Origin of the sequence: Paenibacillus sp. BJ-4 (genome assembly GCF_020404765.1) — a bacterium.
In the GTDB taxonomy this organism is placed as follows: domain Bacteria; phylum Bacillota; class Bacilli; order Paenibacillales; family Paenibacillaceae; genus Paenibacillus.
The window spans coordinates 115,344-346,029 of sequence record NZ_JAIVEM010000027.1 but is presented as its reverse complement, the minus strand read 5'-3'; the positions used below and the strand labels follow the sequence as shown (position 1 = coordinate 346,029).

Here is a 230,686-nt window from a genome sequence, read left to right as displayed (position 1 = left end):
CGGATGTTCTACAGAACAGCTGGTGGATGTGGTTGCCTGCCTCACTGCTTATTTTGGTGCTGATGCTGGCGATTAACTTCATCGGTCAGGCGCTCAAACGCGCCACAGATGCCAGACAACGATTGGGTTAACCGAAATTCAATTATAAGGGCAACTATAAGGAGGAGCTTACAATGGTAAAATGCTGGAAAAAAGGAATTTTGCCTGTTCTATCTGCAATTTTGGTGTTTTCTCTGGCCGCATGCAGCGGCTCGCCGTCTGCTCCAAATGGAGGTTCTACCTCTGACAGTACAGGCGGCTCCGGCTCGGATAGCAAGCAGGTGAATACGACTGCACTGGTGACGGCAGTGAAGAACGACAAGGCTCCGATCAAGGGCGGTGTGATCAATTATGCGCTGGTGTCCGATACTCCTTTTGAAGGTGTTCTAAATCCTGTATTTTATGACGGAAACCCCGATTATGAAGTCTTTAAGTTTTTCTACCCCTCGTTATTTTCCATCGACTCCAACCTCAATATTGACAATAAAGGAGCAGCGACGATTTCCTTTTCCGCAGACAATAAAGCGGTGACTGTCAAAATCGATCCCAAGCTGAACTGGACAGACGGTAATCCGGTAACAGCGGAGGACTATGCTTTTGCCTATGAGGTCATTGGCCACAAAGATTATGAAGGTCCACGTTACGACAGCTTTATGACGAACATTGTGGGCATGGAGGATTATCACGCAGGCAAGGCCAAAACCATTTCAGGCATCAAGGTGCTGAATGAGAAAGAGGTTACGATTCAATTTAAACAGGCTACTCCCTCCATAAAATCGGGACTCTGGTCATTCCCACTGGAGAAAAAAGTGTTCAAGGGCATTCCCGTGAAGGATATGGCAGGATCTGACCCTGTTCGTAAAAACCCCATTGGCTATGGTCCGTTCAAAATTAAATCCATGGTTACAGGCGAATCCGTAGAATTCGTCAGAAATGACGATTATTTTCACGGTGAGCCCAAGCTGGACGGCCTTCATCTGAAAGTTGTGAACCCGAATGTCATTACCGAGGCGCTGAAAAGTGGAGAAATTGACTGGGCAGACTATCCAACCACCCGCTACAATGTAGATAGTAACCCCAAAAATGTACAGTTTCTCGGTCAGGAGGAATTGTCCTATAGCTATATAGGCTTTAAACTGGGCAAGTTTGATCAGGCGAAAAATACAAATATTATGGACCCGAATGCCAAGCTGGCGAACAAGTCATTGCGTCAGGCCCTTGGCTATGCGCTCAATAATGAGCAGGTCGGCAAGCAGCTTTACCATGGACTTCGGATTCCCGCAACATCTCTGATCCCGCCTGCCTTTAAGGGATACCATGATACGAATGCGAAGGGCATCGCGTATGATCCGGACAAGGCGAAAAAGCTGCTGGACGAGGCAGGCTATGTGGATACCAATGGAGATGGCTATCGTGAGGACCCTAAAGGTAAGGAACTGGTGCTCCATTATGCGGCAATGAGCGGGGATGCGACAGCTGAATCGCTGGCGAAGTTTTATTTGCAGAACTGGAAGGATGTCGGACTACATGTCGAGCTGGTGGACGGTCGTCTGCTTGAGTTCAATTCCTTTTATGACCGTGTGCAAAAGGATGATCCCGGCATTGATATTTTTGGCGGTGCATGGAATACAGGTTCAGATGTAGACCCTAATGGGCTGTATGGACGCGGAGCCAACTTTAACTATTCGCGCTTTACGAGTGAAGAGAATGATAAGCTGCTGCAGGAAGGTGTGTCGGTGAAGGCCTTTGACGACAATTATCGTAAAGATATATATAATCAGTGGCAGGCGTATATGAGTGAGGAAGCGCCAGTCATACCCACGTTATTCCGTTACTCGCTGGAGGCGTTGAATAATCGGGTAGCCAATTACGATATTACCCGTGGCAAGGAGTACGATGCAGACACTTTTGCGAATATAACGTTAACTGCGGAAAAAGCGGAAGTAGCCCAATAATCTCAAAAAAGCGCAATAACTTTAAAGAAGCGCGAACCGGAGTGATCCGATCTCGCGCTTTTTTGAGTCTTTTAACCAGTTTGGAGATTTCGAAGGGAGAGAAAGAAGACGGAAATACGTCAGCTTCAATACTTCATAGCGGTATGTGAGGAACTGCATTTTACGAAAGCTTCGGAAAAGATCGGAATCTCCCAACCTACGCTCAGCTTGCAAATTAAAGCACTGGAGGAGGAACTGGGAATGACACTCTTCGATCGTGCAGGCAAAAAAATTAAAATGACAGAGGCCGGGAAATTGCTCCTGCAACACAGTGCTCATGCGCTCAAGGATTTGCAGCAAGCGAAGGCTTCTATTGAAGAGCTGCGTACCGAGCAACGTGGAAGCTTAAGAATGGGTATCGCACTACCGGAGCTGGAGGAACCCTTGCAAGAGATGCTTATCCATTTTCATCGCTTATTTCCTAAAATCAGCCTGCACATCTGTCCATCATTCGATGTAACAGAACAGGTGCTGGATAACCGGGTCGATATGGGCATTACGCTGCATGCGGGTACGGATGACAGGCTTGTCCAGCTTCCTCTTCGTACGGAGAATTACTGCCTTATTGTCCCGGTCCAGCATGTCTTCTCCAGTCGTTCTTCTATTACACTGGACGAGTTGAGGCATGTACCCTGGGCGATGCAGCCGGACTATCATCCTGGCAGGAGGCTGGTAGAGAAGTGCTTCCGTGATCGCGGGTATCGCTTTGCAACCGTCTTGGAGACAAATTCCATCCCTTCAATCCTGCGCTGGGTGCAGGAGGGACTTGCTGTAACCCTACAGCCGGGGTCCCTCGCGGCAGTTCTGGATCATTCCCATTTTTGTACTATACCTATTTTGCGGGGAGCGCCTCAGGGTCAGCTAGAGCTGATTTATCGGTCTGATCGTTATCTTGGAGAAGCAGTGAAGCGATTGATTGAAAAAATACAGGCCATGCTGATAGAGCGTTCCAACTGACGGCAGCCCTGATGAATGGCAACAAGCTTTAATGTGTGCGAACCTCCAGCCTGCGTGCAATTAGCGACATACTGTAATTGACAGCAAAGTACAGGAAGGCGGCGAACAGCAGAGCCGGAATGACGAAGGATTGATTTTGACCACCGACAATCTGAATGTTATGTGTCAGCTCCGGCAAACTGATAATGACAGCCAGTGAGGTATCCTTGAACAGGGAAATGAACTGGCTGACAATGGGTGGAACCATACGGCGAAGCGCTTGGGGCAGGATAATATGCCATAAGGTGCTGAAATAACTCAGCCCGGAGGAACGTGCGGCTTCCACCTGTCCTTTATGAACCGAGTTGAGGCCGCTGCGCACAATCTCAGCGATCATGGCCCCCTCGAAGATCGACAGTCCCGTAATGGCTGCCCATTTGAGAGAAATGGAAAAACCGATCGATGGTAAAACCATGCCGATGAAGAAAATAATGAGTAGTAATGGAAGATTGCGAATGAGATCAATGATAAAGGCCGCAACCTGTGAAATGACAGGTAAACGCGTATAGCGCAGGATGCCGAATACAATACCGAGAGCGAAGCTGAACACGATAGAGTAAATGGCGACCTCCAGCGTTAGCAGGAAGCCCTCCAGTATAAACCGCACATTAGGCCATACAAACAATCCACTGAAATCCATACAGGCTTCCCTCCTTAGGATGTTTTGGACAGACGTCGCTCCATATACAGCACAAGAAAGCTGAGTGGAACCGTCAATGTAAGATACAACAACGCCGTGATCGCATAGACTGTGATGGGCAGGAAGGTATCCGAGTTAATCAGATCCGAGTAATACATTAGATCCAGTCCGGCTACTATGGCCAGCACGGATGAGTTTTTGACTAGATTGATGAATTGATTGCCAATCGCGGGCAGTACGACTTTGATCGCTTGCGGTAAAATAATGCTGATCATCGTCTGGTTGTAACTCAAGCCGGAGGACCTTGCCGCTTCAAATTGCCCCTTGGGAACAGCTTGAATGCCGGCCCGTATGGCTTCCGCAATAAAGGAGGCTGTGTATACGGTCAATCCAAGCGTTCCGGATACAAATCCGTCCAAAGGGATGCCCAAAGTGGGAAGCCCGAGATAAAAAAACAGCACGACGATCAGCAACGGGATATTGCGAATGACCTCTACATAAGCGGTGCCGATCCAGTTGAGCCATTTAAAAGGCGCAATTCGAAGGATGGCGATGACAGCTCCCAGAATAAAGCTGCCGATCAAGGCAATGACGCTGGCTTGGACGGTATAAAGCAAGCCTTCTCTGAAACGATCGCCATGATCGAAAAGTACGTTGATATCAAAAGTAAGCATCTGCGCATTTACCTCCTTATCCAGAGCTATGGGGTGTATCCGAGGGTGGATGGGATTCCTACTGGTGTGTTGTGCAGTAGAAAGAAAAGGAAGGAGCACGCAACCTGCGGCTCCTTCACAAGAGTATTATTCGGGTTTAACCCCAAGCCATTGCTCGTGGAGCTTATCGTATTCACCGCTGCTTTTTAGTTCCTTGATCGTATCATTAATGGCTTGCAGCAGTTCAGGCTGTCCCTTCTTCACTGCAATGCCGTAGGGTTCCTCTGTGAAGTTCCCGCCTACAAGAATATAATTCGGATCTTGCTTCTGCATGCCGAGCAGAATAGAGTTATCGGTAGTCAACGCATCCCCTTTACCTGCCTTGAGGGCGTTGAAAGCATCCTGATAGTTTTCGAACTCCAATATCGTCGCTTTAGGTGCTTTCTCACGAATGTTTTTTGCGGAGGTAGAGCCTTTAACGGCAAGTACCTTGGTATCCTGGGTCAGAGACTCCAGCCCGGTGATGGGGCTTCCTTTTTTCACGAGCAGAGATTGTCCGGCGTTAAAATAGACGTCGCTGAAATCGACCTGCTTTTTACGTTCATCCGAAATGGTCATGGTTGCGATAATGGCGTCGATGTCTCCGTTTTGCAGCATAGTGATACGTGTTTTGGACGTGACTTCCTTTAATTCAAGCTTGGTTTCATCGCCAAAAATATGTTTGGCTACAGCCTTGGCAATATCGATATCAAAGCCTTCCACTTTCCCGCTGCCCGGGTCTTTCAGACCAAAGAGCTTGGTATCGTACTTAACCCCAACGACCAGCTTGCCACGCTGTTTGATTGCCTCCAGCCCATTCGCTGCCGTCTCAGTTCCCGACGTTGCCGTTTCTTGCTTACCTCCGCAGCCTGCCAGGACGAGCAGGCAAGATAATGCTACCAGCACCAAAGTACTCCATTGAAATCTTTTTCTCATCAGAACAATCCCCTTTCGATTTACGCTATATTGGTAGTCTGTTTAATGATGAATCAGACGGCTCAGGAACAGGCGAGCCCGTTCTTCACCCGGATTCTGAAAAAATTCGGCAGGCTGGCTGTCTTCCAAAATCTGCCCTTTGTCCATAAAAATTACGCGATCCGCCACTTCGCGGGCAAAGCCCATTTCATGTGTGACGATGACCATTGTGATGCCCTGATGGGCGAGTGAGCGCATGACATCCAGTACCTCCCCGATGGTTTCGGGATCAAGCGCTGAAGTAGGCTCGTCAAATAGCATAATTTTCGGATTCATGGCGAGCCCGCGGGCGATCGCAACCCGCTGCTGCTGCCCACCGGACAATTGAGCGGGATAGCTCTGGGCCTTTTCCTCGATGCCGACGCGTTTCAGATAGGTGATGGCGGTTTGAGTAGCTTCTTCCTTGGAAATACCCAGCACCTTCATAGGTGCGAGTACAATGTTCTCAATCACCTTTTTGTGGGGGTACAGATTGAAATGCTGGAATACCATCCCGATATTGCGGCGGAAGGCGTTGATATCAATCTTTTTGTCATGTACAGGTATTTCGTTGACGAACAGCTCCCCATCCGATATCGTCTCCAGACGATTAATGCAGCGAAGCAGGGTGCTTTTACCTGAGCCGGAGGGACCGATGATCACGACGACCTCGCCCTCCTTAATCTGAAGATTGATGTTTTTGAGTACATGGAAGTGACCGTAATGTTTGTTTACATTGCGAAACTGGATCAGAGAGCTCACCCCTTTTATGCTTGGATACATAGCTTAGTACTTAGACTGGCATGATCAAGCTCTATTAGTTTTCAAAATTTTCTCTCATGATACTATAAGCTTACAATAAAAAACAAGATTTTATGTCATAAAACTTTACGCAAAATATATATAAGTATATTTTTGTGGTAGTTAAGTGCTATATATATGATGAAATTGAGTGAATATTCATAATTTAATGTTATTAAATTTGACATAAAATAATAGTGTTCGACATGCGAAGAGAGAAACGTGACAAAAGCAACGCTATGTTTTACAGTAGGGAGGAAGGAATTTAGGGTAAAGGAAGGTTAGTACAATGACGAAAGCTATTTCACCGCTTGTAACGGCATTGGGCATGGAGCCCCATCCGGAAGGCGGTTGGTACAAAGAGATGTGGAAGGCTAATTTTCAAATTCCAAAACCTGTGCTGCCGGATGTCTATTCCGGTCCGCGGTTTGCAGCTTCGTCGACTTATTTCTTGCTGCATCCGGGCGAGTTCTCTGAGTGGCATGTTGTACATTCAGATGAGCTGTGGCTTTATCATAGCGGGAGTCCTGTGGAGTTGAAGCTGGGTGGAAGTGGAGATGAGCCCGGTGAAGAAACTGTAATTATTGTCGGTGCTGATGTGGAGGCTGGACAGCATCCGCAAGCACTGGTACCAGGAACAGTATGGCAAACGGCACGCCCGCTTGGGGATGAGCCTGTACTGGTAACCTGTGTTGTTGCACCGGGATTCCACTTTGATGATTTCAAGCTGATTGCAAAGGGTAAGGTGGAATAGGAATATTTTTATCGGCGGGTATAATCTTGGATGAACAGGACTTGCCCGCCTGATTGATGTTACGGGTATCTTTTTTAATGTTAGAAAGTTGCCATTTGTTGTATACTTTGGACCTTTGTTTTTTTTCGAATACCAGCCGCAAGTTTTTTAACCCGCGCAGTACCGTATGATCTGACGTTTGCCCCCTGTTTGATCTTCTGGTATACAGCATAGCAGTTTCTCCCCATTCGTTTGGCTTGGTACATGGCGATATCGGCCTCTTTTAGTAATGAAGGCAGAGGTTTCTTCGGAGAAGGATGCATGCTAATACCAATGCTTCCTGTAACTTGAAGGCTGATTCCCTGGATGTTATAAGGAGCGCTGATTTTTTGCAGCAGCAGCTCTGCCAGAACTTTGACCTGATCGGCGTCATAATCCTTCATAATGAGCAGAAACTCATCTCCCCCGATCCGAAAAGCCTTCTGATTGGAGTTTGTCACCTGGAGTAAATGATCGCTTACCCGTCTTAGCAGCTTATCACCTATTTGATGTCCATATGTGTCATTAATGGCTTTGAATCCATCCAGATCAAGATACATAATAGCAATGCTCTCCTTGCTGTTGCTTCGTTTCCAAAATAGTTCAAGTGCATTCCGGTTGAACAGACCCGATACAGGGTCCTGATAAGCAAGCTTTCGCAGCAAATTTCTTTCCATCATCACGGAACGTAAAAAAATAAACGTATATATCCACAGCGCCAGAGTTAGACCTATTAAAAATAAGGCTGTTAAAGATATACTCAATGGGGTCACCACCAATATAGTTTATAGGTTATTCCGCTATCCATTAGCGGCATTAGGTCAGTCGTTTGGCATGAACGATGAGTCGATGTGTCGGGTTTACAAGAGGATCACAGGTAATTAATGTGAGGAGCTTTTGTTCCTTGCTGCTTTTTAAAACGGAGATGTTTGAAGGAGCGACAATTGAGATGTTGTAGACCTTGTACAAGTATTTTTCACTCCGAGTGTGAATCAGAATCTGATCTCCGATTTTCACTTCATTTAGTCGGTTAAATAAACGTCCAGTCGTTCGTGAGCGATGAGCGGCTATGGCAGCATTCCCCACCTGGCCGAGTGCCGCAGTTTCCGACATATGTACGGCTGCATATCTCATATGCTCTCGGGTCGCACCTTCCAGTACAGGAAGTTCCAGCCCGATACGATCAATCTGGATTGTAGCGATTGGAGCTTGCTCTTGAGCCGACGAAGAGGGTTTGGTTTTAGACAATTGTGATCCATCCGCTGCTGCGGTATTTGTCAGCCAACTGGACAAGTCTGTATAGCCTTTAATCATTTCGGGAGTCAGTGTCGATGTATCTGTATTTGATAATGATTCAGCTTCTTGTAATAGCTCTTTTTGCTTCTGATTTTCCATCCATTCATTAGCGGTAGGAAATAACATGATGATGATTCCTAAAATGATGCTCACGTACGCCAGCTTACGCAATTGAAAAGCCTCCCTAAAACAGTAATCCATAGATGGACCATGTAAAATAATTCCCCTTCTCGCTAGTGATGAGCTGAGAAGGGGGAATTTTTGATTATAAAATGTTATTTGTTTTTATGCGTTCGTCTATAACCAAGATAGGCCCCCAGAAGAATTAAGAACATACCACTTAAATAGAAGGGAGCAGGACTGTTTTCTCCTGTCTGTGGCAATGTATTCACCTTAGGAGTATGACTCGGCTCGTTTGGATCTTTAGGCTTTTCTGCCGGTAGGCGGATGACGCCCGTAGGTACTGGATCTTCTTCGATCTTCACGGGTGGAGAAGGCTCCTGGTGAGGGTCGGTTTCTGGTGACCCTGGCTGCGCCTCTACCTCGGGATCTACAGGTGGTTGCTCAATAGTTGGAACGCCCAACGGAACATCCTCATCTTCGATGATTTGCGGCTCCTCGGTTGTTACAGGCGTAGCAGGTGTCACCGGAGGTTCAGTTATTTCAGGGTCCTTATCACGTTTTTTGCCTGAGCCTGGATTCGTAGGCGTACCTGGGTCTGTAGGTTTACCCGGACCCGGATCAACAGGAGTCTCCTTTTTGTTGGTGATCACTATTTGTTTAATACCAGAACTTTGTTTGATGGTTGCATCTATCTGGATTGCAGTTTTTGGCTCTGTTATTTTGTAGCCTTCAGGAGCAGTAAGCTCCTCCAGAATGTAGTCATCATAACTCAATGAAGAGAATACGATTTTCCCATCCGAATTGGTAGTTTGGACAAGAGGGGCTCTTTTCTGATCCTTGTCATAGAGTGCAAAACGTGCCCCGGGCAGTACCTTATTATGATCGTCCTCGTCAACCTTGGTAATCTCCAGACTTCCCGTAACTCCTCCTCCTGATCCCGAACCAGAGGATGTACGCACGATAATCTCTTTACTTGTTTCTCTGATTTCGGTGGTCAAACGGTCGCCCTCAAAATTAACCTTATTGCTCACTTTTGCCTTGTCTTCAGCTTGAATAAAGGATTGATATTCCAAAATATAGCCCGATGATATAGCCTTCGTAAAGGCAAGCTCAAAGGATTGCTGACCTTGAGCAGTCGTTGTTATTTTTAGCTTATAATCCTGATCCTTGACTAACTCAGTGTCCTTGACAGCTTCTCCCTTGGCAGATACCTTGGTGGAATATAGATGAAAAGAATCTTCAATCAGAATTTGATTATTGCTGGGCGTATCCACGATTTTCGTGTTGGAGACATAGGATTGCCCTTCATTGATATGGATGTTCCAATCGATTTTATTTCCATTCTGAGCACCGGATTTCGTCACGTATTCTCCACCGTGAGGCACAGTCACTTTGGCTGCCCATTCCGAATCTACATTTTTTCCATCCATAAGCTGAGCGTTATTGTTAATCTCTTTATCAATAAGCTCTCCTTCCAGTGTCGTTTGGAAAGTGATCCAGTAAGGAGAGTTGATGGACTGGTTAAACTGGACGCTCAGTTCGTTGTTGTTAGCGGCGGAAGGTAAAACAAGAGTATATTGGCTCGAAGGCACTTCGGCCCCCTTTTGTACGCCATTCCACCACCCGAGCAGGGTCATATCGTACACTTTAACAGAACCTGGCACCAGTTTTTGGCCCTGTAACAATGTATCCCTTATTTCAGCATGATTCAGAGTTTTGCGGTTATAGTTGGCCTTAATGTCCCATGTAATTTGCTTGGAGCTGGCATTGTAGCTACCTGACTTAGCCCCATTTTGCTGGGTCATATTGTCCGGCCATAATCGAGCTTCGGCCTCCGCGATTTGTGTTGTTCCGTTGTATAACCAAGTGATAGAGGCTTTATTCCAAAAGTCCGGTTTGGTTTTGTCGATTTTCCATTCGTTATAAAATGTAGTTGTATAGCTGATTGTATACGTGTCTTGAATTTTTTTGTGAAAACGTATAGTGAACCCTTTTTTATAATCCAGCGTAAGAGGGATCAGTTCGTAGTCTATCGGCGATGTTAGTGTTGTTTTTCCGTCCGCGCTTTGGATCTTCAATGTGTTCGGCAATAACGCCAGACCGCCATTCGGAAAGGCATCGTCGATAACAACCTGGTCCATTGTATACTTATCTGCATTAATGGAAATGATCCAAGGAATCGTTTTGGTGTTATAGTTCGGTTCCTTATAGCCCTTGGTGATAATTACACTTTTCAGTTCTGTGGTCGTTTCTTTTGTTACTCCGTCCGATGTTACACTGTTCGTTATTTTACCATTTTTGAGCACACGATCTATAGCCTTCGTTTGATAACGGATGGTATATGGCGCATCAATATCCGTATTGAAAAGTAGATTGAAACCGTTGGTACCGTTGTCGTCAATAACTGGAGTGACCATGTATTCCGATGCAGGAAGCTCCTCTTGCGTATCCCCCTTATACACTTTAAGTGAGCCTGTGACGAATTGTTGGCTGTTATTAAAGCGATCACTCAATATCGCTTTTGCTGCAGGGATTTTTTTGTTGGCAAAATTATATTTGATTGCCCATGAAATCGTTTGTGTGACCGGATCGTATTGCTCTACTTTTTTGCTTAGAAAATCCCCACGTTTAACGGTAACTGTAGCTGATGCTGAGGTATCCTTCACATTGTCTCCTGAAAAAGTGGCCGTGTTGGAGAACCGGGTGTCCTCGCTTGTGATGTTCGTGGAGTATTGAATTCGGTATGCGCTGTTAATACGCTCCTCGTTAAAGCGGATTCTAAAGCCCGTCCCGGCCGGATCAGCTTCAACTGTATACTTATCTGCACTAACAGTGTCCCGTAGCACGGCGGTTCCGTCCACATTGATTTGCAAATGATATACCCGGATGGAGTCTTTGATTAGTTCCAATCCTTGGGGAGTCGGGTCGGTTACTACGGCTTGTTTTATAGGATACAATTGTTTATTTACGTCAACTGTCCAATCAATCCCATTTTTTCCATCAAACTTTCCTTGCTTCTCCAAAGTAGGGCCAGCTGCAGGCTTAATATTTACGATAGCCGTTTGCTCACCGCCTTTGATTGGAATCGCAATAATGACTTGTGTGCTGCCTTTTTCTATTTGTTTACTAAACTCAGTTTGGATCTCAAGCTTACCACTGACATTAGAGTGGCTTTCCACGTAATCATTAAAAGTCATGATCACTTTACCTTGGCGGTCTACGGTGAAATGACCAACTTCTCCATCCGTGTTCGTTAGAGGAGATGTAATGTCTGTGTAAATTTGAAATTGCTCAGGTAATTGAAAGGTAAAGGTGTCTCCAGCTTTATACGTATGGTTCGGCAGCTCCCATTCATAACCTAAATGGATGGCGGAGCCAATATCAATACGACTATCGGGATTATACACTGCATCAATAACACTTCCAGTGGAATCTGTGAGGGTTAGCTTGGTTAAAATACTTTCCTGAGTTGCCCTCACTTCAGAAGTTGAGCCGGCAGTTGCCTCAATGGCTGGAGCCGGGACGGCAGGCGGGATGTTAATCGGCTCTGAGGTTGGATATACATCGTTAGTCACACTCTGAACCGGATCGGTTCCTGGGGGCACTGGTAGAGCAGGGTCGGGATTTTGTGCATAGGCTTGTGTTGTACTGAATAAGCATTGCAAAAAGAGCAATAACGCAACAATTGCTGTATTCCATTTTTTTCTCATACGGTAAACAAATCTCCTATTCTTAAAATACTTTTATTTAGCGGCTAATGGTTATTCCTTCGAGGTTGAGAGGGTTGTATTTATATATTCATCATTCATTCATATAATGCTAAGTTAGCCGCATTGAGCATGATCATAATTTACGAAAATTCACATTCGGGGAAGAATATCTCCTCCTTTTGTCCCGAAATTAGGATAGTGGGTTAGACCTCAATGTCTTTCTGGACTAGAATACATGCCACATCTCAACAATTTCTCAACAAGGATAGAAAAAAGAGCCTTGATCATGTGATCAAGGCTCTACAAGAAATGTAGCTCTATTTCTTCATTTTTTATTTATTAAAAATAATATTCATAAAAACATTGATATTAATATTGCTTTGTTTTAATGTATTTGGAGGGATCTTTGATCATTTCGAATTTTTGTTTACCCTTATACAGGGCTGCATCTACTGTAGTGTCTACGACCACCCACTGATTGTCGATGTAGACCTCATTCCAGGCATGGTAAGTGTCCACGTAGGAGGATTTGCCCATAACCAGCTTGGTTGGTACATCTACACTTCGTAACATAGCAGCCATCAGTGAAGCATAACCATAGCAAATATCTTTTTGTGAGCTTAACGTACGATCAATTTGCGGCAGATAGTCAGTCGTTAAGGCGAAGGCCTGATTGGAGTCATACTTGATATGACTAATGACGTAATCATAAATTTTTTGAAGCTTCTCGCGATCCGTTGTTGCGCCTTGGGTTAATTCACGGGCTTTTTGAATCGCTTGATTGGTATCGCTCCAGTCAATATTTTGAACGGAATTGAGATATACCGCTTTGCTATCGTTTAGCTTTAACTCGATCGTATCTTGTCCTATCACTTTATATTGATTACCACTAAGCTGTTCCAAAATACTAATGCTATAGTTCCCATTACCCATTTGGAGAGGAAATACTTCCTCGGATTTTCCGGGTGTCAGATTATAAGAGTATTTTTGCGCGTCTTTGGTAACCAAAATCTTGGTTTTAACGTTAGGTTTAACAGGGTAACGAACACTGACCGTACCATGATTTACATTGTTTTGATCCAACCATGCAACACTATCACTATCAGCAGCGTGAACTGTCGAATTTAAGAGTGTTGTGGACAGCATGAAAAATAGGAGAAGTGCGGAAAATATCATTTTCCCCATAAAAAACTTCCTTTCGGTGGCCAGGCTGCCATCATAAATAGAAGGCCCTATAGCTTTGCGTCCCTGCCTTTCGACAGGTTTGCCATTTCGTATAAAGTTTTCGGGTAAAAAAGCACGACAAAAAGCCACTTCAATCGGTAGCTGGCTGCCATCATACAGAAGGCCCTGTAGCTTTGCGTCCTTGCCTTTCGACAAGTTTGCCATTTATCCTGAATAGCTTATATTCTTTATTCTATCAGTTAGGTACTCTATTAGGCAAGTTTAAATCTCAAATTTTCGCTATTTATCGACAAACCAAGCCTGCAGATTATACATAAGGCCTATTTTATACGGTTTCCCCATTTTTTGCGATAGGAATGAGGCGTTTCTCCAATGTGCTCTTTGAACAGATTGATAAAATGACTTGTGTTGGGAATGCCCACATATTGTGCGATGTCAACAATAGATACATCACTGGTTTTAAGCCAGCCCTGAGCAGCCGTGACACGAACATTAATAAGATATTCAATAGGAGAAAAGCCAGTCTGTTTTTTAAAGTTTTTAGCCAGATTAAACTTGTTCAGTCTGAACATGTCTGCCAGTGAATCCAGCGTGATCCTTTCACAATAGGATTGATCCAGATATTGCTTTACCTTGCGCACCTCTGCAATTCCATCTGAATTCGCGTTGGGATTGGTGTAGGGGTGCTGTAAAATAACCGTTAACAAGTCAACGATTAGTCTGGATGAGAGCAGTTCAGAGGATATGCTTCTTTCAGACTGTACATGTAATAACGTACGCAGCTTGTCCAATACCACACTTGGGTCCTTTAATGAGATTACAGGCTTATTGTGCTTATCAAATTGTTCGTAGAAATTGTCAATCAGATTGCCGTACAGATTAATACTAATAAACTCCCATGTCTCCTGACAGGAAGTTTTGTACTGTACATATTCTCTGCAATTAATAAAAAGCATATCATAAGGCCTCAATATATATTCCTTGTCCCGGTATTGCAATTCCCCTCTCCCAGACAGGGTAAAAAGGAGCAAAAATGAGGAGAGCTTTTCCCGTTCCATTGCATAAGCATCTGTTTTGAAATAGCCTATTTCCTGTATATAAAAGAGGGATTTTTTAGCGAAAGCAGAGGGTGTACATACAATTGCAACTGGATCTTCGCTCCAGAGACCCTGGGCATTTTTTTGTTTTGTTGTCATATCCAATTCCTTTACAAAAGAACAATTTTAGTAAGATAATTGTAGTTTGTTTCACGAATACCCTTTTAAAACCGGAGTTCCCATTTACAAAGGTTATTTTATCACATTAAAGTATGTTCATGAAACGATTAGAGATTACACAATATTCGACAAATATAACCAGTGGGTATCTAAGTGAAAAGGAACAGTGTTCTTCCGGAATTTAATTCGTTAACTTGATTGAAGTGAAGGGTGAGAGTTAAAAATAGTTGGTCTTTATGATAATGTATCATAATCTTGCAATTCCACTTTTTGAGGCATATATCCTTTCGATTTTAGAAAAAATGGGACTATATTTCGACAAAATGATTCGTAGGGCTCACTTTGTTAGAAAATAGTTTTGGCTCCAATGTTGTGATTCTGTTCACGAACATGTATTAAGAGGTGTAGGTATGTGAACTCCATTTGTGTTAATAGCGCAAATTCTGAATTTCGCACAATTTGTCGATAATAGAGTGTGGTAAGCTTTTGGAATTTGTACAGGCAGTGATATGATGGGTACTATAGATGTAATGATATATATTCGACAGTTAGTTTGGAGGATCACAGGATGGGAAAAACAAAAAAAACGAAAACCGCAGCAGCTTGGTCACTGGTTATGATGGGGGCGGGCTTTGCTGCTACGTTACCTTTTCAACAATTTGGCTGGGCCCGTCTTTTGGCTGGATCTTTTGAGGCCGGGCTTGTTGGAGGATTGGCAGACTGGTTTGCCGTAACCGCGTTATTCCGTCATCCGCTGGGCATTCCGATTCCACATACAGCGCTTCTCCCCAAAAATCGGGGAAAGCTGACCGATGCCTTAGTTAACACGGTCGAAAACAATTTACTTCATAAAGAAAGTATTGCATCTAAAATTGCCGATATTCGGCTGGCCGAGCTGGTGCTGAAAAGCGTGGAAAAAGGAATAAGCACGCCCGAAGCGGTCACTTTCATAGATGCCCTTGCCAAGCGACTTGTTCGCTCGCTTCCGCTGGCGGAGCTGGCCCCGGTGATCGCGACCGGGATTAAGCGGCAGGCGACTGAATTCGATATGGGGCCGTTGCTAGAGGCCCTCGCCCGCCAAGCTGGTGAGCGGAAGTATGACCAACAAGCGTTGGATTATGCGCTGGAGCAAACGGAGTCCTGGCTGCTGCGGGCAGACACCGGGGTTATGCTTGGCACCCTGGGGATGCAGGCTGTTAGCGGCTTGCAGGTCAGCGGGCTCATGCAGTTTGCCCTGAACGCCTTCCTTGGCTATTTGAATGAGGAGCGTATGGGCGAGATGATTCGTCACTTTTTGCTGGACCGCGTAGCGGAGCTTCAAAATGAAGGACATCCGCGTCGTCAGGCCGTTCTGGATGGTATCAACACGCAGATGATCCGTCTGGCAGCCAAAGATACGGTCAGGGAGGGGCTGAATCACTGGAAAAACACCTTTATTGATTCTTGGGAAGGTGATGCAGCTATATCAGGGAAGCTCGAAGAGCTGCGCCGTCATCTGCTGGATTATATGGAGGACGCCAGTTATGTAACGGCATACATTGTACCTTTACTGGATCAAATGCTGTCTGATTTATGGAAAAATACGGAGCTGCTGGACAAGATCAATTCGTGGATCGTGGCAGGTGTTACCGGAGTAGTGGAAGCCAACCACAGCCAAATTGGTAATCTGGTCCGTGAAAATGTGAATAAAATGGATGACGCTTCACTGATTGTTTTAATGGAGGACAAGCTGGGGCAGGATTTACAATGGATACGGATTAACGGTGCGCTTACAGGTTTTCTGATTGGAATTGTGCTTACTGGGGTTCGTATGTTGCTTGAGTAGCACGAACAATCTGTGCAAAGGAACGATAGGTGGAAATTGTGTAGATAAAGGTTGTGAAACTATGAGGATTGGTTACCATCCAATGCTGCTGGTTCAAATGAGAGCCCGGCAGAGTTGCGGTGATGTATGGTACCGGATGACAAGTGGATGAGTAAGCGGAGATTTTTTTTAATTACGCTATCATTCCTGATCGTAATTATCGGCCTGCGTTTGCTGTGGTTTGATTATTACCACAATCAGGATTATCCCCGGGCCAAGGCGGGAATTCTGGATCTGAGGGGCTTGAATTTGCAGGAGATTAAGACCCTACCATTAAATGGTGAGTGGGAGTTTTATCCTGGGACTTTATCTTCTCCTGCCGAACTGAAATCCTTATTTATGCAGAAGCAGCGCCAGACCATTCAGGTACCAGGATTATGGAGTGAGTCGGTATCTCCTGTGGATCATAAGGCATATGGGGTTGGAACCTATCGGCTGCTTATTTTGAGTGACAAACAGGAAGACACTTTATACGGACTTCGGATCGGGAGGATTAGTACGGCATCCAACATATTTGTCAACGGCCGTTTAGTTAGTCATAGTGGCCGGGTCTCTAACAAGGTCGAACAGCATACAGGATCGACCGTTCCGTTCTCTGCTATGTTTGATACGAACAGACAGGCCATGGAAATTGTCATTCAAGTATCCAATTATGATTTTCCTTCCAGTGGAGGAATTGTGAAGCCTATCATTTTCGGAAGCGCGGAGGCTGTGAATAGCCGAACCAACTTCGCGATCTCGATGCAAATTATGGTTTGTATTATTTTGCTGCTTCACGGGTTGTATGTAGTCGTTATATTTTTTATGAATCCACAAAAGAAGGCGCTACTGTATTTTGCCGGAATTGTAGTCTGCACGGTATTATCCATCCTGACAGACGATGACAAGCTTTTAATAGACTGGTTCCCCATCAGTTTGAGTCTTTCGTTAAAAATAACCATACTTTCCTATATAGGAATAGGTATGTGTGTACTGAAGCTGGTGCAGTCTCTGTTGGTTCGATCCCGTATCATTCAGATTGTTTTTATAGGCCACTGTTGTTTTGCGGTTACCGTTTTATTTGCATCTACATCCAACCTCTATGCATTTTTGTTGGCTCTTATCGCATTTTCAGGCATTACCCTATGTGCTACGGTTCCAACGTTTACTTTTCTTAGAACATTCAGAGGGCAAAAAGAGGCTATTTTTCTGTTGCTCGCATCCCTTAGCATTGCTTCCAGCATACTGTGGGGCGTGTTCAAAACGAATGATCTCCCCTATTACCCTTGGGATATAGTGCTGGCCTTTGTGGCGTTTGCATCTTATTGGTTCAAACGGTTTTTTAATACGAATGCCGAGCTGAGAAGGCTGTCGGACAGATTGCAACGCGCTGATCAGGTGAAAAATGAATTTTTGGCCAATACCTCTCATGAGCTGCGAAATCCTCTACATGGGATGATCAATATCGCGCAGACCGTGTTGGAGAATCAGAATGGTGCCCTGGATGAACCCAACAGGAGAAACATGCAATTGCTCGTTACGGTCGGTCGCCGTATGTCCTTATTATTGAATGATTTGCTGGATGTTACACGTCTGCGTGAAAAGGATATTCTTCTGGAAAAAAGAAGCTTGAAGCCCCAGGCTGTAGCCTCGGGTGTGTTGGATATGCTCCAATTCATGACAGATGGTAAACCTCTAAACATGGTGGTAAACATCCCTGCTGATTTTCCAAATGTATTAGCGGATGAAAACCGAGTAATCCAAATCCTGTTCAATCTCCTTCACAATGCGGTTAAACATACTGCTGAGGGGACCATTTCCGTTCACGCACACATCCAAGGCGAAATGGCCAGTATTCAGGTTCGTGACACGGGCGTTGGGATGGATGAGGAGACGCAAAAGCGAATATTTCGTCCATATGAACAAGGAAATTCTCATTTGACGGTTATTGGGGATGGGCTTGGACTAGGGTTGAGCATCAGCAAGCAATTGGTGGAGCTTCATGGAGGATCTCTGAGTGTAAGCTCTGAACTTGGTCAAGGTTCAACCTTTTCTTTCACACTACCGCTCGATCCCTCACCTATCCCAGACGAATCACGAGATAACGAGCAGGTGTGTATGGATAAAGAAGCAGGTACTGATTTTATAGCTTTGCAAAATGAAGCTGTGATGCAGGTTGCGGCAGGCTCTGCACGGTCTGCTATACTCGCAGTAGATGATGATCCGGTTAATTTAAGAGTGCTAGAGGGCATTCTCGCCTCGGAATCCGAGCCTTACGACCTTGTCACTGTAACCAGTGCCCAGGATGCCCTGCATAGGCTGGATCACCGGGAATGGGATTTAATTATAGCCGATGTCATGATGCCCCAAATGTCGGGTTATGAGTTAACTCGGCGTGTAAGGGAATACTTTAGCATTTCCGAGCTGCCTGTGTTGCTGTTGACGGCACGTAGTCAGCAGGAGGACTTATATACGGGATTTCTTGCTGGGGCCAACGATTATATTATGAAGCCTGTGGATTCCATGGAATTGAAATCCAGGGTCCGTGCCTTGACTGATGTTAAAAAGTCCGCAAGGGAGCGGCTTTGGATGGAGGCTGCATGGTTACAGGCGCAAATCAAACCTCATTTTTTGTTTAACACCTTGAATACCATTGCATCCTTAAGTCATGTGGATCACGCCAGAATGGTGAATCTTATTGAGGAGTTCGGTAAATATTTAAGATCAAGCTTTAATCCTCAAAATCTTGATAGAGTCGTATCACTGGAATATGAGCTTACACTCCTGAAATCTTACCTTTATATAGAGAAGGAGCGTTTTGGGAATAGACTAGATATTGTATGGGAAGTAGACGAACAGGTGTCCTTGCTTCTGCCGCCATTGTCCATTCAGCCACTTGCGGAAAATGCGATCAGGCATGGTATCATGAATCGGATAGATGGAGGAACATTGTGCATTCGAATTCAGCAGCAGGAGGATGGCACAGAAATAGCCATTATGGATGACGGTGTGGGCATGAGTCAGGAGGAGCTGGATCGTCTGCTGGATCCTCAGCAAGAACAGTATAGCGGGATTGGATTACGGAATACGGACCGACGTCTGAAGCAAGTATTCGGTAAGGGGCTGTATATTAGTAGTCATTCCAATCAGGGTACAACGGTGAGCTTCCATGTTCCCCGGGGACAAAGGCAAGAATCTTAATATCTCTGTCCCGTAGGACCTCATACAGAACGAGGCGAAGCAAGTGCCGGTTCTGATGGGGTTCTACGAGTTCCGGAGAATGGCTCTAGCCATGAGACTTGGCATGTGCCATTTGCCACTCTATAAACCAATTCGTAATTTGTTCGTTGGGCTTCTCATGAAGTTCTTCCCATAGGACGGATGATAACAAATTATACCACTTGTTAACTAAGTTATTTTTGTTCATATCAGCATAGGTTTTCATTAATCCCCAGTAGGCTTCCTCTGCTTGGGGGTGACGACTACAGATGCCCTCATAAATAGAGACCGCCTCTTCTGGCTGGGCGTTCCCTCTATACCACTCTGCCATTTTCAATGCTGTGGATAACCACATTTTATGCAGCCTTTGGCGTTCACTTTCAACCCACCAAAAATCATATTCCTGTAAATAGTCCCCTTTGTATAATTCCATCATTTTAACATAATAGTGAATAGACTCCTTGTTCATCTGCGGAGCGGATGCCAGGAGGGACTCCCACCTTTCTGTATCTAACAGCACGTTTTGCGTATGCAAAATATAACCGCCATTAGTGTTGCAAATATCTAAAAAGGAATGATACGGCGCTATACTTTTTCTAATGTAATAAGCGGCAGTATATAAAAGAGAGTAGGCCTTATCTTCTTCATATTCCGGCCATAGTAATTCAATCAAGGCTGATTTGCGAACCCATTGGTCATGATTTTGGAGCAGGTACAAAAACAACTCCTGAGTCTTTTTGGTCCTCCACTGAAGAACAGTGGGCTGCTGATCCGGTAATGTGAAGACGACATGTTGAAAAACCTGTAAATGAAGAAGGGAAGGTTGATTCTCAGGTATGGAGGCAGCTTGATTGTCACGCTTTAGAATGCGATTCATGGTTTTGATGAGACGTTCTGTCGTGACCGGTTTGAGCAGGTAATCCAGCGCATTAAGCTCGAAGGCCTGGATAGCGTACTTATCGTAAGCCGTAACAAATACAATCTGAATATAGGGCTTGTGCTCCAAAATTTGATTTGCTAATTCAATTCCACTGATCTCTGGAAGTCTTACATCCAAAAAGGCTATGTCTATATTATCAAGTAGAATATAGTCCTTAGCCACGAACGGATTCGTAAAAGCTCCTGCAATATGTATGCCTTGTAACTTGCCAAGCAGACGCTTCATATAATCCAAAGCTAACTCTTCATCATCGACAATAACAATCCTTGTCAATTTCTCTGATTTTTCCACGTGTGCTTTACTCCTTTTTAGGCAGATACATCTTATTATATAGGATAACTGGGCTGCGGCTATAAGCAAAAAGTTGTAGAAGAAAAAAATTTAAAATAAAAAGGCGGGCCGCGATGGGCCACCGTTAAGATGAATGATCGCAAGCCCGCCTGTTAGGATGTACTAAACTTAAAGCTTGACTAACAGTATTGGACGTATATTTATAGGACCCAACGTGTGATCTTTTCCAGCGGTTGTCTGGATTTTTCCCGCTTGGGTTCATGAGCGCGATAACCGAAGGCGGCAATGACCGAAATATCCAGCAGTCCGTCCTCCAGCAGTCCTTCTTTCTCCAAGATGGCGTGCACCTGATCGTAGTTAAAGCCCTCAATCGGGCACGAATCAATGCCGATCTGAGCCGCCGCCGTCATCATATTACCCAAGGCGATATAGGTCTGCTTGGAAGCCCAGTCGAATAACGTACGCTCGTTTTCCAGCAGACGTTGATTTTCACCCTGGAAAATTTTATAGCGACCCGGTAGCGAAGCAAATTCTTCCTCGGACATGCCTTTAACCTCTTTATACATGTACTCCACGTAAGGAGAATCATACCGTACATCCTTGCGCGCCAAAATGAGGACGACATGGCTGGCCGCAGGAATCTGTTTTTGGCCCCCACTGGAAACCGCAGCCAGCTTTTCTCTCAAAGCCTGATTTTGTACGACCACAAACTGCCACGGTTCAAAACCGACGGAGCTTGGGGAAAGTCGCCCGGTTTCGAGAATGAATTGAAAATCCTCCTCTGGTATGATGCGATCAGGATTGAATTCCTTCGTGGCATGTCGGAACAGAAAAGCATCCAGAATTTCCTGCTTTTTAGCGGATGTGTTGGACATAATATGTACTCCCTTCAAGTTGGGTTTAGTTGGTGCTCCATATATTTTCTGCTAATATAATGAGAGCTGATATCGAATATATAGTCATCATATAGAAAGTTTTTTGAGGGAACAAGTACGCACATATTTGTTCCTTGTTACAAATTTGAGGCTATGGATCTGCATCCTGCAGAAAGAAGGGGAATAGATGACACAAAAAATGGAAAATGGAGTTAGCGTGAATTTTGGATGTCCGGTAGCGAAAACCGTCGGGGTCATAGGCGGCAAATGGAAGGGAGTCATCTTGTATCATTTGACCACAGGACCACGGCGTTACAACGAAATTCGACGGACCTTGCCCAATATTACGCAGCGGATGTTGACCTTGCAGTTGCGTGAGTTGGAGCGAGATGGCATTGTACATCGCCAAATTTATAATGAGAATCCGCCGCGCGTGGAATACTCGCTTACTCCGTTGGGGGATACATTAAGGCCGTTGCTGGACTTTATGAGAGAGTGGGGTATCTTTTATGGGGAACAGAGTGGCGAGCCTGTGGCGACAACATCCAATTCGGGAAAGCATTTTTGTTAAGGTGAGGATAAGGAAAGCCCGCTGATGATTTCATCCAAGATGCATGAGTTCATTAGCGGGCGGAATAAAAGCAGGGTTATTTAAACTCGATGGCCTCGTTCATTTTCGCCCAAGCCGTTTCTCCAATGATGCCCAGCCGCCAGATGGCGATGCCTTTAAGGTCATAACGTTTGGCTAGGCCGACCTTGGCGTTAACGGTACTGTCTTTTTCGCTACCCATCGAAATCCCCAAAATCAGCTTGTCCCGCGAGGTTTCCTTCAAGGCCAGCTTTATGGCTTCGTCTACTTTGTCCAAAGGCTCAGGCGTCGCCTTTTGGCCATAATCATAAGCCATAATGATCAGATCGTCCGCCAGATTGCCCAGCGTCTTGTAATCATAGCCGGCGTAAGAGCTGTTCAGCGGATGCAGAACGACGGTAAGCTTGAGTCCGGCTTGATGCGCTTTGGCAGACAGCTTTTGAATAAAAGCGTTGTAGTCTGAACGCGCTTTGGCTTTATCGCCGCTCCAGCCCAGACCCTCCAGATCAAGCGTGATGCCCTTGAACTGTTTATCGGTGGCGGTGCTGACAATTTGGGAAATGGTCTGCTCTTGAAGCTGCGCATTTTCCAAAACCTTGGTCAACTCGTGATTGCCGTCACCGGAATAGACCATCAGGTAAGGGGAGGTCCCCTGGCTGTCTGCCTCCTGTACAATAGATTCCGGCGTTACGGCTCCAGAAGCTTGAGGCCATTTGTATTCTTTACCAGTCGTCGTGAACTGTCCGTTTGTATCAATTCGGCTCCAGCCAAAGGCTACTGCATTAAAATTCGGTATCTTGGCTCGCTGGTCAAAGGATGATAGCGCATAGAAGCCTACCGTATATATGGCCTCACGTGGCGATGTAATAGAGACCGTCCGTGTTGCCTGATTCCAGTTCACCGCGGCCCCGAATTGCTGCCCGAAGAAGCCTAACGGGATCATCGTGCTCCCGTGTACGGTTTGGGGTGCGGCTGTTAGTTGCACCGTTTGCCCGTCCACTGTGGCATTGCGGCTGCCCATTTTCAGAACCACCTGCTTGGTTGCGGAGCCTTGTGCTTTGGTAGCGGTGATGCTTTGGCTAGCCTGATCCCATTTTACTGTAATGCCAAGAGCCTCAGAAATAGCACGAAAGGGAACCATGGTCGTGCCGTTCATCATTGCGGGCTGTACGGGGAACGGTAATGGGTATCCGTCCAGCATAATGCTGACCTTGCCTGCCTCCGCCTGTGCCAAGGGGCTATAGATGCCCGCTGCGGTACTCAGAAAAATAGCGCTAGATAACAGAGCCTTATTTACGATTTTCATCCTATGATCTCCTATGCTCAATAGATTGCAAAGCTATTATGCTAGAATCGTGAGGTTGCTACCATTTTACCAAAAAAATGATAGATAGGTGAATGTGAAATGAATAGGATGAGATGAACCCGAGTATATCTTAGCATGGGTATTATGTTTTTTGGTTGGTGTACCCATATAAAAAACAACCATTGACGGCTGTTAGGCCATCAATGGTTGTTGGAGTGTCATTCTTACTTACTTGTTGATCAGATTGGTCGTCTTGAGCATTCTTGCGATCAGCGCCGTCACTTCCGCACGCGTCATCGTGGCTTGTGGGCTAAGCTTAGCATCGTTGCCTTGGATGATGCCTGCTTCAATTAATTGCGCCACATCCGCTTTGGCCCAGTTCGATACGCTTGCCCCATCTCCATACTGGGACAGTGCAGAAGTATCCTGACCAGCCGCAGTTTCGGATTGGATCAGGCGGTACGCGCGGGCAATCATCGAGAAGCCTTGCTCTCTCGTGATTTGCTTGTCGCCATAGAAATTGCCGTCTTCATAACCGCGTACGATATCAAATTCATTCGCAATGGTGACCGCTTTTTCATACCAGGCGGACGCCGATACATCGGGAAAATTCGCCTGCGGCGCATCCGGACGCATCAGGCCCAGACCCGTGACCACGATCTCTGCGAACTCGGAGCGTGTTACACTGCGGTCTGGCGAGAACGTGTTATTTCCGTTTCCTTTCAGGTCCAGTCTTGCCGCGATGTTATTGACATCCTCTTTGCCCCAGTGCGTTTTCACATCATCAAAATCCTGCGGATTCCAGATCACCGAGTAAGTGCCGTTGCTGCGCAGATCGTTGATTTGTGCAAAATAACGGTTGTTGATCTTGGTCACTACGGTTGGCATGTGATATACGCTGCCGTCCGGGTTCACGATGACACCTGTTGTGATCCGGTTCGGATCGATGCCTTCCGGCAGAGCGATATACTTCACTGCATATCCGTTCAACTGATCGGATCTCATTGTCTGTCCGGCACGACTAAACGTCAGATCCAGATCGACCGGATCCACCAGCAACTCATAACCAGCCGCGGCGGCCTTGCTCTTCGCGGAGGCGATAACGTCTTCCGCAGAACGTTTAATGTCGATACGAACCCCAATATCGCTCAGCACCGCATTGCCCAATTTATCAGCCACGGAAGACAAGTTCATTTTCCCGGCAGGTACAGGATAGATCGCCAGCAGGTTACTGACTTCCAGGCTTGCTCCTTTGTCACTCAATTGCTTAAGGCTGTCTGCTGTTAAGCCGTCTACCGTCATAGCGCCTTCATTCGGCGAGTGAATTGCCAGCTTTTGAGCCGTACCTTGCAATACGGCAGCGCTCAGCTTGTCTGGGTTACCCTTAACCAATGTTACGGTACGATTGCCTGTAGTCGATACAGTACCGGTTGCGAACGGATTGTCATTGCCGTTCAAGGTCACGTCGAGGGTATCCTTTGGTGCTTCTGGAGTTACCGTTGGAGTCGTGCTTCCGCCGCCTCCGCCTCCACTGCTGCCTTTGTCGTCATCGTCATCATCATCTCCGCTGTTATGTCCACCTTCAAATGCTCTGAAGACGGTCAGCGTATACAAGGTTTCCCTGCCGTTAGCTGTTACTTTAACAACAATCGTGTTTGTACCTTCATTCAATGGCAAACTATCACTTGTTGTTCCGTTAGCTCCGTCCGTCCACGAGCCATTGTTGAGTGAAATCTCAATCTTGGCGTTCGGATCCAAACCGGCAAGTGAATCCAATGTTGGTGTGAGATACACGCTGTACGTTGCAGTATTAACGGTGTAGTTATACGTGTTTTCGTTAAAAGCCGGAGACAACCCGATCAGAGCTCCATCCGAGCCCTTTAACTCAAGGTTGCTGAGCCGTGGCGACTTGTCCACTACCGAGTCTACAACAATAGTCTTGGAAGCCTTGGACACCTTTTCACCCTTCACTGCCGTTACATCGACAGTATATGTTCCATCCGGCAATTCCGTTGACGGGATAAAGCTCCAGTTTCCATTGCTGTCCACAGTGGCAATGCCACCTGCGTTTGGAACCTCGTTGCCCTTTGCAGCTTTAATGACTACTGAAACCTCTGAACCGGCCTCGACGACCCCTTTAATCTCCGGTTTACGGATATTCACGGTGTCCCCGCTCGGTTCGGTGATTTTCAAGCTATCAAAAAATGGATTTACTAGTTCTTTTCTGGCGGTTTCCAGAGCTCTCCGTGCTTCATCTACTACCAATTGAGAGACATTCGGATTCTCAAATACTACTTTCGCAGCATCCAGCTTCTCCTTGTACCCTGCCCAGCTTTCCGAAGTATAGTCTGTCTCTATTAAGCTATCGAACAGATCTATCTCATTCTGCAGCGTACGTTTGTCTATGACGGTCAACCCGGAGCTTACAACGGCGATTCCTGCCGGCATGCCCGTCTGCGCCTTTGGCGTTACTTCAAAGAACAGATACTTGCCGATATCCGCATCGGTGATCGTATAGGTCAAGCCTGTCGCTCCGGCAATCGGCGTCTTGCCGCTACCGTCGCTTTCGCTGCCGCTATACCATTGATATACCGACCCGGTTACGCTTTCTAAATCCCCATCGTCATCCGAGTAGGTGTAGCTTCCCGTTACCGTTTGTCCTGCCTGTGCAGTGCCGGTGATGCTTACATTCGTTGCAACAGGCGGAGTCCCGGCTGTACCGAAGAAAACATCATCCATAAAATTTCCAGTGTTGGCAGCGCCTGTAGCAGAAGATACGGCTGTGAAAGCGAAGCGGGTCGTCGTTTGACCTTCAGGCACGATATAGTAACCTGTATAGTAGCCCCACTCCGCGTTTCCGTCAGTCATCGTAAACGAATTCGAATACGGGCTGGTGAGTGTCGAAGTTCCTGTACTGTTTGTTGTCTTCGTATAGGTAATATTGGTGCCGCTGATTTCTGGTACAGATAAAGTAGTTTTCCCCGACGGTTGTGTGAAAGCAGCGGGAGCTCCCATCTGCAGCTTCATCACATCTGTTCCTCGATTCCCTCTGTGGGACAGATGCCAGACCAGCATTTGACCAGGCGTTGTCTCGACATCCTGATACAAGGTAGAATCATAATAGGCATTCAACTCTGCATGCTGCTGCCCGTTAAATGCGGTAACTCCACCGTTAGAACGTGCCCATATTTCAATATTGTGGTCTGGCGCGGATGTTTTCCATGCTATAGATTTATCAGAATCTTTAACTATGTACCAATTGGTACTGGAATAAGCCGGCTCTTCAAAACTGCCATTTGCAAGCAGATTGACATCCGAACTCTCAGCGCGAGATGCGGGGGTAAAGGAAAACGCCTGCACGGCAATCGAGATCGACATCAGCAAAGATAATTTGTTTTTATGATTATTCCATTTCATACTACTATGGTCTCCTCTCCTTTCCGTTCACTCGGATTCGCTGCTTATAGCTCGTCCATATCACTCTGTTAGCGAGTATGGCAAGAGCGATGTCATTACTTTTGTCCTGTTTAACCTCAATTTTCTAAAACGATTCCAGACTGCTTCGATACGTGTTATCCATCTAATCGATAACGATGTTTTATTCTGTTCCTATTGTTGTCCCTCCCCGTCGTAATCTGATACAAAAGTACTAATTTCTACACCTCGCGAACATGCCTGATCGTAACAAATGAATCTTTACAAAATCTCTACAAAAAATGCAGAACAGGCTTTATCAGCATATCTCGTTACAATCACGTAAAATTTATTTCCGCCATATTGTAAGATCAAAAAACAACCATGGATGGCTTAACAGCCGTCCATGGTTGTTTTTGTGGAGCGTGCTCAGAGGTACACATTTTCTAGCCGGTCAAATCCGTTCAGGAGAGGGGCAAGCCACTGTGTATTTATAGTAATCAGAACAATTTTGATTACTTGCGGCGCTTGAGCGCAATGCCGATAGCTGCGGCACCAAGCACGACTGCAATAATCGAGAGGATGAGTGCGGTCGTTTGTGCAGTCGAGCTGGCTGGAGCAGAAGCGGCAGGTGCAGCTTCTACAGCATTGTTCGAAGCAGGTGCGGGGCTGCTGCTATCTTCAGTCGTATCTGTGCTCGCGTGGCCTGCTGCCGTACCCGCCGAATCGTGTCCGCTGTCTGCGGCATGAGCAGGAGTTTCGGATGTAGCCTCCGTCGTTATTTTGGTAATGGAATGAGGATTGCTGCTTCCTTCGTCGCCTGCCCACTCGACGATGCTTCCATCACTGTAATACTGGAAGGCATCCCAGGCTGCTTCTGTATTTTGGCTCGCATTTTGTGCTACAAAGCTGAAGCGCTGGTATTGCCCTGCTTGAATACCGTCTTTTTCCGCCGACCAGGTAACGGTGGTCACTTTACCGGAGCTGTCCTTGTCAGTTGCTACCTTCCAATCCGGAACAGGCTCGTATTGTTTAAAAACGACCTCTTTCGGAATTTTCAAAGCGACTTTGGTGGTAGGAATGTTTTTCTCCACGGGTACCTTCAGCGTGTAGGTTTCCCACGCATTAGGCTGCGAAACAGAAGGCTTTACGGTCACGTGTGCACTGGCCATACCTGCAAAAAGAAAGGCGCCTGCTGCAATCAAGCCCATGGAGGTCGCAAACCTGGAAAATCTGGATTTCACCGATTGAATCGTTGTATTCATATTTATTTCGCTCCCTTTAATGTGAGGATTTTGCAACATCCTGAAGTAATAAAATGATTATTGTTTCCCACCTACGTGCAGGGTAAAGTCAGCATCAACCGCATCAAGAGATGCCGTCAGGGCGTGTACTTTTACAACCCATGTTCCTTCGGCGGTCATCAATTCCTGACTGCGGAAGGGCTGCTGCTTTACGGGGAGAACAAATTCCTGCCGATTTTTGTTAGGGTCTGCCGGAACAAGTGTCAATGTAACTTGCTGAATTCCTGTAACCGCAGCCCCTGTGCTATCCTGAATGCTTACCTTAAATTCATTGCTACCCACAGCGTTGGGGCTGATCCCCAGCGTGACGTTGTACTCACCCGTAGTGTGGGTTTCCTCGAACGGTACGGCGGGTGCCTGGCCAGGTGACAGGTGGGTGAGCAGCGCAGCCAACAGCAGCACGAGCAGGCCGACGGACAGCTCGGCGCGCAGCCCCCCGGCGGCCCGCTGGGTAGCCGCCGCTTGCCGTGCGCTGCGGAATTGGCTGGCCGCGAAGACCAGCATGACCAGCAGCAGCGCTGCTTTTCCGAGCAGAACGAGTCCGTAGGACGTGTTCAGCAGCAAGGAGGGAGCCGGTACGTACAGCACGGCTCCATATATACCGGTGGCGAGCAGTGCTGCCACCATGGCAATGCCCCAGCCCGCGAAGCGGCGCAGGGCCGCTTGTCGCAGAGTTGCCCGCTCCGACACGGGCAACTCCGAGCCGGCAACAGGCAGGCACACGGTCATGACGGCAAGTGAGCCGATCCAAAAGGCTGACGCCGCCAGGTGGACAAAGTCCGCGGCGATGGCGGGAGCCGGATGGGTAGCCGCTGCCGGGTGGCCTACAAAGGCCTTGGACAGCATGACGCTCAGCGTTAGCATGACAGAGCTGTAGCCCCACAGACGGCGCTGGCGGATGGAAATGCTGTGATCCAGCGCGTAAATCAGCGTTACACTCAGCAGCAGTACGAGAACCATCTGGACGAACCAGACTTGTCCTGCCCCTGTAAACTGGAGCGCTTCTCCTAGGATCGGGAGTGTAAAGCCCTGCCCGATGGAAACCCCCGCATCCCAAGAGGCCTGAAGCGGCAGGCTGATCAAAATGGCGGCAGATGTTATGGCGTAGCCGCTCCATAGCAGCGCGGGCCAGCGGGGCAATGTGGCAAAGGAGCGTTGATCAAGCTCCTGCGGTGCCCTTACTTGCTTGCTATTGCCTTGGCTTAAGCTCGGCAAGATGAACAAACGGAAGCAAAGCGCTCCAAAAAGCAGCGATATTCCTATGTAAAGGAGCCACCGGACAGCAATTAAGTCGGGTCGTGATGCTACTGAGCCTTCAGGTGTGGCAGCTGGGTTGGTATACGCATTGGAACCGCTACCGACTTGAAAGGGAATGACTCCATTAATCGGATGTCCGTCCGCGGACAATGCTCTCCAATTGACGGTGTAAATTCCGCCTTTCATCCCCTGAATCAGTTTGATTTCCATGGTGGCCTTATGTTCCGGGTTGAGCTGTGCTTTTCCTGTATCGACTCGCTTGCCTGTTTCATCAGTCACCTTGATCGACATAAAGGCAGACTGCAAATCCTCATTGAAGGTGATGCTCACCTGTGAAGGCGACTTGTCCAAAACCTGATTTTCGGTCGGACTGGATTCAACGACAAATGCATGAGCCCATGATGAGCGAGGAAACAGGATAAGAAGTGGTAGGCACAGCAATAGAAGACAAGCCATGCGAGCTGGCCTGGACAGGTACAACATGCTTGTGAAGTCACCTTCTCTCGATTACTTGAAGCGAGGATATCCTTATTTGTAATATTTTATACGGACAAACCCAATCTCTATCTATCATAGTGCATATCGTGTGAATGGATGGATCGAATTATGACATTTATATGAAATTTGAAATAAACAGCATTTTGCTTTTGCTAATTATATAAAAACCCTACCGATGTAGAAATCTGGACGATTTCCAACGGTAGGGGTGACGAGGACGAGCCTGTGGGAAACTAGAGGCCTGCTTCCACGGAATCAATAAAAGCAGGTTGCTTGTGTTGAATATAATGGATAAAAATAGCCGTAAGTTCAGGGTCGAATTGGCTACCCGAGCAGGCGCGCAGTTCTTCAATGGCCTCCTCGAAGGTTTTGGTAGGTTGGTAAGGGCGTTCAGTCGTCATCGCATCAAAAGAGTCGATAATCGTCAGCATCCGACACAGTCGGGGAATTTGTTCACCCTTAAAGCCGAACGGATAACCTCCCCCGTCATAGCGTTCATGATGCAGTTCCACAAAAGGAACCAGATCTATGAATCGTTCGTTGGCCTCGATAATTCGTTTGCCCCACACAACATGTGCTTTTACCATCTTCCATTCTTCACAGGACAGCTTCTCTTTTTTATTCAGGATATTCCATGGGATTTCGAGCTTGCCAATATCATGAATGAGAGCACCCAGTACAAAACGTCGCTTGTCCTCCGGGCCGAGCTGAAGCACTTCGGTCATGTCTGCTGCATATCTGAATACCCGTTTGGAATGCTTGAAGGTATTAATATCCTTGTACAAAAACAGTTTAAGCTGCTGTTCAATATCACGAATATCTTGTCCAAGATCGACTTCACGTTCCACTTCATTTAAAGTACCATGGGTATGAACGATGTTTTTTCCCTGTTTCTTGGCATAGTACAGTGCTTTATCAGCCAGATCGACCAGCTGTGATTTGTCGTAGATGTCGATGCGGCTTTGTGCAATCCCAGCAGAGAAGGACAAGCAGCCGTGCGGAAAGATTTCAACGCCCTCGTAGCGGGAGTCATTTAGCCTTTTTCGCATGGTATTAACGATTTCGTAAGCTTGTTCAGCGGTATGGTCAGGCATAAGCAGGGTGAATTCTTCTCCGCCATAACGGGATACAGTGATCTGAGTACCAGAGGTTTCTTTTTTTAGAAAGTCTCCGAGGAATCCCAGCAGCTGATCGCCTTTGAGGTGGCCAAAGTGATCATTGTATTTTTTGAAATCATCAATATCAATCAGAGCCAAACTGAGAGGAGTGTTCTGGGTTCTGGATATATCCAGTTCAGCTTCAAGTGTGTTTTCAAAATAACTGTGATTGTATAGCCCTGTTCTGCGATCCATGTTGGCCTTCTCCTCAATTTCCCGGTACATCGTGAACATTTGCTTGAACGCGTGAGACAGGAGCATGCTTAGCCCCAGGACCAACAGAAGCCCCAAAATGCCGTTGTAATATATCAACGTGGTTAACACCAGAGACAGGATGAGCGTACATAAATATACGAGTAGGGATTCAGCCAAAAAAGCCTGCTTCAGCTCATTGAAGGACCCTTTGTGTGCGATATAAAAATAGATCCCCAGTGTAATTGTATTCACCGCAAAGTAGCAGATCAGCGCGAGCAGGTAGGAAGCAAAATGCTCTTGGTTCAAGGCCCCCTGCGTTCCGCCGCTTAGCTCAAATACTGTTGAAGACAGGAAAATGGCAAGTGCGTAAATGGAAAAATTGACGGTATGCTTCCACCAGGACAGCTCTTTATGCCGGAATGCGGCAATGATTGAATTGAGTAACAAAATCAGAATGGCAATTTCAGCGCTGTGCACAAAAATACAAGCAAGGTACACGGAGGAATCCATGGACTGCTTGTTACTGGCTGGTGGTAGCTGGAAGGTAAAATGCTCCAGAATCAGAACTGCTCCCAATAGGGAATAAATCGTGACCCACTCTGTTGTCGAATAGTACAAAAAGGACCAGTGGTTCGTATACAAGAGGACGATCACGCCTGCCGTACATATGCAAAACACGTATATTCCCGTCGCGGTAACCCGTTCTTGCAGCTTATTTAATATACTCATCATTTCTTCTCCTGCCTTGTCGTATCTTGATGTCAAAGCTACCAGGGGTGAATGGGATAATTTACAATTTTGTAATCGGAAATTTCACATGAAAAAACAGGCCGGAATCCAGCCTGTTTTGTTGAGCCTGTGCTTCCTTATTTTCTTATCGGTGCTAGCCCCCGATTTTGTAACCGGAAGTCAAAGCGATTACGACAGAAGCGACAATAATAGCATTGATAATCACACGGGAATATTTCAAGTTCTTCATAGGATTCCCTCCCTTCCTTGGAATAAGTACGCACTAGGCGTGGTGGGGATTGGTTTCTTGCTGATTATCCTTCTTCTTGTTCACGACCATAACGCTTTGGATAAACAGGAACATCCCGAAGTTCATGACAACATCTCCAATACTAATCACCTGTGTGCGGGGGTAGGGCTTGGAGAGAGGGATGATATCACCGAGCAATGATAAATGCGTGCTCGCATCCATCATATAATGCTTCGAGATGACGCTCCCAGATTTAAGCATGTCTGTATAATAGGGACCCAGCACCTCCGAAGCGCTCAACGAGACCGGCATTCTGCCGCCATTCACCGCCATTACGATAAAATTCAACAGTACGCCGATGAAAATAAGCCAGAATCCCTTATGCTGTCTGTTCAACCAGAGAAATATCAATCCAACTACGTAGATGCCCATAAATAGATATCCGTTAATGGACGCTAGCCAAGCCCACTTTTCCTGGGCATAAAAAATCATAAACTGCACCAGCAGCAGGAAGGGGAACATCCAGCCGGCTATGAGGCGAATTTGACTGAAACGGAGCAGACCTTGTCGCCAGCCTCCTCGGAGCAGACCTACAATGAGACCCAGCAGCACTCCATCATAGACCATTTATCATTCTCCAGATCTCATAAATTTTTTGTTTTGAATGCAAGTTTTGGATACAGTATAATTCGACCTGAAATTGGTAAATTCCTGCCTGATATATAGCAGTTTTGAAAAAAAATCGCGGATTAGCGTGTAATTGTTCGAAGCAGGGCGAAATGAATGATATCATAATATATTGAAGTCATATTTTATTTTTTTGAAAAGGATGATTCTGATTATGAACCGGTTTTCCAATACGGTAATGGTTGCCGCAGATATGACCAAATCCCGGATTTTATGGATTGCCTTTGTCCTGGGCGCATTGAGTGCTTTTGGACCCTTGTCCATAGATATGTACTTGCCGTCATTACCTACATTAGCCGACAATCTACACACGACTACTTCGTTGGCACAGCTTAGTTTGACCGCCTGTCTGCTGGGACTGGCAGTGGGTCAGCTCGTTGCTGGTCCGCTTAGTGATGTCAGAGGCCGCAGAGGGCCGCTGGTCATATCGCTTATTCTGTACGCTGCTGCTTCGCTGCTATGCGTATTTGCGCTGAATATCGGATTGCTTATTGCGCTTCGTTTTGTTCAAGGGCTCACCGGATCAGCGGGAATCGTAATTTCCAGAGCTGTGGCGCGTGATCTATACTCAGGCAAAGAATTGACGCGCTTTTTCTCATTGCTCATGCTGGTGAATGGCGTGGCTCCCATTGCCGCACCTGTGCTGGGCGGAGTGATTTTGAACTTTGTTTCCTGGCGCGGTGTATTCATGGTGCTTTGCATAGTCGGTGTGGCTATTCTGATAGCTGTCGTGCTGGGCTTGCCGGAAACGCTGCCTGTTAATCGCCGCTCATCCGGGGGGTTGAAACAGACGCTGAGTACACTTGGTCATTTGTTTGCGGATCGACGCTTTATGGGCTATGCCTTCTCACAGGCGCTCATTACAGGCGCAATGTTTGCGTACATCGCTGGCTCGCCGTTCGTGCTTCAGGATATTTTCGGGGTCTCCCCTCAAACGTATAGCATCATTTTCGCGGTGAATGGCTTGGGAATTGTGCTGTTTTCCCAGCTGACTGGCAGACTCGTGGGCCGCTTCAGCGAGCGCCAGTTGCTCTTGTCGGGTTTGGTGATTGCGGTCGTAGCCGGCATCAGCTTGTTTACCGTGGCTCTTACCGGAGGTCAATTGTTTGCTGTTCTAGTTCCCCTGTTTTTCATCGTTTCCTGCGTGGGGATTGTGAGCACAACGACGACTTCACTGGCCATGCAGAGCCAGCAGCGCTCCGCTGGTAGTGCGTCCGCCTTGCTTGGATTGCTGCCTCTGTTGCTTGGCTCCATCGCTTCACCGTTAGTGGGCTTGGGCAGCGGCACAACGCCTGTACCGATGGCGGTCGTTATCGCTATTGCAGAGATCGGTGCGTTGTTAAGCTTTCTGGTACTTGCCAAGGACGCACGTGCGAAGGCTTGAAATAAGGCAAACTTGAACTGAAAAACTCCCATGGACTGATATGTGAAACCATTTCAGTCCATGGGAGTTTTTTCTACCGTTCTACATTCGAGATATCTCCGGCTTCCTTTACGGGGAAAGGTGTCTGCTTTAAGTACATACGAGATGGTTTGTGAACCAGAATTGAAATAAGCATGCTGATATGAACGGGAAAGAAAGGGTCTATTCCGTTTATGTTTAAACCAAAAAATGGATATAAAAAGCAGTAAGGTAAGGGTGAGTTTATACTTTTTTTGTCGTAATAAATAGCATAATCAGTATCATTTAATATTATATCAATATATTACCAATAAAGTAGTCCCTACAAAAGAATGATTATACGTAGACTATTTTCCTGTTATTGAGACAAAAAAAATCGAACGATATTTCCTGTACCCTCCAATATATAGTGTGAGACACAAGAAAGGAGGAGATTAGGATCGGACAGCGCAAGGAGGTGGTCAGATTGGCAAAGGATGATCGGATGACAGTGCTTGTTGCAGAGACGCTGGCTGGCAGCCGCGAAGCTTATAGGGAGCTATATGATTACACGATTCATACTGTCTATAGATCGGTGCATTTTCTGTTGGAGGAAAAAGCAGACGCCGATGATGTAGTGCAGGAAATTTATATTCAAGTATATAGATCACTTGGACAATTTGATGTAAACCGCTCTTTTCAGCCTTGGCTGATGGGGATTGTTATGCGTCAGATTCGGGCTTATCGGAGAAAAAGATGGATGAGATTGCGAATCACAAGCAGAGCCGAAAGGCTGGAGTATTACACAGCGTATGATTTTTCCGAGGAAATTGTGGACAAGGTTGCAAATCATGCATTGCTCCATGCGGTTCAGCAGCTTTCGTTCAAGCTAAAACAGGTCATTGTATTGCACTATTTGCATGAGTATTCCCAAGAGGAAATCTCAAACATTTTAGAAATACCGTTAGGTACGGTGAAGTCACGAATTCATGCGGCTTTGCAAAAGCTCCGTTCGAAAGAGCGGGAGGGACATTTTCTGATCGGAAAGGTGGAGAAGATCCATGAAGCTTGAGCAAGAACTACGTAAGGCGATGCAGCAGGAGGATGACCACTTATCAGCTCCCGCTGAGTTAAAGGAAAACGTCATGAGACAAATTGAGCGAATTAAAGGAGAAGGATCTAAACCTATGAAAAAGTATATCGTGACAACGATTCTTGTAGCGGCATTACTGATCCCGACGGGTGCCTTTGCTGCTTACTCTTACTTGACTGATACAATGTATGGCTCGCAGGAAAAGCTAATTGAAATGGGAGGAACGGCAGAGGAATATACAAAAGTAGAATCCAAGCTCCAACAAGCACAGGAACGTTTGTCGAAGGAAGAGTTTAGTGTTTTTATGGGATTACTAAAGGAACTAGGAGCCTATAATCTTAAAATAACGGGCGAAAACGGAACACTCCATAAGGAGCGTTTAAGCGCCGATGAACAGCGTGAGTACGATCGTATATCTGCCAAGCTGGAACCATACTTTGAAAAGTTGAATCAGGGAAAAGTACAAACCCAAACGAGTATAGATTTACAGGCCGAGTTGGACCATGCGAAAAAGGTTTTGAGCGAGGATGAATTTGTAAAGTTTCGTGTGCTATTCAAAGAGTTCTACAAGTATGTACCTCGCATAACGGGTGTCAATGGGGTGTTATATCCTGATCGTTTGTCTGAGGAGGAAAGAAAAGATTACGATGCGCATGTGAAGCTGCTCCAGCCATATTTTGATCAGCTTAAATCGTTTGGTAAGAATCAGTAAGGATAAAATAAGGCAAACGGGTGACATTTTTCTGGAAGCTTGACATACCCCATGGGGGTATATTATGATAGGGACATATTAACAAATGCAATATTGATATGCACTACACAGGCATATACACAACACAGGAGGCTGATGTATGGCTGAGGAGCAACCTGTTTCCCACCATGAAGTTCACGAGAATCATTGCGGAACAGACGGGGAAAAGACAGTTAGAAAAAGTCATCATTCGGCAGAGTTCAAGAACAGTCTTACATCCCGGTTGAACCGTATTGAAGGTCAGGTGCGCGGAATTAAGGGCTTGATCGAGAAGGATACCTACTGTGATGATGTGCTGAACCAGATTGCGGCTGTTCAGTCCGCTCTGAATGGTGTCGGCAAGCTGCTGCTGGAAGGGCATATGAAAAGCTGTGTCATTGAGCGCATGCAGGCAGGAGAGCCGGAAGTGATCGACGAGCTGCTAGTTACGGTCAAGAAGCTAATCCGTTAAAAGCAATACCTATACACATAATCGGGTACATGAAGTACCCCGGAGGAGGAAAAGATAATGGCACAAGTTACATTGAACGTAGAAGGCATGAGCTGTAATCATTGCGTGAAAGCAGTAGAAGGAGCTTTGGAGAAAGTTGGCGCTTCCGGTAAAGTCAATCTTGAAGCGAAGCAAGTGGCTGTGGAGTACGATGAGTCCAAGCTGAACGTGGAAGCTCTGAAAAACGCCATTGAAGATCAGGGCTATGATGTTGTTTAAATTTAAGCTGATTCATGTGTGAAGAGATTTGTTTTAAAGAAGAAGCTTCCGTAGCAGGAGCTTTTTCTTTTTGAATATAATATACCCCTGTGGGGTATGTAGGAGGAGAGCTACCATGGAAAATCGTGTGACCGACGGTGACAAGCAGACAACGCTTCATATTACAGGAATGTCCTGTGCCGCCTGCGCTAGCCGTATTGAAAAAGGTTTGAATCGAATAGACGGTGTGGCCCAGGCCAACGTTAATTTGGCTCTAGAGCAGGCGTCGATATCATATGATCCGAAGCAGGTGGATATCCCTGATTTTCGCGATAAAATTGCTTCTCTGGGTTTTGGAACTGTAAGCGAAGAAGCCAATCTGAATGTGACAGGCATGACATGCGCGGCTTGCGCAACCCGGATTGAGAAGGGTCTGAATAGAATGCCGGGTGTGACAGGTGCTACGGTAAATTTGGCAATGGAAACGGCTCATGTCGAATACGCAGCAGGGAGTATTACAGTCGGAGATCTGGTAAGCAAGATTGAGCAGCTGGGCTACGGAGCGATCCCGCAGGGCGCCGATGATCATATTGCGGATGTGCGCAGCAAGGATATCCAGCGTAAAAAATGGAAGTGGATTGTGTCTGCGGTACTGTCGCTTCCTTTATTATGGGCGATGGTGGCTCATTTTTCCTTTACATCATGGATTTATGTACCGGAACTATTTTTAAACCCATGGTTCCAGCTTGTGCTGACAACGCCAATCCAGTTCATTATTGGATGGCAGTTCTATGTGGGCGCATATAAAGCGCTTCGCAATGGAAGCTCAAATATGGATGTGTTGGTTGCACTGGGTACGTCTGCGGCTTATTTTTACAGCTTGTACCTCACCCTGCGTCCCTCTGCTGTCATGGAGGATATGGGAGGGATGACAGGGACACCGATTATGACTATGCCCGAGCTGTACTACGAGACTAGTGCAGTGCTGATTACGCTTATTTTGGTCGGTAAATGGTTTGAGGCAGTAGCCAAAGGGCGCTCGTCCGAGGCGATCAAGAGTCTGATGAGTCTCCAGGCGACGACGGCACGTGTGGTGCGTGACGGAGAAGAGCTTAATGTACCGATTGAACAGGTGCGTGTGAAGGATATCTTTATTGTACGGCCCGGTGAGAAGATTCCCGTCGATGGTGTGGTCGTGGATGGACGCTCGGCAGTGGATGAATCCATGCTAAGCGGTGAGAGCCTTCCGGTTGAAAAAGAGGCGGGTTCCCCAGTCACAGGAGCCACGCTCAATAAAAACGGAGTACTTCGTATCCAGGCCGAGCGTGTGGGTGGTGATACAGCTTTGGCCCGTATTATTAAGGTCGTGGAGGATGCGCAAAACTCCAAGGCTCCTATTCAACGGATCGCGGATCAAATCTCGGGTATTTTTGTACCCATTGTAGTGGCTGTTGCCGTGATGACGTTCCTCGTCTGGTTTTTCTTTGTGACACCGTCTGATTTTGCAGGTTCACTGGAGAAGATGATTGCAGTTCTCGTCATTGCTTGTCCTTGTGCGCTTGGATTGGCTACGCCAACGTCCATTATGGCAGGATCAGGGCGTGCCGCAGAATATGGCATTCTGTTCAAGGGCGGTGAGCATCTGGAAATGACCCGCTCGATCAACGCGGTGGTATTGGATAAGACAGGTACAGTTACGAATGGCAAGCCGGTGCTGACGGATGTGATTGTCGAAGAGGACAGCTTGGCTGAAACGGATCTGCTGCGATGGCTGGGTGCGGCGGAAAAAAGCTCGGAGCATCCACTGGCGGAAGCCATTGTAAAGGGGATTGCGGATCGCGGCATTGAGCTGGTAGAGTCGACAGATTTTGAAAATATTCCGGGTTATGGTGTAAAGGCTCATGTGGAAGGCAAGCAGGTACTTGCAGGTACACGCCGATTGATGAGCAGGGAAGGCATTGTGATAGCTGACTCCGCCGAGCAGCATATGAATGAACTGGAGAACGTAGGGAAAACAGCAATGCTTGTCGCTGTGGAAGGTTCCTATGCGGGATTGGTCGCCGTGGCGGATACGATCAAAGAAACGTCACGTGAGGCCGTTGCCCGTCTGCGGGCGATGAACATTGAAGTCATCATGATTACGGGTGACAATGAACGAACCGCGCGGGCGGTTGCCGCCGAAGCCGGAATTGAGCGGGTACTGGCGGAAGTGCTGCCTGAAGGCAAGGCAGAAGAAGTGAAACGACTTCAGGAACAAGGTTTGATCGTAGCGATGGTGGGGGATGGTATTAACGATGCGCCTGCGCTGGCTACTGCCAATATTGGGATGGCGATGGGCACAGGTACGGATGTGGCGATGGAGGCCGCCGACATCACGCTCATGCGTGGCAACCTGAACAGCATTCCCGACGCAATCGAAATGAGCCGCCGGACCATGACTAACATACGGCAGAATCTGTTTTGGGCGCTCGGTTACAACGTAATCGGCATTCCGATTGCTGCCTTGGGCTTCCTCGCTCCGTGGCTGGCGGGAGCAGCTATGGCATTCAGCTCTGTTTCGGTTGTGTTGAATGCGCTGCGCCTTCAACGGGTAAAGCTGTAATCGCAATGTTGGATTAGCAGGGTGATTCCCTGAATCGTCTGGAGCATGACAAAACTGGTGTTGGAGCAAGTACGTCTGATTTGATTTTCAGCGTGCTTGCTTTTTGTTATGCCCGGTTCTCTTAATTCCTTACTGATGCCCTCTATCGCGTTAGGTTGCTTATCAACCGCGAAAGTTTCATAATATTTGTAGGAGTGCCATGCAAACCTGCAAGAACTTCTTCGTGTACGCACAGCTTGACACAGATAAAAAGCTTATATTATGGATTAGGAGTGAAGCAGTCATGAATGATACGATTTCCTTGTTGATGAATCACCGGTCTGTACGTAAGTTCAAGTCAGACGCCGTTACCGACGAGCAGCTCGCAGCTATTGTGGCGGCTGGCCAAATGGCTTCCTCGTCCAGTAATGTGCAGGCTTACACTGTTATTGCCGTTACAGAGCCTGCTTTGCAAACCAAGCTGGCTGAGCTGGCGGGCGGTCAGGCTTACGTTGAGCAATGCCCGGTGTTTCTGGTATGGTGTGCAGATTTGTATCGCTTGAAGCAGGTCACAGTTCACCATCAGCCAGGTCAGCCTTCCTATGAAGGTTCCGTCGAAAATTATACGGTTGCGACCATTGATGCCGCGTTAGCTGCACAGAATGCAGCAGTAGCCGCTGAATCACTTGGCTTGGGCATCGTTTACATCGGGGGTATCCGTACGAAAATAGCTGAGGTATCCGAGCTGTTAGGGTTGCCTGAACTGGTATATCCGGTGTTTGGTATGTGTATTGGCGTACCGGATCAGGACACAGGCTTACGTCCACGTCTTCCGCTGTCCGGTGTTTTGCACATGAACGGCTACGACAAAGATCAGACGATGAAGGCTGTGGAGCTATATGATCACACATCGGCTGAATATTTGAAGGAACGTACGGGCGGTCAACGCTCTACTCCTTGGTCTGAGCAAATGGCGGCGAGACTGACCGAGCCTGCCCGTTTGCAGTTGAAGCCATTTTTGGAGCAAAAGGGATTTTTGAAGCAATAAAAGTAGAGCATAGGTTAAAAAATACAAAGGACCTCCGGTTACGCTGGCCATAGAATGCGTACTCGAAGGTTCTTTGCTTATGCTGTAAATGCCCTTATAAATTAGACAGGGAGTAGAAGCGTCTCGTATTTTCATAAAATAATAGGCGGACGGCAGCCTCGTCTTGATTGGTCAGCTCGCTATATGCGCGGATGACGTCGGCAGTCATCCGTGGATGTGTCTGTTGTCCGGTAAAAGGTCCCTCGAACGGCCAGGGACCATCTGTCTCTGCCATGATCTGATCGGACGGATACTGTCTCGCCAAGTCGCGAATGTCTTCCTCGTATAGAAGATCGGGAGTGAAGGAGACGTAATAGCCGTTGCGGGCCATACGTTTGGTTGTGGTGGCAGAGCCCTTGAACCAGTGAAAATGCGCCTGTGTGACGCCGTGACGTTCCAAAAGATCGCAAGCGATATCGGCGTCTTCATAAACGGTGTGCAGCACAATTGGCTTGTTATGCTTGCGTGCAAACCGGATAAAACGCTCCAGCAGAGCTATGTAGGGAGCGAGGTCAAGGAGAGCTCCGCTCCGTTCGGCCTCCAGCCGATTGTAGTAGGGCAAGCCGACTTCGCCAACGGCGACCATCTGCTCTATATGCTTGTCCATCCAGTCAAACAACAGATCAAGTTCGGTTTGTGATGGAAGAGGCTGTTCGGGATGAAAGCCGAAGGCTGGGTGTACCAGCCCGGGCCAACGTTCAGCTAACCGTAGGTTGGCTTGGCTGGAGGCGAGATGCATGGACACGGCTATGATGGCTTCGACGCTGCTATTGGCAAGAGAAGCGAGCAATAGCTCCTGCTGCTCAGGCGGGTAGCTGTCAACATGAATGTGCGCGTCGATCAACGGCGCGAGTGCTGTCGCGTCCAATTCCAGGCTTGATTTTGTTGTGTTATTCCATTTCAATGCAAACGGCACTTTCACGTTACTCATACCGCTTCACTCCATCATTCGGGGTATTGTTGTGGACACTCTCAGCGTTGTCCATGCCATCGTCCAGTTTATGTTTTTCCTCGCGCATCCAGCTAGTCATGGCCCGCTTCCATTCGCTAAAACGCGGATCAAGGGTGATTTCTTCCCGGCGAGGGCGTGGGAAGGGAACATCGACGATATGCATCACCGTAGCAGGTCGTGCCGACAGCACGTAGATACGGTCAGAGAGCAGCAATGCTTCCTCAATACTGTGGGTGATGAACAGCACGGAGCGGCGGTTCTTCTCCCACATCCGCAATAACCATTGCTGCATGTCCGCACGTGTCAACGCATCCAGAGCGCTGAACGGCTCATCCAGCAGCATCAGCTCTTGTGGGCTGAGCAACGCGCGCAGGAAGGCAGCGCGCTGCTGCATACCGCCTGAGAGTGTATGCGGATACGCTTTGGCGAAGGTGCCCAGTCCGACCTGCTCCAGCCATTGCAGGGCTTCTTTGCGGCGTTCGCGTTCGCTGGCATACCGTGAGCGCGCTACCGTATCTTTGCGCGGCGCGTTTTCTTGCCCGAGCAGTACGTTATCCAGCGTGGTACGCCACGGGAAAAGGGCGGGCTGCTGCGGCATATAGCTAATATGCCCGCGTTCACCCGTCACTTCCTGTCCGTGCATACGAATGCGTCCCTGCTGCGGCTTGAGCAGCCCGCCGATGATGTGAAACAGCGTGCTTTTGCCACTGCCGGACGGGCCGATGAGGGAGACGAATTCTCCCGGTTTAACGGTTAGGGATACATCCTGCAATACGGGCAGTGAGCTTCGTTTTTCACGGAAGGCGAGGCTGATGCCATCCACTTCTAATGCCGGAGGAGCAGATGAAAGCTTCTGCTGTTCCCCGCCCCGTTGTTCATCAGCCATGTTTTGTGATGATAAATCAGGCGGATGCAGGCTCATACGTGCCACGCCCTTTCTTCGAGTTTATTTGATCCCTTTTGGAAGCTATTCCTGATCCGGTTTCCAGCGGACCAGCCATTTTTCCAGCAGTACAATAATGACAAACATCAGTAAACTGAGTGCAACAATGATGACAATGGCGGCAAAAATCAAATCCGTGCGATAGGCCGATTTTTGCAGCATCATATAATATCCTATTCCTTCGCTGGCACCGATCCATTCGGCAATAATTGCGCCCATCACGCTGTAGGTGGCAGCAATTTTGATGCCGGAAAATACCTGTGGCAAGGAGTGCGGCAGCTCCAGCTTGATAAAAATAGCCTTACGACTCGCGCCCGACATGCGCATATAATTCATCATCATACGGTCCGTCCGTGTCAGTCCGTCCATGGCCGCTACAGCCACGGGAAAGAAGCACACTAATGTAATGACCATCAGCTTCGGCAGCACGCCAAAACCAAACCACACCATCAGCAATGGCCCGAGCGCAATGATCGGAATGTTTTGGCTAAGGATGAGCAAAGGGTATAGGGCAGATTTGAGAAAGGGAATCGTATGAAGAATGATGGCAATCAACAGTCCCGTTGCTGTCCCTATAGCAAATCCCCCAAGCGTCAGGCGAATCGTAGCCCACGTATGGGCGCCAAGCAGCGCCGACTGGGCCATGCCCTCCTGTACGATCAGAGACGGAGCTGGCAGAAGCCAGGATTCAACATGCAAATAGGAAACCGCCCCCTGCCAGGCCGCTAAAAAGAAGAGGACCGCCACAAGGGGCGGCCATACGCTTTTCCACCAGGATGCATTCTTGCCTTTTGGGTTCATGGGCGATATTTTTCGGTCAGCTTATTCATGCTGATGCCCTGTGGGTTATGTACGATTTTGATCTGTGAAATGATGCTGGGGCTGCCGGCCTCTGTCAATGCAACGTGCATTTCTTTAACGACTTGCAGCAGCTCGTCCAACTCGCCCTCCATCGTCGTCTCCAGTGGGTTAACCTGATGCTTGACACCGGAACGTTGAATGACCTCAATCGCTTTATCTACATAAGGATAAGAGTCCTCGTTGTTAGGAGTTTTAGGAATCACTTGAATACTGAGCAAAGTGTTAGCCATGCGAAATTCACCTGTCCCTCATTTGGAGTGTTTTAGAGAAAATATGGTGGTTTAAGGCGGTTCAGACGCTCCGCGTTTCATTTGATCTTACGATCGCTGTTGCCATGGGATTCTTTGAATAAATTTCAAAAGGTAAGAATCCCACGGCAAAGGCGAGCGCTTCGCTTCTCCAGATTCAAATGAACCGCTACGCTGCTGCCCGCCTTAAAAGCACCTTATTTTTAAAGCTGGGTTGTATGGCATTTTTAACACACAAGCGCTCTTACTTAGCGCTTAGATAAGATGAAACTAAAGAAATAAACCAAGTGGAACGAGAACGAAGTGGGCGGAATGGTGCTGTACAAGCGTTAGCGTTCGCCTTTGTACCCAGATTTTAACCTCTAAATATTCATAAAAGAAATGTGGGTACAACAGCGATGGGAAGCTTCATCCGACCGCGCAGTGGCGCTTCGTTTCGTCTCCGGTTCTACTTTATTTAGTCATTTTAGCCGTTTTAACAAAATACTTAACGCTTGGGCAAGAAGTCGTTTGTGAAGGCTTTATCGACTTCCAAAGGCTTACTGAGCAGCTTGCGTTCGTACACCCAGTCTGAGTAGTTTTTCCATACTTCTGCTTTTTGCACACCCCATTGCGCGGCATCGTCCTGATAATGTGGACTTAGCCACTTTTGGCTCGCAAGTACCAGCTTTTTGTCCAGCTCCGGCACGGCTTTGCTTAAGATATCCGCGGCTTCCTCCGGGTGAGCAATGGTGTATTCATAGCCTTGGGCGGTAGCGTCCATGAACGCTTTGACCAGCTCTGGATCATTTTTAATGGTCTGTTCATTGCTGACAATCACAGGCGTATAGTAATCGAGGCTTTTGGAATAATCCTTTACATACAGCATATCCAGTGGTTCACCCCGTAGCTTTGCTTCTATGCCGGTCCATGCGTAGAAAATCCAGGCAAAATCAATATCCCGCTTCACGGCTGTAAAATAGTCGGCATTGCCCATATTTATGATCTTCACTTTGCTCACATCGGCCTTGTCTGAATCCATGATGGATTTCATAACCGCTTCTTCTACGGGTGAACCCCAGCCGCCGTATGTTTTTCCTTCAAAATCCTTTGGGCTTTTAATTCCACGATCTACCGGGGCTGCGAAGCCTGAGGTATTATGCTGAATCACTGCAGCGATGGACACAAGCGGGACGCCTTGCGTGCGAGCCTGGGTGACACCCTCTTGATAGCTGATACCAAAAGGTGCGGCATTCGAAGCAACCATTTGATCGGCTCCGCCTGAACCAGGCTGAACAATCTGGACATTCAAGCCCGCTTTTTCGTAAAATCCTTTATCCTTGGCGACATAGAGTCCCGTATGATTCGTATTTGGTGTCCAGTCGAGTACGACTTTAACATCCTTAAGCCCCTTTGCGGGGGTGGACGTTGGAGCGTTGGTGGCAGGAGCCGTCTCTTGAGATGCAGAGGGGGAGCCTCCGCCGCAGGCGGTCAGTGTCAGAGCCATGAGCCACAAACTAATCAGACCCAGGCTTATCATTTTCATGCGCTTCATCGTTGTGTTCTCTCCTTTTAATTACCCGTCATCCGTCGAATCAGACAGCTTATGTTCCCCATTTCATAAAAATAACATCTGCCGGACGCTATCTTTCCACAACTTAATCTTCAACAAAAAAAGCGCCCCGAGGTTCCGGAACGCTTGCGCTTGTATATACCAAAGTAAGGGATGGCCTATGTAAAAAAGCACATCTTAGCTTAAGCATTCCTACGCTGGCATTACCCAGATCAGGTTGTAAGGGTCAGTGTCTTGGGACACACTCTCAGCCGGCCGATTCCAGCACCCCTGGCATTGTATGGTTTAATGGGTTTATTTATTCGGGTCTACTACGACGATTATATGCCTTGAAGGCTGGACTGTCCAGCATTGAGGGAGAGATGACGGTTCATTTGCCGAACGACAGGGTACACTTTTATTGTGAGCTTCGCTCTGAAAATGAACATGAATCATTCAGAGACGATCGGGTCATGTTATTTTCAGGTCAGCTGCGCAGATTGGATCAGATAAGCTGGTGCCGGATGACATAGAGTATAGATTGTAATTCGCGAAAAGGAGTTGTTGTACTGTGGGTAAAACGGAAACATTGGATCGCAGCCAACTGGAACAAGCCATTGTGAAGGCTTTGGATAACAACAAGTTTTGCTCGTTGGGCACGGTGGAGGGCGGTAAGCCGAAGGTACGTTATATGGCCCTTTTTAACGATGGAATGAATATCCATCTGGCAACGAATCGTAAGACACATAAGGTGGATGAGCTAAAAGACAATCCGAATGCTTACCTGCTGCTGGGTTATGAGGTGGGCGGCACGAAGGAAGTCGTAGAAGTGGAGGCTACCGTTCAGGTCACAGCAGATGAGGGACTGCGCAAACAAGTGTGGAATGACTCCCTGAAGGAATGGTTTTCCGGCCCGGATGACCCGAACTATGTCATTTTAGACGTGAATCCGACTCGTATTGAGTATGTAGGTCAGCAAACCGAGCGGCAGGTGTGGGAGAAATAGCGACAGATATTCAATTGAAAAAACCAGCAAATCTTTCGAGTTATGGAGGAGGTTTGCTGGTTTTTTATTTGCGAGAAAAAATAATTATTTTTTCATAAATAATTTAAGTAAATGACTACTCTTTTGTCTGGCGTTGGATTAAAATAGGAATGGTGGGTTCAAAGCTTACATATATGTGCAAAAGTATGTATATGAGCCATACACCTTAATGAGGAGGGGTATATTTTGTTATTTCGTAAAAATTGGTCTAAAGGGTTTACTGCAGCGGTTGTAGCTTGCAGTATGCTGGTATTTACAGCTGCTCCGTCCTGGGCTGCCGATGATTCTCGGGACAGAGCTACAGTGAACTTGCGAATTATGGAAACGACGGATATTCACACAATGTTGATGAACTACGATTATTATGCAGACAAGGAAACCAACGAATATGGATTGATTAACACAGCCGGACTGATTCAGCAAGCGCGTAGTGAAACCAGAAACAGCCTGTTGTTCGATAACGGCGATTTACTGCAAGGCGGCCCATTGGGCGATTATATGGCTAGAAACAAAACCTTCGAGAAAAAAGGCGGTGTCCATCCTGTCTACAAGATGATGAACTTGATGGGCTACGATGGGGCTACAGTGGGGAACCACGAATTTAACTACGGTCTCGACTTTTTGGAGAAATCACTCAAGGGTGCCGATTTCCCTTACGTCAATGCGAACGTGTACTATGACAACGGGGGCCAAGATACTAAAAATTATTTTACTCCTTATAAGATTCTCGATAAAACGGTAACGGATGAGAAGGGTGAACAGCAAACGCTCCGAGTGGGTGTAATCGGCCTGGTAACTCCTCAAATCATGCAGTGGGATGAAGCTAATTTGCAAGGCAAGGTTGTTACGAAGGATATTGTGGAAACGGCAAAAAAATTCATTCCTCAAATGAAATTGGAGGGTGCCGATATTATTGTCGTGCTTGCACACACAGGTTATGAGGATGTGCCGCAAACACCAATGATGGAGAATGCCGTTAAATATTTGAGCCAGGTGGATGGAATTAACGCGATTCTGTTTGGACATGCACATAAATCTTTCCCAGGCCCTGATTTTAAAGGGATGAGCGGGGTAGACCTGGATAAAGGAACCATTAATGGTGTACCGGCTGTTGAAGCCTCCTCGTGGGGCAAGGAGCTGGGCATTATCGACCTGAGTCTGGAAAAGGAAAAAAATGAGTGGACCGTTACGGATTCCCAGTCTGAAGCACGTCCGGTTGTGAATGCCAAAAATCAAGCTGTACAGACGAATCCAGATTTTAGGCTGGTAGACGCAATCAAGGATGAGCATAAAGGAACGCTGGATTATGTTCGTCAGCCGGTCGGAACTACCACCGCACCGATTTCCAGTTATTTTGCATTGGTGCAGGATGACCCATCCATTCAGATTGTGACGAATGCACAAAAATGGTATGTTCAAAGCCATCTTAAAGGGACCGAATATGAAAATCTTCCCGTATTGTCGGCTGGCGCCCCATTCAAGGCCGGTGGTCGCAACGGTGCTTCGTATTACACCAACATTCCTGAAGGTACAATAGCAATTAAAAACGTGTCCGATCTGTATGTGTACCCGAACACGGTTCATGCCGTAGAAGTAACTGGTGCTGAAATTCAGGAATGGCTGGAGTGGTCTGCGGGTCAGTTTAACCGCATCGATCCAAACAAAACAGAGGAACAAGCACTGATCAACAAAGATTTTCCAACCTACAATTTTGATGTCATTGACGGTGTAACTTACCAAATCGATGTAACTCAGCCTGCACGCTATGATGCCAAGGGAACCATTATTGATTCTTCGGCTCATCGTATCAAGGACTTGCAATATAACGGGAAGGCAATTGATCCTGCACAGAAATTTATCGTAGCGACCAATAACTACCGTGCTTCCTCATCCAAACTGGCCAATCCGGATGGCAAACGGATTGTGATGGCAGCGCCGGATGAAAACCGTCAAGTCGTTATTGACTATATCCGTACGAACGGAACCATTAATCCGTCAGCGGATGGCAATTGGTCGATTGCTCCTTTCGGTCAGGCTAAGGTTACCTTCGAGTCCTCTCCTGATGCCAAGGATGTGCTGGCTGGAAATCAACAAATTTCATACTTGAGCAGCACGGCAGACGGCTTTGCCAAATACAGCTTAAAAGCTGGTGCAAAGCCTGAGGCAGCAAAGACTCCTGTAAAGGAAGCTGTAGTCCCTGCGAAAGCAACAGCAAAGCCAGCGGTTAAAACAACGAAGCCTGCAGCTGCTAAACCAGCTAAAACAACCAAGCCAAAGACTTCCAAGTAAGTTTGCTTTACGGCTCCAAAGTTTAACAGAGCTAAGCAGCAAGTCTCTATCCGAGAGACTTGCTGCTTTTTTTGATTTTTATGAAAAATAATATTGAAATTGAAAAATGATACAAAAGTCTGTGTTTCTTGTCGAACCTACACTTAAGTCCTAAGTTTAGACTGGAAACAAGCTTGTTTTTCTTGATTTATAGTGCTTTTGCTCTAGTTATTTGTGATATAATGGTGAAAAAACCGGAAAATTGTTCCGAGGAGGACCATTATGACTTGCAGCAGTTGCAGCATCATCTTACCTATTAAGGATCAAGGATTGCTGAAGATCAGGCATCCCAGGGTGTCGCTTAGTCCAGCATTAGATGGCTTGGGTATGCTATCGCAGCAATGCTGTGAGAATGGCAGAGTGTTTCGGTATAACAGTCGTTCAGAGCTGGAGCAGCTGGTTAACGGACTGGCTCGTCTTCCCCATGAATGGCTGCTACATATGGAGGCTTTGGTGACCGGGATGTATCATGTGGAAGGATATGAGGACTGGCTTCTATTTAGCCAATTGCAAGTCAGACTCCAACATCCGGAAATTGTGAATATTATTTGTGACAAAAGTTTTTCCAGCCACCTGCAGCCTATTGTTGACCACAAATTGAACATTATCGGGTTTGAGTTTTTGCTGCGTCCGTCACATTCGGAGCGGCCCTTTCAGCCTTTTCGACTGTTTGAAATTGCCCGTGAAGCTGGCCTGCATGCTCATTTGGATCGTTCGGCCCGTATTTCCGCTATTGAAAAGAGTGCAGCATGTCTTCCTGCGGGGATTAAACGGTTTATTAACTTTCTTCCTTCAACCATTTATAATCCTGTCTACTGCTTGAATCATACCTTTGAGACGATTGACCGGTTGTCCATGAATACGGAGGATTTTGTGTTTGAGGTCGTAGAGACGGAAGAAATTGACGACCTGAGTATTTTGCATCAAATATTTGAAAAATATCGCACACGGGGAGTTTCAGTGGCACTTGACGATGTAGGGGCAGGTTATTCCACGACAGAACTTATGAATTGTCTCCAGCCGGATTATGTCAAAATTGACCGAAGTTTAATTAATGGCTGTCATCGTAGCAGTGACCAGAAGCGACAGATTACAGGGATCGTGGAATCGGCTTCTCGCTTTGGTGGCTTGGTGCTGGCTGAAGGCGTTGAGCAGATGGAGGATTTTGAGTTTTGTCGTGAAGCAGGTGTGTCTCTGGCTCAGGGTTATTTGTTTGGCAAGCCGGAACCCTGCCCGCCCTCCAATTTTGTACTTAGTAGAGTAGTGTAGTCAGAAGCACGTTTAAATCTACGTAGTCTATAAAATGTGGAGCTTAAATGGGTCTGTCTCATAAGCAAAATTTTAACTGTATTGGAAGTGCTTATATCACCATTAATGTAAAAACGCGAGTGCAGAGGTTATTCCACCCCTGCAACTCGCGTTTTTTGGTTCATCTTTTCCCACCTGAGCAAGTTATGGGCAAGCGAAAGCGACCCTGCCTCTAATTTTTACTTGGTAAGGAACGGTAAAAAAACGGAGGCAGTTTTACGACACGTTTTATTTTTCAAGTAAAGATTGACGTTTTGAAGATAAATAGATACAGTGTATTATACAAGAAACATTGTTTCCTGTATAATACACTGTATCTACAATGGGTAAAAAATTTAACATCGCAGGGAGGACAACCAAAATGAAAGCAGTGCAACTGAAAAACGGTTTTGGCTTTGAAGAATTAACCTTGACGGAACTCGACATACCGGTGCCGGGACGGCTGGAAGTTCTAATCCGCATAAGGGCAGCGTCTCTTAATTATCGAGATTTGGTAATACTTAATGGAGCAGTGCCGACCGGCATTCAATTTCCCTTCATTCCGTTATCCGATGGAGCGGGTGAAATTGTGGCTGTGGGCGAAGGGGTGACAAAATTTCAGGTTGGACAAAGGGTAGCGGGAAATTTCCAACAGAAATTCATTGGCGGGAGCACCAGAGCGGAGGTATTAAAGGACAGTCTGGGAGGCCCGCTCAGTGGAGTGGCGGCTGAATATATCGTTCTGCATGAAGAAGGGGTCGTCGCCATTCCGGATCACCTTTCTTGGGAGGAGGCTTCCACCTTGCCGATTGCGGCATTAACCGCATGGAGCATGCTGATGGAATCCGGCGGGCTGCGAGCGGGGGATACGGTGCTCTTGCAAGGAACAGGCGGTGTTTCCATCTTTGGGCTTCAATTCTCTCTGATGGCGGGAGCACGGGTAATTATTACATCGAGCAGCAATGACAAGCTGGAACGGGCAAAAGCTCTCGGCGCATGGCAGACAATCAACTATTCGGAAGTTCCCGAGTGGGGTAAAGTGGCTCTGGAGCTGACAGGCGGCGGAGTCGAACATGTCCTGGATGTGGGGGGAGCGGCAACAATGGCACAATCCATCAATGCACTTCGTACCGGAGGGACTGTGAGCATGGTCGGATTCTTATCGGGCTTGACCATTCCTGAGTTCGATGTCACCAGCATTTTGCAGAAGGCTGCGACGATTCGCGGCAGCCAAGTCGGTAACCGGGAACATTTCGAAAACATGAATCGCGCCATTTCCCGCCATCGTTTACATCCTGTCATCGACCGGGTATTCCCGCTCAGCCGAATCGGCGAAGCCTTCGCACTTTTGGCTGAAGGAAAACAGTATTTCGGTAAAATCGTCGTTCAAATATAAGTATTATTCACATCACATAGGAGGCACTCATGCCCAGTAAACCTGATTTGTCCAAAGATTCTCAAGGAAGAAAGAATAAGAAACCGCGTAAATGGGTACGCAGAACCGGATTATCGCTGCTGGCGGTAATCCTTCTGGGAGTGGCTATTTTTATGCTCATCCCTTCCCCTGTCCAGCCTGCAAAATGGCTTGCACCTACGGCCCCCTCTTTTGAACAAGCGGGTCCATGGCAACAAAACAATAAACTCAGCTCCGCAGAGCTTGTTACAGATGCCCCTAAGTTTCCGGAATTTATCACCTTTGACAAAAAAGGAAATTTATATACGGGAGACTCCGACGGGAAAATTTATAAGGCTGCCATTGATACAAAGGGCAAACCGCAAAAGGCCCAGCTATATGCAGATACCAAAGGAACGCCCAATGGACTTATGTTTGACGCAAGTGGAAATCTGATCGTTACGGATGTTAAGAAGGGGTTGCTATCGGTAGATCCTTCTGGAAACGTGACGGTGTTGGCCGATCAAGTCGACGGCACACCGATCTATTTGGCCAATGAGCTGGATATTGCAAAAGATGGAACTATTTATTTTTCTGACACCTCCAATTATGGCAGTGTAGTCTTCAAAGAAATCGCCGAGAACAAGCCACATGGACGTTTGCTGAAATATGATCCGGCGACCAAGCAGACGACAGTTCTGTTGGAAGGCCTTTATTTTGCGAACGGGGTTGCCTTGTCTGCGGACGAAGATTTTGTGCTTGTGGCAGAGTCGTATCACTACCAATTGACCAGATACTGGCTCAAAGGGCCAAAGAAGGGGACTTCGGATATTTTTGCGGATAATCTCGCCGGTTTTCCGGATAACATTACGCGTGATGATCAAGGCCACTTCTGGGTCGGTCTCTTCACGACACGTATTCCCTTTGTAGACCAGATGCATAAAAGCCCGTGGCTGGCTGGAATGATGGCCAAATTGCCTCAATCGCTGCTCAGCGGTGCAAGCGCACCTGTGAAGCATGGGCTTGCTGTGGAGCTTAATCCGCAGGGTAAACTCATCGGAAGCTGGCATGATCCTGAAGGCTCGGTTTATGGGGTAACTACGGCTGTAAACCATGACGGATATTTATATATAGGCACAGCTCCTGGAGGCAGCCAGGGTGTTCATCGCGTGCGTTTAACCAAATAAGCTTGGGAGGGTTTAACATGATATTGGATGAGTTGAAATTATCCTGGAAAGGGAAGGAAAGCTTAGCCGGTAAGGTAGCTTTGGTAACAGGCGCAAGCAGCGGCATTGGGGCATCGATTGCAAAAAAACTGGCAAAGCGAGGCGCGTATGTAGCTGTATTGGCACGCCGTCAGGAGCGATTGGACGAATTGGTTCGCGACTTGCACCAAGAGGAATTGTACGAGGTCATGGCAATCCCTGCCGATATCCAAAAAGCTGAAGACGTACAGCAGGCGGTCCACGCCATTCTTGAACGCTGGGGGCGGCTTGACATTATCGTTGCCAATGCCGGCTTCGGGTATCGAAGCCCACTGGCAGAAGTGGATCTGGAAAGATGGGAGGAGCTTTACAAGACGAATGTGCACGGTCTTGTCCTGACATTGAAGTACGGACTTCAGCCAATGAAGGAACAGGCCAAGGGGGATGTTGTCATTGTTTCCTCTATTGCAGCGAAGGAAGTGGTTGCCGGAGGAGGACTATACAGCGCTACCAAGTACGGCGTTAGCGCCATAGCTTCCGCATTGCGTTTGGAGACCAGTACGCAAGGAATTCGTGTAACTGCGATTCACCCCGGGGCGGTGGCGACGGAATTTTCGCAGGTGGCCGGATATCCCGAGCAGGAGATTCGGGCGTTTGCTTCGAGCGTTTTGCCGCTGCATCCCGATGATGTTGCTGAAGCTGCCCTGTATGCACTGGAGCAGCCGGAGCATGTCAACATTCCGGAGTTGACCATTATGCCTTCGAGGCAGGTCCAGCGGTTCAAATAGAGCGGTATTAAGTATGTTTGGGCAACTAAAGAACAACTATCCATAACCTGCTCAAATGGGCGAGCATGATCCAAAAAGCACGAGTTATAGGGGGAAATAACCCTAGAACTCGCGCTTTTTTTACGCTAATGACGAAGCGTGCACTGTCCAATAAAGTTTAAAACTGGCTTCTGGGATAGATCCATTTATTATAGAAAAGACTATATCCTGTGACTATTTATGGCACCACGTTCGCTCATCCAGTCATCGTGAGTATAGCTATAGCGTGATAACGTACAGACCTAGCGGCGTAGTTGCACTGCCTGCGACCATGAAGCTGACAGCATAGCTGGACCTGCCGGGGGGAACGCTGATATCAACCAATCGGCATACTTTGGTATTATCTCGCAGCAGAGGGATACCATATACACGATTGTCTATCCGTACAGACCCGGCAAATGCTCCCCCACGCGGATTCGCATAAATCCGCACGGTGCGTACCTCATCACTGTCATTAACGATGGGGATGGTCGCGTTGTATATGGTGCCGAATTGTCCGCGGTTATCCAGCGCAGGGCCCAACTCGCTGCGTGCCCCGGTAAAAAGCAGATCGGCAGGAGTCTCGCCGTTCAGTTTTTTGGTTGCACACGCCCGATAATTGGCGCTTTGCCCTATCACGTACGCCGGCATCCGCGCATTCGTTTCGGAAAAGGACCACACCCCCCGTGGATGCGCCTGCGGTGGAGGTACGGGTGGGAGCGCATCCGCATGAATCTGACGCAGGTCGACCTGCGTGTCCTTGCTGACCACGGTGCGAATGACGTAGTCCAGTGTACCGTGGCCTTCGCCAAATTCCACCGTGAAGTCATAGGTGAATCCGGCCAGCGATCCTTCGGGTAGCTCGAATTCCTCCAGCAGGGCGGTGCCTCTGCCGAATTTATGGCGGTCAACAGGCTTTAGACGTTTCATCGTACCCGCCAAACAACTTTTGGCAATGGATTGCCCGACATCTATAATCCAGTTGCCATCCTCAGGCGCAATCGCAAGAGCGCGTTCCATATGACGTACTTCCAGCCACAGCATTATTTTTGTTCTCTACCGTAATGCCTAGCTTAACGGGGCCTCCGATTTTGTTGTAATGCCAGCCGAAAATACGGTGCTTGACCGTTCGGGTTGTGGTACGAACCACATCATGCCACAGAGTGGCTTGCTCGGTAGGTACAGTCACGTCGGTAAGCGTCTCCGGGTTATCGCTAAGCATCAGGCGGCGGGTTCCCCCTTCGGTGGCTGACTCCACATCTACATGGATGTTTGGCGGGATTACAACGGACTCTACAATCAGATCTTTGGGCTCCTTGGATCGATGATTCACATGAATTCCTCCTTTGATTTAAGAATGGCACCGCTTCTTTTTTATATATATGGGTGGTTCATATATATAGGTAAAGCCGAGTCAACTTGTACAACCTGAAGCTGTCTTATTCCTCTAAATAACGATTCGCCAGCTGGTATTGCGTGTATGTTAACAGCATAAGCTATTGGATGTACAGAGAAGCTACAGGAGGGAAGCATGCTTAAAAAGATATGGTGGAAGGAAGCAGTGGTGTATCAGATCTATCCTATCAGCTTTCAGGATTCTGATGGAGACGGAAAAGGGGATTTGCGAGGTATTCTGTCCAGACTGGATTATCTGTGTGAGCTGGGCATTGATGTGATCTGGATTTGCCCAGTGTACAAGTCGCCCAATCATGATAACGGATATGATATTAGTGATTATTATGCCATTATGGATGAGTACGGAACGATGGATGACTTTGATGAACTCTTGCACAAGGCGCATGAACGGGGCATAAAAATCATGATGGATCTGGTATTAAATCATACATCAGATGAGCATCCGTGGTTTACGGAATCACGCTCATCCAAGGATAATCCGAAGCGGGATTACTACATATGGCGAGCAGGCAAAAATGGAGGATATCCGAACAACTGGGAATCGTATTTTTCGGGTTCTGTGTGGAAATATGACAAGCTTACAGACGAATATTACATGCATCTGTATTCCGAGCACCAGCCGGATTTGAATTGGGAAAATGAAGAGATGATAGGCGAACTCTATCGTATGGTGGAATGGTGGCTAAAAAAGGGAATCGATGGCTTCCGTTTTGACGCCATTGCCCATATTGTCAAAGCCGAAGGACTCCCTGATGCTGATAATCCCAATAAAAAGACATTGGTGCGGGCCTATCAGCTCTTTTCCAATCTGGAGCAGGTACATGACCTTTTGCGCATGCTAAATGAAAAAGTGCTGATGCGTTATCCCTTAATGACCGTCGGTGAAACCTCCGGTCTGGGTCCCGAGCAGGCGCTTGATTATGTGGGTGACCAGCGGCATGAGCTGAATATGGTTTTCCAGTTTGAGCATATGTTTGTCGATGCCCAAGGACAAGGGACCGAAAAATGGAAGTTTAAGCCGTGGACCCTGGTAGAGCTGAAAAAAATTATGAGTCGTTGGCAGACTGTGCTTCACCTGGAAGGATGGAACGCCAATTATTTGAACAATCATGATCAGCCGCGTGCTCTATCTCGCTTCGGAAATGATGGGCAGTACCGTGTGGAGTCAGCCAAAATGCTGGCAACCTTCATACATATGCTCGAAGGTACGCCTTATATTTATCAGGGTGAGGAAATTGGCATGACCAATATCGCATACCCGTTGATTGATGATTACCGGGATGTGGAAACGCTAAATTATTATGAGCAGCAACGAAAGATAGGCGAACCAGAGGAAGAGATTATGGCTGCAATTTGGAGAAAAAGTCGGGATAATGCGCGTACGCCTATGCAATGGAATGATGGGCATGCAGCTGGATTTACCGACGGAGAGCCATGGATGAAAATCAACGATAACTATACGCACATCAACGCGGAGGCGGAAAGAAGGAACCCGGATTCGATTTTTCACTATTACCGTAAGCTGATTGCTCTGCGCAAACAGCATGAGGTCATTGTTTATGGCGAATATAAGCTGCTGTTACCACTTGATACAGAACTGTATGTATTCACCCGCATGCTGGGACAGGAGCATCTGCTAGTCATTCTGAATTTCTTTGACCGTGATCCGGTTTTTCACTGGCCTGAGGAAGATGGCTACGCTACTGCCAAAGCGGAACTGCTGCTGTCTAACTACGATCCGGCACAAGGGGAGAACCTACATGATTTGAGGCTGCGTCCTTATGAAGCAAGGGTGTATAAGCTAACCTTGCAATAAAAAAGCCCGATTCACCCTGGCTGCTGTAAGCAGGTGTGGATCGGGCTGATAACATTGAGCGATTCGTCAAATTCAGTTGTAGCTTTAGTGGTAATGCTTAACCTTAAGGTCGTCGAGGCTTTTGAACTCATATCCTTGTTTGCGTGCTTCGTCGATAATTGAGCCAAGCGCCTCGGCATTGTCCTTGGATACAGAATGGAGCAGAATGACCGCACCGGGGTGGAGTTGACGTATGACCTGCTGATAGGCATAGTCTGCTCCTTTCTGAATATTCGTGTCCCAGTCCTTGTAAGCCACAGACCAAAACACGCTCGTATATCCGGCTTCTCGACACGAGGCCAATGCTTTTTCGTTAAAAATACCGCGAGGGGGCCGAACGTATTTCATTTCCTTTTGTCCGGTTAGCTCTGCCGATGCATTTCGTACGCGATCCAGCTCGGACCGGATCTCTGTCGAAGAAATGGTACTCATATCTGGATGACTCCATGAATGGTTGCCAATAATATGGCCCTCGCTTGCCATGCGGCGCATCAAGGCTGGTTGATCCTTTACAAAATGCCCGGTTACAAAGAAGGCGGCCGGAACCTTTTTGGCCTTTAATACATCCAGCACTTTGGGCGTATATCCATTCTCATAGCCATTATCGAACGTGAGAAATAATTCTTTTTTAGTAGTATCCCCCAAAAAGATACCACCCTGTCTTTCAATCAGGTGCATAAAGCCCTCTTGTGCGATAGAAGGCAGCTCGCCCCCCTTACTTTTTTTGAATCCAAAATGATAAGGCTGTCCATCAACAGTCTGAGCAGCTTGTGCGGATTCACCCGTAACTGCTAACATCCCTATAACCGTAACGCATAGCCACAAGGCAAATATTCGTTTCATTTAACTTCCTCTCTTCCGTCTCGTGTAGGCAAGGTGTGTATGCTTCGGCATATTCCATAGAGTCTGCAATGCCATGACTATTTATGCATAAAATGCCCTCAACTGAGGACGAGAACCGCTTTTAACCAAAAAACACATATTGACATGAATATTAAATCGAAGTAGTATACTTTATAAAACTTACTAGAATACTCGGATTTAGTGAACTAACAACAAACGAACTAACAACAAACGGATGCAAACAGCTCAGTGATATCTTACATACTTTGAAGGAACGGAAGGAGCTAGAGTAATGATTGAATTAAAAAATGTATCCAAAACCTATGTAAGAAAAGGGTTAAGCATAGATGCGTTAAAAAATATAAATATCAAAGTAGATAAAGGGGATATCTTTGGTTTTATTGGATTCAGCGGTGCAGGTAAAAGTACATTGATCCGATTAGTCAATCGTCTGGAGAAGGTGACCAGCGGAGAGGTTCTTGTCGAGGGAGAGCAGTTAAATACCTTTTCGACCGCAGGGCTTCGAAAGGTAAGGAAGAAGATCGGAATGATTTTTCAGCATTTTAATTTGCTGGAATCGAAAACGGTGTTCGACAATATTGCAATTCCACTGGTGCTGCTCAAGCGCAACAAACAGGAGATTGAGCAGCGGGTAAAGGAACTGCTGGAGTTTACGGGCTTGTCCGACAAGGCTAACAGCTATCCAAGTGAGCTGTCCGGCGGTCAAAAGCAGCGTGTCGGGATTGCGCGGGCGCTGGCGAGCAACCCGTCCATTTTGCTCTGTGATGAGGCGACTTCGGCACTTGATCCGCAGACCACGCAGTCTATACTTGATTTGCTTCGCAAAATCAACAAGGAATACAAGATCACCATTCTGATCATCACGCATGAGATGTCGGTGATTCAGCGGATTTGCAACAAGGTAGCCGTAATGGAAAAAGGTGAAATCATCGAGCAGGGCAATGTGTTGGAGGTATTCGGGCAGCCGCAGCATCCGACGACGCAAAGCTTTGTACGCACAGTGATTCATGATACGGTACCGGACAGTGTGCTGCAAACATTCGAACAGCAAGCCTCACAGCGGATTTACAAGCTGGAATTTATCGGCCAGGCAGCCTCTGAACCAGTGGTTCATGGATTGATTCGGCTGCATGATGTTCATGTGAATATTTTATTTGCCAACATGACGGAAATACAAGAAACGACGATTGGCTATATGACGATCCAACTACGCGGTGAACAGCATGCCGTCGAGCAGGCTGTTGATTTTATCAAGAGCAAAGGGGTCAATATTCAGGAGGAGGTGAAGGTCCTATGATGATTACAGGAACCACGATAACCTGGGATCAACTGTGGGAAGCATTGTATGAATCCTTACTCATGGTCAGCATATCATTATTCATTGGTGCGTTAATCGGTATACCTATTGGTATTTTGCTGGTTGTTACCCGTCCGGGCGGCATTTTAGAGAACAAATGGCTTTACGGTATTTTGAATCCAATCATAAACATTGTTCGTTCTTTGCCCTTTATTATTTTGCTGGTAGCGATCATTCCACTAACCCGGCTGATTGTGAATACATCCATTGGAACCAGTGCGGCGATTGTCCCCCTGATTGTATATATTTCGCCATATATAGGCAGGCTGGTCGAAAATTCGCTGCTGGAGGTTAATCCGGGAATATTGGAGGCGGCAGATGCAATGGGTGCGACCCCTTTTCAGGTCATTCGTTACTTTTTGCTTCCAGAAGCGTTCAGTTCTCTGATTTTATCGTTAACGACAGCCACCATTGGCTTAATTGGGGCCACTGCTATGGCTGGTGCCGTCGGCGGCGGCGGGATTGGTGATCTGGCCATCTCTTACGGCTACCAGCGGTTTGATACGTTAGTTATGCTGATTACCGTCGTCGTTCTGGTCTTATTTGTACAAGGCGTTCAGTCTTTGGGTGATCTATTGTCCCGTAAAGCACGCAGAGGCTGATATAAAATAACTGATAGACCAGCACAGCACAGATTTATGATGGTTACTAAGCAAACGAATAATATATTCGCACGAAGCTTCAAGCTCAGCTTATATGAATTTTAGTACTGTGCCCGCCAATATTGGCGGGTTTTTTGTCGCGGATGACAACGTTTAACTTGGCAAATTTCATTGCGTATAGGTCTAATTGTTCAGAATTGGTTCAGTGAGCCTTCGTATAATCCTCTTAGCATATTTCCTTGGTTGCATAATCGATAGAACTAAACACGACAAAAGACTTTGATAAAACAGGATATATACCAATAAATGGGACGAAGGAGCACGATTACCCATGGGCGTATCCGAAAAGGGAAAAGCTGCCCAGAAGCATTATGAAGGCGTTCGCCAGTTTACTGGAAGATGAGCTGGGCGTTGAGCCTCAACAGGTGACGCACCAGCTATATATACAGTTGAAAACACAAACGCTACCTGCGTAGACTACTGTACTAGCTCAGGTAGAGCAGAAAAAGCCGCTTCAAAGGGGTCTCCTAGAAGCGGTTTTTTTGCATGGATGGAAACACTCATTTTTTTGTGAGAATTACCGTGTTTTGGTAATCAGGTACGGAGTGACCGTTCTGGTAACATTCGTTGGATTTTCGATAATCAATATCCATTGAGTATCCGTAGCCGGGAAGCTGTCGGTAGGCCATGCCGAAGCAAAACCGCTAATGGTCCAACCTGCATTGATGACAACCCTCCCAGATCCAGCATTAAAAGTAATAGTGAGAAAGCTATTGGGACCCACGGTAAACGGACTAAATACACTACGTAAAAATCCATTGCCAAGGTTTTGGGTTGCACGGGCTCTTGTTGGGCCAAGGATGACTTTTCTGCCCTTAGCTATGGCTGCTTTCTTTTTCAGTGATGAACATTTTGTTTTCATATATTGTCCCCTCCTTTTCTCTTGATTGTTTAGCATATGAAGTTGAGAGTATCCTAGATTGGACGAACTAACGTATCTATTTAACTAAATTTGAATCAGCCTCTTTTCTCTATAATCTGCTATTTGCTGATGCAAGTTCTCCTACCCTAGCATATTCATATATAAATTTACGTTTACTGAAGGAGGTCATTGGATTGGGAAGAACGAGACGAAGCGGTTTTAAAAATAAAAGAATTTCGGTGGACGTTAGACAATCTTCTTCAGCTCAGACAGGACAAGGCGGCAACCCGATTTCTATCAATGCTTCGGATGTTGGGGTAGTCAGAACAGATATTAAAAACAAGTAATCTTTCTTATGTAAAAGCCTCATCGTCGACGCAAAAAGACCACCGGGATAGACAGGTTTTCTAACCTGTTTCCCGGTGGTTTAACTTATATTTGTCGGTGTTTGTGTGATACCTCACCATGAACCTACATAGGCATTATGCCTTTCTTTTGGCTTTGTTATCCTTTTATTTCGCGAGCTTCACTGACCGGACAGGTGTTGTCTTCAGCACGGCGTAGCCGTAGGGGGGAAGCTTGGCATGCAAGCCTTCTGCTCCTGTGGACCACTGGCTTTCGCCAAAGGCTAACTGCCATTCCTGCTCGGGAATGTCCAGTTCAAAAACGTGATCCTCATCGGAACGATTGAGTAGCACAAGCAGCACTTCTTCCTCGCTCCGGCGTTCGTAGGCGAGGGACGAGCTTTCTGGCTGTGCCTCCAGAAAAGTAAGGCTACCCTTATCGCGGAGGGCCGGATGCGCCTTGCGAAGAGCAATCAACTCGCGATAAAAATCGAATAGCTCATGATCCTGCTTGTCGGTGTCCCACTCCATGCACTTGCGGCAGCCGGGATCGGCATCTCCATCCAGGCCGATCTCATCACCGTAATAAATGCAGGGCGCGCCCATATACGTGAACTGGAACATAGCGGCTAGCCGCATCAGCCGCTTGTCACCTCCGCACAGCGTCAGCAGGCGTGGCGTGTCGTGGCTATCCAGCAGGTTGAAGGCCACCTCGGATGCCTGCTGCGGATAGCGGGCCAGCTGCTGTCCGATGGCAAAGGCGAAGCTTTGGGCATCGGTCACTTTTTTGACGAAAAAATCATTCACCGCATAGGTGAACGGATAATTCATCGTCGCGTCGAACTGGTCACCCTGAAGCCATTCAGACGATTCATTCCACATTTCGCCCAAAATGTACGCATCCGGATTGGCCTGCTTGACCGTCGTACGAAATTCTCGCCAGAAGGCATGATCCACTTCGTCAGCCACATCCAGCCGCCAGCCGTCGATGCCGATCTCCTCGATCCAATGTTTGGCCACGCCCAGCAGATACTTTTTCACCTCAGGATGCTCCGTGTTCAGCTTGGGCATCATCGGCTCCAGCCCGAATGTATCGTAGGTCGGTGTGCCATCGACTACTTCCAGCGGGAAGCTATGTATATGGAACCAGTCTCTGTAAGGCGAGGCTTCGCCCTTTTCCAGCACGTCAACGAATGGCCTAAAGGTACGCCCCGAATGGTTGAATACCGCATCAAGCAGTACCCGAATTCCCCGGTCGTGGCAGGAATTTACCAATTTTTTCAATATCTTCTTGTCCCCGAAATGCGGGTCTACCTCCATATAATCCTCGGTATCGTATTTATGATTCGTTGTTGCCTTGAAGACAGGAGTCATATACAGGGCGCTAATTCCCAGCTTGCTTAAGTGATCCAGATGATCCAGAATGCCCTGAAGATCGCCACCAAAAAAATTGTCTCTTCGCGGTGTGCCGCCCCATGCTTCTGCACCTTTCGGGCTAATGGAGGGGTCACCGTTCGCAAAGCGTTCCGGAAAGATCTGATAAAACACGGCATCCTTCACCCATGCAGGAGGCTTCAGAATATCAATCGGATTCAAAAACGGGTATTGGAACAGGTTATCTGCATTTTGAGGTTCCTCGGTAGTAAAGTCGTCCTCATTCATCCACAGGCGTTCCTCTCCATCTTCCAGTAAGAATCCATATTTCAGCCGGCGGTGGGTAGGCTTTACAGTGCATTCGTAGTAATCAAACCTGCCGTCGGTGGCAAATTTGGACATCGGAACAAGCTGCCGGGTACGTTCCCAGTCGTACTTATCTACAGTTAGAGCGTGAACGGTGGTCAGGTCATTTTTCTTGGTGCGAAGCCGCAAAAATATCGTTTCATGATCATAGCCAAAAGCCCAATTGCGCTTCGGGTGATGGTATATCGCTTCCAGTAGCATGGAATAGCCTCCTTTTTTACGAGCAATAAAATTTGAAATCGTATAGCGTATGTCGTATAAGGTAGTTATTAACCTTTTTAAGCGGGTTATGTACCATAAATGCTATAATGCCCATTACATAAAAGAAAAACGATAAGCAGGTGCCTACGATGAAAACAAATGTGTTATACATTGAAGATGATCAGGATATCGGTGCATGGATGCATCAATATTTGGAAGAACGAAATTACGCTGTAAGGTGGCTTCGCAGTGGGGATGGGGCTGTGGAGGCAGCCCGTACGTGTCAGCTAGTTATTTTGGATGTGATGCTGCCTGGTCTGGATGGATTCACAATTGGCAAGCGGCTCAAGAAGGAGCGCCCGGAGCTGCCGATTCTTATGCTGTCAGCCCGTACCTCCATTGATGATAAGCTGCAAGGACTGGATTTTGCCGACGATTATGTGACTAAGCCCTTTCATCCCGATGAGCTTATTGCACGGATGGAGGTTTTGTTGCGTCGAACAGGTGCCGTACCCGAAGAATCCATACAACTGGCACACCTCACGGTATATCCTCCTGATAACCGTATTGTGAATCGTGATACCGGGGAAGAAATTACGTTAACAGGCAAGCAATATCATATTTTTGCTTATTTGCTGCGGCATTTGGGCCAAATTATGACCAAGGAGCAAATGTATGAGGCTGTGTGGGGCGATCCGTATATCGACGGAGACAAAACGCTGATGGTTCATATCCGGCACCTGCGCGAGAAGCTGGAGATTGACCCTGCGAATCCCCGTATCATAGAGACGATCCGTGGTGTAGGCTATCGGGTGAAGGCGTAATGAACGGGCCACGTAATGGTTGGAGGAGGCTGCGTAGCTCGGGTCTTGGTCAGGGAGGACGTTTTGGAAGTTCGCTGTTATTTCGCTATCTGCTGATTATTGTGGTAGCCATGTTGCTATTGCCCATTGTGCTGCCTGCTACGGTGCTTATCTATAGTATGTTGTCTAACTGGGAGACGAACTCCACGCCTAAAAACCCACACTATCCCTCAACTACCGGTACCGAAAGCAGCTGGCATCGTGAAGCTATAGCCTTGAAGGGGAACACACCCGAGCAAATCTCAGCCCATCTGCGCAAAATACAGCGGGATATGTTTCCTGATTCACAAATATTTTGGGTGGATGCCACCGGGAAAACAAGACTGGAGCTACCCACACAACCGGATATCCCGAATCAATGGAGTGCGGGGCAGGCTATAGCTTTTATGAAGCAAGCAAGCTACGAGGGACCGTTCACAGTAGTGGCCTTTATTGGCGGCGGCAAAGAAGATGTGAATCAAGGCTACATGGTATTAAAAGTGCCCCGTTCATTCTTTGAACAGCAGCATACAGATAGCAGCATATTTATGTACTACCTCTTTTTTATAGTATTGATGCTTACAGGTTTTATATTCGTGTCTCTCCTGTTCTTTGTAGGCATTCGGCGCAGACTGGTGCGGCTTCAGGCGGCCATGTCGCAGCGAGGTGAGGATGGACTACCTATTCTTGTCACCACTGAACGCCCGGATGAAATCGGCAAGCTGGAGGAAGCGTTCAATCAGATGGTTGAGCAGTTGGCGGATAGTCGGGGGCGTGAGCGTCAGGAGGAAGAGCTGCGAAAAAGGCTGGTGGCGGATCTGTCACACGATATTCGGACGCCGCTTACGGTTGTACGCAGCCATCTGTACACACTGGAAACGGAGAATCTGAGTGTCAAGGGAAGGCATTCCATTATGTTAATGGAAAATAAGCTGAAAGACCTCGGGAGTCTGATCGACAACCTGCTCACCTACAATCTGCTGTCGAGTGGTAAATACACATTGAGAAATGAACCACGCGATATCCTGCGGCTGGTGCGGGAGTGTGCGGCCAGCTGGTACCCGGTGTGGGAAAAGGAAGGTTTTGAGGTGGATATCGATCTGCCAGAGCATAGTATAGTGTGGAAGGTCGATGAGCAGGGCTTTCGCCGTTTACTGGATAATCTTTTGCAAAATGTAGTTCGCCACGCCGCTTCAGGCCACTATATTGGTATTCATATACAGGAGCATCACGGGAAATCGGCGCTAGTTATTGCAGATAAAGGGCCCGGAATGGAACGCCAGTCTAGTGAAAAAGGAGCCGGGATTGGCTTGGCGATTACAGAACTGCTGGCTCGTGAAATGAATCTGGAAAGGGATATTGTCAGTTCCTCTGCCGGAACACAAATCCGTTTTTTAAACAAAACTTAAACGAAGGGTCCCCTCAGCTTTAAACTTGGCACGTTACGATAGGTGTCGAGGTGAGGAACTTGAACGAATATATTATTGAAACGAACGGTCTCAGCAAAATATACAAAGGCCGTGCTGCGGTTAACCAACTGGACCTGAAAATAGGGCGTGGAGATATTTATGGCTTTCTCGGCCCGAATGGGGCGGGAAAAACGACAACGATCCGAATGCTGCTTGGACTCATTCGCCCAACCCGGGGAACGATCCGCATATTCGGACAGGATATTCGCAGGCATAAGCTCGATATTTTGCGTAAAGTCGGCTCGTTGGTAGAGTATCCTTCGTATTACGGTCATTTGAACGCAATCGAAAATCTGGAGGCCATTCGCCGTATTCTGAATGTGCCCAAAGAGAATATTGCGGACGTATTGGAGGTTGTTCGACTGACCAAGCATGCCAAACGCCCGGTCAAAGGCTACTCGCTGGGCATGAAGCAGAGACTTGGTATTGCAGCGGCGCTGCTCGGGAATCCCGAAGTACTCATTCTGGACGAGCCAACCAATGGTTTGGACCCGGAAGGCATTCAGGAAATGCGCGAATTGATTCAAGCGATGCCCAAGGAACGGGGGATCACCGTACTGGTATCCAGCCATCTGCTGAGCGAGGTGGAACAGATGGCCAATACCGTCGGCATTATCCGTGAAGGCGAACTGGTCTTCCAAAATACGATTCACAATCTCCGTCAGGAATCCGCAGGGGGCATCCGTATCGTAGTATCGGAGCCGGAAGCGGCTCAACTGATTGCACGTGAGCAGGGATATCATTCGGTGAAGGACGGAGCAGCACTGGATTTTGAAAACATGAATGATGCGGCTGTTGCATTGCTGGTCAGAAGATTGGTCGAAAACACGCATGCCGTGTATCGTGTGGAGGAGCGCCGCAAATCGCTGGAGGATATGTTCATGCAAGTGGTGGGCAAGGGAGGGGGCTCCCTATGATGCTGCGGGCGTTGAAGGCGGATCTGCTCAAAGCACGCAGAAAGGGAATCTGGTTCCTGGTTTTCCTCGGTCCCATTGGATTGGTGGCGATGCAGGGACTGAACTTTGGACTCCGCTATGACTATCTGATTCCGCGATATAAGGGCCGTCTGTGGGAAGCCTTGATGGATAACATTGCTCTTTTCGTACCCCTTGCGCTGGTATTAGGAGCCACTATGGTTGCTTCCATGCTGGCGAATGTGGAGCATTCGTCTAACTCCTGGAAGCAGTTGCTGGCCCTGCCTATTTCCAAATTCAGCGTCTATATGGCCAAGCTAACGCTGGCCATCGGAATGCTATGCGTGTCCTGTCTGCTCCTGACGGTGGGAACGTGGGGGCTGGGAATACTTCTTGGTTTCGGGGAAGAGTCTGCGCCGATGGGCGAATTGCTTCGACTCGGATTTTGGCCCTTGGGCGGCACGCTGCCTGTACTCGTGTTGCTGTTGTGGCTAACGGTCACGTTCCAAAATCAGGCGCTGCCTGTAACACTGGGCATTACGCTCGGCATCGGCAGCTTGTTTGCTTCACAGCTGTCCGAATGGTTTCCGCTGGCTTGGCCGCAATTCGCATGGGCTGCGCCTCAAGCGTGGATATTCGCGTCCATCGGCTGCGGAACAGGTGTACTCCTCAGCCTGCTGACAGCGGCCCATTTTAGTCGAAAGGATGTGGCGTAATGTTCGGAGGATATGTACGGCTGCTTTCTGTCGAACGTATGAAAATGGCTAAATCGCCCGTCTGGCTGCTCGCACTCGTCAGTCCGGCGATTGCCGTGCTGGTTGGTCTGCTGGCGAACCCGGGAGGAAACTGGCTGTTGCTGTTGTCGGCCATGCTCACCATGCATGCGCTCCTGTTCATGCCAATGCTGACCGGTGTGTTTGGCTCCTTGGTCTGCCGATTCGAGCATGGGGGCGGCGGTTGGAAGCAATTGCTGTCATTGCCATTGTCTCGCACCAGCCTGTACGCGGCCAAGCTGACGATCATTATGGCCTTGGTCGGATTGACCCAGCTATTGTTCGGGGGAGCACTGCTGGGTGTTGGAGCTGTGCAGGACATGAATGGACCGATCCCTTGGGCCGTGATCGCCCAAAGTCTGCTCGCAGGCTGGGTTGCCTGTCTACCGCTGGCTGCGCTGCAGCTCATGGTGTCCTTCCTGTGGTCCAGCTTTGCTGCACCGCTTGCTTTGAATTTCGTCTTTACTGTACCGAATATTCTCATCGCCAACTCCCAGACCTACGCTCCGTATTATCCGTGGGTACAGCCTTTACTGGCGATGATGCCGAGCGGAAGCGACGACTTCGGGGCGTTCATGGTACCAGCCGATACACTAATGATGGTTGTACTAGGTAGCTTTGTCGTGTTTTTGATTTCGGGCCTGACGGTGTTTCGTTATAAAGAGATATAGAGTGAGATATAGGAGGTAAGCTTGCTGGTACATGAAGCTTACCTCGATCTGTTTTCTGTTTTATTATTTTCATTCATTCCGGGACATGTCTCAGAATGGGTATATAGAGCTGATTCAACGTCTAGCTCGTGAAGTTATTCTAAATGAAGCATAGGTAATCAGGGCATAGATAATACCATACATCGCCCATGCGTCCAAATTGGATTTAAAGGTGTCTATATTTGTCGTGATAAACAGGAGAGGAAGTACAATAGCGATGCCTACACCCAGCAGAATCCTAAAATGAAGAAATGAACAAATAATCCCTATTATAATGGCGATTAGGGGGCAAATGAGCAGAGTGGGGACAAGAGGGTTCAGTTGATGAAAAAACCAATAAATCATATTAACACCTCGTTTGAAGGGAGTATGGTAATTTGGTAGCTAGCTAATTTGTGCTGAAGAAACATTCGAAAGATTACGGAGAAAGACGATGGGAATGTGAGCATTGAGGCTATTAATCACAGGTTTAATATTATGGTCACTCTGCAATTTTAAAAAGGAAACACCGTTATTTGAGAGGGTGGAATTTATGAAATGGTTACACCGGATTGAAGAGCATTCAGTCCGGTGTGATGCACGTTTTTACACCAAGCCCGGCAGCGCACGAATATTATCGCTGATAAGGCGGCAGGAGGCGTCGAACTTGGTCTGTTCTTCCGGGCTAAGCTCCAACTCGATGATCTCCTGGATTCCTCTGCTGCCGATAATCGCCGGAACGCCTGTGCAGACATCGCTATGTCCGTACTCCCCGTCCAATACGGCTGAAACTGCTATAATTTTACCGTCATCATTTAAAATGGAACGGGTAATATAGGCGAGCGCATTAGCTATGCCAAAATAAGTAGCGCCTTTGCGGGTGTAAATTTCCCAGCCCGCATCCTTCGTTTTCCGGGCAATGTCGTCCAGATCCACGTGGCTGAATCGCTCTTTATGCTGGCGCAGAATGTGCAAGAGCGGCTTCCCGCCAATGGTGACGTGTGACCAGGCGACGAATTGGGAATCGCCGTGCTCGCCAAGGACATACCCTTGCACGCTGCGTGGATCTATGGAAAACACTTCAGAAAGCAGCGTCTTGAGACGGGATGAGTCAATAGAGGTCCCCGTACCGATCACCTTGTTGCGCGGCAGGCCGGAAATGCTCTGCACCAGATAGGTCACAATGTCGACAGGATTAGCTGCAATGACGAAAATGCCGTCGAAGCCACCCTCCATAATAGATGCTACAATCTCCCGAGTGATGATCACTGCGTCGTCCAATACAGACAGGCGGTCTTGACCCGGCTTCGGATTGGCCCCGGCTGTTATAATCACAACATCCATATCCGTGCAATCTGCATATGTTCCCGCATGCACCTTCGTACGTGTGGACGTAAAATCCATACAATGGGATAGATCGAGCGCATGCGCCAAGGCCCGGTCATATGTGCGGTCAATCATCATGATTTCGTCACAAATGGACTGGTTGACCATTGAGTAGGCACAGCTCGAACCGACCATTCCCGCACCGACAATCGCTACTTTCCTTGTTTTCCCTTTCATTTATGTTTCCTCCTCGTTCCAGTGAACGTTAATATGCTACAAATTATGTCTGAAATCCATTTTACGTTACATAACATAACATATTGCTGATCTTTTGAAAATATCCATTGTTTTACCTTCATGCTGCAAGATGAAAAAGTAACTGGAAATAGAGATGTTTTTTATGGTGAAGCGTAGCATAGGCGTGAATTAAACGACGTTTTTGCTGGAATACAGGATAAGCTGGTTCAATTCCTTTTTAAAGCAATATCTATATAAATTAAAAAATACATTGTTTCAATGGAAGGAATAATGCCATCAAAACACTGGAAATATGACATTTACGTGACGTTTTGAAAAGCTCTAAAATTGCATAGATCCCAAGCAACGCCGCCGTGTCGTTTTTTGCATTTTTTAAAAATCGCGGGTGATGACAAAGGTTCCTAGCAGTCCGCAATATTAGAACTTTTTTGCCAAAGGGTTTCCATTTGATTCCGCGAATTGTACATATACAAGCTTATTTCTTTCCATACCATCCGGGGAGGTAATGATCAATGGAAGAAAGCAAATCGACGATGGAAGCGGCCAGACAGTTGGAAATCGGGGCAAGTACCCTTCGTAAATATGCGGCAGCGCTGGAGGAGCAGGGCTATGTGTTTCAGCGTTCCGCGAACCAGTCGAGAATGTTCAGTCCAGAAGATATAGAGTGCTTAAGGGTAATGCGAAAAGCGCTGCGTGAAGATCATATGACGATGGATCAGGCAGTACAGGCGGTGCTTGAAAGGGTGACCGCACCATTCCCAATCGTGGAAGAAGAATTCCGTTTGCCGCCCGTCTCGGATGCGGAATCATTGACTGCAACCTGGGAGGAGATATTGGCGGCGGCTGAGGGCAGGGATGCGCATGTGATACAGGCGCAAGCCGTTGCTACCCTGGAGTCGGCAGGCTTACAGGAGGAAATCAATGTACAGGAGCTGTCAGAGGTACCGGTGCAGCTACAGGCACAGGAGCCGTATCAGACGTTGGCGCTAACCATTGAGCACAGACTGGAACAAGCACCTGTATCAGTACAAACGCAGGAGCCCATAGAGCCACAAGAATTGACGCAGATGCAGGATATGGTGCAAAGTGCCTTGCTGGAGATGCGAAGTCGCCTGGAAGAGCTGGAAGCGGAGCATAGCCGTTTGGTGGAAAAAAATATTAGCCTTTCTAACCAACTGGAGGATCAAAAACGCTGGATGAAAGAACGGGCTGATGAGGAACGGGATCGACAGTTAATCACCAATTTGCGCACCTATCAGGGCAGACAGCGCAAATCGCGCAGTTCGCTGCTATCCTGGCTCGGGTTGGCGCCGCGCAGACGTAGAGAGGCATAACCCTTATTTTTCTGTTTTTCTGATAAGGCCATCAGACCGTCCCGGCTCTGATGGTCTTTATTGTGGTGGTATAATGGTGGCATACAAGAACAAAAGAATAAGAGAACAGGTCGCATAGAGAGAGGTTTGACGCGGCGTGTATAGGAAAGGGCAGAAGAATGTTTGCTTGGTTGCGAAACGCTTATCAATCATGGATCGATTACCCGAAACAGCCTGGCGATATACTCAACGAACGTTATCGTATTCTTTCGCTGCTGGGCATGGGCAGCTATGGTCTGACCTATCTCTGTCAGGACGGACAGAGTGGGCAGGAGGTAGCGGTCAAGCTGCCCAGACCGAGCAAGCGGGCGAAGGCAGTTCAGCTGCTGCAGCGTGAGGCCGATATCATGCAGCAGATGGACCATCCCTATATCCCGAAGCTGCTCGAAAGGGTAGAGCCTCCGAAAGGAATGTACCTGGTCATGGAATATATCTCGGGTAGGACACTGGAGGAGCTTATATTTGAAGAGGAGCGTTCTTTTACAGAACGGGAATGCATCGTCTACATGCTGGAGCTGATGGAGCGGGTTATGCATGTGCATGAACGTGGCTATATCCATCGGGATATCCGGATACCGAATGTGCTTCATCGAGAAGGGAAACTATACTTGATCGACTTTGGTCTTGCGCTGGCGGTAGGAGAACGACAGGAGGATGTATTCACTGAATCCATGCTGGACAAGCGCGCATCTGAGCGGCAGGACGTCGCTGTCTATAGCGATTTGTATGATGTCGGCCACTTGATGCTTTTTATGCTGTATAGCAGCTACGAGCCTCAGCCGGATCAACCATCGGGAAGCTGGCAGGAGGAATTGAAGCTGAGTCCACCTGTGCGTCGTATGCTGGAGCGGCTTTTTCAGATGGGTCCGCGGTATGAACATAGCCGGCAATTTATACTGGAGCTGGAGGAAGCATTGCTTCAGCTTGAGGTTAATCCGTAATACCAGTCCATAAAGATAGCCAGGTATTCGCCGTAAAAATGGGGGAATGCCCCCTTACGCATTTGACCAGGTCTACATACAATGATCCTGTAAATGAGCGAAAGGAGTGTTGTAAATGAGTCATATGTGTGGAGTAGGCGGTATGCATTACGGCGTAGGAGCCTGGACCTCTATAGGAGCAATTCTGGTTCTGTTCATTTTGTTGGTGATTATATCCAAAACCCTGTTTCTGTAATTTCGGTCATAGCCGATTTCCTTTAAAATGCACAGATGTTGTCCTGCATAACGAAGGATGTACAACAATAAAGCGAAGGCCCGTGTTGAGAAGGGTCTTCGCTTTATAGGGCTTGAAGAAGCCCGTGGCTTGCTTCCTGTGTGACATTCTATTCCGTCATCGTTTTTTGTTACTTGGCTAGGAACTGGAGTAGTGACGGCGTTTGTCCTTGTAATATCGGTGACCGTTATGGCTGTTTCTGTAACCGTCTGATGAAGAATGGCGTCTACGGTCGTAATAACGATCTGAGCTGCTGTATCGCCGCTTATGAGAATGAGAGGTGGAATGTAGCAGGCGGTGCAGTATTTTTTTGAGCATCGTCTAATCCTCCTTCTTATCCTGTCCAGTGATTTTTTATATCATTAACTGACATAGACAGGTTCTTATGAAACGGTAATACGCCACAATGCTGTAACAGGTTCCATTAATTTGAGGCTTGTAGGGACTTGTTCTGAAACTCCGCAATATCCTTGAACTCTTCTTCAAACTTACGCGAGATGCGGATATAAATCGGCAGTAAATCACGGTATATATCTACATGCTCTGCCACAGGCTTATGCTGGTGAGTGGTGCCGATCATATCGGAGACTGCGTCCAGCGAATCAATCCGTCCCAGTGCATATAAGCCCAGAATAGCTGCGCCCAGACAGGAGCTTTCCAGACTTTCGGGGATAATGACCTCCTGGTCGAAAATATCTGCCATGAGCTGACGCCACAGCTCAGAGCGTGCGAATCCGCCAGTAGCGTGAATGACCGACGGCCTGCCGATGACCTCTTCCATAGCCAGCATGACCGTGTACAGGTTGAACAGTACCCCTTCCAGTGCGGCGCGAATCATATGCTCCTTTTTGTGGCGCAGGGATAGGCCGAAGAAAGAGCCGCGTGCATTCGGGTCCCACAGAGGTGCACGTTCACCGGATAAATACGGAAGGAAAAGCAGGCCGTCCGAGCCGGGACGTACCTGTTCCGCGATTTGGGTCAGTACATGATACGGATCGATCCCCAATCGCTTGGCAGTTTCCACCTCGGAGGCTGCAAATTCATCCCGGATCCAGCGGAACACAATCCCGCCGTTGTTCACCGGGCCACCGATCACCCACTGCTTTTCGGTCAATGCGTAACAGAAAAAACGTCCCTTGGCATCGGTCAGCGGCTGATCAACCACGGTACGGATGGCCCCGCTGGTGCCGATTGTGACAGCCACAACCCCCGGTTTGATTGCATTCACACCGAGGTTGGACAAGACACCGTCACTGGCCCCAATAACAAAAGGAGTCGTTTCCAGTAGGCCCATGTCATGGGCGTAGTTCTTGTCCAGCCCTTGCAGTACATGAGTCGTCGGCACCAGCTCGGATAGCTGTTCTTTCGTTATACCTGCAATGCGCAGCGCTTCCTCGTCCCAATCCAGCTGCTGCAAATTCATAAGACCCGTAGCGGATGCAATCGAATGATCCACGACATATTGCTGGAATAACCGGGCGAATACATATTCTTTAATGGAGATGAATTTGTACGTTTGAGCTGCAACATCCGGTAAATCCCGTGTAATCCACATCAGCTTCGTCAGCGGTGACATGGGGTGAACGGGCGTCCCTGTGCGTAAGTAAATGTCGTGTCCGTTGTACTTATGCTTGAGCGCTTCAGCCCATTTGGCGCTGCGGTTATCTGCCCAGGTGATGGAGGCGGTCAACGGCTTGCCGTTCTTGTCCACCGCCAGTACGCTATGCATGGCTGAGCTGAAAGAGACGAAGAGTACATGCTCGGCTGGTACTCCGCTTTGCTTCATGACCTCCTGCACCGTTGTCACAACGGCATTGAAAATATCCTCCGGGTCCTGTTCCGCTGCATCGGGCTCAGGTGTATGCAGCGGGTAGCCTACATGATGCTGGGCGGCAATATTGCCGTTTTCTTCAAAAAGCACTGCCTTGGTACTAGTCGTACCGATATCGACGCCGATCATGTATCGGGTGTCTGTCATAGTCAATCTCCCCTTCACTTACCGTTATTAGCTCATTATCGTTAAATTAACACACTTAGCAGCATAATCAAACCGAAAGCGACCAGGGAGAGGATGGTTTCCATAACGGTCCATGATTTTAGAGTCTGCGGAACGGTCATATTGAAAAATTCCTTGATCATCCAAAAACCGGCATCATTCACATGAGACAGCATCAGCGATCCAGCCCCGGTAGCCAGGACGACCAGCTCGACATTCGCGCCGGGTGTGAGTGCCAGTACAGGTGCGACAATACCGGAGCCTGTCGTCATCGCGACCGTCGCGGACCCGGTGGCTACACGAATGAGCGCAGCGACCAGAAAAGCAAATACGATTACGTTCATATGCGCTCCTGTAGCGACTGCAGCTATGGCCTGACCCACGCCGCTGTCAATCAGCACGGTTTTAAATGCACCGCCGCTGCCGATAATTAAGATAATAGAGGCTGTTGGTGCCAGACATTCACTGGTAAAACGGGACAAGTCCTCTTTCTTTAGACCACGTGCATAGCCTAGCGAGAAAAAAGAAAACACCGCCGCAATTAGTAATGCCATAACCTCATCACCAATGAATTTGAAAAATACAGTGAGCGGATGTGTATTGGCCGGGTCTACAATTTCAGCGACTGATCCGCTAAGCATTAGAATAACAGGTAACAAAATGGTGAACAAAGTAATCCAAAAAGGAGGCAACGACCGTCCCGTCGTATTTCTGAACTGCTCGTCCAGCTTCTCGGAAGGTCTGACCATGATTCTTTTGCCAATCCAAGCGCCGAAGACAGGGCCTGCAATAATGGCGGATGGGATGCCCACGATGAGTGCATATCCTATCGTGCGTCCAATATTGGCGTTAAAGGCTTCAATCGCGATCATCGGAGCCGGGTGGGGTGGTAAAAGGCCGTGTACCGTCGATAGTCCTGCCAGCATTGGAATACCGATTTTCAGCAGAGACATATTCATTTTACGGGCAACCGTGAACAGGATGGGAATTAATAAAATAATACCAACCTCAAAAAATACCGGAATTCCCACGATAAAGCCTACAATCATCATCGCCCAATGGACGTGTTTTTCACCAAAACGATCCATCAGTGTAGTCGCGATGCGTTCGGCACCGCCGGATTCTGCCATCATTTTGCCAAGCATGGTGCCGAGTCCGATGACGATAGCAATGGAGCCGAGCGTGCCGCCCAGTCCCTTGGTAATAGAGGCAGTGACTTCATGTCCCGGCATCCCGTTAACCAGCCCGAGAAATACGGAGGAGAGCAGCAGTGAAACGAAGGGATTCCATTTGAATTTGGCAATCAGCAAAATCAAAAGAATGACAGTAACTAGCGCCCATATGAGCAGTGAAACATTATGGCTCAAACCGAATAGTGTGTTCATGAAGTCATGCCTCCTTATCATCCTCAATAAACTCGAATAACTCCTGCGTGTTCCCCTGATTTAAAGCGTTTGCAAAGGTGCAATGGTTGTGAATCGTAAGCCGGAGTTCACAAGCAATCTTTCCCCTAGGGATGCACCCTGTAACCAGGTTGTTGGATAGTTCATAGGATATGCTATCTTGGAAATGACTTTGCATACTTGTATACAAGTTACGGGTATTATATACCCCGTTTAAGACACTTGTAAACGATATCAATTGACATCGGTTCCATTTCGCTGCTTTTAGCGTTACAATAGAAGCAGCAAAAGGAAGCAGTGAAAAGTGGAACGAACACGGAAAAGAAGGAGACCGTTTAATGATTATCATTAAAACCAAAGAACAAATTGAAAATATGAAAAAAGCTGGCGAGATTTTGGCTGCTTGTCACCGGGAAATTGCCAAAATGATCAAGCCGGGCATTACAACACTGGAAATTGACGCCTTTGCGGAATCGTTCATGAAAAAGCATGGCGCAACGCCAGAGCAAAAGGGCTACAACGGCTACCAGTTTGCAACCTGCGGGTCACCTAACGATGTGATTTGCCATGGCTTTCCGAACAAGACACCGTTGAAGGACGGGGACATCGTGACGATCGACATGGTTGTGAACCTGAACGGCTGGCTGGCAGATTCCGCTTGGTCGTATGCAGTAGGTAATGTGTCTGAGCAGGCACAAAAGCTGCTGGACGTCACCAAGGAATCTCTGTACAAAGGGATCGAGCAGGCCGTTATCGGTAACCGGATCGGGGATATTTCCCATGCGATTCAAACCTATGCAGAAGCGGAGGGCTTCTCGGTTGTACGCGAATTCATCGGTCACGGCATCGGAGAAGAAATGCATGAGCAACCGCAGGTTCCGCACTATGGACCACCACATCGTGGACCCCGTCTGAAAGAAGGCATGGTCATTACGATTGAGCCGATGCTCAACACAGGAACATACCGCAGTAAAATTGATGCGGACGGCTGGACCGCACGTACGCTGGACGGCGGCTTGTCGGCGCAATACGAGCACACGCTGGCTATTACAGCGGACGGCCCGATCATTTTGACCCAGCAATAGGAAACAGACAGCGACTGGGCAGCGTACAGATTAACGGCTTGAATGAGTTGAAGCGGGAAAAATAATGAATGTTCTGACGTGCGATGCAAATAGAAACCAAAAAGACACGCCCTTCTGCTGGGAGAACGTGTCTTTTTTGGTCTATACAGCAACATGCCATGATGCATGTAAGTATCTGTTGGTCAGATGCGGGCTTACGTCTAGCTCGGAACAAATTCGCGATATTGAAAATACATACGTAGCCGCCAGTGCAGTAATGTTCCGAAGGCTAATATGAAAAATAGCCCTGCTGTCTGCGGAATGGTAATGTAATGCTGAATAAACTCGTGCAGCAGCAGTCGGACGAGCAGCAGGCTGATCAGGATAAAAAAGAAGGTACGCGAGCGTTGCACGAAAACCTGCCCTTCTTGCAGTTCAAACTTGGTGCTGCGGATCAGTGGATAGGAAAAGATAAACCAGCCGATCAGAAAAGCGCCCAGCGCCCAAAGCGAGGGAACCCGTACCTCCGGCACGACAAACATCATAAAACCGGTGCTCATGCCGAGTGGAGGAATGATAATCTTTTTGGCGTTAACGGGGCGATGACCTGTCTTCATGCGGATAAAAATAGCCGAAACAGCGATCAAAATCATGCCGAAGGTCGCGCCATATTGCAGAATTGGGGTGCTGATATGAAACATGAACTGGGCCCCCTTTATAAGGAATGTAAGCGTTGTTGGACAGACTGCAAACCTCTATTATTATAGCACATATGTAATGGATATATTTAGTTACAGTCTTTCCTCCGACAAGCGGATTATACGCCTCAAGGTGATACCTGGCCCTATAATCGGGTCTCTATTATGCTTATGCGAGATCCTCTGCTTGTACCTCTCCCTGAGCTGATTTTTTCTCCTGGCGCATCATATAACCCATCGCTGCAATAATAAGGATAAAGGCAATAAGTGCGAGAAAAGGAATGGTGATAAAATCAAACCAGTTCAGATAATCCTGTTCACAGGATACTCTGCCGCAGGAGGTTGAAGCTTGCGTAGCTGCTTTGGCAGCTGCATGGATACGCTGAATCGTAAAATGATAGGCCGAAATGGCGCCTCCAATGATAGCCAGCGGCATGACATAACGACGTATTCCCGTATCTCCCCGAAAATAAGCGATCCCGAGCAAAAGGGTCAGGGGATACATCAGAATGCGCTGAAACCAGCACAGCTTACAAGGCTCATACCCCAAAATCTCACTGAGATACAGACTGCCTAATGTAGCCACACAAGCTACAACCCAGGCGGCAAACAAAGCAATATCCGTTTTTTTAAACGATCCAATCATAGTAACGCTCCTTTTTTCATTCAAATGAGAACAAAATGAACTCATCGTGTCTTGTCCGATCGGCGGGCATCTGCCGATATGAGTGTCTTATCCGTATTGTACTGTATTTTGAGTGCGGGGTCATACTTAAACATATTGACATCATTCACTATCATTTTTATAATTGCAGTAGTTTGGGAAGTTAATAAGGATTTAAGTTAGATATATATTATGAGAAATTAGGAGTGTGCCCAGAATGTCGAGTAGTCCAAAAAATGAAACCCTATCTACTATTAGTGAAAGACACGCGGTAAAGAGCTATGTTAAGGATTTTAAATTGCCAGAGGAAGATTTGAAGGCCATTTTGACTGCGGCGATAGAAGCTCCTTCCGCTTGGAACCTTCAACATTGGAAATTCCTTGTGATCGAAAGCGAAGCAGACAAACAAAAATTGCTGCCTATCGCCTACAACCAGGGCCAAGTAGCGGAAAGCTCCGTAACGATTGCCGTATTGGGTGATTTGGAAGCGAACCGCAACACCGTCATTTATGATCAAGCGGTAGAAGCAGGCGCACTTCCAGCGGAAATCCGTGATGCATTGGTAGGTCAAATCAACGGTGCGTACCAAAACCCGCAGGTAGCTCGCGATGCAGCGATCCTGAACTCTGCTCTTGCAGCACAAAATATTATGCTGGCTGCTAAATCTCTGGGCTATGACACTTGCGCAATGGGCGGTTTCATTCCTGCACAGCTGATTGAGCAATTCAATATTCCAGCACGTTACCTACCTACTATGCTTATTAGTGTAGGTAAGGCACAAGTGCCAGCACGTCCATCAGGACGTTTCCCACTGTCTGAAGTTGTTGTAAAAGGTAGCTTCTAAGAAAATTTGTGAATATAAAAGGGTGTTCCTGCAACCGTCGTGGTTGGGGAACACCCTTTTCTTATGTCGTATTAGGTTGCCAAAATAATTGGGTTTAGTCCGAACGCTTGGACACGAGATATACCAGCTCCAGCGTCAGAATCGGCAGAAAGACAGAAGCTGGATAGGCCAAATAGCGTGGCTCCCACTGCGGCTTGAACTTATCTTTAAAGCGTCGAAGCCCCTGAAAGCCATAAAAATGCCCGCCGTATTGAAACACGAGCCGGGCCAGCTTTTCCTCGCGCAGTGCTTTTTCACTTTGTCCTACCTGAGACAGCGGTGCCATGCCCAGATTAAATGTCGTATAACCGCTCTCCTTGGCCCACTCAATAACCCGTGTGAATAAGTAGTCCATCGTGCCATTCGGCGTGTCGGGCAGGTGACGCATCAGGTCAATGGAAACCGTCTGTCCATGATCATAGGCAGGGGCCATTGTAGCAAAGGCGATGACCTTTCCTTCAGGGTCCTTTAACAATGCAATCGGTGCTAACTGAAGATAAGGCTCTTTGAACCAGCCGAGTGAATACCCCTTCTCCTTGCGTCCGTCCAGCCAGATATCTGAAATATGACGCATTTCCTCAATCAGTGACGCCTCTAAAGGCGGCTGAATCATTTCGAATGTGTAGCCCTCGCGGTCAAAGCGGTTTTTGGCGCTGCGCAGCGCCTGGTTGCTTTTGCCTGTCAGTGTAAAGGATTCCAGTGGCACCAGCGCTTCCTCGCCCAGCTTGAAAAAGCGATAGCCGTTCTCGTGATAGATGGACAAATACTCCGGTGATGCCTGATAAAATACAGCCGTCAACGCATATCGGTCTGCGAAGCGTTGGAATTCCTGGATCGCTTCACTCACACCCTCTTTTGGACCGAGCGGGTCGCCCAATACAATCAGCTTGTCCCGGCTACGAGCATAGGGAATAACGACTTGCTCGTCCTTGGTCCAATACAGATACTTATCACCAAGAAAAAGCATATGAGAAACGAGATTGCCGCCCTGCCGTTCCAAAAACTCTTTTAGCTTATCCAGCTCCTGCGCGTCGGGCAGATTAGCGATTACGCGTTGCGGTCTGAGGAAGAAATACACCGTCAGAAACACCCATGCCAAAATCAAACTGAACACGGCAGTAACCCCATAATCGCTGCGATTCATAAAAAAATCCAGATGAACCTTGGCATGCAGATGACGCATAAACGGAGTATTGGAGCCTGCTCCAATCATAAAATAAGCCCCGGTCACGAGCAGAGATAATCCACCCCATATTAAAATGTTGTGCCGATTCAGCGGTGCACTGACCCGATAAAACCGTGAACGTGAAATCCACAGCATTAACGCCACGAACAGCAGGAACAAGGCCTCTTCAAAATCCAGACCCTTGATGAAGGTGAACATAGCGCCCGCCAGCAGCAGCATCAATGTCAATCGCAATGCTCTACGAATACGCAGAGAGATCCCGTGGGACAGGACGACAAGCATAATCCCGATGATGACCGAGATTTCGTGCGATAAGCGCATAACAGGCAGGCTGAGCAAATGCTCGGCAAAACGGAGCCGATATAACAGGCCGGGCGTAGCCGCAGACAAAAGAAGCACAACGCCGGAGATGAGTACCAGCTTACCCAGCGCCCATACCCCAAGATCGGCCAAAAACCGGAACTGGCCGGGCCAGCCCCATACCTTCTGCCAGGCATTAAGGGAGTAATCCCAGCCTGTCTCAGCCAACTGGCTCAGGCGCTCGTTGCGCGGAATCATCTCCAGGGCGGCTAAGACCAAGCCGATCAGCCATGGAATGATGTAATAAAAGACGCGAAAGACCAGTAGCACAGCCAGTGCCCGATCTGGATTAGCGCCTGCCAATTGCAGTCCGAGCAGGGCAATGATGTCGAAAGCGCCGACTCCTCCGGGTGCAAGACTGATGAGTCCGGCAATCGCGGCAATCACATAAATGCCGAACACGGCATTGATCGGCAGCTCATGGAGCAAGTGTGAGCCAATCCATGCAAAGGTAAGACCAGCCAGCAGCCATTCCAGCAGCGAAGCGCCAATGGAGGCGGAGATTGTGGACCAAGCAAGCTGGCCTTCTCCCTTGTTGAACCATTTGCCGTACCGTTTGGATCGTTGCATGACCAAAAATAACGGCAGGTACAACGCCATTCCCCATAGCGCCCAATGAAGCCATGGATGAGCATCCAGCACGGGCTGTACCGAATACAGCTGGACGATGGCTCCCCAAGCCAGCAAAGACAATCCGGTAATGACGACAGGCGAAAGGAACACAACCGCAGAGGTGATGACACCCAGCGGTACGCCGTTTTTTTTGTACAGCACAGTGCGAAGCCCCGCACCTGTAAAGCCTGCAAAGCCAAAGACATTATTGAAGGTATTGGAGATCCAGGCATATCGGAATGTTACTCCAGGCTTGACCTGAAGCTTGAAATGATGCCTGATCACGTAATCGTATGCGCTCATGGCCGCCACCGCTACCAGTGAGAACAAGCCAATCTCGATGAGAAATGTGGCATCCATTCGCCGCAGCTCATGAAGCATCCGCGCCAGATTGAAGCCTTTCAGCTCGCGTCCGGCTTCCCATATAATAAAAGCCAGTACAGCCAGCGGTAGCAAAATACGTGTCATTCGCTGCCTGTAGATGGTTATCATGAACTGTACGATTTTAAAGGATTGGACCGGTTTGTGATTTGAATTCATAGATTCACCTGCCTGAAAAAATAATGAACTATACCCTACTGAATAAAACACAGAGATTTCGTGCCCCACTAAACAGGCTTCTATATATTATACCTGTAATAATCGCTCGAATAACAACAGAAGGGTTACGAAAATGGGATTTCAGATTGATCACTGTAAATAATTCCAATATAATGATGGAATACCTAGTAAATTGCTTGGCGATGGAGTTGAATCAGACATGAGTATATGGGATCGCAATCTTTTTATACGTAGATTGGAGCTGTTATGGCCTCCAGATGCTGACAGAAGCCAATACCCTTTTAACTTAAAGGCTCTTCACCAGTGGAATGAACTCAAATTCCATCCTTCCGTTACCTATATCGTTGGAGAAAATGGTGTAGGTAAATCGACGCTTATGGAGGCAATCGCAGTCGCGTGGGGATTTAATCCGGAGGGTGGCACTAAAAATTTTAATTTTTCAACACAGGCCACACATTCCTCGCTGCATGAGCATATCCGGTTGGTGAGAGGAGTAGATAAGCCGAGGGACGGCTTCTTTTTCCGTGCGGAGAGCTACTATAATGTAGCTACTCATATTGACGAGCTGGATCGAGAAGGAGGAGGACGGCCGATTCGGAACTCCTACGGGGGAAAATCACTGCATGAGCAGTCGCATGGCGAGTCTTTTTTTGCAGCATTTGTGCATCGCTTTGGCGGACAGGGCTTGTATATTCTGGATGAACCGGAGGCTGCGTTATCGCCTTTGCGCCAGATGGGCATGCTTGCACGTATTCACGAACTCGTACAGCAGGGCTCACAATTTATCATTTCTACGCATTCCCCGATTTTGATGGCCTATCCTAACTCCATCCTGTATCATCTGACACATGAAGGAATCGAAACCCGAACGCTGGAGGAAACCGATCATTTCATCATTATGAAGCAATTTCTGAACAACAAGGAAAAGATGCTGCATGAGCTATTCGAGGATCCCCAATAAGGAACGGAGGGTGGGGTGAAATCCGTCCTTTCCATTTTTCGATATCGCTTAATTGTGATTTTTTTGGAGCTTCCGTTTTGCTCAAGCATGTGAATGTTTCTTTTTGCTGTCCTGTCAAAGGAAACATTCAGGGTTAGCGGAAGTATTTTTTGATTGTTATTTGTCTCTCGCTCTATTAATATAATGAAGAGTTTTGATGAAATAGCTGCAAAATAAGCTTTTCGCATACGAAATAAAGAACTGAGGAGGACAAAACGCAACATGTCAGATTCACAACAACAGTTGAAAATGGGACCGCTGGTCATTTTGATGATTAATATGTTTATTGCCATGCTGGGAATTGGCCTTATCATTCCCATCCTGCCGAAATTTATGAATTCCCTGGGAGGCAGTGGTGAAACGGGAGGCTACCTGGTTGCTGTGTTTGGCTTGACCCAGTTTCTGTTTTCACCGTTAGCTGGGGAATGGTCCGATAAATACGGACGTAAAAAAATGATTATTACCGGTTTGGTAATCATGACGGTGTCTTCTGTATTGTTTGCTATTGGACACTCGTTGACGATGCTGTACATTTCCCGGTTGCTGGGAGGAGCGGGCGCTGCCTTTATGATTCCTCCGATGATGGCTTATATTGCCGACATTACAACGGTACACAATCGTGGTAGAGGAATGGGCTTGCTAGGCGCTGCCATGTCTCTAGGCTTTGTTATCGGCCCTGGTGTGGGCGGCTTGCTGGCGGATATCTCACTGCGCACGCCTTTATATGTTTCGGCTGGCGTATCGGGCTTGGCTGCGCTGATCTCATTGATTTTGCTGCCTGAAACCTTGTCGTTGGAGAAGCAGTTGAAATTTCGCAATGTTAAGGTTAAGCGCGATAATGTGATTAAGCAGTTTGCACTTTCTTTTCACAAACCGTATTTTATGCTGCTGATTATGATATTCACGCTTACGTTTGGGCTGACACATTTTGAAACGATGTTCCCTTTCTTCGTAACAGGCAAGTTTCATTACAATGAGCGTGATATTGCCATCATCATTACAGTAGGCGCATTGGTGGGGACAGTGATTCAGGCTGTGGTCATCAGTCCGATGTTGAATCGTTTTGGTGAAAAAGGTGTGATTATCGGCTCCTTTCTGTTTTCTGCGATTTCCCTTGTGCTTATGCTGCTCTCTGGCAACTTTTATTATGTACTTGGGGTATCACTCATTTTCTTCACCGCCACGTCGCTCCTGCGGCCAGCTATCAATACTGCTTTATCCAAAATGGCAGGAGATGAGCAGGGCGTTGCAGCCGGGATGAACAATGCCTATATGAGTATCGGTAATATTCTTGGACCTGCGCTGGCGGGTACGTTGTTCGAGGTGCATATCAATTTGCCGTACATTTTCGGGGCGGCCATCCTCCTTCTTAGCTTGGGGCTGGCTGTAAAATGGAACAGCAGAGGCACACAAACCACAGCGGCGTAGTATTATTGAAAAACAGGACGTTTCTTGAACGAAACGTCCTGTTTTTTTGATTTGTGTCCTTAAAGATCACTGAGTTTTTGATGCCTGAATAAGTACAATGTCATAAGTCGCTGCAACACCTTCCGGCGTGCTGAAACGATCTTCATACTCTTTATACAGGCTGGTGAACAGACGCCGCGATCCGAGACTGCCGGAAATAACGGCTTCTGAAGTGCTAGCTCCCAGCGCCTTTACAGATAATAGAAAATCTCTTGGTGAAGCGTATTCTTCCGTTAACAGCTTACATTTATATTGAATATTGGAGAAACCAGCTGTTGTCAATGAATCTTTCCATTGATTTGCAGATTGAAACGAGAGTCCGTGCCTCTGGGGCATCATATCTTCAGCACGGTAAACTTCTTCAAAAGCCGTATGCAACTCGTGGAAGGTACCAGGTCCAAAGGTTGCGAATGCGAGTATCCCTCCGGGGCGAAGCAGTCGGTAAAGGTAATTCAGTGTTTGCTGCGGCTGGCTCAACCATTGGAAACAAGCGCTGGAAACGATGAGGTCGAACGAAGAGGCAGGAGTGTTAGCCGCCCATATTTCGACATCGGCAAGCAAAAAGTGAATATCAGATGATGGTCTATCGTTCGAGCCTACAGGATTTGCAGTACTCAGCACACGCTGTTCAGCGGTCAGAATCATTGCAGGTGCAATATCCAGCGCAGTAATAGATGAGTACGGCCATCTGTTCACCAAAATTTCAGTTAGAATACCGGTGCCACATCCGATCTCAAGCATGCTGAGTTTGTTGGAATCATCGGCATTTGTCTGTCGCATAAGAAATTCTGCAAGCATGTCCGCCATGGTACGCTGCACATGGGCATGAGTATCATACAACCCTGCCGCGCTGCGGTTAAATTGCCGTGCAATAGTTGCTTTTCTACTGATCATGCCACCAACTCCTAATTGATTCAGCCATAAGTGCCTCCCTTCCCAAAAACGGAGCATGTCCGCTATCGGGTATGGCTAGTAGTTTTGCCTGAGGCAATTGCATAAGCAACTCCTCTGCTGCCTCGTAAGGACAAATCTGATCTTCGGTACCGTGTATAAGAAGAACCGGACAATGAATTGCCGGAAGTCGAGAGAGGCATTCTAGATGACGGAGGGTTTCAAGTCCCGCGATGAGTGCCGGAGTTGTCCAGTTGCCTATGAGGGAACGATGGTTCCTGAGTTCCGACGCTGTTTCCAAGTCCGTAAACATCATCTGACTGAATTTGCTCTCTATAGCCTGCCGATCTCTTTGGAGTCCGGTGATCATCTGCCTAACATAGATATCTGCCCAGCCGCGATTCTGTTGTTCTTTAGGACGGGTAAACCTGGCTGTTGCTGAAAAAAGTATGAGTCCATCTGCCAGTTTCTGATCCGCGAGTTTCAATGCCAATAACCCGCCCAGTGACCAGCCTGCTATCAGAAAAGGACCGGAGTATGAGGAAAGAAAACCTTTCGCTGCAGTTTCGGCCAAATGCAATATCTCCTCGGAGGAAGCAGCAGCGCTGTAATCTACAGAAACATGATGAAAATCAGGGAGAAGCCCGCGAAGCTGATCAAAGACCTTATTCGACATACTCCACCCGGTCAGCCACAGGATGGCGCCACCTAATTCTGACGGCATGATTCCAAAACCCCCAGTTGAAGTCCTAGCCTGCAAATTTTCGTAACGGCATCTGTTAGCTCCTCCAGGGAATGTGCAGCCGATAAAGAGAAGCGAATTCTCGCAGTACCCTCGGGTACTGTTGGAGGACGAATGGCTATCGCCGCAATACCTTCGGTTTCCAGAGCACTGCTAAATAGCAGAGCCTTATGATTATGTTCTAGGATCAAGGGCACAATTGCAGAATCTCCGTTACCGATGTTAAAACCCGCATCACATAATGAGGAACGAAAAAATTTGCTTGCCGCGATTAGCCGTTCACGACGCCAGTGTTCTGTTTGTATCAGCTTCAATGCTTGGACAGCCCCCGCTATAAGAGAAGGGGGGAGTGCCGTTGAAAAGATAAGCGGCCTGGCCTTGTTTATCAGCCAGCTGATGAGCGTCTCATTTGCACAAACATAAGCTCCGTAGATGCCAAACGATTTGCTGAGCGTTCCCATATGAATATCCACATTACTTGTTACCCCAAGTGCAGAGATCAATCCCTCGCCACGTGAACCGTAAACCCCTCCGCTATGTGCCTCGTCAACCATCAGCAGAGCATTATACTCCCGTTTGAGCGCAATAAGGTCGAGCAAGCGCGCCTGATCACCATCCATGGAAAAGATTGCGTCCGTCACGATTAGCTTCCGCCGTTTATCACGGAATTTATGCAATAAGGCACGCAAATGCTCCATATCGTTATGGCGATACCGTGCATGCTCGGCGCGGCTCAAAATAATGCCGTCGACCATGCTGGCATGGTTGAACTGGTCGCTGAATACCACATCGCCACGGCCCACAAGCGCGCTAATGACACCAACATTGGCTGTATACCCGTTTGCGAAGACAAGTGCCGCATCACAGTTTTGCCATTCTGCCAACGCTTTTTCAAGCTGTGCATATGGCTGCCGATTGCCGGTTACAAGCCTGGAGGCACCGGCGCCGGCTCCTTCCTTGAGGAGTGCATCACGCATTGCTTCAATAATAGCAGGATGCTGGGCAAGCCCTAGATAGTCATTCGAGGACAAGTCGAGCAGTGCTCGTCCGCCATGCATCACATAACCAGGACTTTCGGGGATAGGGACATGGGTACGCAAGCGGCGTTCCATTGATGCGTGGTGTAATGCCTCAAGTTCTTTTTTCATCCAAAGGATGATCATCACCGCCTTGTAGAGCATCTAATTTCATTTCAAAGCCTGAGACTTCAATTGTTGTTATGTCCATCATTCCCCGAGAGGATTATACGGACAATGCTTGCCTGATCGGCGCTAATTGAATTGTTCTTCGAACAGAATGGATAAGCATCTCAGTATTTGCCTCGTCATGTAAGTATGGAAAATGCCCAAGGACCTTCAGGCCGCCGCTGTATTGTTCGATGAGTTCTGTATTTGTCACGGCACTTGGATCATCTAGGGCGTCAATACATTCGCTGTTGTTCATAATGATGCCTACAATCGGGATTCCGCGCTGCTGTAAGAAGGAAATGGTCAAAAGTGTATGATTAATGGTACCCAGACCAGACCTGGCCACGATCAGAACGGGTACGTGAAGCATGGAAATCAGGTCAATCACCAGTGCGTTATCGGTCAGCGGTACAGCGACCCCACCCGCCCCTTCAATAAGCAGTGCTTGATAGCGTTTGATAAGTGGTTTTCCTGCGGCGATAATCTCCTTAAGACTAAGCGTCACACCCGTCTGCTTCGCGGCAAGCATTGGGGCCAGCGGTGCTTCGAACGTAAAGGGTGCTACAGCCTCGGGGCGTTCACAGATGCCTGTGCTTTGCAGCAGGCGTTCGGCATCCGTTGCTCCGCTGCCAAGAAGGCCGCCAGACTGCACAGGCTTCCAGACACCCGCATTCAGACCTTCTGCACGCAGCGCAGCGGCAAGTGCCGATGTCACAATTGTCTTCCCAACACTGGTATCCGTACCGGTTATAAACATTCCCCGCAGTGTGCTCATGTCGTTAATCCATTTTCGGTGACGTCAATAATGGATGCTGCCAAAATATCTGTCATGGCATCCAACTCATCCTCTGTGCTGGCAAGAGGGGGGATAAATACGACAACATTGCCAAGCGGTCTTGTAAGCATGCCAAGCTCTCTTGCACGCTGGGCAGCACGAACGCCGATTCGATCTGCCCAATCGTATGGCTCGCGTGAAGCCTTATCACGTACGAGTTCGATGCCGATCATCAGACCCTTTTGGCGAATTTCACCGACATGCGGCCGTTCTTTAAGTGCCATAAGCTTTTGCTGGACCCATGAGGACTTTGCTATCACGCCTTGTAGCATATCTCGCTCCTCGAATCGTTTTAGACTAGCTAAAGCAACGGCACAGCCAAGCGGGTTTCCGGTAAAGGAGTGTCCGTGGAAAAATGTTTTTTGCTCTTGATAATCGGCATAGAAGGCGTCATATATCTCGTCAGTCGCAAGTGTCGCGGCCACGGGCAAATAGCCGCCAGTGAGTCCTTTGCCGACAACCATCAGATCAGGCGAAACGCCTTCGAGATCACAGGCAAACATGGCTCCCGTCCGACCGAAGCCTGTTGCGACTTCGTCCGCGATGAGTAGTACGTCGTGTTTACGGCAAAGCGCGGCCATTTCCCGCAAACAGCCGGGCGGCATGATGATCATTCCTGCCGCTCCCTGCACGATCGGCTCCACCATGAGAGCTGCAATTTCATCCCCACGAGTCTCCAGCAAACTGCGTAAAGCGGTTAAAGTAGACTCCATTGCACCCACTGCGCCGCCCTTGTGGCGGTAAGCATAAGGATAAGGAATGACCTCTGTGGAGAACAGCATCGGTCGGAACACATCATGATACAGTGGAATCGCACTGACGCTAACTGCCCCGATTGTATCTCCATGATACGCTTGATTCATCGTAATAAATGTCTTTTTCTCATGTATTCCGCGGTTGTGCCAGTATTGAAACGCCATTTTGATTGCGATTTCGACACCGGTTGCTCCTGAATCGGAGTAAAACACTTTGTTTAAACCCTTGGGGGTGATCCCTACCAGCTTCTCAGCCAGCTCGATAGCAGGTATATTCGCCATTCCCAGCAGTGTAGAGTGGGCGACCCGATCTAACTGATCCGTGATTGCCTGATTCAGTTCCGGCACGTTGTGTCCGTGTACATTAAGCCAAACAGACGAGAACCCGTCATAATAAGACCGTCCCTGGACATCATACAGTTTGACACCTTCACCACGTTCGATAATAAGAGGGTCCGACTCGTTGTAATCTTTCATTTGAGTAAAGGGAAGCCATAAGTGCGCCTTATTCATGGCGGCAAGACGTTCATAGTGCATAATGATCACCATCCTTCACCAACCTAGTGTTTTAATTGTCAACCAAAATGAATTTTAAAAGGTTGACAATTAACTTTAACAATATTAACAAAACGAGAAGTCTGTGTAAAGAGAATCAAAGTGCAGTTTGGAGTCGATTATGGGTAATAATGCAAGACAACGCAGCAATCGGAGGGAGGCGTAGGCCGAATGGATGAACGAAGTGAGCAGTTATTTTTTACAGGAACTTATGCGTCACGTGAGAAAAGAGGGATTTATGTATGCGCTTTGCATATAGAAAACGGTGATCTGCGTATGATTGGCGGTGTAGAGGGGATTGAGCGGCCTTCCTTTTTGGCGCTGCACCCGGATGGGATGAAGCTGTATGCTGCCAGTGAGACAGAGGAAGGTGAGCTGTATGTGTATCAGGTAAATGCCCAGACAGGAGAGCTACATCCTTTGGATCGAAAAGGGACGGAGGGGGCACACACCTGCTATGTGTCCGTAACAGCGGATGGACGTTATGTACTGGTCTCTAACTATTCAGGTGGGAATGCCACGGTATTCCCGACGACACAAGCTGGAGGGCTGGGAGATATGTCGGGGCAGGTTCAGCATACGGGCTCAGGTATTCGCCAGGACCGCCAGGATGCGGCACATCCCCATTCGATTATTCCTGATCCTTCAGGACAGTATGCCTTGGTATGTGATCTGGGTCTGGATCAGATTGTAGTATACCGTTTGACAGAGGATGGAAAACTGGTGACCCATTGTGAAGCAGATTTGCCGCCTGGCTCCGGCCCGCGCCATCTGGTATTTCATCCTTCACGTCCTTATGCTTTTGTCGCCAATGAGTTAAACAATACCGTTGCTGTGTTTAGCTACAATGAACGTAATGGAGAGCTTACTTTGCTGCAAAGCCTGTCCACATTGCCGGCAGGCATCATTGATGTGGAAAATACAGCCGCAGATATTCGGATTACACTTTGTGGGCGCTATGTATATGTGTCAAACCGGGGACATGACAGCATTGTACTGTACCATGTCGAACAGGACAGCGGCAAGCTGGAGGCGGTCGAGTGGGTGGAAACCTTCGGTGGCACGCCGCGTAACTTCAACATCCTGTCAGGTTATCTGGTGGTGGCGAATCAGGATGGAAATAACATCGTATCTTTTGCTATCCATGATGAGGACGGTCGACTGACACGAACGGGCTATGTGCTGGAGGTTCCTTCTCCTGTATGCATTGAACCTGTACGGTAGCCGTAGAGCATTGAAAGAGTGCATAGTAAAACACGGCGTTTTGCTTCCATGAAAGGCATGGGCAAAACGCCGTGTTCCAGGTCTTGAAACGGTCTGAAATGGCTCGACAGCTATTTGCTGGGTTCGTCAGCTTCAACCGCTGCTGTTTTGGTGTGGTTTTCGGCAGGCTTGTAGTACAAGCGGAACAGAATATCCTGATTGTAGTTACCGAATCCGGTACCGAACAGGGTCACCCCTCCAACATGCTGGGCATCATCCAATATGGCAATACGGAATTTCCATTGCTTTTGATCAATCAGCACTTGGCTTAAAGTCACATCGGATATCTGCTTGCCGTCCATAAAGGTACCCTCGGACGTAATGCGAAGTCTTTTGAGCAAACCGTATTGATTGATGAAGTCTGGCCACCATGCGGGTGTGTATTTACCACGGTTATCCCCGAAATCCCCGGGGCTGGTCCAAGTACCCAGATTGACATCATTCAGAAAGAAGGTAATGTCTGAAGGCCAATTATCATTGGTAAAAGGCGCCTCGGACGATAGCTCCATCGAAATTTCCAGCTCCTCAGCCTTTTGGCTGGACAGCAGGAAATTAGGTACCTTATAATCCATATATCCTTGGCTAAACCACAGGATTTTGGAATTGAAGCGCTCAGGGTCCAGGAATGAACGAGGCTCGTCGAATTCTCCGATGATTTTCTCGACGGTAGCCAATCCACAGGTCGGCTGAATTTCGAAATCCGTAAAGTGCCCGACGGAAATCTCCGTCTGATGAAATTGCCGTACATCCTGCTGATAGCGTGGCATAGCGATTTCAATTTTGTCCGTAGCCAGCGAGCACACCTTCTGAACTCCACCACGTCCGGGCAGCATTTTGGTCGAAATAATGGACGCTCTCTCCAGCTTTTTGACATGCATGGTCATAATCGCACTGCTAAGTCCCAGCGCTTCCGCCAGCTCACGTATATTCATAGGCTTCTCCGCAAGCAGAACAATCATATTCAGCCGAACCTCACTGGCCAGCGCTTCATATACGGGAAGTGATTTTTCAGAAATGTCCAGTTGCATAGTTCCTCCAATTCTAACGCACATCATCAATTGATGGTAGTTTAACATATATGGATTTTTTTCAATATTCATACATAAAAAACGATATGATTTACATTTATATAAACAATATACCCTTTCCTTGATTGCTGGCACAAGTCTAACCCCTCAAAAAGCCCAAAATCGTTCAAAAAACAGGACATCCCTAAAACCACTCGCTGTTGTCGGGATGTCCTGATGAGGGTATATGGTTATAAAAGGTTAATATCGGGTATGTTCTTCTGTCAAAGAAGAATCAGACGTTCTATCTTTGTCTGCGGTATGCACCGCTTGCTGAGCTGAATCCGTCTTGATCACGCCAGGATAACCGACATAAGGACGATCACTCCGGGAGCGACCTCGGGTGAGCCGGAAGCCAATTAAAAACAACACAAGCTGTACAGCTAGTATATAGGGAGAAGCTTCTGGTCCGATCCATTGAAACAAAGCAACAGCAGCGATCACCATAGACAACAGGCTTGTTGGGAAATGGGAAGCCGTAACGTCCAGATCATTTTGTCTGCGCAAGGTCATCAGCCGATAACCATACAGCAGTGCGATCAAACCGGATACGAATCTCATCCATGTACATGCTATAAGCCAATAGGCAGATGACGCAGTCTTGGACAGGCTACTATAGACGTTGCTATACGAGACCCATTCGACAAGCAGCCGTGAGACCAGCCAGACGATCCCGACCAGCGCCAACGGGCCGGCTGCCGGACGAAGCAGCTTCCATAAAGCTGTTCCCCAGCCCGGAGCATGTGACTCCAGCAAAACAAGCCGCCGCTCCTCGATCAATTTGTTCATTTCGCGCTCCAGGGATTTGAGAAGCAATTCCCTGCGGAAAGCATCGCATTCCCGGAGAGATGCTTGCACCTGCTCCTGTAGGTGAGGAGTCAAATAGGGAGTGGCCTTCGCCTCCTGAAGAGCATGAATCAGTCCGTTTGGATGTGGCTGCTTTTGGTTGCTGCTGCCGTCCTGGGTAGAGGTTTGAAGGCAGCCTGCTAATCGCCCGTAGATGCGTAGCGACTCCTGTAATTCATTTAGCCGCTGCTGACGAGAATTGCGAAGCTGGGCTGCGCTGTGAACATACAGCCATACCAGCAAGGACAACGCCAGCAGGAAGGCAATCAGACCGGGTGAGATATATGCGGCTAAGGCCGCGAAGTCCGTCGGGGACACCCGCAATCCCTCCTTCCATAGTTCTTCCTACACTATTGCACAGACCGCACAGGCATTTCAAGGGCTTGTCTGTATCTGACCAAGATATATGAAGCATTTTTTGGTAAAATAGATAAGATTACAAGCGGGGGAGGAGATTTACTATGAATAAAAATATAGATATTACCACAGAACATCATAAGACATCGAATCAACCGTACGTGGAGCTTCGAGTGGATTACGCCGTTCCATCCGTCCAGGAGTATCGGGCGTTACGTAAGGAAGCTGGTTTAACGCAAATTACGGAAGAAGCAGCAGCCAAGGGCCTGCCGAACAGTTTGTTTGCCGTGACACTGCGGCTTGGACAGGAATTGATCGGGATGGGCCGGGTGAGCGGTGATGTCGGTGTGTTTTTTCTGGTTACTGATATTGCAGTCAAGCCTTCCCACCAGGGAAAAGGCTATGGACGTAAGCTTATGGAAGAGATTATGGAGTATTTAAGACGAGAAGTTCCGGCGGGCAGCTTTGTGACACTGATCGCGGATAAACCGGCCGACCGCTTGTATGCACAATTCGGCTTTCAACCCGTCAGTCCCAGGTCAGAAGGGATGTACTGGCGACAGCCCGGCGGGCTATAGCTGATATTGTATAAGGGCTTAAGCTGGAGAGACAACGAATAAACGACTGAAATCGAATTTTGCGAAATACTAAATAGTAAGTAAATCATAGACAGGAAGAAGGCAAGAGACGATGAAGGTTATTATTTTCGGAGCAACAGGAACGATTGGTCAAGCATTAGTGAAGGAAGCAATCAAGCGCAAGTATGAGGTAACGGCGGCGGTGCGTAATCCGCAGCGGGTGACGGAGCAAAGCGAATATTTGGCGGTCGTTCAAGCGGATATTCTAAATCCAAATTCAGTTACGGAGGTGGCGAAAGGTCACGATGCTATCATTAGCGCCTACGGCCCCACATTTGGAGCCGAGGAAGAATTGCTCGAAGCCACTCGGTCTTTATTGGAAGGCACTCGACGTTCCGGTGTGGAGCGCATACTTGTAGTTGGCGGAGCCGGAAGCCTCAAAACAGAAAACGGTGAACGTCTGATGGATACCGCCGAGTTCCCCGAAGAAGTCAAGCCACTTGCGGCAGCACATGCTGAGGCACTTGAACTGTATCGCGCTGCCGATGTGGATTGGACGTACTGCAGTCCGGCTGGAATTATAGAATCGGGGAAACGTACAGGACATTTCCGCATTGGCCTGGATCATTTGGTGGTTGACGAGCTGGGCCACAGCCGTATCTCGGTAGAAGATTATGCAGTAGCGCTGATTGATGAGCTGGTGGCGGGTGAATTTGTCAATTCCCGTTTTACGGTTGGGTATTAAACCATAAGTACAGCAATACGGGAGGGGAAAAAGTATGTATATGGTGACTGCCGATGAAATGCGGCAACTGGATCGGTATACGATTGACAAGCTGGGTATCCCGGCCCTCACGTTGATGGAAAATGCCGGGCGAGCAGTAGCTGACGAAGTATTAAAGCTCTGTGCTATGAAAAGCAGATCAGGTAATGGGGGATTGGGAGGAAGGCCCAATCAGACCTGCGATGCTGACGGCGCTGATGTGTTCAGGGGGCAGGCGGCAGAAAAGGTCTCCCAGACAGGCCCGGGGGATCTGCCGAGTCACGGGGAGGTCATTCGGGTGGAGCCGTGGAATCACGGATGCCATGATGTATGGCAACGGGAGCATTGGTATATCCTCGTGGGCAAAGGCAACAACGGGGGCGACGGACTGGTTGCAGCCCGTCATCTGACCGATGCGGGCCTGCACGTCACCGTTGTCTATGCCGACTCACCGGATACGCTGCGCGGCGAGGCGGCTGCCGGACGCGATATCATCGCGGCTCTAGGCATCCCGGTCATCGTCTACGGCCGGGATGCCCTCGACCTGCGTGGCGCCTCAGGCATCGTCGATGCCCTGCTGGGCACGGGTACGCAGGGCCCGCCGCGCGAACCCTATGCCTCGCTGATCCGCGAGGCCAATGCCAGCGGCGCGCCGCTCGTGTCGGTAGACGTGCCTAGCGGCCTCGATGCGGACACGGGCGCGCTGCACGAGCCGTGCATTCGTGCGTGCGTCACCGTATGCCTCGCCTATTTGAAGCGTGGGCTCGTCCAATACCCGGGCGCCGAGGCCGCAGGCGAGGTGGTGGTACGCTACATCGGCATCCCGCCCGGTCTTGCCCGTGAGTGCGGCGTGCAGCTGCGTCTCCTGACTGGCGACACGCTGCGCGAAGCGCTGAACGTGGACGTAAGCCGCCGCCGTGTGCCGGACGGGCACAAGGGCACCTACGGGCACGTTCTTGTCGCGGCCGGAAGCCTGCGCATGAGCGGCGCGGGCTTGCTGGCTGCACGTGCCGCCCTGCGGATCGGCAGCGGCCTTGTGACGTGGGCAGTACCCGAAGCGTTGCTGCCGCACGTGATCGGCGCCGCGCCGGAGCTAATGCTCGCTGCCGCGGCAACGGGGAGAGACGGCGAATGGAACGCCGACTCCGCGAGCGAGCTGCTGCAACTCGCGCAGGCACGCGATGTGCTGGCCGTCGGTCCCGGCCTCGGCCGCTTCCCTGGGGACACCGGCTGGCTGCGCCGCCTGTGGGAGGAGTACGATGGGTCGCTTGTGCTCGATGCGGACGCCCTGAACATTCTCGCCTCTGCGGGGCCTGAGCTGGAGGCTTGGAAGCCGAGAAACGCGGCGGTCGTGCTGACGCCGCACCCTGGCGAAATGGCTCGTCTAATGGGCATATCGACAGCAGAGGTGCAGCGTGACCGCATCACCCATGCCCGGGAGTATGCCCGGACACGCAGGGTTACGCTGGTGCTCAAGGGAGCGCGTACCGTCATCGCGTGCCCTGACGGAACAGCCTACGTCAATACGACAGGCCATGCCGGAATGGCGACAGGCGGCGCGGGCGATGTGCTGACAGGCATTATCGCAGGCTTGCTAGCGCAAGGTTTGAATGCTTCGCAGGCAGCGGCCTTTGGCGTGTACCTGCATGGCGCGGCTGGAGAAACAGCCGCGCGTCATCGGCAGCATCCCGCTGCAGTGGTGGCCGGTGACATCATTGAAGCCCTATAGGCCATAGGAGTAGCGGCAGGAGGAAGGCCAGTATGATCTGTACTCCATACTCGCGGTTCAGCCAGTGTCTTCCTCCGTAGTACAGCAGTGTGATGGCTGTACCAGCTATGCCGTTGCTCCATGAAATGCCCGCTCCGGCAGGCGACATCAAAGTACCTAGCAGGAGAAAGATACTGAATCCTGCGGCAAGGTACAGGCTGAGTTGCTCGGGTTTTCGTAGCCAGGGCAAAAAATCGCGCAGCGCATCGGCGGCAAGAGCTGCCGGAAGAGCAAAGCCGTAGGCCCACAACTGTGCGGTCAGACCGCTATTGCCTGCTATAGTCGCGGGAATCCCCGTTATTTCCTCTGTCAGATAGCAATACACCCATAAGAGGCCAAAGACCAATCCTCCACAAGCCAGTTTGTTCAGCGCATAACAACCAAGCTCCATTCGCCAAGGCATTTTGGAATTAAATTCATTCCAAGGCTGTCTCATGTTGCGACTCCTCCTTATGACACTCAGTAATCCACAACCAATCAAGGAAATTAATTGCTATTACAATCCGCTTACGGTTTACGGCATTTCAGTTTACGTTAGCTGTGTATCATGTTCCTAAGCAAGCATATTGTTGTACCCGCGAACAAGTGAGACCGAATGATGCAAATGTCAAGGTAATAAAGATTGCGGATAGCCGCGTACGGAGAGGCGGGGATTGCATGATACAGGCGGTTATTTTTAATCTCGAAAGTACATTGTTGGACCCCGGAGGACGGGGTCTAATTCAGGGAATGCTTGATATTTTCAGGTGGAAAGGTGTACAAGTAACCGAAGAGCAGGTATCTCATGGAAGAGGGTTGCCGATCCGTGATCATATTGCCAATGTACTGGGACTTTCAGAGGTTCGAAAAAAATGGTTGGAGCGCTTCGGTACACATCCCGGAAGAGCGGATATTGAGCATATTTATCTTGAGCTTGTCCCTGTTCTTCGTTCCTTGATTCAAGGGGCTGAGCCCGTGATCGGTATAGACAAGGCGCTGCATGAATTGCAGGATCGTCGTATTCAGTCGGGTGCCACCACAGCCTGCCCGATGGAGATGTTGGGTCCTATTTTCACGCCTGCCCAGTCACCCTATACGCTGGATTGTATGGTAGCCCTTTGTGAAGTGTCACAGGGACGTCCTTATCCGTGGATGATCTACGAAATTGCACATCGCTTGCAGGTATTTCCGCTCAGCGATATCGTAAAGGTAGGAGATACGGCAGCCGATATGCAAGAGGGAAGGAATGCCGGGGTATGGACGGTAGGTGTATTGAACCAGAACAAAAGTGCGCTAACCGCGGCACAAACAAACAGTCGTGAAATGGACGACAGAGTGGCTGAGGAACGACGCAGACAGAGCGTATACGCGTTAAAAAGGGCAGGAGCCCATATCGTCATGAACTCGATCGCTGACTTGCCGCGTATTTTGCGTGAAATCGAAATGCTCCAGCATACGGGTGGCTATCCCTCTTATACGAAGCAGGTAAAAACAGTGTTGATGCCCCCGTCTTAAAGTGCCTCAATACACGGTTCTAGGATATATGTATGCGACATGGCAGACGAAGGTGAACTTCCTGTAAGCGGGTCTTATGCTTATCCCCCTGTTTTTTTATATGCCAAAAAGCCTCAGTCCGTTCCTGTTGAACTCATCCACAGCGTGGCAAAGTTCACAGATTCCTGACAGGCTTTTTTGCGTAATTTTCATTCCTCATAAAAAAAGCCTTAACCCGGTAAATACCGAGTTAAGGCTGCATTTTGTTACTTACAAATCGTCAAATCCGTTGTCGTCTCCGACCTTGCCATAATTGCGTGATTTTGCTTCGAAAAAGTCTGTTTTTGTCGCATTCAGCGCTTCATCCGAGAATGGCTTGATCCAAGGCATACAGTTTACATCTACACCTTCATAGGCTTTGTCCATACCAAGCAGCCTCAGGCGCATGTTTGCCATATATTTGATATAATCGCTCAGCTCGTTCAAGTCGATGCCACGAACCTCCTTGAGCGTATAATGCGCCCAATTCGTTTCCAGCTCTACAGCGCGGTTGATCATACGGTAAACATAGTCCGTATTTTCCTTTGAGTTCAGCTCAGGGAAATCAGCCAATAGCTGCTTGAACACTTCAGCAAAGAAGTAGCAATGCTGATTTTCATCACGCTGAATATACGAGATCATTTGGCTGGTGGCCATCATTTTTTGGTCACGGGCCAAATTATAAAAGAAAGCGAATGTACTGTAAAAGAAAATGCCTTCTAGAATCAAATCGGCTACCATCGCCTGGAAAAAGGTCTGCGGGTTCTGCTCATCGCGGAACTCCTGGTAAATGTCCGAAATGAATGTGTTACGCTCCAGCAGGACAGGATCATTTTTCCAGTATTCGAAAATTTCCTTTTGCTCCTGTTCCGATACCAAGGAAGACAGGACGTAGGAGTAGGATTGGTTATGCACCACTTCCTGTTGCCCGATAATGGCCGAGATCGCTTCCAGCGAGGAGTCGGTAAAATAGCGTTTTACATCTCCGACAAACATCGTTTGCATGGAATCCAGCACAGCCAGCAGGCCGATGTTAATTTTGAAGGTGCGCTGTTCTTCGGCATCCAGCATAGGAAACTGTGAAGCGTCTTTGGACATCGGAATTTCATCTGGAATCCAGTGGTTAAGCAGTAGCACTTTATACAGCTTGTACATATGCGGCATCCGAATATCGTTCCAGTTCAGAATGCCGGAGTTTTCGCCTTCAATAATACGGGTAGAGCGGTTAGGCGCTTCCGTGTTAAAAATCTTTTGTAACTGCATGGGAGATTCTCTCCTTTAGTTTAGGATGCGCAGCTTTCGCATTCTTCAATCGTCAGTGCGCGGCTGCGTACATAATAGGTCGACTTCATACCTGATTTCCAGGCATGGATGTGCAGTTCCAGGAATTCCGTAGCTTTAATGTCAGGGCGTACATACAGGTTAAAGCTTTGGCCTTGGTCAATATGACGCTGACGTGCAGAAGCCATGTTGATCGAAGCATGCTGATCCAGCAAGAAAGCCGTTTTGTAGTACCAGATCGTCTTTTCGTTCAAGTCCGGTGCAGGATTGGCAATCTTGTAGGTTGTTTTCTCTTCATAGGAAAGCAGCTCATACAATGGATCAATACTCGCAGTGGAACCTGCAATAATTGACGTGGAACCATTAGGCGCAATGGCGAACAGCCATGCGTTGCGAATGCCGTTTTGTTTGACCTCTTCTGCAAGCTCGCTCCACTCGGACGAGGTAACGAATTTGCCTTCCCGCGTACCGTCCGTATAGCCACGGGAAGTAAAATAATGCCCGGTCGACCAGTCAGAACCCTCAAATTTGGCATAACGTCCTTTTTCCTTTGCCAGCTCCATGCTGGATTTAACAGCCAAATAGTTGATTTTTTCATACAAATGATCGTTATAGGTTACCGCTTCATCAGACTCCCAACGGATGCCTTCGAGTGCGAGCAGGTGATGCAGACCGAACGTGCCCAGACCGACTGCGCGGTATTGGCTGTTCGTATATTGTGCTTGCAGCACTTCAATATTGTTAATATCAATGACGTTATCCAGCATACGTACCTGAATCGGTACAAGTCGATCCAGTACCCCTGCCGGAACGGCACGAGCCAAATGGATGGAGTTCAGGTTGCAGACAACGAAGTCGCCAGGGATTTTGGAAATGACAATGCGTGTTTGTCCGTCCTTGGTGACTAATTCCTCTTTTTCCACTACGGTTGCAGATTGATTTTGCATAATTTCCGTACACAGGTTGGAGGAATACACCATACCGTGGGCCCGGTTCGGATTGGCACGGTTTACAGTATCGCGGTAGAACATGTACGGCGTACCGGTTTCCAACTGCGATTTCATCAGGCGTTTCATGATGTCGATGGCAGGCACCGTGATGCGGGAAAGTATAGGATGCTGCGACGCCTCCTCATATTTCTCGCGGAAGGAGCCTGAACCGAAAGCTTCATCGTAAAAATCCTCCAGTCCCAATGGACGGCCGTTTTCGTCCTTCCAGCCCATAACCTTCTTCACTTCATGCGGGCAAAACAGGTTCCATTCGCCGCGTGCTTCGACCTGCTCCATGAACAGATCAGGCAGACATACGCCGTGGAACACGTCATGTGCACGCATCCGCTCATCACCGTTGTTCAGCTTCAGGTCAAGGAATGCGAGGATGTCCTTGTGGAATACGTCCAGATAAACGGCAATCGCGCCTTTGCGTGTACCCAATTGGTCTACACTGACGGCCGTATTGTTCAACTGGCGAATCCATGGAATGACACCGGAACTTGTATTTTTATGTCCGCGGATATCGGAGCCGCGAGCCCGTACTTTACCGAGGTATACGCCGATGCCGCCGCCCATTTTGCTGAGACGAGCTACATCGGTATTGGAATCGAAAATACCCTCCAGCGAGTCGTCTACCGTGTCAATAAAGCAGCTGGAGAGCTGTCCGGCCACTTTTTTTCCTGCATTGGACATCGTTGGTGTAGCAGCTGTCATGTACATGTTGCTCATCGCCCAATAGGCTTCCTTGACCAGATCCATGCGCTTGTCCGCAGGTTCCTTGTGCATCAGGTACATCGCGATGATCATGTAGCGTTCCTGCGGCAGCTCCATCACACGTCCGTCAAAATCGTTCGCCAAATAGCGCTCAGACAGCGTCAGCAGCCCGATATAATCGAACAGGAGGTCATTTTTCGGCAAAATGGAAGCACCCAGCTCATCAATTTGCTCTTTAGTATAGTAATCGAGCAATTCCTGACGGTAGATTCCCTTTTCGACCAACTCTGTGATCAATGGATAGAAGGCGCCGTAAGGCTCGTCTGCATAGGATTTGTAACGGCGATGGGTCGCCGCTTTTTTATACAAGGAAGTGAGCAATGCACGCGCAGCGGCGAATTTCCAGTCCGGTTCTTCTTTGCTGACCAGTTCAAGTGCAGCCATCGTAAATGCGTTGCTGATTTCATCTCCCGTGACTTCGTCCCGGCGCAGCTTGCTGGTTACACCGCGGATAAGGCGATCTTTATCCAGCTTGTCCAATCCGCTGAGAACACGGTCGGCATATACGGAAATGCGTATTTCATCAAAAGCCAACTGACGGTTGTTTGGTTTTGTTACGAGTTGTGGCATAGGATTAATTCCTCGCTTTCCTGATTTGGAATATATACTTAGGGAATAGGCATGAAGATGATCATGTTGACAAAGAAGATGATGAAAAAATCGATGGTTCAGACAGCATTCTGAGGCTGTATGTAATCCCATAACGTAGAAATAGCGATGCGGCTTGCCAATGAAGGAAGAGAAAGTTGGTTCCCATGCAATTTATCGGCTACATCACTATATTTAGAAGTGTTATGAATATTTAACCCAACATATTGTGTTTATAAACTTAAAATTTCAAATAAGTGCAAGGAGTATTATAGCAACATTCGAAGCCATACGTAAAGGAAAAGGAATGGAAAATCAAAATATGCAGGGGAATCGGGGGCTGTATTTGAATTGAGGCTGTGTGAACGGTACAATGAATGATAAAGAGGTTTCTTTCAGAAACAATCAGCGTCTCAGCATACATATGGCCTTAATGTGGAATAAGGTTGCTCTATCGGATAGTGTTTTTAGATTTTAAAAAGTGAAGTGTAATTTCAAAAATAAAGGAGGCACACCACGATGGCCATCGCAGAAGTGACTGTAATCCCGATTGGAACGGGCAGTACCAGCCTAAGCGACTATGTTGCCCAGATGCAAAAAGTGTTAAAGACGCAAAAAGGAATTACCTATGAGCTTACATCCATGAGTACGATTATTGAAGGCTCGTTGGACGATGTGTTTACCGCCATTGCAGCCCTGCACGAAGCGCCATTCCTGTCAGGGGCCAAGCGCGTCTCCACCTCGGTCAAAATCGACGACCGTCGCGACAAGCCTTCCTCCAGCCGTCAAAAGCTCCGTTCCGTAGTAGATAAACTGTCCGGCACAGGGATAGGGAATGTGACCGAATTAAATCCAAATCCTAGTTAAAAAAATGGATGTAAGTCATTGATTTTTATGTAAGGAAGAGTATAATAGTTTTTGTTGTCAGCTTATACTGACTCGCTGGTGTAGCTCAGGGGTAGAGCAACGCACTCGTAATGCGTAGGCCGGGGGTTCAATTCCCTTCACCAGCATCCTTACAAACGCAAGTACAGCGCGGCTTCCAAGCTTTTTGGAGGCCGCGCTTTTTTGCTGAAGACTGATCTTCTAACATTCTTCTAACCTTTAGTCTAGTGAAGTAGTTTTTTCAGTGTCAAAAGGCTCTCCTATAATTGAATCCCATAAAACGGAGAAAGAATATTATTGCCTCAACACATACGGACGCCGTTCTGCAATCCGAAAGCATCGGTAACATCCTTCTGGCTGAATGCCGGCGGGGTGTTTTTTATTTACCTGCTTGCCCTATCACAGAACGTATTTATACATATATTAAGGTGACGACAAATAAAGGAGGTTAAAGCCATGGGTGCATGTGGAGATACAGGTGCAGGTGTTGGCGGTGTGTGGACTTCTACAGCGGCAATTTTGGTGCTCTTTATCCTGTTGGTTATAATCACTAAATCACTTTGGGTTTAATTCTGTGAAAAGAGCTGTTGAATAATATCACTTCAATCATTTTCAAGGATGGTAAAAAGTTTAATCCAATGAGCAGCCTAGCCGGATTGTCTAGAACGGGCTTTGTTCGAATTAGTGTTTAAGATATACCCGGAATGACCAAAGATGATAAAGCTGCTTAAAACGAGTGAACACCCTATCGGCTTCGGCTGGTAGGGTATTTTTATTTTATTTGATGCTAAAATCTGATATCTAACATTAGTTGCATGATATATTGACATATGGTTAATTTTGGACAACAATAGAATTCAATAATATAAAAATTTTGGAATTTTTATGCGAAGGGTGGATATGACATGAAGCATACACCTACGATTCGGGCGGAATTAGACAGATACCTAAAACAAGAGGGTTTGAACCTAACGCAATTCGGGCATATTGCAGGCATTAATAGGGGGATAGTAAGTGGCATCCTGACAGGAAATAGTCCTATATCTGTTAACCAGCTTGACCGAATCACTGAGGCCATGGGTTTACCGGAAGGCTACTTCTACGACTTATATGTAGAAAACTACATCATCGAACGTTCCCCCAATATGCGTAGAATTGAGCGGTTGCTATATCGTTGTGCAGAGCTGGACAAGCTGGATGCGATCAGTCGAATCGTTGGACAAATCATGGACAATCTACTCTATTCGCCTAAACTATTTGACATTGCAGAAGCGCTATTAGCACAAGGACGACATGCTGCTGCGCTGCTGCTCTATGAGAATGTAGCAGAAGTGGAGAAGTACCAACATTCTGAACGTTTGGCACTCTGTCAATATCGTATATTCACGATTCAGGTTGGAGATGACCAAAGCCAAAATCTCAGGGTAGCTACAGTATTTGAAGTTTTTGTTGAGCGCCTGGATGAAATAGACCAGCTTGATGCATTAAAAGATTTGGCTAACGTATACAGGTCTTTGCGTAAATGGGACAAGGTAGAGGAAATGGCGAGAAAAATGAGAGATAAAGCGGAAATCCAATATACTTGGAAACATCAACAGAAGAGCCAAGAACGCAATGAGGCTACTAAGAAGCTAAGTCGCCCCATGTTTGTATACATCACCTATGCCGATTTACTGTGTGCAAGCGTCTGTGAAGCCCGAGGCGATTATCAACAAGCACTACAATATACATACGCCTACGCTAATTTAGCTTGGGTAAAAGAGACTGACGAGGATACCCAACACTGGATCGGTTTGTTTCAACATTGGGCGGAAGGTAATACTTACGTATATAAGCTATTGTCAGGAGATATAAGTGTGCTTCAAGATTATGTTGAATATATAGCAGCAACAGTCTCTAATGAACAAGAGGAAATCTCCAAATTGTTGAATGTTATAATTGCAGCAAACCGATTTGAATTGGAAGTGGATGATATACTTCAACGGTTTGAAACGGAGATTAATTCGTTTTCTATACAGCCTCCATCTGATGATATATATACCCAACAGGTGATACCGGACTATATCGCGTGGTTTGGTTACGAGTTAGCTTATTATTATTTACATCGAGGTTATTACATTGATGGTTTTAAACATTTGATGTATTCAATGGTAAGTTATCATATACTAAATAATGAGACTTATTTTATAAATTGTATGGGTCTATTTTTACACTTTCAGGATTATACGGTTCCAGAAACTAAAGCAGCATTTTTAAATCTTATTGAAAAGGTGTGGATGAACAATGTTGAAAAAAATGGTACTGCTGATCATCGCGGCTAGCTTTTTGTTTATTGTTACTGTGCCGGATCAAGCCCTTAACCACCACCATAGTATTCAGCCTTACGTTACCATTGGAGGTGCTTAAACATAGATAGCAGAAAATCCCCGCTAACCTTAACTGGTCGGCGGGGATTTTTAAATTTTATTTCAATTATGCATTCACAGGCTCAGGACGCTTTAATTGTAGAGGTGGAGGAATAAGCCAGCCTTTTTCTTTGTTCATTTGAAGTATTCGAACGCCTAAAGCCGTCTTAGTAAGGTGATACTTAGCGAATAAAGCACCAATGTCTTCTCTGACTGATTGACCCATAGCTTGGCTACAAGTTGTAAGGCCAATGGAAGTATCTGAAGCGATTTTAGCTGCTATTTCGGGATCAGTAAACCTTGCACCTGCAGGAATATCTTCAAGTTTCACAGGTGGTCTTTCTGGCATGACAGGAGCTGGGGCAATTCCATTATCAGTGAGCAATGTATCGCATTCTTTGATCTCAAGTTTGGCCTGATCGATAAGATCATCAAGCATTTTTTTTAGTTCCTTGTCTCCAGCGTGGTTTAAAAATGCTTGGTAAAAGGAAATGCTGCCCTTTGCTAATGCAGAAAACATCCATACACTATAAATTTCTCCATAGTGCATAGGCTCATTTTTAGGATTACCGCTTAGGATACCCATTTTAATTACCACTCCTTTGTTTTTTTATTTTGTACGAGTTTATGGTGCCCAACAGTGAAAATTTAATGTAAGAATAGAGATGAGCCATAAGAGCACTTAAAATAAGTTGCATACAAAATAGGGTACATTGGACACGCTAAAATTATTAAAAAAACAACTGCAAACACTAAGAATAAAAGGAGTCGATTTGTGTTGAAAAAGGTTAAGACCATGCTTTTGATGGTAATAATGATTTCAAGTATCGGAGGATCTGTAGCATTTGCTGAAACCAGTACCACTGGGACAGGCACTAATGAGACAGGTACAGCCCAAATGCAAACAACTAATAACAATGGTGATGATGACAATGATAACTGGGGATGGCTCGGCCTTATAGGTCTAGCTGGATTACTCGGTTTAAGACGTCGTAATCCAGATAAACGTTGATTGTTATCACAGAAAAGTATCTATAAGGTACAAAGTAAAGAGCGGGTGGGATAGGATAAAATCTCACTGCTCTTTTAATTACCATTGTTAAAAGAACTAATGTTAGCCAAATTGAGTCCTTCTTTTATTTTATGTAGTTGAATACTCGCTTACTTCAAATGTAAGAATTTTATTGAATATTACGTAGTCTTTACGGCTGCTAAATGGACCTTTGTTGCACTTAGTTCTTTTTTACTCAGATCGAATTCCTTATCCAATCCATTGTCCATCGTTATAACCAAAATGGCTTGAGCCGTTACTATGACTTCTCAATACCATTTTTTTTTGGTTTTTCCCACACTACGTTTTTTGTAGCAGCTTATGTCGAGGAACTAAAAAAAGTCAAATAATTACTTTTTTATTTCAACTAGCGTTTGATTGACCGTAACAGAGCCGAGGAAAATAGAAAGGAGCCTCCAACCGCAAAAACTGCCATTGGAAGGCTCCTAAAAGCGCGTATTTAACTGCCATTATCCACAAGTCGATTCATATGAGCGATAAGACGGTCAACATCGGACATATGAAGGCCGGTGGTCGGTTCATCAAACACATAAATTTGACCGCTGTTTTGAAGTTCGGTTGCCAGTCGAATACGCTGCCGCTCGCCGCCCGAAAGAGTGTTGATTGGCTGTCCAAGCGTTATGTAATCCAATCCAACATCATGCATCCTGTCCAAAATGGATTTAATGGTTTTCTCATGAAAAAAGTTCCTTGCCTCCGTAATGTTTAAATTTAGAACATCGCTAATATTTTTCCCGCGCAGAGTATAGGTGAGTACCTGATCTGTAAATCTGCGGCCACCACACACTTCGCATGTGCTTACAATTGGGTCCATAAAAGCAAGATCGGTATAGGTAATACCAAGTCCCTTGCATTCCGGGCAGGCACCTGCGGAATTGAAGCTGAAAAGGGACGCGTTTACCTTGTTGGCCTTTGCAAATAACTCACGAATCGAGTCAAACATTCCTGTATAGGTTGCCGGATTTGAACGCTTTGAACCGCGCAAGTCGCATTGGTCAATAAAAACGGCATCGCAGTAATGCTTTGGCAATACACGGTTAATAAGTGTACTTTTTCCCGAACCTGCAACACCTGTTACAACGGTCATAGCTTCTTTCGGGATTTTTACCGATACATTCTTGAGATTATGCATCGTTGCATGTTCAATGGTAAGAAAGCCTTGTGGCTCCCTTCTGTTCAGCTTCAAACATAACTGGCGATTCAAATAACGTCCTGTCAACGTATCAGCATTCTTAAGCCCTGCGAAATCCCCTTGATAAACGATATTTCCACTGTAAGATCCTGCTTTTGGGCCAATGTCAATTACATGGTCAGCAATAGAAATCACATCAGGGTCATGCTCTACAATCAATACCGTATTGCCATTATCCCGCAGGAGTTTCATAAACGTGTTTAGCCTATGCACATCATGGGGGTGCAAACCAATACTGGGTTCGTCAAAGATATAAGTTAACCCTGTTAAGCTGCTACCGAGGTGTCGAACCATTTTGACTCGCTGAGATTCACCGCCGGAAAGCGTAGAAGTTTCCCGATTCAGGCTTAAATAGTTAAGCCCTATGTAAATCAGATTTTCAAGTCGTCCAACCAATGCAGGAATAATAGTGGAAGCCGCCAATTCTTTTTTGGTCTACAACAATCGCTACCGATAAGTTTTCCAGCGAATCCACATCTGGTTGTCCATAATGGGGGAGTCGATGTCTAACAAAACTCGTAAATGTTTCATTGAGCTGTCGTTGTGATTCTGCTGCAATCGTATCAAATACGAGTGATGACTTACCCGAGTCTGATACACCTGTAAAAACAGTAATTTGATTTTTGGGAATGCTTACGACCCCCATTCAAAAAGCTAACTAGTTATTTAATTTCCGAATGAAAATCATATAGCTCTGTCTTAATTTTATTTATCTTGAAGTGCGGCCGCCACTTTATGACAAAGTTCAGCAAAAATGGCTTGTTCACCTTTTGTAAGTATGGAAGCTGCTATTTCTGCCGCCTCGTTCCTACTTTGAGAAGCACCCGCTAAAAACTCTTGACCCTTGTTAGTAATTGCTGTTGTCTGCTCTCGTCGGTCTTGCTGCCCCTCGGTTTGTTGAATTAATTGCTTATCTTTCAACATACGGAGAATTTTTGATGTACTTGAACGTGATGACCCTAAAGCATCACTTATGACCGACGGCACCAATGGACCACGAATGCGCAAAAGCTCCAACACATCATATTGTGCCCAAGTAATGTGTTCGGGGTTTATTTTTGAACGTCTGGCAACTAGTACACATTGCAGGAACGATAAAGCATTTCCCAATTCATCAAAACTATTTATCTGCATGTAATCCCTCCCATTCTATTGTCCATTTTATCGAATTGGTTTCCTGTATTCAACTACTTTAGAATTAAGTATGGTGTTGAGCGACAGAGTATTTCGCTTTTTTATTGGAGTGAGCAATTTGCTTTGTTTAATAAAAAAAGCCCCGAAGGGCTTAAATGTTTAAATCTATTGATTTTCTTTTGTGAGAAAAGAAGCTGCTAATAGTGTAGTATTCGTATAGCCACCTGAAACATTTTCATATGAAAAATTAGCAATAGGAACTCCAATAACCGTAGCAGCGTCACCCTCAAAAATGTCCCCACTTGCTCCGGGGTAAACTGCCATTACTGTATTATCATTTTCATCACTAATATAAACGATAGCCATTGTTCCTACATCAGTGTTATCTTCTTCTATATCTATTACATCGCCGCTTATTTTTACAAATTTGTTTAAGTGTAAATTCAGACTTTTATTTAAGTGTTTTGTGGTGACAGATTTGTCCACCAGATTAATGACTTTGCTTTTATCTGTGGAAGGAAATAAGTCACCGTTTTTAACAATGAAGTCGTAAGATGTTTGCTCCATAGAAGCTTGATCTTCTGTTAAAACAGGTGTCCCATCTTTCATGAAATCGGCAAATAAATATTGTTGATCTGAGACTTGATTACTTGTAGAAGCTTCCTCAGTAATATTTTCGTTGCTCGCTGTTTGTTCAGTAGCAAAGGAGGTAGTTGAAGAATCAGACCCGAATTTTGTTGTTTCTTCTTTAATATTGCTTCCACAAGCTGTTAGAGCTACAGAAAGTAGAGCAATGAATAGAATTTTTTTGGACATGATGAATTCTCCTGTGAGTATCCTCATCGGTTGAGGTAGTTGCTCATTTTATCTTGTTACGTTTATTATCGAATATTGGCAGTAAATATATAACACTTTTTAGAGTTACCTAATTACTAGTCCTAAATATAAAGAAGGACTTCATTAGCACGTGGCTGATATGAAGTCCTTCATAATGTTTTATTTGGTTGAATATTCGCTTACTTCAAAGGTGAGTATTTTGTTGAAAATGACGTAATCCTTACGGTTACTGAATGGTCCTTTGTTATTATTATGCTTGTCAATGGCAAAGAAAGAAGCACCTCTACCAGCATCTTTAGCATCATACCAAGCGATGAAGGCGTTCAGTTCTTTTTTGCTCAGATCAAATTCTTTATCAAATCCATTGTCCATTGTTACAGTTAGAATAGCGCAATCACCAGTTGGTTGGGAGTTACCATCTGTATCCGACGGATCCGGTGTTGTAGACGGATCAGGTTTAGTAGATGGGTCCGGTGTTGTAGATGGATCAGGCTTAGTAGATGGGTCCGGTGTTGTAGATGGATCTGGTGTTGTAGATCCGTCCGTAGCTTGATAAGGTAAAAAACCTTCGGGAATAGGATATTTAAAGGAACTAGCTCCAAAATTAGCAGTGAGCGTTTTTTCTGATGATGTACCATTTAAAATCAGTGGAAACACTTGTGATCCAGCAAGCTCCGAAGGTTTTGCAATACTTGTTCCTTGGGAAACCCCATTTTTATACCATGTGATCTTGTCGCTGTCCAAATCTAGAGCTACACCAATAACGTCTTTGTTGCCGAATTGACTACCATAAGTTGTTCTTTGAAACTTGTCTGATGTGTTTTTTGTTTTAATAAATAATTCAGGAGTGAATCCATAAGCTGTAATTATATCCCATGAGGATGATGGTAATGCACCTGTTTCTCCAGTAATTCCTATGGCAACTGCAGACTGAACCCATGTATCTTTTATTGTTATTTCCCAGTACCATTTACCTGAGGTTTTTCCTATGGTTGCTTTGTCAGCTTCATTTATTTTCGTGAGAGTTCTATCTAAAGATCCATTTGACCAAGTCACATTTGCCGTTTCTGCTTTTGTAACTGTAGGGAACAATGAGAACACCGAAACTCCAAGGAGTAGGGCTAACATCATAGTTCCTAGTTTTTTTAATATGATATTTTTCATGACTTCCTCCTAAATATATGTAATAACAAGTGAATTATAAAACTCTATGGGGAAAATTGTCTAAACATTAAATTCTATATATTACAAATAAGATATATAGTGGAATTTAAATTTTTGAGGTACGTAGGTCGTCGATAATGTATAAAAAGGTACTTGGCATTAAATTGAGTGAAATGAGCGTATTTCAGTACCGCTGTTAGTCAAATGATTATCGTAGAAGGAAACCTTATATGATCTACCGAATGAATTTGTGGAGGTGATCGTCATGAATCGCACATTTAAAATATTAAATACGGACATGGAATTGTTTGGAGCTGCTTTGGTTCAGTTGCACGTATACGTTGCATCTATTGATGAGGAATTACGCGTAACGTTTGAGGATTATGGTGGAGTAGTAGAGAAGATTACGCCGGAATCGGTCAAGATTGCGGGTAAAATTTTTAGGCGAGACCATTTCGAGTTTCGGGTATACCTAGTATCAGGGAAAACGCAGGATGACCTAATAACTTAAAAACAATATATACCAGGATCATTGGAATGGATATAATGTTCCTAATAAAAGGAGTTGGAGGTACACACACCATGATAAGCATTGAACAAAAGTCGGACACCGTAATCGTTGTGTTGCATGAGATTTACGGGATGAACCAGCATATACAGCATATGTGCAGATTATTATCGGATCAGGGGTATGACGTGATTTGTCCAGATTTACTGGGAAGACAAGCCCCCTTTGACTATTCACAAGAGGAAGCTGCCTATCAAAATTTTGTGGACAATGTAGGCTTTACCCACGCTTCATCACAAATTAAAAGTTTGTTATTAAGTATTCGAGATCGCTATAACAAAATATTTATCGTCGGATTTAGCATAGGGGCAACGACTGCCTGGCTATGTAGTGAAGAGCAATGTGTCGATGGCCTCGTAGGATTTTATGGCTCACGTATTAGAAATTATTTGGAAGTGACCCCACAATGTCCAACACTGCTATTTTTCCCACAGGAGGAGCCATCCTTTGATGTAGGTGAGCTAATTTCTACCTTAGATCACCGCCATAATGTCAGAGCATACCAATATAACGGACAACATGGATTCAGTGACCCGTACTCTTCACGATACAATGTCCATTCAGCTCAAAAATCGTTAAATGAAATGCTGGCTTTTTTAGAAAAAGGGACGCTTTCATGAGTAGCTAATCTAGCCGATGTCTATTGAAAATAGTTCTATAAAGCCTCTCTTACCCTCTGCTGTAACGCGTATCGCCCGGGTTGTGGGCAGACGTTCAATCCAGTGTAAGGCCAATAATCTGTCTAAAAGGGCACTCCCCAAAGCCCCGGCTAAATGGTGGCGCCGTTCACTCCAATCCAGACATTTATGGGAGAAGGAGCGGCGTTTTTGTCTCGTTTGTGTAAGATCAACCTGGAAATCTGCAAAGAAAGCCTCTCCTTTTCCGGTAATGTGAAGTCCGTCCTGATTCTCGGACAGAATCCCCTTTTGCATCAAAGAATTCATGATTTGTACGCCTAAATGACCTGCAAGATGGTCGTAGCAAGTTCTTGCCAACCGTATGGCCTCGTTTTCAGCGGCTTGTTTGAACGATTTAATTTGAACGGGCGGAGCTATGGATAAAAGTGACTCCATCACGCGGGCAACCTCAGGATTTTGTATGCCGAAATAGCGATGTCGTCCTTGTTTTTCCACAGTAACGGCTTGTGCCTCGATCATTTTAGATAAATGAAAGCTGGCCGTTTGCGGTTTAATACCAGCCATATGGGCCAATTCGCTTGCCGTATGGAACCTGCCGTCTAATAAAGCGGTAAGTATGGCAGCACGGGAAGGCTCGCTCACGAGAGAAGCAATCATGGCTACATTTGATTTGGTGCTCATGGCACAGTTAACCCCCTTTGTAATTCATACTTCTGTAATCCATACTTCGATGAAGCTTGAAATGTTTTTATTTTACAATAAGGAGGCAGATATGAACAGAAGGAGAAAAGAACATGAAACCCATAAGTCATAATCAAGACATAAAGACGATTAATCCAAGCATTTTATATTACGGGACACCTGTCGTTTTGCTTAATACATTGAATGAGGACGACACTGTAAATATTAGCCCCATCTCCTCCTCATGGGCATTGGGCGATTGCCTGGTATTAGGCATTGGAATAACCGGGAAAGCGTTCGAAAATATGAAACGGCATTCTGAATGTGTCATCAACGTTCCGGGGCCTTCTATGTGGGAGAATGTAGAACGCTTGGCTCCCTACACAGGCAAAAATCCTGTACCGGCGGAAAAGAAGCAAAATGGATTTACCTATCAAAAAGATAAGTATGAGATTAGCGGATTAACTCCGATTGAATCTATTAGGGTCAAGCCCACCCGAATCAGGGAATGTCCTATTCAGATTGAAGCTGAGGTGAGACATATCCGCATTCCTGACCACGCTTCTTATTTTGCGATCGTCGAAACCCAGGCTGTGCAGGTACATGTTCACCAGGATAAGCTTCTAGGAGAAAACCATATTGATCCGACCAAGTGGAGTCCTCTCATCTATAATTTCCGCCATTATTTTGGTTTGGGTGACCATTTGGGCAAAACCTTCCGAGCCGAAACCTGATGATTCAACAAAATAATAATTTCCTACCTGAATAATGAGAATTATCTTCCCAAATGATTCATTTTGTGCGAGAATGATTGAAAAATCATCTACGACTATGCATACAGGAAGAGACGATTCATACAGCACGTATAACAAGGGAGGAAATAACCATGTCAGAAGAACGCAAGCTGTCATTTGAAACTCTCGCTGTCCACGCCGGACAACAAATTGATCCTACTACTTTTGCCCGTGCCGTTCCGCTATATCAAACGACTTCGTATGGATTTCGGGATGCGGAGCATGCGGCTGATTTGTTCTCACTAAAAGAGTTCGGCAACATCTATACGCGTCTGATGAATCCGACCACGGATGTGTTCGAGCAACGGATTGCGGCTCTGGAGGGAGGAGCTGGTGCGTTGGCAACGGCTTCGGGAGCAGCAGCGATTTCCTTTTCCATCCTGAACATTGCAGGAGCAGGAGATGAAATTGTATCGGCCTCCAGCCTGTATGGCGGTACATATAATCTATTTTCTACCACACTACCGAAATTGGGCATTAAGGTGCATTTTGTCGATTCGGACGACCCGGAGAACTTCCGCAAAGCCATTACGGATAAAACGAAGGCTATATTTGCGGAAACGATTGGCAACCCGCAGGGTAATGTGCTGGATATAGAAGCTGTTGCGGCGATTGCACACGAATATGGCATTCCGCTGATTGTGGATAACACGTTTCCGAGCCCCTATTTATTGCGACCTATCGAATACGGAGCGGACATTGTTGTGCATTCGGCCACGAAATTTATTGGTGGACATGGTACATCTATTGGCGGTGTGATCGTGGACAGCGGCAGGTTTGACTGGAAGGCGAGCGGCCGTTTCCCGGGACTGACCGAGCCGGACCCAAGCTACCACGGGGTCGTGTATACCGAGGCGGTGGGACCGATCGCGTATATTATCAAAGCGCGAGTGCAATTGCTGCGTGACCTGGGTGCAGCTATTTCACCATTCAACTCATGGCTGCTGCTGCAAGGCCTGGAGACGCTCCATCTGCGGCTGGAGAGACATAGTCAGAACGCACTGAAGGTAGCGCAGTATCTCGAAAGCCACAAGGATGTGGAGTGGGTCAGCTACTCCGGATTGCCGAGCCATCCATCCTACGAGTTAGCCCAAAAATACTTGCCTAAAGGGCAAGGAGCGATCCTGACCTTTGGCATCAAAGGCGGGAGTCAGGCGGGAAGCAAGCTGATCGCCAATGTGAAGCTATTTTCCCATCTGGCTAATGTGGGTGATTCCAAGTCTTTGATCATTCACCCGGCGAGCACAACGCACCAGCAGCTTAGTGCGGAGGAACAGGTTGCTGCCGGGGTCAAACCGGAGCTGTTGCGTCTATCCGTTGGGACAGAAGCGATTGAAGATATTTTGTACGATTTGGAGCAAGCGATCGCGGCCAGTCAGCGGTAGATAGGGATCGTTATTGGTTTGATAGACGAGTGTGATAGGCATTCGTTAGGATTCAGTGGTTGATCAGGTGGGGGATATCCTCCATCTTTTTTGCGTTGACAATATACCCCTATAGGTATATTATATACCCTATAGGGTATACAAGGAGGCGAAGGAATGGGCAGAAAAATAGTTGTTATTGGCGGGGTAGCAGGCGGAGCTTCTGCTGCGGCGAGATTGCGGAGATGGAATGAGGAAGACGAGATTATTTTGTTTGAACGCGGAGAGCATGTTTCTTTTGCGAACTGCGGTCTTCCTTATTATATTGGCGGGACGATTCAGGCGCGTGAGAAGCTGTTTGTCCAGACACCCCAAGGGATTAGAGAACGCTTTAATATTGATGTGCGGGTGCTGAACGAAGTGGTGCAAATAGACCGCGAGCATAAGCTCGTCCGTTTCCGTGATATGACGACAGGAGAGACGGGAGAGCAGCCGTATGACGTTGTGGTATTGTCGCCAGGAGCCAAACCGATGATGCCGGACATTCCTGGCTTACATGAAGCCGCGAATGTATTTACGTTAAGAAACATTCATGACACGGACGTCATTAAGACATATGTAGATGAAAGCCAGCCCAAACATGCCACGGTGATCGGTGGTGGATTTATTGGGCTGGAGATGGCTGACAATTTGCGGGAACGCGGCCTTGCGGTGACCCTTGTTGACATGGGACAGCAAGTCCTTAATCCGCTAGATCCTGAAATGGCCAAGCTGGTAGAGCAGCATATGAAGCTCAACGGGGTGGAGATACGTTTAGAGGAAGGAGTCGCGGCTTTTGAAGACCAGGGAACACAGCTTCGCTTGACCTCAGGCGATATGCTTCGGACAGACATGGTTATTCTGGCAATTGGTGTTGTTCCTGAAAATGAGCTGGCCAAGCAAAGCGGATTGGAGCTTGGTTTTCACGGGGCCATTCAGGTAAATGCCCAGCTGCAAACCAGCGATCCGGCCATTTATGCGGTAGGGGACGCTATCCAGGTCAAAGACCGCAATCATGGATTTGCGACCATGGCGCTGGCTTGGGGAGCCAATCGGCAGGGGCGTTTGGCGGCAGATCACATTAACGGTCAAGCCATTTCCTATGATGGCGCGCTCGGGACTTCCGTTATTAAGGTCTTTGCATTGACCGCAGCCTCTACAGGAAATAACGAAAAAACATTGTCACGGCTGGGCGTTCCCTATAAAGCGATTCATATTCATCCCGGTTCGCATGCAGGTTATTATCCCGGGGCATCGCCAATTTCCATCAAGCTGCTGTTTAATCCAGGCACAGGTATGATCTACGGGGCACAGGCTATTGGCGCCGACGGAGCAGACAAAAGGATTGACATCATTGCGACAGCGATTCGCGGCAATCTGAATGTCCGTGATCTGGCTGACCTTGAGCTTGCTTACGCGCCTCCATATTCTTCGGCAAAAGATCCTGTGAATATGGCTGGTTACGTGGCTTCCAATATCATGGATGGGCTTGTCCAAACGTTACAGTGGCATGAGGTTGACGATTTTCACCGCAATGGCGGTGTGATTATAGATGTCAGGGATCAGGTGGAGCTGCGGGCTGGAGCCATTCCGGGTTCTATCCATATTCCTTTGGCTGAGCTTAGAGATCGAATGTCTGAAATCCCTCGTGACCTGGAGATCGCGGTATCTTGTCAGGTCGGCTTGCGCGGCTATCTAGCGGCCAGAATTTTGACTCAGCACGGTTATTCGGTGAGAAACGTGGATGGTGGCTACAAGACGTATTCGGTTATGGCTGAGCGTGCTTATCTCTTGAAATAGTTCATTACCCATCCAATCTGATTCAGGTGATCCGTGACTTGGCCGTGCAGCGCACCAAAAAAGGTGTCCTGCAGTTCCACGGTGATGGTCCCTTTTTCGGCGAGTGCGTGGTAAGCACGTTTAAGCTCCTCCTCACTCTCACAGTCGAGAATGATTTGTACAGGCTGTGCTTTCAGCGGTTTGCCGTAGGAATCGGAAAAATGAATATGACTGTTGCCGAGGTGCAGTTCAGCGTGTAAAAGCTTGCCTTCATGCTTATTCAGCACTTTGATTGTTCCACCTAAAACAGATTGATAATAATCAATCGTCTGCTGTACATCGTTTACAATGACATAAGGGCTTGCACTTCTCATGGGATCATTTCCTTTCATGCCTTTGATAGAGGACTTCTACTACTATATATTATTTACGCTATCCGTGGGAATTACCCCTTTTCTTATCAAAAATGGCTTGGTTCACTGTGTGACGTCTGTTACAATGGAAGAGACATTTATGAATGGATAGAAGAGAGGTCGAACAGGTGGGCACTTCAATGATTTGGGAAGCAGTTATATATTGGGTGATCTTGGTGATCTCTGCGCTGTGTGTGATCGCAGTATCAGGTAGCCGGAAGACGGCAAGCACGATTATTTTGGCGCCCGTTGTTTTATTTTGCACCATATTTATGATGCAAGGCTCGATGTTTAATACGATGAAGCACCCGACGATGGGAGCGAATGTCGGTTTGGGTATGGCATTTCTGACAACATGGGTGGTCAGCGGAATATTGTTTGCCGTAGCGCTTGTGATTGGTTTTATTAAATACAGCAAGAAGAGTAAGGCGTAATTCAGCCTTAATCTCAGGTGAATAGAGGCTTTCGGCAATATGTCGAAAGCCATTTTTGTATATTTTTTTAACCGACGGGATGCCTAGGTTTATCTGCGTCTTCTCATAAGCAAAACAACGATCAGCACGACGATGATGACGATCAAAAGAAATTTCATATTTGATAACCTCCTTGGTCTGTTATATGTGGTATTGCCATATGTGGTATTAACCATATTTGGTCAGCATGCACCGAATACCCACAACCAGAGCCCTCTTGTTAAGGGGGTGGAAAAAAATAGACTGAAGGATCAAAAAGAGGTTTACACTCTTGGCTGGAAAGTGTATACATAAAGTAAGGAGGCGATTGCCATGAGTGATCGTGCATTTCATTTGTTCTATATTATTTTCCTAACGGTTCTGGCACTAGGAAGCGTTGGGGGAATCGTCTGGTGGCTGCGCTCTGTCGGCCGTCAGGAGAAGGAAAAAAACTGAATTTGACATGGGCATACAAGCCCAAATGCATCTTCCGGTAGGAGGGTGCATTTTTATATGTTACAATGGGAACATATGTTCTTTGCTATTATCATCCCGGTCAATGGCTGGGAACCTGGAAAGGGAGGAAAGATGATGCTGCCTGATTTGGAACGAAAGCTATTACGTATCTTGTACAACTATTTTGCCCAGCATCGCCACATGCCGACGATGACGGAATTAACCGTCAAAACGGGCAAGCGAGACGCTGAAATTACAGCCGCCTTGCGACATATGGAACAAGAGCGCTATATCACATGGGAAAATAACACAGGTACCCAACATGTAATTTTACTGGAAGGGTGGGAGCGGCCTTCGGTCCATAGGCGTACTCCAATGGGAACAGGGCGTTCCACTACACCGACGACACCGCTGGACAATACAGAATATTGGACGAATTATTAGAAGGTGAGGATTTTACAAAATGCTAAGACATTTTAAACTGGAAAATTAATGAGTTTTTAAGGTGCATATCATTTAATTTTAAGAAAGAGAGACTATAATGACCGTATTAACCCCTTTTTGATCAAGCTATAGGCCCTGTCGATGTATCGGCAGGGCCACTTTTTTGTTCATACACATGCTCATCTGGTGAATCAAACACACTTATATCCATAAAAAATAACAACTAAAAATCCCCCGGGGATCATCCGGAGGATTGATTGCAGTCTACGTAGACTGCATGGCCTGCTCAAACTTCATCGTTTGACGGCATAATATATATTCAACCCCTGCTACCTTGCATAATATGGTCAGCATGTTCATAAGGGGCAGTCTGATTCCACTGTTTATTTTCCAAACGACAAAAGCCCTACCTCTCTTTCGTCCTTGCGGCTCCGATGACCGCGCCAGTGTGAATGTGAAAATCTTACGGCAAAAGCTCAAAATTCTACATTTGGGTTATACATAAAATTTGGAGAAGCTCCATGCGGTGATAAGGAGTGTAGCCTATTGCGCGGAATCCTATGGGGTTAATACATACTTTAATATTATAGCAAGAATGATTCTAAAACACAAGGGGCTTTTAATTGTAATCACGACAACTGCGTATCATCGGATATGTGGTTGTTTTGTTGGCAATGAAGGTTAACTTTTGACGGTTGGACTCCGATATTGAATAAACAAGATATTATATGAGCGTACGGATGAAAAGAGGGGTAGCTATTTGCCGATCTATAAGCGCTTTATTCAGCATGTTATCCTGAACTATGTTATAGGTTCGTTGATCGCTGTATTATTGGTAGGTGCGATTTTTGTATTTTCCACGTTAAATGTAGCCCACTATGAATTTCTGGGGCTTGTGAAAATCATTTTATTTTCCAGCATGATTATGATTGGCTGTGAAGTTACTGCGTTTCGGATGCATCTGAGACCTGTTCATCAATTTTTCCACGGCAAACCAACAACATTCGAGGATGTAGAAGCGGTGTATATACGGGTTCATCATCTGCCTAATTTGTCGGTTTTACGTATTATAGGCCCGCATTTGTTGGGGTTCTCCATACCGGCAGCAGGTATAGCCCTATGGATGATACATACCGGACAGCTTACCTTTCCCTTTTATTACGTAGGCATTGCTTGCATAGGGGCTTGTCTGGTTGCTTCTATGCACGCACTGGTTGAATTTTTTCTGACGATGAGAGCGATTCGGCCGCTGCTGGAGGAGTTTCAGGAACGGACGTATCAGCAATATGGACTGAACCTGTCACTGCGAGGGCGCGTGCTGCTATCACTGCGGCATAAATTTCAGTTGAGCGCGACGCTAATCGGTGCTTTTCCGCTGTTTTTATTTTGTCTGGCTACGCAGATTCGGCTGGAACGATTGGATGCGACGCCCTCCAGCTCCTATTGGCTATGGGCAGGAACGATTTTAATTTTTGGTGTGGCTTTTGCCTATTTGGGAGGAAGACTGCTGACCCGTGAGATCGAGCAGCCAATCCATCACCTGCTGGAAAAAATGAACGAAGTGCGGGAAGGTCGCCTGAACAGTAATGCCAGCGATTTGTATTCCGACGAATTTGCGGAGCTGGTCGAAGGCTTCAACATGATGATCGAGGGCCTCAAGGAGCGGGAAGAAAAGAACGGTCAGCTATTGGACAGTTATTTTGCTACTTTGGCGGCGGCCCTGGATGCCCGGGACGCCTATACCGCGGGGCATTCTTTGCGTGTGGCTGAGTATTCTGTGCTCATTGGGCGAAAAGGTGGCTTGAACGAGACGGATCTCGACTTGCTGCGTAAAACAGCCTTACTGCATGATATCGGTAAAATCGGCGTGCCTGATGCTGTACTGCTCAAGGATGGCAAGCTGACGGACGAGGAATTTGACCAGATTAAAATGCACCCCGTCATGGGAGAAAGCATTCTCCGCCAGGTTGAACCGGCTTATGCCATGGCTCCTTATTTGCCTGGCGTGCGTTCGCACCACGAGCGTTATGATGGCAAGGGATATCCTGACCAGCTCTCCGGGGAGGATATCCCGCTTTTTGGACGGATTATTGCGGTGGCAGACGCATATGATGCGATGACGTCGGATCGCCCATACCGTAAAGGTATGAAGGAAGAGAAGGCGGTTATGATATTGGAGGAAGGAAAAGGGACTCAGTGGGACCCTTACTTTGCCGAATTATTTGTCAAGGAATGGCGCCGGAATAAAGGCATCATAAGCTGAAATCAGAGATAACTCCACGAGGGCGAGCCACTGCGGTTCGCTTTTTTTGATACCCCATAGAACGTCATTGGACATGTCGAAAAATGGTGCTTCATGGTATGATGTACAAGAAAGACAAAAGCGGTTAGCATAGGCGTGGCATCCAATTTTTTGTGCTATGGGAGTGTGAGTCCGTGCAATTTTCAATGATGTTTGTAATCAATTTGGGGATGCTGATAGCCGTTGCCTATGTGGCGAATGTGATTTATAAATATGGCTTGAGTCGCACCTCTTCGCGGTTTAAATATATCAGCTCGGTGCTGCTGGTGGTATTTGGTGGATGGATCAGCTCTTGCTTTGGCTTTAATTTTAGTGAGACGGTGATTTTCGACCTGCGCTTTGTTCCGTTGATTATTGCGGCGTTGGTGTATCCCCGTTCCTACACGCTTATTATTATTGGGGTGGCGATCGGACTTACGAGATTTACCTTTGGCCTGAATATGGCGGCGTGGGTTGGATTTTTGAATATGAGCATTCTGGGCGTACTGTGTGCCGGATTGAACTACTGGATGCGTCGGTCCACCTGGCGTCTGATCATTAAGGCATCGGTGACCATTTTAGCGGTTAATATCGTCAATACGATAAATATTGCCTTCCTGGGCGTCATTCCCTGGCGCTATTATGTAGCGGAGGTTGTTCCTCTTATACTGCCTATCGGCGTGGTCCTCAGCTTTTTATTTGCTCTGATTTTACGTGATTTTCAGATGGAGCAACTGCGCAATTCTCAGATTAAACAGGCAAATCATCTACTATCGCAGCAGCGCAATGAGTTGCAGAAGGCGAAGATTGTTTTGGAGGAACGTGCCAAGCAACTCATGATGGCCTCTCAATATAAATCGGATTTTATGGCAACGATGTCGCATGAGCTGCGTACACCTCTTAACAGTATTATTAATCTGGCACAGATTATCAACGAGCAGGGAAAGGAACTGGATGAGGACGAGCTATCTCTGTATAGCGATCTGATCTATGCCTCGGGGCATGATTTGCTCCAATTAATCAATGACATTCTGGATCTGTCCAAGGTCGAGGCTGGGCGCATGGAAATTGTAAATGAACCGATTAATATACACGAGCTTGCACAGGTGATGATGATGCATTTTGAAGTCACTGCGAAGGATAAAAATATTGAATTCAGCCTGAAGGTACATGAAAATATACCGGATGAAATCCGATCCGATCCCAAACGTGTACAGCAAATTTTACGCAATCTATTGTCCAATGCCTTTAAGTTCACTCATGAAGGAAGTGTATTGCTGGAAATCAGCACACAGCATCTGGATCGAAAGGGACAGGAGGGGGATTGGGTTGTCATTGCAGTGAAAGATACGGGAATCGGTATTTCAGAGCTTCAGCAGCATATTATTTTTGAGGCATTTCAGCAGGCGAACAGTTCCATTAATCGCAAATATGGAGGAACCGGGTTGGGACTGTCCATTAGCCGCGATTTTTCGCGCTTGCTGGGCGGTTTTATCCGTCTGGAGAGTGAAGAAGGCAAGGGAAGTACCTTTTCCCTATACCTGCCTATGTGTCCATCCGAAAGCAAGGAGGCGGGCAAGCAGCCATTTAAATTAACCTGATGCGCCATGTAGAAGCAGAATTGTTAGGTGCACAAAGGAGGTCATCATGGAACGTAAAGCGGTCGTTGTAGGGGCAACGGGGCTTGTCGGGGGATATGTGGTACGGGAGCTGCTGGTGCAAAAGGAATACAGCCGCGTCATGGTTGTGGGCAGACGTTCGCTGGAAATCAAGCATCCCAAGCTTGAGCAGGCAAACATCGACTGGGAGCAGCCGCAGAAGACGGCGTTCGCCTTCGAAGGGGCTGATGATGTTTTTTGCTGTCTGGGGACGACGATGAAAAAGGCTGGCTCCAAGGAGCAGTTTCGCAGGGTGGATCTGGACTATCCGGTTCAGACTGCTCGCTTGGGCAGAGAAGCTGGTGCAGTACAGATGCTCGCTATTTCCGCGATGGGAGCCGACCCGAATTCACGTGTGTTTTACAACCGTATCAAAGGAGAGGCAGAGGAGGCGCTTGCCGCTATTGGATTGCCGGCGCTCCATTTGTTCCGCCCTTCGCTGATTTTGGGTGCGAGGCCTGAACGACGTCTTGGCGAAACCGCTGCTGCAGTTGTCATGAAGGCACTGGATGGCATGATGACGGGCAAGCTCGCTCCCTACCGTGCCATCCCAGCTTCGGTCATCGCACGAGCCATGGTACGAATTGCTCTCGCACAGGCAAGCGGCGTACATATTTATCCGAATGATATTATTCGGGTCATCGGTGCAGAACTGACCTCAAATGAAGAGGAAGCTGGTACAGGAACGGGTACGGATGACAACGTGTAAAATCTCGCTTATTTCAGGATACCCAATGACAATAACGCCGCTGTTACCCGGCGATTCGGGTAGCAAGCGGCGTTGTTTGTAGTTTCATTTTTGGTTTGTATTTTGTGGTACATCCATCGTAATCTCCAACTCAGAAATGTAACGGCGGGTCCAGTTGCCGTTAGCGTCCAGAATGGCCCTTCCATCCGGTTTGGTGGGATTGAAAAATGGTTTGAAGATAATCTTTTTCGGTGGCTCCACAAAAGGAGTAAACAACATGACCGTTTTGCCCGGATGGTTTTTGGAAAGAGAACTTCCCGAACCACTAAGCATTTTTAATTCACGTCCCTGATCGTCAAAAACCGCATAACCGAGGACATTGAGTTCTTTTTTGGTATAGTTTTTGTGTGGTCCCTCTGTAGAAATATACTTGCGCTCCATTGCATAGTCGTCAGGCATCTCTTTAAGGTCCACAAGCATAGTGAACGTTGTGATGACTTTGGTTGTAACCGGGGTCATTTCCACCTGATCTGCAGTAAATTTAAGATACGGGGTGGATTTGCTCATCTGTGGCTGGAGTACCTTACTGGCGATCTTCGTTTTGTGAACAGTCGTTTGGATAGTGAACGGCTCCGCTACTCCCTTTAATTTGCTGTATACTTTTAGCTCGAACTGATTTGGTAAGGCAGGTGAACCGCTGACAGGGTCGCGCATATAGGAGATTAGCATAGAATTGCTGTCTTTGCCCGGGCCCCATGTCAATAAACGAAACGCGCCATTTTCGTTGATCACTGATTTCCCGTTAATGAATAAGTCGAGTTGTTCTATGATGTCTTCAAGCTTGTGTCCATCTGAGGTTACTTTTGAAAACAAGGGTAAAACTTCCTGATCGCCGTCTTGTTTTCCAAGCGCAATGACCAGACGTGTGCCGTCAAAAATAATTTGAGATACTTTCAATGTAATACCGTCATGGGTAACACTGAGATTCGTGGAGGTCGCCAGCCCTTTCTGATCGGCAGTTTGCAGCCCGAGGTCGCCAGCCAGCTTGAATACGCTGTCGATAAGCGGCACTTGTTTTAATGATTCAGCCATTGTAGGTGAGACAAAGGCGCTGCCGATGATCATAAAGCCAATGACAGCCGCAGAAGCAGCGGTAATTGCGCTTCCCCGAAGAATCCTTTTGACCATTCGATGTGGATATGGAGGGGGCGCTAACGTCTCCGTATCGGATTCTATCCGTTCATAAAATGCATCAAGGCGTTGTCTTACTGAGTCGGGAATCGTCAGCGTATCTACCTCCAGATTTTGTTTTTCCCATTGCAATTTCTGTTCCAGTTCCTGATCCTGTGTTCCAAACTCCGAAGGCTTCATTGAATGGTCATCTTCCTTTCCTGACGATTTTGCAGCATGTCCATTAATATTCTACGGGCGCGGTGCAGACGTGTTTTGACGGCCCCCTCTGACAAATTCAGCACCTCTGATATTTCTTTGATCGGCATATCCCGCAAATAGTGCAGGGAAATCACGGTTCGCATGGATTCCTCCAAGTGATCAATAGCCTCGCGCAGCTCGATTTTTTCATATCCGCCTGAGGTGGAGGGTTCCCTTATAAATTCCGCCACGGGTACGACCCTCTTTTGCTTACGGAGGATCAGATGGCACTCATTAATGAGGATGCGAAGCAGCCATGTTTTAAAATAACGAGGCTCACGCAGCTCACCCAGAGATTTGTAAGCCTTGAGCATTGCTTCTTGCATCGCGTCAGCGCAATCCTCATTGCTGCGGAGAATGGAACGTGCCATACCGTACATATCCGATTCCATATGCTTCATCAAGGCGACGAATGCTTTGCGATCCCCGTGCCTTGCTTGGTGTAATTTTGATTCGAGATTCAAAGGATGGTGCTCCTTTCCCGTTTATACTGGCTGTAATCATTGTACCTGTATTTGAATGCGTGAAATCCTTTTGTAGAAGGTGAACATCAAGTTAGATGATGCACAAGCTTTAAAGGTTACAGCCGGCTTGAAAAAATATAGCACAACGGAAAATAGTATCTTAAGAGTAACTCACCACACGCTAATCCATAAGCGCAGACATGAGTGCGGAATAGTGGCATTAGACTTCACGTGCTATAATACGGTGAACCAGTATCAGGAAGGAGAATCCAACAGATGAAGAAAACTATTGCTACTGAAAAAGCACCCGGTGCTATCGGCCCTTATAGTCAAGCGGTAGAGGCGGGCGGGTTTATTTACACCTCAGGACAACTTGGACTGAACCCGGTGACAGGTGAGTTCGGTAAAGATGTACAGGAACAGGCGCGTTTGTCCCTGAGCAACGTACAAGCCATACTGGAAGCGGCAGGTAGCAACATGAACCAGGTCGTGAAAGCGACTGTATTCCTGAAGGATATGAACGATTTTGTCAGCGTTAATGAAGTGTACAGTTCTTTCTTCAAGCAGCCGTATCCGGCTCGCAGTGCGGTGGAGGTAGCCCGTTTGCCTAAGGATGCACTGGTGGAGATTGAGGTCATTGCATTGAGAGGCGAATAAATACGACAAACGGGTGTCCCCTCTAATAGAGACACCCGTTTGTTCTCGTTACAGATGATATTAGTTTCCTTTAATCCCGGTCGCGGTTGCGGGCCAAGAATAGCCATAGCGCGTACACCAGAATGATTGCCGCCAAGATAAATGCAGCCAGCCGCACCTTTTCATGGTCTGGATGCCCGATGGCGATGGCGACATAGGCCCATACGGATACGAGGGGATATATGCTGTCACGATAAGGGAAGCTAACCAGGATGGCAATGGCGGTTCCAATGAGCAGGATGATGATTGCCCATGTGAGTTCACTGAGTCCCCAGCCGCTCCATTCATTTTTTTTCAGGGCAACCGCGATGTTGATAATGGTAGCAACAGACACCCAACCGAGATTCAGGCTGAATGGCAGCTTGACGAACCACATTTCCCTGCGAGTTGGTTGTGGCGTGCGGGTGCGTACGTATACGACGCTCAGGGAGAGTAGATACAACATAATGATGATGACGCACAGCTCTACATATACATACTGCCACAGGAAAACCCAGATGATGTTGAAGAGACAGCTTAAAATAAAGAAAATTCCGATGGACTGAACACTTGTCTTGGCTTGGCCTGTAGGTGTGCCTTGATACACGACAAAGCAGGCGAGCAGCAGGTAGATAACCGACCAGATAGAAAAGGCGAAGCCTGCTGGTGTTACCAAGGTAGGATACATATTAGATACAGCAGCAGTGCTCCTACCGCCGATGGGAAGTGTAGAAGCTAAAATATTAACGAAGATAACAGCGATGAATGCAAGAATATTCCACCATTTATACGGATGGCTTCGTGACATAGAGATATCTCCTCCTAAATGAGTGAGTGAAGAAATGACCGGCTGGTCACATTCTTTTATTATGAATATACCCACTTTGCTACCAATTATGTCCGAGCAGGAGAAAGTTTCATGATCCAAATATATTCATAAAAAGTTGTATGTATATTCAGTCATATGTAGTACAATGAAAAAAATTTTAAGCACTATATAAGCTGAATTTGCTCAAATTCAGCTTATATAGAAGTAAGGGGATAAGTAGAATGAATGGTTTGGAAAAAGTAGGGAAATTTGTAGGGGGAACCTTTTCGATCTGGGTACTTTTATTTGCATGTCTGGGATTTTTCTTTCCTACGGCGTTTATAGGATTGAAAGGATACATACAGCTATTTCTTGGCATCGTCATGTTCGGCATGGGACTAACCTTATCCTCGGCAGATTTTCGTGAAGTATTCCGTCGTCCGGTGGATGTAGCTATTGGTGTAGTCGGGCATTATCTGATTATGCCGTTTCTGGCGTATGCATTGGCGTTGGTATTGCAGTTGCCACCGGACATTGCGGTGGGAGTTATTCTGGTAGGTTGTTGCCCAAGCGGAACCGCGTCCAACGTCATGACTCTTTTATCAAAAGGTGACGTGGCGCTGGGTGTGTCGATTGCTTCAGTGTCGACGCTAATTGCTCCATTGGCGACCCCGGCCATGATTAGCCTGCTTGCCGGGCGCTGGATGAATATTAATGCAAAGTCGCTGATTATGGATATTCTCATCGTGGTTATCGTACCGATAGTGCTGGGCGTTATCGTTAAATCGCTATTCCGTAAACAAGCGGATGCGAGTGTCAAGGCATTGCCACTTGTATCGACGCTGGCAATTGTACTGATCGTGGCGATTGTGGTTGCAGGAAGCAAGGGCAAGATTTTGGAAACCGGCCCGATTATTTTTGCGGTAGTCATTTTACATAATGGCATCGGGTTCCTGCTCGGGTATTGGTTTGCCAAGCTGTTCGGCATGAATCTGTCCAAACGTAAAGCCGTTACATTGGAAACGGGGATGCAAAATTCCGGATTGGGCGCTGCGCTGGCAGCCGCTCATTTTAATCCGATTGCTGCTGTGCCAAGTGCGATTTTCAGTGTGTGGCACAATATTTCCGGCTCGTTGCTCGCGACCTGGTTTTCCCGCCGGGAGGAGAAAAATGGCGCAGATGGGAGGGATTAAGATATTTGTCATAATCTACTTTTCGTAAGGCGATGGCTTGTGAAAAGTGGCTAAGGTTCAGGTCTTCCGGACAGTTTAAGAGGGGTCAGAAAGGTAGGATTTGACTTTATGGGGGCGGATCATTATACTGTGGTTATTATAACCACTGTATTAAAGTAAGCAATTAAAATAAGCAACAAGAGACAGGCTTCATGGTTTACGGCCCTATCTGATCTGACTTAAACTGAAGGAGAGAAAATGAATGAATCCGAAATATAAGCCTTTATTTGATGCTTTTACCCTGCCCTCTGGCGTTACGTTGAAAAACCGTATTACGATGGCCCCTATGACTAACTTTGCTTCCCATGAAAATGGTGAGGTCAGTGACCAGGAGTTGGCTTACTACCGTGAACGTTCCGGCGGGGTGGGCGCAGTCATTACGGCCTGTGTGTATGTGACTCCAGACGGTAAAGGCTTCGTAAATGAGTTTGGTGCCGACAAGGATGAAATGATTCCGAGCCTGCGTCGTTTGGCTGACACGATTCATCAGGAGGGTGCGAAAGCAATCCTGCAAATTTACCATGGTGGTCGCCTGTGTCCACCGGATCAAATTCCGGACGGACAGCCGATCAGTGCAAGCGCAGTAGCTGAGGAAAAAGAAGGCGCACCTGTGCCGCGTGAAATGACATCCGACGATATTCACCGTGTCATCCGCGCCTATGGCGAAGCAACTCGCCGCGCGATTGAAGCGGGTTATGACGGTGTGGAGCTTCACGGCGCGAACGGTTATCTGGTGCAGCAGTTCTTCTCCCCGCATTCCAACATTCGTACCGATGAATGGGGAGGAAGCCTTGAGAAACGTTTGACCTTCCCGCTGGCAGTTGTCCAAGAAGTGAAAAAAGTGATAGCTGCGCATGCCAAGCAACCGTTCATCTTTGGGTATCGTTTGTCTCCCGAGGAAGGACACACGCCAGGCATTACGCTGGACGATACGATGGTACTCGTAGACCGTTTGGCGGATCAAGGGCTGGATTACCTGCACATTTCCGTCAACCATTTCTTCGGCGGTTCGTTCCGTGATCGTAGCGATGAACGTTCACGTACCGTTCTCATCCATGAGAAAGTTGGCAACCGCGTGCCGATTATGGGAGTTGGGTCGCTGAATACACCGGACGATGCGCTTGCAGCGCTGGAGACAGGTATACCGCTTGTTTCGCTCGGACGTCCGCTTCTGATGGAGCCGCAATGGGTTCAGAAGGTGCAGAACGGCACAGAAGATACCATTCGCACGACTTTGTCCAAGCAAGCCCAACAGGAGCTGGTTATTCCGGACTACCTGTGGGGGGTGCTGATGACGGTTCCTGGCTGGTTGCCTGTTACGGATTAAATTTTGAATGGATAGGAATACCCTGGGTCGCTTCCATGCACCCGGGGTATTTTCCTGTCTTGTGTCCGTGATTACCCAAAAACATATGAATAAACGAGAAAGAAGGAAAATGACAATGTTACAGTCCACCCATCCCGGGCTGCAAATTCGGCTTTTACAAGTCAGTGATGCAGAACGATTATTGGAGATCAGACGTGAAAATTTTGATTTTTTCAAGCCGTTTGAGCCAGAACGAGCTGTAGTTTACTTTACGCTCGAAGAACAGGCGCGCCTGATCTCCGTCGGTCATGAGGCTGCACAAGCAGGACAAGGATATACGTTTGGACTTTTTTTGCCGGAAAATGATAAGCTGATCGGCAGAATGGAGCTGTCGGGCATAGCCAGAGGCCCTTTTCAAAACGCGAATCTGGGCTACTTTGTAGACCCTGCATATCATGGACAAGGCTATGCCACCTCCGCAGTGAAAGACATTGTAGGTTATGCCTTGAGTGAGTTGGGATTGCACCGTATTCAGGCCGGGGTCATGCCGAGGAATACGCCGTCTAATCGAGTGATGGAAAAGGCCGGATTCCGCCGTGAAGGGCTGGCACTAAACTATTTGAAGATTAATGGTGTCTGGGAAGATCATGTGCTGTATGCGATCACAGCTGAAGATTTGCAGAATGGCGTTTTCTGAATTCGCCAGGCGTGACCCCCTCCAGTTTTTTGAACACCTTGCCAAAATATTTTTCATCCTGATACCCGACCATGCCGGCTATATGATGAAGTCGCAGCTTGTCATTCAGCAGTAGCAGCTTCGCTTTGTCCATCCTGATCCGGCACAGATAGTCGGACAGATTCACGCCGTATTCCTGCTTGAATTTGCGAGAGATATATTCCCGACTGAGGTAAAAACGGCTCGCCATATCCTGTAGAGAAATATCCTCGTCGTAGTGAGCATCCAAATAGCGGGCAATATCACGGATCGCCGGGTTATTTGGACTATGGCTTGGTGTAAGCGCCTGACCGGCTGCCAGCATTCGGTTTTCGATCTGTTTTTTCCATAAGGGCAGGGATAGCAGGCCACGATTGTCGATGGGCAGGGCAGGAATGGAGCTTGCTCCATCGGCCAGTTCCTCGCCTTCGGTATCTCCGGGTCTGTCATTCAGCCAGCGGGCCAGCATCCAATCCAGCTCCTGATTCCAGCCAGTGAGCTGCTCCGCCGTAACCAAGGGCAGCTCGGCTACGGCTGCTACCCAGTGGCCTACCGTCGCAGCTACACGACTGGCATTACAACTGAGCGCGCTAAGTCGCAGTTCCTCTTCCATCTCGGGCAGCCGGGGGAGGCGCACGGACTGTCTTGCAGGCGAACTATGGTGCAGCCAATCGGTGGATTGCAACACATCCCGTTTCCACAATGCTTGCCGCGCCTCATGGTAGGCTGTAGCTGCGGTCACGGGAAAGGCACCGAAAGAGCCAACTCCAATATGCATATAGCATCGCAATGCTGTTCTGATCCCTGTGTGAATATCCTGCAAAAGCAGCGGCCAACGGGACGGCTCGCCCCAATACAGCAAAATAATTTCGTCCATACGCTCCAGATGACGGAATGCAATTCCGGTCTGGGAAGCCATGAGAAACTCATTGCAGATGTTAATCAGGGAGAAGCTCAGCAGCGGACGCCGCGTCTTGTATTTGTCCAGCATATCGGCATCCAGTTGAGCGATGCTCATCACAGCTGCATTGCACATTTGAATCACCCCGGGAAGACCTAGTTCCTCGCGTAAGGGCGTGATGGAAAGAGTGGTATTCGCCGTACCGGATACCAGCTCGGTCAAGAGCTTATCAGCATAGTGCGGCCTCATCCGGTTTACTTCGATGGCCTGCATTGTCTGCCTGCGCCGATCCTGCTCCGCTGTTCGCCAAGCCTTGGTGGCTTTGGATAGAGCCTCGTTAATCTCTACCGGGTCTACAGGCTTGAGAATATAGTCCATCCCTCCCCGGCGAATGGCCTGCCGTACCAGATCAAAATCGTCATGGCCGCTTACCACCACAACTCTGGTCGCGGGGGAATGGACCTGAATCCACTCCATCAGGGCTACTCCATCTTTGCCGGGCATCCGCATATCCGTGAGTACAACAGGTGGAGAAAGGGCTGTGATGAGCTCAATCGCCTGATCGCCCGACTCGGCTTCGATCACCTCGGTCACGCCGTAAGCCTCCCAATGTACAAGCATCCGAATGGCATGGCGCACATGCTTTTCATCATCCACAATCAAGACTTTCATAACAGATCACTCTCCCTTAATATGAATTCCGATGTGAGCCTCGGTACGAATTTCAAGTGTATAACGAACGCCATGAGGCAGAATATTGTCTACACACAGGGTATTAGAACCGTCCTCCGAGTGAAGCTGAATACGCAATAGAACATTACGGAGTCCGATGGAATCCTGTTCGCTGGTATTCGGTTCCTCGTAGGCTTTTAGCGGACGCTTCAGCATATGTTGAAGTTGCTCCAACTCGGCCTGCGGAATGGATATTCCGTTATTTTCCACTATTATTCTTACAATTCCTTCGCGAATTCGGCAGCCTGTAATGTGAATTTTACCAGGACCCAGCCGGGGATCAGCACCGTGCTTAAAGTAGTTTTCCACCAATGGCTGGAGAATCATTTTAGGCACACGGTCATTCAGGACCTCATCATCCCACTGGTAAGTCACCTCTAATTGCTCCCTAAAGCGTTCTTTTTGCAAATCAAGATATTGCCTTACATGCTCGGCCTCCTCCTTGAGCGTAACGATTGTATGATCCCGCATGTTATAGCGCAGCATTTTGGCGAGGGAGGAGAGCAGAGAATAGATGCGCGGCACCTCATGCTGTAGAGCCAGCGTTCCAATAGACTGTAGCGTATTATATAAAAAGTGAGGATTAATCTGTGCTTGAAGCGCTTTCAATTGGTGTGTTTTGTTTGCCAGCTCCAGCTTATATTCCCTCAAGATGAGGTTGTTGATAGTATCCATCATCTGTCTGAAGCTGCGTGATAGCACCCCGATTTCATCGTTGCTCATGGCCCGAATGTCTACATCGAGTTGACCAGACTGGATCTGGTTTATGTAACGAGTCAGTCGCTTAATAGGCTCCGTAATTTTTATGGAAATCCATAGTGTGGCGACAATGACAAGCAGCAACGCGGTGCTTGCAATGACTACATTGATCTGGGTCAGGCGAGTGGCCCGAAAATAAAGCGTTCGATTTGGGATTTTCTTAACGAGCGTCCAGCCTGACAGGCTGGCATCCAGCTTGCCGTACACGTGCAGTGCCGTATTATCCTCGATTACTCCGTGCTCGCCTTCATTAGAAATTCGATTGAGCAGGCCGGATTCCTTCCAACGTGTTCCAATTGCTGCTTCATTCCCGCTATATATGATCGTTCCGTGCTGATCGACCAAGAATAGCTCCTCTGTATCCGCATTATACAATTGACGGCAGATGCTGCGCAGCGGATCGAGACGAACATCTATAGCCAGTACCCCAAGCATCTCTGAGGAAGGAATGTTCCGAATCGCCCGATGGAGTGTAAATACCTGCCGCTGTGTGTCGTGCTCTGCATAGGAAACCGCCGAAAAGCCGTACAAATGCTTCTTATGTGATGGCTGTATGAATAGTCCGGAAGAACCGTAATGGATAGAGCCGGGGAAGGGCTCCAGCCGGAATTCCCGAAGAGGGACTGTACTGGTAATCAGGGTAGATTGCCCTGCCTGAAAAGAGTGCAAATACACCTGATCGATGCCTGACGAAGCATTCAGCATCGTTTGCAGCGTCGTGTAAATTTCGGCGACGGCCCGGTAATCATCCGGAATTTTGGCCAGATTGCGCAGAAAATGAGGGTCATTATAAACACCGATGGACGCGCGATTCAATCCTTGTAAATAGTTATCCAAATTTGTAATTCCCTGAAAAATAAGCCGTTCATTTTCTTGGGTGGCCTGCTCTCGCAAGGATTGCTTGGTAAGAATGAAGGTCATGGTCATCGACAGCAACAGCGGCAGGGTGACTGCAATGAGCAGAAACCAGATCAGACGGGAACGAATGCTATAAAATTTCATACAGGTAGCTCCTTTCACGATTCAAGACAAGCCAGAGGTCAATAATTTCCCCCTAATGGTTCACGATCTTGCGTGTTCTCGAAAGCGCTTATTCGACATAATGAATATGTGAACCGCCAATCATACGGCCCAAGCGTCCATGCTGCTTGCTGAGGAAGCCGTAGGAGCGTTCCAGACACCAACAGACAACAAAAGGGGGGATCGGTTTGAACCGCGCCAAGTCGTCGCAATGGCTCCAGCAATGGATTTTTGTAGGGCCGTCGACGTTATTTTTCGTTATCATTATTGTAATCCCTTTCATCCTGGGAATGTACTATTCTTTTACAGAGTGGAATGGGGTTGCCAATCAGGCGAAGTGGGTCGGGTTGGATAATTTCAGTCACATTTTATGGGATGATGACAAATTTAGGACAGCGTTTTGGTTTACGGTCCGTTTTACGGTGATTGGAGTGGTGGCTGCGAATTTAATGGGCTTTCTGCTGGCGTATTTTCTAACCAAGCCGCTGAAAACAAAAAATGTGCTCAGGACTATTTTTTTCATGCCCAATGTGATCGGCGGGCTGTTGCTTGGATTTATCTGGCAGTTTATTTTCGTCAAGGGCTTTGCCGCGATTGGAGAAAGCACGAATTGGTCTTTCTTTAATCTATCCTGGCTGGGAGATGAGATTACGGCCTTCTGGGGCATTGTGATCGTGTTTATCTGGCAAACCGCCGGGTATTTGATGGTCATCTATATTTCTTCCCTGACCAATGTGCCTCGGGATATGCTGGAAGCAGCCGAAATTGACGGAGCGAGCCGCATGCAAATACTTAGGTCGATTATACTGCCATTGATCATGCCTGCGGTTACGGTATGTCTTTTCCTGGCGATATCATGGTCGTTTAAAATGTTCGATCTTAATTTGTCATTAACCAAGGGTGGTCCTTTCGGGTCCACGGAATCGGTGGCTCTCAATATTTACAATGAAGCGTTTGTGAATAATCGTTATGGATTGGGGACGGCCAAAGCGCTCATTTTCTTTATTATTGTTGCGCTTGTTACGAGCCTTCAGGTGCGCCTGACGAAAAGCCGGGAGGTGGAGGCGTAAATGGAAACAAGCAAGCGCTACCGCTTTGGAACATGGACGACTGAGCTGGTCATGATCCTTGTCGCTTTGTTATTCCTCGTTCCGTTTTATTTTTTGTTCGTGAATTCAGTCAAAAGCTTTGGTGACCTGCTTACCGATTCTGCAGCCTGGCCACAAACCTTTGTATGGAGCAATTATGCCAGGGCGTGGAGCATTACGCGTTTTCCCGAAGCCTTGTGGAATTCACTCGTGGTGACGGTAGTCAGTAATTTGCTGCTCGTGCTGATCAGCTCGATGGCTGCTTATCGGATGGTCCGGCACCCCACACGTTATAACCGGGTATTGTTCGGCCTGTTCGTGGCTGCGATGGTCATCCCTTTTCAATCGGTGATGATCCCTTTGGTCAAGGTCGTAAGCACGCTGGATTTAATGAACAGCATCACTGGGCTGGTGATCTGCTATCTGGGCTTTGGTGCGCCTATGTCCATCTTTCTCTTTCACGGGTTTGTCAAAGGTGTGCCGGTCGAGGTGGAGGAGGCGGCTACGGTGGACGGCTGTACACCCTATGGTGTGTTTTTCCGTATTGTCTATCCGTTGATGCTGCCGATGATGGTGACGGTTATTATTTTAAATACGCTCTGGATCTGGAATGACTATCTCCTGCCATCTCTGGTGCTGCAAAAGGCTGAACTGCGCACGATTCCGATTGCTACCTATGCCTTTTTCGGGCAATACACAAAGCAATGGGATTTGGCATTGCCTGCTCTGGTACTTGGCATTTTGCCAGTTATTGCATTCTTTCTGGCCATGCAAAAATATATTATTCAAGGTATTATGGCTGGTTCGGTCAAAGGCTGAGTGTGGGATGAACTGAAAATGTACATGGTGTGCCACTCCGCAAACGGAGGGCACTTACCATCGCTTGTTCAGCACCATTCCGTTTGCTCCGTTTCCATATGAATTTTTCGAGTTCATCTGATTTGAAAATAGAAAGGAACATGAATATGAAAACGCGCTCTTATAAAAAGAAAGCCCAAGCACTGATTTTGCTTTTTGCAGCCTTTGCACTGGTTTTGACAGGTTGTAACAGCAGTGGTAGCGAACAAAATGCAGGCAAAGAGGAAGTGAAGGAGAAGACGATTCATATTTTCCAATTCAAGGTGGAGATTGCAGAAGCGCTAAATCGCATGAAGGCGGAATATGAAGCGACTCACCCGGGGATCAAGCTCGACATTCAGACGGTGGGCGGGGGCAGTGACTATGGGGCTGCGTTAAAGGCAAAGTTTGCCTCTGGAGAACAGCCGGATATTTTTAACGTAGGAGGCTATCGTGAGCTGGATACGTGGCTGGAATATCTGGAAGACCTGTCCGATCAGCCTTGGGTCGGTGATGTGGTCGATGTCGCCAAAGAGCCGATGACCAAAGACGGCAAGCTGTATGGTCAGCCGATGAACCTGGAGGGATATGGCTTTATTTATAACAAGGACTTGTTCAAAAAGGCGGGGATTACGGAGACCCCTAAAACGCTGTCCGAGCTGGAGGGAGCCGCTCAAAAGCTGCAAGCCGCAGGGATTACACCTTTTTCGAATGGATATCAGGAGTTTTGGGTGCTAGGCAATCATTTGCTGAATGTGGCATTTGCCAATCAGCCAGACCCGTCAGCCTTCGTGAAGGGACTAAATGATGGAACCGCGAAAATCCCGGGTAATGCCGTATTCGCCGAGTGGATTAAGCTGTTCGATCTGACGCTTAAGTATGGCAATTCGAAGCCGCTGACGACCGATTACAATACGCAGGTAACGAATTTTGCCACTGGCAAGGCAGCGATGATGCAACAGGGGAACTGGACTCAGGTCCAAATTGACGGGATTAACCCGAAGCTGAATCTGGGTATTCTGCCTATGCCGATCGGTGAAGATGCTACTGCTGGAGATAAGCTGTTTGTAGGTGTCGCCAACAACTGGGTGGTTAATAAAAATTCTGCTGTTAAGGCTGAGGCCAAAGAATTCTTAAACTGGATGGTGACCTCCGAGCAGGGCAAACAATATATCACCAAGGAGTTCAAGTTCATTCCGGCCTTCAAAAGCATAAAAGGGGCAGAGGCCGATATGGGCCAGTTGGGCGCCGAAGTCGTGAAATATAGCCAGGAAAACAAGCTGCTGGGCTGGTTCTTTAGCCGCTATCCTGAAGGAGCACAGCAAGAGTTTGGTAGTCAGATGCAAGCCTATGTGGCTGGTAAATCGGATGCCAATAAATTATTTGAGGATTTCCAGAGCACGTGGGATAATTTGAAAAGCAAATAGTTAGGTAGAGCACGCGATATAGCCTTCGTATTTCAGGGAGAGTGGTATAATCCTGAAATACGAAGGCTTTTTTGTAAACAAATTATGCAACTAAAAAAGAGAAACTAAAGTATAAGTCACATGGAATGGGAACGAAGTGGGCGGAATGGTGCTGTACAAGCGGGGCGATGGCGATGGGAAGCACCATCCGACCGCGTAGTGGCGACTCGTGTGCGTTTTAGTTCGGCTTATATATCATAATGAAGCAAAACGATATCCCCGCGGCGCTCTATTTCTTTGGGTTCAAACGTACTTGGCAGCGTGCCTTCTGGAAATAGCGGTATTCCTTGCCCGAGTACTTTAGGAATGATCGCAATAATTGCCTTCTCCAGTAGCCCCTCCCGCATAAAGGCTTGAACTAGCTGGCCTCCACCCACCAGCCATACAGCTCCTTCTGATTGTTCTTGCAGACGCGGGACAAGCTCAGTCAGAGCCTCGTCCGTGAACGTAACATGCGGTGCTTGCTGATGCTCCGTTAATGACCGGGTGAGTACGTAACATGGCTTACGAGCATAAGGGAAATCTTCGGAGAGCTTCAATACCTCCTCGTATGTCAGCCTGCCCATCAGCACCGTGCCTACGGTGTCATAAAAGTCGGCATAACCGTTGTCCCCACCATCCCCTTTGACATCATGCAGCCAGTCCACCGATCCATCCGGCAATGCAATATACCCGTCAAGACTCATGGCAATATACAATACAACCTCGTTTGATTTGATTACATTCATCTTCATCGCTCCTTTCTATCGTCTATGTTACAATATATTTACGACACATCTTGTCGTAGTTAATTTATCATTTGAATTTATCTTTTGAACGGTCAAAAGGAGTATTTTATGAACGAACGCAGAATCGCTCTTATGAGAATACTGGATTCCCGAAAAAAATATACGGCACGTGAGCTGGCCGAGCGTTTTGGCGTCTCCGTTAGAACAATTCAAAGAGATCTCGACTATTTACAGCAGACCGGGTTACCCCTTTATACCGAAACCGGGCCTCATGGCGGCTATCGGGCACTTCCCAATCGACTTCTTCCTCCGCTTCATCTTGCTCGCGATGAGGCTTTTGGTCTTTTTCTCATGCTGCAACTGTTGGAAAACATTCCAGATGTCCCTTTTGGATCGGTTCGAGAGCATCTGTCCGAGCATTATTATGCCGAGCTCCCACAGGATGTGCGGGATAGCATCGATCAATTAAAGAATCATATCTCGTTTCGCATGCTGCCCACTCACGCAGATTCACCCCATACCTCGCTTATTTTGGAGGCTGCGATGAATAGGCGCCGGGTGAACATGCTTTACCGCTCTGCGACTGGGGACAAGTGGACTGAGGTATTTCCGGTTGGACTCTATTTTGATCATGGATATTGGTACATGCCTGCGCATAGCAGAGATCGGATCATTTTGTACCGCTCAGACCGCGTGGTTACAATGACTATACTGGAAGACACCTTATCTGGCCTTCCCACACTTCAGGAATGGTTGGCTTCGGAGGATTGCCGTAAAGGAATTTCGGCAAAAATAAGATTTACACCATTTGGTGCTCGGCTGGCGGAATCAGATCCCATTTTCCAAAATGTTTCTCATCAGGAAAAGCAGGGCCAGGAATGGCAGGGACTTATTCCGGCCGAAGAGTTTACATATGTATCCAGAATTCTGTTGAAATACGGGCCGGAGGCCGAGGTCATATATCCGAAAGAGCTGCGGATGCGGGTCAAGCAACTGCTGCAAGACAGCCTCAATCCTTATCTGAAGGATGATGAAGCGGATGACGAAAGAAAAGAGACTTGATTTTATAGATCAAGCCTCTTTTTTATAGTTCATCACATGAATATTTATGGCTATGAACTGATGGCAGCTCATATTTATTTTTTTCGATAAAGTTTTGAAAAGAGCCGATTTTCGTATATGATGAAGAGTAATAATTCAAAAGGCTGGACGGGAGACAGATATGAATCAACCGCTTTATGGAATATGGCTCGGAGATGTGTTTTTTTGCTTTTCTGGTGAGACGTCAGAACCACGTATAGATGCGTGGAGCAGTGTAATCCGCAGGCTGACGCTGAAGGGAGACCTTCGGCCGTTTCGGCAGGCTGCGTTGCGTCTTGCCGAGGTACGGATACCGAACACTGCTCGTGTGGAGACCGCAGGCAGAGGTGGAAAAAGACGTTCCATGCTGGGGCGCACGCTGGAGGGCTTGGCGCTCGAACCGCGCGAGACGATGGCTCTGCTGACTCGCATGGACGAGAAGGGCTGCGTCGCGTCGGGCATTACACTGGGCGAGGAAATGCAATATTGGCAAAAGGCCGCCTATTTTGCGTTGGAGCTGATGCAGCGGGGCGAAATCGTGCCTTCGCTTACAGAGGCGCGTCCCTCCGGACCGCGCCGTCGCGGCCCCGAGGCGGCTGTTGGGGTGTGGATTCCGCGGCTGCGCCAGGAGGAGGATATTCGCCGCTTTCATGAGCTGGCTGCTGCGATGCCAGCTGTCTGTATGGCAGCTCCCGCTGTCTTCGCGGGCAAGGAGCCGGAAACACGAGAGGATGCAGCTGGCATCGTGCTATATTCCTTTCTGCGCGCGGTCGTCCATGCAGAAACGACCGCGGTGCTGGCTGCCTCGGACCGTGAGCTGGGTAGATATCGCGCAGAATATCGGCGCGGAGGATCGCCGCTGGCGGAGCTGTGGTGGAACAGTCTGCTGACAGGTTCACGTCAGGTTGCGATTCAGGGAACACCCGCCGAGATGGAGGAGCTGGTTCTTCAAGCGGCCTCTCTCGAGGGAAGCGCGATGCCTGTCACGGAGCGGGAGGAGCAGGAACCGATCGAAGGGCAGCTGCGTTTGTGCCTTCGTTTGGAGCCTGCCCTGGAGGAGAATGTGAAGGAATGGCGCATCACCTTTTGGGTGGAAAGCGATGCAGAGCCGGGATTGCGACTGCCTGCTCTGACGCTGTGGGCGCATCCTGAACGTGATCTGATTCGCGGCGGAATCGTATATCGCCAAGTGCAGGCACAGCTGTTGACGCGGCTCGGACAGGCGGCTGATGCGGCACCTATATTGCAGGAAGCGTTGAATCGTCCTTATCCCGAGGGGCTTATACTGGAGCCGGAGATGTTCTTCCACTTTCTGACGGAGGCTGTACCTGCTCTGCAAAAGAACGGCATCACGGTGCAAATGCCTTCACGGTGGAGCCGGGAGGGCCGGAGGCGTGCAGGCTTGCGACTCAAAATGCGTTCAACGGAGCGGGGCGCAAAGCCGGATGGTGTGATCACCGATACGTCGTCGGTCGGCATTAACCGCATGATTTCCTTTGATGCCGAGGCTGTGCTGGGCAATACGACCCTGACGATGGAGGAATTGGAAAGCATCGTTGCGGCCAATTTGCCGTATGTACGTCTCGGAGGGGAATGGATCGAGGTCGATCCCAAGGAAATCCGTCAGGTGCTGCGCTTTATCAAGCGCGGGGAAGACGGCGAAATGACCTTGTCCGAATGGATGCATCTGGCTGCGGAAAATGAAGGCGCAGGCGAAGCCTCATGGAAAGGCCTGTCCATATTCGGCGCGGAATCCGTCGGCTTGCTCGCGTCTTTGGCTGAGGGCGGCGTGCTCCGTTCCGTGGAGCCGCGACCTGTGCCGGAGACGTTGCACGGCGCATTGCGGCCTTATCAGGAGCGCGGCTTTCAATGGCTGGCTGCAATGCGCGGTTTGGGATTTGGCGTCTGCCTGGCCGACGATATGGGGCTTGGTAAGACGATTCAGGTCATCACCTGCCTGCTCGATGGGGGAATTGGTGCTGCGGATCAGCGCCCGGCGTTGATCATCTGTCCGACGTCCCTGCTCGGCAACTGGCAGCGGGAGCTGAAGCGGTTTTCACCGGATTTGTCGCTGTATATTCATCATGGTAACCAGCGACTCCACGGAGAGTCGTTTCAAGAAAGTGTACGCGAGTATGATATCGTCCTCACCACCTATCATCTGGCGGGCCGGGATGGCAGTGATTTATCTGCGGTCTATTGGTCCTCGATCGTACTGGATGAGGCGCAATATATAAAAAATGCACGAACCAAGCAGGCGCAAAGTGTCATGAAGCTGTCTGCACCGCACCGGATTGCCATGACGGGTACTCCGGTGGAGAATCGGTTAAGCGAGCTGTGGTCTATTTTCCAATTCCTGAATCCAGGCTATCTCGGTACAGCGTCTTCGTTTCGTCAGCGGTACAGTACTACGGGGGAGGAACGCGGGTCCGCGTTGCGTGAGCTGCATCGTCTCGTCTCTCCGTTCATGCTGCGCAGACTCAAAAGCGATCCGGATATACGTAAGGATCTGCCGGAGAAGTTGGAGTTAAAATCCTATTGTGTGCTGACACCGGAGCAGGCCGGTTTATATCGCAGCGTAGTAGATCAATTGATGGGAACGCTGGATGGACAGATCGGCATAGCCCGCAAAGGGCTTGTTCTGTCTTCGCTGACCAAGCTGAAGCAAATTTGTGACCATCCGGGTCTGATCATTCCGGGACGGGCTGAGACCGGTAAAAACGAAAACTCGGGCAAAATGGAGCGATTGCTGGAATTGGTGGAAACCATTCGCGAAAATGGCGAATCGGCGCTGATCTTCACCCAGTATGTGTCGATGGGCGAATTGTTGGTATCGCGTTTGGCCAGAATCTTTGGCGAAGAGCCGTATTTTCTGCATGGAGGACTGGCAAAAACCAGACGGGACGAGATTGTTCACAACTTTCAAAAGGGAGAAGGACCGGATATATTTGTACTTTCCCTGCGTGCAGGTGGCGTAGGTCTGAATTTGACGCGTGCCAGCCATGTCATTCACTATGACCGCTGGTGGAATCCCGCGGTAGAAAATCAGGCGACAGACCGGGTATTCCGTATCGGCCAAAGCCGCAATGTGCAGGTGCATAAGCTGATTTGCCAAGGCACGCTGGAGGAACGGATTGACGAATTGATCGAGAGCAAAAGGGCGCTTTCCGAGCAGGTTGTCGGCTCTGGTGAACACTGGTTGACCGAAATGTCTGACGATGAACTGCGCGGTCTGATTGCGCTGCAAAATGATGTATGGATTGATTAGGAAAAGAAAGTAAGTAAAGAAAGGATGAAGGCAATGACAAGGCCGCAAGTGAAGCTGAACGTAGCTGACGGTCAATGGGTGGTAGAAATAGACGTCGACGGGACGGAAGGCAGATCGGCGGCTATAGCTGCTCGTTGGACGGGTTCTGTACCTGTACTAAACCCGGAACAGCGAACGGCATGGCTGGAGCAGCTCAAAGCGGAGCCTTGGGACATATACCGTTTCTTGCAGGGGGAGAGCTGTCTCTCACTGGAGGATGTCGTGCAGGCAGCTGCTGAAACAGTCGCTTTCAGCCTGAAGGATGGCATGGGTACAGCCGACGATGTGAAGAAAGCTCTGCAGGCTGGACTGAAAAGCGAGCCACACTTCTGTCTGGAGCTGATCGGAATGACGCGGGAAGAGCTGCTGGAGTACGTATTCAGCGCTTGGGCCGGAGAGCTGTCCCATGTGCGAGGGACATCCCCTGCACTTGAGCCGACCTCGCGGTCAGAGGGCGGACGCAACGGATCGGCGGCGATTAGTGAATGGATTGCTGAATCTGCCGCCGAGGGAGCATTGCATCGCCCTGGTGCGGGCTTTCATACGATTGAGATTCGTCTGCCGCAAAAGCTTGCTTCAAAGAATGAAGCGGATATTACGGCTTTGCTGCCGGGATTACCCCGCGCGGAAGAGGCATTAAAGCTCATACGTGAGCGTGTAGCAGAGCGCGCTCGGGCCGCAATCCCGCAAAAACGTCATACTCCGTAACAATTCGGGTGTATACTTCTTTTTTCGGGCCTATTCACCTGCATCGAACTGGATAACGGCTTCGAAGAGTGTCGAAAGTTCAGTTACAATAGGGGAACGGAAAGTGATAGCAAATTATGCATTAATTGCGATATTGGAGGAGAGACCAGCATGAAACGACATATGCAACAGACGCGCCCCCCACAGCGCTGGACCAAGGCGCTCATTCCAGGACTGATCCTGCCGGGGCTCCTGCTGGCAGCTTGTCAGCAGGGAGGCTCAGGTGGACAGGAAAGCGAGCCGTTGAAGTCATCTACTACGGTACAGGAAAATGTACAACCTTCCACTCAGCCGGAGGTAGACAACAGCAGCGCTGGCACAGGACAAGCTTCCACAGGTACAGAAAGTGGACAGGTTGATTCTGAAACGGCACTGCGAAGCCAGAGTGCGCTGCAAGCCACGGTTAAGGAAGAGGGCGGAACCGCGATTGTTACCAATGCGACATCTGACACAGTCGTTGTTAACAAAAAGCGCAGCTTGCCTGTGGGCTATGCTCCGGACGATCTGGTAGAGCCACAGGTGCCTTTTTCCTTCGAGGGGCCGCATGAGAAACGGCATATGCGCAAGGAAGCGGCAGAGGCGCTGGAGAAATTGTTCGACGGTGCCAAGAAGGACGGCATAGAGCTGCGTGCAGTATCGGGATACCGTTCCTATAAGCGCCAGGTTTCTATTTTCAACAACAACGTAAAGACTAAGGGAGAGGCATATGCCTCTCAGGTCAGCGCCGTACCGGGTACGAGTGAGCATCAGACGGGATTGGCGATTGATGTATCCAGCCCGAGCGTAGGCAATGTGCTGGAGCAATCCTTCGGAGCTTCCAAAGAAGGAGAATGGCTGGAGAAGCATGCACCGGAATACGGATTTATTATTCGTTATATGAAGAATAAGGAAGATGTGACTGGCTATGTGTACGAGCCTTGGCATATCCGTTATGTAGGAAAAGACATTGCCGAGGATGTAGCCAAGCAAGGGTTGACGCTGGAGGAATATTTCGACGAGAAGAATATCAAGCTGTAACAGCCAAAAACCAAGCCGTAGTCCTGTGGGATTGCGGCTTTTTTACATATTTTTCTTTCCAAATTGAACCTTTTCAAGGTAGAATCTCGTATAGTGATTGACGATAGAAGCGCTTTGATTTCGAAGCAAGCCCTCAGGACAGAAGCGTGCAGGAAGGGAAGGGAATCATCATTTATTATTCATTAACGTATCGGGAATGGTCAGAAGACACACAAAAGGAACTGCGCAGCCTGACACGGGAATCCGTATCGGGAGATGAGCTGTTTCTGCGCAAGCTTGTAGACGCTACGCGTCTCCATGACAAACTATGGGCGCATATCTCCAATGAAAGTGAGGATCACACAGAGCATTCCGTCTATGTGACCGAATTTACAGGGGAACGTGCGAAGCCTTACGGCGCATCGATTACGGACCTCGTACTGGCAAGTGATGGAGGCTACGCCTCAACGTTCAGCATGCTTTACTGGGTATGGCATGAGCCTGCGTTTCGTAGTATGGAGCACCGGGAAGGCTCCGTATTTACGCTGGAGCTAGCCCATCGTCTATTGGATCACTATACGGTGCTGGGTGGCACAACGTATGAATTTGTTTATTCAGTGCTGGACCCACAACTGAAAAAGGTACATCTGTTTGTGAAGGAGGTCGATCTGTGATGGAGCACTCTTGGGAGAAAATCAAATCCAAGCCCGGCTCTCGTACACGGATGGCGGCCTTTGCTCTGATGCTGGCTGTGCCAGCCGCCCTGACGGGCTGCGGTGACGACGAGTATTATGACTGCGATGAGCTTCCTGTATCGGAGCAAACGGCGTGTCGGGATTCAGGCAGCAGCGGGTACTACTATGGCGGATCGACCTATTATAGTGGAGGCTCCTCCTATAGTAGCAGTCGTTCTTCCTCAAGCTCTTACCGCAAGAGCTCATCATCATCCGGCTCACACAGCGGCTTTGGCAGCAGTGGCTCGCGTAGCGGCTTTTTCTCTGGAGGTTAAAATGAGCATGCGTACCATTCGGCAACTGCCCTATGATCATGACGAGCTTTTTAGCGGCGAAATCAGCCGTATGATTCCGTACCATCGCATGTATGGCAAGTCCTATTGTGTACCCGCGTTAACGATGTATCAGGAAACCGAGCTGGCAGAGCTTCAGGCTGCATCTGAGGCGATACATAACATCTATCGCAAGGTTCAGCACTTCGTTCAGCGCTATATGCCTGATGAGTACCTGGTGGAACGATTGGGTATCCATCCGGGTTTGCTGCGGGCTGCACGCATAGAGGCCGCGCCGGATGGAATTACCCGACAGGACTGGATTGTGGGGGAAGCGGGTATCAAGTGCATTGAGAACAATACGGACACCCCGACTGGAATCCCCGAGGTAGCCTATCTCGAAGGGAAGCTGCTGGAGAAACTGAATGAGTCCGAAGGTTCACGGGAAGATACTGCTCTATTGGGACCGTCATCTGGAATGGATGAAGCCATTCAGCGTGCAATGACTGACTTGATACATTTTTATAGAAGCAGGGGATTAGGCACAAAAGTGTATTTTGCTTGCTATGACTGGCATATCGAGGATCAGACCAACACGAAATATATCATGCGCTTGTGTGAACAAGCTGGATTTGAAGTGGTTTATGCACCCTTGGAAGAGCTGGAGATTATCCCGGGTGAAGGATTGTATCACCGGGGAGAACCCATACACATCCTCTACCGCCTGTATCCGCTGGAATATCTGATTGATGACCGGGAAGAGGATACGGGACTTGAGGTGGGGCAGGCGCTAATGGATATGGTAGCGGACGGTAAAATAGGATTAATCAATCCGCCGCAGCATATTATTACCCAAAGCAAGGGGTTTACCGCCACCGTCTGGTCACTGTATGAGCGCAATGACCAGACACCTGAGTTCTGCGGTTTTCGCTTGTTTGACGATCAGGAGCTGGAGGTAATACGAACCTACCTGCTACCTACGTATTTTGAGCCAACGGTGTTTATGCAAAATGAAGAGCCTTATGTGGCCAAAGGGATATGGGGCCGGGAGGGGAAAGGGACGCATCTGATTGAGACTGCCGATACCGAAAATAAGCTGGAAGTTCCAGCTCTGACGGAACAATGGGCGAAGGCTGTCCCATCTAACGACCTTAATGATGCTGATGCTCCGCTAACGCCTGAGCAGGAGGAGGCCGCACATATTGCCGCTTATTACGAAGGCCAGCCCAAGATTTATCAGCGGCTCTGGCCTATGCAGAGCGCAGAGGTGCAGACCGAAGAAGGGCTATATCATGGCTACGTGCTGACAGGCGTATTCGTCATCGGCGGGAGGTTCGCGGGCATCCTGCCACGAATCGGGGAAAAGGTCACCGGCGATATGGCCTATTATTGTGCAGCCGCCGTTCCGACCGCATCTCATGAGTCATCTGGGCGATCTTAGCCTTTTTACGTGATTAACAAGTATTAGAATATAACTATTTATAGCATTAAGTATGCATATGCTTAAATGTCTCTATGGTTAAGTATCTAGAAGGAGGAAGAGGATTGGACTCACAAATCAGCTTAGGCAACGCATTGGGCAATGTAGGCATCGGCCTGCTTATCCTATTTGCCATCTTAATCGTAGGTTATTTTGTGTTCGGCTTGCTGACACGTTATAACGATAATCAAGAAATCGCACGCGGCAATGAGGCGGCAGGCATCTATATGGGGGCAAAGCTGCTGGGTCTGTGTATTATCGTGGGCATGGTGTCATACAGCAGCCATTCATGGCTCGATATGCTGATTTGGTCAGCCGTAGGCATAGTGGTGCTGTGTTTGGTCTATATTATTTTTGATCTGTTGACTCCACGTACCAAAGTGTGCGAGGAAATTGCCAAAGGCAATGTAGCTCTGGCGCAACTGCTGCGCTCGATCATTGTCGGGGTGTCATTTGTGGTGGGTACATTTTTGATGTAGCACGTGAGCATGGTAGAGAAGATGTGAAAAAGGATCTGCAACACCGCATAGCGGAATGCAGGTCCATTTATTTTTATGGATATCTATCGCTTCTATAGGGACTATTCTGCAAGGCTACGGGTGATACTGCATAGCAAAAAGGAATTTGCTGCAGGCATAAAGCCAAATTGCAGAGAAAGGAATCCAGATCATATGAGTATCTCCATCTCCCCAACCAAACTCATTCGCATGGGTGTCATCGGTCTTGGCCTGATCGCTGAATATCACATTAGATCACTGCATACGATCTCCGGGGTTTCTATTGTGGCTGTCAGTGATCTAAACCCAAATCGCCTTCAATACATTGGAGAACAATTACAACTTTCTGCTTCCAAGCAATATCCCGATTATGAAGCCTTAATCCGTGACCCGGAGGTAGATGCGATTCTGTCGCTGACACCGAACGATGTGCATTATGACATTATCCGTATTGCGCTGGAAGAACACAAAGCCGTCCTGGCAGAAAAACCGTTGACACTCACGTGGCAGGAAGCGGATCAGTTGAAAAAGCTGTATGCAGCGAACCCGGTGCCTTTGCTGGTCCATTATAAGCATCGTTACGGCGCAGCCTTCCAGTATGCCAAGCAATTGCTGGATGAACACAAGCTGGGCAGCATCTATAACATTCAATTCCGGTATCTGATGGATGCATTCTCACCGTATCGTCAACATCCGTATACATGGCGTCATAATTTAGCCAAGGCAGGCTCTGGGGTTGTGGGAGATACAGCCTCACATATTATTGACCTGGCTCGTTTTCTGGTGGGAGAATTTAAAAGTGTCGCAGCGCTGCTCCATACGATTACACCTGAGCGTCCTGATCCGGCTACAGGTTTGCCTGTAAAGGTGGATGTGGAAGACTTCGCTTCCTTCCATGGAATTCTAGGCGATAATACGGTGGGTACATTCATCACCCATAAAAATGCCATTGGCAAACGCCACGATATCGAAGTTGATATCTACGGCGAACTCGGTTCGCTGCACGCCAGTCTCAGCAACCGGGAAAATATCCGCATTGTGCTGCGTGACTCCGAGCATCCGGATGCCGAATACGAGACTTGGACTGTCCCTGCAATCTATGATCATACGGCCTATGGAGACTTCGTGAAGCTGGCAAGGGGGGAATTCGTGGATCGTGCCCCATTGTTCGAGGACGGATATAAAAATCAATGGGTCCTTGAAAAAATACTGCAATCGTGGAAAGAGGACGGACGTTTAGTGGAAGTGTAGGGGCAAGCATATAAACTGTGGCCCACAAGATGGAATCTTGAAAAGAGGTCCTCTTGCGGTGCACAGTTCTGCTCGGTGTGTATCCATTCAAATGAATCCTGCTTCGATCCTTTGAATAATGATTCAGCAGGAAGGATTCAGCCAAGCGGTTTTTCAAAATAACCTCTTTATCTTCTTTCCTGCTGTACCTTTGCCCGTTTAGCCCAGATCAACCGCCAGCCGGTCAGCAGGGCTCCTACAAGACAGATGGATGCGGAAGTCATGAAAACCACATGCATCCCGGCCAGAAAGATTTCCGGATGCCCCGGAATTAATCCGGTGACGCGATAACCAGCCTCTTTGCTCATGATATAAAACAGGATAGATGTGGCCAGAGTGATCCCTACCACCATACCAACGTTACGGACCAGCGAGTTGACACTTCCGGCTGAGCCGAGCTGCGTACGAGGGACCTTGGACATAATCAGCGAATTGTTAGGCGATTGAAATAAACCACTGCCGATGCCCAGCATGGCGATCCACAGACCTACGAACGGAACGGGACTGCCTGCATGAAGGCGAGCCAAGCCAATCTGGGCAATTGCCATGACCACAAGCCCGGCAAATGTGAGTAGTTCAGACCCGATTTTATCGGAAAGCGCACCGCTGAGAGGGGCCACGATAACCATGGAGATGGGAAACAGCATCAGCAGGAACCCGGCATAAAACGGCGATAAATTCAGCATATTCTGCGCATAAAAGGGCGAAATAATGTTAAAGCAGAAGTTAGCGACAAATACGAGAAAAGCACACAAAATACTGAGCGAAAACAACGGATTTTTGAATAAACTGAGCTGTAGCAGCGGCCCAGGACGACGAATTTCCAAGCGAATGAACACGACAAAAGCAATCACAGCGACCACTAGTGAAGCGATAATACGGGTGTCTTCGTATCCAACCTGCTGTCCCAGCAGCAATCCGGCGAATAAAGCGAGAATAAAAACAGCAAACACCAAGCTGCCGGGCACATCGATCTTGTCTTGTACCTTGATCAGGTCCTTCGGCAGAAGCTTCCAACCCAGCAGGACAGCCAACAACCCCACCGGCACATTGACCCAGAAAATGTACTGCCAGCCCAGCGAGGAGACAATAATCCCGCCCAGGCTCGGCCCGGCAATACTGCCCAGAGAAACAAAGGTTCCGATAAGGCCAAGCGCTTTGCCTCGTTCATAGGACGGAAAGATATCCGTCACGATCCCTTGGCTGTTTGCCATAGTCATGGAGGCTCCAATTGCCTGTATGATGCGGGAAATGAGCAGCATGGGCAGCGACGGACTCAGACCACACAACAGTGAGCCGAGAATGAACACGATCGTACCGATCTTGAATATTTTGATTTTACCGACCATATCTCCAAGCTTGCCGAAAAATAAAATGGCTGTACATATAGCCATCAAATAGGCGGTTGTCACCCATTCAATCTGTGCCACGGGTAAATGTAATGTGCGGGACAACACCGGTAGAGCAATATTGACGATGCTTCCATCCAGTGTGGACATAAACGTAAACAGATTCAATACAATCAAAATCATCCAACGTTTCTTTTGGATTTCACTATTTTCCTGATATGTTGCAGCGGTTGTAGCGGTTGAACTCATGATTAGCACCTCTTCATCGTTGGGCATTGCTATTTAGTTGCGTATGCAACTAAATGACGGTTTTAGTTTACAGTATATTAGTTGCGTGCGCAACAATATTGTTGTAAACTTTGCTTTGGTCCCAACTGCGGATTTGAAATTTTTAAGCCAATGAGGTGTATTTGATGAGAAAAAAACCGATTGGAAAGTTGATTTCCCACCTACAGCGCCGAAATCAAAAAATATTGTCCAAAAAATTGGCTCCGTACGGAATCGGCAGTGGCGGCCAGCACAGCTTTTTAAAGCTTATTTTGCAGCGTCCAGGCATTACACAGGAACAATTGACGAATGAACTCAAATTTGACAAGGCAACTACAGCACGTTCGGTGAGACAATTGGAGGAATCCGGCTACATTGAGCGGAAGACGGACCCGAATGACCGTCGTTCCCATCTTTTGTCACCCACGGCCAAGGCATTAGAGTTTTCTCCTGTCCTGCAAGGAATTCTGGATGAGCTCAACGTCAGTCTTGTCCGCAATTTATCTGACAAGGAAGAAGACCTTCTCATCGACTTACTGCAAAGAATTAGTATAGACCCCGACGAATAAAGAATACGGAGTTTGAAAGTTTTGGAGACAAGGCTTACTCCGTACGCCAAAACAGAATGATTAAAAGTGCCGATCCCAATAGAAAACAAAGGGGGGAGTAGAGCACGCTGTCCCATTTTGCAAAGACGGTTCCCTTTTTCCTCTTGAAAAAACCGACCCATTTGAAATCCCCTATAGAACGTAAAATAAATAAACACGATAACAAGCCTGCTCCGTAGGAATAGAAGGAACGGAAAAAAAGCGGTTGTGTAACTCCCCCTAGTTCAAAAACAAACCAAGCCGCTAAAGCTAATAAAATGCCACAATCGTCGTTCCCATTCGAGATGGCTCAAACAGCATACCTGTCTCCGTGCTTGGGATCGCTGCCTTAGATCCTAGTTTCCCGCCCAATACCCAATATATATGCAAACCGCTCAATACAAGAAGAATTCCGCCGACTCCCCAGGTAAGAAACTCCAACATATAACACTCTCCTTAGATCAAAATCCATTCCGTCCAAATCATGTGAAGATGTTGCTGAATCGATTCGTCACCTAACGTCTCTTGCTTGTGACGCTCATACCATCCTAAGTAATAATGGTACAACATCCATGATCTCTGAAAGGCTTTCTCTGGCTGCATCCCCTTTTGTATTAGTAGCTGTTTCATAAACTCCATTCGCATTTGTTCCACTTCATTCAGAATGGAATGGTAAGGTTCGTCCTTGGCTGAAAGCTTTCGTAGATAAAACAGGAAATCTCCCCGTTTCGCCGTCCCAAACATCTGGGTCAGCAAGTTTCTGATCCGTTCATCTGCGGTAGCATGGGCCATAGACGCCGCCATAACTTGCTGTGTCGTTTGCTCCTTCCACGTCTCGACAATCTGTTTAATATAGCTGTTGCGATTCTCAAAATACCAATAAAAACTGCTCTTACTGCATCCTAAAGAAACAGCCATTTTTTCGATAACGAGTTGCTCGATCCCACCCTGTTCAAACTGTTTAATTCCTTCTTGGACCCATTGCTCTTTTGTGACAATGATTTTGGGCATCTTTCCTTCCTCTCTTTCTTTTTTCTGTACGATAGCGTCTAGATGGTATTATACCACAGCGTTTTACATAAACACCCTCTTGAAATAGCTGCAAATTTCATCTATAATGCTGTAGCATATAGTAATACTCAAGGCATTGACCAAAGACATGATTTCCTTGAAGGACCGTTCAGAGAGAAAAGCCGAAGGCTGAGAGCTTTTCCGGTATCCGCATGTGAAGTTACCCCTTTGTAGCCGTGACGTTGAACATGTAGCTGTGCAATGTGGCAGTGAGCATCAGTAAGCGCCTACCGACTTATCCCCGTTAACGGATACCAATGGAGGGTTGCGCATATCGTGCATGAGCATGTGAATTAAATGCACAGAAGCGGGCCGAACTAGGGTGGAACCACGAGCTGAACGCACTCGTCCCTTGAGGGAGAGAGGCGTTTTTTTGCGTTCAATTTTTATAAATAGCACACAATTTGAATGGAGGCTTTAATCGTGAGTATTCAAGTGAAATTGCCGGATGGAGCCGTACGCGAGTACGAGCAGGGTGTAACGATCGCCGACGTGGCGGGTTCGATCAGCTCCGGGCTGAAAAAGAACGCAGTAGCAGGTAAAGTGAACGGGAAGGCTGTAGATCTGAACACCGTGTTGGATCAGAACGTTGACCTTGAAATTATTACGCTGGACGGTGCAGACGGTCTGGAAATTTATCGTCACAGCACAGCGCATTTGCTGGCACAGGCCCTCAAACGCATTTACGGTGAGAAGAACGTAAAGCTGGGAATTGGCCCGGTCATTGACAGTGGCTTCTACTACGATATAGATATCGAAAACCCGTTGTCCGTTGACGATCTGGCGAAGATCGAAAAGGAAATGACCAAGGTTGCACAGGAAAATCTGCCGATTACACGTCGTGTCGTTAGCCGTGAGGAAGCAACTCGTATTTTTGGAGAGCTGGAAGATCCGTTGAAGCTTGAACTGATCCGTGATTTGCCGGAAGATGCAGAAATTACGATCTATGATCAAGGCGAATTTTTTGACCTGTGTCGTGGCCCGCATTTGCCATCTACTGGCCGCATTAAAGCCTTTAAACTGCTGAGTGTAGCGGGCGCATACTGGAGGGGCGATTCCAACAACAAGATGCTGCAACGTATCTACGGAACTGCATTCCCGAAAAAAGCACAACTGGATGAGCACCTGCACCTGCTGGAAGAAGCGAAAAAACGCGACCACCGCAAGCTGGGTAAAGAGCTGGAGCTGTTCATGTTCTCCGAAGAAGCGCCGGGTATGCCGTTCTACCTGCCTAAAGGTATGGTTGTTCGTACTGCGCTGGAGGATTATTCCCGTGAGATTCAACGCCTGCATGGCTATGAAGAAGTACGCACACCGCTGATGATGAACAATCGTCTGTGGGAGCAATCGGGGCACTATGAGCATTACAAGGAAAACATGTACTTTTCCGAAGTAGATGAAACTACATTTGCTCTGAAACCGATGAACTGCCCGGGGCATATGCTTGTGTTTAAAAATGAGCTTCATTCTTACCGCGACCTGCCGATTCGTATATCCGAATTTGGACAAGTGCATCGTCATGAGCTGTCCGGCGCGTTGAACGGTATGATGCGTGTTCGTACATTCTGCCAAGATGACGCACATATTTTTGTAACACCAGGCCAGATCGAACAAGAGATTACCGACGTAATCAAGCTGATTAACGAAATGTATAGTGTGTTTGGCTTTGACTTTACAGTGGAGTTGTCCACACGTCCGGATGACTTTATGGGCGAGCCAGCGTTGTGGGATCAAGCGGAGCAAGCTCTGCAAAACGTGTTGGACCACCTGGGCATCAACTACCGTATTAATGCGGGAGATGGAGCATTTTACGGTCCGAAAATCGACTTCCACATTCTCGATGCGCTCAAACGCAGCTGGCAGTGCGGAACGATTCAATTGGACTTCCAAATGCCTGAGAAATTCGACCTCACTTATGTGGGCGAGGACAACCAGAAGCACCGTCCAGTTGTTATTCACCGTGCCATCTACGGTTCAATTGACCGCTTCATGGGCATCCTGACTGAGCATTTTACAGGTGCGTTCCCATTGTGGCTGGCGCCTGTCCATGCGAAGCTGCTGCCTGTATCCGAGAACTATATCGAGACTGCCAATCTGGTGCAGGAAGCACTGCTGCAAGCAGGTCTGCGTGTCGAAGTGGATACTCGCAATGAGAAGCTTGGCTATAAAATCCGTGAAGCGCAATTGGAGAAGGTTCCATATATGTTCGTCATCGGGGAAAATGAAAAAATAACCGGTACTGTAGCGGTTCGCAAACGGGGCGAAGGTGATCTGGGATCACTCAGCATTGCAGATATCATTGAGAAGATCAGCACTGAGATTCGCGAGAAGCAATAAGCTCTGAATATATGAATTTAGAGTAAGTAAAAGAGCGCTCAAACCACGATAAAAGTGGTTTGAGCGCTCTTTATTTATATGATGCATCCACCCATGCCTAGCAGGTCTGCGGCCGGGATTCAGCGTGATCCGTGGCGAGGGAGAGTGTCTTCGAAGAAGCTTCCGCAGCAGTTGGCTGCTCGGAGGATTCTTCTTGATTCGGCTCCTCACTAAGCGATAAAATTTCACTACGCAGCTTCAGCATTTTCTGATCCAGCTCATAGGTTGCACGTGCAGCCTCGGATAATCCGTTAACGACATGCTCAGGAACTTTCTTATCGAACTTATAGTACAAAATGTGCTCCATGCTGGCCCAAAAATCCATAGCCAGTGTGCGAAGCTGAATTTCAACCTTGATCCAGCGTGTACCTTCAAACAGGATGAGCGGAATTTCCACAATGACATGAAGGCTTTGATATCCGTTGGGCTTGGGATGAGCAATATAGTCCTTGATCTCCAGAATACGAATGTCTTCTCGTGTACGGAGGTGATCCATCAGACGGTAAATATCTTTGACAAAAGCGCATACCACTCGCATGCCTGCAATGTCATGAATTTCCCGCAGTATATTATCCAGGGTAACTTCATACCCTTTGCGCCGAACCTTTTCCACGATGCTGCGTGGCTCCTTGATGCGAGTTTTAATATGCTCAATCGGGCTAAAACCGTCCAACAGCTTCCATTCGGTTTGAATCAGCTTGATTTTGTTCTTTAATTCCTCCAAAGCCAACTGATACAGGACGGGGATTTTTCTCCACTCCTCCAATTGCTTGGCGTTCACACTGTTCTGATCCAGCTGCAGCTGGAATTCCTGTAAGGGCAAAGGGACAGCATTCAATTGCTTCCAATCCGGTTCATTCACAGGGCATTCTCCTCAATGAGGCTTACGATGTCCTCGTTCTATTTCGTAAACAGGCACTACCTTATATATTGTACACTATGTCAAAACCCGCAGGCAAAGGAGATCAGGGCATGCGAAGTAAAAAAAACAAATAATTATGGTGGTAAAACCGAGTAAACCGATGTATAATTACAAAAATGCTGATTTGGGGCATCTGATTTTTAGAATTATGCAAAATGCTTAAATATAAAATACACAGAAAATGAGGATGAGAAAAATGGCGAAAGTAGAAAGTTTTCAATTAGATCACACGATTGTAAAAGCTCCTTATGTAAGAGCAGCCGGAGTAGAGCATGACGAAAAAGGAAGCACGGTCCAAAAGTATGATTTGAGATTTTTGCAGCCGAATGAAGATGCACTTCCAACAGCCGCTGTACATACGTTGGAGCACTTATTGGCGACGTATTTGAGAGATGAAATCAAAGGCATTATTGATATTTCTCCGATGGGATGTAGAACGGGATTTTACCTGATTTTATGGAATGAACATGAGCCTGAGGAAATCGCAACTGCACTGGAAAAAACGTTGAAACGAATTCTGGAAACGACAGAGGTTCCGGCGGTTACGGCTTTGGAATGCGGAAACTACAAGGACCACTCCCTTTTCTCCGCGCAGGAATATGTGAAGATTGTATTGGAGGCTGGCATTAGCCGCGATCCTTTTGAAAGAGTATTTTAAAATCTATGATTTCGATTGACCTATCTAATCAGACAGCGGTAGTGACAGGTGGCAAGTCAGGTATAGGCAAGGGGATTGTGGAGCTTTTCATTCAAAGCGGAGCTAAGGTAATTTCTGCTGATATTTCTTATGAAGAACCGTATAGAGTGATCAATCCGCAGTTGATTGAAACCCATTTGGACATATCCCAGCCGGATGATATCGAAAGATGGTGCAATGTACTGTTCAGCAAAGCGGGAGTTCCTGATATATTGGTGAACTGCGCTGGCACTTCTACGATGGATTATGTCATTGACTCCGAATTAGCCGACTGGGAGAAAGTATTTTCAATCAATTCAACCGGATTGTATGTAGCGTCCAAACGTTTTGCCAAAGAAATGGTGGATGCACATAAACCAGGACGAATTATTCAGATCGCCTCGCAGGCTGGAAAAAATGGTTATCGGGCCATGGGTGGATATTGTGCCTCCAAACATGCGGTTCTTGGCTTGACCAAGGTGATGGCTATTGAGCTTGCTGCGCATAACATTTTGGTAAACGCCGTATGTCCCGGCATTGTAGAAACACCGATGAAACATCGTGAACGAATTGAAGGGGGCATCATTCGCGGAATGACTGCTCAAGAAATATACGAGGAAGACTGCTCGCAGGTACCTTTGGGCAGAACGGCCGAGGTGGAGGATGTCGCCAATGTGGTGCTGTTTCTGGCAAGTCCCCTCTCCGCATATATGACGGGACAAGCGATTAATGTTACAGGCGGAATGACGATGCACTAGCATACTAGCATGATCTGGGGGAAATATAGATGAAGAAATCATTCGCTGTACTATTAGGAATTAGTTTATTATTAGTAGCCGCAGGATGCGGTAATAAAAGCACTGAAAGTAACGGCTCCAGCTCCGCTTCCGGCTCGGAAACGCAAAAAATAGTTATCGGCTCGATGGGCTCTGATGCCCAGATTTGGAAGCATATTGCCCAATCTCAGGCAGCCAAGGATGCCAAGCTGGACATTCAGGTGAAAGAAATTAACGGTGGAATCGAGACGAACAATGCGACCCGGGACGGCGATGTGGACGTGAATGCATTCCAATCGTGGGCGTATCTGGTTAGCTACAACCATGAGAGCAAAGCGGATTTGAAGGCTATAGCCACAACCTATCTGGAGCCCATGGGGATTTATTCACAAAAATTTAAAAGCATTGATGAAGTGACTGACGGGGCTTTGGTCGCTTTGGCAGATAACCCGGCCAATACAGCAAGAGGTTTGAAGCTGTTGGAGGCAGCTGGTTTAATTAAGCTTAAAGCTGACTTTGATGATGCCCTGGGTACAGTCAATGATATTACCAGCAATCCTAAACACCTGAAATTCGAGTTGATCGACGATAAAACAGGACCGCGTGTCATTCAAGATGTGGGCTTGGTATTGATCGGGAATACGATTGCTTTAGAGGGTGGCCTGAATGTACTGAAAGATTCCTTGTTCCACGAAGAAATCAGTCAGGCGACCAAGAACAATATTAACATCCTGGTTACTACATCCGATAAGGAAAATGACAAAGGACTGCAAAAATTAGCGGCTCTCTACCATAACGAGGATACTCAAAAATACATTAAAGATGAATTTGGCGGCACCAAAGTAGAGGTTAAAGAGCCTGTTTCTTATTTGGAAGGACAAACTACAAAATGAGTAAAAGCATAGTTCAAACCATGGTTATCATGGTTTGAACTATTTTTGTTGTGAAAATAAAGTTGTAGACTGACCGATGGTATTAAGCTAACGGGCAGTTTAGTTTAATGATCAAAAATAATAAGCAGGAGATAATATCGTAACTCCGAATTGTTGAAGTATAAAAATATTAGGAGTTTAGAAAAGGGGTATCTACGTAATTTTATTACGTAAAACGATCTTATTAAGGTAATTACGAATTGAATTTCGTAGAATAAAAGTTAATATGACATATCCGAAAACCAAATTTCACATTTTACTATACTGTGACTTATCTTTGTTATCATGAACTGTGACAAGATGTTAATCGTTTGGAAGGAATTGGTAATTATTGATAGAATAAATATGAAGATGATCAGGTAATAAATTTGTACACATAAGGAGATAAAACTATGGCAAAAAACAAATTACTAAGAATGGACAATGTTGGCATCGTTGTAGAATCCCTTGATGACGCAATCTCTTTCTTCGAGGAGATTGGCTTGAAGCTCGAAGGGCGAGCTACTGTCGAAGGTGAATGGGCTGGTCGCGTAATCGGGCTGGGTTCACAGTGTGTAGAGATTGCTATGATGGTTACCCCAGATGGCCACAGCCGACTTGAACTTTCGCGATTTCTCACCCCACCTACTATATAAGATCACCGAACTGCTCCTGTAAATGCCCTCGGTTATCTACGCGTCATGTTCACCGTTGAAGACATTGACGAAATGGTATCCAGACTCACTAAGTATGGTGCTCAGCTCGTTGGCGAAGTGGTTCAGTACGAGGACTCGTATCGGCTCTGCTACATTCGTGGAAATGAAGGACTTCTAATCGGTTTGGCGGAACAACTCGGTAATAAATAAGTGGCGTTTAAAAGAAGACTTAACTGAAATATACATTACTAGAGTAAAAATAGAAACAGAAAAGCAGTGTGAAAGTATCTCGAAGAAGTCGGGTGCATCATATAAACACCGCATTCACGCTCCGGGTCTGGGCGACCCTCGGTCCCGGAAACAAGGAACGAGGAAGTAATTGCCGGGACACATCCGCACCGACTAACCGCATCGCGGCCGGCAGCAAGCTGCCTTAACTCGGTGGGAATTCATGATGCATGAACTTTAACGGAAATCAATGTAAAACCAAATTAAAGGGACTCAACTAACGGGTACGATAGTTCAACTTCACTTGCTGCTATGACGAGAACCGGATTCCCCTGTAAGGGTCCGGTTTTTTTCTGCAACGCATTGCTTAGCGTACGATTTTTTCCGTTTCGTGAGGTGGCCCCTATATCGTGAGTACCATCGGGAAATTCTCCAGCTACACGATATTCTTCATTCGCGCCATTTCTATTGCTTCTTCGCGGTTGTTGACGCCCAGTTTCGAGTAGAGAATCGAGCAGTAATTGCGGATCGTTCCCTCCGATAAAAATAGCTTGGCGGCGATCGATTTGTAGCGCAGTCCGCTCGACAGATGCTCCAGAATCTCCATCTCGCGTTTCGTAAGCCCGTACGGGTAGTTTACCTGACTTGAACCGATTTTCTCCAACTGCTCACGTTGACGCTTCATCTCTTCGAAAACTCGCGTAGCGACTGATTGGTCGATCCAGGTTCCTCCATTATAAATAAGTTTCAAGGCTTCCTTCATCTCCCGCGGATGAATCGACTTCAGCATGTAGCCTTCTGCCCCGCGCTCCAATGCAGTTGCTGCCTGCAAGGAATCCTTAAACGTTGTCATGAACACAACCTTCATATCAGGCCATCGTTGTTTCATCTCAAGTAAAGCTTCAATCCCGCCCATTCCCTGCATACGAATATCCATTAGCACGATATCTGGTTGGGAGCGATCACAATGTTCTAATGCTTCGCGCCCGTCCCCGGCTGTACCAACGACGTTAAAATCAGCATGCTGATCAAAAATTTGCTTCAAGCTGTCGGTAATGATCATCTGGTCATCAACGATCAGCAGGCGGATCGCATCTTGTACAGGCTCTGTCTGCAACGGAATATTACATATGACGAAAGTTCCTTCTCCTGACTCGGAGTGCACGGACACCGTGCCGTGAAATAGTTCAAGTCGTTCTTTCATTCTATTGAGCCCAAATCTAAATTGGATTTCTTCCATTCCGATGCCGTTATCTTCGATCTGTAATCGAAGCTGCTGACTATTGAAATGTAACTGAGCGGATATTACGCTCGCCTTGCCGTGCCGAACCGCGTTAGTTAGAGACTCTTGAAGGCAACGATATAAACAAATGTTAATTTTCTGCATAACGAGAGTCTCAGTGCCGATCACACGGAATTTGACCGTTATACCTGTTGACTTCATAAAATCTTCAGTTAGTTGCCGCAGCGATTCACTTAACGAATGGTTCAACGGAGTATGACAGAGCTGATGCAGATGCTTTCGGATATCAACCAGACTGTGTTGGGCGATTCCGACAAGCGAATCGATCCTCTCTATTTGCGCATCTGGTACCGACGATCGCAGTGATTCGACGCCGACGATGAGCGAGGTAAGCGTATGGCCAATCGTGTCATTCAGCTCATGTGACAGCCGGCTGCGCTCCTCCATCAGCGTAAGTTCCTCAATCCGCTTAATATGCTGCTCCAGCAACAGCTTTTGCTCTTGAATAATTCGGGCTTGCTTATGGGACTGAATTAAAATATTAAACGCGAAGCCGATGGCAAAACCAAGGCTGCGGCTAACGATAGACTCATACGGGAGACGATCAGTAATCCAACCGTTCAATACCGGGAATACGATTCCGCTAAGGATACCTGTCCACACATAGGTTCTTCGACTGCTCGTCAAGCCGATAGTTATCACGAGTAAAACAAAAGACCAAAGCAATCCCGGGGCTGCGTAGGCTAAATAAAGATAAAAAAAGCCCGTTACCGTGACTTCGATTGTGAGATACCAGTCTTCTTTCCTATAGAGGATGATTAATGGAACGAGATAAACGACGAAAGCAAGAGAAAGTACAACCCAAAGCGACACAACGGTCAATGACGGATCGACAAAACCAGCGCTTGCGATAATGACCAGCCAAAGCGTTCGTATGGCCACAAGTATCCAATCATACCAGAACCTTTTTTTCATTTTCGAGAACACGAATTACGCACACCTTTTTATATTTTTTTGCAAACCAATTTCCGAATGATTCAGACACCTATCATGCAATATAACTTCCCGATCCGTCAAGCGAAAGAGGGTGGGCTAACAGCGGTTAGAACGTAGCTTAGCAAGCACGTCATATAAGACAGTTGACAGTTTGTCATGCGGTATATGTGACAGGTCCAAGTACGATGTCATCAAAGCTTGGCGGTTTTATCACTGTTCGATTTAACAATATCGGAGGTAAGGTGAGGGGGTAAAGCAGAACAACATTCTAAAATAATAGGAGCGATTGCGTTATAAAATCATTCACCATTCAAAAAGGAGTGGCACTTACTTTAATAGCTATATTGGCGGGTACACTGGCTTATGGAACTGTCCACGCAGAGGGTCAGACGGCAAGAAATCGCCCCTTACGAAACATCGAATATCAGAATTAGTATATGGCAGATTTTCAATACCATTCCGACCTATTTGCTACTCTGATACTTACCTTACCAAAGTTTGAGTGTTTCCTTAAACTGTTAAACAAAAGGGGGATGGGGGATATTTGGATACTGACAGTAAAAGAATACTGTCGGCTTCCTTATGGAAGCGTATAGGCTACCGGCTTATCGATATGTGTTGCTGACCGATACCGGCACATAGTTCACAACGCTGATCAAAAAGTTTACCGCCGCTCCTTATACCATGCCTCTCTGGCAATAGACGCAGAACTGAACGAATTGTTTAGCTTCGGCCGTAAGAGGGCGACGAATCCTTAGGTTGCAGGGTTTGTTGAAGAAGATGTCTATGAGGGGACTTTCCGTCATTTTCCCGGCACGTGCTGCACACTGCTTCAATTGAAGGTTTCCGATCAGCATCGTACCGATGTGATTCGGATCATCCGGACTTTTCAGAAGGAAAAGCCATCCTATCAGTATTACCTGATTTGATTGTTAGGAGTACAAATGAATCTCAACTAGCATGTAACGAAATTATTTTTGGTCGCACTTATATATCAAATTAAACTTGAGCGATCAGCGATGTGCATCAAATTGGGTGACGGCCCCCCCAACCCCAAACGAAAATTAACCTTTTCTTAAGAATTTCTTTACGTTTAATTATGCTTTGTTTTTCATACTTAATCATATACAGTAGGCAACCGGATGTATCCGGCCCCGTCTCAAGACGGGCCACCAACCAGTACCTCAGCCCGTATGCTCTTTTGGTTAAATCCTCTATCATAAAGTTAACAGAAATAAGGAATTCACATAGAAATATTATTTCAGTTTGACAATTTCAATGGAATTTGTCGATTAAAATAAGAATGAGGGGTGGTTGGATCAATGTTGCTTCGTTTACGCAAATCTTCAATGCAGGCGGTCTGGATGGTGTGGGAAAGAGGGTTCGATTGGATTTCACGCTTTCGCGGCTCGCATACATCGCACTTTGGAATTTGCAAAGTCATGATTAAGAAACACCGAGGGGAGAGCATCGTCTGTGCGGACTCCACCATCATCGATAAAGGCGATCTGGTCGGGGAACTCCATCTCAATAATGAAACGATTCTGATGCTGATCAAATCCGAAGACTCAGACCGCGCGGCGCTCATGACGGCCCGGCTTACACGGAAATCCATGCAGCAGATCAGCGAGGCATTCGCAAGTCAGCCGGAGTTCAGAGAGGTGAAGGCGTTAGTCGGCATTACGCTGCTTCATCGTGGTTTGATACATGGTCTTGGTTTCGAACAACAACCGATGAAGTCCGATCTGTTCCAACGCATTACAACGGCTTATCTACGATTATTGTTATCCGTCATGCACCCTGAAGGCAAGAAGCGGATTGGCCGCAAGACCGAACAATTGATACCGATGATGCTGATTCACTCCCGCAGCTCGCTGAGGAACCGATTTATGACGATGAAGAGACAGTCCGTTTCAAAGGAGTTATGTCTACCCAAATCAAGCTCCAATTAATTAAAACAAAAGAAACTAAGAGCGTGGTGAGTAAGTTCCTGGAGGGCGGTATGGAGTTGGAACACAGCGATTGGAAACCCATACCACCCAGAGGCAACCTATTTTTCATCATGCTCTGTAACAAAGGCGGGATAGGCATTCATGGATAAAATTATGGAATTTTTACAGAACTTCGGAGCGACGGGACTTTTTATTCACGCTATGCTCGATGCGATTATCTTCCCCATCCCGGCGTTCTTCCTGCAGCTTTCTTTAAGCGCGGTGCAACCGGAGTCGGCTTTATGGCTCGCTACGGTTGGCTTTGCCGGAAGCCTGCTTGGGACACCGATCGGTTATGGGATCGGCAAGGTGTCGGGAAAGCATGTTTTGGGGAGTGTAATGAAGAAAAAATGGCTGGATTCGGCAAGCGACTTATTTGCCCGCCGCGGCGAGGCCGCAATCCTGATCGGATCGTTCACTCCGATCCCGTTTAAAATATTTACGATTTTATCCGGATGCATGAATTATCCGTTATGGAAGCTGCTCAGCTATGCGGCCATTGGCCGGGCGGTGAAGTTTTATGTAGTTGGTTTTCTCTTCTATATATATGGCCGCGCGGCAGAGAATATGGTGAACCAAGTTCTCACGATTATGCTGGTGGGCGTTGGTGTAGCGATTGCGGCAATATGGTTCTTGATACGGAAGCTGTCTGAGTGGAGGAAGATAAGGGATGAACATCAACCGATCGAAAAAACAGGGAACGGAGGCGGAAAGCAGGATGCAGTGGATAAGGCGAATTGATCAAACGATGTTCTTCTGGTGCAACCATCGGCTGAGCAGTCGGGCCCTGGACCGATTGTTCGGATGGATTACCCATTTGGGCGGAGCTTTGTTTACCATCATTTGCGCAGTGTCCTTGGCATGGTTCGCCGAGGGGGAGTTCAGCAGAATCGGGCTGCAAAGCTTGATCGCACTGGTCGTTAGCCATATCGTTGCTGTCCTGATCAAGAGAAAGGTGCGCAGAGACCGGCCTTTCCGCAAGCTGGAGCAGGTAAAGGTAGGCAAATTCCCGTTGAAGGATTATTCCTTCCCATCCGGCCATACAACCGCTATTTTCGCCCTGGTTACACCTTTTATGTTGGCCTCATCGCCGGCAATTATGCTTGTCTTGATTGGTCTGGCCTTGTTGGTGGCCATATCCCGGGTTTATTGGGGCTATCACTATCCAATCGATTGTGTGGCTGGTGGGATGGTCGGATTCCTAACGGCGGTGCTGGTTGTTTTGTTCATGCATAGTTAAATTTCACGAAGGAGGCGATTGTTGATGAATAGCATGAAACGGGAAAAGCTGCTGATTCTGTCCGGCGCGCTCGGGGATGGACATATGCAGGCGGCCAAGGCGATTTTGGAGGCATCGGTGCTGTACAAACTGGGAGTAGAGGTGGTCGACTTTATGCAATGGATCCATCCCCGCATGCATGTGGTTGAACGGTATTGCTTCCTGCAATGGGTGAAGCATTTTCCCTCCTCATACGGATATATGTATCAGAAGACCCGGACGGACAGTACACTTACTTTCTTCCTGAAGCATTTTCTCACGACCAGCCTGCAGCGGCTGCTCAAACTTCTGAATGAGGAACAGCCGACGTTGATTGTCAGCACGTTCCCGCTGGCATCAGCCGCCATTTCCTTGCTTAAGGAAAAAGGGATGACGAATCTGCCTGCGGCAACGGTCATTACCGACCATTCCGATCACAGCTATTGGATACATCCGTTTACGGATCTGTATCTGGTTGGCTCCGAAGGCGTGCGTGCAGCTCTGCAGAGAAAAGGCGTTGCTGACCACAAAATTGCTGTAACGGGCATCCCTGTTCGCCCATCCTACAGTCTGACCGACAATAAAGACCGGCTACGCGAGAAGCTGGCCTTGGCTCTTGACGCCTTTGTCGTACTGGTGATGGGCGGCGGCTGCGGGATTATCGATAAATCCTTCATCGAGCAAATGCAATCTGACTCTTTTCCCCCTAACGTGCAATTTGTCATCGTATGCGGACGCAATGTGAAGCTGCTGAACCGCCTGCATGAAGCGTTGGGAGACAGGGATAACGTCATGCCGACAGGCTTCCTGGAGGGAATCCATGAATGGATGGCGTCCGCAGACGTATTGATTACCAAGCCGGGCGGACTGACGACCTCCGAAGCGCTGGCGCTTCAGCTTCCCATGCTGCTGCTGGAGCCACGGCTGGGGCAGGAAAAGGATAATGCCGATTATTTGATTCAAGCGGGAGTAGCGTATCTATGTCAGATTGACAATTTGCAGGATCAGCTTCAGCGGCTGGTTCAACAGCCTTCCCTATTGGAAGAAATGAGGGAGAAAGCAGGGCTGTGCAGACAGGAGGATTCCGCCAGACATGCGGTCATGCAAATTATGAGCATGCAGAGCGATACACAGAAAGAAAAATGGGTTTGCTCCTTGCAGCAGTATGCTTAAGCTTAATTTTAACTAAGGGGGATAAAGACGTTGCTTGTTAAATATTTGTTGATTGGGCTCATAGGCTTCATCAGTCTGTATATGCTTATTCCTAGTTTTCTGCCACGAATGATCAGATTTGGAGCCTTTCGTAAGGGAACGACCAAGAACCAGGTAGCGTTCACGTTCGACGATGGGCCGCATCCGAGGTATACACCGGAATTATTGGATTTATTGCAGGATTATCAAGTGAAGGCCACATTCTTCGTGCTTGGCTCGCAGGCGGAACTGCACCCGGATCTGATCAGAAGAATGGATCGTGAAGGTCATCAGATTGGAATCCACAATTACGATCACACCTCCAATTGGCTGATGCTTCCCTGGACGGTGCGGCGTGATCATATGAAACGGACCGCAGATATTATTGAATCCATAATTGGAAAAAGGCCGGATCACTATCGTCCGCCATGGGGGCTCATGAACGCTTTCGATTTCTTTCATCCCAAATCGTACCGCATCGTACTCTGGTCCTTGAAGGCGGGGGACTGGCGCAGTAGAAGCTGCCGCAAGAAGCTGAAGGCAACGCTGCTGAACGGAATTACGGACGGATCTGTTATTTTGCTGCATGACAGCGGAGATTCGCCGGGAGCGGACCGTCACGCGCCATATTTTATGCTTCGGGCTCTGGAGGAAGTACTGCATCAATTACAGGGACGCAACTTGCAATTCGTTCGTCTAGATGAAATGGCTTGACAAGTGAAATGAGGTGACAATAGTGGGACAGGAACCGCAAATTTTAATTTTAACGGCCGATTACGGAGAAGGTCATCATCAGGTGTCCAAGGTGTTGCAGCAAAGCTTGATTCGCAATGGTTATAGCCAGGTGGCGGTTGTCGACTTGTTCCGGGAAGCTTATCCTGTGCTGAACAAAATAATCCGCTTTCTGTACCGGCAAAGCCCGTATGCAGCCAGCCTGGGCATTCCCTATTACGGATGGACCTACCATCTGACCAACCAGCTTCCCATGAAGGGAAAGATCGCAGCCTGGATGAACAGTCTTGGCGGCGACAGGCTCAAGAAAATCATCCTCCAGTACCAGCCGGAAGTCATCATTTATACATTCCCGTTCGGCAGCTTGCCAAGCAGCGAGGCATTATCTGCGATCCGTCCCCGGACTGCTGTTGTCATAACGGACTTTGACGTTCACCGAAGATGGCTGTTCGCCAAGCCGGATCATTATTTTGTCCCTGCCAGCGACGTGAAAGAGGCCATGGTCAGGCAGGGCGTCCCCGAGAGTCGTATTACCGTGACCGGAATTCCGGTCAGGGAGTCATTTCATGATGCGGCAATGATCGGTTCCGGCTCCGTTAAAGAAGCAGATGAGCATGTGATTCTGCTTATGGCTAACGCCTGCGGCACATTGCATTCGCTATCGAGGCTCATCGGGAAGCTGCTGCTCTTGTCAGGCGTCCGCATTCAAGTGATTTGCGGCCGGCAGGAAGGATGGAGACGGAGGCTTGCGGAGAGCTGGGCGGATGATGCAAGAGTGGATGTATTCGGCTTCACCGATCAATTGCATGTTCTGATGAGCAGCGCCTGCTGCGTCATCACGAAAGCGGGAGGCGTTACACTATCCGAGACGATTCAGGCCGGGGTTCCGATTTTCATCCTAAATCCGTTTCTGGGGCAGGAGAAGGAAAATGCCCTGTATTTGCAGCGCAAAGGAGCGGCAGTCGTGGCCTTTACGATTCATGATCTGGTGTTGCAGATACAAGCGATGATCTCCTCTGAGCCGATCAAGCAGTCGATGATGAACGGGCTGCTCGCAGCAAGGCAGAAAACGGCTGCGGACCATATTGTCCGGCATTTGTTTCCTGAGGCAAGTCCCTTAAGAAGGGGGGGAATATGATGAGCGGGAGGAGCGCGTTCAAGCTTTCTACTCTGACGCTGTTCACGGTGCTTTTTTGCACAGAGTTTGTCCGAAGCGCTTTCTTGTTCTCGTTCCTGCCGAACTTTGCCGTCAACGAGTCGGGGCAAACCGTTGCTTTGGTCGGTCTTGCCGTCTCGCTTCATTATACAGCCGATACGCTGATTAAATGTGTGGCTGGATATTTGCTGGACAGGTTTTCGCTGCGCTGGCTGCTGCCCGCCACTTTCGTCCTGATGCTGTCCGGACTAGCCGCCGTGTTCTTTAGTCCGTATGCCTGGGGGCTCGTTGCCGGTTCCGTGATGCTTGGGATGGGGGCGTCGCCTATATGGCTCATTTGTCTGGAGAAAATCCGGCTGACGGAGCGGGCGGCCCAGATTGGGGCGATATACACCGTGTGGCTGGCCTGCATCGGTCTGGGGCCGGTCACAATCAATCTCACCTTCGATTATGGCTTCGAACCTGCCTTCCGGCTGATGGTTGCGCTGCTCGCCGTCGGCTGCATCGCATCGTTCGGGATTAACAGAACAACCCCCTTGCATCTCCAGAACGTCAGCTTTGCCGAACAAGCGGCAGGACTGCGAAGAAGACTCGTTCAGCTGAAATGGCTGCTGCCAGGCATGGTCCTGCAGATGACCGCCGCGGGACTGATGCTGCCGATACTGCCCGGTTTTGCCGCTGACCATCTCGGTCTGAGCCAGCCGCAATATTCGCTAATGCTCATATTAGGCGGAGCCGGCGCGATGCTGTTTCTTGTCCCGATGGGAAAGCTGGCCGATCGATGGGGGCACAAGCAAATGCTGTTCGCCGGTTTCGTATCGCTTACGGTCGTATTGGCTCTGTTAGTCGTATCCATGCCGCCGCCTGCATTAACGATGCTGTTTGCCTTTATGCTGGGATTGTCTTACTCAGCCGTGCTTCCGGCCTGGAATGCGGTGCTGTCGTACCTTGTTCCGGAGGATCAGAAGGGGACCGGGTGGGGAGTACTCTCCGGGATTGAAGGGCTCGGTATTATGATTGGCCCGGTCATCGGGGGATGGATAGCCAGCCAGTATACGAATGCCGCTGCCATTAGCATCAGCGCTGCTTTACTGGCGGTTCTTGCACTTTTTTATTTGATTTTGCCGCAAAACAAGCTTGTCTCGGCTGGCGGGACTTTGCAGCACAAGAGGGAGAATGCTCATGAGACCTGATCGGGTTAGTTGAACAATTGTTTCACGAATATGGATACCTGGTCTTGCTCATCGGCTTGCCGCTGGACTTCATCGCGCTCCCCATTCCGCCGGGCAACAGCACCTTGACCTATACCGGTTTCTTAGCCTCTAAAGATGTGCTTCATGGGCTGTCGGCTATTGCGATGGCCCTGACGGGATCGATTATAGGGTCACCATCACGTACGTGATTGGCTACAAGGCAGGTATGCCTGTGATCGAGCGTTACGGCCGCTGGCTCTTCCTCAAGCAGGAGTTGGTCGAGAAGACGCGCCGCTACTATGACAAATACGGGGACCGATTGCTGCTGGTCAGCTTCTTCATTCCTGGAGTCCGGCAGTTTATCGGCTATTTCTTCGGGGAGCAGTGGCAATATATGTTCAGCATCATTGAGCAATATTTGAAGTTCTTTTTTATCGGAGTGGCTTTTCTCGCGGGGGTGTGGTTGCTGGTTCAAGTTCGAAGCGCGAGGGGGAGTCGCAGTAAAGGGAACGTAAGGAGCGGAGGGAAGTGAATCACGGCGATATGATGATGCGGAAGAAGCTACCGGACGGCAAAACCGTGTTGGAGAAGTCGGACTTGGCCGCCCATCTTCTCCTGCCGAATGGGGACGCAGCAGTTCAATTCAGCGCAACGATCGTCACAACATAGTCCAGCCAGATGCAATTAGCTAAAGTCGAAGTAATTATAAGGGGGTGTCCCAAGCAGCCATTTAAGGCTGTTGGTACACCCTCCTTTTTTTATGCAAAATAATGCCCTTCTTCGAGATCGGCGATCAGTCCGGGCTGCATCGGTTTCCAGCCCAGAAGCTCCCGTGTTGCCAGACTCGCCTGCGATGTCGAATGCCGCAATGGGGCCTAGAAAGCCGAAATGGGCAGCAGCTTCTTCAGGTGTGGTGCTGACCGTCGGCACGTTCAATTGCCGCCCGATGACCTCGGCGATCTCGCGGAACGGAATGCCTACATCGCCGACGCCAAGCATCCGTGAGCCCGCCGGGGCGGATTCCAGCGCCAGTCGGTACAGAGCCGCCGGCCAGCGGTTCGTTCCGTCGCCGATGTAGGCGGCGAAGCCCTTCTCCCGGGCGATGTTGATCATCATCGGTACAAAGGCCCTATCGCCTTCGCCGTGCACGGACGGTGAAAGCGTGACGATGGATGCCCGAATACCCCGCTCTGCCATTGCAAGCACTGCATGGTTCACGGTATGTCCATTTTCGTGAAGGTGACCCGTGGTAATGAACGGCTTCCCGGAGCCTATACTTTTCTGGATTTGCGGTCGGGAGCTTCTTTCTTGGGATAGGCTGAGCTATGTTCTCAGTGGGTGTAAACTCACTGCCCAATATTAGCCAAAAGAAAAGTAAGGCACCTAAGAACACGTCCGAAGCTCCTGGAAGTATCAGCTCAAGCAGGTTTATCGTAACGAAAAGCTGTGGTTTTTCAGCATTTTTTACTTCATCACCTTCGGCTCTTTCGTTGCTTTTACAATCTATATTCCTAGTTTTCTGGTCGGCTATTTTAAATAAAGCAAGGTGGATGCATGAATTGACTTGGAAGCCGAAGCATGGAGCTTCAAAATACAAAAACTGAACGAGTAGCTTCTAATATACGGCGTCAGCAATAGCCAAAGAAGAGCGCAAAAAATCAAAAGTACGGTAAGAAAAGAAAACTGTAAAGAAACATTCTCCGACTGCTATCAAAAAAATGTATGGCCGGGTTGGAGAATTTCGGCACCTCCGGGGAAAATCAAAAAGTACAACATCAATGATATTTCAGAAAATTAGGTTGATGACAAGAAGCAATGAATTTGGAGATTGCTGCTAAATGAATTGCTGGAATTTCCAGTGAAGTCTTCTTGTTTAATTGTCGTGGTAGTTTAGTTTATCCATTGCTAACTAAGTTGTATGAGCTCTATCAAATAACATAGTTAGAACAACAACTCATTCTGGGCATGTTTTTTTGCCTATCGGTAAAGGTTGTTGTCTTAACACCTTTTGTACTAGAGATCCCTATCTTAGCAAGCACGTCATATAAGACAGTTGACAGTTTGTCATGCGGTATATGTGACAGGTCCAAGTACGATGTCATCAAAAGCTTGGCGGTTTTATCACTGTTCGATTTAACAATATCGGAGGTAAAGTGAGGGGGTAAAGCAGAACAACATTTTAAAATAATAGGAGCGATTGCGTTATGAAATCATTCACCATTCAAAAAGGAGTTGCACTTACTTTAACAGCTATATTGGCGGGTACACTGATATTCCCTGCTTATGAAACTGTCCACGCAGCGGGTCAGACGGCAACCTATCAAGCAATCGATAAAGCTGCCAATACCGACAATATTCCAGGCGTTGTCGTTACCGTGAAGAAAGGAGATGCGAGTTGGTCATATGCTTCCGGTGAAGGGAATATCGAAAGAAACCATAAGGTGGACGCCGACTCCTCTTTCCGGATCGGAAGTACAACGAAGACGTTTGTCGCTACGGTTGCCTTGCAGCTTGCTGGCGAGAAGAAGCTGTCCCTTGATGATACGGTGGAGAAATGGCTGCCGGGGCTCATACAGGGCAATGGGCACGACGGCAATAAAATTAAGATTCGTCAATTGCTAAATCAAACAAGCGGACTTCCAGACTACTTGACTCCAGAACTCAAGACTAAATTACTCACAAATCCTGGCGAAAATTATACAGCTGAGCAGTTAATCGCCCGCGGCTTGGAGTTAAAGCCGGTAACAGGGTGGGCATACTCGAACACGAATTACGCGATTATTGGCCTCATTATCAAGAAAGTCACCGGGGAAACATATGCGGAGCAGATTAAGAAACGAATTATTGAACCACTTCAACTTAAAGAAACGTTCCTTCCCGGCAGCTCGGCGGATATTCCGAAAAAAAATGCCCGCGGCTACTTGAACATTGGAAGTAAATTAGTAGATATTACTGTGCTTAACCCATCGTTTGCTAACGCCGGCGGAGACATGATCTCGACAGGGGAAGACTTGACGACGTTTTTCCGCGCCTTATTAGGCGGAAAGCTGTTGACACCAGAGATGCAGAAGGAAATGATGACCAGCACAGCTGACTCCCCATATGGAAAGTATGGACTTGGCATACACGAAACAAAGCTGCCGGACGGCGCCATCGTATGGGGACATGGCGGCGGTATTCCCGGATTTACCAACTTTGCAGGCGGAACGGAAGACGGTCAACATGTCATCTCGATAAATATCAATGTACTAGGAGATGCGGATAAACATATCAACGATATTTTAGCGTCGGAATTCGCAATAGAAGCAAAAAAAGAACTCAAGGAGAAGGAAAAGAAAAGCAAGCATCGGGAAGAAGTCAAACGCGTCATGGATCAAGTAGTTACCAACAAAAGAGTTCCAAGTGTCGTAGCAGGCGGGCTACAGGATGGGGAACGTTGGTCCTACGCTACGGGTACTGCCAGTTTCGAAGTGCCACGCCCGGTGGAGCCGGATTTTTCATTCCGTATTGGAAGCATCACAAAGACATTCACTGCTACCGTTGTATTGCAGTTGGCTGAGGAGAAACAATTGAACCTGGATGATTCGGTCGAAAAATGGCTGCCGGGGGTCATAAAGGGTAACGGGTATGACGCCAACAAAATTACGATTCGTCAGTTATTGAACCATACAAGTGGGCTTGCGAGCTATACTGATAATAATTTTCGAGATATTACCTTGCCTCAAAATCCATACCGTTACTATTCCACCGATGAGCTTATCAGCTTGGGACTTTCAAAGCCGCCTGTATTTGCGCCAGGGAAGGGCTGGAACTATTCCAACATGAATACTATACTAGCCGGTCAAATTATTCAGAAGGTAACAGGAGATACGTATGCGGAGCAGATCAGGAAACGGTTCATCGAACCGCTCGGGATGACAGGGACATTTGTAATGGAAAATAGTCACGATATTCCGGGTAAGCATGCCACAGGATATAATATGGACAGATCGGGTCATTTGTATGATTTAACAGAAATGAATCAATCATGGGCAAATGCAGCCGGAGATATGGTCTCAACAACCAAAGATTTGACCACCTTCTTCAGTGCGCTGTTGGGCGGAAAGCTTCTAAATCAAGAGATGATGGACCAGATGCTCACAACAGTAGATTCACCTTTAGGTAAGGTCGGACTAGGGATTTATGAAGTAAAAACAGCGGACGGGCAATCCTACTGGGGGCATGCCGGCGGTACTTTCGGATTTGAATCGAGAGCCGGCGGATCTCTAGGCGGGCAGCATATTTTGGTAACGTGCATCAACTCGGTAGCCCCGGAAGTGGCGCCGGCTCACAATAAAATAATCGATAAGGAGTTTGGCCGTTAAGTTTAAAGCCGACATCGCGTCCTTTATTTGAGGGCGGATGTCGGTTTCTGCTGTGATTAACCGTCGTTTCATGCAATCGAGGCACATATGTCCGCATTCAGAATAAAACGACATCAAAATAGATAAGATGCACGAGGGGCATAACGACGGCGTATTTTATATTCGGTCGGTCGAGCTCTACTATCGACTTCTTTACCACTCCCGCCAACAGATTGTTTACCGCCGAAATGGGTAAAATAGGTTAGACGTAAATTCGATATAGAGAATAAGAAGATATATGAATTTTTAGAAATACATAGTAGGTATAGACAACGTAATATTACTAACCTACACATTGCACCAGCCTACAATTTCTATTTAAAAAAGACTTCAAGGAAAATCAAACATTAAGACTGTTGTACAAAAATATCAGAATTTCGTATATGTTATTCCGCTAACGGGAAACGATAGTTCAAAAAAACAGCGGCAGTCTATGACTTTATTTTTTAGTCAATGGCTGCCGCTGTTTCTTTTTTGGAAGTCGGTCTGGAGGTTTCCTGGAAGGTCCGGATTCTTCGATCGTTGAGCGGATGGATCGTCCTGTTGTCTCATGTTTTTGACATTAGGGATGTAACTTATTGAGTTGCTACTGTCTTTCGTTATTTGTTGGTCTCAGCAAACGGTTCTCTCAATCTGATCACGAACCCGCTGAAAAACTACCCATTTCTCTTCGTCTGTTAAATCAAATTACTGAACGGCAATTGGCTCTCTAACCAATTGATACATATTTCCTAAAGTTGTTAAAGTCATACTAGAAGCGGCCTCTAGAGGATAATAGCCTTTTTTGACCATCCATTGCCACACTTCATAAGCATGGCGTGAACTCATTCGAAACACATCTTCTAAAAAAATCCTTATATCGGGATTGCTCATTTCCATCGCGGACCACGCATATTCCCTGCCTGCTCTTTTTAAAGTTAACAGGTATGCTGTAGCGATCTCTCGATCTTCAAATTGCTGTACAGAAGTTCGAGGGGTTACTGGAATTGGACTGGCTTGGGATTGAGTAAATGATTGAAGTATTGGTTGCAGATCGGGAACCGGGAACTCGGAAGAGGCCCCTTCTGCTTTACTTAAATATTCCACTTTCATGTTGTAATCCTTAATATGAAGCGGAAAATGTTTTTGTAATATGGATTTCAACTCAGCATCCTGAACTTGGTTCATAAAGCAAGCCATATTGGTTATCGAATTTACACAACTTAATGCCAATTCATGTAGATCTTGCGCTTCACGTACGGTTAATTGCATTTTGCCTTTCCTCCTTTGAATTGGTTACCTAGATAGGATTTACGGCAAATTCTTATTTATTCAGTTTACATTAAAAGGAGAATTCTACTTTACTGGACATATACTAATAAACATTATTTAGGTGATCAATTTCAATAATCTTTACTTCCATTCAGTCCATGGATAAAGGGAGGAGAAGGCATAGGTAAATTTTTGTCACGCAAAAAAATGCACAAATCTGCCTACATAATGGGTTATTGACACAAATGTCCCCACATATATATAGGGCAAAAAATCGGATGACAAGAACAAAGTTTTAACCACATTTATATTTTCAAACAATATATATTGACGTAAAAACAGAATTATATATAATACTAATGAGTGATCACTCACTTTATTGTGAGTATTTACTTAATTTTGTTTGGAGCGGGGAAACTTATGGAACAATTAACCTTGGAAGCTTCACCACAAGCCTCCTGTGTCCGTATTAATCACGTCGACCGTTTTTTTAGTAAGAAGCAGGTACTTTTTAACATTAATCTGGACATTCCTTATTCCCAGATCTTCGGTATACTCGGCCCTTCCGGCTCCGGCAAAACGACACTGGTCAAAATGATTGCTGGCGTGGATGAGGCTACAAACGGCGAAGTGTATGTGCTTGACAAGAAGATGCCCCTACTGTCCATGCTGAAGAAGATTGGCTATATGGCGCAGGCTGATGCTCTGTATGGGGAGCTTACGGCAGCGGAGAATCTAAATTTTTTTGCTTCCATGTTTAAAATGCCGCGCGCAAAAAAAGAGCAGCGCATCAAGGAAGTGTTGGAGTTGGTCGATTTGACGGCTTTTATAACCCGGCAGGTCAAACACTACTCTGGCGGCATGAAGCGCCGCCTGTCCCTTGCGATTGCACTGCTTCATGAACCGCCTATCCTGATCCTGGATGAGCCTACGGTGGGCATTGATCCAGTGCTCAGGATGTCGATTTGGGAGGAGCTTGGGAAGCTTCGCGACAACGGAACAACCATCATCGTGACAACCCACGTCATGGATGAACTGGAGCGGTGTGACAAGCTAGGCATGATCCGCGATGGTAAGCTGATCGCGTCAGGTTCGCCGTGTGATCTGAAGGCCGCGGCTTCCTCATCGACGATCGAAGGAGCCTTTCTGTATTTTATAGGTGAACGGCGATGAGAACTTTTTCCATTACCTTACGCATATTACAGCAGCTGCGGCATGACCCCCGCACTGTAATAATGATGATTTTTGTACCGATGCTGGTATTGACGCTGCTTTCCTTCATTTTCAACGGATCGGATTATAATCCAAAGATCGGGGCTGTCCATGTGTCGTCCAATTTTATACATAAATTGGAAAATCAGGACGCGAAAGTGTTCCGGTACAGCGAATACGAGGCACATGAAGCCCTCCGAGCTTCCGAGGTGGATGCCGTCATTACGCTAAAGCGGGATATTCCGCAAATCGAGCTGGAGGGCAGCGATCCGAATAAAAATCAGGCCGTGCTGGCGGTGATCCAGAAGGCAAGTCAGGGTCCCACGCCGACGGTCCATCCCGATGTCACGTATGTATACGGCTATGAGGAAATGTCGTCGTTTGATAACTTCGGTTCCATCCTGATCGGAATGTTTGTTTTTCTGTTCGTGTTCCTTATTTCCAGCGTGGCTTTCCTCGGCGAGCGGACTTCCGGTACTTTGGAGCGGCTTCTAACGACACCAGTGTACCGGTGGGAAATCGTGCTCGGCTATCTGCTGGGCTTCGGCTTCTTTACAGTGATTCAATCCGCGCTGGTGGCCTGGTTTGCGATTAATATTCTTGACGTAATGATGATCGGTTCCTACGGGTTGGTGTTGCTGGTTACCATTCTGACCGCGATGGCTGCTCTTTCAATGGGCATTTCGTTGTCGACCTTGGCCAATAACGAGCTGCAAGTCATTCAGCTGATCCAGGTCACGCTGGTACCGCAGGTCTTTTTCTCCGGGCTGTTCGATATTACGGCGATGCCGGTATGGCTGCAGGCGCTGAGCCGCATCATGCCGCTATCCTATGCGGTGGATGCACTGAAGACGATTATGATCCGCGGCAAGGGATTTTCAGACATTGCTGGAGATGTAGGGGTTCTACTTGGCTTATGTCTGGTTCTGTTTGTGGTGAATACCTTCGCTTTAAAAAAATACCGTAAAATCTAGCAGCTCGATACGGGCTAATCAAGCATGTATATCTTTTCTGAGGTGATCACATGAAAAAGCTACAGGCATGGGGAACAGTGTTTGCGCTGCTGCTGATGACGGGGTGCTCGGGCAGCCCTGGCTCTCTTTTTGGCGGAGATTCGGACACTTTAACGTTGGAAGGCGAGATTGAAAATACAATTATAACGGCTACGAGCACAGTATCCGGCCAAATTATCGAGATGAAAAAGGGTTTGGGCGAGACGGTTGTAAAGGGTGATGTTATTGCCGTTATTGAGCATGAAAGTCAGCAGCACTCTGTGGAGCAGCTTCAGGCCTTGGTGAATCTTAAACAGGCTGTTTTGGAGGAACTGAAGGCGGGGGCGCGCCCGCAGGAAATTGACCAAGCTGAAGCTCAAGTTAATGCCGCTAGGGCCAAATTGGAGGAGCTGCAGGTCGGTTCCCGGCCTGAAGAACTGGAGCAGGCGGAAGCAAAGGTGCGGGCAGCCAAAGCCCAATACGATTTGGTCGCAGCAGGAAATCGGACCGAGCAGATAGCGCAGGCCCGCAATAATATATCCGTCGCCAGCGAAGCAGTAGACACGCAGCAGATGCTGTATGATCAAAGCAAAAAAGACTATGGAATTACACTGACCTTACACAATCAGGGAGTTGTTTCGCGGAGTGAGCTGGATGTTGCCAAAAATAAACTGGACATGGCCGAGCATCAGTTTGCTACGTCCAAGCTTCAGCTCGACAATGCAAAACAGCAGCTGGCTCAACTCGAAAAGGGCGCTAGAGCTCAAGAGGTCAGTATTGCCGCGGCTAACTATGAAGCGGCGAAAGCCAGCCTTGCATTTCTGAAGAAGGGTCCTACCAAGCAGGCCGTCCAGGCGGCCCAAGCGGCGGTGGACCAAGCTAAGGCGCAGCTCGCATTGTTGAAAAATGGTGCCACAGAGCAGGCTATTCGTGAGGCAGTGTCCGATCTGGACCAGGCAAAGGCTCAACTGCGGCAGGCGGAGAGCAAGTTGAACAGCTATTTTATCCGGGCGCTTGATACCGGTATTATTGTAAGCAAAAATTATGAGCTAGGTGATGTTGTGAATGTCGCCAGTCAGATCGCCGACATCGCGGCAAACGATTTGCAAGTTGTAGTGTATTTACCGGTGGAGCATTTGGATAAGGTCATCTACAACCAGACGCTGTCAGTGAGCTCGGCGGCAGGGAAGCTGGAAGGACGAGTCAGCTATATTGCGTTGGAAGACGAATATTTGCCAGAGGACAAACAGAGCGGCTCAACGGAGCCGACCGCTGTCGAGATGAAGGTATCGGTCAAGGAGGAAAGCGGCGTCCTGAAATCGGGCATGCCGGCCGAGGTGACAGTTCCTCTGACCGCGAAGGAAGCTGACGAATGAGGCAGAAGATAGTTTTGAATTTGTTTTCACGAGCAGACTATAATGGAAACACTGAAAGGAAGTGAAATCTGGTTGCCTCAAAATAATTTGTTCGATGAGATTATAGCTTATGCCAAGGAATCCAGCCTTAAACAAAGCGCTAAACAGAAGAAAATTCTTGAAGTGGCCATTGGCATGTTCGCCAAAAAGGGTTACTCCAATACTTCTACAGCAGAAATTGCCAAGCTGGCTGAGGTGTCGGAGGGTACCATATTTAAGCACTATGGAACCAAGGATAAACTGTTGTTTTCGATTATCTTCCCGTTTATCAAAAGCGCTCTGCCGAGTTTGGCTGATGAAGTATTTCGCGAGATTTTTACAGAAAAAACGGCTACTTTTGAAGACTTTTTAATGGCTTTTTTCAAAAATCGTACCCAGTTTATAATGGAGAACCGGCAAATTTTTCAGGTCGTCGTGAAGGAGTTGATTTATAGGGAAGAACTCAGGAACGAACTGCTTCCACTGTTCCAAGAGAACATTACTCCGCGTATAAATCGGGTAGTGGATTATTTTAAAGCCCAAGGTGAGCTTATCCAGCTTCCAAATGAGATAATTTTGAAGGCGCTGTTCACTTTTTTTGGAGGCTTCTTCATTTCAAACTTTGTATGGTTGAATAGATCAGCGGTCAGCGACGATGAGATGAAAGCCGCAGTTCAGTTTGTGATGCACGGACTGACGAATTCAAACGAAGGAAAGCGAATAATGAAAAAATAGAGGCTGTTGGAATTTCGGCAGTCTTCCTTCTTTTCTACCCTTATGTACCGTGTAGAGCTTGCCTTAGACACGTCGAAACAAGCAATAGAAAACAGAAATGCAACAGTTATAATTGTGTGTAATTTCTCATTTTAAGGGTTCAGTTCTGAACTGAAAGGCTTTTTTTGAATTTAAGTAAATTTCTATTCGGGAAAAATTTCTTTAAATCAATATGTTCATCATTTAGTGCGAAATGGAGCACCTTTTCATGTACATTATTGGGGAGTCATGCCAAAGCATTATGACAATTTACTGCATAAAGGTTTACGAAAATGGACATGACGTTATTGACTCTACCGATGTTGATGCAGTTATCGTAACCTCTGGGGCCCTACAAAAAGCGATAGAGAATTAAGCATTTCTAATGACCTTTTTTTAGTTGCTGAACTAACCGGTATTAAACTAAGGGGACACGATCGTTCAATAGCAGGTTGAAACAGAAAGTGGCAGACTAGGGTCTTATTTTCACGTCCTAGTCTGCCGCTATTTCTTTTATTTAGGTCTGTCTAAAACTTAGTACAGCCCCTATACCGGCTATACGTCTCGCGCTTATCTGGCCGGGATGCTGCGTGTCCCCTCTGTCATCGGGGAGGAGCAGAGCGGGCACACCGGCGGCGTGCCTGTGTCAGCCGCAGCTGTGCGGCGTCCGCTCGTTGTATCGCGCCGCATCCACGCCTTGCAGGCGTCATCGGTGCATTTCCACACAGGCACGCTGATGCGTGGCTCTGTACGTGAGCCTGCCACCGACGAGGTTGTTCGCGCCGCAGCACTGCCCGGCCCGGGCTTGCTGCTCACACGGGTCGCTACACCGGATGCGGACGCTCCACCGCTGACACGGCTGCCGTACCCGGAAGCATTCTTTGGTTGCCCGAAGCTGGTGCGGCGCGTTTCCGGCTTGGAAGCCTCGGGAGGTGTGACCCCATAGGCTTCCAGCAGGAAGCGCGATACGGCGGCAGGCTTGCCGTGGTTGGAGGCTGGTGAGGTGATGTACAGCAGCTCCTTTGCCCGGGTGACGGCCACGTAAGCGAGGCGGCGCTCTTCCTCCAGAGCCGCGTCGTTATCCACGGCCGCTGTAGGGGCTACGCCTGCCCGCCGATCCTCCGGCAGCTCGCTGTGCAACGCCGAGCTGTGCGGCAGGATGCCTTCGCTTGCGCCGATCCAATAGACGCAAGGGAACTCCAGTCCCTTGGCACGGTGGATCGTCATGAGTCGTACGGCATCGCTGTCTTCCTCTCTGCGGAGCGATTCCATCTGGCGGTGACGCTCGGAAAGCTCGTCCGCAAAGCTGACGAATGCCTCCACCGTGTCGAACCGCTTGGCTGCCGTTTCCAACTCCTCCAGACTTTCCTGCATCGTTTCCTTATAATGAGTCCACGCGCCTGTATCTCCGCTTTCCAAATATTTGTCATAAAAGACGCGCCGCATTTCTTGGATGGCGTAGGCAGGTTTCATTGTAGTGAGACTGCGAATCAGGCGGATACGCTCTTTTACTTGTTCACGCTGAAAATCGCGTAGCCGATCCCAGCGACTGAGATGAATCAGCGGATATTTTTTAGCCTGTTGCTTTTCCTCGCGCATAATCCATTCCATCCCTGCTTCGCGGGAGACATACAGCGGTCCAAGAGTGCTTGGAATAGATTCCATTCGCCGGGGGTTTAGCGACAGCCGCAGGTGGTCCATTAAAGGACGAATCAGGGTTTGGTCATAAAACACAGCCCCTGCTCCATATTGAATAAATGGCACATCCCGCATAATTAATTGTTCAAAAATAGATCGGCTTCCGCTGGCTGTCCGGTGCAAAATAGCGATATCCCGATAGCGAAGCTGACCTTCCTCCACCTGTCCGAGCAGATGGGTAACGATATGTGCCGCTTCTTCCTCGGGCCCGGATGGGGTAGCGAATTGTGGAGGCAAGCCTTCACGCCCAGCAGCCGAAAGACGTTTGGAGCGTCGATGAATATTTTTGGCGACAATGTTGGAGCCCAGTCCCAAAATGCGCGCATCGCTGCGATAATTAATATCCAGGGTAATGACCTTTGCACCCTTATAGACCTTGTCAAACTCGAGAATGGATTCCTGACGCGCCCCATTAAAGGTATAGATCGTTTGGTCATCATCACCGACGACCATCAGATTGCGATGTCGGGCAGCCAATCGCTGTACCATTTCATATTGCAGGGCATTCGTATCCTGAAACTCATCGACCATGATGTGGGAAAAACGCCGCTGAAGCGGCTGAAGCACATCCGGGTCACGCAGCAGAACGGAGGCACGCAGCAAAATATCGTCAAAATCCATTTTATTGCGTTCCTGTTTCCACGCCTCATAAGCGAGCATGGCTCGTTTGGCATCCGCTTCTTCGCGTACGGTTTCGGGTAGCTCGTCCGCGCTGCGGCCCTCCGCTTTCCAGGCAGAGAGAGCAGACAGCAGACTTTCCGGCTGGAAAGCCTCGCTGAGCCCAAGCTGACGCAGCATCATTTTCATAACCGTATGCTGGGCCTGTGTTTCACCGAACACTTCATCCTGGACGCCATGATGACGCAGCATTGCCAAAGCGAACGAGTGAAAGGTGCGTGCCTGAACGGCACGTGCAGCAGCAGGGCGTACACCGGGCAGTCCTGCGATGCGCAGCTTCATTTCGGCAGCCGCCTTGCTGGTGAAGGTCACCAGCAGGATGGACGATGCCGGTACATCCCGCATCGCCATCAGGTAGCCAGCACGGGCAGCCAGCACCGTCGTTTTACCGCAGCCGGCCCCGGCTAGTGTCAGAAGGGGGCCCCTGCCGTGGCGGACAGCCTGAATCTGCGGGCGGTTCAGATGAATGCCCGCGTCCTCCAAGGCACGAAAATAGGCCGAGTCCTGGTCGGTGTCGGGTACCAGTGTCGTACTGGTATCTATGGAAGCACGGCGAGCTTGCGGGCTCGGTGTTGAATAAGAAACCCCGAGAGGTCGGGGATAAAAAGCAGGATTTGGGTCCATGATCCTGAAACCCCTTTCGATCATAAAATCTTCCATTTTCACAAATGGGGGTAGTTTTTGGTATGATAGAGTTCTAGTAGCTGAAATTCATGCGGATCTTACCAGAGTGTCAGCGCGTTATAAGATTGTCGCTGATACATATAGCCTGCAAATAGGCGATATGACCGCATTCCATTATACAGGAGTTCGAGGTTCGCCAACAGAAAAAAACTTTGGGATATACGGACGGTACAGTGAAATCCGGCTGGATATGGGGAGGAAATAACGATGAAGCTGATTCAACGTATCAAGGAAGGCGCTAATCGCGCTACAGAAAAGGCGCAGCATGCCGTCGAGATTAGTAAAATAAATTCGCAAATTACCGCCATTCAGCAGGAAATGGATGTTCATTTCTTGCGGATGGGTCAGATTTTTTATGAGGGCTACCGGGCATCTGATATGTCGGTGGCAGAAACGGAGATGACACAGCTATCCACCGCCTGTGATGAGCTTCAGGATGAAATTGACGAGCTGCGTAGCAGAATTGCACAATTGAAAAACGCTCATTTATGCACCTGTGGGGCCGTTGTACCGCTGGATGCGAATTTTTGCCCAAAATGCGGACGCAAGCTGAATGAAGGTCAGGCTGCTTCCAAGCAAGTGGCTGCCGTGCGTGAAGAAATACCGACAGACGTCTATTCTTTTGATCTGCGCAAGCCGGAGGCAGCCAAGGCTACTCAGCCTGCTTATACGGAGTATACAGAGCAAGAAGTAGTTGAGCGGCATGAGCAGGAGCAGGATGAGCTGCATGAAAACGAACCAGCCGGATCAGACCGCAATTATGTGTCTGATTTTACACCGGAGGAAAAAGCGGCATTCGACGAGGAGTGGGAGCGCCGTCGTCAGGAAGAGCTGGAGAAAGAACACCGCCGTCTTGAAGAACTGGAACGTGAGCGGGAGCGTCAGGAGGAGCTGGACGAGCGCATTCGATATTGGAAGGCGAATAACTCCGGGGCAGAGAAGCCGGCTACGCAAATACGTGAAAATGTAAAATGCCAAATTTGCACAGCAGAGCTGCCTAAAGGCTCCAAGTGGTGCCCGCGTTGCGGAGCTGAACAGATTTGACGCAGCCGAACAGGCTGTCGCAGGACACAGACAGAACGCCGGGCAGCATAGGGGGAACAGAACATATGGAGCGTTTGCTGCATCATCTGCGAAATCTGGGCTTTACGGAAATGGAAGCAAAGGTCATGGTGGAGCTATCAAGGCAAAATGCGGCTTCCGGCTATGAGGTGGCCAAGCGTCTGGGCGCATCGCGCTCCAACGTATATGCGGCTTTGCAGCGTCTGGCCGGACAGGGCTATCTCAGAACCAGCACGGGAGAGCCTGTGCGCTACAGCATGCTGCCGTCGGGTGAATTGACCCGAATGATCGAGGGGCAGATGCAGGAGTCTCTGCGTGCCGTGGAGAAGGAAATGCCAAGAGCAGAGCCGACCAAGCCAACCTTTTATAACGCGGAGGGCGACCGCAATGTGCTGGAGAGCCTGACACGTGAGCTGGAACGGGCGGAGCATGAGATTGTACTTGATTTGTGGCGAGAAGAAGCTGAACTGTTACGGGCCGAACTGGAAAAAGCTGAAAAACGGGGCGTGCGCCTGCTATGGTCCTGCAATAACGGCGAAAGCGTGCTGGGACCGTGGCTACCGGGTGCGGCTGGCAAAAGCGGACAGGAACCGGCAGGACGCAAGTTTTCTTTTGTCGTTGATCGGCGCTGGTGCATGCTGGGGATGCGGGGAGAAAATTGCCCGACCCAAGCGCTCATTACCGAGCATCCGGTGATGACAGGACTGCTGCTGAATCATTTTGCCCAGGATCTTATTCTGTATGAACTGGAACACGATATGGGCAGCGAGCTGTCGACCCGGTATGGCTGGCGGTATGAGGGCATTATCGGCAAATATATGTCAGGTGGGGAATAGCATAAACCCATTACCGGGTGGGAAGTTCCATTAGCGCCTGGCATATCGATGTAATGTATCCCGCTTTATGAGGCACGAATTGATCGGATGTGATCAGGCGACGAGTTTTTTCCGGATTCGGTCCCGAAGTTATGCCGTGGGCTTCCAAAACAGGAATGCGCCCTTCAAAAAGGGCCAGCGCTTGCTCTAGGTCTGCTTCGTACAGTCCGGCTACTTCCTCCTGCTGGATACGATAAGCCTCCAATGGCTGGTTCCACAGTAATCCAAACACCGAGCTTACCTCGCGGTCCCAAAAGGATGTGCCCTGTGCGGTTCCCTTGCTTTCATACCGAACAGTCATCAGCGGTGTCAGTGAGGTGAAAGGGACGTGAATGCCCAGCTCTTCCTCCAGTTCACGGACTGCTTGAGATACATCTTCGCCTGCTGTTAAATGACCGGCTGCCGTAATATCGTAGTATCCCGGAAATGTGTCCTTCGAATCCTGGCGCTGTTGAAAGAGCAGGCGACGGCCTGTGGGGGTATCTCGTGCCACCCAGCAGTGAAAGGTATGGTGCCAATATCCTTTGGCATGTGCTTCTTGTCGGGAAGCAGTGCCAAGGGGCTTGTCTTCATTATCGTAGATATCCAGAAGCTCGCTAGTCATGGTGGTTCCTCCTAATAATAAGCGATGTAAAAGGCTTATTTTACAGTATAACGTGTTTTCCGTCCTGACGATATGAAGACGGAGTGGAATGTAGAGTGGCATTTGGGGTATGCTGGAAACATGAGGTTTTGCGCCATAAACTAGGTTTATGATCGAAAGGAGCGTTTTTACATGGAATGTATTGTACATTTTCGAGTCATGCATCCGGAGGAGCCTAAGGAGCTGCGCGGGCTGATTATGCTGGACAGCGGAGGCAAGCCGGGGATCGACCAAATTACAGATATGTTCAAAAATATGGGCTATGATGTACGTCCGGATAATCCGGAGGAATTGATTTTCAAGCCAGTTGATGCCAGAGCAGACTATACATATATCCGGGTCATTGAGCTGGATACGGGTGAGGAAGTTTATCACGAAGACCGAAATTTACGTGCGATTCTGGAAAATCTGCTGAACAAGCATTAAGGATCAGGAAAGCTATAGGATAAAAAGAGATAAAGCGATCCTGCTGTAATTCATAGGAACGGAGTAAAGAATATGAGATTGTATATCATCCGCCATGCAGATCCGGATTATCCGAACAACACCATCACCCCGGAGGGACATTTGGAAGCCCAGGCACTGGCCAATCGCTTGTCCAGTCACGGACTGGACCGCATTTATGTTTCACCTATGGGGCGGGCTCTGGATACGATGCGCTACACGGCTGATGCTCTCGGTATGACTCATGAAGTGGAGCACTGGACGCAGGAGCTGGCCCTGAAGCTGGAGGAAACTCCATACGGTCGTCTATCCCATTGGGATCTGCCCGGTGAAGTTATCCGCTCTGAGCTGCCCCTTCCGACGCATGATACATGGAAGGAGATTTCCTATTATCAGGGTACGCAAAGTCCTGAAACCTTCGAGCAGCTGAAGTTTCATTCCGATGAATTTTTGAAGCGCCAAGGCTTTGAGCGAATCGGGGGTAGATACCGGATTCTCAAGCATACCGAGGACCGGGTGGCTGTGTTCTGCCATGGCGGCTTTGGACTGACCTGGCTTGCCCATCTGCTGGAACTGCCTGTGGCCTTGGTCTGGTCCGGCTTTTGGATGCCGCCTAGCTCGGTAACTACGATCTTGTTTGATGAGCGCTCCAAGGAATGGGCTGTCCCGCGCTGTATTGGCTTCGGTGACGTCTCCCATCTGTATGCAGAGGGTTTGCCCGTCAGACCCCGGGGCATTATCACCAATTTCAATTAATCAGGCTTTCATCTGAATTGCTAAAAATAGCATGTCAAAACGGCTTAAGACGATATTCGTCTTAAGCCGTTTTATTGTAAGAACTATGAATTTCGACTGTCCGGGTGTATTCGTTTCATCTGAAATCAGTTAGCGTGCTTCCACGTACCCTTCCAGCTTGGAGGTGCAATGTGCGCAACGGGTAGCAGCTACAGGAATTTCCGACAGGCAATGCGGGCATTCCTTGATCGTTTTTTCCTGAGGAGGTTTTTCTTCCTCTTTACGCTTGAGAATATTGATCCCTTTGACCAGCAGGAACACGCAGAAGGCCACGATCATGAAGTCCAGCAGGACGTTAAAAAATTGCCCGAAAGCCATAACCGCAATGCCGGCTTCCTTTGCCTGTGCCAGAGTCATGCGAGTGTTATCTCCGTTATATGGTTCCGCACCTATAGCATAATACAAATCAGCAAAATCAACGCCGCCCAGCAGCTTACCAATCGGAGGCATGATAATATCGTTTACTATAGAAGTGACAATCTTGCCAAACGCTCCCCCGATGATAACACCGACCGCGAGGTCGATTACATTACCCCGTACAGCGAATTCTTTAAACTCTTTAATAAAACCTTTTCCGCTCATATGAGTGCTCACCTTCTTTACTTAAAATCATTCATTTATAATACATGCTATGTCAACGGAGGGCAATTCCAAATTGATTATTGCATGTTGTCACAAAATCACATGTTCACTTGTCTTCTAGGTGTAAACCAATAATGGAGGCGATGATTGTGAGTTTAAGATTCAATTACAGAGCAGTGAGTCCAAGCACGTTTAAGGCGATGATGGAGATGGAAAAGTATATTTCCGGTCGTTTTTCAGACAAGGTACTGTATGAGCTACTGAAAATTAGAGTATCCCAAATCAATGGATGTTCCTATTGTCTGGACATGCATGCCAAGGATTTGCTCAAGCTGGGGGATTATGCTGACCACATTTTACAGCTTGCCCTGTGGCGTGAGGTTCCTTTGTTCACAGAAAAAGAACGTGCTATGCTTGAATTAGCTGAAGCGGTTACCCGTATCTCAGAACAAGGGGTGCCTACAGATCTGTATAATCGGGTCAGAGAGCATTTTACCGAGGAAGAATACGTGGATTTGATCACCGCAATTAATGTTATTAACAACTGGAACCGGATTGCCATAGCGACCGGGATGTATCCGGGCATTCTTTAATGAAACAGGGGGCCACGCTTTGACTGACATAGAACAAGGGATTGAACAGGAATCGGTGGATTTAAGTCTGGAGGAGCTGTATCAAAAATATCGCAAATATTCGTTTGCCATTGCTTATCGCATGCTTGGAACGGTTACGGATGCCGAGGATGTAGTTCAAGACTGCTTTGTCGAGCTGGAGAATAAGCCCCTGAATGACATACAGAATCCCAAAGCCTATGTAGCCAAAATGACGATGAATCGGTGCCTGAATCTACTGAACTCTGCGCGTAAGCAAAGAGAGACGTATGTTGGGCAATGGTTGCCGGAGCCGCTGGGCGAAAGTGCAGATCTCCCTGCGGATTGGCTGGAGCGTAAGGATATGATTTCTTACGCTTTTCTCGTTCTGCTGGAGCAGCTAAAGCCGATAGAACGTGCTGTCTTTGTGCTGAGGGAAGCTTTTCAATACGATTATAAAGATATTGCGAAATTACTGGGGAAGACGGAGAGTAACTGTCGTCAGCTGTTCAGTCGCTCTCGTCGTATTCTGTCTTCCGGGGAATCTGAGCTTGCCGTTCCGGCAAGTAACTCTAAAAATAATGCTTCCAGAATAAAGCTGCTGGAGCGCTTTACCTCCGCCTTTCTCGCCTACGATGTGACTGCTATGCTGGAGCTACTGGCTGAACAGCCGGCATTTGTGGCCGATGGTGGAGGCAACGTGCATACGGTGATGAGACCGATGGTTGTACGCAAAGGTGTTCTCGCCCTGTTAACCTCTCGTCGGGTGCTAACCGCATTGCGGGAGAGAGAACTGGTCCATACTGTCATTAATGGCGAGATACAACTGGCATTTTTAAAAGAAGGCAAAGTAAAAGAAGTCTTATGTATCAGACTGACACCGGACGGAGAGCATATTCAGGATTTTTATTTAATGATCAATCCGGATAAACTGGGACATATACATGTAAAACAAGAAGAAGCCGGTAAGCAATGAAAATAACCTCTCATCATTGTAGCTGCTTCAGGTGAGTATTTAGATGAATTCAGTTGTTGCGCAAGGCCATCAGAGCAGTCTGATGGCCTTGCGTATTTTGCTTTGACATGTGTAAATTCAAGCATAAATCTCTGTCACAACTGCCGAGCCTGATGTAGAGCCAGATCGCCTATCCAAGGAAGTTTAAGCCATTTGCCTTGTCCCGCGCGGATTAACAGGATGATCCACAATGCAAGGCCTGCCAGCGTCAGCAGGGAAGCGAGTAAAGGACCCAGTAGCGGAATGAATCCAGCAAGCACATGTCCGATCATAAGGGCCACAAACAAAAATATAGATTGCAGAGCGTGAAATAATACGAAGCGACTTTTCTTCTCCAGCATGACAAGGGCCAGTGCGCCAAGGAAGGCAAACAGGTAGCACAGGACAGCTGCTATATTTTCATCCAATCCCGTGGAAGACTTATAGACTGCCATATCAAAGTGATCCCCCTTTAGAAGTTTTTAAACTCAGGCTCTGTACTATACAAACTATGAGGTCGGGAATGTAGGATATGCCCAAACCGCTAGAAAAAGTTCATCAGAGAATACATATAAAAATATGAAAAAGGCCGAACGAAAGAATTCGCTCAGCCCTTATACACAGTTATACACAAGTTTTGCACAAGTTGTACGCAATTTATCCACTGTATCACCATGTTTATCCACAAAATAAATATGATTTATGCACAGTTTGTGCACAAACTGTAGACAACATGATTTTTATTCACATTTTACGAACAACTTATTCACAGGATATTAACAAAACAGCCTTATATCGTGCATACTTTTCATCTGTAACGGTCTTATTGTTGTTGTTGAATTTGACGGCGTGGGTGTGTAATCTTCCCATCTTTTTGCTTATCATCTTCTTTGGGAACAAGTCGTTCATCAGTACGTCCTTCATGATGATTATCAAAAGCGTATTCGGTCATTTTCCACTCGGAAGTCCCCAAAACAACATCCGCAGGAAAATGTTGACCTCTGTGCAAATGCTGCTCATGTCCATCCTCATCGACATAAATACCGTCCACTTCTACCTTTTCACCCGTTAGCGGGAGCAAATCCTTCCCTTTGTGTTCCATTGGTATCCCCTCCGTCTGGCTTATTCTCCGTTAAGTTGTCCGGATGGAGGTGCTTTTATCCACAAGTTGATGCAAAATATCCTTGGCAATCTGGTCTGCGGGATGGGGCTTGCGAAGCAGCTCAATCGACTGCTTCATCTCCGCAGCGAGGGAAGGAGTGGAGATCAGGTCTATACAATGCTGGATCAACTCCTCCGTAGTGCGAGCAATACGAGCAGCTCCTTTTTGCTCTAGATACAGGGCATTATTTAGCTCTTGACCGGGTACAGGCCTGAACACAAGAATGGGCAAACCGGATGCGATGCTTTCCGAGAGTGTGATGCCGCCGGGCTTTGTAATCACCATATCGCTTGCTTGCATGAGTGCGGGAACATAGTCCACGAATCCATAGGTGTAGATATCGGGATGGTCCGCATACAGCGTATCCAGTTCTGCTTTCAATTGCTGATTGCGCCCGCAGACGATCAATAGTCTCAGCTGTGGCAGCTGGCTTAATCGCTGGCAGATGTCCAGTATGCCGGATAATACACCATAGGCTCCTGCCATAATCAGCAGTGTAGTAGTCCCTGAGAGTGGCTGCGGGAGGGTATGCTGCGGTTTAGCTGCTTCTTCCACTGACATAGGATAAAAAGAAGCATGAATCGGGATGCCCGTAGCGACAATGCGCTCGATGGGTATTCCCCGCTGCGCTGCCTCCTGCTGGATATCTTCTGTAGCTACATAGTAGCGGTCAATATCGGGATGCAGCCAACGCCCATGCAGGTCAAAATCCGTAACCACGTTGGCAATCGGTAGCTTCATTCTCAATTTGCGACGCAACACCGGGAGAGCCAGCTGCGGGAACGTATGTATGACGAGGTCGGGTTTTTCTTTGTCGAGTGTAAGCGCCAGTTGTCGCATTCCGAAGGAATGCAGCACGCTGCCAAAGGCTGATTTGGCCTGCATCTCTCGTGTGATGTTATAGACCCAGCCATAAAGCTGAGGAATCGTTTTGAAGCTTTGCATATATACAAATTTGGTCAGATCATTTAACCAGGGATGGGATTCAGCCATTAAGTCGAGTAGTTTTACCTCACAGCGTCCGATTCTTCGCAAGCTATCCATAATTGCCCGGGCGGCTTGTACGTGGCCTTCCCCGTAGCTTGCATATAAAATTAATATTTTTGGTGCTGCGGCTTCCATGATGTTTAGCCCCCTATTATTCAATAAGCGCATAAAGCTCATTTCAGGAACGTTCCAGGTTGAGGGAGGATATGGCTGGCAAAATGTAGCGCTCCAGTAGTGAGCGCGGATTTTTCCAACGGCTGACCTTGCTGTCTGCTGTAAATACCACGACTGCATCGGCTTCAGGCACAAGATAAATTTGCTGTCCTCCATGTCCGTGCGCACATGCGTAGTCGATGCCATGGAGTCGTCCGGTCCACCATTGAAATCCGTAGTCTCCGAATTCCGGATAGCCTTCAACCTGGCGCTGCGTCGCTTGACGCAGCCAATCGGCCGGGAGCAGCTCCTGTCCGTTCGAGGAGCCTTGATGAAGGCAGCAATCACCGAATTTAGCCATGTCACGTGATGTGAGATACAGACCGATATGCCCCATAGTATAACCCTCAGGGTCTTGAGCCCATCCACTTTTCCCAAAACCTAACGGCTTGAAGAGATGTTGTAGCGCGTACGTATAGGCGTCCGTTCCACAGCATTGTGTCAGCAGTACGGACAACAGATGCGAATCCACACTGCGGTATTGGAAAACGCCTAGTTGATCTGCCTGCACAGGCAGGCGCAGGGCAAAGGACGGCCAGCTTTTACTGCGATGAAAACGGCGGATAAAAGCCTCGCCAAGCTTTTTGCCTGTCTGCCAATACAGGCCGGACGTCATCGTCAGCAGATGGCGAATCGTAATCCGCTCCAGTAGCGGATCCTCTCGCCGCGGCAGGTAATCTGGCAACAGCTTATGCACAGCTGTCTCCGGCCCAGGCATATCGCCACGTGCCATGGCAATACCGATGAGTGTGGAAGTGAAGCTTTTGGTCGCGGATCGCAGATCATTCAGAGCGCTTGCTTCGTGTCCGTTGTAATAGCGTTCCCAGATCAGCTTGCCACGGCGAAGCAACAGGAAGCTGCGCATTTTAGTAAACTTTTCCTGAATTTCGCGGTCAGTCTGATCGAGCAGGGAGGCATTGACGCCCTCCTCCTCACAGGTTCCGGTATTCAGGTCAGACAGGCGGGCGATTGGGGCGGTGAACAACGGAGTATAGCGGCGCATCCTTTTCCCTCCTTGTTATGTTTATTTATTTTACCCCAAACACATACACTCCAAAAGCCGATAAATAACGTATGCCTCTGTGAACCAGCTAGATAGTTATTCCAAATAACATGAAGCGTAAAAGATAGGTAAAAGCAATGTAAATTTGCTGGAAAGCTGAAAGCTGTATCTGAATATGTTATAATGGGGTAGTGATTCAGCCAAACGAAGATCGGTTAATAATAGTGTCAGGTACATGCCTTGCCTAAGGCATTCCCGACCTAAGCTGCATTAGACATACTACTTCACTGCATAAGGACATCTATACTTTTCGGCATTCTCTTCAACGGAGCACTTATTTTCAACGTTTTGGGAGGGAGTTACATGGCAACGAAAGGTCACAATGAAGTAAAGGAAAGTCTGCGGGAAATGACTCGAATTTTCCGGCCTAAGGATCCCAAAAAATTTGTAAAGGAATATGTGCGAAAATACCGGATTACAGGAGGGTATGAGGAAGAGTTGACCATGGTGGTGGAAAACGAACTCGGTCGCATGAATTCTTCAGTATCTTAAAGGGTACGATTACCCGCTAAACTAGAAACACGCCTTTTATAAACCGTCTATCCACAGAGGAGACGGTTTTTTTGTATTCGTCTTGCATACAATGGGATAGGTTTAGTGAAATTGTATGTGCAAAAGGAGGCGAATTCCCATGGAGGTGGCGATACGAACACCGGAGGAAATCGGTTATATGAGAGAAGCCGGACGCATTTTGGCTGATTGCCATCGTGCGCTGGAGAGTCGTATTCTTCCGGGAATCACAACGCTTGAAATTGATGCATGGGTGGAACAATTTTTGAGCAAACGCGGAGCTACACCAGAACAAAAGGGCTATAAAGGCTTTCCTTATGCAACCTGTGCTTCGGTCAACGAGGTCGTATGTCATGGCTTCCCCTCGGAACGAGTGCTGCATGATGGGGATATTGTGACCATTGATATTGTGGTCAACAAGGACGGCTGGTTGGCCGACCGGGGGTGGACTTATGCGGTAGGTAACGTCAGTCGTCCGGTCGAGCGGCTGTTACGGCAAACCCATAAGGCGTTGATGCGGGGAATCGAGGTTGCCCGTCCGGGGAAGACGTTGGGGGATATCGGGCACGCAGTGGAAAAAGCGGCAGGCTGGAGGCGTTTTGGCATCGTCAAGCCTTTGATCGGGCATGGTATTGGCCGCCAGATGCATGAGCCGCCGGAAGTTCTTCATTATGGTCGTCCCAGAACGGGATTACCACTGCGTGAGGGAATGGTCATTACCATCGAGCCGGTATTTACCCTTGGAACCGAAGGAGCCGTGCTGTGGGGCGATGATGGTTGGACCATCAGCACGGCCGACGGCAGCTGGGGCGCACAATACGAGCATACGATTGCGATCACGAAGAACGGCCCATACATTTTGACCTCGTAAAGGATTGGTGTGCCTTAGGGAGTCCAATGTGCTTTTTCTTTGCATAAGGCTCTCTAAGTGAATTTTTTCTCAGGATGATTCTCCAGGGTGTACCTGGACATTTTGCATGGTGTTCATTGATATTTTTCGATAGAGCAACAGATAGATACTCAGCTCAATGGGGGAGGAAACGGCCATCACAATTCCAGCCACTTTGCCGTCCAGTCCCGGAAAAAAACAGATACACAGGATCAGGGCGAGAATCGCAAGGCCTACAGAAAACAGCCTGCTGATGAAGATGGGTTTGGTATTGCCGGTCAATATCGACCGCCCAATAAAATATTCTACCCACGGATAAAATGCAACATAGACAGCCAATATGCGAAGCAGCCCTCTGGTTTCCAGCAACAGCTCCCCTTCCAATCCTAATACATTCCGCAACACAGGGTCACCTGCAAAACCGAAGGATAACGACAGCAGCAGCAACGGCGACAGGACGGACAAAAAGCTCAAAAATATCAGAACCCCCCGGCGCTTGGACGTATAAAACTGAATGACAATCTGATGTAATGAACTGCAAAACCAGACGAACAAATTCAAAATTTGCAGGGCTACGGAGAAGGAGGCCACGGCCAAAAGCGGGTCTGATGTATTGTTCAGCGCAGCTTGTATGGAAGGATTCAGAATCACCAGCACCAGCGCCGAATACAGCAAAGGAAGGTAAAAAGGGAGCAAATGTTTGGCATGCTGGATGGTTTGTTCTCCGTTGTCAGTCGGCAGCTTTCCTTTTAAAATCCGTCCTTCTAAAAAGGTGACGACCAGCTCAATGAAGATACCTGCAATAAAAATGGCAGCCCCGACCCGTCCGTCATTCGTCCAGCCTGCATGGATTAATAACCAGGATGCGAGCAGCATCACGACAATACGTATGGACGAGCTGAATGTCATCCATGCGGTTCGATGCTTGTTGATGATCAGTCCCTGATAAATGTTACGGACAGCAACTAGTATGTATAGTAAAGTAAGAACCTGAAATACGTTCTTGGTAGGTTCGATCAATGCCGGAGATACGCCGAATACATACTGAAAGACCAGATTCCCTATGGGTGTCAGCCCGATACTCCAGCCAACGATCAGTACAGCTACCGCTACGAACGCACATAAAATGCCAATAGAATGAATCGACTTGCGGTCATAGCCGAATTTCGTGGTCATTTGGCGAACGGCGGTTAAGGGGGTTTCCAGCAGCAGGCACAGGCTGACGGCGACCGCATAGCTGCTTAATGTAAATGAAGGATGTTCTGAACGCGCGAGCACGGCATTAACGATCACATGCGTTAGTGCGGCAATCAAAGACGAAATGCCAAGCGGAACGTAAAATAAAACGATTTTATTCAAGTCGAATCCTCCAAATGAAAACTGAGTCGTATGAGTGCTGTTGTAATATCGAACTTTACTAAACAATGACAATGAATATTCTTATTATAGATCAAGATTTGGCTCGTCGATAGAATAGAAAGCATAATATTGGAAATAGGAGTGGGAACCAAATGATGATCAGGGAAGCGACGATAGCAGATGCCGCGGACATCGCCAAGGTGCATGTGGATTGCTGGAGAACGACGTACAAAAATATAATGCCTGACGAGGTTTTGGAACAGCTTTCCTATGAGCAAAGAACAGAATTGTGGGAAGCGAATCTTTGCAGTCAAGATGGTCATCTGGCATATGTTGTGGAAAATGAGATGGGGGAAATTATCGGATTCGTAAGCGGGGGTCCGGAAAAGTCAGGTGAATATCCCCCATATGGGGGAGAATTAACGGCCATTTATGTTTTAAAAGAATACCATAATTTGGGGTTTGGGAAGGAGCTATTTATGCATCTATTGCAGCATTTCAATAGTAGCCATGTTCACTCCGCGATCGTGTGGGTGTTAGCGGATAATCCAGCGTGTACTTTTTATGAAAGGCTGGGGGCCAAGCTTGTAGTTGAACACCATCTTATCCAAATAGGTGGCAAAAATCTGAACATGGTAGCTTATGGCTGGGAACTACTCGGATAGAATTCGCTTTTGTCCTTCCAGGGCACGGATAGGCGCGATATTTTGCGTGAATTCCAGCGTTCCCATATAGCGGCCTTCAGCATCACGGATGGCAAAATAGCGGATATAGACAAACTTATCCTTAATCGGTATCCAAAAATCCTCAGCATCCTTGCGACCGGCCTTAAAATCCTCCAGCAGCTTCTCAACGACATGCACGCTTTGCGGCGGGTGGCAATTTTGTACGGTACGACCAATGACAGCCTTTGTACGGGCGAAGATCCGTTCTTTGCCATGTGAGAAATAGCGGACAACATCATTTTCATCTATAAAGGTCAGATCAACAGGGAGATGATTCAGCAGCAGCTCCAATTGTTGCACGGATACAATGCCAGTCTCGAATCGCACGAAGCCCTGCGGCGTTCCTGATTCACCTTCCTTTTGCTCAAGGGCTTCTACAGGCTCCTCTGCCCGCGCGGGTATCCATTCCCGTTCGGGAGCGGTCAGGCAGAAGCCGATTTCCGCACTTTCCCGAGCTATTTTCAGCCATTCATCCTCAGTTAGCTTACCAAGTGCCATCGGCAGTAAAATATTCTCTTCCTTGAATATCATTTCGTTGACTTCGCTTATGATATGGGCAAGCGCCTTCCCGATCAGCTCACGATCTCCGTTATATTGGGTGAGCAGATTCTTTGCCTCCTTGATGGCGTCACGAATGCCGTCATCCACTCCCCACATGACTTTGGTTGGGCCGAATATTCCGTAGCGTTCCAAATACGGAAAGACCAAATTTTCTTTACGGCTGTAGTGCTTGTCGAGATCCAGCAGCAGACTTAAATCCTCCAGCAGCTTGTAAATAATCTTGGGGCTGTCCTCTTTTTGAAATTGGTCTGCGTGCAGTGCCAGCTTGAAGTTGACCAGCCGTTCGATCTCGCGGTTTTCCAGCTTGAATGTATGAACGGGGTGACCCGGCTGTTCCTCCGGTCCTGAAGGACGGTGAATATCCTCAATCGAGCCCTTGAATATTGACGTATGCACGGAACAGAGACGCTGGACTTCCGACACGGGGATTCCCTCCTCGGTCATCAATGCATGCTCCATGGCTGAAATTTCAGCCACGCTGACTCCGCCCACTGCCTCTGCGAAGCGCGCTTTGACCTCCTCCACGCTTTTCCCGGCATGTAATTCTTTGATAATTTCTTTCAGGGTTTGTTGACGTTCTGTTAATTCCTGCGCAGTATGTTCACGGTTGTTAATCAGCTCGCTCATGATCTTTATCTCCTTTATTTTTGAATGGTAAAACCATGCTGCAAAAACGTCCGCTGCACGGTCTCCATGCTTATTTTTTTTAATGCAATTCCTTTGGACAGTGTCATAAAACGTCCCGCGGTTTGCAGCATGCCAGGCTTGGCGATATCTTGAAAACCAAGCTCTACCATAATGCTCTTCACTTCGGGATGCCGACTAACAAGGTTAAATATTGGCTCATCCCAATGCAGTATCTTATCCATTGGCTCATCCCCTTTAGTGAGAACGTTTATCAGTTACAGGGTAGCATAGGTTGTGGCGAGCCTTTGTGATTGTACGCACAATTTAATTTTTAACGTTGACAGGTGTGCTTTATAGTTTATATACTGTGCATAAAGATATATACAGTAATAACACTGATTACTGTGATGGTCCTTAGAACTTATAAAGAGGCTGAGACAGTCATTACAGACAGTGCAGAAGGGATCAGGATGAGAAATGGCAATCATGAAGCAGGCTTGGACAATTACCCGTCAAGATTTACGCAATAATCCATATGCATCATTGTGGACGTTACTTTTTATTATGTATCTGGGTTTTACACTTAGTTTTGTTGTTAGTATGCAGCTAGGTAAGAGTGGTGCTTTAAATCCGGCAGCCGATTTCGTCATGCTGGTGCTGATTCCGTTTCTTGGATTCATTTATAACCGTCGTACATTTAAATATTTGCAGGAAGACTCCTATACACATATGCTGGCTTTTCTCCGCATATTGCCCATCCCGGTGAGTGCGGTCATTATAAGTCGAATTCAACAGGCGATTTTAGCGTTTATCGTGAATGGGGTAGTATTTTTTACTATTCTGTTCACGGTATCAGGTACGCTGCGGGTATATGCTGGCACAGGATTTATTCTATCGTTTGCCCTTACCTGGATAGGGTTCGGAATGCTCATTCACGCTATTTATATGTATTTGGAGTTTCTTAAAAAAGGGAAGGCGTACTTCTGGCTATCCTTGGTCATTATGCTGATTTGCGGAATAGTTGCGATTGTAGTTCGTATATATGGTGCGAATCTGGTATCCATAACGGCATTTTATAGTAAGGAATGGCAGCTATTGTCCCCCGTGATGTGGGGAGCGCTGGCGGCAGGGGTTATTGGTATGCTTGTGTCCTATCGAATCACACTACGCAAGCTTATCAAGCGTGATCTGGCATAGCGCTATGTGGAAGAGAGTACAGAGAGGGGAGAGAAGTAGGTGAATATACCGGTGCAAATAGATGAGAATAGCGCTGAACCGCTGTATGCGCAGATTGAAAAGCAGCTTCGTTCACTCATCGTAACCGGACAGATTGTAGCGGGAACACTGCTTCCCTCCATTCGGGAGTTTGCAGGGACACTCCGTTGCAGTGTGATCACCGTCCGGCGGGTCTATCAGGATTTGGAGAACGAAGGCTTGCTTCGTACCCGCCAGGGAACGGGAACCTTCGTCGCTCTGGTCGAGGAAGATATGCGTTCAGGCTACCGACTCAAAGCGGTGACCGAGGCACTGGACACAGCGATTGCTACAGGCATTGCTGTGCAGATGACAGAACAGGAATTGTTGGAGCTTTTCTCAGAAATGGTGAAGAAAAGGTATGAAGTCCAAGCGAAGGAGTGACGCCCGTGAAGATCCATATAAACAATCATGTGGAAGTACCAGTGGAAACATCGAAGCAAATTCAGTTGAAAACACCGGTTATTGAGATGAACCAGGTCTATAAAACCCGGGGCAATCGGAAGATTGGACCGATTAATTTGACCATTGAGCCTGGGTATGTATTTGCTTTGGCCGGACATAACGGTTCAGGAAAGAGCACATTGATTCAATTGCTGACCCAGCTTGTTCACCCGGATTTCGGTGAAATTCGCTGGTTCGGTCAAGTGTACCCGGAAGGTATGTCTGTAGATACGCGGCAATGGATCGGATATGTGCCGGAGCAGCCGACCCGTGAGGAAGATCGACTTACGGCAGAAACAGCAGCGGCCTTTCGAGCGTTGTGGTATCCCGGCTGGGATGAAACACGCTTTCAGCGTATGATGGAACGATTTCAGGTTCCTCAGCATACGAAATTATCGCGTATGTCCAAGGGAGAGCGACGTAAATTTGAGTTGGCTGCTGCCTTGGCGCCACATCCTCGTTTATTGCTGCTGGATGAGCCTTCATCGGGTCTGGATCCTTTTGCATGGAAGATTATGCTGGAGGAACTGCGGGATTGTATGGAAAATGGCAAAACGACGGTCATTATCGCCACTCATATCATCGATGAAATCAAACGCTTGGCTGATTATATTGTCCTGATGCATGAAGGTAGATTGCTCGGCAAGCTGGAAAAGGACCATCTGCTCGAAAATAGCAAGGAAATGTGGTTTGAGGGCACGCCGGAGGAAGCATCAGAGCTTCCGGGGGTTATAGAGACAGAGAGCGAAGGCCGATTGCAACGAATTGTAACGATGGCTGCGATAGAAGTTAGCGCCATATTGGAGCAAGCAGGTATTCGTCCCATCCGTGTGCGGCGTCTGGAGCTGGATGATATTTTAATACATTGGGTTGCGGGGCAACTAACGGGCAATGAAGAGACTTTCTCGAAGAAGAAAGGGGCGGAGCATTCATGAGTATGCTGAAATTGGAAGAGGTTGTGAAGCAATATGGAAACTATACAGCAGTAAACGGAATTTCGCTGAATGTGAACGGGGGAGAGATTTACGGACTGCTGGGGGGGAATGGAGCAGGCAAAACGACAACCATGCGGATGGTGCTCGGCCTGATTTATCCTGACGGGGGAAGCATTCGATACGAGGGCAAGCCATACAGCAAGGAGCTTCAACGAACGATGGGCTATTTGCCCGAGGAGCGCGGATTATACCCCAAGGTGAAGGTGAGTGAGCAAATTAATTATTTGGGCAGGCTGCGCGGGATGTCGGCCAAGGAGGCGGACAAAAGCCTGCGTTACTGGCTGGAGCGCTTTGGCGTACCGGAATATTACGATAAGCGGATTGAAGAGCTATCCAAAGGGAACCAGCAGAAAATGGGCTTTATTGCAGCCGTGGTGCATCGCCCGACGTTACTTATATTGGACGAGGCTTTCAGCGGGCTTGACCCCGTGAACGTCGAGCTGCTGAAGGACACGGTGAAGGAGCTGCGGGACGCTGGAGCTGCGATTTTATTCTCGACCCACCGCATGGAGCATGTGGAAGAGCTGTGCCGCCATATTACGATTTTGCATCGTTCGAATACAGTTGTGCAAGGAAGTGTGCAGGAAATCAAGAACCGCTACCCGCGAGAAAAAGTTCGTCTCATCACCACAGGTGAAGTGAACGGACTGGAGCAATTGCCCGGTGTACGTCGTGTGGAGAGTATGGACCGCGGTTGGATGCTACATATTGAACAGCCGGATGCGGCTAAGCTGATTTTACAAACCGCCCTGGGGCAAACGGATGTAGAGCATTTTGAGATCAAGGAGCCTACGCTGAACGAAATTTTCATACGAGAGGTGGGTGATTCTCATGAATAGATTAGGTACAGTCATCGGCTTTACGTTTCGTCAGAAGGCGAAAACCAAATCTTTTATCATTACGACGCTGGTATTGGCCTTGCTCATTACCCTCGGCATGAACCTGCCTTATATAATTTCCTTGTTTAAGGGAGAAGCGGCTGGGGGTGCAGGAGGCTCCGGGAAAACAGCAGCCGAGCATCTTCGTCTGGCACTGATTGCCGGGAGCCGAACAGAGATTGCGGATCAATTGGAGAAATTCACTCAGGAGCAGTCTAATCCGGCAGCCACTTGGGTGCGTTATGACAACGCACAGGCTCCGGCCATGCAGCAAGCCTTGAAGGACGGGAAGCTGCAAGGATACGTGAAGCTCAAGGAGCCTGCCGCTAAGGAAGAAACGTTTCCCCAAGTGGAGTACGTATCTGTAGAAAAAGAACCCTCCCCGGCGGTCATCACATTGCTGCAAACAGGACTACAGGCAGCAAAGGTTAAGGCCATACTTGGCGAGAATACATTGACCAATGATCAAGTTCGTGAAATTAGCACACCAGTAGCTGTGAATAGCAGGGAAGTGGATAGTCCATCTGAGGCAGGGAGGGCTGCGGGGACAAAGGATAAGGCGACCTCTATGATTAACTATGGCTTGGTCTATATACTGATGATACTGTTCTTCACCTCGTCGATGATGACGGGCAATATGATTGCTTCAGAGGTGACTTCGGAAAAAAGCTCACGCATTATGGAGATTCTCATCACGAGTGTATCGCCGTTGATCCAGATGTTCGGCAAAATTATCGGCATCTTCTTGGTCGGCCTGTTGCAAATTGCTGTTTTTGCAGCCGTTGTGTGTGCCAACCTGATGCTGCCGCATAACGGTGCTATCCTCAGCTCAGCCGGGCTGGATTTGTCACAATTGAACACTGCGGTGCTCAGTTATGGTTTGATTTTTTACATCCTCGGCTACTTTCTGTACGCAGTATTGTTCGCGGCTGTCGGCTCCATCGTTAGCCGTACGGAGGAGCTGGGGCAAGCGATCATGCCGATTACCGTGCTGTCACTGGCGGCTTTCTATATCGGTATCTTTAATATAGCTGCACCTGACACGATGTTCATCAAGGTCGCCGGATACATTCCGTTCTTTTCTCCGACCGTCATGCTGCTGCGCATTGGTTTGGAACGGGCGAGCCTACTAGAAATATGGCTGTCACTTGCCATTCTGGTCGCCTCCATCCTGTTCTTCGGCTGGCTGGCTGCCAAAATCTACCGTACGGGTGTCTTAATGTATGGCAAACGCCCTACTTTCAAAGAGCTAAGAAAAGCTATGAAGGCTTATAAAATTTAGATTTTTTTCACAGCACTGTGAGTGTGTGATGTCATAATTAGTGAGAAAACTTTCAGATTAAATGAGAAAAAAATTTCATAATTAATGAGAAGTGAATATTTATTCATTGGTATACATTAATGGAGTTGTTGTATGGTGTCCGAATATACGAAGGTGTCTACAGACAATAAAGTTTTGTACTAATTATTAATATTAAACAATAATAATATTCTTTCTTAGTAAGTATTTAACAAAAGCCCGATGAGCAAGTATCATCAGGCTTTTTTATTATATAAAGAAGGGACTGCTTGGGCTTAATCAGAACGAGCATAAGTTACATAACAAGTCAAAAGCTTTGAATCCTTTCCTGTTAGCGAAATCCGCGCAAATTCATTAAACCAAAGACTTGATCGGTGTAACCGGCTGTATCCGTATAATGCACCTCGATGGCCAAGTCCGTTTCATGGTGGAGCAAACCGTCGATGACGTGTACGGCATCCCGAGTGTTCGTATTGATGACTTTCGTGTAGAAAATGGAAAATTGGTCGCCAACCGATAAATCGTAGCTCCTTTTCCCGTCCCGTAATGGGGATTGGCATCACCGTGAAGCGTCGAAGTTCTAATCTGGACGGTAATTCTATCAATTACATTATTTTACATATGTGTACAGACAATAAAGTCATGTACTAGACATTAAAGTTGTGTACTAATTATTAATGACGGATAACAAGAATATCTCTTCTTAGTAAGTATTTAATAAAAAGCCCGATGAGCACGGGGGGACTGACCCCATAACGTGAGACAAATCAAAACACCTTCAAGAGAATGAAACCATGTCGTAAGATATGGAGATAACCTTGGAGTGTTTTTGCGTTGGCAACACGAGTTAGCTATCAGTAGAAAGGTATCGGAAAATCACGGGGGTCCTTCGAAAAGAACAACGCGTGAATCATAAACGAGTCCAACGGATCATGCAGTGTGAGGGGCTCCAGTGCCGTATGAGGATGAAAAACGAAAGGTCACGGGAAACCCATACAACCGGCCGAAAATTTGCTGGTGCGCCAATTCCACGCCGAAGCCCCTCTGCAAAAACTCGTTACAGACATTACCTATTTGCCGTTTGGCGGTAAGATGCTGTATTTCTCTAGCATTATAGACCTGTACAACGGAGAAATTGTAGCTGACAGTATAGCAGATAAGCAAGACACTTCTTTTGTTTTGGATACGTTAAACCAACTTCCAAAGCAGGAAAAGATGCTACTTCATAGTGACCAGGGCAGTGTCTACACCTCCTTTGCGTACCAAAAGGCTGTAAAAGGAAAAGGCATTACCATGAGTATGTCCCGCAAGGGAACGCCTGCTGATAAAGCCCCCATTGAATCGTTTCATTCCACGCTAAAGTCTGAAACGTTCTATCTAGAAGGGTTAACCTGCACAACGACGGTAATCTTTGAACAGACCGTTCGAGACTACATTACCTACTAGAACTTGATTCGAATTCAAATGAAACTAAAAAACCAGTCGCCGATTGAATTCCAACGACTGGCTGCTCAGACTTGTTAGGGGGGGAGCCCAGTCTCATTTACAGGGGGCAGTGCCTTATTAGCTGCTGGCTTCTCCTTACCGAGAAAAAATGCTTCTGAGTTTGGAGATCATAGTGAGAGAATTGTTTCTCTGCTTGCATATGTTGAAGCCGCAGCTCAGTCATATGTTTACGCTCGTTCAACGCTCTTTAATCTAAATGTCCAGATCTACGTAGATTGCTGCATGGTCAGATGCAGCCTGCGCTGCGTTCGTAATTTCAGGAAGATGAGGAAACAGAGTTCCGTCCTTCCCGCCCCAAACGCCCTCACGGTAGATGCCTCCGCCCCGGGCGAGCCGGAATAGCGCAGGCGACATCAGAATATAGTCAATTTTGTCCTTGGCGTCACCGTCTCCCCAAGTGCCAGGTCTGCCGGCAAAATCAAAACCTTCGATCTCACTGGCGTCTTTAAGATCGGAACCGTCCTGTAGAAGTGGGGCAAGAGGGTCACTATCCGGAGTATCGTTAAGATCCCCCATCACGGCAATCAGATCTATATTCGAAGCACGCAGATGCTCATAAATTTCGCGGACCCGCTTCGCCTGCTTCTTTCTAAGTGCTTTATCGTCATTTGCTTTGCTCTTGAAATGGTTAGCCAAAATGACCAGGCTTCGATTTTCCGGCAGCGGAATGTGGTATTCTGCGCAATCACGGTTAAACACTAGCTTACCATCCACCCTATCATCAACATGGCTTCGCATAAAATCCACTGCATACGGTGCCCGTGTAAAAAGTCCGACATCGATACCGCGGCTGTCATTCCCATCGATCAAGAGCGCATGATCATAAAGCCAGTTGGCAATGGGATAAAGTATCTGTTCGTTAAACATTACAAGTGAGGGCCTATTCTCAGCCTCTACCACCACCATGATTTGGGCGTCAATGTTTCGGATTACCCTCGCAGTGTTCTGCGTAGCGTGCTCGTTTATCGCTTCCGTCGTTAACTCAAACCATCCAATCCAATCATCGCGGCCGTTCGCCACGACCTTTAAGGCACCATACTTTCTGGAAACAAGTTTTCCCCGATTCCTGCGCAGGATAACAAAATCTGACTCATCTCTTTCTTTGAGTCCAAGTGCCTCCATTAAGCGCGCAATCTCAACTTTATCGGATGGACTGTAGATCTGCTGAGCTACAAGCGCATTAAGTTTTGCAACCTCTTCCAATACTTTTTGGCCGGAGAAGAGCCTATGATCCGGATCAGCTCCAATTCCCCATTCGGTCTGATTTAGTATCTTGGCCCGTTCAAAGAGATTTTCGACATTGTAAGAAGCTAGCCTCAACCAGATTCCTCCTCATCCTTATGGTATATAATCAGCCATGAACTACAGGTTGATATCTTTGATGCCAAACCTGGAGAGCTTATGCACAACCTGGTCAGCGGACGGCGCATTTTCAATAATGATCTTCACCACTTCATCAGTATCATCAACAAGACGGATATAGCGTTTGAATTGCTCCTCGGTCATGTTTTTTGAAACAACGAAGAGCTGTTTAAGCAAGTCCATCACGGGAACGTGTACTTTTCCATCGGGGACATCAGGGACCTCCCAGAAATTACGATCCAGAAATAACATTGATGTAATCGGGTTGGGGACGTTGTCTTTCTTGCCGCGGTAAAAAATTTGCGCAGCATCCTGGAACACCTCTTGAATCGTACCCGCCCTCCCCTCGGAAAAAACAATACCGCAAGATGCCAATGATAGAAGGACGTCTTCCCGTGTACTGTTGAGAAAGTACTTTGCTACGTGGGTTGCAAGCGGTGTGAACGGTTCGTGTCCATAATGCCAGGTTGGTACAGCCAAACTGTTATTGATGGGGGTGAGTTGGTTCTTAAGCTCCTGGGCAATCTCCCAAGCAGGGAGCATCCATGCGTGGAGTTTGCTCATTAGATCTTCATTGATAGTCCACATATTTTCTTTGTGTACGAGGATGTACTGCATGTCTACCGGAAAATCGGCATATGCTTCATGCAATCTGTTGATGGCGGAAGTAAGCTGATCTGCGGAGCGTCCGGCATAAAGCGCCCCCAGATGCGTTGCTTCCATACAACCAGGTCCGCCGCCGCTAACGACGATAAAGCCGGATTCAGAAAGCTTCTGGGCAATGTGTGCAACCTTGCAGTATGTCTCGCTGCCGCGCGGCTCCTTGTGCCCCCCCATAATGGAAACAGGACGTCTCCCGGATCGCATCTCGTTGGCCAAAAATGACCTCAGTCCAAGCCCGACTGAAGCGTCATGCAAGGCTTCCATCATAGCGGCGTAAGGGTCCGAGACGGCGGTGAGTCCTTTTTGATGGAAATATATAAGGTTTTGAAAATCCGGGGTCACTGACACGCTGAGCGTGTTATGGGGATCAAAGTTCTTATATAATTCATCCGGGTTATATAGCCCACTGTGTATTGGGTTAAATGGGGGATGCATGATCACTTCAACTGTTTTATTCATTGTTCGCTCCCAATAATTGTTATTTTCACGTCGTTTTTCTACTGCAATGGTACGGAAAAGTCACCCATCATCTCAGTGGAATGCCGCGGTCTACCGCTAAAGTACCGGTTATCGCGGTATTTGCAGAATCTTAACTTTGAAGGGTTCTCAATTCGACAGGATCGAATTGGTTGTTTCCACAAGTATTCTAACCGAATGAATTTGCAATAATTCATTTGAAATTTATTGTCACTACGAATCGGTATGCGGGTAGGCCAATTAGCGGAAATGGAAGGGTCAAGATGCGGATTGACTGCGAAAAAAAGTTATAAATTACCAAAATGTACAGTACAATTGGAAGTGTAAAAGAATACCACCTCAAGTGGATACTTTCGAATAGGTCCAATGAATCCGAATTTGATTACCCTGTCATTGAATATACATAACGTAAAATAATATTGCTTAACAGGCGCCATGAATTTCTCGGGAGGTGTGTTGGAACAATGGAGTTCCTGAACCGTGGTATGAACAGAGAACAAAACGGCAGTCCTCGTTCTTTGGAGAGTGCAAAAGTAAGCTTAGGCAATTTGAATATTCTTGGAACAGCAGAACGATCCCAGCAGTTCATGGAATGCGGTCCAAAGAATACGTCTTCTGACGAACCATTGGATGCTTCCTATTGTTCCTTGCCGATTGTAAATCCTGAGTTGAATCAGTGGATTCAAATTACCCCCTTGGAAAAAATGGTAGAGATTGAATACGATGTGTTGATTGTAGGAAGTGGTGCCGGAGGAGGCGCGGTACTTTGGAGGCTAGCAGATCAATGGGGAAACAACGGGAAAAAGATTGGCGTTGTTGAGGCAGGAGATCTTTTTCTGCCTACACATGCCATGAATCTGCCTACAATTAACTATCAGCAGAACTCTTCGCTAGTCACCAATAAGTTCGGTTTTTATGGCGAAGAGCTTCCGGAACTTCCGGGAGCAATGAGTAAAATTGTTTTTGGTGGTGCAACATTATTTTGGTCAAATCTAACTCCACGAATGGCAAATTCAGAATTATTACGTTGGCCTATTTCTTTGCAAGAGATGAATTATTACTATTCAGCAGCAGAAGCAATCATGAATGTGAACACGAATATATCCAAAGGATCTCCTATTTCGGAAATTATGTTAGGAAGGCTTCGTCAACATGGTTATTATAAGGCAACGCACAGACCTATGTCCTTAAATTTAGAGCCAACGCAATATGGTGTGATAAACTCCAACGTATTTTTTAGCTCGATAATATTTTTCGCATATGCCATGAATCGTAGACCCGTTGATCTGTCAGTAAATACCCGTGCAGTGAAGGTGCTTACCGACCATGGACGCATTGTCGGGATTGAAGTCGTTTCACAGGACAAAAAGTCACACCGTATCAGAGCCAAAAAAGTAGTCTTATCGGCAAGTACATTGGAAACCCCGCGTATTTTGCTTCATTCAGGTGTAACAGGAAGGGCGATTGGCCATTACCTTACTGATCACGGGGCTGTGATTGCACAAGGAACAGTGAGTCGGGGAGTTTTTCCTGAGGTACTGGGGGCACTTAGTATAGTAGTTCCTGAGGAAGAAGGCACTCCATTTCAAGTTGATATTAGGAGAAATGACAAATATTATTTGTATAAGTATGATATGCAGCCTGTATTGAAGGAGATTCCGATCAATTTTCATGCCTATTGCAAACTCGAATCTCATTTTGATAATTATTTGACTCTGGATCCTGATAGGAAAGATGAATATGGTGTTCCAAAGATTCGGGTGCATTTTTCCTATAGTGAAACTGATCAACGAGTTATTCGTCAAACTATTGCAGGGGTAAAGAATGTTGTTAATGCCACTGGGGTATCCTTAACCTCTGAAATATGCAGACATGTACCAGGAAGGGAGCGGCACTACGTCGGAACATGCCGTATTGGTCAAGATTCTTCTACCGCAGCGGCCAACCCTTATGGTGAAATTTTTGGTGTTTCGGGATTGTTTGTTGCGGACAACAGCATGCTGCCTTCCATGTCTGCGGCTAATCCGACGTTAACTACCATCGCTCTATCGATCCGAACAGCTGACCATATTATACGGCAATTTCAAAATAACGATTGAACTTATGCTTATGCGGGCAGGAGCCGAAATTTGCGGTAGTGTCATACCTTAACCAAAAGCTGGATTTCATAACTCGCTTCATATAGATTATCCTTAATAGAAAGATCAGTATGGATTACGTTCCAGGCTCTGCTCTCGACGGTCAAGTGATGCTGACGGCAGTATAACATACTGCGCAGGGTTTAGTTGCATTTGGCGTTGCTGAGTCTGTGTAATAGAGCAGACATAGGTGCTTTGGGGCACCTTTTTTGTCTTAGTGCAGCTTTGCTATCACGCTGTTCAAGGATGAGAAAAATTAAGGCTTTCTACTTGATTTTGTGTGCCCTGATTATGGTCTTGTCAGTTGCAGTTATCGTTCCTAGATTAAGGATAAAAAAAGAGGAGAAATTAGAGCATGAGAGCACAATAAGAGTCTGGACCAAGCATTTATTCTTAACGGTTTTATAGATTTGGGATGGGAACCAAGCATTTGCTTGGTGAACAGCCTGACCATGAAGAACCAGAAGGTTTTCGGAGACGTGATTCAGGTAGACAGCAAAATAGAGTTGTACGGGGAAATTGATCGTGAATTTGAGAACTGTCTAATAGAAGATTTTGATATCATCTGGGTTATGAATCAACCGCATGATCTTAGTATTAACTATAAAGGATGATTGGGGTCTGACCCCTATCGATTTTGCTAAGAATTTACCTTATTAAAAAATTTAGAAATGATGGAAGTGAATGTTAAAAGGGAAGAATCCTAAGTATATAGAAGGAGCTGGTGGGTGCATTGTCTCAAAAAATATATTGGATAATAAAGGTCATTTAAAGTGGATACTTAGAGAAGATTCTGTTAATGAAGTGAATAACGGATGGAGATTTTTTTTGATATAGATAATGACGAATTTATTAATAACCCTAGAATATGACAGTATGCGATTTTAATACAGTTGTTGGGTTTGAACCAGCTATTCTTGCGATTTATAATTCCCAGTAGGGAGCGATTTACAACTAATTGTAGAGGATAATCAGAGATTTTTTGTGGACAATCTAACCAGGAAAATAGTTGAATTACGAAGAGTTTTTAAGCACATTTATAATATAAATAATTGATCTGTATGTTGATTCAAATAAAAGCGGCGGTTGAAACAGAAGTGATTCTGTCTTGACCGCCGCTTTTTTAGCTGATCCAGTTGGGTTTTGTCTATGTGATTTTTGAATGGAGCATTTTTATAATCGTTCAATTTTAAATCTATTATCTTTCTTTGAAAAAAACAAATATACCGACATAAAACGACAAATTTTTCATTAGGTAAATGGTATTATTACTTTTGTCTCATTTCCTAGAATTGAGGTGTAGTTAAATAGGTATTATTGATCAATTGGGGAGAGTGGAATATGAAGAAAGTAGGTATGTTGATTTTTTCCTTGCTACTAATTCTAGCACAACCAGGATTTGCACAGGCTGCAACCAGTGGAAAAGAATTAGAGAATCACTGGGCAGGTTCATTAATGAGCGAGTGGCTAGCCAAAGGGATTTTAAAAGGATACGAAAATGGCAAGGTATATCCTGATCGTCAAGTTACAAGGGCAGAGTTTATAACCATACTACATAAGGGGTTTGATGGCCAAAATACTTATGATGTATCGGAAAAGAAAAGCAAGTTTAGCGATGTGGAGGAAAGCAATTGGTATTACAAAGATGTGTTGAAGGCTGTTGATGAGGGATTTATTAAAGGATATCCCAACAACACGTTTCAACCGAATAAGACTCTGACACGTCAAGAAGCTGCAGTTATACTAGCGAACAAGTTGAACCTGAAAGTAGATGATTTAAATCTTTTGAAAGAATATAAGGATTCAAATACTGTAGCTGAATGGGCTAATACTAGCTTTTCCGGTGTCTTAAAACACTCCATACTGCAAGGTTACCCTGATAAGACGCTGATGCCCAAGAATCAGTTAACACGCGCAGAGGCGGTAACCTTACTAGATAAGGCTATTAAATTTGAGGCTTCCAATAAAACTGTAACGATTCCTTCTATTAATTCAGAAAGTAGTACAGATATTAGACAGAATGAAAGTACTCAAACGGGTGGCAGTACTACAAGTAATACGGATACAGATAAAAAATCAAAGAGAAATAAAATTGATACGAAACTGGATTCTGATAAGGATGGTTTGTCCGACTATAAAGAAGAAATGATAGGCACAGATAAACTCAAACCAGATACAGATGGGGACGGTCTAACTGATGGTCAAGAAGTAAACCTAATCGGCACTAATCCATTAAAAATTGATACCGATGGAAATGGTGTGAATGATGGTGATGAGGATAGCGACAAAGATGGCTTAACGAACGCGGAAGAGGTGAAACTTGGAACTAATCCTGGTAACAAGGATACTGATTTCGACGGTTGGGATGATGCCTACGAGTTAAAGAAAGGTACTAATCCACTAGAGGCTGATTCGGATCACGATGGGTTAAAGGATTCTATTGAGGAAAAATTTAAAATGGGCCCTCTCAATCCCGACACAAACGGTAATGGTATTAAGGATGGAGACGAATCTGTTGTATATAAAACTGAGATAACCTCATTTGAGCGTGACTCAAATGTTATCCCTTCAGTAAAAATTACTTCTGATGCCAAAGAAGCAACTTCTACAGTAATTACAAATGTGTATGGAATGGACGCCTTTATTGATAAGGATATTCCTGGGTATATTGGTGCGCCTTTTGAGTTCACGACAGATGTTAAATTTGCTACTGCCGCTATCACATTTGAGTATAATCCGAGCTTGGAGTCAGATGATTTCCGTCCGGAAATATTTTACTACAATAAAGAGAAGCAGCTCTTGGAAAAAGTAGAGAATCAAACGTATGATCCGAGTACCCATTCAGTAACAGCGATTGTTCCTCATTTTAGCACTTATATTTTGTTAAACGGTAAGGCCTGGGATGCAGCTTGGGCAAAGGAAATTAGATTACCTAAAAAAGACCCTTCAACGGGGCGTGAACGTAAAGTTGATGTCGTGTTTAGTATTGACACTTCTGGAAGTATGGCTTGGAATGATCCAAAGAAGATGAGATTGCAAGCAGTTAGTAATTTTGTAAGTAAGTTGGAAGAGAATGATAGAGCAGCGATTTATCAATTCGCTGATGATTCTGTTCAAAGAATTGCTTTGACCTCTGACAAGCAGTCAGTACAAGATGCTGTGTATAAGGTAAGTGGGTATGGAGGCACTAACATTTACTCTGCTTTAGATTCTGCATTAATAGAGCTAGAGCAAAATGGAGAAGACAATCATGATAAGTTTATTGTTCTGTTAACCGATGGGCAAGGAACTGAGGATAATGATCTTATTGATGATGCGTTACAAAAGGCAAAGAGTGAAAAAATCGCTGTTTATACAATTGGTCTAGGCGATTCTATTGATGAGGTAATGCTTAAACGAATTGCATCAGAGACAGGCGGTTCGTATTTCCATGCTACAACTGCAGAATCAATTGACTTGGCATATGACCATGTAGCGGACGAAACGATTGATGCCTCATTGGCATTGGACAGTGATAAAGATGGAATCCCTGATTATTTTGAAATTAATGGTGTACGCCTAAGTAATGGAAAAATACTGTATAGATTATACCCAGATAATGATGGCAACTTGTACGGATTAGATCCTTATAATGCTGATACAGATGGGGATGGAATCCCCGATGGAGAAGAGCTAGTCCTAGCTTCTAAAAATTATGATCAAGATCCTGTCTATTTTACATTGATCTCAGATCCAACGAAAAAGGACTCTGATGGAGATGGTATGAGTGATACAGTTGATCTTCAACCTCTAATTTATAATGTTACAGAGCGCCATAATGTTATGATTAGCGATTTGAGCTATGTGAATTTAGAATTCATACAAGGTAGGGAGTTTGGTGGACCATTAGAAGCAGCCATAGAAAATAAATTTAAAGTTAGTGGTGTTCGCCCTGATAAAGAATTGGAAGGGTGGAAAATCATTAAGGCTTATGACAGTAAATGGTACGATTTTAGTTTTGGAGCTGTTGCCTTGAAAAAGGGAAATAAAATCGTTATTGCATTCAGGGGAACTGAACTTGAGAATGGCTGGGAAAACGGTGTCGTGGATGGAATTAATGATTTAACTATATTCTTTAAAAATGATAATTTTCAAACAAGTAAGGCCGAGGGATTCGTGGCAAATGTAATTGAAGAATATCCAAATACAGATATCTATATCACGGGTCATTCTTTAGGTGGTTTTATAGCAAGTGTTCTGTCTTACGAATTAGCTTCATTAAACCTAACAAGTATCCATGGTGATCGAGATGCATATAAAGTATTCAAAGAGAGTAATTATCAATTTGCCAAGGGAAGAACTTTTAACGCTGCCCCGTTCTTTGTTAATGGATACGCTACAGATTTTGTAAGGAAGTGGGGAATGGATATTTTCACTCCGTTTACAGATAGCCCGGTTCCGCCATTAGCATTGTTGAGTGATGAATATAACGACCGAATTGAAAATTATACAACGGAGGGTGAATTTTTAAGTCTTCTTAAGCAATATGCTGTTGGCTTGCGTTTGGGGAAAGTATTCGAACCATTCCCAAGTAGTGGTGATATGTTGGAGAGACATTCGATTTCTAAGTTTTATGAACATTTTCCACTTAAATAAGTAAAGTTGAAGGAGAATAGACTGATAGGTCTATTCTCTGGATTTATTGAAAGGAATGATTATGGTAATGGTAAAATCCAATAAAAGGACACTATCAATTTCGACTGATGAACAACTACAAAATTGTGTTATGTCCAATGTATCTGTTCAGATATATGTGGAGGACGAACTTGATTATGAGGGGGAGATTGTCGGATATTCTGATCATTCTATAACTACAGACGATGGGATTTATTTAAGAGTGAATTGTAGGGTACAGACAAACAGTAATTATCTAAAATTACTAAGATCATAGTTCTACTTTATTTGATATTGAGGCTTGAATGTATTATTAAAGGAGTTTTCATTAATGGAGGAAGTTTACGAGTACTTTGTACATGAATTAGGAATGGATGAGAAAGTTCATAAATTTATGCCTACTAGAAGATGGTTGATGAAAATAGGACTTTTAGTAGCTATTATGTTTGAATTAATTGCCTTGTTCTTTATTAGTACGTGGTACATTTCTATATCTCTTATAGTTTTTGGAATAATAGCATTCTTTATTTTTACTTATTTTTACTGTAAGGGAGTTGGAAAAGTTTTATTAGATAAATATAATGCTAAGTTGACCAATAAATTCCCTTTATCTAGCATTGATTACTACAATTACATCAATGGTGAATTAGCTGTTTATCTTCAGAGTAAGGGTTTGCACACTGAAAAGAAACTAGAGTTACTGATCGATCGGTTCAAAAAAAAAGCAGATGAGACGTCGGGAAGACGATTTTTTATTCCAGGAATATTTGCCGCTCTAACCCTACCGGTTTGGAACCAAACAGCTGTAAGTCTCTTTAAAAATATAAACAATACACAGCAAATAGTTACTTTGTTCTCGGTTCTATTCATTATTATTGCTACAATGACCTTTATCTCCTCCTATTACATTTCATTTTTTAAACTAATATTTGGTTTAAAAAACCAGCGATACAAGCTGCTCATTGGTCACCTTGAGGATATTTATATAAAGCTCCTTTAAAAAACTACGAAAAAAATAAATAGTATTAGTGAGGGTAACAGTATGCATGAATCAGAAATCAATTGGAATTTTCCCTCAGGGGAATAAAATTTTTCTTTGGATTCAGGAAACTATGAAGCCAGAAAATAAAGATAAAAAAGTTGGTGAACTACTTGATACTTTTATGAACAAGAATAAAGGTTGCTCCGTTTTAAATATTGGTTCTTTAATAATGGCTTCTTACTTATTATTGGTATATCCAAAAGAGGAACTGTCCTATAAAGATATACTAAAAATAGATCAATATAATATTGAAATAATTGTTGGAGAAAAAAAGATGAGGCAATACTCAGGAGGATAAGAAATTCATATCACATGCAAACTTTAATATTGTAGGGGATACGATTGTTTTTAAAGATAAGCTGTGATTTTTGGGAGATTGGTGAATGATTACATGTTCATTGTTAAAGATAAATTTTTTAATAGACTTGATTAAGGATATCCGAGTCCTACAAAGAATACTAATGGGAGTAGAACAAGTACAGAAGTCGATTCTCTTTTTTTGTCGTATAATGTTAATTATAGGAACTTGGTGTTGAAACAGAAAGGTGGGTCTTAAGTGCATATATCTAAGTTAAATATTTCGGGATATAAGAACACTAAGGAAATATCTGAAATAAGGCTAAACAAAGGACTTAATGTGCTTGTTGGAGAAAATGGTTCGGGCAAGACGACTATTGTTAATGCCCTTAGACTTGTTTTGCGAGAAAACGAATTTTCATACATGAATATTGATGAAGATGATTTCTATATATCTTTAGACAAGCAATACACTGCTCCGGAAATTAGAATAGATCTTACACTTGAATCTTTGAGTTCAAATGAACAAGTTACATTTTTAAGTTGGTGTGATGCCGACAATAATGCACAACTACATTTAGAGATTAACTCGAATCCTAATAGGAAAGGATATTACAAAAAAGAAGTTTGGGGTGGCGCTTCAAAATCAAGCATTTTTGAAGACGAGACATTTGATTGCATTGATTGTATCTACCTCCCGCCTCTTCGGGACGCAGAGGAGAAATTAGTTAACGGAAAGAGATCGAGATTAGCCCAGTTACTAAAGAAACAATACGGTGACAATAAAGATTCACTTGTGAAAAACGTAACTGATTTTAATTTTCAAATTACAAGTAATGCTGAGAATAAATATAATGAAATTGAGGAAGCGAAAATCAATATTAATACTAAGCTTGAAGAAACATTGGGACAACGGCTTGGCCAGAGTATAAATCTTCAATTTGCGGAAACATCATTTAACAAAATTGTGGAAAGTATAAAGATGGTGTTCTTTCCAGGTATCAAACAGAATGACTCTGATAAATTTAGGGATATTGCAATTAATAGCTTAGGATACAATAACTTATTATATATAGCTACTGTATTTGCAGAGCTTGAACTATTGAAAGACAATAACATGATGACTGTTTTATTAATTGAGGAACCAGAGGCTCATTTACATCCTCAGCTTCAAGTCAAATTTATAAAGTATCTAGAAGGTATAGCACGAGACTTGGAAAATCTGCAGGTTGTTATTACAACACATTCTCCAGTACTTGCTTCTTCTATAGACATAAATAATTTAATCCATATATCACAAAAAGAAGAGAGAATTGTAGCGATTCCGTTAAAGGAAATCGATCTGGGTGAAAGCAAAAACTATATTAACAGGTGGCTAGATGTAACAAAATCTGCACTGCTGTTTTCAAAAGGTATAATTCTTGTAGAGGGCATTAGTGAGGCTATGCTGATACCTACTTTAGCAAAGATAGTACTAGCTGAATATAATAAAACAGCTCTCGATAATTTCAATCCATTACTACCAACATCCCTAGAAGAAGCTGGTGTGTCTACGGTAAATATCAATGGAATTAACTTTAAACATTTCATGAAGTTCTTTTCGAATTGTGATGACAGCACAGGTAAAATACATTTACCTATTTTGTGTTCAGGAATTACGGATAATGATCCACCAAAACTAAAAGTACCTGTGTATGATGAAAAAGATGAATTGATAAAAGATAAAGATAAAGAGCCTTTAACCAAACTTCAAGATACATTTCCATTACCGAGTGAATTGCCTGTTGGGGCAAATAGTGCACTTCAACTAATTGATGATATTAATAAGAGTAAATGGGGGCGTTTATATTCTTCTCCATTAAAAACCTTTGAATACGATTTAGCGATAAATAGTAACACAAATATAATGGCAAAGGTTATTTGTGATCTATGGCCCACTGAAGGGAAAGTAAAGCAGCGTTGCATTTCCATATCTTCTAAAAACAATGAGTACGATAATGAATATGAGTTAAAAGAGGATGCTGAATTCATTTTTAAACATATTGATGCTGATGAGGTTGGGAAAGGGATCTACGCACAAAAATTAACAGATCAATTGGAGTTACAAATGAGAGAGCAATTGGATAAGGTTGATGATACAAAATCAAATATTAATGATATTTATTCAAATATAAGTGGAATCATGGATATTCCAGATTATATTAAGAAATCAATAATATGGGCGTGCAACGGTGGTGAAGTATGAATAAGGAGGAAATGGAACAAGAAATAATACATACTTTGAGTGAGAGTAAAGAGGCATTGAATTCGTTTACTTCACTTATTGATAATAAAGTGAGGGAGAAAACAGAGCAGCAGCTAAAATATGTTCTCTCTCCTGCTAATAAAAACATCTTCTTAGAAGCTTGTGCAGGCAGTGGTAAAACGGAAGTTGTTGGAATGAAAACTGCATATGAGATCAAAAAGTGGCGTTCAGCTAATAGCGGTATTGCGGTACTTACATTTACTAATGAAGCGACTGATACTATCAAAGAACGAGTAAAGATCTTTTCAGAATTAACTTCATTGTATCCTCACTATATAGGAACCCTCTCCGGATTCATACACGGATTTATTGCTCAGAGTTACGGATATAAATTTTCCAAACATAAAAATAGAGAAGGTGATACCTCATATAGACTTATTGATAAAAGTTTAGTTGTATATGATACCCATTGGCTAAAAAAATATAAAATTCCTTATTTGAACCATAATTCATCGGGGCAAGACGTATATGCTAATCAAATTTATTACGATCATAAAATAAACGACATTATGATTTATTATTCGGAGAATTATAAACTTTCATTAAAAGAGTATTACCAGTTAACTGAGGTACAAGAATTCGTTCGTAGCTTTCGTAAAAAGAGAGGGAATAATAATCTATTAAGTTTTGAATTTATAAAGAATGCAATAGGAAAAGCCAAACAAACTTTTTTTGAGGATGGTTTCGCTAACTTCGAGGATATGAATAATATGGCTTACAGAGTTTTAAAGAAGAGTGATCATTTAGCTGCACTCATTGCTACACGGTTTCCTCTCATTATTGTAGATGAATGTCAGGATCTTTCATGGATTGAAATTAACATTCTTGATCAACTACAACGTTCTGGTTCTTCTCTCCATTTTGTTGGGGACCTTAACCAATCAATATATGAATTTAAGGATGCTGATCCAGCAACCACCAAACAATATGTATCTGTATTTGAAAAGTACTTACTAACTGATAATTTTAGGAGTTGTCATTCTATTGTAAGTACATCCAATAAATTATTAGGTATAACATTGCCTATACGTGGTTTAGAGGTTGATAGATATGGTGAAAAGAGTGTTTGCTATTTAGAATATAATGACCTTGCATCTTTAAGTCAAAAGTATATAGAATTCCTTAAGGAAGTTGAAATACCTTTTAATAATTCGGCTATATTAGTCCGACAAAAAAACTTGAAACTAGACTTAGAAACGAAATTCAGAGAAAGTAAACATTTAATCTTAGATGCTCTACAACTTTGGATTGAGAATACACCAAAATCACGAATATTAGCTTTAGAGCTGGCAAGTAGGCATATGCATAGGTGGTTTGGAGGAGCAAAAACGAAAAAGAACTATAACTGCCCCAGTTCAATTGATTCCGTTTATAGATGGAGAATCTTTATCAAAGATTTTTTGGATGTATGTTCTGCAGTTTCTGATTTGGTTAAATTTGATGGTGTAAATTATTCAACGTGGTATAAGAGTTTCAATAATAACTTCTTGAATATAGTGCAAGATGCATATCAAAACTTAGCGATTTATGATAGTGAGAAGAGAGACTTTTCTGAAATATCTAAGCTCATCTCACCTAAAGGAACTGCTAAAGATGAGATAACAGTTTATAATATGGCGGATAAGATAAATCCGGTTTCAGTCAACACTATCCATTCAGTTAAGGGTAAATCTTTTGATAGTGTAATGGTGGTTTCTAGTCTCCGGAATTTAGGGAGTGGGCATTGGAAAAAGTGGATCGAGAAAGACCACGAATCTGGACGTATAGGATATGTTGCGAACACCAGGGCCAAATATTCTTTAGTTTGGGGTGTTCCGGTATTAAATAAAGAGGACAGGGACTTACTTGAGTCTTATGGTTTTAAACGGGCAGACTAAAATGATGTTTTGTAAAAAACGGTTATTCTTTTTGGATGGCCGTTTTTATATTATTAATAACTTACACCAGTTAGATTAATCGGTATAATTTCAAATCGAAGAATTGCTGTTCGCCATATTTTCACCATCTTCAAAGATATAATTGTATGTAATAATAAGAATGACTGGATGTCGGAGGTGAATTAATGATTATTTTAAATTTCTATGGAAATATTGAACCGACTATCATATCGAAAAAATTAGGTGTTGGAATATCAAATCCACCTAGTGATTGGGTAATTGTATTGCAGGACGAGATGCTAGAAGAGATGATAGTACTTGAACATAACTTAAAGGTATGGAGAAAAGAAGACTTTAAAGACATTCAGCTTAGCAACTATGATCTTACTCAGTTAGTCAAAAAAGCGAAATGGAATATTCCTTTAGAAGACTATAGCTCTGATTTAGAAGTAATAGCGAGAAATCTTGTCGTTATTGATGTATTGGATTTTAAAAATTCATATTTACAATTAAAAAATGACACAATGGATAGTCCTACATGTGAAGTTTCATTTCCACGAAAATTCATAAATTTTTGCAATAAGATTCAATATTCAAGTAAGGGGAAGGACGTATTAAACAACAGGATACCATTTTCAACTTTTTCTTCAGATGAATTTAACGAGAAGCCTCGCATTCTGAATTTTTTTCGTGCAATGTTAAACTCACAGTTGGATTTCGAAAACTATAATAATGAGTGTTTATCTTCATTAGTAAAGGTAGGTGCATTAATAGATGATTTTTTGCAGAAGGAAGAGGAATTTTGGATTTTTGATTACATAATAAATTCAATGTATCATGATCGTGAGTATAATGCTTACCATGTTTTTAAAGTAATGTCACTAATAGAGATGTTAATAATAAATCCTTCAGGGAATGGAAGAACTGTTGGAGAGTTAGAAAGGAAGCTTCCCCTATTTCTTAAAGAACCACGAATAGTAGCAGCTAAGAAAGCCACGTTCGCACAAATAATGAGACAACTCAGAAATAAAATAGCTCATGGAGATTATAGAGCGATACAACTATTATTAAAACGTTATAGAGAAGAATTTATGATTAATTACCAATACGATGAATTCGAGTATAGCATAGAAAATTGGACATACTTAAACATTTGCTGTCGATTAGATGAAGTATTAAATGAAATTGTATGGGAACTTATAACGAATAAGGAACGGTTGAGACTGCTTCAATATGAATAAATACATTGGGACTATAGGAAGTACTATTCGGAAAAACAGTAGGGAAGATACCGGCTACAGAGAGACGGGAGATTTGAAATCATTTGTTTTGTAATTTTGAAGTACAAACTTTAATGTAATTAGAGTTTTGAGGATGTTTTCTTGGACACCAACTTTAATCTAACTAATAAAGTGGGCTGAAAACCAGAAAAGACTTGATTTACCTCAGTTTCTAAGGAACCAACTATAATGTCACTGAATAATTGCGTGACCCGAATACTGGTGACATAATGAATGGGAACCTGGCCAACCTAGGAAAGATATTGTTGACTTTGGTCATAAATCAGGTTATTCATACAAAGATATGTTTGAAAAATACAAAAATGGAGAAATAACTCTCGAAGAATTAAAAGAATTCTAATTCGATCCTGATAACTACAGGTTAGAAAACCCTTCAGCTAATAGAAGCCATAAGTATGAGTAATGAAAGTAAAGAGAATCGCATAACTTCAAAGGAAATCGGCGGGAAAGGAGATGTTTTTTTGAAAATTGTCAATCTTTTTGATGCTGTACGAGATGGGAGTTATAATGAATTTCTTGAACATATGATGGGGAGGTTAACCAAATAAATGCTACATTGGGTTTGAATTTATTAAATTTAGCATTAGTTAATGAAAAAAGTGAGTTATAGTGTTATGACTTTGGAGGGTATCTATGAAATTTGAAATTACAGACGAAATGTTAAGAAAAATCGAGGAATGGGATTCTTGTATACCAATTGATGTAACTGGAGCAAAGTATGCATATACATTTATTCCAACTGGGATTGGGCTTGTAGTTAATGTAAGATGTGATGTATGTAATAGAGTATTAGGTCTCTCAGACGACTTTTAAGTAATTCGGAAAATCTAATCACTTAGTGCATCTCCCAGAAAACACTTTAAAGATCCTTCGGGGATTTTAGAGGAACTCTAGAAGGTGCACTTTTTCTATTTCGGCTTTGCCTATTTTTTTATGTTATCTACATTTCTTTTAAAGCGAGTGCTTCTTTGATTAATCGATGTACAACTTGTAATTCCTGGTTCGATAAAGACAATAATGTTGAATCAATTTTATCTAAAGTCTCCGATTTTAATTTCTCATTAGAATGATTTTTATCATCTTCAAGAAGTTGTACAGGCCTTACATGAAGAGCCTTAGATATTTTTGCTAATGTTTCTAATGTAATGTTAATCTCCCCACGCTCAATTCTTCCCAGATAAGACTGGTCTATTTGAAGTTGTTCCCCTAGTTCTTCTTGTGTTAATTTCATTGCTTTTCGGTACAATCTGATCTTTTTCCCTACTTGGAGATATATATTTGCCATCCATGCCACCTCTCTTTAAGAGTAGGCAAGTTTGAGAAAGGAATGAAGAATATTCAACTACATAATACCAATTGAAAATAGGAGTTATATGTTCTAAAATTAGGGTGTGAAATTCACCAAGAGGAGAAATATCCAATGACATCTATGCCACACCATCATGTTATCGAAAATGTATTGCAGTACAAAATGCGTGGGAAGGTAGCTTACCTTGGTAATCTTTCGGCTACCTCTGCATTGCAAATAACCTATGTTAAACCATTTGATCATCCGTCAGGAAAAGGGTATCAAAGACCCGTGGATAGCAAACGTTGTAATGATTTTGCTCTGTATCTCTCTAAGGGAGAAGATGCGCTCTTCACACCCATTTTGTTGAATGCGGAATCGAAATGGGAGTTTAGCCCTTATGACAAATCAAGATCAACATTTGGCCGGTTACTATGTAAAGATCAGGCTTCATTAATGGATGGACAGCATCGTTTGGGGGGCATAAAGCGCTATACACAAGACACAAATTCTGAAATCAATGTACCTTTCTTAGCTTTTCACTATCTTGATGAAGATGAAGAAATTCACTTGTTCGACACGATTAATACCAAAGCTAAAGGGATCGGAACATCACTGAGTAAGTATCTACACAGAAATTCGGATGATAATAGTTGGGTTGCAACAGAACTCATAACAAGAGGAGATAGTCCGTTTCATTTCATTGGAACACTTACTGGAAAAAGAGTCTCAGGGAGGCACGTTACACTTCAAAATCTATATAAAGTCGTTGAGTTGCTTACGAAGTCTGAACATATCTCCATTTTGAATAAAGAAAAGAAACTGACGCTAAGCTTAGTTTATTTTAATGCCATAAAAGAGCAGTTTAATTCCGAATGGCTCAATTACAAAGAATATCGCTTAACTCATATTGTGTGTCTTAATGCTCTCGCTATAGTAGGAGCAGAAATTTTTTCAGCTGGAGCAGCAAATCAACAAGGGAAATTAGATTATAACTTTATTGATAAGTGTGTGAAGAGAATGAAAGGAATGGAATGGTCGGTAGATGGTCCTCTGAAATACCTCAAAGGAATCAGTGGATCGAAAGTTTTGGCGAGTGACCTATCGACAGAAGTTCTACCTATGCTTGGATTGAAGAGTTGATTAGTGATGCTTGGGAGGAGAGAGGATGTTTCTCATCCGGTTAAAGCCTTATCCAGGAGAATCTTTGTTAAGTTTCTTGAATCGTTATGCATCTATTAATGGCATTAGTTTATTAGGATTTTGGGGTTATGTTAAAAACAAAAGATTTGGTACACCCCAATTCAACGACTTATATTTGATAGAAAATACTCCAACTTCTACTTTGGATGTAAAACTGCTTTCTGAATTGACCAATTTATCTATCCAAACTTTATTATCGATGACCCATTATTATGCTCAATCGAAATTTTCACATAGTAAAAAGATTGTTTATTCTAGGTTTATGAGAGGTTTAGTTAGAGATGTACTATACTTTTGTCCGCAATGCTTGGCGACTAAGAACTATATTCGATTAAAATGGAAAATTGTTGGTGTTGATATCTGCTTGGAGCATCTTACGTTTTTATCGACATGTTGTTTAAACTGTAGCTATCCAATTCCATTAAAAGAACTAGAGCACACAAATTGTTGTACAAAATGTAATGCATCTTTGGATGTGGGAATCGGAATGAAGGTAACTGATTTGGAGGAGCTAGTTCATCAACAACAATGGTTGAGTAATCAATGGGACGTACTTTTCAGTAATGGTGAGGAATATTGTTCTCCTGTGAAGGTAGCACAAAAGTTAATTTTTGTGCTAAACGAAAGAAATTCAACCATTGATATGCAAACATTGACTGTGTTCTGTGATCGTAACGGAATAAATCTACAATATTTGTTACAGTTCGCTCGTAATACGCTCAAACAGAAAAGAAGTGTGCATCTACAATATTTATTAAAAATTTTGTATTTGTGCAAAGTGGATCTACCAACGTTTTTTCTAATCAAACCAACATCAGGTTTTGTTGAGCAACTATCATCAGGCGACCCACAAGAAACAAAAGCTAAATGTCTTGCGCCTTGGTGTAGGAGTTATAAAAAGGCTGGAAGTTTGAAAAAAAGAGGTACTAAATTCAAACATCTGAAGAATGGGGAAATACGAAAAAACTATCTTTTTTGTATGGAGTGTGGTTGTAATTATTATTTTGATGAGACTGGTAAACAAGTTGAAACGGAAGAATTTATAAGAAGCTTTCCATATATTAAAGATTGTATTTCAGCCAATGATCTAGTCCTCCAACTGAAGTTGCCTTTGACAAAATGTAAAAGAATAATTGCATACTTCAGGACAAGGTTGGATTTTTTAGATGGCCATGTTGATCCACGATTGTTAAATCGTGTTCAGGTTGCCTTAGAGAGTAATACTGGATTTAATCAAATTAAAGCTTCGAGGTGCTGGGGATCTCTGGATGAATTTCTGATGTACAGATACCATATTGACGTACTAAGGACGAGAATATCTTCCCAAAGAAAGGCTAAACAGAGAATCGATTATGATTTGAAGTGGAGTAAATTAACAAATACAACAAAAAAATTATTGAAAATGGACGTTAATATTTCTCTGACCAATATATCTAGAATGATAGGGATGTCCTCTACAACTCTTTTAAACTGGGAAGCAGGTTATAACCACTACCTAGAACTAAAAATGCTGCAACAACAGAAGCGTTTAACAATCAAAATTAATAATCTTTATATCGGAATTGATGATTATGTGAGTCAATTTAAAGAGAAAAGGATGCTGGCAAAGGATATATATAGATACTTGGGAATCAAGCAATCATATCTTTTATCTATAGCACCTGAAGTAACCAAATACATCACGGAACAAAAGAATGCTTATAATCGAAATTTTATGAAAAAAAAGTATCTAATGAAGCAAGAAAACCGATTTAAAAAAACAAACTAGAGCAAGTAAAACAGCTTTGATTGGGTAAAATCCCTAATTAGGCTTTTTTTTTTGATTTGAACTCGAATATAAGAAATGAGATACCTTAGGTATGTGAATAACATAGCTCGTATATTTATGCTTCACATCTATATAATTATGACTTTTTTCACAGATTCAGAGCTAATAGAAAAGGTACTGTTTCTAAAAGTGGGCAATATCTCCAATGATAAATCATTGAAAGGATAATTTCTATATGACGTATAAGCCAGCTCGTGAGATAAAACCAAAACACTACGGATACCGTGGTAAAGAACCATTTTTTAAAAACGGTAGCATGGTTCACTGGGATAGTTTTTTGGAACGTAATTTTATACGATTGGCTGATTTCGATCCTAATGTTGAAGAATTGTATCATCAACCAGTCTGTATCCACTATATGACAGGTGGTAAACAGCTTAGATATTATCCAGATTTCAAAATGATTTTAAATAATAATCAGACTGTGATAGTCGAAGTAAAGCCAGAGGCGTTTTTGAATCATCCTAAAAACTTAATTAAATATGAAGTAGGCAAAAAATACTGTGAAGAAAGAGGATGGCTGTACCAGGTCTATACGGAAATAGAGATTAACCCATCTTATTTACAATGGAATCTTTCATTATTAAGGCATTTAGGGACTCAGGATTTTAATGATAAGTACTCAGATTATATTTTAGAACAGTTACAGAAGAAGACGGAAAGCGCTATGATCCACCTACGGAAGGACTGTCATCTAATTGATGAACAGGTGTTTTATTCAAACCTATACAACCTTATTTACTTACAGGAAATAAAGGTAGACTTGGTAAAGGAGAAATTGAACGACTATTCGATTCTACGAATGGTCTAGTGAGGTGATCCAGATGTTTAAGGCGCTGACTTACGGTCTCCGATTTCGAATTGGTGAAGTGGAGTACGAGATCTTAAAGAAAAGAGATCAGGACTTCGAAGTTTTAAACATACAATATGATCAAAAAGAATTGTTGTCTCTTTCTGAATTACTTACGGCATACAATGAAATAGATGCAAGTAAGAGGCTCTTTTTAGAACCGGACACGAGCATTGAAAATGCGATTGAGTTTGATTTACGAGACTATGCGCCCGAAGAGATTGACATTATGAATAAACGATATCAGGTAATAGAACCTTTTATCGTAGGAAAGCTAAAGGCATCAGAAGTAAGAAAATACTTGGAAGGCTACCCGGATAGTCTAAAACCTAATCAAAAACTATCAGTGGCTTCTTTTTATAGATGGGTTCATCTTTGGCTTAAACGGGAGTACAAGATAGACTTGATCCCTAAGAGGAGAGGACCAAATTCTCGAAGAATATCTGAAATTGAAATGACGGAAATTTCAAGAATTATCACTAAATATGGTAACCAATCAGAGACTACAGCCATTAAAGATCAGTATACGGTGTTAAAAAGTTATCTGAAAGATATTAATGATACAAGGGATGAACAAGAGAGGTTAAAAGTTCCATCAGAATCTACATTTCGAAGGATTCAAAAGGAGCAAGTCGATACGTATGACAGAGATAAGGAAATGTTGGGCACAGCTAACGCCAATCTAAAACATTTTGGGTCTAAAACACCGGAAAGAGCGACTCGTCCTCTTGAAGTTATGGAGCTTGATTGGACACCTGTGGACTGTCTCATAGTCGATTTTGATTTGGAGGAATCTTTTCGCCCGGTTTTCATGTATGGTATCGATCAAGCCACAAATGAGCCTATGGGATTTCACTTAATTATGAAAAAGGAGCCGAATGCAGCAGATTGGAAGCAGCTTCTTCTTCATTGCATTTTGCCTAAAACAAATATTAAAGAGTTATATCCTAAAGTTCAAAATGAATGGACCGCTTATGGTATTCCCCAAAATATATTGTTAGACAATGCGAGAGTTAACGATTCTAGTGAAGTAGAAGAGGTCTGTGGTGCCTTAGGAATCGGTCTTCGATATGCTGCAGCCAAACATGGGAACCAAAAAGGTAAAGTAGAACAAGCCTTAGGAAACATTAATCACAAGGCCTTTCAAGGCCTTGTGGGCTCTCTCTTTTCCAATGTTAGAGAGAAGGGGGAGTATAACGCTGAGTCCAAGGCTACTGTTAGTCTTAATAGCTTATATCACATTGCTCATATTGCCATAGTGGATATGGTAGCCAACAATTATAACAGGGGAGAAGCTATCCGAGGAGTTCCAGAAGAAATATGGAAACAAGGTCTTAGAGAAATGAAAGTACACCCCAAATTAGCTTACAAGAGGGAATACTTAGAACTCATATTCTCAACTAACAGTGTGACCCGAGTTATTGTTCCGAGAGGCATAGAACTAATGGGACATTTCTTTTTCAGTGAGGAACTTAATAATTTAAGAAGAAGATTAGAACAAGAGGGTAGAAGTCGGACTGTAACGGTGCGATTTGGTTCGGATATGAGAGTGGTTTACGTTCGTGACGATCTAAATAAGAAGTATGTTCAAGCTTATATAAAAGATGGTGGATTATTAAAGAATAATATTGACAAGTCATACCCCATACACGCTCAATTGCTTTTATTTCTGAGCGGAAAAGATAACAGTACATTTAATGAATTTGAGAACACACATCTGGGTTATGCTCGACGTGCTATCGAAGAGATACAAGCGGAAGATAAGCGAAGTTACAAAAGAGAAAAATCTAGAAAGCGTTCTGAGCGTGCGGCTATTGAGACAGTGGCAAGTGCGATTCATGGCGTTCCAAGTGAGCGAATATCCAGTATCTCCGATAATATCATTATCAATAATGTAAGTGATTATAAAGGTAAGAGTAATGTGACGGATGAAGAGCTTAATCCTTCAAAAGAGAAGGTAGTAATTGATAAACCAAAGCCAGGAGAGTTATTTGTTGCCGATATAGATTTGGATGAAATGGCTAGAAAATGGGAAACGAGTACAAAGGGGGGATAATCCATGTTCCAATCTTTAAACGGCATGAAGGCTGATTTCGACGAACTGAAAAGACGTAAAGAACATTTAAAGGCTCTGATTGTCCATCACCCCAAGTACTTAGAGCTTCTTGATGAGTTAGAGATGATGCTTCATTTATCGGAAGGATCTGTAAGTCCCGAAGGGCTATATATATATGGCCCAACTGGTGTGGGCAAAAGTACATTGACTCAAGAATTCAGGGACAGGTATCCGAGTAAGATTGTTGTAGAGGAAGATAGGGAATACACAAACATCCCGGTCTTGCATGTACGAGTTCCACCCAAAGCAACAAACCGCATGCTGGCGTCTAAAGTTCTTGAGGTTATGGGAGATCCTTTGCACCATAAAGGAACGGAAGTGGAGTTAACAAGCCGTATCCACAAATTTGTCAAGAATTTGGGTACTAAAATGATCATTCTTGATGAGTTTCAGCATTTAATTGATGCAGATACAGATCATGTTTTGGCGACGGCCTCAAATTGGGTGAAGACTTTTACTGAAGAAATAAATATAGCGGTTGTTCTTTGTGGTATGCCAGAATCCGTAAAAGTCTTTATTAAAAATCCGCAACTGGATCGAAGATACTGTAATAAGATCGAGATGGAGCCTTTTGCTTTTGGTACAGTTGAAGAGATATTAACCTTTCGCATATTTTTAAAGAAAATTGATAGTCAACTCCCTTTTCCTAACCCGGCTAATTTGGCCGATCCTCAATTAGCGAGTAAAATATTTTACATTTCAAGAGGGGTCCCATTTTACGTTATGAAGTTAATGGAAGAGGCTACGATGATTGCCGCAATGAATGGTGCAGATCAAATAGGTGAATGCGACCTATCGAGAGCTTTAATGAAGATTAAGCAGGTGGGTCGACCCTTTGTAATCAATCCATTTAGTTCGCCTGAATTTGATCTTGAAACAGTAATGAAGGCGGAAGAGGATGCGGAAAATAGATACAAAGTCAAGTTAATCGACTCAAAAAAGAGAACAAGAAAGAAATCAACGTGAACAAGATAGGAGATCTGTTCAACTTATGTGAATTGAGGCTGCCATGAGACTATTAAGTTTACCTTATCCATATCTGCATGAGACCATAAAAAGCTATTTGAGTAGAATTCTCAAGGAGAATAATTACCAGAATATAAGCATGATCAACTACGTTCTTAATTTAACTAAGAACATAGACGATTATACAATGAATGAGCAACAAGAAATATTTAAACAAACGTTATTCTTACCAATAGATCAGATAAGAAGAATGTTTTACAGCGAAGAAATTTTCAATATGGTCAAGAGAAACGAATTTCTAAAACAAATAGCCTTCTTAAATGAAAAAATAAAAATATGCCCCGAGTGCTTAGACGATAAAATGTACTATAGGAGCATTTGGAGATTTGTAGGATATACCACTTGTCATTTGCATCATTATCTTATGGTATCCGAGTGTGAGTGTGGGAGGAAAATTGAAAGCGTGAGTGTAGATTTGGGCATATGTAAATGCCGCAGAGATTTTAGGGATGCAAAAAGAATGTATATAAAGCAAAAAGAAGATAATCATAACTTGTATTTTCACTCCATCCTGATGAATTCTAAGAACGATGATACTGTGCTGTCAAGCTATCTGAATCCATTTTCGGTGGACGCAGTAATTGAGTTAATGTTTAAGTTGGCCAATTTATTAGATAAACGAAAAATAAAGAAACTCTCCAAATACCAAGGTTATGCAGAAGATATTAATCTGCTACATCGGCATTTGGAGGAGGTTTATGAAGTTTTAATCGATCCTTCTCAGAATATTTGTGCATTTTTTGAAAAACTAGACCAAGATGTTTTTTATGAAGAGCTTTTAGAACTGTATAGTGATCTAAATCGAGAACCGTTTATGAAAGTCAGCAGAGCAATGAAGAGTTATATCCAAAGAAGAAAAGCCCAAGGGAACTTTCATAACGCTCATTTCCAGGAGGAAATAGAGGACATTCTCTTAAACGCAATATCTCATAAAAAAAGAAATTGAATTTTAATGAACTGAAGAATATCTCTCTCTTGGGGGTATCATATGCAGATATCAAATGATACAGATCTTGTAAAAATCTCAAAAGTGATGGATGAAGTTTTGAAAGTTAGGACGAAGAGAAGCTTAATTCCAAAATCATATAGTACAAATCGCGCCTACGCTTCTGACCTAGCCGATTTTATGGATTGGTGCGATTTATATGGCTATCAGTCTTTACCAGCGACTGATCGGGAATTTTCTTTATACATTGTAAGCCTTATTCTAAACGGGTACAAAACCAGCACAATAAAAAGAAGGATAGTTGCAATTTGTCAGGCACATCTCTCATCAGGATTTCTCACTCCAAAAACTTCGTTGGTAAACTCCGTAATTATTGGACTGAATAAGACTTACGGCACGGATGAGAGTAGCAAAAAGTCTATTAATAAAAGAATGCTTAACAGGTTGATTGAAGTACTGCCACAGAATTTGAAAGGTGCTCGTGATAAAGCAATTTTACTATTGGGTTATGAAGGTTTATTTAATAGGAGCGAGTTAGTTTCAATCAACTTCGAGGATATTAAATTCGATCAAGATCACAATTTAATAGTGCATTTTGAGAAAACACGAAGTAATCAGAGGAATTATAAAGAAGGAACATTAACGCTTTATCCTAATGAGAAGAACTGCCCAGTCAGTGCTGTTAAGGAGTGGGTGGTGAAGTCTGAAATTAGGTCTGGAGCTTTGTTTAGGTCAATAAATAAACACGGACATCTAAGTGATAAAAGACTTTCTGATAAAGGCGTTGCTTTAATCGTGAAAGAATATGTAAAGCTAGCTGGTTTTAGCTATCACTCATACTCGAGTAGTAGTCTTCGTAACCGAGTCAAAACTCACAAAAAATCATAAAGTCACTCACTCAATAACATTGAAATGACTACTGGATTGTTAATACAAAACTGTACAGCAACTTGAGGGCACTTTTCTAGCTTATATGGGTGTGAGGTAACCTATTGTACCGTGAATGCGATGGTGGTTAAGCCAGTGGACATTTTCAGCGCAGTTCGACAGCAAGCTGCTCCTCCTTTAGAAAATGGGTCTGGTTAGCGAAAATTTTAAATGTGGCTTCTGCGACAGTGTTATCATAAGGGCAACCCTTTGCGCTGAGTGAATGGATGATACCAGATGTTTATAAAGCTTGGAAGATCCGCTGGTTATCGAACTCTCTTTGCATCGATCAGTATGAAACATCTGGATATGGTCAAGTCGGATAGATAGGCTTGCAATGGCCTTGTAAACGAGCGATACTGTCTTTCTAGGACCGCTTGCTGAAACCACGGTTAAAAAGGTCAACAAACGAACGTAATGCCATTTTCCAGTGACCCGTACGTACGTTAGATCGCTCACGACAACGGCGCAGGGCTTCTCAAGTTGGAATTTACGTTGTAAGTGGTTCTGGGCTGGAGACTCATTGGGATCGCTCTTAGAAGGTTTGTACTGAGCAATCGTGTAGTTGGAGACTAAGCCATACTTTTCATGATGCGACTCCATAATTGTTTCGACTGACATTGAGTATCTAGATAGTCTCATGCTCCAATCGTTTTTCGTTTTCATTTTCAGCCGATTCCGGTTTGTAGTAATAGGAACTACGTGGTAGTTCTAGGACTTTGCACATTGCTGGTACCGTGTATTTGTGCGCGTTATTGCGAATCACCTTTACTTTCGTTCCATGATCAGCGCGGCTTGCTTTAAAATATCTTTCTCCATTCTGAGTTGCTGGATTTCTTTGCGTAAAGCACGGAGTTCATTTTCCTCCGGTGTACGATTGGCCTTTTCTGTGAAAGAACCTGAGTTTTGACTCTGTGCAATCCAACGATCCAGTGCAGAAGCACTTAAGTCGTATTCACGAGCAATATCTGTCCTTAATTTTACTTTATTATACATATAAACTATTTGATTCTTGAATTCTGTTTTGAATGTGCGTCTTTGTTTCGGCATAGTAGATTCGCCCCTTCATCTTTATCTGCCCAAGCAAGTGTAGCCGATCCAAAAACTGGGACACAACAACGCGTACAGTTCTGTTGGTATCCAAAAGAGAAGCAACAGTAACCGTCCAGACGGGTGACGCGGCTTCATGTGGGAAGTTGAAAGCAATGGCAACACGGTGTACCTGGTAGGTTCGATGCATATCGCGGACGACAGCTTCTAACTGTTGCGCAAGGAGTTCGAAGAGGCTTTTGCCGAGACGGATTATCTTGGCGTAGAGATCGATATCAGCAAAGCAGCTGGCGAGGTGCAACAGAAGCTAGTTCTGAATCTAGGCACGTACCAGGACGGAACAACTCTGAAAGACCACATCTCTAGCGAAACGTATACCAAATTGGAAGAGATTTTGAAGTGAAATGGATTGAAGCCGAATGCACTGGATACATTCAAGCCTTGGGTGATAGAGGGCACGCTTGCAAGCCTGAAGTCGATGAAGACTTGCAATGAAGCGTCCGCAGGAGTGGATTTGCATTTCATCCAGAAGGTAATCGAACGCAAATTGCCAGTCATTGAGCTGGGATCCCTACGAGTCCCAACTAGGTAAGTTCAATGATTTTTCCAAAGAGATGCAAGAGAAAACCCCGATAGCCACGCTGGTCAACTTCGATGTGTTGGATGATAGCGTGAAATGTGGAAAGAGGCAATGACGAGCAGTTACTTAAGCTGACGAATAGCTTCTCCGATGATGAGAAATACAACCAAGCAATGTTGATCGACCAGAACATCGGCATGGCCGACAAAATCGACGGATATCTGAAAAACGGCAAAAACGAGGAGTATTTCATTGTGGTTGGCGCGGCGCACTATCTGGGTGAGATTGGAATCGTGAAGTTGCTGGAGGATAAGGGATATACAGTAGAACTGAAATAAGAAATTTGTGATATCGCAAATTGACTGGATATGCCATTATCAAGTAGAATATGTTTATAGTGGACGTACCGCAGAGAAAAGGTCGAGAAGAAATATCTCGGCCTTTTTATGGTTTTTCTTAAGGAAAGTTGTCCAAAAGCGTATGATTCATGAGGAGTGATTAATTTGTTAATTAAGGTTGTTAGCGATCTCATATCTAAAGATTCAAATCAATTATACTTATTAATAGATGGTTGGGATGATTGGTATACTTTCAGAACAATGTATAAGTTAGTATATATTGATGCGGAGCATACTGAGCACTATATTGGAAATGTGAAAATAGGTGAGATTGGATTAGAAGATGGAAGACCTAGCATTCCATCTGAATTTCATAAACTAGATGAGAAGTTTTTCTCATTAGGTCAAGATGAGTCTTATTATGAAGCACTGAAGAAATTGGGCGATAAAATTAGAACTAACGTGTTGAATGCACTAAATGATATAGCCTTTAACAAGGAGTATTATGATAAAGCTATTAACGAGACTGTAACAAGGGAATCTTTAATGCGGAGTGTAGCAAATTTGTCTATCACAGGACAGTACAGAAGGCTTGCTCACGGAGGTGCGAAACTTACAAATTACAGATTTACATATAGAGTGAATCAAGAAGAACCAGTAAACTTAACTTTTAAAGTTAGGCCTGAGTCTAACCCTCCAACAAATATACATGCTCTAATTGGAAGAAATGGTGTGGGGAAAACTCATTTAATTAATAATATGATCAAAACAATTTTATCGAATCATGAAGGGTATATAAGTAATGGAGATATTATTGATGAATACTCTGATGTCGTTGAAAATTATAGTGAGGTTTTTGCGAATCTTGTACATGTTAGTTTCAGTGCATTTGATACTACTGAGATTCTTGGTTCTAATGAAGAAAATAGGCAGGATGAAACAAATTCGCTTAACAAAGTTAAGTTCTCCTATGTAGGACTAAGAAAATATTCTAAAAAAGACAAAAGAATCATTACCAAAACTAGTGATGAGCTTGCACAAGAATTTGCGAAAAGCGCATATTCTTGTAACAAACTATCAAAATATCGTTGGATTAGAGCGATTGAGATGTTAGAAACGGACCCTCTCTTTCAGGCATACAATTTTACTGAACTTCAAGATTTGGAAGAAAGAGAATTCCGACTTGAAGCATCAAGGCTATTTAATCAGTTGAGCTCCGGACATAAGATTGTGTTACTTACCACAACAAAATTGGTTGAATTGGTCGAGGAAAAATCACTGGTTTTGATTGACGAACCTGAAGGGCACCTTCATCCTCCTTTGTTAGCGGCATTTACAAGGGCATTATCCGATTTGTTAATTGCTAGAAATGGAGTTAGTATTATAGCGACGCATTCGCCAGTTATTCTTCAAGAGGTTCCAAAAAGTTGTGTATGGATATTAAGAAGTAGTATAACTAGGATTTTGAAAGCTGAGCGCCCGATTATCGAAACCTTTGGTGAAAATATTGGATCTCTCACAAGAGAGGTCTTTAAACTGGAAGTTGAGAATTCTGGATTCCATAGAATGTTACAAGAAACGGTTGATAAATCTAGTGACTATGAAGAGGTTTTGGAGTATTTTAGCGGGAAATTAGGAAGTGAGGCCAAAGCGATTGTGAGATCACTATTAGCTACAAAAGAAGAATAGAGGAGAACTAAATTGAATAAATTAGAAAAACCAGAATTTGGTGTTGTAGATGTATTCAATGCATGTATTGACTCAGTTCAAGATAATTCACTAAAAAAATTATTATCCGACTGTTCCCAGGAGGTAATTAATGACGAATCTCTTTATGAAGAATTAGCATCTACGACTTCTTTATATACATTTCCTAAAAAAGACACCGTAAATAATGCTGTAAATAAAAGCGATATGATAAAAATATATGATTACAGAATGGTCGGAGGTACGGGACGGTCTTATTATGATACTATCTTTCAAGCCCCAAAACAGGGGATTTGTCCATCATGTGGCGAAAGAGAAGTCGAGACATTAGATCATGTATTACCAAAGAAAAATTATCCTACTTTAGTAGTTACGCCAATTAATTTAGTGCCATCGTGTAACAAGTGCAATAAAAAGAAGAGTGCAAAAATTGCGCTCTCGAGCTACGATGAGCCAATACATCCTTATTATGATGATATACAGACGGAGAGATGGTTGTACTCTAGAATTAATAGAGACTCGGGGATTTTTGTAAATTACTACGTTGTTGAACCTGAAAATTGGGACGAAGTTATGATTAAACGAGTTAAGAATCATTTTGCATTTTTTGAACTGGGCAAGTTATTTAGTTTAAGGGCGGCCCTAGAACTGTCCGAAAAAAAGTATCGTTTATGTAAATTACATAAAGATGCTGGCCCAGAAACTGTAAAGAGGTATCTGGAGGATTTTGTAGAAGATTACTCTTCGTTTTATAATAATAATTGGAAGAAGTCTTTGTACGAATGTTTAGCAGCAGATGATTGGTTTTGTAATGAAGGAATTTACCTAATTGATTGAGGAACTTATCATATTCTAAAAATTTTGAAATGTAAATACGGCTTAATTAGAGGGCGACAGTTCATGTCGGCCTTTTGTTATTTTGGATATCAGAATTGAAAGATTATTTACAGTTAACTTAGTAGTTGTGATTTTAAAAAACTAAATTTTTCTTAATGCATTGATTTTTTTAAAGATAACTACTACCCGAAAGATTCACGGACAAGTATTCCGATATTATTTTGTGGAATCAGAAAAAAATCCTTCATCCCGGTTTCGATGCATTTAGTGCTACAGAGTGGTTTTACTGGTGGAAATGCATTATAGCATCATCTATTGCAGTTAGGGCGTTTGCAACATTTTTTAGAAAATAACGCTCTGTCATGGCAAAGCCCCGCCCAAAATGATTTTTCTAAATTCATATTTTTTAAGAAAGCAACTCTAAAACCATGATAATATTGTCCCTATTTTAAGTTGAAATTAAACATTGAAAAAGTTTGTCAATGGCAATTCTTTTTGATGTTTTTAGTGCTAATAAAGATAATATGAAGCCTATACAAGTGAATGTATACTTATACATTACAGTATTGAGGATATTCTCATTAATTATGATAATTGTGACTTGCATGAGTTGGATAACGATAATTTTCTCACTAATTATGAAAAACAGACTTGATCTATAAGGTATTTTTTTGGTGATATTCTCACTAATTATGACACCGCACAGTGAGTAACCATTATAGTTGAGACAAATGTAATTAATAAATGAGATTTTTTGCAATACATGTTTGAGACAGAGCGAGGACCTTGATTCGTCAGAAACACTGATGAATCAAGGTTTTTCTACTTTATATGATGATGAAATAATAAATAATGATGCTTCGAAAAGAGGATTTGCTAAATAGAAATTACTTCAATTATAATTAAGATAAAACGTTGGGTAACTAATTGTCCAGTGACATTAAAGTTGTGAAGTGGCTTTTATGACTTTTTCGCTATTGCAAATGTAACATTTACTCATGATTAAAGATTACCTACAAGAAAATATGGTACCTTAACTCAAACAGTCCCGATGAAAGGTTTCTACATCGGGACTGTTTGTATTTCTATAGATAAGTAGGTGGAACAATGAAGACTATAGGCGAAAAATTAAAGGGTATTCGGAAAATAAATAAGCTCAATCAAATTGAATTCTCACAGATTATTGGTATATCGCAAGGAACATTGAGTGAATTAGAAAAAGATAAATATAAGCCGTCATTAAGCTAACGGGAGGTTAGTTTAATAAATGATACACTAGGGCATAGAAAATATGAAAACAAGA

General features: G+C 46.2%; 202 protein-coding genes, 1 tRNA gene, 11 pseudogenes and 3 riboswitches (1 of these 217 running past the window's edge). Of the genes and pseudogenes, 134 read left to right on the top strand and 80 right to left on the bottom strand.

What is annotated here, in order from left to right:
* The 4 genes and pseudogenes from LCF57_RS06600 to LCF57_RS06590 all read left to right on the top strand — a co-directional run.
* Positions 1-131, top strand: a pseudogene (locus LCF57_RS06600) (ABC transporter permease) (it extends 776 nt beyond the left edge of the window).
* 42 nt (positions 132-173) lie between these two features.
* Positions 174-1,994 (top strand): oligopeptide ABC transporter substrate-binding protein, encoded by a 1,821-nt coding sequence (opp4A, locus tag LCF57_RS06595; RefSeq protein ID WP_225999984.1) that lies wholly within the window; start codon positions 174-176, stop codon positions 1,992-1,994.
* 114 nt (positions 1,995-2,108) lie between these two features.
* Positions 2,109-2,228, top strand: a pseudogene (locus LCF57_RS27520) (LysR family transcriptional regulator); the annotation flags it as partial.
* Between the two features lie 6 nt (positions 2,229-2,234).
* Complete coding sequence (locus tag LCF57_RS06590; RefSeq protein ID WP_264083497.1) at positions 2,235-2,990, top strand: LysR substrate-binding domain-containing protein; 756 nt, start codon at positions 2,235-2,237, stop codon at positions 2,988-2,990.
* 28 nt (positions 2,991-3,018) lie between these two features.
* On the opposite strand, the gene LCF57_RS06585 is transcribed toward LCF57_RS06590, so the two are convergent.
* The 4 genes from LCF57_RS06585 to LCF57_RS06570 all read right to left on the bottom strand — a co-directional run bounded on the left by LCF57_RS06585 (position 3,019) and on the right by LCF57_RS06570 (position 6,098).
* Entirely contained in the window at positions 3,019-3,669 is a 651-nt protein-coding gene (locus LCF57_RS06585; protein WP_225999983.1) for an amino acid ABC transporter permease, read from the bottom strand.
* A 14-nt stretch (positions 3,670-3,683) separates the two neighbouring features.
* Positions 3,684-4,343: an amino acid ABC transporter permease gene (locus tag LCF57_RS06580; RefSeq protein ID WP_225999982.1), complete on the bottom strand. Its 660-nt coding sequence runs from the start codon at positions 4,341-4,343 to the stop codon at positions 3,684-3,686.
* A gap of 126 nt (positions 4,344-4,469) precedes the next feature.
* On the bottom strand, positions 4,470-5,297 hold the full coding sequence (locus LCF57_RS06575; RefSeq protein ID WP_225999981.1) for a transporter substrate-binding domain-containing protein: 828 nt from the start codon (positions 5,295-5,297) through the stop codon (positions 4,470-4,472).
* 42 nt (positions 5,298-5,339) lie between these two features.
* A complete protein-coding gene (locus LCF57_RS06570; RefSeq protein WP_318840630.1) occupies positions 5,340-6,098 on the bottom strand; it encodes an amino acid ABC transporter ATP-binding protein in 759 nt (252 codons plus the stop codon).
* A gap of 307 nt (positions 6,099-6,405) precedes the next feature.
* On the opposite strand from LCF57_RS06570, the gene LCF57_RS06565 reads away from it, so the two are divergent.
* Positions 6,406-6,870 carry a cupin domain-containing protein gene (locus LCF57_RS06565; protein WP_225999980.1) on the top strand — a complete coding sequence of 155 codons (465 nt, stop codon included), beginning with the start codon at positions 6,406-6,408 and terminating at the stop codon, positions 6,868-6,870.
* An 80-nt stretch (positions 6,871-6,950) separates the two neighbouring features.
* On the opposite strand, the gene LCF57_RS06560 is transcribed toward LCF57_RS06565, so the two are convergent.
* From LCF57_RS06560 to LCF57_RS06540, 5 genes are all read right to left on the bottom strand, one after another.
* Positions 6,951-7,661, bottom strand: a complete 711-nt coding sequence (locus LCF57_RS06560) for a GGDEF domain-containing protein (protein WP_225999979.1) — start codon at positions 7,659-7,661, stop codon at positions 6,951-6,953.
* A gap of 43 nt (positions 7,662-7,704) precedes the next feature.
* Positions 7,705-8,355 carry a class D sortase gene (locus tag LCF57_RS06555; RefSeq protein ID WP_225999978.1) on the bottom strand — a complete coding sequence of 217 codons (651 nt, stop codon included), beginning with the start codon at positions 8,353-8,355 and terminating at the stop codon, positions 7,705-7,707.
* Between the two features lie 104 nt (positions 8,356-8,459).
* Positions 8,460-12,017 carry a collagen binding domain-containing protein gene (locus LCF57_RS06550; RefSeq protein ID WP_225999977.1) on the bottom strand — a complete coding sequence of 1,186 codons (3,558 nt, stop codon included), beginning with the start codon at positions 12,015-12,017 and terminating at the stop codon, positions 8,460-8,462.
* Between the two features lie 369 nt (positions 12,018-12,386).
* Positions 12,387-13,163, bottom strand: coding sequence for a transglutaminase-like domain-containing protein (locus tag LCF57_RS06545; RefSeq protein ID WP_225999976.1), 777 nt, complete (start codon positions 13,161-13,163; stop codon positions 12,387-12,389).
* Positions 13,164-13,214: 51 nt separating this feature from the next.
* A riboswitch (cyclic di-GMP riboswitch) is annotated at positions 13,215-13,296 on the bottom strand.
* A gap of 39 nt (positions 13,297-13,335) precedes the next feature.
* Positions 13,336-13,414: riboswitch (cyclic di-GMP riboswitch) on the bottom strand.
* Between the two features lie 108 nt (positions 13,415-13,522).
* A complete protein-coding gene (locus tag LCF57_RS06540; protein ID WP_226000019.1) occupies positions 13,523-14,260 on the bottom strand; it encodes an AraC family transcriptional regulator in 738 nt (245 codons plus the stop codon).
* Between the two features lie 727 nt (positions 14,261-14,987).
* Between LCF57_RS06540 and LCF57_RS06535 the strand changes: the two genes are divergently transcribed.
* Together LCF57_RS06535 and LCF57_RS06530 are read left to right on the top strand one after the other, a co-directional pair.
* Positions 14,988-16,244, top strand: a complete 1,257-nt coding sequence (locus LCF57_RS06535) for a DUF445 domain-containing protein (protein ID WP_225999975.1) — start codon at positions 14,988-14,990, stop codon at positions 16,242-16,244.
* Between the two features lie 147 nt (positions 16,245-16,391).
* Entirely contained in the window at positions 16,392-19,463 is a 3,072-nt protein-coding gene (locus LCF57_RS06530; protein WP_225999974.1) for an ATP-binding protein, read from the top strand.
* A gap of 85 nt (positions 19,464-19,548) precedes the next feature.
* On the opposite strand, the gene LCF57_RS06525 is transcribed toward LCF57_RS06530, so the two are convergent.
* Both LCF57_RS06525 and LCF57_RS06520 read right to left on the bottom strand, forming a co-directional pair.
* Entirely contained in the window at positions 19,549-20,712 is a 1,164-nt protein-coding gene (locus tag LCF57_RS06525; protein ID WP_225999973.1) for a response regulator, read from the bottom strand.
* A 200-nt stretch (positions 20,713-20,912) separates the two neighbouring features.
* Complete coding sequence (locus LCF57_RS06520) at positions 20,913-21,587, bottom strand: NAD(P)H-dependent oxidoreductase (protein WP_225999972.1); 675 nt, start codon at positions 21,585-21,587, stop codon at positions 20,913-20,915.
* A 187-nt stretch (positions 21,588-21,774) separates the two neighbouring features.
* Here LCF57_RS06520 and LCF57_RS06515 point away from each other — a divergent pair, with 187 nt between their 5' ends.
* The gene (locus tag LCF57_RS06515; protein WP_225999971.1) at positions 21,775-22,158 is read left to right on the top strand and encodes a winged helix-turn-helix transcriptional regulator; all 384 of its coding nucleotides are present in this window, start codon (positions 21,775-21,777) and stop codon (positions 22,156-22,158) included.
* A 76-nt stretch (positions 22,159-22,234) separates the two neighbouring features.
* On the opposite strand, the gene LCF57_RS06510 is transcribed toward LCF57_RS06515, so the two are convergent.
* From LCF57_RS06510 to LCF57_RS06485, 6 genes are all read right to left on the bottom strand, one after another.
* Positions 22,235-23,482, bottom strand: coding sequence for a stalk domain-containing protein (locus LCF57_RS06510; protein WP_225999970.1), 1,248 nt, complete (start codon positions 23,480-23,482; stop codon positions 22,235-22,237).
* 228 nt (positions 23,483-23,710) lie between these two features.
* Positions 23,711-26,899, bottom strand: coding sequence for an S-layer homology domain-containing protein (locus tag LCF57_RS06505; protein WP_225999969.1), 3,189 nt, complete (start codon positions 26,897-26,899; stop codon positions 23,711-23,713).
* Between the two features lie 512 nt (positions 26,900-27,411).
* Positions 27,412-28,161 carry a YcnI family protein gene (locus tag LCF57_RS06500; protein ID WP_225999968.1) on the bottom strand — a complete coding sequence of 250 codons (750 nt, stop codon included), beginning with the start codon at positions 28,159-28,161 and terminating at the stop codon, positions 27,412-27,414.
* Between the two features lie 57 nt (positions 28,162-28,218).
* Positions 28,219-29,940: a copper resistance CopC/CopD family protein gene (locus LCF57_RS06495; protein WP_225999967.1), complete on the bottom strand. Its 1,722-nt coding sequence runs from the start codon at positions 29,938-29,940 to the stop codon at positions 28,219-28,221.
* Positions 29,941-30,188: 248 nt separating this feature from the next.
* Entirely contained in the window at positions 30,189-32,039 is a 1,851-nt protein-coding gene (locus tag LCF57_RS06490; RefSeq protein WP_226000018.1) for a diguanylate cyclase, read from the bottom strand.
* Between the two features lie 280 nt (positions 32,040-32,319).
* On the bottom strand, positions 32,320-32,913 hold the full coding sequence (locus tag LCF57_RS06485; protein ID WP_225999966.1) for a DUF5317 domain-containing protein: 594 nt from the start codon (positions 32,911-32,913) through the stop codon (positions 32,320-32,322).
* A gap of 214 nt (positions 32,914-33,127) precedes the next feature.
* Here LCF57_RS06485 and LCF57_RS06480 point away from each other — a divergent pair, with 214 nt between their 5' ends.
* The 7 genes from LCF57_RS06480 (at position 33,128) to nfsA (ending at position 40,515) form a co-directional block, all read left to right on the top strand.
* Positions 33,128-34,357, top strand: coding sequence for a multidrug effflux MFS transporter (locus LCF57_RS06480; RefSeq protein ID WP_225999965.1), 1,230 nt, complete (start codon positions 33,128-33,130; stop codon positions 34,355-34,357).
* Positions 34,358-34,859: 502 nt separating this feature from the next.
* The gene (locus LCF57_RS06475) at positions 34,860-35,426 is read left to right on the top strand and encodes a sigma-70 family RNA polymerase sigma factor (RefSeq protein WP_226000017.1); all 567 of its coding nucleotides are present in this window, start codon (positions 34,860-34,862) and stop codon (positions 35,424-35,426) included.
* Positions 35,416-36,159 (top strand): DUF3600 domain-containing protein, encoded by a 744-nt coding sequence (locus LCF57_RS06470; protein WP_225999964.1) that lies wholly within the window; start codon positions 35,416-35,418, stop codon positions 36,157-36,159. Before LCF57_RS06475 ends, LCF57_RS06470 begins: the two co-directional genes overlap by 11 nt.
* A 139-nt stretch (positions 36,160-36,298) precedes the next feature.
* Positions 36,299-36,649: a metal-sensitive transcriptional regulator gene (locus LCF57_RS06465; RefSeq protein ID WP_010347801.1), complete on the top strand. Its 351-nt coding sequence runs from the start codon at positions 36,299-36,301 to the stop codon at positions 36,647-36,649.
* Between the two features lie 57 nt (positions 36,650-36,706).
* Positions 36,707-36,907 (top strand): copper ion binding protein, encoded by a 201-nt coding sequence (locus tag LCF57_RS06460; protein WP_010347800.1) that lies wholly within the window; start codon positions 36,707-36,709, stop codon positions 36,905-36,907.
* A 115-nt stretch (positions 36,908-37,022) separates the two neighbouring features.
* The gene (locus tag LCF57_RS06455; protein WP_225999963.1) at positions 37,023-39,488 is read left to right on the top strand and encodes a heavy metal translocating P-type ATPase; all 2,466 of its coding nucleotides are present in this window, start codon (positions 37,023-37,025) and stop codon (positions 39,486-39,488) included.
* A gap of 283 nt (positions 39,489-39,771) precedes the next feature.
* Positions 39,772-40,515 carry an oxygen-insensitive NADPH nitroreductase gene (nfsA, locus tag LCF57_RS06450; protein WP_225999962.1) on the top strand — a complete coding sequence of 248 codons (744 nt, stop codon included), beginning with the start codon at positions 39,772-39,774 and terminating at the stop codon, positions 40,513-40,515.
* Positions 40,516-40,609: 94 nt separating this feature from the next.
* On the opposite strand, the gene LCF57_RS06445 is transcribed toward nfsA, so the two are convergent.
* The 5 genes from LCF57_RS06445 to LCF57_RS06425 all read right to left on the bottom strand — a co-directional run bounded on the left by LCF57_RS06445 (position 40,610) and on the right by LCF57_RS06425 (position 45,092).
* The gene (locus tag LCF57_RS06445) at positions 40,610-41,485 is read right to left on the bottom strand and encodes a TatD family hydrolase (protein ID WP_225999961.1); all 876 of its coding nucleotides are present in this window, start codon (positions 41,483-41,485) and stop codon (positions 40,610-40,612) included.
* The gene (locus tag LCF57_RS06440; RefSeq protein ID WP_225999960.1) at positions 41,478-42,428 is read right to left on the bottom strand and encodes an ABC transporter ATP-binding protein; all 951 of its coding nucleotides are present in this window, start codon (positions 42,426-42,428) and stop codon (positions 41,478-41,480) included. Before LCF57_RS06440 ends, LCF57_RS06445 begins: the two co-directional genes overlap by 8 nt.
* 45 nt (positions 42,429-42,473) lie before the next feature.
* Positions 42,474-43,250, bottom strand: coding sequence for an ABC transporter permease (locus LCF57_RS06435; protein ID WP_225999959.1), 777 nt, complete (start codon positions 43,248-43,250; stop codon positions 42,474-42,476).
* Complete coding sequence (locus LCF57_RS06430; protein ID WP_225999958.1) at positions 43,247-43,540, bottom strand: MTH1187 family thiamine-binding protein; 294 nt, start codon at positions 43,538-43,540, stop codon at positions 43,247-43,249. Before LCF57_RS06430 ends, LCF57_RS06435 begins: the two co-directional genes overlap by 4 nt.
* Before the next feature lie 505 nt (positions 43,541-44,045).
* A complete protein-coding gene (locus LCF57_RS06425) occupies positions 44,046-45,092 on the bottom strand; it encodes an ABC transporter substrate-binding protein (protein WP_225999957.1) in 1,047 nt (348 codons plus the stop codon).
* A gap of 190 nt (positions 45,093-45,282) precedes the next feature.
* A riboswitch (TPP riboswitch) is annotated at positions 45,283-45,392 on the bottom strand.
* A gap of 268 nt (positions 45,393-45,660) precedes the next feature.
* Here LCF57_RS06425 and LCF57_RS06420 point away from each other — a divergent pair.
* The 6 genes from LCF57_RS06420 (at position 45,661) to LCF57_RS06395 (ending at position 53,135) form a co-directional block, all read left to right on the top strand.
* Positions 45,661-46,095 (top strand): pyridoxamine 5'-phosphate oxidase family protein, encoded by a 435-nt coding sequence (locus LCF57_RS06420; RefSeq protein ID WP_152380271.1) that lies wholly within the window; start codon positions 45,661-45,663, stop codon positions 46,093-46,095.
* Positions 46,096-46,320: 225 nt separating this feature from the next.
* Positions 46,321-48,423, top strand: a complete 2,103-nt coding sequence (locus LCF57_RS06415) for a bifunctional 2',3'-cyclic-nucleotide 2'-phosphodiesterase/3'-nucleotidase (RefSeq protein ID WP_225999956.1) — start codon at positions 46,321-46,323, stop codon at positions 48,421-48,423.
* Positions 48,424-48,684: 261 nt separating this feature from the next.
* Positions 48,685-49,731 carry an EAL domain-containing protein gene (locus LCF57_RS06410; RefSeq protein ID WP_225999955.1) on the top strand — a complete coding sequence of 349 codons (1,047 nt, stop codon included), beginning with the start codon at positions 48,685-48,687 and terminating at the stop codon, positions 49,729-49,731.
* A 400-nt stretch (positions 49,732-50,131) separates the two neighbouring features.
* A complete protein-coding gene (locus LCF57_RS06405) occupies positions 50,132-51,145 on the top strand; it encodes a zinc-dependent alcohol dehydrogenase family protein (protein WP_225999954.1) in 1,014 nt (337 codons plus the stop codon).
* A gap of 29 nt (positions 51,146-51,174) precedes the next feature.
* Positions 51,175-52,329, top strand: coding sequence for an SMP-30/gluconolactonase/LRE family protein (locus LCF57_RS06400; RefSeq protein ID WP_225999953.1), 1,155 nt, complete (start codon positions 51,175-51,177; stop codon positions 52,327-52,329).
* Between the two features lie 17 nt (positions 52,330-52,346).
* Positions 52,347-53,135, top strand: a complete 789-nt coding sequence (locus LCF57_RS06395; RefSeq protein ID WP_225999952.1) for an SDR family oxidoreductase — start codon at positions 52,347-52,349, stop codon at positions 53,133-53,135.
* A 258-nt stretch (positions 53,136-53,393) separates the two neighbouring features.
* Here the strand turns inward: LCF57_RS06395 and LCF57_RS06390 are convergent.
* Positions 53,394-54,486: pseudogene (locus tag LCF57_RS06390) on the bottom strand (hypothetical protein).
* Between the two features lie 198 nt (positions 54,487-54,684).
* Here LCF57_RS06390 and LCF57_RS06380 point away from each other — a divergent pair.
* A complete protein-coding gene (locus LCF57_RS06380) occupies positions 54,685-56,385 on the top strand; it encodes a glycoside hydrolase family 13 protein (RefSeq protein WP_225999949.1) in 1,701 nt (566 codons plus the stop codon).
* Positions 56,386-56,469: 84 nt separating this feature from the next.
* On the opposite strand, the gene pdaA is transcribed toward LCF57_RS06380, so the two are convergent.
* Entirely contained in the window at positions 56,470-57,267 is a 798-nt protein-coding gene (gene pdaA / locus LCF57_RS06375; protein WP_225999948.1) for a delta-lactam-biosynthetic de-N-acetylase, read from the bottom strand.
* Between the two features lie 292 nt (positions 57,268-57,559).
* Between pdaA and LCF57_RS06370 the strand changes: the two genes are divergently transcribed.
* Positions 57,560-58,585: a methionine ABC transporter ATP-binding protein gene (locus LCF57_RS06370; protein ID WP_225999947.1), complete on the top strand. Its 1,026-nt coding sequence runs from the start codon at positions 57,560-57,562 to the stop codon at positions 58,583-58,585.
* Complete coding sequence (locus tag LCF57_RS06365) at positions 58,582-59,247, top strand: methionine ABC transporter permease (RefSeq protein ID WP_225999946.1); 666 nt, start codon at positions 58,582-58,584, stop codon at positions 59,245-59,247. The genes LCF57_RS06370 and LCF57_RS06365 overlap by 4 nt, the downstream gene beginning before the upstream one ends.
* A gap of 577 nt (positions 59,248-59,824) precedes the next feature.
* On the opposite strand, the gene LCF57_RS06360 is transcribed toward LCF57_RS06365, so the two are convergent.
* Positions 59,825-60,169, bottom strand: a complete 345-nt coding sequence (locus LCF57_RS06360) for a hypothetical protein (protein ID WP_225999945.1) — start codon at positions 60,167-60,169, stop codon at positions 59,825-59,827.
* A gap of 194 nt (positions 60,170-60,363) precedes the next feature.
* On the opposite strand from LCF57_RS06360, the gene LCF57_RS06355 reads away from it, so the two are divergent.
* Positions 60,364-60,516 (top strand): hypothetical protein, encoded by a 153-nt coding sequence (locus LCF57_RS06355; protein WP_225999944.1) that lies wholly within the window; start codon positions 60,364-60,366, stop codon positions 60,514-60,516.
* A gap of 165 nt (positions 60,517-60,681) precedes the next feature.
* On the opposite strand, the gene LCF57_RS06350 is transcribed toward LCF57_RS06355, so the two are convergent.
* Positions 60,682-62,454, bottom strand: a complete 1,773-nt coding sequence (locus tag LCF57_RS06350; protein WP_225999943.1) for an alpha-glycosidase — start codon at positions 62,452-62,454, stop codon at positions 60,682-60,684.
* Between the two features lie 149 nt (positions 62,455-62,603).
* On the opposite strand from LCF57_RS06350, the gene LCF57_RS06345 reads away from it, so the two are divergent.
* The 5 genes from LCF57_RS06345 to LCF57_RS06325 are packed head-to-tail and all read left to right on the top strand — an operon-like array spanning position 62,604 to position 67,123.
* On the top strand, positions 62,604-63,278 hold the full coding sequence (locus LCF57_RS06345; RefSeq protein WP_225999942.1) for a response regulator transcription factor: 675 nt from the start codon (positions 62,604-62,606) through the stop codon (positions 63,276-63,278).
* Positions 63,278-64,705 carry a sensor histidine kinase gene (locus tag LCF57_RS06340; RefSeq protein WP_225999941.1) on the top strand — a complete coding sequence of 476 codons (1,428 nt, stop codon included), beginning with the start codon at positions 63,278-63,280 and terminating at the stop codon, positions 64,703-64,705. Before LCF57_RS06345 ends, LCF57_RS06340 begins: the two co-directional genes overlap by 1 nt.
* Positions 64,706-64,764: 59 nt before the next feature.
* Positions 64,765-65,682, top strand: coding sequence for an ATP-binding cassette domain-containing protein (locus tag LCF57_RS06335; RefSeq protein ID WP_225999940.1), 918 nt, complete (start codon positions 64,765-64,767; stop codon positions 65,680-65,682).
* Entirely contained in the window at positions 65,679-66,395 is a 717-nt protein-coding gene (locus LCF57_RS06330) for an ABC transporter permease (protein ID WP_225999939.1), read from the top strand. The genes LCF57_RS06335 and LCF57_RS06330 overlap by 4 nt, the downstream gene beginning before the upstream one ends.
* The gene (locus tag LCF57_RS06325) at positions 66,395-67,123 is read left to right on the top strand and encodes an ABC transporter permease (protein ID WP_225999938.1); all 729 of its coding nucleotides are present in this window, start codon (positions 66,395-66,397) and stop codon (positions 67,121-67,123) included. The genes LCF57_RS06330 and LCF57_RS06325 overlap by 1 nt, the downstream gene beginning before the upstream one ends.
* A gap of 624 nt (positions 67,124-67,747) precedes the next feature.
* Here LCF57_RS06325 and LCF57_RS06320 read toward each other — a convergent pair.
* Positions 67,748-68,704 (bottom strand): L-lactate dehydrogenase, encoded by a 957-nt coding sequence (locus LCF57_RS06320; RefSeq protein ID WP_225999937.1) that lies wholly within the window; start codon positions 68,702-68,704, stop codon positions 67,748-67,750.
* Between the two features lie 533 nt (positions 68,705-69,237).
* Between LCF57_RS06320 and LCF57_RS06315 the strand changes: the two genes are divergently transcribed.
* From LCF57_RS06315 to LCF57_RS06305, 3 genes are all read left to right on the top strand, one after another.
* Positions 69,238-70,059 (top strand): MerR family transcriptional regulator, encoded by an 822-nt coding sequence (locus tag LCF57_RS06315; protein WP_225999936.1) that lies wholly within the window; start codon positions 69,238-69,240, stop codon positions 70,057-70,059.
* Between the two features lie 158 nt (positions 70,060-70,217).
* On the top strand, positions 70,218-71,039 hold the full coding sequence (locus LCF57_RS06310) for a serine/threonine protein kinase (protein WP_225999935.1): 822 nt from the start codon (positions 70,218-70,220) through the stop codon (positions 71,037-71,039).
* 115 nt (positions 71,040-71,154) lie between these two features.
* The gene (locus tag LCF57_RS06305) at positions 71,155-71,274 is read left to right on the top strand and encodes a YjcZ family sporulation protein (protein ID WP_225999934.1); all 120 of its coding nucleotides are present in this window, start codon (positions 71,155-71,157) and stop codon (positions 71,272-71,274) included.
* Between the two features lie 177 nt (positions 71,275-71,451).
* Here LCF57_RS06305 and LCF57_RS06300 read toward each other — a convergent pair whose 3' ends face one another.
* From LCF57_RS06300 to LCF57_RS06290, 3 genes are all read right to left on the bottom strand, one after another.
* Positions 71,452-71,631 (bottom strand): hypothetical protein, encoded by a 180-nt coding sequence (locus LCF57_RS06300; protein ID WP_225999933.1) that lies wholly within the window; start codon positions 71,629-71,631, stop codon positions 71,452-71,454.
* 106 nt (positions 71,632-71,737) lie between these two features.
* Entirely contained in the window at positions 71,738-73,291 is a 1,554-nt protein-coding gene (gntK, locus tag LCF57_RS06295) for a gluconokinase (RefSeq protein WP_225999932.1), read from the bottom strand.
* 41 nt (positions 73,292-73,332) lie between these two features.
* Complete coding sequence (locus LCF57_RS06290) at positions 73,333-74,694, bottom strand: GntP family permease (RefSeq protein ID WP_225999931.1); 1,362 nt, start codon at positions 74,692-74,694, stop codon at positions 73,333-73,335.
* Positions 74,695-75,050: 356 nt separating this feature from the next.
* On the opposite strand from LCF57_RS06290, the gene map (LCF57_RS06285) reads away from it, so the two are divergent.
* On the top strand, positions 75,051-75,797 hold the full coding sequence (gene map / locus LCF57_RS06285) for a type I methionyl aminopeptidase (RefSeq protein WP_007428495.1): 747 nt from the start codon (positions 75,051-75,053) through the stop codon (positions 75,795-75,797).
* Positions 75,798-75,997: 200 nt separating this feature from the next.
* Here the strand turns inward: map (LCF57_RS06285) and LCF57_RS06280 are convergent, their stop codons facing one another.
* Positions 75,998-76,477 (bottom strand): CcdC family protein, encoded by a 480-nt coding sequence (locus tag LCF57_RS06280; RefSeq protein WP_225999930.1) that lies wholly within the window; start codon positions 76,475-76,477, stop codon positions 75,998-76,000.
* A 166-nt stretch (positions 76,478-76,643) separates the two neighbouring features.
* Positions 76,644-77,120 carry a disulfide oxidoreductase gene (locus LCF57_RS06275; protein WP_225999929.1) on the bottom strand — a complete coding sequence of 159 codons (477 nt, stop codon included), beginning with the start codon at positions 77,118-77,120 and terminating at the stop codon, positions 76,644-76,646.
* 235 nt (positions 77,121-77,355) lie between these two features.
* Between LCF57_RS06275 and LCF57_RS06270 the strand changes: the two genes are divergently transcribed.
* Positions 77,356-77,982, top strand: coding sequence for a nitroreductase family protein (locus LCF57_RS06270; protein WP_225999928.1), 627 nt, complete (start codon positions 77,356-77,358; stop codon positions 77,980-77,982).
* Between the two features lie 94 nt (positions 77,983-78,076).
* Here the strand turns inward: LCF57_RS06270 and mprF are convergent, their stop codons facing one another.
* Positions 78,077-80,719 (bottom strand): bifunctional lysylphosphatidylglycerol flippase/synthetase MprF, encoded by a 2,643-nt coding sequence (gene mprF / locus LCF57_RS06265; RefSeq protein WP_225999927.1) that lies wholly within the window; start codon positions 80,717-80,719, stop codon positions 78,077-78,079.
* 220 nt (positions 80,720-80,939) lie between these two features.
* Here mprF and LCF57_RS06260 point away from each other — a divergent pair, with 220 nt between their 5' ends.
* The gene (locus LCF57_RS06260) at positions 80,940-81,701 is read left to right on the top strand and encodes an AAA family ATPase (RefSeq protein WP_225999926.1); all 762 of its coding nucleotides are present in this window, start codon (positions 80,940-80,942) and stop codon (positions 81,699-81,701) included.
* Between the two features lie 240 nt (positions 81,702-81,941).
* Positions 81,942-83,168 (top strand): MFS transporter, encoded by a 1,227-nt coding sequence (locus LCF57_RS06255; RefSeq protein WP_413232185.1) that lies wholly within the window; start codon positions 81,942-81,944, stop codon positions 83,166-83,168.
* Between the two features lie 66 nt (positions 83,169-83,234).
* Here the strand turns inward: LCF57_RS06255 and bioC are convergent, their stop codons facing one another.
* From bioC to bioA, 5 genes are all read right to left on the bottom strand, one after another.
* The gene (bioC, locus tag LCF57_RS06250) at positions 83,235-84,101 is read right to left on the bottom strand and encodes a malonyl-ACP O-methyltransferase BioC (RefSeq protein WP_225999924.1); all 867 of its coding nucleotides are present in this window, start codon (positions 84,099-84,101) and stop codon (positions 83,235-83,237) included.
* Positions 84,091-84,822: an alpha/beta fold hydrolase gene (locus tag LCF57_RS06245; RefSeq protein ID WP_225999923.1), complete on the bottom strand. Its 732-nt coding sequence runs from the start codon at positions 84,820-84,822 to the stop codon at positions 84,091-84,093. Before LCF57_RS06245 ends, bioC begins: the two co-directional genes overlap by 11 nt.
* Positions 84,807-85,988: an 8-amino-7-oxononanoate synthase gene (gene bioF, locus LCF57_RS06240; RefSeq protein ID WP_225999922.1), complete on the bottom strand. Its 1,182-nt coding sequence runs from the start codon at positions 85,986-85,988 to the stop codon at positions 84,807-84,809. Before bioF ends, LCF57_RS06245 begins: the two co-directional genes overlap by 16 nt.
* A gap of 94 nt (positions 85,989-86,082) precedes the next feature.
* Positions 86,083-86,802, bottom strand: coding sequence for a dethiobiotin synthase (bioD, locus tag LCF57_RS06235; protein WP_225999921.1), 720 nt, complete (start codon positions 86,800-86,802; stop codon positions 86,083-86,085).
* Entirely contained in the window at positions 86,799-88,166 is a 1,368-nt protein-coding gene (gene bioA / locus LCF57_RS06230; RefSeq protein WP_225999920.1) for an adenosylmethionine--8-amino-7-oxononanoate transaminase, read from the bottom strand. The genes bioD and bioA overlap by 4 nt, the downstream gene beginning before the upstream one ends.
* A 177-nt stretch (positions 88,167-88,343) precedes the next feature.
* Here bioA and LCF57_RS06225 point away from each other — a divergent pair, with 177 nt between their 5' ends.
* Entirely contained in the window at positions 88,344-89,396 is a 1,053-nt protein-coding gene (locus LCF57_RS06225) for a lactonase family protein (protein WP_225999919.1), read from the top strand.
* A gap of 110 nt (positions 89,397-89,506) precedes the next feature.
* Here LCF57_RS06225 and LCF57_RS06220 read toward each other — a convergent pair whose 3' ends face one another.
* Both LCF57_RS06220 and LCF57_RS06215 read right to left on the bottom strand, forming a co-directional pair.
* Positions 89,507-90,463 (bottom strand): ArsR/SmtB family transcription factor, encoded by a 957-nt coding sequence (locus LCF57_RS06220; RefSeq protein ID WP_225999918.1) that lies wholly within the window; start codon positions 90,461-90,463, stop codon positions 89,507-89,509.
* A 240-nt stretch (positions 90,464-90,703) separates the two neighbouring features.
* Complete coding sequence (locus tag LCF57_RS06215) at positions 90,704-91,666, bottom strand: hypothetical protein (RefSeq protein WP_225999917.1); 963 nt, start codon at positions 91,664-91,666, stop codon at positions 90,704-90,706.
* 143 nt (positions 91,667-91,809) lie between these two features.
* On the opposite strand from LCF57_RS06215, the gene LCF57_RS06210 reads away from it, so the two are divergent.
* The 3 genes from LCF57_RS06210 (at position 91,810) to LCF57_RS06200 (ending at position 94,775) form a co-directional block, all read left to right on the top strand.
* Positions 91,810-92,283 (top strand): GNAT family N-acetyltransferase, encoded by a 474-nt coding sequence (locus LCF57_RS06210; protein ID WP_225999916.1) that lies wholly within the window; start codon positions 91,810-91,812, stop codon positions 92,281-92,283.
* Between the two features lie 112 nt (positions 92,284-92,395).
* Positions 92,396-93,028, top strand: a complete 633-nt coding sequence (locus LCF57_RS06205; protein WP_225999915.1) for an NAD(P)-dependent oxidoreductase — start codon at positions 92,396-92,398, stop codon at positions 93,026-93,028.
* Between the two features lie 34 nt (positions 93,029-93,062).
* A complete protein-coding gene (locus tag LCF57_RS06200) occupies positions 93,063-94,775 on the top strand; it encodes an NAD(P)H-hydrate dehydratase (RefSeq protein ID WP_225999914.1) in 1,713 nt (570 codons plus the stop codon).
* Here the strand turns inward: LCF57_RS06200 and LCF57_RS06195 are convergent.
* Positions 94,759-95,250, bottom strand: coding sequence for a hypothetical protein (locus tag LCF57_RS06195; RefSeq protein ID WP_225999913.1), 492 nt, complete (start codon positions 95,248-95,250; stop codon positions 94,759-94,761). The genes LCF57_RS06200 and LCF57_RS06195 overlap by 17 nt on opposite strands.
* A gap of 221 nt (positions 95,251-95,471) precedes the next feature.
* Between LCF57_RS06195 and LCF57_RS06190 the strand changes: the two genes are divergently transcribed.
* The gene (locus tag LCF57_RS06190) at positions 95,472-96,308 is read left to right on the top strand and encodes an HAD hydrolase-like protein (protein WP_226000016.1); all 837 of its coding nucleotides are present in this window, start codon (positions 95,472-95,474) and stop codon (positions 96,306-96,308) included.
* Positions 96,309-96,557: 249 nt separating this feature from the next.
* Here the strand turns inward: LCF57_RS06190 and LCF57_RS06185 are convergent, their stop codons facing one another.
* Together LCF57_RS06185 and LCF57_RS06180 are read right to left on the bottom strand one after the other, a co-directional pair.
* Positions 96,558-97,589 carry a ribonucleotide-diphosphate reductase subunit beta gene (locus LCF57_RS06185; protein WP_225999912.1) on the bottom strand — a complete coding sequence of 344 codons (1,032 nt, stop codon included), beginning with the start codon at positions 97,587-97,589 and terminating at the stop codon, positions 96,558-96,560.
* A gap of 20 nt (positions 97,590-97,609) precedes the next feature.
* Positions 97,610-99,943, bottom strand: a complete 2,334-nt coding sequence (locus LCF57_RS06180) for a ribonucleoside-diphosphate reductase subunit alpha (RefSeq protein ID WP_225999911.1) — start codon at positions 99,941-99,943, stop codon at positions 97,610-97,612.
* A 537-nt stretch (positions 99,944-100,480) separates the two neighbouring features.
* Between LCF57_RS06180 and LCF57_RS06175 the strand changes: the two genes are divergently transcribed.
* The 4 genes from LCF57_RS06175 to LCF57_RS06160 all read left to right on the top strand — a co-directional run bounded on the left by LCF57_RS06175 (position 100,481) and on the right by LCF57_RS06160 (position 103,167).
* On the top strand, positions 100,481-100,828 hold the full coding sequence (locus tag LCF57_RS06175; protein ID WP_225999910.1) for an MTH1187 family thiamine-binding protein: 348 nt from the start codon (positions 100,481-100,483) through the stop codon (positions 100,826-100,828).
* Between the two features lie 74 nt (positions 100,829-100,902).
* Positions 100,903-100,974 (top strand) — tRNA-Thr (locus tag LCF57_RS06170).
* Between the two features lie 328 nt (positions 100,975-101,302).
* Positions 101,303-101,416, top strand: coding sequence for a YjcZ family sporulation protein (locus tag LCF57_RS06165; RefSeq protein ID WP_225999909.1), 114 nt, complete (start codon positions 101,303-101,305; stop codon positions 101,414-101,416).
* Between the two features lie 335 nt (positions 101,417-101,751).
* A complete protein-coding gene (locus LCF57_RS06160; RefSeq protein ID WP_225999908.1) occupies positions 101,752-103,167 on the top strand; it encodes a helix-turn-helix domain-containing protein in 1,416 nt (471 codons plus the stop codon).
* A 151-nt stretch (positions 103,168-103,318) separates the two neighbouring features.
* Here LCF57_RS06160 and LCF57_RS06155 read toward each other — a convergent pair whose 3' ends face one another.
* Positions 103,319-103,837: a DUF3231 family protein gene (locus LCF57_RS06155; RefSeq protein WP_225999907.1), complete on the bottom strand. Its 519-nt coding sequence runs from the start codon at positions 103,835-103,837 to the stop codon at positions 103,319-103,321.
* Positions 103,838-104,029: 192 nt separating this feature from the next.
* Here LCF57_RS06155 and LCF57_RS06150 point away from each other — a divergent pair, with 192 nt between their 5' ends.
* Entirely contained in the window at positions 104,030-104,263 is a 234-nt protein-coding gene (locus LCF57_RS06150; protein ID WP_225999906.1) for a WGxxGxxG family protein, read from the top strand.
* Between the two features lie 129 nt (positions 104,264-104,392).
* Here LCF57_RS06150 and LCF57_RS06145 read toward each other — a convergent pair.
* From LCF57_RS06145 to LCF57_RS06125, 5 genes and pseudogenes are all read right to left on the bottom strand, one after another.
* A pseudogene (locus LCF57_RS06145) lies at positions 104,393-104,553 on the bottom strand (ran-binding protein 10); the annotation flags it as partial.
* A gap of 212 nt (positions 104,554-104,765) precedes the next feature.
* Positions 104,766-106,161: pseudogene (locus LCF57_RS06140) on the bottom strand (ATP-binding cassette domain-containing protein); the annotation flags it as partial.
* Positions 106,162-106,220: 59 nt separating this feature from the next.
* Positions 106,221-106,649, bottom strand: coding sequence for a MarR family winged helix-turn-helix transcriptional regulator (locus tag LCF57_RS06135; RefSeq protein ID WP_225999905.1), 429 nt, complete (start codon positions 106,647-106,649; stop codon positions 106,221-106,223).
* Positions 106,650-106,814: 165 nt separating this feature from the next.
* The gene (locus tag LCF57_RS06130; protein ID WP_225999904.1) at positions 106,815-107,465 is read right to left on the bottom strand and encodes a hypothetical protein; all 651 of its coding nucleotides are present in this window, start codon (positions 107,463-107,465) and stop codon (positions 106,815-106,817) included.
* 180 nt (positions 107,466-107,645) lie between these two features.
* Positions 107,646-108,650, bottom strand: a complete 1,005-nt coding sequence (locus tag LCF57_RS06125) for an SPRY domain-containing protein (RefSeq protein ID WP_225999903.1) — start codon at positions 108,648-108,650, stop codon at positions 107,646-107,648.
* A gap of 265 nt (positions 108,651-108,915) precedes the next feature.
* Here LCF57_RS06125 and LCF57_RS06120 point away from each other — a divergent pair, with 265 nt between their 5' ends.
* On the top strand, positions 108,916-109,161 hold the full coding sequence (locus tag LCF57_RS06120; protein WP_225999902.1) for a hypothetical protein: 246 nt from the start codon (positions 108,916-108,918) through the stop codon (positions 109,159-109,161).
* Between the two features lie 71 nt (positions 109,162-109,232).
* Complete coding sequence (locus LCF57_RS06115; RefSeq protein ID WP_225999901.1) at positions 109,233-109,838, top strand: dienelactone hydrolase family protein; 606 nt, start codon at positions 109,233-109,235, stop codon at positions 109,836-109,838.
* A gap of 9 nt (positions 109,839-109,847) precedes the next feature.
* Here the strand turns inward: LCF57_RS06115 and LCF57_RS06110 are convergent, their stop codons facing one another.
* Positions 109,848-110,537, bottom strand: a complete 690-nt coding sequence (locus LCF57_RS06110; protein ID WP_225999900.1) for an ArsR/SmtB family transcription factor — start codon at positions 110,535-110,537, stop codon at positions 109,848-109,850.
* A 113-nt stretch (positions 110,538-110,650) separates the two neighbouring features.
* Here LCF57_RS06110 and LCF57_RS06105 point away from each other — a divergent pair, with 113 nt between their 5' ends.
* From LCF57_RS06105 to LCF57_RS06095, 3 genes are all read left to right on the top strand, one after another.
* Complete coding sequence (locus LCF57_RS06105) at positions 110,651-111,271, top strand: flavin reductase family protein (RefSeq protein ID WP_225999899.1); 621 nt, start codon at positions 110,651-110,653, stop codon at positions 111,269-111,271.
* A gap of 152 nt (positions 111,272-111,423) precedes the next feature.
* The gene (locus LCF57_RS06100; RefSeq protein WP_225999898.1) at positions 111,424-112,716 is read left to right on the top strand and encodes a homocysteine synthase; all 1,293 of its coding nucleotides are present in this window, start codon (positions 111,424-111,426) and stop codon (positions 112,714-112,716) included.
* Positions 112,717-112,872: 156 nt separating this feature from the next.
* Complete coding sequence (locus LCF57_RS06095) at positions 112,873-114,534, top strand: CoA-disulfide reductase (RefSeq protein ID WP_225999897.1); 1,662 nt, start codon at positions 112,873-112,875, stop codon at positions 114,532-114,534.
* Here the strand turns inward: LCF57_RS06095 and LCF57_RS06090 are convergent.
* Positions 114,519-114,887: a VOC family protein gene (locus LCF57_RS06090; RefSeq protein ID WP_225999896.1), complete on the bottom strand. Its 369-nt coding sequence runs from the start codon at positions 114,885-114,887 to the stop codon at positions 114,519-114,521. The two genes, LCF57_RS06095 and LCF57_RS06090, sit on opposite strands and share 16 nt — an antisense overlap.
* A gap of 143 nt (positions 114,888-115,030) precedes the next feature.
* On the opposite strand from LCF57_RS06090, the gene LCF57_RS06085 reads away from it, so the two are divergent.
* From LCF57_RS06085 to LCF57_RS06065, 6 genes are all read left to right on the top strand, one after another.
* On the top strand, positions 115,031-115,360 hold the full coding sequence (locus tag LCF57_RS06085; protein ID WP_225999895.1) for a hypothetical protein: 330 nt from the start codon (positions 115,031-115,033) through the stop codon (positions 115,358-115,360).
* A gap of 351 nt (positions 115,361-115,711) precedes the next feature.
* A complete protein-coding gene (locus tag LCF57_RS27515; RefSeq protein WP_264083493.1) occupies positions 115,712-115,834 on the top strand; it encodes a hypothetical protein in 123 nt (40 codons plus the stop codon).
* A 135-nt stretch (positions 115,835-115,969) separates the two neighbouring features.
* Entirely contained in the window at positions 115,970-116,278 is a 309-nt protein-coding gene (locus LCF57_RS06080) for a hypothetical protein (protein ID WP_413232184.1), read from the top strand.
* 760 nt (positions 116,279-117,038) lie between these two features.
* Positions 117,039-118,541: an HD-GYP domain-containing protein gene (locus LCF57_RS06075; RefSeq protein WP_225999893.1), complete on the top strand. Its 1,503-nt coding sequence runs from the start codon at positions 117,039-117,041 to the stop codon at positions 118,539-118,541.
* A 173-nt stretch (positions 118,542-118,714) separates the two neighbouring features.
* Positions 118,715-120,160: a sensor histidine kinase gene (locus LCF57_RS06070; protein WP_225999892.1), complete on the top strand. Its 1,446-nt coding sequence runs from the start codon at positions 118,715-118,717 to the stop codon at positions 120,158-120,160.
* 46 nt (positions 120,161-120,206) lie between these two features.
* A complete protein-coding gene (locus LCF57_RS06065; protein WP_225999891.1) occupies positions 120,207-120,926 on the top strand; it encodes an NAD(P)H-binding protein in 720 nt (239 codons plus the stop codon).
* Positions 120,927-121,010: 84 nt separating this feature from the next.
* Here the strand turns inward: LCF57_RS06065 and LCF57_RS06060 are convergent, their stop codons facing one another.
* Both LCF57_RS06060 and LCF57_RS06055 read right to left on the bottom strand, forming a co-directional pair.
* Positions 121,011-122,276, bottom strand: a complete 1,266-nt coding sequence (locus LCF57_RS06060; protein WP_225999890.1) for a DUF4179 domain-containing protein — start codon at positions 122,274-122,276, stop codon at positions 121,011-121,013.
* The gene (locus LCF57_RS06055) at positions 122,273-122,800 is read right to left on the bottom strand and encodes a sigma-70 family RNA polymerase sigma factor (protein WP_225999889.1); all 528 of its coding nucleotides are present in this window, start codon (positions 122,798-122,800) and stop codon (positions 122,273-122,275) included. The genes LCF57_RS06060 and LCF57_RS06055 overlap by 4 nt, the downstream gene beginning before the upstream one ends.
* Before the next feature lie 276 nt (positions 122,801-123,076).
* Between LCF57_RS06055 and LCF57_RS06050 the strand changes: the two genes are divergently transcribed.
* A complete protein-coding gene (locus LCF57_RS06050) occupies positions 123,077-123,457 on the top strand; it encodes a RidA family protein (protein ID WP_225999888.1) in 381 nt (126 codons plus the stop codon).
* Positions 123,458-123,527: 70 nt separating this feature from the next.
* Here LCF57_RS06050 and LCF57_RS06045 read toward each other — a convergent pair whose 3' ends face one another.
* On the bottom strand, positions 123,528-124,283 hold the full coding sequence (locus LCF57_RS06045) for a tryptophan-rich sensory protein (RefSeq protein WP_225999887.1): 756 nt from the start codon (positions 124,281-124,283) through the stop codon (positions 123,528-123,530).
* Between the two features lie 242 nt (positions 124,284-124,525).
* Here LCF57_RS06045 and LCF57_RS06040 point away from each other — a divergent pair, with 242 nt between their 5' ends.
* The 3 genes from LCF57_RS06040 to LCF57_RS06030 all read left to right on the top strand — a co-directional run bounded on the left by LCF57_RS06040 (position 124,526) and on the right by LCF57_RS06030 (position 127,518).
* The gene (locus LCF57_RS06040; protein ID WP_225999886.1) at positions 124,526-125,476 is read left to right on the top strand and encodes a bile acid:sodium symporter family protein; all 951 of its coding nucleotides are present in this window, start codon (positions 124,526-124,528) and stop codon (positions 125,474-125,476) included.
* A 241-nt stretch (positions 125,477-125,717) separates the two neighbouring features.
* Positions 125,718-126,842: an NADH-dependent flavin oxidoreductase gene (locus tag LCF57_RS06035; protein WP_225999885.1), complete on the top strand. Its 1,125-nt coding sequence runs from the start codon at positions 125,718-125,720 to the stop codon at positions 126,840-126,842.
* Positions 126,843-126,957: 115 nt separating this feature from the next.
* Positions 126,958-127,518 (top strand): GNAT family N-acetyltransferase, encoded by a 561-nt coding sequence (locus LCF57_RS06030; RefSeq protein WP_225999884.1) that lies wholly within the window; start codon positions 126,958-126,960, stop codon positions 127,516-127,518.
* On the opposite strand, the gene LCF57_RS06025 is transcribed toward LCF57_RS06030, so the two are convergent.
* On the bottom strand, positions 127,484-129,109 hold the full coding sequence (locus LCF57_RS06025) for a response regulator transcription factor (protein WP_225999883.1): 1,626 nt from the start codon (positions 129,107-129,109) through the stop codon (positions 127,484-127,486). The genes LCF57_RS06030 and LCF57_RS06025 overlap by 35 nt on opposite strands.
* A 6-nt stretch (positions 129,110-129,115) precedes the next feature.
* The gene (locus tag LCF57_RS06020) at positions 129,116-130,930 is read right to left on the bottom strand and encodes a sensor histidine kinase (protein WP_225999882.1); all 1,815 of its coding nucleotides are present in this window, start codon (positions 130,928-130,930) and stop codon (positions 129,116-129,118) included.
* Positions 130,931-131,136: 206 nt separating this feature from the next.
* Between LCF57_RS06020 and LCF57_RS06015 the strand changes: the two genes are divergently transcribed.
* The 3 genes from LCF57_RS06015 (at position 131,137) to LCF57_RS06005 (ending at position 134,300) form a co-directional block, all read left to right on the top strand.
* Positions 131,137-132,018 (top strand): carbohydrate ABC transporter permease, encoded by an 882-nt coding sequence (locus LCF57_RS06015; RefSeq protein ID WP_225999881.1) that lies wholly within the window; start codon positions 131,137-131,139, stop codon positions 132,016-132,018.
* Positions 132,019-132,855: a carbohydrate ABC transporter permease gene (locus LCF57_RS06010; protein WP_225999880.1), complete on the top strand. Its 837-nt coding sequence runs from the start codon at positions 132,019-132,021 to the stop codon at positions 132,853-132,855.
* Positions 132,856-133,001: 146 nt separating this feature from the next.
* Positions 133,002-134,300, top strand: coding sequence for an ABC transporter substrate-binding protein (locus LCF57_RS06005; protein ID WP_226000015.1), 1,299 nt, complete (start codon positions 133,002-133,004; stop codon positions 134,298-134,300).
* 227 nt (positions 134,301-134,527) lie between these two features.
* Here the strand turns inward: LCF57_RS06005 and LCF57_RS06000 are convergent, their stop codons facing one another.
* On the bottom strand, positions 134,528-135,067 hold the full coding sequence (locus tag LCF57_RS06000; RefSeq protein WP_225999879.1) for a dihydrofolate reductase family protein: 540 nt from the start codon (positions 135,065-135,067) through the stop codon (positions 134,528-134,530).
* Between the two features lie 108 nt (positions 135,068-135,175).
* On the opposite strand from LCF57_RS06000, the gene LCF57_RS05995 reads away from it, so the two are divergent.
* The 9 genes from LCF57_RS05995 (at position 135,176) to LCF57_RS05955 (ending at position 145,431) form a co-directional block, all read left to right on the top strand.
* Entirely contained in the window at positions 135,176-136,129 is a 954-nt protein-coding gene (locus tag LCF57_RS05995) for a helix-turn-helix transcriptional regulator (RefSeq protein WP_225999878.1), read from the top strand.
* Positions 136,130-136,289: 160 nt separating this feature from the next.
* The gene (locus LCF57_RS05990; protein ID WP_225999877.1) at positions 136,290-139,415 is read left to right on the top strand and encodes a DEAD/DEAH box helicase; all 3,126 of its coding nucleotides are present in this window, start codon (positions 136,290-136,292) and stop codon (positions 139,413-139,415) included.
* Positions 139,416-139,448: 33 nt separating this feature from the next.
* A complete protein-coding gene (locus LCF57_RS05985; protein WP_225999876.1) occupies positions 139,449-140,162 on the top strand; it encodes a phosphoribosylglycinamide synthetase in 714 nt (237 codons plus the stop codon).
* Between the two features lie 150 nt (positions 140,163-140,312).
* Positions 140,313-141,218: a D-alanyl-D-alanine carboxypeptidase family protein gene (locus tag LCF57_RS05980; protein WP_225999875.1), complete on the top strand. Its 906-nt coding sequence runs from the start codon at positions 140,313-140,315 to the stop codon at positions 141,216-141,218.
* Positions 141,219-141,364: 146 nt separating this feature from the next.
* Entirely contained in the window at positions 141,365-141,871 is a 507-nt protein-coding gene (locus LCF57_RS05975; protein ID WP_225999874.1) for a hypothetical protein, read from the top strand.
* Positions 141,871-142,206, top strand: coding sequence for a hypothetical protein (locus LCF57_RS05970; protein WP_226000014.1), 336 nt, complete (start codon positions 141,871-141,873; stop codon positions 142,204-142,206). Before LCF57_RS05975 ends, LCF57_RS05970 begins: the two co-directional genes overlap by 1 nt.
* Before the next feature lies 1 nt (position 142,207).
* Positions 142,208-143,644 (top strand): glutathionylspermidine synthase family protein, encoded by a 1,437-nt coding sequence (locus tag LCF57_RS05965; RefSeq protein ID WP_226000013.1) that lies wholly within the window; start codon positions 142,208-142,210, stop codon positions 143,642-143,644.
* Positions 143,645-143,748: 104 nt separating this feature from the next.
* On the top strand, positions 143,749-144,162 hold the full coding sequence (locus tag LCF57_RS05960; protein ID WP_225999873.1) for a DUF350 domain-containing protein: 414 nt from the start codon (positions 143,749-143,751) through the stop codon (positions 144,160-144,162).
* A gap of 192 nt (positions 144,163-144,354) precedes the next feature.
* The gene (locus LCF57_RS05955) at positions 144,355-145,431 is read left to right on the top strand and encodes a Gfo/Idh/MocA family protein (RefSeq protein ID WP_225999872.1); all 1,077 of its coding nucleotides are present in this window, start codon (positions 144,355-144,357) and stop codon (positions 145,429-145,431) included.
* A gap of 167 nt (positions 145,432-145,598) precedes the next feature.
* Here the strand turns inward: LCF57_RS05955 and LCF57_RS05950 are convergent, their stop codons facing one another.
* The gene (locus LCF57_RS05950; protein ID WP_225999871.1) at positions 145,599-147,068 is read right to left on the bottom strand and encodes an MFS transporter; all 1,470 of its coding nucleotides are present in this window, start codon (positions 147,066-147,068) and stop codon (positions 145,599-145,601) included.
* Between the two features lie 164 nt (positions 147,069-147,232).
* On the opposite strand from LCF57_RS05950, the gene LCF57_RS05945 reads away from it, so the two are divergent.
* Positions 147,233-147,655, top strand: a complete 423-nt coding sequence (locus LCF57_RS05945; RefSeq protein ID WP_225999870.1) for a MarR family winged helix-turn-helix transcriptional regulator — start codon at positions 147,233-147,235, stop codon at positions 147,653-147,655.
* A gap of 34 nt (positions 147,656-147,689) precedes the next feature.
* Here the strand turns inward: LCF57_RS05945 and LCF57_RS05940 are convergent, their stop codons facing one another.
* Genes LCF57_RS05940 through LCF57_RS05930 form a run of 3 tightly spaced genes read right to left on the bottom strand, consistent with a single transcriptional unit; the run spans position 147,690 to position 148,684 of the window.
* On the bottom strand, positions 147,690-147,953 hold the full coding sequence (locus LCF57_RS05940) for a DUF3995 domain-containing protein (RefSeq protein WP_226000012.1): 264 nt from the start codon (positions 147,951-147,953) through the stop codon (positions 147,690-147,692).
* Positions 147,944-148,117 carry a hypothetical protein gene (locus LCF57_RS05935; RefSeq protein ID WP_225999869.1) on the bottom strand — a complete coding sequence of 58 codons (174 nt, stop codon included), beginning with the start codon at positions 148,115-148,117 and terminating at the stop codon, positions 147,944-147,946. The genes LCF57_RS05940 and LCF57_RS05935 overlap by 10 nt, the downstream gene beginning before the upstream one ends.
* A gap of 12 nt (positions 148,118-148,129) precedes the next feature.
* Entirely contained in the window at positions 148,130-148,684 is a 555-nt protein-coding gene (locus tag LCF57_RS05930; protein WP_225999868.1) for a TetR/AcrR family transcriptional regulator, read from the bottom strand.
* 483 nt (positions 148,685-149,167) lie between these two features.
* Here LCF57_RS05930 and thrS point away from each other — a divergent pair, with 483 nt between their 5' ends.
* Positions 149,168-151,081, top strand: a complete 1,914-nt coding sequence (gene thrS / locus LCF57_RS05925; RefSeq protein WP_225999867.1) for a threonine--tRNA ligase — start codon at positions 149,168-149,170, stop codon at positions 151,079-151,081.
* 97 nt (positions 151,082-151,178) lie between these two features.
* Here the strand turns inward: thrS and LCF57_RS05920 are convergent, their stop codons facing one another.
* Positions 151,179-151,982 carry a GTP pyrophosphokinase family protein gene (locus tag LCF57_RS05920; protein WP_225999866.1) on the bottom strand — a complete coding sequence of 268 codons (804 nt, stop codon included), beginning with the start codon at positions 151,980-151,982 and terminating at the stop codon, positions 151,179-151,181.
* Between the two features lie 256 nt (positions 151,983-152,238).
* Here LCF57_RS05920 and LCF57_RS05915 point away from each other — a divergent pair, with 256 nt between their 5' ends.
* The 4 genes and pseudogenes from LCF57_RS05915 (at position 152,239) to LCF57_RS05900 (ending at position 155,271) form a co-directional block, all read left to right on the top strand.
* A complete protein-coding gene (locus LCF57_RS05915) occupies positions 152,239-152,700 on the top strand; it encodes an S-ribosylhomocysteine lyase (protein WP_152380351.1) in 462 nt (153 codons plus the stop codon).
* 5 nt (positions 152,701-152,705) lie between these two features.
* Positions 152,706-153,476 carry an SDR family NAD(P)-dependent oxidoreductase gene (locus tag LCF57_RS05910; protein ID WP_225999865.1) on the top strand — a complete coding sequence of 257 codons (771 nt, stop codon included), beginning with the start codon at positions 152,706-152,708 and terminating at the stop codon, positions 153,474-153,476.
* A 29-nt stretch (positions 153,477-153,505) separates the two neighbouring features.
* A complete protein-coding gene (locus LCF57_RS05905; RefSeq protein ID WP_225999864.1) occupies positions 153,506-154,387 on the top strand; it encodes a MetQ/NlpA family ABC transporter substrate-binding protein in 882 nt (293 codons plus the stop codon).
* A gap of 431 nt (positions 154,388-154,818) precedes the next feature.
* Positions 154,819-155,271: pseudogene (locus LCF57_RS05900) on the top strand (VOC family protein).
* A gap of 454 nt (positions 155,272-155,725) precedes the next feature.
* Here the strand turns inward: LCF57_RS05900 and LCF57_RS05895 are convergent.
* Positions 155,726-157,519 carry a response regulator gene (locus tag LCF57_RS05895; protein ID WP_225999863.1) on the bottom strand — a complete coding sequence of 598 codons (1,794 nt, stop codon included), beginning with the start codon at positions 157,517-157,519 and terminating at the stop codon, positions 155,726-155,728.
* Positions 157,520-158,850: 1,331 nt separating this feature from the next.
* Between LCF57_RS05895 and LCF57_RS05890 the strand changes: the two genes are divergently transcribed.
* The 9 genes from LCF57_RS05890 (at position 158,851) to LCF57_RS05850 (ending at position 165,718) form a co-directional block, all read left to right on the top strand.
* Positions 158,851-159,480: a YkoP family protein gene (locus LCF57_RS05890; RefSeq protein ID WP_226000011.1), complete on the top strand. Its 630-nt coding sequence runs from the start codon at positions 158,851-158,853 to the stop codon at positions 159,478-159,480.
* A gap of 141 nt (positions 159,481-159,621) precedes the next feature.
* Positions 159,622-160,260: a YqaA family protein gene (locus tag LCF57_RS05885; RefSeq protein WP_413232181.1), complete on the top strand. Its 639-nt coding sequence runs from the start codon at positions 159,622-159,624 to the stop codon at positions 160,258-160,260.
* Positions 160,238-160,759 carry a phosphatase PAP2 family protein gene (locus LCF57_RS05880; RefSeq protein ID WP_225999862.1) on the top strand — a complete coding sequence of 174 codons (522 nt, stop codon included), beginning with the start codon at positions 160,238-160,240 and terminating at the stop codon, positions 160,757-160,759. The genes LCF57_RS05885 and LCF57_RS05880 overlap by 23 nt, the downstream gene beginning before the upstream one ends.
* 24 nt (positions 160,760-160,783) lie before the next feature.
* Entirely contained in the window at positions 160,784-161,950 is a 1,167-nt protein-coding gene (locus LCF57_RS05875; protein ID WP_225999861.1) for an MGDG synthase family glycosyltransferase, read from the top strand.
* 30 nt (positions 161,951-161,980) lie between these two features.
* The gene (locus LCF57_RS05870; protein ID WP_225999860.1) at positions 161,981-162,682 is read left to right on the top strand and encodes a polysaccharide deacetylase family protein; all 702 of its coding nucleotides are present in this window, start codon (positions 161,981-161,983) and stop codon (positions 162,680-162,682) included.
* 22 nt (positions 162,683-162,704) lie between these two features.
* Positions 162,705-163,838, top strand: coding sequence for an MGDG synthase family glycosyltransferase (locus tag LCF57_RS27835; protein WP_225999859.1), 1,134 nt, complete (start codon positions 162,705-162,707; stop codon positions 163,836-163,838).
* Positions 163,835-165,049 (top strand): MFS transporter, encoded by a 1,215-nt coding sequence (locus tag LCF57_RS05860; RefSeq protein ID WP_318840625.1) that lies wholly within the window; start codon positions 163,835-163,837, stop codon positions 165,047-165,049. Before LCF57_RS27835 ends, LCF57_RS05860 begins: the two co-directional genes overlap by 4 nt.
* 205 nt (positions 165,050-165,254) lie before the next feature.
* Positions 165,255-165,581: a DedA family protein gene (locus tag LCF57_RS05855; RefSeq protein ID WP_225999857.1), complete on the top strand. Its 327-nt coding sequence runs from the start codon at positions 165,255-165,257 to the stop codon at positions 165,579-165,581.
* The gene (locus LCF57_RS05850) at positions 165,578-165,718 is read left to right on the top strand and encodes a hypothetical protein (protein WP_225999856.1); all 141 of its coding nucleotides are present in this window, start codon (positions 165,578-165,580) and stop codon (positions 165,716-165,718) included. Before LCF57_RS05855 ends, LCF57_RS05850 begins: the two co-directional genes overlap by 4 nt.
* A gap of 15 nt (positions 165,719-165,733) precedes the next feature.
* Here the strand turns inward: LCF57_RS05850 and LCF57_RS05845 are convergent, their stop codons facing one another.
* Positions 165,734-166,246 (bottom strand): hypothetical protein, encoded by a 513-nt coding sequence (locus LCF57_RS05845; protein WP_225999855.1) that lies wholly within the window; start codon positions 166,244-166,246, stop codon positions 165,734-165,736.
* Positions 166,247-166,442: 196 nt separating this feature from the next.
* On the opposite strand from LCF57_RS05845, the pseudogene LCF57_RS05840 reads away from it, so the two are divergent.
* Together LCF57_RS05840 and LCF57_RS05835 are read left to right on the top strand one after the other, a co-directional pair.
* Positions 166,443-166,586, top strand: a pseudogene (locus tag LCF57_RS05840) (MFS transporter); the annotation flags it as partial.
* Between the two features lie 667 nt (positions 166,587-167,253).
* Positions 167,254-169,413: a serine hydrolase domain-containing protein gene (locus tag LCF57_RS05835; protein WP_225999854.1), complete on the top strand. Its 2,160-nt coding sequence runs from the start codon at positions 167,254-167,256 to the stop codon at positions 169,411-169,413.
* Positions 169,414-170,139: 726 nt separating this feature from the next.
* On the opposite strand, the gene LCF57_RS05830 is transcribed toward LCF57_RS05835, so the two are convergent.
* On the bottom strand, positions 170,140-170,703 hold the full coding sequence (locus tag LCF57_RS05830) for a spore coat protein (RefSeq protein ID WP_225999853.1): 564 nt from the start codon (positions 170,701-170,703) through the stop codon (positions 170,140-170,142).
* Between the two features lie 420 nt (positions 170,704-171,123).
* Between LCF57_RS05830 and LCF57_RS05825 the strand changes: the two genes are divergently transcribed.
* Genes LCF57_RS05825 through LCF57_RS05810 form a run of 4 tightly spaced genes read left to right on the top strand, consistent with a single transcriptional unit; the run spans position 171,124 to position 175,036 of the window.
* Positions 171,124-171,876 carry an ABC transporter ATP-binding protein gene (locus LCF57_RS05825; protein ID WP_225999852.1) on the top strand — a complete coding sequence of 251 codons (753 nt, stop codon included), beginning with the start codon at positions 171,124-171,126 and terminating at the stop codon, positions 171,874-171,876.
* Positions 171,873-172,889 carry an ABC transporter permease gene (locus tag LCF57_RS05820; protein WP_225999851.1) on the top strand — a complete coding sequence of 339 codons (1,017 nt, stop codon included), beginning with the start codon at positions 171,873-171,875 and terminating at the stop codon, positions 172,887-172,889. Before LCF57_RS05825 ends, LCF57_RS05820 begins: the two co-directional genes overlap by 4 nt.
* 50 nt (positions 172,890-172,939) lie before the next feature.
* On the top strand, positions 172,940-174,283 hold the full coding sequence (locus LCF57_RS05815) for an HlyD family secretion protein (RefSeq protein ID WP_225999850.1): 1,344 nt from the start codon (positions 172,940-172,942) through the stop codon (positions 174,281-174,283).
* Positions 174,284-174,325: 42 nt separating this feature from the next.
* Positions 174,326-175,036: a TetR/AcrR family transcriptional regulator gene (locus LCF57_RS05810; protein ID WP_225999849.1), complete on the top strand. Its 711-nt coding sequence runs from the start codon at positions 174,326-174,328 to the stop codon at positions 175,034-175,036.
* A gap of 588 nt (positions 175,037-175,624) precedes the next feature.
* On the opposite strand, the gene LCF57_RS05800 is transcribed toward LCF57_RS05810, so the two are convergent.
* Positions 175,625-178,054, bottom strand: coding sequence for a UvrD-helicase domain-containing protein (locus LCF57_RS05800; RefSeq protein WP_225999848.1), 2,430 nt, complete (start codon positions 178,052-178,054; stop codon positions 175,625-175,627).
* A 267-nt stretch (positions 178,055-178,321) separates the two neighbouring features.
* Between LCF57_RS05800 and LCF57_RS05795 the strand changes: the two genes are divergently transcribed.
* Positions 178,322-179,158, top strand: a complete 837-nt coding sequence (locus LCF57_RS05795) for a zinc ribbon domain-containing protein (protein ID WP_225999847.1) — start codon at positions 178,322-178,324, stop codon at positions 179,156-179,158.
* A 65-nt stretch (positions 179,159-179,223) separates the two neighbouring features.
* Positions 179,224-180,012, top strand: a complete 789-nt coding sequence (locus LCF57_RS05790) for a TrmB family transcriptional regulator (protein WP_226000009.1) — start codon at positions 179,224-179,226, stop codon at positions 180,010-180,012.
* A gap of 10 nt (positions 180,013-180,022) precedes the next feature.
* Here LCF57_RS05790 and LCF57_RS05785 read toward each other — a convergent pair whose 3' ends face one another.
* A complete protein-coding gene (locus LCF57_RS05785) occupies positions 180,023-180,655 on the bottom strand; it encodes an NUDIX hydrolase (RefSeq protein WP_225999846.1) in 633 nt (210 codons plus the stop codon).
* A gap of 171 nt (positions 180,656-180,826) precedes the next feature.
* Here LCF57_RS05785 and LCF57_RS05780 point away from each other — a divergent pair, with 171 nt between their 5' ends.
* Both LCF57_RS05780 and LCF57_RS05775 read left to right on the top strand, forming a co-directional pair.
* Positions 180,827-181,120, top strand: coding sequence for a hypothetical protein (locus tag LCF57_RS05780; RefSeq protein WP_025715761.1), 294 nt, complete (start codon positions 180,827-180,829; stop codon positions 181,118-181,120).
* 72 nt (positions 181,121-181,192) lie between these two features.
* Positions 181,193-181,894 (top strand): histidine phosphatase family protein, encoded by a 702-nt coding sequence (locus tag LCF57_RS05775; RefSeq protein WP_225999845.1) that lies wholly within the window; start codon positions 181,193-181,195, stop codon positions 181,892-181,894.
* Between the two features lie 129 nt (positions 181,895-182,023).
* On the opposite strand, the gene mscL is transcribed toward LCF57_RS05775, so the two are convergent.
* Complete coding sequence (mscL, locus tag LCF57_RS05770) at positions 182,024-182,515, bottom strand: large conductance mechanosensitive channel protein MscL (RefSeq protein WP_225999844.1); 492 nt, start codon at positions 182,513-182,515, stop codon at positions 182,024-182,026.
* A 149-nt stretch (positions 182,516-182,664) separates the two neighbouring features.
* Here mscL and LCF57_RS05765 point away from each other — a divergent pair, with 149 nt between their 5' ends.
* Positions 182,665-183,108 (top strand): carboxymuconolactone decarboxylase family protein, encoded by a 444-nt coding sequence (locus tag LCF57_RS05765; RefSeq protein ID WP_225999843.1) that lies wholly within the window; start codon positions 182,665-182,667, stop codon positions 183,106-183,108.
* A 19-nt stretch (positions 183,109-183,127) separates the two neighbouring features.
* Entirely contained in the window at positions 183,128-184,081 is a 954-nt protein-coding gene (locus LCF57_RS05760; protein ID WP_225999842.1) for a sigma-70 family RNA polymerase sigma factor, read from the top strand.
* A 134-nt stretch (positions 184,082-184,215) separates the two neighbouring features.
* On the opposite strand, the gene LCF57_RS05755 is transcribed toward LCF57_RS05760, so the two are convergent.
* From LCF57_RS05755 to LCF57_RS05740, 4 genes are all read right to left on the bottom strand, one after another.
* Positions 184,216-184,554 (bottom strand): DUF4870 domain-containing protein, encoded by a 339-nt coding sequence (locus LCF57_RS05755; RefSeq protein WP_225999841.1) that lies wholly within the window; start codon positions 184,552-184,554, stop codon positions 184,216-184,218.
* A 368-nt stretch (positions 184,555-184,922) separates the two neighbouring features.
* On the bottom strand, positions 184,923-185,201 hold the full coding sequence (locus LCF57_RS05750) for a transposase (protein WP_225999840.1): 279 nt from the start codon (positions 185,199-185,201) through the stop codon (positions 184,923-184,925).
* 30 nt (positions 185,202-185,231) lie between these two features.
* Positions 185,232-186,383, bottom strand: a complete 1,152-nt coding sequence (locus LCF57_RS05745; RefSeq protein ID WP_225999839.1) for an MGDG synthase family glycosyltransferase — start codon at positions 186,381-186,383, stop codon at positions 185,232-185,234.
* Positions 186,384-186,426: 43 nt separating this feature from the next.
* Positions 186,427-187,464, bottom strand: a complete 1,038-nt coding sequence (locus LCF57_RS05740) for a serine hydrolase domain-containing protein (protein WP_225999838.1) — start codon at positions 187,462-187,464, stop codon at positions 186,427-186,429.
* Positions 187,465-187,827: 363 nt separating this feature from the next.
* Here LCF57_RS05740 and LCF57_RS05735 point away from each other — a divergent pair, with 363 nt between their 5' ends.
* Both LCF57_RS05735 and map (LCF57_RS05730) read left to right on the top strand, forming a co-directional pair.
* Positions 187,828-188,016 (top strand): hypothetical protein, encoded by a 189-nt coding sequence (locus LCF57_RS05735; protein ID WP_014279599.1) that lies wholly within the window; start codon positions 187,828-187,830, stop codon positions 188,014-188,016.
* 139 nt (positions 188,017-188,155) lie between these two features.
* Complete coding sequence (gene map / locus LCF57_RS05730) at positions 188,156-188,905, top strand: type I methionyl aminopeptidase (protein ID WP_225999837.1); 750 nt, start codon at positions 188,156-188,158, stop codon at positions 188,903-188,905.
* A gap of 69 nt (positions 188,906-188,974) precedes the next feature.
* Here map (LCF57_RS05730) and LCF57_RS05725 read toward each other — a convergent pair whose 3' ends face one another.
* Positions 188,975-190,282 (bottom strand): hypothetical protein, encoded by a 1,308-nt coding sequence (locus LCF57_RS05725; protein ID WP_225999836.1) that lies wholly within the window; start codon positions 190,280-190,282, stop codon positions 188,975-188,977.
* 152 nt (positions 190,283-190,434) lie between these two features.
* Here LCF57_RS05725 and LCF57_RS05720 point away from each other — a divergent pair, with 152 nt between their 5' ends.
* A complete protein-coding gene (locus LCF57_RS05720; RefSeq protein WP_225999835.1) occupies positions 190,435-190,947 on the top strand; it encodes a GNAT family N-acetyltransferase in 513 nt (170 codons plus the stop codon).
* On the opposite strand, the gene LCF57_RS05715 is transcribed toward LCF57_RS05720, so the two are convergent.
* Entirely contained in the window at positions 190,936-192,195 is a 1,260-nt protein-coding gene (locus LCF57_RS05715; RefSeq protein WP_225999834.1) for a DUF438 domain-containing protein, read from the bottom strand. The genes LCF57_RS05720 and LCF57_RS05715 overlap by 12 nt on opposite strands.
* Before the next feature lie 14 nt (positions 192,196-192,209).
* Positions 192,210-192,437 (bottom strand): DUF1858 domain-containing protein, encoded by a 228-nt coding sequence (locus LCF57_RS05710; protein ID WP_225999833.1) that lies wholly within the window; start codon positions 192,435-192,437, stop codon positions 192,210-192,212.
* 244 nt (positions 192,438-192,681) lie between these two features.
* On the opposite strand from LCF57_RS05710, the gene LCF57_RS05705 reads away from it, so the two are divergent.
* The 5 genes from LCF57_RS05705 to LCF57_RS05685 are packed head-to-tail and all read left to right on the top strand — an operon-like array spanning position 192,682 to position 197,048.
* The gene (locus LCF57_RS05705; protein WP_225999832.1) at positions 192,682-193,392 is read left to right on the top strand and encodes a hypothetical protein; all 711 of its coding nucleotides are present in this window, start codon (positions 192,682-192,684) and stop codon (positions 193,390-193,392) included.
* A gap of 39 nt (positions 193,393-193,431) precedes the next feature.
* Entirely contained in the window at positions 193,432-193,833 is a 402-nt protein-coding gene (locus tag LCF57_RS05700) for a GntR family transcriptional regulator (protein ID WP_225999831.1), read from the top strand.
* Positions 193,834-193,850: 17 nt separating this feature from the next.
* Positions 193,851-194,828, top strand: a complete 978-nt coding sequence (locus LCF57_RS05695; RefSeq protein WP_226000008.1) for an ABC transporter ATP-binding protein — start codon at positions 193,851-193,853, stop codon at positions 194,826-194,828.
* Positions 194,825-195,727: an ABC transporter ATP-binding protein gene (locus LCF57_RS05690; RefSeq protein WP_225999830.1), complete on the top strand. Its 903-nt coding sequence runs from the start codon at positions 194,825-194,827 to the stop codon at positions 195,725-195,727. Before LCF57_RS05695 ends, LCF57_RS05690 begins: the two co-directional genes overlap by 4 nt.
* The gene (locus LCF57_RS05685; protein ID WP_225999829.1) at positions 195,720-197,048 is read left to right on the top strand and encodes an ABC transporter permease; all 1,329 of its coding nucleotides are present in this window, start codon (positions 195,720-195,722) and stop codon (positions 197,046-197,048) included. Before LCF57_RS05690 ends, LCF57_RS05685 begins: the two co-directional genes overlap by 8 nt.
* 352 nt (positions 197,049-197,400) lie before the next feature.
* Here the strand turns inward: LCF57_RS05685 and LCF57_RS05680 are convergent.
* Positions 197,401-197,657 (bottom strand): annotated as a pseudogene (locus LCF57_RS05680) (Tn3 family transposase); the annotation flags it as partial.
* Positions 197,658-197,932: 275 nt separating this feature from the next.
* Here LCF57_RS05680 and LCF57_RS05675 point away from each other — a divergent pair.
* Positions 197,933-198,590, top strand: a pseudogene (locus tag LCF57_RS05675) (IS3 family transposase); the annotation flags it as partial.
* Positions 198,591-198,764: 174 nt separating this feature from the next.
* Here the strand turns inward: LCF57_RS05675 and LCF57_RS05670 are convergent.
* Both LCF57_RS05670 and LCF57_RS05665 read right to left on the bottom strand, forming a co-directional pair.
* A complete protein-coding gene (locus LCF57_RS05670; protein WP_039275284.1) occupies positions 198,765-199,892 on the bottom strand; it encodes an endonuclease/exonuclease/phosphatase family protein in 1,128 nt (375 codons plus the stop codon).
* 42 nt (positions 199,893-199,934) lie between these two features.
* Complete coding sequence (locus LCF57_RS05665; protein ID WP_225999828.1) at positions 199,935-201,056, bottom strand: hypothetical protein; 1,122 nt, start codon at positions 201,054-201,056, stop codon at positions 199,935-199,937.
* 503 nt (positions 201,057-201,559) lie between these two features.
* On the opposite strand from LCF57_RS05665, the gene LCF57_RS05660 reads away from it, so the two are divergent.
* From LCF57_RS05660 to LCF57_RS05605, 12 genes are all read left to right on the top strand, one after another.
* Positions 201,560-203,173, top strand: coding sequence for a GMC oxidoreductase (locus LCF57_RS05660; RefSeq protein WP_225999827.1), 1,614 nt, complete (start codon positions 201,560-201,562; stop codon positions 203,171-203,173).
* A 449-nt stretch (positions 203,174-203,622) separates the two neighbouring features.
* A complete protein-coding gene (locus LCF57_RS05655) occupies positions 203,623-203,826 on the top strand; it encodes a hypothetical protein (protein WP_225999826.1) in 204 nt (67 codons plus the stop codon).
* 70 nt (positions 203,827-203,896) lie between these two features.
* Positions 203,897-204,049, top strand: coding sequence for a DUF2185 domain-containing protein (locus LCF57_RS05650; protein WP_225999825.1), 153 nt, complete (start codon positions 203,897-203,899; stop codon positions 204,047-204,049).
* Positions 204,050-204,553: 504 nt separating this feature from the next.
* Complete coding sequence (locus LCF57_RS05645) at positions 204,554-207,847, top strand: S-layer homology domain-containing protein (protein WP_225999824.1); 3,294 nt, start codon at positions 204,554-204,556, stop codon at positions 207,845-207,847.
* A gap of 349 nt (positions 207,848-208,196) precedes the next feature.
* The gene (locus LCF57_RS05640; protein WP_225999823.1) at positions 208,197-208,865 is read left to right on the top strand and encodes a hypothetical protein; all 669 of its coding nucleotides are present in this window, start codon (positions 208,197-208,199) and stop codon (positions 208,863-208,865) included.
* 46 nt (positions 208,866-208,911) lie between these two features.
* Positions 208,912-209,205 carry a hypothetical protein gene (locus tag LCF57_RS05635; protein WP_225999822.1) on the top strand — a complete coding sequence of 98 codons (294 nt, stop codon included), beginning with the start codon at positions 208,912-208,914 and terminating at the stop codon, positions 209,203-209,205.
* A 258-nt stretch (positions 209,206-209,463) separates the two neighbouring features.
* A complete protein-coding gene (locus tag LCF57_RS05630; RefSeq protein ID WP_225999821.1) occupies positions 209,464-211,449 on the top strand; it encodes an ATP-dependent nuclease in 1,986 nt (661 codons plus the stop codon).
* On the top strand, positions 211,446-213,386 hold the full coding sequence (locus LCF57_RS05625) for a UvrD-helicase domain-containing protein (protein ID WP_225999820.1): 1,941 nt from the start codon (positions 211,446-211,448) through the stop codon (positions 213,384-213,386). Before LCF57_RS05630 ends, LCF57_RS05625 begins: the two co-directional genes overlap by 4 nt.
* Before the next feature lie 185 nt (positions 213,387-213,571).
* Positions 213,572-214,627: a hypothetical protein gene (locus LCF57_RS05620; RefSeq protein ID WP_225999819.1), complete on the top strand. Its 1,056-nt coding sequence runs from the start codon at positions 213,572-213,574 to the stop codon at positions 214,625-214,627.
* Positions 214,628-214,970: 343 nt separating this feature from the next.
* On the top strand, positions 214,971-215,027 hold the full coding sequence (locus LCF57_RS28105) for a hypothetical protein (protein WP_373459287.1): 57 nt from the start codon (positions 214,971-214,973) through the stop codon (positions 215,025-215,027).
* Positions 215,028-215,082: 55 nt separating this feature from the next.
* Positions 215,083-215,235: a hypothetical protein gene (locus LCF57_RS05610; RefSeq protein ID WP_225999818.1), complete on the top strand. Its 153-nt coding sequence runs from the start codon at positions 215,083-215,085 to the stop codon at positions 215,233-215,235.
* An 85-nt stretch (positions 215,236-215,320) separates the two neighbouring features.
* Positions 215,321-215,500, top strand: a complete 180-nt coding sequence (locus tag LCF57_RS05605) for a hypothetical protein (RefSeq protein WP_225999817.1) — start codon at positions 215,321-215,323, stop codon at positions 215,498-215,500.
* A 127-nt stretch (positions 215,501-215,627) separates the two neighbouring features.
* Here LCF57_RS05605 and LCF57_RS05600 read toward each other — a convergent pair whose 3' ends face one another.
* A complete protein-coding gene (locus tag LCF57_RS05600) occupies positions 215,628-215,972 on the bottom strand; it encodes a helix-turn-helix domain-containing protein (protein ID WP_225999816.1) in 345 nt (114 codons plus the stop codon).
* Between the two features lie 135 nt (positions 215,973-216,107).
* Here LCF57_RS05600 and LCF57_RS05595 point away from each other — a divergent pair, with 135 nt between their 5' ends.
* From LCF57_RS05595 to LCF57_RS05565, 7 genes are all read left to right on the top strand, one after another.
* On the top strand, positions 216,108-217,118 hold the full coding sequence (locus LCF57_RS05595; protein WP_225999815.1) for a DGQHR domain-containing protein: 1,011 nt from the start codon (positions 216,108-216,110) through the stop codon (positions 217,116-217,118).
* Between the two features lie 25 nt (positions 217,119-217,143).
* Positions 217,144-218,946 carry a TniQ family protein gene (locus tag LCF57_RS05590; protein ID WP_225999814.1) on the top strand — a complete coding sequence of 601 codons (1,803 nt, stop codon included), beginning with the start codon at positions 217,144-217,146 and terminating at the stop codon, positions 218,944-218,946.
* 235 nt (positions 218,947-219,181) lie between these two features.
* The gene (locus LCF57_RS05585) at positions 219,182-219,817 is read left to right on the top strand and encodes a TnsA endonuclease N-terminal domain-containing protein (RefSeq protein WP_225999813.1); all 636 of its coding nucleotides are present in this window, start codon (positions 219,182-219,184) and stop codon (positions 219,815-219,817) included.
* A gap of 13 nt (positions 219,818-219,830) precedes the next feature.
* The gene (locus LCF57_RS05580; protein ID WP_225999812.1) at positions 219,831-221,912 is read left to right on the top strand and encodes a hypothetical protein; all 2,082 of its coding nucleotides are present in this window, start codon (positions 219,831-219,833) and stop codon (positions 221,910-221,912) included.
* Positions 221,913-221,915: 3 nt separating this feature from the next.
* The gene (locus tag LCF57_RS05575; RefSeq protein WP_225999811.1) at positions 221,916-222,938 is read left to right on the top strand and encodes a TniB family NTP-binding protein; all 1,023 of its coding nucleotides are present in this window, start codon (positions 221,916-221,918) and stop codon (positions 222,936-222,938) included.
* A gap of 43 nt (positions 222,939-222,981) precedes the next feature.
* Positions 222,982-223,944, top strand: coding sequence for a TniQ family protein (locus LCF57_RS05570; RefSeq protein WP_225999810.1), 963 nt, complete (start codon positions 222,982-222,984; stop codon positions 223,942-223,944).
* A 42-nt stretch (positions 223,945-223,986) separates the two neighbouring features.
* A complete protein-coding gene (locus tag LCF57_RS05565) occupies positions 223,987-224,832 on the top strand; it encodes a tyrosine-type recombinase/integrase (protein ID WP_225999809.1) in 846 nt (281 codons plus the stop codon).
* 81 nt (positions 224,833-224,913) lie between these two features.
* Here LCF57_RS05565 and LCF57_RS05560 read toward each other — a convergent pair.
* Positions 224,914-225,921 (bottom strand): annotated as a pseudogene (locus LCF57_RS05560) (transposase).
* Between the two features lie 136 nt (positions 225,922-226,057).
* On the opposite strand from LCF57_RS05560, the pseudogene LCF57_RS05555 reads away from it, so the two are divergent.
* The 5 genes and pseudogenes from LCF57_RS05555 to LCF57_RS05535 all read left to right on the top strand — a co-directional run bounded on the left by LCF57_RS05555 (position 226,058) and on the right by LCF57_RS05535 (position 230,631).
* A pseudogene (locus LCF57_RS05555) lies at positions 226,058-226,324 on the top strand (TraB/GumN family protein).
* A 275-nt stretch (positions 226,325-226,599) separates the two neighbouring features.
* Positions 226,600-226,839 carry a TraB/GumN family protein gene (locus LCF57_RS27830; protein ID WP_225999808.1) on the top strand — a complete coding sequence of 80 codons (240 nt, stop codon included), beginning with the start codon at positions 226,600-226,602 and terminating at the stop codon, positions 226,837-226,839.
* A gap of 165 nt (positions 226,840-227,004) precedes the next feature.
* Positions 227,005-228,528 (top strand): AAA family ATPase, encoded by a 1,524-nt coding sequence (locus LCF57_RS05545; RefSeq protein ID WP_225999807.1) that lies wholly within the window; start codon positions 227,005-227,007, stop codon positions 228,526-228,528.
* Between the two features lie 12 nt (positions 228,529-228,540).
* On the top strand, positions 228,541-229,383 hold the full coding sequence (locus LCF57_RS05540) for an HNH endonuclease (RefSeq protein WP_225999806.1): 843 nt from the start codon (positions 228,541-228,543) through the stop codon (positions 229,381-229,383).
* Between the two features lie 1,107 nt (positions 229,384-230,490).
* Entirely contained in the window at positions 230,491-230,631 is a 141-nt protein-coding gene (locus LCF57_RS05535; protein WP_225999805.1) for a helix-turn-helix domain-containing protein, read from the top strand.
* The last annotated feature ends 55 nt before the right edge of the window (positions 230,632-230,686 follow it).

Excerpts from the sequence above, each read along its gene's own strand:
- LCF57_RS06300 (WP_225999933.1), bottom strand. The coding sequence starts at position 71,631 with ATGCTCAAAAAAATACTGCACCGCCTGCTACATTCCACCTCTCATTCT.
- LCF57_RS05645 (WP_225999824.1), top strand. The coding sequence starts at position 204,554 with ATGAAGAAAGTAGGTATGTTGATTTTTTCCTTGCTACTAATTCTAGCA.
- LCF57_RS05665 (WP_225999828.1), bottom strand. The coding sequence starts at position 201,056 with ATGAATAAAACAGTTGAAGTGATCATGCATCCCCCATTTAACCCAATA.
- mprF (WP_225999927.1), bottom strand. The coding sequence starts at position 80,719 with ATGAATTCAAATCACAAACCGGTCCAATCCTTTAAAATCGTACAGTTC.
- LCF57_RS06510 (WP_225999970.1), bottom strand. The coding sequence starts at position 23,482 with ATGAAAATCGTAAATAAGGCTCTGTTATCTAGCGCTATTTTTCTGAGT.
- LCF57_RS06535 (WP_225999975.1), top strand. The coding sequence starts at position 14,988 with ATGGGAAAAACAAAAAAAACGAAAACCGCAGCAGCTTGGTCACTGGTT.
- LCF57_RS06245 (WP_225999923.1), bottom strand. The coding sequence starts at position 84,822 with ATGCCGTCAGAATTAGGTGGCGCCATCCTGTGGCTGACCGGGTGGAGT.
- gntK (WP_225999932.1), bottom strand. The coding sequence starts at position 73,291 with ATGACAGACACCCGATACATGATCGGCGTCGATATCGGTACGACTAGT.
- LCF57_RS05590 (WP_225999814.1), top strand. The coding sequence starts at position 217,144 with ATGTTTCTCATCCGGTTAAAGCCTTATCCAGGAGAATCTTTGTTAAGT.
- LCF57_RS05750 (WP_225999840.1), bottom strand. The coding sequence starts at position 185,201 with ATGGAACACAAAGGGAAGGATTTGCTCCCGCTAACGGGTGAAAAGGTA.
- LCF57_RS06125 (WP_225999903.1), bottom strand. The coding sequence starts at position 108,650 with ATGAAAAATATCATATTAAAAAAACTAGGAACTATGATGTTAGCCCTA.
- bioA (WP_225999920.1), bottom strand. The coding sequence starts at position 88,166 with ATGGTGATCATTATGCACTATGAACGTCTTGCCGCCATGAATAAGGCG.
- LCF57_RS05980 (WP_225999875.1), top strand. The coding sequence starts at position 140,313 with ATGAAACGACATATGCAACAGACGCGCCCCCCACAGCGCTGGACCAAG.
- LCF57_RS06290 (WP_225999931.1), bottom strand. The coding sequence starts at position 74,694 with ATGAACACACTATTCGGTTTGAGCCATAATGTTTCACTGCTCATATGG.
- LCF57_RS05565 (WP_225999809.1), top strand. The coding sequence starts at position 223,987 with ATGCAGATATCAAATGATACAGATCTTGTAAAAATCTCAAAAGTGATG.
- LCF57_RS05575 (WP_225999811.1), top strand. The coding sequence starts at position 221,916 with ATGTTCCAATCTTTAAACGGCATGAAGGCTGATTTCGACGAACTGAAA.
- LCF57_RS05985 (WP_225999876.1), top strand. The coding sequence starts at position 139,449 with ATGACAAGGCCGCAAGTGAAGCTGAACGTAGCTGACGGTCAATGGGTG.
- LCF57_RS05860 (WP_318840625.1), top strand. The coding sequence starts at position 163,835 with ATGATGAGCGGGAGGAGCGCGTTCAAGCTTTCTACTCTGACGCTGTTC.
- LCF57_RS05745 (WP_225999839.1), bottom strand. The coding sequence starts at position 186,383 with ATGGAAGCCGCAGCACCAAAAATATTAATTTTATATGCAAGCTACGGG.
- LCF57_RS06100 (WP_225999898.1), top strand. The coding sequence starts at position 111,424 with ATGTCAGAAGAACGCAAGCTGTCATTTGAAACTCTCGCTGTCCACGCC.
- LCF57_RS05605 (WP_225999817.1), top strand. The coding sequence starts at position 215,321 with ATGAAATTTGAAATTACAGACGAAATGTTAAGAAAAATCGAGGAATGG.
- LCF57_RS05890 (WP_226000011.1), top strand. The coding sequence starts at position 158,851 with ATGTTGCTTCGTTTACGCAAATCTTCAATGCAGGCGGTCTGGATGGTG.
- LCF57_RS06190 (WP_226000016.1), top strand. The coding sequence starts at position 95,472 with ATGATACAGGCGGTTATTTTTAATCTCGAAAGTACATTGTTGGACCCC.
- LCF57_RS05775 (WP_225999845.1), top strand. The coding sequence starts at position 181,193 with ATGAGATTGTATATCATCCGCCATGCAGATCCGGATTATCCGAACAAC.
- LCF57_RS06495 (WP_225999967.1), bottom strand. The coding sequence starts at position 29,940 with ATGTTGTACCTGTCCAGGCCAGCTCGCATGGCTTGTCTTCTATTGCTG.
- LCF57_RS06000 (WP_225999879.1), bottom strand. The coding sequence starts at position 135,067 with ATGAATGTAATCAAATCAAACGAGGTTGTATTGTATATTGCCATGAGT.
- LCF57_RS05690 (WP_225999830.1), top strand. The coding sequence starts at position 194,825 with ATGAGTATGCTGAAATTGGAAGAGGTTGTGAAGCAATATGGAAACTAT.
- LCF57_RS05715 (WP_225999834.1), bottom strand. The coding sequence starts at position 192,195 with ATGAGCGAGCTGATTAACAACCGTGAACATACTGCGCAGGAATTAACA.
- LCF57_RS05835 (WP_225999854.1), top strand. The coding sequence starts at position 167,254 with ATGAAATCATTCACCATTCAAAAAGGAGTTGCACTTACTTTAACAGCT.
- nfsA (WP_225999962.1), top strand. The coding sequence starts at position 39,772 with ATGAATGATACGATTTCCTTGTTGATGAATCACCGGTCTGTACGTAAG.
- LCF57_RS06585 (WP_225999983.1), bottom strand. The coding sequence starts at position 3,669 with ATGGATTTCAGTGGATTGTTTGTATGGCCTAATGTGCGGTTTATACTG.
- LCF57_RS06350 (WP_225999943.1), bottom strand. The coding sequence starts at position 62,454 with ATGCTACTGGAAGCGATATACCATCACCCGAAGCGCAATTGGGCTTTT.
- LCF57_RS06260 (WP_225999926.1), top strand. The coding sequence starts at position 80,940 with ATGAGTATATGGGATCGCAATCTTTTTATACGTAGATTGGAGCTGTTA.
- LCF57_RS06095 (WP_225999897.1), top strand. The coding sequence starts at position 112,873 with ATGGGCAGAAAAATAGTTGTTATTGGCGGGGTAGCAGGCGGAGCTTCT.
- bioC (WP_225999924.1), bottom strand. The coding sequence starts at position 84,101 with ATGATCAGTAGAAAAGCAACTATTGCACGGCAATTTAACCGCAGCGCG.
- LCF57_RS06340 (WP_225999941.1), top strand. The coding sequence starts at position 63,278 with ATGAACGGGCCACGTAATGGTTGGAGGAGGCTGCGTAGCTCGGGTCTT.
- LCF57_RS06005 (WP_226000015.1), top strand. The coding sequence starts at position 133,002 with ATGAAAACGCGCTCTTATAAAAAGAAAGCCCAAGCACTGATTTTGCTT.
- LCF57_RS05625 (WP_225999820.1), top strand. The coding sequence starts at position 211,446 with ATGAATAAGGAGGAAATGGAACAAGAAATAATACATACTTTGAGTGAG.
- LCF57_RS06080 (WP_413232184.1), top strand. The coding sequence starts at position 115,970 with ATGCTGCCTGATTTGGAACGAAAGCTATTACGTATCTTGTACAACTAT.
- LCF57_RS06175 (WP_225999910.1), top strand. The coding sequence starts at position 100,481 with ATGGCCATCGCAGAAGTGACTGTAATCCCGATTGGAACGGGCAGTACC.
- LCF57_RS06570 (WP_318840630.1), bottom strand. The coding sequence starts at position 6,098 with ATGTATCCAAGCATAAAAGGGGTGAGCTCTCTGATCCAGTTTCGCAAT.
- LCF57_RS06195 (WP_225999913.1), bottom strand. The coding sequence starts at position 95,250 with ATGAGACAGCCTTGGAATGAATTTAATTCCAAAATGCCTTGGCGAATG.
- LCF57_RS05610 (WP_225999818.1), top strand. The coding sequence starts at position 215,083 with ATGAGTAATGAAAGTAAAGAGAATCGCATAACTTCAAAGGAAATCGGC.
- bioF (WP_225999922.1), bottom strand. The coding sequence starts at position 85,988 with ATGAAAAAAGAACTTGAGGCATTACACCACGCATCAATGGAACGCCGC.
- LCF57_RS05820 (WP_225999851.1), top strand. The coding sequence starts at position 171,873 with ATGAGAACTTTTTCCATTACCTTACGCATATTACAGCAGCTGCGGCAT.
- LCF57_RS06445 (WP_225999961.1), bottom strand. The coding sequence starts at position 41,485 with ATGAGTAACGTGAAAGTGCCGTTTGCATTGAAATGGAATAACACAACA.
- LCF57_RS06280 (WP_225999930.1), bottom strand. The coding sequence starts at position 76,477 with ATGTTTCATATCAGCACCCCAATTCTGCAATATGGCGCGACCTTCGGC.
- LCF57_RS06575 (WP_225999981.1), bottom strand. The coding sequence starts at position 5,297 with ATGAGAAAAAGATTTCAATGGAGTACTTTGGTGCTGGTAGCATTATCT.
- LCF57_RS06330 (WP_225999939.1), top strand. The coding sequence starts at position 65,679 with ATGATGCTGCGGGCGTTGAAGGCGGATCTGCTCAAAGCACGCAGAAAG.
- LCF57_RS06210 (WP_225999916.1), top strand. The coding sequence starts at position 91,810 with ATGAATAAAAATATAGATATTACCACAGAACATCATAAGACATCGAAT.
- LCF57_RS05685 (WP_225999829.1), top strand. The coding sequence starts at position 195,720 with ATGAATAGATTAGGTACAGTCATCGGCTTTACGTTTCGTCAGAAGGCG.
- LCF57_RS05945 (WP_225999870.1), top strand. The coding sequence starts at position 147,233 with ATGAGAAAAAAACCGATTGGAAAGTTGATTTCCCACCTACAGCGCCGA.
- LCF57_RS05935 (WP_225999869.1), bottom strand. The coding sequence starts at position 148,117 with ATGTTGGAGTTTCTTACCTGGGGAGTCGGCGGAATTCTTCTTGTATTG.
- map (WP_225999837.1), top strand. The coding sequence starts at position 188,156 with ATGGAGGTGGCGATACGAACACCGGAGGAAATCGGTTATATGAGAGAA.
- LCF57_RS06010 (WP_225999880.1), top strand. The coding sequence starts at position 132,019 with ATGGAAACAAGCAAGCGCTACCGCTTTGGAACATGGACGACTGAGCTG.
- LCF57_RS06345 (WP_225999942.1), top strand. The coding sequence starts at position 62,604 with ATGAAAACAAATGTGTTATACATTGAAGATGATCAGGATATCGGTGCA.
- LCF57_RS06115 (WP_225999901.1), top strand. The coding sequence starts at position 109,233 with ATGATAAGCATTGAACAAAAGTCGGACACCGTAATCGTTGTGTTGCAT.
- LCF57_RS06165 (WP_225999909.1), top strand. The coding sequence starts at position 101,303 with ATGGGTGCATGTGGAGATACAGGTGCAGGTGTTGGCGGTGTGTGGACT.
- LCF57_RS06065 (WP_225999891.1), top strand. The coding sequence starts at position 120,207 with ATGGAACGTAAAGCGGTCGTTGTAGGGGCAACGGGGCTTGTCGGGGGA.
- LCF57_RS05535 (WP_225999805.1), top strand. The coding sequence starts at position 230,491 with ATGAAGACTATAGGCGAAAAATTAAAGGGTATTCGGAAAATAAATAAG.
- LCF57_RS05710 (WP_225999833.1), bottom strand. The coding sequence starts at position 192,437 with ATGGATAAGATACTGCATTGGGATGAGCCAATATTTAACCTTGTTAGT.
- LCF57_RS06110 (WP_225999900.1), bottom strand. The coding sequence starts at position 110,537 with ATGAGCACCAAATCAAATGTAGCCATGATTGCTTCTCTCGTGAGCGAG.
- LCF57_RS05990 (WP_225999877.1), top strand. The coding sequence starts at position 136,290 with ATGAATCAACCGCTTTATGGAATATGGCTCGGAGATGTGTTTTTTTGC.
- LCF57_RS05755 (WP_225999841.1), bottom strand. The coding sequence starts at position 184,554 with ATGGCAGTCTATAAGTCTTCCACGGGATTGGATGAAAATATAGCAGCT.
- LCF57_RS06590 (WP_264083497.1), top strand. The coding sequence starts at position 2,235 with ATGACACTCTTCGATCGTGCAGGCAAAAAAATTAAAATGACAGAGGCC.
- mscL (WP_225999844.1), bottom strand. The coding sequence starts at position 182,515 with ATGAGCGGAAAAGGTTTTATTAAAGAGTTTAAAGAATTCGCTGTACGG.
- LCF57_RS06550 (WP_225999977.1), bottom strand. The coding sequence starts at position 12,017 with ATGAGAAAAAAATGGAATACAGCAATTGTTGCGTTATTGCTCTTTTTG.
- bioD (WP_225999921.1), bottom strand. The coding sequence starts at position 86,802 with ATGAGCACACTGCGGGGAATGTTTATAACCGGTACGGATACCAGTGTT.
- LCF57_RS06485 (WP_225999966.1), bottom strand. The coding sequence starts at position 32,913 with ATGGTCTATGATGGAGTGCTGCTGGGTCTCATTGTAGGTCTGCTCCGA.
- LCF57_RS06480 (WP_225999965.1), top strand. The coding sequence starts at position 33,128 with ATGAACCGGTTTTCCAATACGGTAATGGTTGCCGCAGATATGACCAAA.
- LCF57_RS06105 (WP_225999899.1), top strand. The coding sequence starts at position 110,651 with ATGAAACCCATAAGTCATAATCAAGACATAAAGACGATTAATCCAAGC.
- LCF57_RS06580 (WP_225999982.1), bottom strand. The coding sequence starts at position 4,343 with ATGCTTACTTTTGATATCAACGTACTTTTCGATCATGGCGATCGTTTC.
- LCF57_RS06370 (WP_225999947.1), top strand. The coding sequence starts at position 57,560 with ATGATTGAATTAAAAAATGTATCCAAAACCTATGTAAGAAAAGGGTTA.
- pdaA (WP_225999948.1), bottom strand. The coding sequence starts at position 57,267 with ATGAAACGAATATTTGCCTTGTGGCTATGCGTTACGGTTATAGGGATG.
- LCF57_RS06220 (WP_225999918.1), bottom strand. The coding sequence starts at position 90,463 with ATGCAACTGGACATTTCTGAAAAATCACTTCCCGTATATGAAGCGCTG.
- LCF57_RS06405 (WP_225999954.1), top strand. The coding sequence starts at position 50,132 with ATGAAAGCAGTGCAACTGAAAAACGGTTTTGGCTTTGAAGAATTAACC.
- LCF57_RS06545 (WP_225999976.1), bottom strand. The coding sequence starts at position 13,163 with ATGCTGTCCACAACACTCTTAAATTCGACAGTTCACGCTGCTGATAGT.
- LCF57_RS05705 (WP_225999832.1), top strand. The coding sequence starts at position 192,682 with ATGAAGCAGGCTTGGACAATTACCCGTCAAGATTTACGCAATAATCCA.
- LCF57_RS06505 (WP_225999969.1), bottom strand. The coding sequence starts at position 26,899 with ATGAAATGGAATAATCATAAAAACAAATTATCTTTGCTGATGTCGATC.
- map (WP_007428495.1), top strand. The coding sequence starts at position 75,051 with ATGATTATCATTAAAACCAAAGAACAAATTGAAAATATGAAAAAAGCT.
- LCF57_RS06020 (WP_225999882.1), bottom strand. The coding sequence starts at position 130,930 with ATGAAATTTTATAGCATTCGTTCCCGTCTGATCTGGTTTCTGCTCATT.
- LCF57_RS05800 (WP_225999848.1), bottom strand. The coding sequence starts at position 178,054 with ATGGACCCAAATCCTGCTTTTTATCCCCGACCTCTCGGGGTTTCTTAT.
- LCF57_RS05660 (WP_225999827.1), top strand. The coding sequence starts at position 201,560 with ATGAACAGAGAACAAAACGGCAGTCCTCGTTCTTTGGAGAGTGCAAAA.
- LCF57_RS06490 (WP_226000018.1), bottom strand. The coding sequence starts at position 32,039 with ATGATGAGTATATTAAATAAGCTGCAAGAACGGGTTACCGCGACGGGA.
- LCF57_RS06135 (WP_225999905.1), bottom strand. The coding sequence starts at position 106,649 with ATGCAGATAAATAGTTTTGATGAATTGGGAAATGCTTTATCGTTCCTG.
- LCF57_RS05585 (WP_225999813.1), top strand. The coding sequence starts at position 219,182 with ATGACGTATAAGCCAGCTCGTGAGATAAAACCAAAACACTACGGATAC.
- LCF57_RS06460 (WP_010347800.1), top strand. The coding sequence starts at position 36,707 with ATGGCACAAGTTACATTGAACGTAGAAGGCATGAGCTGTAATCATTGC.
- LCF57_RS06025 (WP_225999883.1), bottom strand. The coding sequence starts at position 129,109 with ATGAAAGTCTTGATTGTGGATGATGAAAAGCATGTGCGCCATGCCATT.
- LCF57_RS05785 (WP_225999846.1), bottom strand. The coding sequence starts at position 180,655 with ATGACTAGCGAGCTTCTGGATATCTACGATAATGAAGACAAGCCCCTT.
- LCF57_RS05635 (WP_225999822.1), top strand. The coding sequence starts at position 208,912 with ATGAATCAGAAATCAATTGGAATTTTCCCTCAGGGGAATAAAATTTTT.
- LCF57_RS06565 (WP_225999980.1), top strand. The coding sequence starts at position 6,406 with ATGACGAAAGCTATTTCACCGCTTGTAACGGCATTGGGCATGGAGCCC.
- LCF57_RS05825 (WP_225999852.1), top strand. The coding sequence starts at position 171,124 with ATGGAACAATTAACCTTGGAAGCTTCACCACAAGCCTCCTGTGTCCGT.
- LCF57_RS05720 (WP_225999835.1), top strand. The coding sequence starts at position 190,435 with ATGATGATCAGGGAAGCGACGATAGCAGATGCCGCGGACATCGCCAAG.
- LCF57_RS05915 (WP_152380351.1), top strand. The coding sequence starts at position 152,239 with ATGGCGAAAGTAGAAAGTTTTCAATTAGATCACACGATTGTAAAAGCT.
- LCF57_RS06475 (WP_226000017.1), top strand. The coding sequence starts at position 34,860 with ATGACAGTGCTTGTTGCAGAGACGCTGGCTGGCAGCCGCGAAGCTTAT.
- LCF57_RS05885 (WP_413232181.1), top strand. The coding sequence starts at position 159,622 with ATGGATAAAATTATGGAATTTTTACAGAACTTCGGAGCGACGGGACTT.
- LCF57_RS06090 (WP_225999896.1), bottom strand. The coding sequence starts at position 114,887 with ATGAGAAGTGCAAGCCCTTATGTCATTGTAAACGATGTACAGCAGACG.
- LCF57_RS06270 (WP_225999928.1), top strand. The coding sequence starts at position 77,356 with ATGTCGAGTAGTCCAAAAAATGAAACCCTATCTACTATTAGTGAAAGA.
- LCF57_RS06060 (WP_225999890.1), bottom strand. The coding sequence starts at position 122,276 with ATGAAGCCTTCGGAGTTTGGAACACAGGATCAGGAACTGGAACAGAAA.
- LCF57_RS05780 (WP_025715761.1), top strand. The coding sequence starts at position 180,827 with ATGGAATGTATTGTACATTTTCGAGTCATGCATCCGGAGGAGCCTAAG.
- LCF57_RS05600 (WP_225999816.1), bottom strand. The coding sequence starts at position 215,972 with ATGGCAAATATATATCTCCAAGTAGGGAAAAAGATCAGATTGTACCGA.
- LCF57_RS06410 (WP_225999955.1), top strand. The coding sequence starts at position 48,685 with ATGACTTGCAGCAGTTGCAGCATCATCTTACCTATTAAGGATCAAGGA.
- LCF57_RS05740 (WP_225999838.1), bottom strand. The coding sequence starts at position 187,464 with ATGCGCCGCTATACTCCGTTGTTCACCGCCCCAATCGCCCGCCTGTCT.
- LCF57_RS05830 (WP_225999853.1), bottom strand. The coding sequence starts at position 170,703 with ATGCAATTAACCGTACGTGAAGCGCAAGATCTACATGAATTGGCATTA.
- LCF57_RS06515 (WP_225999971.1), top strand. The coding sequence starts at position 21,775 with ATGACACAAAAAATGGAAAATGGAGTTAGCGTGAATTTTGGATGTCCG.
- LCF57_RS05845 (WP_225999855.1), bottom strand. The coding sequence starts at position 166,246 with ATGGCAGAGCGGGGTATTCGGGCATCCATCGTCACGCTTTCACCGTCC.
- LCF57_RS06425 (WP_225999957.1), bottom strand. The coding sequence starts at position 45,092 with ATGAAGCGCATGAAAATGATAAGCCTGGGTCTGATTAGTTTGTGGCTC.
- LCF57_RS06400 (WP_225999953.1), top strand. The coding sequence starts at position 51,175 with ATGCCCAGTAAACCTGATTTGTCCAAAGATTCTCAAGGAAGAAAGAAT.
- LCF57_RS06380 (WP_225999949.1), top strand. The coding sequence starts at position 54,685 with ATGCTTAAAAAGATATGGTGGAAGGAAGCAGTGGTGTATCAGATCTAT.
- LCF57_RS27515 (WP_264083493.1), top strand. The coding sequence starts at position 115,712 with ATGAGTGATCGTGCATTTCATTTGTTCTATATTATTTTCCTAACGGTT.
- LCF57_RS05955 (WP_225999872.1), top strand. The coding sequence starts at position 144,355 with ATGAGTATCTCCATCTCCCCAACCAAACTCATTCGCATGGGTGTCATC.
- LCF57_RS05970 (WP_226000014.1), top strand. The coding sequence starts at position 141,871 with ATGGAGCACTCTTGGGAGAAAATCAAATCCAAGCCCGGCTCTCGTACA.
- LCF57_RS05880 (WP_225999862.1), top strand. The coding sequence starts at position 160,238 with ATGCAGTGGATAAGGCGAATTGATCAAACGATGTTCTTCTGGTGCAAC.
- opp4A (WP_225999984.1), top strand. The coding sequence starts at position 174 with ATGGTAAAATGCTGGAAAAAAGGAATTTTGCCTGTTCTATCTGCAATT.
- LCF57_RS05620 (WP_225999819.1), top strand. The coding sequence starts at position 213,572 with ATGATTATTTTAAATTTCTATGGAAATATTGAACCGACTATCATATCG.
- LCF57_RS05910 (WP_225999865.1), top strand. The coding sequence starts at position 152,706 with ATGATTTCGATTGACCTATCTAATCAGACAGCGGTAGTGACAGGTGGC.
- LCF57_RS06155 (WP_225999907.1), bottom strand. The coding sequence starts at position 103,837 with ATGGGTATCCTAAGCGGTAATCCTAAAAATGAGCCTATGCACTATGGA.
- LCF57_RS06440 (WP_225999960.1), bottom strand. The coding sequence starts at position 42,428 with ATGAGCCTGCATCCGCCTGATTTATCATCACAAAACATGGCTGATGAA.
- LCF57_RS05965 (WP_226000013.1), top strand. The coding sequence starts at position 142,208 with ATGAGCATGCGTACCATTCGGCAACTGCCCTATGATCATGACGAGCTT.
- LCF57_RS06540 (WP_226000019.1), bottom strand. The coding sequence starts at position 14,260 with ATGGAACGGGAAAAGCTCTCCTCATTTTTGCTCCTTTTTACCCTGTCT.
- LCF57_RS06470 (WP_225999964.1), top strand. The coding sequence starts at position 35,416 with ATGAAGCTTGAGCAAGAACTACGTAAGGCGATGCAGCAGGAGGATGAC.
- LCF57_RS06465 (WP_010347801.1), top strand. The coding sequence starts at position 36,299 with ATGGCTGAGGAGCAACCTGTTTCCCACCATGAAGTTCACGAGAATCAT.
- LCF57_RS06120 (WP_225999902.1), top strand. The coding sequence starts at position 108,916 with ATGAATCGCACATTTAAAATATTAAATACGGACATGGAATTGTTTGGA.
- LCF57_RS06160 (WP_225999908.1), top strand. The coding sequence starts at position 101,752 with ATGAAGCATACACCTACGATTCGGGCGGAATTAGACAGATACCTAAAA.
- LCF57_RS06045 (WP_225999887.1), bottom strand. The coding sequence starts at position 124,283 with ATGTCACGAAGCCATCCGTATAAATGGTGGAATATTCTTGCATTCATC.
- LCF57_RS05790 (WP_226000009.1), top strand. The coding sequence starts at position 179,224 with ATGGAGCGTTTGCTGCATCATCTGCGAAATCTGGGCTTTACGGAAATG.
- LCF57_RS05815 (WP_225999850.1), top strand. The coding sequence starts at position 172,940 with ATGAAAAAGCTACAGGCATGGGGAACAGTGTTTGCGCTGCTGCTGATG.
- LCF57_RS05640 (WP_225999823.1), top strand. The coding sequence starts at position 208,197 with ATGGAGGAAGTTTACGAGTACTTTGTACATGAATTAGGAATGGATGAG.
- LCF57_RS06315 (WP_225999936.1), top strand. The coding sequence starts at position 69,238 with ATGGAAGAAAGCAAATCGACGATGGAAGCGGCCAGACAGTTGGAAATC.
- LCF57_RS06520 (WP_225999972.1), bottom strand. The coding sequence starts at position 21,587 with ATGTCCAACACATCCGCTAAAAAGCAGGAAATTCTGGATGCTTTTCTG.
- LCF57_RS06050 (WP_225999888.1), top strand. The coding sequence starts at position 123,077 with ATGAAGAAAACTATTGCTACTGAAAAAGCACCCGGTGCTATCGGCCCT.
- LCF57_RS06430 (WP_225999958.1), bottom strand. The coding sequence starts at position 43,540 with ATGGCTAACACTTTGCTCAGTATTCAAGTGATTCCTAAAACTCCTAAC.
- LCF57_RS05595 (WP_225999815.1), top strand. The coding sequence starts at position 216,108 with ATGACATCTATGCCACACCATCATGTTATCGAAAATGTATTGCAGTAC.
- LCF57_RS06225 (WP_225999919.1), top strand. The coding sequence starts at position 88,344 with ATGGATGAACGAAGTGAGCAGTTATTTTTTACAGGAACTTATGCGTCA.
- LCF57_RS06320 (WP_225999937.1), bottom strand. The coding sequence starts at position 68,704 with ATGAAAGGGAAAACAAGGAAAGTAGCGATTGTCGGTGCGGGAATGGTC.
- LCF57_RS05580 (WP_225999812.1), top strand. The coding sequence starts at position 219,831 with ATGTTTAAGGCGCTGACTTACGGTCTCCGATTTCGAATTGGTGAAGTG.
- LCF57_RS06530 (WP_225999974.1), top strand. The coding sequence starts at position 16,392 with ATGAGTAAGCGGAGATTTTTTTTAATTACGCTATCATTCCTGATCGTA.
- LCF57_RS06365 (WP_225999946.1), top strand. The coding sequence starts at position 58,582 with ATGATGATTACAGGAACCACGATAACCTGGGATCAACTGTGGGAAGCA.
- LCF57_RS05905 (WP_225999864.1), top strand. The coding sequence starts at position 153,506 with ATGAAGAAATCATTCGCTGTACTATTAGGAATTAGTTTATTATTAGTA.
- LCF57_RS06035 (WP_225999885.1), top strand. The coding sequence starts at position 125,718 with ATGAATCCGAAATATAAGCCTTTATTTGATGCTTTTACCCTGCCCTCT.
- LCF57_RS05950 (WP_225999871.1), bottom strand. The coding sequence starts at position 147,068 with ATGAGTTCAACCGCTACAACCGCTGCAACATATCAGGAAAATAGTGAA.
- LCF57_RS05810 (WP_225999849.1), top strand. The coding sequence starts at position 174,326 with ATGGAAACACTGAAAGGAAGTGAAATCTGGTTGCCTCAAAATAATTTG.
- LCF57_RS05650 (WP_225999825.1), top strand. The coding sequence starts at position 203,897 with ATGTTAAAAGGGAAGAATCCTAAGTATATAGAAGGAGCTGGTGGGTGC.
- LCF57_RS06360 (WP_225999945.1), bottom strand. The coding sequence starts at position 60,169 with ATGAAAACAAAATGTTCATCACTGAAAAAGAAAGCAGCCATAGCTAAG.
- LCF57_RS06030 (WP_225999884.1), top strand. The coding sequence starts at position 126,958 with ATGTTACAGTCCACCCATCCCGGGCTGCAAATTCGGCTTTTACAAGTC.
- LCF57_RS05795 (WP_225999847.1), top strand. The coding sequence starts at position 178,322 with ATGAAGCTGATTCAACGTATCAAGGAAGGCGCTAATCGCGCTACAGAA.
- LCF57_RS06275 (WP_225999929.1), bottom strand. The coding sequence starts at position 77,120 with ATGATTGGATCGTTTAAAAAAACGGATATTGCTTTGTTTGCCGCCTGG.
- LCF57_RS06180 (WP_225999911.1), bottom strand. The coding sequence starts at position 99,943 with ATGCCACAACTCGTAACAAAACCAAACAACCGTCAGTTGGCTTTTGAT.
- LCF57_RS06435 (WP_225999959.1), bottom strand. The coding sequence starts at position 43,250 with ATGAACCCAAAAGGCAAGAATGCATCCTGGTGGAAAAGCGTATGGCCG.
- LCF57_RS06500 (WP_225999968.1), bottom strand. The coding sequence starts at position 28,161 with ATGAATACAACGATTCAATCGGTGAAATCCAGATTTTCCAGGTTTGCG.
- LCF57_RS06040 (WP_225999886.1), top strand. The coding sequence starts at position 124,526 with ATGAATGGTTTGGAAAAAGTAGGGAAATTTGTAGGGGGAACCTTTTCG.
- LCF57_RS06305 (WP_225999934.1), top strand. The coding sequence starts at position 71,155 with ATGAGTCATATGTGTGGAGTAGGCGGTATGCATTACGGCGTAGGAGCC.
- LCF57_RS05570 (WP_225999810.1), top strand. The coding sequence starts at position 222,982 with ATGAGACTATTAAGTTTACCTTATCCATATCTGCATGAGACCATAAAA.
- LCF57_RS06085 (WP_225999895.1), top strand. The coding sequence starts at position 115,031 with ATGGATAGAAGAGAGGTCGAACAGGTGGGCACTTCAATGATTTGGGAA.
- LCF57_RS05735 (WP_014279599.1), top strand. The coding sequence starts at position 187,828 with ATGGCAACGAAAGGTCACAATGAAGTAAAGGAAAGTCTGCGGGAAATG.
- LCF57_RS05875 (WP_225999861.1), top strand. The coding sequence starts at position 160,784 with ATGAATAGCATGAAACGGGAAAAGCTGCTGATTCTGTCCGGCGCGCTC.
- LCF57_RS06310 (WP_225999935.1), top strand. The coding sequence starts at position 70,218 with ATGTTTGCTTGGTTGCGAAACGCTTATCAATCATGGATCGATTACCCG.
- LCF57_RS06205 (WP_225999915.1), top strand. The coding sequence starts at position 92,396 with ATGAAGGTTATTATTTTCGGAGCAACAGGAACGATTGGTCAAGCATTA.
- LCF57_RS06200 (WP_225999914.1), top strand. The coding sequence starts at position 93,063 with ATGTATATGGTGACTGCCGATGAAATGCGGCAACTGGATCGGTATACG.
- LCF57_RS06185 (WP_225999912.1), bottom strand. The coding sequence starts at position 97,589 with ATGCAGTTACAAAAGATTTTTAACACGGAAGCGCCTAACCGCTCTACC.
- LCF57_RS06130 (WP_225999904.1), bottom strand. The coding sequence starts at position 107,465 with ATGTCCAAAAAAATTCTATTCATTGCTCTACTTTCTGTAGCTCTAACA.
- LCF57_RS05995 (WP_225999878.1), top strand. The coding sequence starts at position 135,176 with ATGAACGAACGCAGAATCGCTCTTATGAGAATACTGGATTCCCGAAAA.
- LCF57_RS06455 (WP_225999963.1), top strand. The coding sequence starts at position 37,023 with ATGGAAAATCGTGTGACCGACGGTGACAAGCAGACAACGCTTCATATT.
- LCF57_RS05930 (WP_225999868.1), bottom strand. The coding sequence starts at position 148,684 with ATGCCCAAAATCATTGTCACAAAAGAGCAATGGGTCCAAGAAGGAATT.
- LCF57_RS06395 (WP_225999952.1), top strand. The coding sequence starts at position 52,347 with ATGATATTGGATGAGTTGAAATTATCCTGGAAAGGGAAGGAAAGCTTA.
- LCF57_RS06325 (WP_225999938.1), top strand. The coding sequence starts at position 66,395 with ATGTTCGGAGGATATGTACGGCTGCTTTCTGTCGAACGTATGAAAATG.